Source organism: Fibrella forsythiae, assembly GCF_017353175.1.
GTDB classification, from domain to species: Bacteria; Bacteroidota; Bacteroidia; order Cytophagales; family Spirosomataceae; genus Fibrella; species Fibrella forsythiae.
The window spans coordinates 224,858-455,543 of sequence record NZ_JAFMYW010000001.1 but is presented as its reverse complement, the minus strand read 5'-3'; the positions used below and the strand labels follow the sequence as shown (position 1 = coordinate 455,543).

Annotated in this window: 235 protein-coding genes, 3 tRNA genes and 1 pseudogene (1 of these 239 only partly in view); 137 read left to right on the top strand and 102 right to left on the bottom strand. The window is 49.1% G+C overall.

The window, feature by feature from the left end:
* Together J2I46_RS02310 and J2I46_RS02305 are read right to left on the bottom strand one after the other, a co-directional pair.
* Window positions 1–293: the beginning of an FG-GAP repeat domain-containing protein gene (locus J2I46_RS02310; protein ID WP_207327314.1), read on the bottom strand. It extends 835 nt beyond the left edge of the window; only the first 293 of its 1,128 coding nucleotides appear in the window; it begins with the start codon at window positions 291–293; its stop codon lies beyond the left edge, outside the window.
* 63 nt (window positions 294–356) lie between these two features.
* On the bottom strand, window positions 357–1,349 hold the full coding sequence (locus tag J2I46_RS02305) for a glycoside hydrolase family 43 protein (RefSeq protein ID WP_207327313.1): 993 nt from the start codon (window positions 1,347–1,349) through the stop codon (window positions 357–359).
* Window positions 1,350–1,634: 285 nt separating this feature from the next.
* Here J2I46_RS02305 and J2I46_RS02300 point away from each other — a divergent pair, with 285 nt between their 5' ends.
* From J2I46_RS02300 to J2I46_RS02280, 5 genes are all read left to right on the top strand, one after another.
* Window positions 1,635–2,501 carry a hypothetical protein gene (locus J2I46_RS02300; RefSeq protein ID WP_207327312.1) on the top strand — a complete coding sequence of 289 codons (867 nt, stop codon included), beginning with the start codon at window positions 1,635–1,637 and terminating at the stop codon, window positions 2,499–2,501.
* Window positions 2,502–2,605: 104 nt separating this feature from the next.
* The gene (locus J2I46_RS02295) at window positions 2,606–3,241 is read left to right on the top strand and encodes an FHA domain-containing protein (protein ID WP_207327311.1); all 636 of its coding nucleotides are present in this window, start codon (window positions 2,606–2,608) and stop codon (window positions 3,239–3,241) included.
* 11 nt (window positions 3,242–3,252) lie between these two features.
* On the top strand, window positions 3,253–3,960 hold the full coding sequence (locus J2I46_RS02290; protein WP_207327310.1) for an FHA domain-containing protein: 708 nt from the start codon (window positions 3,253–3,255) through the stop codon (window positions 3,958–3,960).
* A gap of 357 nt (window positions 3,961–4,317) precedes the next feature.
* Complete coding sequence (gene gltB / locus J2I46_RS02285; RefSeq protein WP_207327309.1) at window positions 4,318–8,913, top strand: glutamate synthase large subunit; 4,596 nt, start codon at window positions 4,318–4,320, stop codon at window positions 8,911–8,913.
* 80 nt (window positions 8,914–8,993) lie between these two features.
* A complete protein-coding gene (locus J2I46_RS02280; protein WP_207327308.1) occupies window positions 8,994–10,484 on the top strand; it encodes a glutamate synthase subunit beta in 1,491 nt (496 codons plus the stop codon).
* A 63-nt stretch (window positions 10,485–10,547) separates the two neighbouring features.
* Here J2I46_RS02280 and J2I46_RS02275 read toward each other — a convergent pair whose 3' ends face one another.
* From J2I46_RS02275 to rpe, 10 genes are all read right to left on the bottom strand, one after another.
* The gene (locus J2I46_RS02275) at window positions 10,548–11,567 is read right to left on the bottom strand and encodes an alginate O-acetyltransferase AlgX-related protein (protein WP_207327307.1); all 1,020 of its coding nucleotides are present in this window, start codon (window positions 11,565–11,567) and stop codon (window positions 10,548–10,550) included.
* Window positions 11,564–14,269, bottom strand: a complete 2,706-nt coding sequence (locus J2I46_RS02270) for a hypothetical protein (RefSeq protein WP_207327306.1) — start codon at window positions 14,267–14,269, stop codon at window positions 11,564–11,566. Before J2I46_RS02270 ends, J2I46_RS02275 begins: the two co-directional genes overlap by 4 nt.
* 58 nt (window positions 14,270–14,327) lie before the next feature.
* On the bottom strand, window positions 14,328–15,719 hold the full coding sequence (locus J2I46_RS02265) for a protoporphyrinogen/coproporphyrinogen oxidase (RefSeq protein ID WP_207327305.1): 1,392 nt from the start codon (window positions 15,717–15,719) through the stop codon (window positions 14,328–14,330).
* Window positions 15,720–15,771: 52 nt separating this feature from the next.
* Complete coding sequence (locus tag J2I46_RS02260) at window positions 15,772–16,533, bottom strand: glycosyltransferase family 2 protein (RefSeq protein WP_207327304.1); 762 nt, start codon at window positions 16,531–16,533, stop codon at window positions 15,772–15,774.
* 301 nt (window positions 16,534–16,834) lie between these two features.
* Complete coding sequence (locus J2I46_RS02255) at window positions 16,835–18,001, bottom strand: acyltransferase family protein (RefSeq protein ID WP_207327303.1); 1,167 nt, start codon at window positions 17,999–18,001, stop codon at window positions 16,835–16,837.
* Window positions 18,002–18,014: 13 nt separating this feature from the next.
* Entirely contained in the window at window positions 18,015–19,775 is a 1,761-nt protein-coding gene (locus tag J2I46_RS02250; protein ID WP_207327302.1) for a hypothetical protein, read from the bottom strand.
* 10 nt (window positions 19,776–19,785) lie between these two features.
* Entirely contained in the window at window positions 19,786–21,579 is a 1,794-nt protein-coding gene (locus J2I46_RS02245) for a glycosyltransferase family 39 protein (protein WP_207327301.1), read from the bottom strand.
* A gap of 62 nt (window positions 21,580–21,641) precedes the next feature.
* Window positions 21,642–23,738 (bottom strand): OmpA family protein, encoded by a 2,097-nt coding sequence (locus J2I46_RS02240; protein ID WP_207327300.1) that lies wholly within the window; start codon window positions 23,736–23,738, stop codon window positions 21,642–21,644.
* Window positions 23,739–23,757: 19 nt separating this feature from the next.
* On the bottom strand, window positions 23,758–25,188 hold the full coding sequence (locus tag J2I46_RS02235; RefSeq protein ID WP_207327299.1) for an alpha-amylase family glycosyl hydrolase: 1,431 nt from the start codon (window positions 25,186–25,188) through the stop codon (window positions 23,758–23,760).
* Window positions 25,189–25,252: 64 nt separating this feature from the next.
* Window positions 25,253–25,924: a ribulose-phosphate 3-epimerase gene (gene rpe / locus J2I46_RS02230; RefSeq protein WP_207327298.1), complete on the bottom strand. Its 672-nt coding sequence runs from the start codon at window positions 25,922–25,924 to the stop codon at window positions 25,253–25,255.
* Between the two features lie 169 nt (window positions 25,925–26,093).
* Between rpe and ligA the strand changes: the two genes are divergently transcribed.
* From ligA to J2I46_RS02200, 6 genes are all read left to right on the top strand, one after another.
* On the top strand, window positions 26,094–28,184 hold the full coding sequence (ligA, locus tag J2I46_RS02225) for an NAD-dependent DNA ligase LigA (protein WP_207327297.1): 2,091 nt from the start codon (window positions 26,094–26,096) through the stop codon (window positions 28,182–28,184).
* Window positions 28,185–28,374: 190 nt separating this feature from the next.
* On the top strand, window positions 28,375–29,274 hold the full coding sequence (gene dapA, locus J2I46_RS02220) for a 4-hydroxy-tetrahydrodipicolinate synthase (protein ID WP_207327296.1): 900 nt from the start codon (window positions 28,375–28,377) through the stop codon (window positions 29,272–29,274).
* Window positions 29,275–29,437: 163 nt separating this feature from the next.
* On the top strand, window positions 29,438–29,821 hold the full coding sequence (locus J2I46_RS02215) for an Xre family toxin-antitoxin system antitoxin (RefSeq protein WP_207327295.1): 384 nt from the start codon (window positions 29,438–29,440) through the stop codon (window positions 29,819–29,821).
* 3 nt (window positions 29,822–29,824) lie between these two features.
* The gene (locus J2I46_RS02210) at window positions 29,825–30,274 is read left to right on the top strand and encodes an RES family NAD+ phosphorylase (RefSeq protein WP_207327294.1); all 450 of its coding nucleotides are present in this window, start codon (window positions 29,825–29,827) and stop codon (window positions 30,272–30,274) included.
* Between the two features lie 328 nt (window positions 30,275–30,602).
* Window positions 30,603–33,140 carry a DNA gyrase subunit A gene (gene gyrA / locus J2I46_RS02205; RefSeq protein WP_207327293.1) on the top strand — a complete coding sequence of 846 codons (2,538 nt, stop codon included), beginning with the start codon at window positions 30,603–30,605 and terminating at the stop codon, window positions 33,138–33,140.
* Between the two features lie 171 nt (window positions 33,141–33,311).
* On the top strand, window positions 33,312–34,778 hold the full coding sequence (locus tag J2I46_RS02200; protein WP_229379445.1) for a tetratricopeptide repeat protein: 1,467 nt from the start codon (window positions 33,312–33,314) through the stop codon (window positions 34,776–34,778).
* A 244-nt stretch (window positions 34,779–35,022) separates the two neighbouring features.
* Here J2I46_RS02200 and J2I46_RS02195 read toward each other — a convergent pair whose 3' ends face one another.
* The 3 genes from J2I46_RS02195 to J2I46_RS02185 all read right to left on the bottom strand — a co-directional run bounded on the left by J2I46_RS02195 (window position 35,023) and on the right by J2I46_RS02185 (window position 37,674).
* Window positions 35,023–36,120: a YncE family protein gene (locus J2I46_RS02195; protein ID WP_207327291.1), complete on the bottom strand. Its 1,098-nt coding sequence runs from the start codon at window positions 36,118–36,120 to the stop codon at window positions 35,023–35,025.
* Between the two features lie 135 nt (window positions 36,121–36,255).
* Window positions 36,256–36,714 carry a helix-turn-helix transcriptional regulator gene (locus tag J2I46_RS02190; protein ID WP_207327290.1) on the bottom strand — a complete coding sequence of 153 codons (459 nt, stop codon included), beginning with the start codon at window positions 36,712–36,714 and terminating at the stop codon, window positions 36,256–36,258.
* A 132-nt stretch (window positions 36,715–36,846) separates the two neighbouring features.
* Window positions 36,847–37,674, bottom strand: coding sequence for a 2,3,4,5-tetrahydropyridine-2,6-dicarboxylate N-succinyltransferase (locus tag J2I46_RS02185; protein WP_207327289.1), 828 nt, complete (start codon window positions 37,672–37,674; stop codon window positions 36,847–36,849).
* Between the two features lie 919 nt (window positions 37,675–38,593).
* Here J2I46_RS02185 and gap point away from each other — a divergent pair.
* On the top strand, window positions 38,594–39,589 hold the full coding sequence (gene gap, locus J2I46_RS02180; protein WP_207327288.1) for a type I glyceraldehyde-3-phosphate dehydrogenase: 996 nt from the start codon (window positions 38,594–38,596) through the stop codon (window positions 39,587–39,589).
* A gap of 46 nt (window positions 39,590–39,635) precedes the next feature.
* Here the strand turns inward: gap and trmB are convergent, their stop codons facing one another.
* The 6 genes from trmB to J2I46_RS02150 form a co-directional block, all read right to left on the bottom strand.
* Entirely contained in the window at window positions 39,636–40,298 is a 663-nt protein-coding gene (gene trmB, locus J2I46_RS02175; protein WP_207327287.1) for a tRNA (guanosine(46)-N7)-methyltransferase TrmB, read from the bottom strand.
* Window positions 40,299–40,302: 4 nt separating this feature from the next.
* Entirely contained in the window at window positions 40,303–41,595 is a 1,293-nt protein-coding gene (locus J2I46_RS02170) for a bifunctional folylpolyglutamate synthase/dihydrofolate synthase (RefSeq protein WP_207327286.1), read from the bottom strand.
* A gap of 3 nt (window positions 41,596–41,598) precedes the next feature.
* Window positions 41,599–42,537 carry a hypothetical protein gene (locus J2I46_RS02165; RefSeq protein WP_207327285.1) on the bottom strand — a complete coding sequence of 313 codons (939 nt, stop codon included), beginning with the start codon at window positions 42,535–42,537 and terminating at the stop codon, window positions 41,599–41,601.
* A 132-nt stretch (window positions 42,538–42,669) separates the two neighbouring features.
* Window positions 42,670–43,836 carry an HU domain-containing protein gene (locus J2I46_RS02160; RefSeq protein ID WP_207327284.1) on the bottom strand — a complete coding sequence of 389 codons (1,167 nt, stop codon included), beginning with the start codon at window positions 43,834–43,836 and terminating at the stop codon, window positions 42,670–42,672.
* A gap of 16 nt (window positions 43,837–43,852) precedes the next feature.
* Window positions 43,853–45,514 (bottom strand): TonB-dependent receptor, encoded by a 1,662-nt coding sequence (locus J2I46_RS02155; protein ID WP_207327283.1) that lies wholly within the window; start codon window positions 45,512–45,514, stop codon window positions 43,853–43,855.
* Window positions 45,515–45,518: 4 nt separating this feature from the next.
* A complete protein-coding gene (locus J2I46_RS02150) occupies window positions 45,519–48,551 on the bottom strand; it encodes a tetratricopeptide repeat protein (RefSeq protein ID WP_207327282.1) in 3,033 nt (1,010 codons plus the stop codon).
* Window positions 48,552–48,685: 134 nt separating this feature from the next.
* Here J2I46_RS02150 and J2I46_RS02145 point away from each other — a divergent pair, with 134 nt between their 5' ends.
* The gene (locus tag J2I46_RS02145; protein WP_229379442.1) at window positions 48,686–50,590 is read left to right on the top strand and encodes a M61 family metallopeptidase; all 1,905 of its coding nucleotides are present in this window, start codon (window positions 48,686–48,688) and stop codon (window positions 50,588–50,590) included.
* 105 nt (window positions 50,591–50,695) lie between these two features.
* Here J2I46_RS02145 and J2I46_RS02140 read toward each other — a convergent pair whose 3' ends face one another.
* Window positions 50,696–50,938, bottom strand: a complete 243-nt coding sequence (locus tag J2I46_RS02140) for a hypothetical protein (protein ID WP_207327280.1) — start codon at window positions 50,936–50,938, stop codon at window positions 50,696–50,698.
* A 203-nt stretch (window positions 50,939–51,141) separates the two neighbouring features.
* Between J2I46_RS02140 and J2I46_RS02135 the strand changes: the two genes are divergently transcribed.
* From J2I46_RS02135 to J2I46_RS02115, 5 genes are all read left to right on the top strand, one after another.
* Window positions 51,142–52,179 carry a tetratricopeptide repeat protein gene (locus J2I46_RS02135; RefSeq protein ID WP_207327279.1) on the top strand — a complete coding sequence of 346 codons (1,038 nt, stop codon included), beginning with the start codon at window positions 51,142–51,144 and terminating at the stop codon, window positions 52,177–52,179.
* A gap of 90 nt (window positions 52,180–52,269) precedes the next feature.
* Complete coding sequence (locus J2I46_RS02130; protein ID WP_207327278.1) at window positions 52,270–54,495, top strand: B12-binding domain-containing radical SAM protein; 2,226 nt, start codon at window positions 52,270–52,272, stop codon at window positions 54,493–54,495.
* Window positions 54,496–54,561: 66 nt separating this feature from the next.
* Complete coding sequence (locus tag J2I46_RS02125; protein WP_207327277.1) at window positions 54,562–55,938, top strand: cystathionine beta-synthase; 1,377 nt, start codon at window positions 54,562–54,564, stop codon at window positions 55,936–55,938.
* Window positions 55,939–56,028: 90 nt separating this feature from the next.
* Entirely contained in the window at window positions 56,029–57,186 is a 1,158-nt protein-coding gene (locus J2I46_RS02120) for a cystathionine gamma-synthase (protein ID WP_207327276.1), read from the top strand.
* A gap of 299 nt (window positions 57,187–57,485) precedes the next feature.
* Window positions 57,486–58,835 carry a tyrosine-type recombinase/integrase gene (locus J2I46_RS02115; RefSeq protein WP_207327275.1) on the top strand — a complete coding sequence of 450 codons (1,350 nt, stop codon included), beginning with the start codon at window positions 57,486–57,488 and terminating at the stop codon, window positions 58,833–58,835.
* Between the two features lie 322 nt (window positions 58,836–59,157).
* Here J2I46_RS02115 and J2I46_RS02110 read toward each other — a convergent pair whose 3' ends face one another.
* The 4 genes from J2I46_RS02110 to J2I46_RS02095 are packed head-to-tail and all read right to left on the bottom strand — an operon-like array spanning window position 59,158 to window position 62,179.
* A complete protein-coding gene (locus J2I46_RS02110) occupies window positions 59,158–60,258 on the bottom strand; it encodes a type I restriction endonuclease (protein ID WP_207327274.1) in 1,101 nt (366 codons plus the stop codon).
* Between the two features lie 55 nt (window positions 60,259–60,313).
* Window positions 60,314–60,598: a hypothetical protein gene (locus tag J2I46_RS02105; RefSeq protein WP_207327273.1), complete on the bottom strand. Its 285-nt coding sequence runs from the start codon at window positions 60,596–60,598 to the stop codon at window positions 60,314–60,316.
* 12 nt (window positions 60,599–60,610) lie between these two features.
* The gene (locus J2I46_RS33145) at window positions 60,611–61,324 is read right to left on the bottom strand and encodes a PKD domain-containing protein (protein ID WP_207327272.1); all 714 of its coding nucleotides are present in this window, start codon (window positions 61,322–61,324) and stop codon (window positions 60,611–60,613) included.
* Between the two features lie 15 nt (window positions 61,325–61,339).
* Window positions 61,340–62,179 carry a LexA family transcriptional regulator gene (locus J2I46_RS02095; protein WP_207327271.1) on the bottom strand — a complete coding sequence of 280 codons (840 nt, stop codon included), beginning with the start codon at window positions 62,177–62,179 and terminating at the stop codon, window positions 61,340–61,342.
* 158 nt (window positions 62,180–62,337) lie between these two features.
* On the opposite strand from J2I46_RS02095, the gene J2I46_RS02090 reads away from it, so the two are divergent.
* From J2I46_RS02090 to J2I46_RS02020, 15 genes are all read left to right on the top strand, one after another.
* Window positions 62,338–62,565, top strand: a complete 228-nt coding sequence (locus J2I46_RS02090; protein ID WP_207327270.1) for a helix-turn-helix domain-containing protein — start codon at window positions 62,338–62,340, stop codon at window positions 62,563–62,565.
* Between the two features lie 18 nt (window positions 62,566–62,583).
* A complete protein-coding gene (locus tag J2I46_RS02085; RefSeq protein WP_207327269.1) occupies window positions 62,584–63,375 on the top strand; it encodes a phage antirepressor KilAC domain-containing protein in 792 nt (263 codons plus the stop codon).
* Window positions 63,372–63,596, top strand: coding sequence for a hypothetical protein (locus J2I46_RS02080; protein ID WP_207327268.1), 225 nt, complete (start codon window positions 63,372–63,374; stop codon window positions 63,594–63,596). Before J2I46_RS02085 ends, J2I46_RS02080 begins: the two co-directional genes overlap by 4 nt.
* A 1-nt stretch (window position 63,597) precedes the next feature.
* Window positions 63,598–63,834: a hypothetical protein gene (locus tag J2I46_RS02075; RefSeq protein ID WP_207327267.1), complete on the top strand. Its 237-nt coding sequence runs from the start codon at window positions 63,598–63,600 to the stop codon at window positions 63,832–63,834.
* A complete protein-coding gene (locus J2I46_RS02070; RefSeq protein ID WP_207327266.1) occupies window positions 63,818–64,156 on the top strand; it encodes a helix-turn-helix domain-containing protein in 339 nt (112 codons plus the stop codon). Before J2I46_RS02075 ends, J2I46_RS02070 begins: the two co-directional genes overlap by 17 nt.
* Window positions 64,157–64,187: 31 nt before the next feature.
* A complete protein-coding gene (locus J2I46_RS02065; protein ID WP_310588974.1) occupies window positions 64,188–64,898 on the top strand; it encodes a pyrophosphohydrolase domain-containing protein in 711 nt (236 codons plus the stop codon).
* Window positions 64,895–65,155, top strand: coding sequence for a hypothetical protein (locus J2I46_RS02060; RefSeq protein ID WP_207327265.1), 261 nt, complete (start codon window positions 64,895–64,897; stop codon window positions 65,153–65,155). Before J2I46_RS02065 ends, J2I46_RS02060 begins: the two co-directional genes overlap by 4 nt.
* 313 nt (window positions 65,156–65,468) lie before the next feature.
* Window positions 65,469–65,972: a hypothetical protein gene (locus J2I46_RS02055; RefSeq protein ID WP_207327264.1), complete on the top strand. Its 504-nt coding sequence runs from the start codon at window positions 65,469–65,471 to the stop codon at window positions 65,970–65,972.
* Window positions 65,973–65,983: 11 nt separating this feature from the next.
* Window positions 65,984–66,802, top strand: coding sequence for a 3'-5' exonuclease (locus J2I46_RS02050; RefSeq protein WP_207327263.1), 819 nt, complete (start codon window positions 65,984–65,986; stop codon window positions 66,800–66,802).
* A 20-nt stretch (window positions 66,803–66,822) separates the two neighbouring features.
* Window positions 66,823–67,209: a hypothetical protein gene (locus tag J2I46_RS02045; RefSeq protein ID WP_207327262.1), complete on the top strand. Its 387-nt coding sequence runs from the start codon at window positions 66,823–66,825 to the stop codon at window positions 67,207–67,209.
* 62 nt (window positions 67,210–67,271) lie between these two features.
* The gene (locus tag J2I46_RS02040) at window positions 67,272–68,207 is read left to right on the top strand and encodes an LvrA C-terminal domain-related protein (protein WP_207327261.1); all 936 of its coding nucleotides are present in this window, start codon (window positions 67,272–67,274) and stop codon (window positions 68,205–68,207) included.
* A complete protein-coding gene (locus tag J2I46_RS02035; RefSeq protein WP_207327260.1) occupies window positions 68,104–69,162 on the top strand; it encodes a hypothetical protein in 1,059 nt (352 codons plus the stop codon). Before J2I46_RS02040 ends, J2I46_RS02035 begins: the two co-directional genes overlap by 104 nt.
* A gap of 76 nt (window positions 69,163–69,238) precedes the next feature.
* Complete coding sequence (locus tag J2I46_RS02030; RefSeq protein ID WP_207327259.1) at window positions 69,239–71,737, top strand: DNA methyltransferase; 2,499 nt, start codon at window positions 69,239–69,241, stop codon at window positions 71,735–71,737.
* Window positions 71,734–72,126: a hypothetical protein gene (locus tag J2I46_RS02025; RefSeq protein WP_207327258.1), complete on the top strand. Its 393-nt coding sequence runs from the start codon at window positions 71,734–71,736 to the stop codon at window positions 72,124–72,126. Before J2I46_RS02030 ends, J2I46_RS02025 begins: the two co-directional genes overlap by 4 nt.
* A gap of 29 nt (window positions 72,127–72,155) precedes the next feature.
* Window positions 72,156–72,803, top strand: a complete 648-nt coding sequence (locus tag J2I46_RS02020) for a DUF4494 domain-containing protein (protein ID WP_207327257.1) — start codon at window positions 72,156–72,158, stop codon at window positions 72,801–72,803.
* On the opposite strand, the gene J2I46_RS02015 is transcribed toward J2I46_RS02020, so the two are convergent.
* Window positions 72,796–72,954, bottom strand: a complete 159-nt coding sequence (locus J2I46_RS02015) for a hypothetical protein (RefSeq protein ID WP_207327256.1) — start codon at window positions 72,952–72,954, stop codon at window positions 72,796–72,798. The two genes, J2I46_RS02020 and J2I46_RS02015, sit on opposite strands and share 8 nt — an antisense overlap.
* A 77-nt stretch (window positions 72,955–73,031) precedes the next feature.
* On the opposite strand from J2I46_RS02015, the gene J2I46_RS02010 reads away from it, so the two are divergent.
* From J2I46_RS02010 to J2I46_RS01875, 28 genes are all read left to right on the top strand, one after another.
* Window positions 73,032–73,988, top strand: coding sequence for a DUF5131 family protein (locus J2I46_RS02010; RefSeq protein WP_207327255.1), 957 nt, complete (start codon window positions 73,032–73,034; stop codon window positions 73,986–73,988).
* Window positions 73,975–74,517 (top strand): Rieske (2Fe-2S) protein, encoded by a 543-nt coding sequence (locus J2I46_RS02005; RefSeq protein WP_207327254.1) that lies wholly within the window; start codon window positions 73,975–73,977, stop codon window positions 74,515–74,517. The genes J2I46_RS02010 and J2I46_RS02005 overlap by 14 nt, the downstream gene beginning before the upstream one ends.
* Entirely contained in the window at window positions 74,514–74,771 is a 258-nt protein-coding gene (locus tag J2I46_RS02000) for a hypothetical protein (protein WP_207327253.1), read from the top strand. The genes J2I46_RS02005 and J2I46_RS02000 overlap by 4 nt, the downstream gene beginning before the upstream one ends.
* 4 nt (window positions 74,772–74,775) lie before the next feature.
* Window positions 74,776–75,030: a hypothetical protein gene (locus J2I46_RS01995; protein WP_207327252.1), complete on the top strand. Its 255-nt coding sequence runs from the start codon at window positions 74,776–74,778 to the stop codon at window positions 75,028–75,030.
* A gap of 206 nt (window positions 75,031–75,236) precedes the next feature.
* Window positions 75,237–75,482, top strand: a complete 246-nt coding sequence (locus J2I46_RS01990; protein ID WP_207327251.1) for a hypothetical protein — start codon at window positions 75,237–75,239, stop codon at window positions 75,480–75,482.
* Between the two features lie 30 nt (window positions 75,483–75,512).
* Complete coding sequence (locus tag J2I46_RS01985; RefSeq protein ID WP_207327250.1) at window positions 75,513–77,855, top strand: DNA cytosine methyltransferase; 2,343 nt, start codon at window positions 75,513–75,515, stop codon at window positions 77,853–77,855.
* 62 nt (window positions 77,856–77,917) lie between these two features.
* Window positions 77,918–79,099, top strand: coding sequence for a phosphoadenosine phosphosulfate reductase domain-containing protein (locus tag J2I46_RS01980; RefSeq protein WP_207327249.1), 1,182 nt, complete (start codon window positions 77,918–77,920; stop codon window positions 79,097–79,099).
* Window positions 79,080–79,463: a hypothetical protein gene (locus tag J2I46_RS01975; protein ID WP_207327248.1), complete on the top strand. Its 384-nt coding sequence runs from the start codon at window positions 79,080–79,082 to the stop codon at window positions 79,461–79,463. The genes J2I46_RS01980 and J2I46_RS01975 overlap by 20 nt, the downstream gene beginning before the upstream one ends.
* A gap of 14 nt (window positions 79,464–79,477) precedes the next feature.
* Entirely contained in the window at window positions 79,478–80,023 is a 546-nt protein-coding gene (locus J2I46_RS01970) for a hypothetical protein (RefSeq protein ID WP_207327247.1), read from the top strand.
* A 254-nt stretch (window positions 80,024–80,277) separates the two neighbouring features.
* A complete protein-coding gene (locus tag J2I46_RS01965) occupies window positions 80,278–80,550 on the top strand; it encodes a hypothetical protein (protein WP_207327246.1) in 273 nt (90 codons plus the stop codon).
* Between the two features lie 181 nt (window positions 80,551–80,731).
* A complete protein-coding gene (locus J2I46_RS01960; protein ID WP_207327245.1) occupies window positions 80,732–81,325 on the top strand; it encodes a hypothetical protein in 594 nt (197 codons plus the stop codon).
* The gene (locus tag J2I46_RS01955) at window positions 81,322–81,684 is read left to right on the top strand and encodes a hypothetical protein (protein ID WP_207327244.1); all 363 of its coding nucleotides are present in this window, start codon (window positions 81,322–81,324) and stop codon (window positions 81,682–81,684) included. Before J2I46_RS01960 ends, J2I46_RS01955 begins: the two co-directional genes overlap by 4 nt.
* Window positions 81,681–82,052, top strand: a complete 372-nt coding sequence (locus J2I46_RS01950) for a hypothetical protein (RefSeq protein ID WP_207327243.1) — start codon at window positions 81,681–81,683, stop codon at window positions 82,050–82,052. Before J2I46_RS01955 ends, J2I46_RS01950 begins: the two co-directional genes overlap by 4 nt.
* Before the next feature lie 11 nt (window positions 82,053–82,063).
* Window positions 82,064–82,357, top strand: a complete 294-nt coding sequence (locus J2I46_RS01945; protein ID WP_207327242.1) for a hypothetical protein — start codon at window positions 82,064–82,066, stop codon at window positions 82,355–82,357.
* Between the two features lie 10 nt (window positions 82,358–82,367).
* Window positions 82,368–82,922, top strand: coding sequence for an ImmA/IrrE family metallo-endopeptidase (locus tag J2I46_RS01940; protein ID WP_207327241.1), 555 nt, complete (start codon window positions 82,368–82,370; stop codon window positions 82,920–82,922).
* 83 nt (window positions 82,923–83,005) lie between these two features.
* A complete protein-coding gene (locus J2I46_RS01935; protein WP_207327240.1) occupies window positions 83,006–83,284 on the top strand; it encodes a hypothetical protein in 279 nt (92 codons plus the stop codon).
* A gap of 13 nt (window positions 83,285–83,297) precedes the next feature.
* Complete coding sequence (locus J2I46_RS01930; RefSeq protein ID WP_207327239.1) at window positions 83,298–83,939, top strand: hypothetical protein; 642 nt, start codon at window positions 83,298–83,300, stop codon at window positions 83,937–83,939.
* Window positions 83,936–84,100, top strand: a complete 165-nt coding sequence (locus tag J2I46_RS01925; protein WP_207327238.1) for a hypothetical protein — start codon at window positions 83,936–83,938, stop codon at window positions 84,098–84,100. The genes J2I46_RS01930 and J2I46_RS01925 overlap by 4 nt, the downstream gene beginning before the upstream one ends.
* Before the next feature lies 1 nt (window position 84,101).
* The gene (locus J2I46_RS01920; RefSeq protein ID WP_207327237.1) at window positions 84,102–84,548 is read left to right on the top strand and encodes an ASCH domain-containing protein; all 447 of its coding nucleotides are present in this window, start codon (window positions 84,102–84,104) and stop codon (window positions 84,546–84,548) included.
* A 1-nt stretch (window position 84,549) separates the two neighbouring features.
* Window positions 84,550–84,819, top strand: a complete 270-nt coding sequence (locus J2I46_RS01915; protein WP_262897992.1) for a DUF4031 domain-containing protein — start codon at window positions 84,550–84,552, stop codon at window positions 84,817–84,819.
* 2 nt (window positions 84,820–84,821) lie between these two features.
* Window positions 84,822–85,010: a hypothetical protein gene (locus J2I46_RS01910; RefSeq protein ID WP_207327235.1), complete on the top strand. Its 189-nt coding sequence runs from the start codon at window positions 84,822–84,824 to the stop codon at window positions 85,008–85,010.
* Window positions 85,007–85,270: a hypothetical protein gene (locus J2I46_RS01905; protein ID WP_207327234.1), complete on the top strand. Its 264-nt coding sequence runs from the start codon at window positions 85,007–85,009 to the stop codon at window positions 85,268–85,270. Before J2I46_RS01910 ends, J2I46_RS01905 begins: the two co-directional genes overlap by 4 nt.
* Before the next feature lie 73 nt (window positions 85,271–85,343).
* The gene (locus tag J2I46_RS01900) at window positions 85,344–85,736 is read left to right on the top strand and encodes a LytTR family DNA-binding domain-containing protein (RefSeq protein WP_207327233.1); all 393 of its coding nucleotides are present in this window, start codon (window positions 85,344–85,346) and stop codon (window positions 85,734–85,736) included.
* Window positions 85,730–86,155 carry a hypothetical protein gene (locus tag J2I46_RS01895; RefSeq protein WP_207327232.1) on the top strand — a complete coding sequence of 142 codons (426 nt, stop codon included), beginning with the start codon at window positions 85,730–85,732 and terminating at the stop codon, window positions 86,153–86,155. Before J2I46_RS01900 ends, J2I46_RS01895 begins: the two co-directional genes overlap by 7 nt.
* Window positions 86,152–86,652: a hypothetical protein gene (locus tag J2I46_RS01890; protein WP_207327231.1), complete on the top strand. Its 501-nt coding sequence runs from the start codon at window positions 86,152–86,154 to the stop codon at window positions 86,650–86,652. The genes J2I46_RS01895 and J2I46_RS01890 overlap by 4 nt, the downstream gene beginning before the upstream one ends.
* Window positions 86,649–87,257, top strand: a complete 609-nt coding sequence (locus J2I46_RS01885; protein ID WP_207327230.1) for a hypothetical protein — start codon at window positions 86,649–86,651, stop codon at window positions 87,255–87,257. The genes J2I46_RS01890 and J2I46_RS01885 overlap by 4 nt, the downstream gene beginning before the upstream one ends.
* A 14-nt stretch (window positions 87,258–87,271) precedes the next feature.
* Window positions 87,272–87,520: a hypothetical protein gene (locus tag J2I46_RS01880; RefSeq protein WP_207327229.1), complete on the top strand. Its 249-nt coding sequence runs from the start codon at window positions 87,272–87,274 to the stop codon at window positions 87,518–87,520.
* Window positions 87,521–87,673: 153 nt separating this feature from the next.
* Window positions 87,674–88,483 carry a DNA adenine methylase gene (locus J2I46_RS01875; protein ID WP_207327228.1) on the top strand — a complete coding sequence of 270 codons (810 nt, stop codon included), beginning with the start codon at window positions 87,674–87,676 and terminating at the stop codon, window positions 88,481–88,483.
* 58 nt (window positions 88,484–88,541) lie between these two features.
* Here the strand turns inward: J2I46_RS01875 and J2I46_RS01870 are convergent, their stop codons facing one another.
* The gene (locus J2I46_RS01870) at window positions 88,542–89,051 is read right to left on the bottom strand and encodes a GIY-YIG nuclease family protein (protein WP_207327227.1); all 510 of its coding nucleotides are present in this window, start codon (window positions 89,049–89,051) and stop codon (window positions 88,542–88,544) included.
* A gap of 44 nt (window positions 89,052–89,095) precedes the next feature.
* Between J2I46_RS01870 and J2I46_RS01865 the strand changes: the two genes are divergently transcribed.
* The 5 genes from J2I46_RS01865 to J2I46_RS01845 all read left to right on the top strand — a co-directional run bounded on the left by J2I46_RS01865 (window position 89,096) and on the right by J2I46_RS01845 (window position 91,024).
* Window positions 89,096–89,299, top strand: a complete 204-nt coding sequence (locus J2I46_RS01865; protein ID WP_207327226.1) for a helix-turn-helix domain-containing protein — start codon at window positions 89,096–89,098, stop codon at window positions 89,297–89,299.
* 180 nt (window positions 89,300–89,479) lie between these two features.
* A complete protein-coding gene (locus tag J2I46_RS01860) occupies window positions 89,480–89,923 on the top strand; it encodes a hypothetical protein (RefSeq protein ID WP_207327225.1) in 444 nt (147 codons plus the stop codon).
* Between the two features lies 1 nt (window position 89,924).
* Window positions 89,925–90,209 carry a hypothetical protein gene (locus tag J2I46_RS01855; protein ID WP_207327224.1) on the top strand — a complete coding sequence of 95 codons (285 nt, stop codon included), beginning with the start codon at window positions 89,925–89,927 and terminating at the stop codon, window positions 90,207–90,209.
* A 3-nt stretch (window positions 90,210–90,212) separates the two neighbouring features.
* Window positions 90,213–90,707, top strand: coding sequence for a hypothetical protein (locus J2I46_RS01850; RefSeq protein ID WP_207327223.1), 495 nt, complete (start codon window positions 90,213–90,215; stop codon window positions 90,705–90,707).
* 104 nt (window positions 90,708–90,811) lie between these two features.
* On the top strand, window positions 90,812–91,024 hold the full coding sequence (locus tag J2I46_RS01845) for a hypothetical protein (RefSeq protein WP_207327222.1): 213 nt from the start codon (window positions 90,812–90,814) through the stop codon (window positions 91,022–91,024).
* Here the strand turns inward: J2I46_RS01845 and J2I46_RS01840 are convergent.
* The 16 genes from J2I46_RS01840 to J2I46_RS01765 all read right to left on the bottom strand — a co-directional run bounded on the left by J2I46_RS01840 (window position 90,995) and on the right by J2I46_RS01765 (window position 103,033).
* The gene (locus J2I46_RS01840) at window positions 90,995–92,776 is read right to left on the bottom strand and encodes a structural protein (RefSeq protein ID WP_207327221.1); all 1,782 of its coding nucleotides are present in this window, start codon (window positions 92,774–92,776) and stop codon (window positions 90,995–90,997) included. The genes J2I46_RS01845 and J2I46_RS01840 overlap by 30 nt on opposite strands.
* 88 nt (window positions 92,777–92,864) lie before the next feature.
* Complete coding sequence (locus tag J2I46_RS01835) at window positions 92,865–93,248, bottom strand: hypothetical protein (RefSeq protein WP_207327220.1); 384 nt, start codon at window positions 93,246–93,248, stop codon at window positions 92,865–92,867.
* Window positions 93,249–93,251: 3 nt separating this feature from the next.
* Entirely contained in the window at window positions 93,252–93,428 is a 177-nt protein-coding gene (locus J2I46_RS01830; RefSeq protein WP_207327219.1) for a hypothetical protein, read from the bottom strand.
* 23 nt (window positions 93,429–93,451) lie between these two features.
* Window positions 93,452–94,939 (bottom strand): phage portal protein, encoded by a 1,488-nt coding sequence (locus J2I46_RS01825; RefSeq protein ID WP_207327218.1) that lies wholly within the window; start codon window positions 94,937–94,939, stop codon window positions 93,452–93,454.
* Between the two features lie 12 nt (window positions 94,940–94,951).
* The gene (locus J2I46_RS01820) at window positions 94,952–96,424 is read right to left on the bottom strand and encodes a hypothetical protein (RefSeq protein ID WP_207327217.1); all 1,473 of its coding nucleotides are present in this window, start codon (window positions 96,422–96,424) and stop codon (window positions 94,952–94,954) included.
* The gene (locus tag J2I46_RS01815; RefSeq protein ID WP_207327216.1) at window positions 96,421–97,227 is read right to left on the bottom strand and encodes a terminase small subunit; all 807 of its coding nucleotides are present in this window, start codon (window positions 97,225–97,227) and stop codon (window positions 96,421–96,423) included. Before J2I46_RS01815 ends, J2I46_RS01820 begins: the two co-directional genes overlap by 4 nt.
* Before the next feature lie 150 nt (window positions 97,228–97,377).
* Window positions 97,378–97,953, bottom strand: a complete 576-nt coding sequence (locus J2I46_RS01810) for a hypothetical protein (protein ID WP_207327215.1) — start codon at window positions 97,951–97,953, stop codon at window positions 97,378–97,380.
* Between the two features lie 40 nt (window positions 97,954–97,993).
* Entirely contained in the window at window positions 97,994–98,590 is a 597-nt protein-coding gene (locus J2I46_RS01805; RefSeq protein ID WP_207327214.1) for a glycoside hydrolase family 19 protein, read from the bottom strand.
* 73 nt (window positions 98,591–98,663) lie between these two features.
* Complete coding sequence (locus J2I46_RS01800) at window positions 98,664–98,852, bottom strand: hypothetical protein (protein WP_207327213.1); 189 nt, start codon at window positions 98,850–98,852, stop codon at window positions 98,664–98,666.
* A 209-nt stretch (window positions 98,853–99,061) separates the two neighbouring features.
* Window positions 99,062–99,514: a hypothetical protein gene (locus J2I46_RS01795; protein ID WP_207327212.1), complete on the bottom strand. Its 453-nt coding sequence runs from the start codon at window positions 99,512–99,514 to the stop codon at window positions 99,062–99,064.
* Window positions 99,515–99,547: 33 nt separating this feature from the next.
* The gene (locus J2I46_RS01790; protein WP_207327211.1) at window positions 99,548–100,219 is read right to left on the bottom strand and encodes a hypothetical protein; all 672 of its coding nucleotides are present in this window, start codon (window positions 100,217–100,219) and stop codon (window positions 99,548–99,550) included.
* A 45-nt stretch (window positions 100,220–100,264) separates the two neighbouring features.
* A complete protein-coding gene (locus tag J2I46_RS01785; RefSeq protein ID WP_207327210.1) occupies window positions 100,265–100,531 on the bottom strand; it encodes a hypothetical protein in 267 nt (88 codons plus the stop codon).
* A gap of 73 nt (window positions 100,532–100,604) precedes the next feature.
* Window positions 100,605–100,823, bottom strand: coding sequence for a hypothetical protein (locus J2I46_RS01780; RefSeq protein ID WP_207327209.1), 219 nt, complete (start codon window positions 100,821–100,823; stop codon window positions 100,605–100,607).
* A gap of 5 nt (window positions 100,824–100,828) precedes the next feature.
* The gene (locus tag J2I46_RS01775) at window positions 100,829–101,695 is read right to left on the bottom strand and encodes a hypothetical protein (protein ID WP_207327208.1); all 867 of its coding nucleotides are present in this window, start codon (window positions 101,693–101,695) and stop codon (window positions 100,829–100,831) included.
* A 157-nt stretch (window positions 101,696–101,852) separates the two neighbouring features.
* A complete protein-coding gene (locus tag J2I46_RS01770) occupies window positions 101,853–102,545 on the bottom strand; it encodes an exodeoxyribonuclease VII small subunit (protein WP_207327207.1) in 693 nt (230 codons plus the stop codon).
* Complete coding sequence (locus J2I46_RS01765) at window positions 102,545–103,033, bottom strand: hypothetical protein (RefSeq protein ID WP_207327206.1); 489 nt, start codon at window positions 103,031–103,033, stop codon at window positions 102,545–102,547. The genes J2I46_RS01770 and J2I46_RS01765 overlap by 1 nt, the downstream gene beginning before the upstream one ends.
* Window positions 103,034–103,411: 378 nt before the next feature.
* On the opposite strand from J2I46_RS01765, the gene J2I46_RS01760 reads away from it, so the two are divergent.
* The 10 genes from J2I46_RS01760 (at window position 103,412) to J2I46_RS01715 (ending at window position 108,718) form a co-directional block, all read left to right on the top strand.
* Window positions 103,412–104,104: a hypothetical protein gene (locus J2I46_RS01760; RefSeq protein WP_207327205.1), complete on the top strand. Its 693-nt coding sequence runs from the start codon at window positions 103,412–103,414 to the stop codon at window positions 104,102–104,104.
* A gap of 45 nt (window positions 104,105–104,149) precedes the next feature.
* A complete protein-coding gene (locus J2I46_RS01755) occupies window positions 104,150–104,737 on the top strand; it encodes a hypothetical protein (protein WP_207327204.1) in 588 nt (195 codons plus the stop codon).
* Between the two features lie 64 nt (window positions 104,738–104,801).
* Complete coding sequence (locus tag J2I46_RS01750; RefSeq protein ID WP_207327203.1) at window positions 104,802–105,896, top strand: major capsid protein; 1,095 nt, start codon at window positions 104,802–104,804, stop codon at window positions 105,894–105,896.
* 6 nt (window positions 105,897–105,902) lie between these two features.
* On the top strand, window positions 105,903–106,226 hold the full coding sequence (locus tag J2I46_RS01745; protein ID WP_207327202.1) for a DUF6706 family protein: 324 nt from the start codon (window positions 105,903–105,905) through the stop codon (window positions 106,224–106,226).
* A complete protein-coding gene (locus J2I46_RS01740) occupies window positions 106,220–106,543 on the top strand; it encodes a hypothetical protein (RefSeq protein WP_207327201.1) in 324 nt (107 codons plus the stop codon). The genes J2I46_RS01745 and J2I46_RS01740 overlap by 7 nt, the downstream gene beginning before the upstream one ends.
* The gene (locus tag J2I46_RS01735; RefSeq protein WP_207327200.1) at window positions 106,534–106,971 is read left to right on the top strand and encodes a hypothetical protein; all 438 of its coding nucleotides are present in this window, start codon (window positions 106,534–106,536) and stop codon (window positions 106,969–106,971) included. Before J2I46_RS01740 ends, J2I46_RS01735 begins: the two co-directional genes overlap by 10 nt.
* A complete protein-coding gene (locus J2I46_RS01730; RefSeq protein WP_207327199.1) occupies window positions 106,968–107,375 on the top strand; it encodes a hypothetical protein in 408 nt (135 codons plus the stop codon). The genes J2I46_RS01735 and J2I46_RS01730 overlap by 4 nt, the downstream gene beginning before the upstream one ends.
* Before the next feature lie 17 nt (window positions 107,376–107,392).
* Window positions 107,393–107,911: a phage tail tube protein gene (locus J2I46_RS01725; protein ID WP_207327198.1), complete on the top strand. Its 519-nt coding sequence runs from the start codon at window positions 107,393–107,395 to the stop codon at window positions 107,909–107,911.
* Window positions 107,912–107,990: 79 nt separating this feature from the next.
* The gene (locus J2I46_RS01720) at window positions 107,991–108,518 is read left to right on the top strand and encodes a hypothetical protein (protein WP_207327197.1); all 528 of its coding nucleotides are present in this window, start codon (window positions 107,991–107,993) and stop codon (window positions 108,516–108,518) included.
* Window positions 108,519–108,559: 41 nt separating this feature from the next.
* Window positions 108,560–108,718, top strand: coding sequence for a hypothetical protein (locus tag J2I46_RS01715; protein ID WP_207327196.1), 159 nt, complete (start codon window positions 108,560–108,562; stop codon window positions 108,716–108,718).
* A 185-nt stretch (window positions 108,719–108,903) separates the two neighbouring features.
* On the opposite strand, the gene J2I46_RS01710 is transcribed toward J2I46_RS01715, so the two are convergent.
* Window positions 108,904–109,188: a type II toxin-antitoxin system RelE family toxin gene (locus J2I46_RS01710; RefSeq protein ID WP_207327195.1), complete on the bottom strand. Its 285-nt coding sequence runs from the start codon at window positions 109,186–109,188 to the stop codon at window positions 108,904–108,906.
* Window positions 109,189–109,246: 58 nt separating this feature from the next.
* A complete protein-coding gene (locus J2I46_RS01705) occupies window positions 109,247–109,501 on the bottom strand; it encodes a type II toxin-antitoxin system Phd/YefM family antitoxin (protein WP_207327194.1) in 255 nt (84 codons plus the stop codon).
* A 463-nt stretch (window positions 109,502–109,964) separates the two neighbouring features.
* Here J2I46_RS01705 and J2I46_RS01700 point away from each other — a divergent pair, with 463 nt between their 5' ends.
* The 6 genes from J2I46_RS01700 (at window position 109,965) to J2I46_RS01675 (ending at window position 113,682) form a co-directional block, all read left to right on the top strand.
* Window positions 109,965–110,192, top strand: a complete 228-nt coding sequence (locus J2I46_RS01700; protein WP_207327193.1) for a helix-turn-helix domain-containing protein — start codon at window positions 109,965–109,967, stop codon at window positions 110,190–110,192.
* Window positions 110,193–110,421: 229 nt separating this feature from the next.
* Window positions 110,422–110,739: a hypothetical protein gene (locus J2I46_RS01695; protein ID WP_207327192.1), complete on the top strand. Its 318-nt coding sequence runs from the start codon at window positions 110,422–110,424 to the stop codon at window positions 110,737–110,739.
* A complete protein-coding gene (locus J2I46_RS01690; RefSeq protein WP_207327191.1) occupies window positions 110,736–111,131 on the top strand; it encodes a hypothetical protein in 396 nt (131 codons plus the stop codon). Before J2I46_RS01695 ends, J2I46_RS01690 begins: the two co-directional genes overlap by 4 nt.
* Window positions 111,128–111,874, top strand: a complete 747-nt coding sequence (locus tag J2I46_RS01685; RefSeq protein ID WP_207327190.1) for an antA/AntB antirepressor family protein — start codon at window positions 111,128–111,130, stop codon at window positions 111,872–111,874. The genes J2I46_RS01690 and J2I46_RS01685 overlap by 4 nt, the downstream gene beginning before the upstream one ends.
* 45 nt (window positions 111,875–111,919) lie before the next feature.
* Entirely contained in the window at window positions 111,920–113,170 is a 1,251-nt protein-coding gene (locus tag J2I46_RS01680) for a GIY-YIG nuclease family protein (RefSeq protein ID WP_207327189.1), read from the top strand.
* Window positions 113,167–113,682 carry an HNH endonuclease gene (locus J2I46_RS01675; RefSeq protein WP_207327188.1) on the top strand — a complete coding sequence of 172 codons (516 nt, stop codon included), beginning with the start codon at window positions 113,167–113,169 and terminating at the stop codon, window positions 113,680–113,682. Before J2I46_RS01680 ends, J2I46_RS01675 begins: the two co-directional genes overlap by 4 nt.
* Before the next feature lie 166 nt (window positions 113,683–113,848).
* Here J2I46_RS01675 and J2I46_RS01670 read toward each other — a convergent pair whose 3' ends face one another.
* The 3 genes from J2I46_RS01670 to J2I46_RS01660 are packed head-to-tail and all read right to left on the bottom strand — an operon-like array spanning window position 113,849 to window position 116,145.
* Entirely contained in the window at window positions 113,849–114,379 is a 531-nt protein-coding gene (locus J2I46_RS01670) for a Pycsar system effector family protein (protein ID WP_207327187.1), read from the bottom strand.
* Between the two features lie 12 nt (window positions 114,380–114,391).
* Complete coding sequence (locus J2I46_RS01665) at window positions 114,392–115,384, bottom strand: adenylate/guanylate cyclase domain-containing protein (protein WP_207327186.1); 993 nt, start codon at window positions 115,382–115,384, stop codon at window positions 114,392–114,394.
* Window positions 115,381–116,145, bottom strand: a complete 765-nt coding sequence (locus J2I46_RS01660) for an adenylate/guanylate cyclase domain-containing protein (protein ID WP_207327185.1) — start codon at window positions 116,143–116,145, stop codon at window positions 115,381–115,383. Before J2I46_RS01660 ends, J2I46_RS01665 begins: the two co-directional genes overlap by 4 nt.
* Window positions 116,146–117,269: 1,124 nt before the next feature.
* Between J2I46_RS01660 and J2I46_RS01655 the strand changes: the two genes are divergently transcribed.
* Window positions 117,270–117,992 (top strand): DUF4145 domain-containing protein, encoded by a 723-nt coding sequence (locus J2I46_RS01655; protein ID WP_207327184.1) that lies wholly within the window; start codon window positions 117,270–117,272, stop codon window positions 117,990–117,992.
* A gap of 422 nt (window positions 117,993–118,414) precedes the next feature.
* Here J2I46_RS01655 and J2I46_RS01650 read toward each other — a convergent pair whose 3' ends face one another.
* Window positions 118,415–119,476 carry a hypothetical protein gene (locus J2I46_RS01650; protein WP_207327183.1) on the bottom strand — a complete coding sequence of 354 codons (1,062 nt, stop codon included), beginning with the start codon at window positions 119,474–119,476 and terminating at the stop codon, window positions 118,415–118,417.
* 527 nt (window positions 119,477–120,003) lie between these two features.
* A complete protein-coding gene (locus J2I46_RS01645; protein WP_207327182.1) occupies window positions 120,004–120,162 on the bottom strand; it encodes a hypothetical protein in 159 nt (52 codons plus the stop codon).
* An 18-nt stretch (window positions 120,163–120,180) separates the two neighbouring features.
* Here J2I46_RS01645 and J2I46_RS01640 point away from each other — a divergent pair, with 18 nt between their 5' ends.
* Together J2I46_RS01640 and J2I46_RS33140 are read left to right on the top strand one after the other, a co-directional pair.
* Window positions 120,181–120,615 (top strand): hypothetical protein, encoded by a 435-nt coding sequence (locus tag J2I46_RS01640; protein ID WP_207327181.1) that lies wholly within the window; start codon window positions 120,181–120,183, stop codon window positions 120,613–120,615.
* A gap of 451 nt (window positions 120,616–121,066) precedes the next feature.
* Window positions 121,067–121,198, top strand: a complete 132-nt coding sequence (locus J2I46_RS33140; protein WP_262897989.1) for a hypothetical protein — start codon at window positions 121,067–121,069, stop codon at window positions 121,196–121,198.
* 444 nt (window positions 121,199–121,642) lie between these two features.
* On the opposite strand, the gene J2I46_RS01635 is transcribed toward J2I46_RS33140, so the two are convergent.
* Window positions 121,643–122,236: a hypothetical protein gene (locus J2I46_RS01635; RefSeq protein ID WP_207327180.1), complete on the bottom strand. Its 594-nt coding sequence runs from the start codon at window positions 122,234–122,236 to the stop codon at window positions 121,643–121,645.
* 854 nt (window positions 122,237–123,090) lie between these two features.
* Window positions 123,091–123,408 carry a hypothetical protein gene (locus tag J2I46_RS01630; protein WP_207327179.1) on the bottom strand — a complete coding sequence of 106 codons (318 nt, stop codon included), beginning with the start codon at window positions 123,406–123,408 and terminating at the stop codon, window positions 123,091–123,093.
* Between the two features lie 342 nt (window positions 123,409–123,750).
* Between J2I46_RS01630 and J2I46_RS01625 the strand changes: the two genes are divergently transcribed.
* Together J2I46_RS01625 and J2I46_RS01620 are read left to right on the top strand one after the other, a co-directional pair.
* Window positions 123,751–124,590, top strand: a complete 840-nt coding sequence (locus J2I46_RS01625) for an Xre family toxin-antitoxin system antitoxin (RefSeq protein ID WP_229379440.1) — start codon at window positions 123,751–123,753, stop codon at window positions 124,588–124,590.
* A gap of 23 nt (window positions 124,591–124,613) precedes the next feature.
* Entirely contained in the window at window positions 124,614–125,114 is a 501-nt protein-coding gene (locus tag J2I46_RS01620) for an RES family NAD+ phosphorylase (protein ID WP_207327178.1), read from the top strand.
* A 281-nt stretch (window positions 125,115–125,395) separates the two neighbouring features.
* Here J2I46_RS01620 and J2I46_RS01615 read toward each other — a convergent pair whose 3' ends face one another.
* The 7 genes from J2I46_RS01615 to J2I46_RS33435 all read right to left on the bottom strand — a co-directional run bounded on the left by J2I46_RS01615 (window position 125,396) and on the right by J2I46_RS33435 (window position 129,945).
* Entirely contained in the window at window positions 125,396–126,367 is a 972-nt protein-coding gene (locus J2I46_RS01615) for a hypothetical protein (protein WP_207327177.1), read from the bottom strand.
* Window positions 126,368–126,629: 262 nt separating this feature from the next.
* Window positions 126,630–127,148, bottom strand: coding sequence for an HNH endonuclease (locus J2I46_RS01610; RefSeq protein ID WP_207327176.1), 519 nt, complete (start codon window positions 127,146–127,148; stop codon window positions 126,630–126,632).
* Window positions 127,145–127,921 carry a GIY-YIG nuclease family protein gene (locus tag J2I46_RS01605; protein WP_207327175.1) on the bottom strand — a complete coding sequence of 259 codons (777 nt, stop codon included), beginning with the start codon at window positions 127,919–127,921 and terminating at the stop codon, window positions 127,145–127,147. Before J2I46_RS01605 ends, J2I46_RS01610 begins: the two co-directional genes overlap by 4 nt.
* 34 nt (window positions 127,922–127,955) lie before the next feature.
* Entirely contained in the window at window positions 127,956–128,699 is a 744-nt protein-coding gene (locus J2I46_RS01600; protein ID WP_207327174.1) for an antA/AntB antirepressor family protein, read from the bottom strand.
* A 2-nt stretch (window positions 128,700–128,701) separates the two neighbouring features.
* A complete protein-coding gene (locus J2I46_RS01595) occupies window positions 128,702–129,190 on the bottom strand; it encodes a hypothetical protein (RefSeq protein ID WP_207327173.1) in 489 nt (162 codons plus the stop codon).
* Window positions 129,187–129,516 (bottom strand): hypothetical protein, encoded by a 330-nt coding sequence (locus J2I46_RS01590; RefSeq protein ID WP_207327172.1) that lies wholly within the window; start codon window positions 129,514–129,516, stop codon window positions 129,187–129,189. Before J2I46_RS01590 ends, J2I46_RS01595 begins: the two co-directional genes overlap by 4 nt.
* Window positions 129,517–129,735: 219 nt before the next feature.
* Complete coding sequence (locus J2I46_RS33435; protein WP_207327171.1) at window positions 129,736–129,945, bottom strand: helix-turn-helix transcriptional regulator; 210 nt, start codon at window positions 129,943–129,945, stop codon at window positions 129,736–129,738.
* 730 nt (window positions 129,946–130,675) lie between these two features.
* On the opposite strand from J2I46_RS33435, the gene J2I46_RS01580 reads away from it, so the two are divergent.
* From J2I46_RS01580 to J2I46_RS01545, 8 genes are all read left to right on the top strand, one after another.
* The gene (locus J2I46_RS01580) at window positions 130,676–131,008 is read left to right on the top strand and encodes a hypothetical protein (protein ID WP_207327170.1); all 333 of its coding nucleotides are present in this window, start codon (window positions 130,676–130,678) and stop codon (window positions 131,006–131,008) included.
* 202 nt (window positions 131,009–131,210) lie between these two features.
* A complete protein-coding gene (locus J2I46_RS01575; protein WP_207327169.1) occupies window positions 131,211–135,788 on the top strand; it encodes a tape measure protein in 4,578 nt (1,525 codons plus the stop codon).
* Window position 135,789: 1 nt separating this feature from the next.
* Window positions 135,790–137,031 carry a hypothetical protein gene (locus J2I46_RS01570; RefSeq protein ID WP_207327168.1) on the top strand — a complete coding sequence of 414 codons (1,242 nt, stop codon included), beginning with the start codon at window positions 135,790–135,792 and terminating at the stop codon, window positions 137,029–137,031.
* Window positions 137,016–140,507: a phage tail family protein gene (locus J2I46_RS01565; protein WP_207327167.1), complete on the top strand. Its 3,492-nt coding sequence runs from the start codon at window positions 137,016–137,018 to the stop codon at window positions 140,505–140,507. The genes J2I46_RS01570 and J2I46_RS01565 overlap by 16 nt, the downstream gene beginning before the upstream one ends.
* A gap of 24 nt (window positions 140,508–140,531) precedes the next feature.
* A complete protein-coding gene (locus J2I46_RS01560; protein WP_207327166.1) occupies window positions 140,532–143,108 on the top strand; it encodes a beta-galactosidase in 2,577 nt (858 codons plus the stop codon).
* A gap of 11 nt (window positions 143,109–143,119) precedes the next feature.
* Complete coding sequence (locus J2I46_RS01555; protein ID WP_207327165.1) at window positions 143,120–143,704, top strand: hypothetical protein; 585 nt, start codon at window positions 143,120–143,122, stop codon at window positions 143,702–143,704.
* Window position 143,705: 1 nt separating this feature from the next.
* Window positions 143,706–145,280: a hypothetical protein gene (locus J2I46_RS01550; RefSeq protein WP_207327164.1), complete on the top strand. Its 1,575-nt coding sequence runs from the start codon at window positions 143,706–143,708 to the stop codon at window positions 145,278–145,280.
* A gap of 94 nt (window positions 145,281–145,374) precedes the next feature.
* Window positions 145,375–145,599 (top strand): hypothetical protein, encoded by a 225-nt coding sequence (locus tag J2I46_RS01545; RefSeq protein WP_207327163.1) that lies wholly within the window; start codon window positions 145,375–145,377, stop codon window positions 145,597–145,599.
* A gap of 11 nt (window positions 145,600–145,610) precedes the next feature.
* On the opposite strand, the gene J2I46_RS01540 is transcribed toward J2I46_RS01545, so the two are convergent.
* Window positions 145,611–146,747, bottom strand: a complete 1,137-nt coding sequence (locus J2I46_RS01540) for an RNA-guided endonuclease InsQ/TnpB family protein (RefSeq protein ID WP_207327162.1) — start codon at window positions 146,745–146,747, stop codon at window positions 145,611–145,613.
* A gap of 665 nt (window positions 146,748–147,412) precedes the next feature.
* Here J2I46_RS01540 and J2I46_RS01535 point away from each other — a divergent pair.
* Window positions 147,413–150,358, top strand: coding sequence for an NACHT domain-containing protein (locus J2I46_RS01535; protein ID WP_207327161.1), 2,946 nt, complete (start codon window positions 147,413–147,415; stop codon window positions 150,356–150,358).
* 172 nt (window positions 150,359–150,530) lie between these two features.
* Here the strand turns inward: J2I46_RS01535 and J2I46_RS01530 are convergent, their stop codons facing one another.
* The 5 genes from J2I46_RS01530 to J2I46_RS33430 all read right to left on the bottom strand — a co-directional run bounded on the left by J2I46_RS01530 (window position 150,531) and on the right by J2I46_RS33430 (window position 152,845).
* A complete protein-coding gene (locus J2I46_RS01530; protein WP_207327160.1) occupies window positions 150,531–150,899 on the bottom strand; it encodes a S24 family peptidase in 369 nt (122 codons plus the stop codon).
* A gap of 11 nt (window positions 150,900–150,910) precedes the next feature.
* Window positions 150,911–151,663, bottom strand: a complete 753-nt coding sequence (locus J2I46_RS01525) for an antA/AntB antirepressor family protein (protein WP_207327159.1) — start codon at window positions 151,661–151,663, stop codon at window positions 150,911–150,913.
* The gene (locus J2I46_RS01520) at window positions 151,663–152,097 is read right to left on the bottom strand and encodes a hypothetical protein (RefSeq protein ID WP_207327158.1); all 435 of its coding nucleotides are present in this window, start codon (window positions 152,095–152,097) and stop codon (window positions 151,663–151,665) included. The genes J2I46_RS01525 and J2I46_RS01520 overlap by 1 nt, the downstream gene beginning before the upstream one ends.
* Complete coding sequence (locus tag J2I46_RS01515; RefSeq protein ID WP_207327157.1) at window positions 152,094–152,423, bottom strand: hypothetical protein; 330 nt, start codon at window positions 152,421–152,423, stop codon at window positions 152,094–152,096. The genes J2I46_RS01520 and J2I46_RS01515 overlap by 4 nt, the downstream gene beginning before the upstream one ends.
* Window positions 152,424–152,638: 215 nt before the next feature.
* Window positions 152,639–152,845 (bottom strand): helix-turn-helix domain-containing protein, encoded by a 207-nt coding sequence (locus tag J2I46_RS33430; RefSeq protein WP_207327156.1) that lies wholly within the window; start codon window positions 152,843–152,845, stop codon window positions 152,639–152,641.
* A 395-nt stretch (window positions 152,846–153,240) separates the two neighbouring features.
* Here J2I46_RS33430 and J2I46_RS01505 point away from each other — a divergent pair, with 395 nt between their 5' ends.
* Together J2I46_RS01505 and J2I46_RS01500 are read left to right on the top strand one after the other, a co-directional pair.
* A complete protein-coding gene (locus J2I46_RS01505) occupies window positions 153,241–154,629 on the top strand; it encodes a hypothetical protein (protein ID WP_207327155.1) in 1,389 nt (462 codons plus the stop codon).
* 252 nt (window positions 154,630–154,881) lie between these two features.
* The gene (locus J2I46_RS01500) at window positions 154,882–155,928 is read left to right on the top strand and encodes a hypothetical protein (protein WP_207327154.1); all 1,047 of its coding nucleotides are present in this window, start codon (window positions 154,882–154,884) and stop codon (window positions 155,926–155,928) included.
* A 61-nt stretch (window positions 155,929–155,989) separates the two neighbouring features.
* Here the strand turns inward: J2I46_RS01500 and J2I46_RS01495 are convergent, their stop codons facing one another.
* Together J2I46_RS01495 and J2I46_RS01490 are read right to left on the bottom strand one after the other, a co-directional pair.
* Entirely contained in the window at window positions 155,990–157,006 is a 1,017-nt protein-coding gene (locus J2I46_RS01495) for a hypothetical protein (protein ID WP_207327153.1), read from the bottom strand.
* A gap of 18 nt (window positions 157,007–157,024) precedes the next feature.
* The gene (locus J2I46_RS01490) at window positions 157,025–158,299 is read right to left on the bottom strand and encodes a PIN-like domain-containing protein (protein ID WP_207327152.1); all 1,275 of its coding nucleotides are present in this window, start codon (window positions 158,297–158,299) and stop codon (window positions 157,025–157,027) included.
* Between the two features lie 308 nt (window positions 158,300–158,607).
* Between J2I46_RS01490 and J2I46_RS01485 the strand changes: the two genes are divergently transcribed.
* From J2I46_RS01485 to J2I46_RS01450, 8 genes are all read left to right on the top strand, one after another.
* On the top strand, window positions 158,608–160,113 hold the full coding sequence (locus tag J2I46_RS01485; RefSeq protein WP_207327151.1) for a hypothetical protein: 1,506 nt from the start codon (window positions 158,608–158,610) through the stop codon (window positions 160,111–160,113).
* A 30-nt stretch (window positions 160,114–160,143) separates the two neighbouring features.
* Window positions 160,144–160,758, top strand: a complete 615-nt coding sequence (locus J2I46_RS01480; RefSeq protein ID WP_207327150.1) for a hypothetical protein — start codon at window positions 160,144–160,146, stop codon at window positions 160,756–160,758.
* Window positions 160,759–160,760: 2 nt separating this feature from the next.
* Entirely contained in the window at window positions 160,761–163,304 is a 2,544-nt protein-coding gene (locus J2I46_RS01475; protein ID WP_207327149.1) for a beta strand repeat-containing protein, read from the top strand.
* On the top strand, window positions 163,305–165,197 hold the full coding sequence (locus J2I46_RS01470) for a phage head spike fiber domain-containing protein (protein WP_207327148.1): 1,893 nt from the start codon (window positions 163,305–163,307) through the stop codon (window positions 165,195–165,197).
* Window positions 165,198–165,200: 3 nt separating this feature from the next.
* Entirely contained in the window at window positions 165,201–165,926 is a 726-nt protein-coding gene (locus J2I46_RS01465; RefSeq protein ID WP_207327147.1) for a hypothetical protein, read from the top strand.
* 1 nt (window position 165,927) lies between these two features.
* Window positions 165,928–167,001: a patatin-like phospholipase family protein gene (locus J2I46_RS01460; RefSeq protein WP_207327146.1), complete on the top strand. Its 1,074-nt coding sequence runs from the start codon at window positions 165,928–165,930 to the stop codon at window positions 166,999–167,001.
* Between the two features lie 675 nt (window positions 167,002–167,676).
* Window positions 167,677–167,751, top strand: a tRNA-Pro gene (locus tag J2I46_RS01455).
* Between the two features lie 76 nt (window positions 167,752–167,827).
* Window positions 167,828–167,899: transfer RNA gene (locus J2I46_RS01450), tRNA-Gln, on the top strand.
* A gap of 254 nt (window positions 167,900–168,153) precedes the next feature.
* Here J2I46_RS01450 and J2I46_RS01445 read toward each other — a convergent pair.
* On the bottom strand, window positions 168,154–168,522 hold the full coding sequence (locus tag J2I46_RS01445; protein WP_207327145.1) for a hypothetical protein: 369 nt from the start codon (window positions 168,520–168,522) through the stop codon (window positions 168,154–168,156).
* Between the two features lie 255 nt (window positions 168,523–168,777).
* On the opposite strand from J2I46_RS01445, the gene J2I46_RS01440 reads away from it, so the two are divergent.
* The 4 genes from J2I46_RS01440 to J2I46_RS01425 all read left to right on the top strand — a co-directional run bounded on the left by J2I46_RS01440 (window position 168,778) and on the right by J2I46_RS01425 (window position 170,473).
* Window positions 168,778–168,972 carry a hypothetical protein gene (locus J2I46_RS01440; RefSeq protein ID WP_207327144.1) on the top strand — a complete coding sequence of 65 codons (195 nt, stop codon included), beginning with the start codon at window positions 168,778–168,780 and terminating at the stop codon, window positions 168,970–168,972.
* A gap of 56 nt (window positions 168,973–169,028) precedes the next feature.
* Window positions 169,029–169,499, top strand: a complete 471-nt coding sequence (locus J2I46_RS01435) for a hypothetical protein (RefSeq protein WP_207327143.1) — start codon at window positions 169,029–169,031, stop codon at window positions 169,497–169,499.
* Between the two features lie 48 nt (window positions 169,500–169,547).
* Complete coding sequence (locus tag J2I46_RS01430) at window positions 169,548–170,108, top strand: hypothetical protein (RefSeq protein WP_207327142.1); 561 nt, start codon at window positions 169,548–169,550, stop codon at window positions 170,106–170,108.
* A 104-nt stretch (window positions 170,109–170,212) separates the two neighbouring features.
* The gene (locus J2I46_RS01425; protein WP_207327141.1) at window positions 170,213–170,473 is read left to right on the top strand and encodes a hypothetical protein; all 261 of its coding nucleotides are present in this window, start codon (window positions 170,213–170,215) and stop codon (window positions 170,471–170,473) included.
* Between the two features lie 90 nt (window positions 170,474–170,563).
* On the opposite strand, the gene J2I46_RS01420 is transcribed toward J2I46_RS01425, so the two are convergent.
* Together J2I46_RS01420 and J2I46_RS01415 are read right to left on the bottom strand one after the other, a co-directional pair.
* Window positions 170,564–170,636 (bottom strand) — tRNA-Thr (locus tag J2I46_RS01420).
* A 144-nt stretch (window positions 170,637–170,780) separates the two neighbouring features.
* Entirely contained in the window at window positions 170,781–173,261 is a 2,481-nt protein-coding gene (locus tag J2I46_RS01415) for a DUF349 domain-containing protein (protein ID WP_207327140.1), read from the bottom strand.
* A gap of 93 nt (window positions 173,262–173,354) precedes the next feature.
* On the opposite strand from J2I46_RS01415, the gene pdxH reads away from it, so the two are divergent.
* On the top strand, window positions 173,355–173,996 hold the full coding sequence (gene pdxH, locus J2I46_RS01410; RefSeq protein WP_207327139.1) for a pyridoxamine 5'-phosphate oxidase: 642 nt from the start codon (window positions 173,355–173,357) through the stop codon (window positions 173,994–173,996).
* A 97-nt stretch (window positions 173,997–174,093) separates the two neighbouring features.
* Here pdxH and bshB1 read toward each other — a convergent pair whose 3' ends face one another.
* From bshB1 to J2I46_RS01395, 3 genes are all read right to left on the bottom strand, one after another.
* Complete coding sequence (bshB1, locus tag J2I46_RS01405; protein ID WP_207327138.1) at window positions 174,094–174,816, bottom strand: bacillithiol biosynthesis deacetylase BshB1; 723 nt, start codon at window positions 174,814–174,816, stop codon at window positions 174,094–174,096.
* A 117-nt stretch (window positions 174,817–174,933) separates the two neighbouring features.
* Window positions 174,934–175,755 (bottom strand): 1,4-dihydroxy-2-naphthoyl-CoA synthase, encoded by an 822-nt coding sequence (gene menB, locus J2I46_RS01400; RefSeq protein ID WP_207327137.1) that lies wholly within the window; start codon window positions 175,753–175,755, stop codon window positions 174,934–174,936.
* Between the two features lie 100 nt (window positions 175,756–175,855).
* Window positions 175,856–176,311: a DUF2452 domain-containing protein gene (locus J2I46_RS01395; RefSeq protein ID WP_207327136.1), complete on the bottom strand. Its 456-nt coding sequence runs from the start codon at window positions 176,309–176,311 to the stop codon at window positions 175,856–175,858.
* Window positions 176,312–176,460: 149 nt separating this feature from the next.
* On the opposite strand from J2I46_RS01395, the gene J2I46_RS01390 reads away from it, so the two are divergent.
* Complete coding sequence (locus J2I46_RS01390) at window positions 176,461–176,919, top strand: QcrA and Rieske domain-containing protein (protein ID WP_207327135.1); 459 nt, start codon at window positions 176,461–176,463, stop codon at window positions 176,917–176,919.
* Between the two features lies 1 nt (window position 176,920).
* Complete coding sequence (locus J2I46_RS01385; protein WP_207327134.1) at window positions 176,921–177,943, top strand: AMP-binding protein; 1,023 nt, start codon at window positions 176,921–176,923, stop codon at window positions 177,941–177,943.
* Between the two features lie 39 nt (window positions 177,944–177,982).
* On the opposite strand, the gene J2I46_RS01380 is transcribed toward J2I46_RS01385, so the two are convergent.
* Window positions 177,983–178,378 (bottom strand): hypothetical protein, encoded by a 396-nt coding sequence (locus tag J2I46_RS01380; RefSeq protein ID WP_207327133.1) that lies wholly within the window; start codon window positions 178,376–178,378, stop codon window positions 177,983–177,985.
* A 136-nt stretch (window positions 178,379–178,514) separates the two neighbouring features.
* On the bottom strand, window positions 178,515–178,667 hold the full coding sequence (locus J2I46_RS01375; RefSeq protein WP_207327132.1) for a hypothetical protein: 153 nt from the start codon (window positions 178,665–178,667) through the stop codon (window positions 178,515–178,517).
* Window positions 178,668–179,019: 352 nt separating this feature from the next.
* Here J2I46_RS01375 and J2I46_RS01370 point away from each other — a divergent pair, with 352 nt between their 5' ends.
* The 3 genes from J2I46_RS01370 (at window position 179,020) to J2I46_RS01360 (ending at window position 181,910) form a co-directional block, all read left to right on the top strand.
* Window positions 179,020–179,961, top strand: a complete 942-nt coding sequence (locus tag J2I46_RS01370; protein WP_207327131.1) for a ribose-phosphate pyrophosphokinase — start codon at window positions 179,020–179,022, stop codon at window positions 179,959–179,961.
* Window positions 179,962–180,099: 138 nt separating this feature from the next.
* Complete coding sequence (locus J2I46_RS01365) at window positions 180,100–180,666, top strand: 50S ribosomal protein L25/general stress protein Ctc (protein WP_207327130.1); 567 nt, start codon at window positions 180,100–180,102, stop codon at window positions 180,664–180,666.
* Window positions 180,667–180,851: 185 nt separating this feature from the next.
* Window positions 180,852–181,910: a saccharopine dehydrogenase family protein gene (locus J2I46_RS01360; RefSeq protein WP_207327129.1), complete on the top strand. Its 1,059-nt coding sequence runs from the start codon at window positions 180,852–180,854 to the stop codon at window positions 181,908–181,910.
* 77 nt (window positions 181,911–181,987) lie between these two features.
* Here the strand turns inward: J2I46_RS01360 and coaD are convergent, their stop codons facing one another.
* From coaD to J2I46_RS01340, 4 genes are all read right to left on the bottom strand, one after another.
* Window positions 181,988–182,446, bottom strand: a complete 459-nt coding sequence (gene coaD, locus J2I46_RS01355) for a pantetheine-phosphate adenylyltransferase (protein ID WP_207327128.1) — start codon at window positions 182,444–182,446, stop codon at window positions 181,988–181,990.
* A gap of 28 nt (window positions 182,447–182,474) precedes the next feature.
* The gene (locus J2I46_RS01350) at window positions 182,475–183,359 is read right to left on the bottom strand and encodes a DUF3822 family protein (protein ID WP_207327127.1); all 885 of its coding nucleotides are present in this window, start codon (window positions 183,357–183,359) and stop codon (window positions 182,475–182,477) included.
* Between the two features lie 8 nt (window positions 183,360–183,367).
* A complete protein-coding gene (locus tag J2I46_RS01345; protein WP_207327126.1) occupies window positions 183,368–183,865 on the bottom strand; it encodes an NUDIX domain-containing protein in 498 nt (165 codons plus the stop codon).
* Window positions 183,866–183,926: 61 nt separating this feature from the next.
* Window positions 183,927–184,364, bottom strand: a complete 438-nt coding sequence (locus J2I46_RS01340) for a CBS domain-containing protein (protein WP_207327125.1) — start codon at window positions 184,362–184,364, stop codon at window positions 183,927–183,929.
* A gap of 196 nt (window positions 184,365–184,560) precedes the next feature.
* On the opposite strand from J2I46_RS01340, the gene J2I46_RS01335 reads away from it, so the two are divergent.
* A complete protein-coding gene (locus J2I46_RS01335; RefSeq protein WP_207327124.1) occupies window positions 184,561–186,063 on the top strand; it encodes an ATP-dependent DNA helicase in 1,503 nt (500 codons plus the stop codon).
* A 39-nt stretch (window positions 186,064–186,102) separates the two neighbouring features.
* Here J2I46_RS01335 and J2I46_RS01330 read toward each other — a convergent pair whose 3' ends face one another.
* Window positions 186,103–187,515 carry a glycosyltransferase gene (locus J2I46_RS01330; protein ID WP_207327123.1) on the bottom strand — a complete coding sequence of 471 codons (1,413 nt, stop codon included), beginning with the start codon at window positions 187,513–187,515 and terminating at the stop codon, window positions 186,103–186,105.
* 162 nt (window positions 187,516–187,677) lie between these two features.
* On the opposite strand from J2I46_RS01330, the gene J2I46_RS01325 reads away from it, so the two are divergent.
* The 4 genes from J2I46_RS01325 to J2I46_RS01310 all read left to right on the top strand — a co-directional run bounded on the left by J2I46_RS01325 (window position 187,678) and on the right by J2I46_RS01310 (window position 192,920).
* Window positions 187,678–189,204, top strand: coding sequence for a glycosyltransferase family protein (locus J2I46_RS01325; protein WP_207327122.1), 1,527 nt, complete (start codon window positions 187,678–187,680; stop codon window positions 189,202–189,204).
* A gap of 180 nt (window positions 189,205–189,384) precedes the next feature.
* Window positions 189,385–189,858, top strand: coding sequence for a hypothetical protein (locus J2I46_RS01320; protein ID WP_207327121.1), 474 nt, complete (start codon window positions 189,385–189,387; stop codon window positions 189,856–189,858).
* 76 nt (window positions 189,859–189,934) lie between these two features.
* Window positions 189,935–190,681, top strand: a complete 747-nt coding sequence (gene fabG, locus J2I46_RS01315; protein ID WP_207327120.1) for a 3-oxoacyl-[acyl-carrier-protein] reductase — start codon at window positions 189,935–189,937, stop codon at window positions 190,679–190,681.
* A gap of 136 nt (window positions 190,682–190,817) precedes the next feature.
* Window positions 190,818–192,920, top strand: a complete 2,103-nt coding sequence (locus J2I46_RS01310; RefSeq protein WP_207327119.1) for a vWA domain-containing protein — start codon at window positions 190,818–190,820, stop codon at window positions 192,918–192,920.
* Between the two features lie 81 nt (window positions 192,921–193,001).
* Here the strand turns inward: J2I46_RS01310 and J2I46_RS01305 are convergent, their stop codons facing one another.
* Together J2I46_RS01305 and J2I46_RS01300 are read right to left on the bottom strand one after the other, a co-directional pair.
* On the bottom strand, window positions 193,002–193,799 hold the full coding sequence (locus J2I46_RS01305) for a TolC family protein (protein ID WP_207327118.1): 798 nt from the start codon (window positions 193,797–193,799) through the stop codon (window positions 193,002–193,004).
* A gap of 219 nt (window positions 193,800–194,018) precedes the next feature.
* Window positions 194,019–195,734 (bottom strand): glutamine--tRNA ligase/YqeY domain fusion protein, encoded by a 1,716-nt coding sequence (locus tag J2I46_RS01300; protein ID WP_207327117.1) that lies wholly within the window; start codon window positions 195,732–195,734, stop codon window positions 194,019–194,021.
* 320 nt (window positions 195,735–196,054) lie between these two features.
* Here J2I46_RS01300 and J2I46_RS01295 point away from each other — a divergent pair, with 320 nt between their 5' ends.
* A complete protein-coding gene (locus J2I46_RS01295; protein ID WP_207327116.1) occupies window positions 196,055–197,092 on the top strand; it encodes a spore photoproduct lyase family protein in 1,038 nt (345 codons plus the stop codon).
* Here J2I46_RS01295 and J2I46_RS01290 read toward each other — a convergent pair.
* Window positions 197,089–197,826 (bottom strand): hypothetical protein, encoded by a 738-nt coding sequence (locus tag J2I46_RS01290; RefSeq protein ID WP_207327115.1) that lies wholly within the window; start codon window positions 197,824–197,826, stop codon window positions 197,089–197,091. The genes J2I46_RS01295 and J2I46_RS01290 overlap by 4 nt on opposite strands.
* 299 nt (window positions 197,827–198,125) lie before the next feature.
* On the opposite strand from J2I46_RS01290, the gene J2I46_RS01285 reads away from it, so the two are divergent.
* The gene (locus J2I46_RS01285) at window positions 198,126–199,559 is read left to right on the top strand and encodes a pentapeptide repeat-containing protein (protein ID WP_207327114.1); all 1,434 of its coding nucleotides are present in this window, start codon (window positions 198,126–198,128) and stop codon (window positions 199,557–199,559) included.
* Entirely contained in the window at window positions 199,556–200,344 is a 789-nt protein-coding gene (locus tag J2I46_RS01280; protein WP_207327113.1) for a LytR/AlgR family response regulator transcription factor, read from the top strand. Before J2I46_RS01285 ends, J2I46_RS01280 begins: the two co-directional genes overlap by 4 nt.
* 5 nt (window positions 200,345–200,349) lie before the next feature.
* Here the strand turns inward: J2I46_RS01280 and J2I46_RS01275 are convergent, their stop codons facing one another.
* The 3 genes from J2I46_RS01275 to yidD all read right to left on the bottom strand — a co-directional run bounded on the left by J2I46_RS01275 (window position 200,350) and on the right by yidD (window position 201,508).
* Window positions 200,350–200,787, bottom strand: coding sequence for a DUF4174 domain-containing protein (locus J2I46_RS01275; protein WP_207327112.1), 438 nt, complete (start codon window positions 200,785–200,787; stop codon window positions 200,350–200,352).
* A 27-nt stretch (window positions 200,788–200,814) separates the two neighbouring features.
* Complete coding sequence (locus J2I46_RS01270) at window positions 200,815–201,195, bottom strand: co-chaperone GroES (RefSeq protein ID WP_207327111.1); 381 nt, start codon at window positions 201,193–201,195, stop codon at window positions 200,815–200,817.
* A 103-nt stretch (window positions 201,196–201,298) separates the two neighbouring features.
* Complete coding sequence (yidD, locus tag J2I46_RS01265) at window positions 201,299–201,508, bottom strand: membrane protein insertion efficiency factor YidD (protein WP_207327110.1); 210 nt, start codon at window positions 201,506–201,508, stop codon at window positions 201,299–201,301.
* Between the two features lie 125 nt (window positions 201,509–201,633).
* Here yidD and lgt point away from each other — a divergent pair, with 125 nt between their 5' ends.
* Both lgt and J2I46_RS01255 read left to right on the top strand, forming a co-directional pair.
* Complete coding sequence (lgt, locus tag J2I46_RS01260) at window positions 201,634–202,485, top strand: prolipoprotein diacylglyceryl transferase (protein ID WP_207327109.1); 852 nt, start codon at window positions 201,634–201,636, stop codon at window positions 202,483–202,485.
* Between the two features lie 193 nt (window positions 202,486–202,678).
* Complete coding sequence (locus tag J2I46_RS01255; protein WP_207327108.1) at window positions 202,679–203,020, top strand: beta barrel domain-containing protein; 342 nt, start codon at window positions 202,679–202,681, stop codon at window positions 203,018–203,020.
* Window positions 203,021–203,070: 50 nt separating this feature from the next.
* Here the strand turns inward: J2I46_RS01255 and J2I46_RS01250 are convergent, their stop codons facing one another.
* Window positions 203,071–203,460, bottom strand: coding sequence for a DoxX family protein (locus J2I46_RS01250; protein ID WP_207327107.1), 390 nt, complete (start codon window positions 203,458–203,460; stop codon window positions 203,071–203,073).
* A gap of 296 nt (window positions 203,461–203,756) precedes the next feature.
* Here J2I46_RS01250 and J2I46_RS01245 point away from each other — a divergent pair, with 296 nt between their 5' ends.
* Window positions 203,757–204,389: a transposase gene (locus J2I46_RS01245; protein WP_229379437.1), complete on the top strand. Its 633-nt coding sequence runs from the start codon at window positions 203,757–203,759 to the stop codon at window positions 204,387–204,389.
* A gap of 16 nt (window positions 204,390–204,405) precedes the next feature.
* Here J2I46_RS01245 and coaE read toward each other — a convergent pair whose 3' ends face one another.
* The gene (gene coaE, locus J2I46_RS01240) at window positions 204,406–204,990 is read right to left on the bottom strand and encodes a dephospho-CoA kinase (protein ID WP_207327106.1); all 585 of its coding nucleotides are present in this window, start codon (window positions 204,988–204,990) and stop codon (window positions 204,406–204,408) included.
* 261 nt (window positions 204,991–205,251) lie between these two features.
* Here coaE and J2I46_RS01235 point away from each other — a divergent pair, with 261 nt between their 5' ends.
* The 3 genes from J2I46_RS01235 to J2I46_RS01225 all read left to right on the top strand — a co-directional run bounded on the left by J2I46_RS01235 (window position 205,252) and on the right by J2I46_RS01225 (window position 208,459).
* A complete protein-coding gene (locus tag J2I46_RS01235; protein WP_310588973.1) occupies window positions 205,252–205,809 on the top strand; it encodes an RNA polymerase sigma factor in 558 nt (185 codons plus the stop codon).
* A 389-nt stretch (window positions 205,810–206,198) separates the two neighbouring features.
* Window positions 206,199–207,326 carry a hypothetical protein gene (locus J2I46_RS01230; protein ID WP_207327105.1) on the top strand — a complete coding sequence of 376 codons (1,128 nt, stop codon included), beginning with the start codon at window positions 206,199–206,201 and terminating at the stop codon, window positions 207,324–207,326.
* 14 nt (window positions 207,327–207,340) lie between these two features.
* Window positions 207,341–208,459 carry a hypothetical protein gene (locus J2I46_RS01225; protein ID WP_207327104.1) on the top strand — a complete coding sequence of 373 codons (1,119 nt, stop codon included), beginning with the start codon at window positions 207,341–207,343 and terminating at the stop codon, window positions 208,457–208,459.
* Here J2I46_RS01225 and J2I46_RS01220 read toward each other — a convergent pair.
* From J2I46_RS01220 to J2I46_RS33660, 12 genes and pseudogenes are all read right to left on the bottom strand, one after another.
* Entirely contained in the window at window positions 208,456–209,103 is a 648-nt protein-coding gene (locus tag J2I46_RS01220; protein ID WP_207327103.1) for a Pycsar system effector family protein, read from the bottom strand. The genes J2I46_RS01225 and J2I46_RS01220 overlap by 4 nt on opposite strands.
* 141 nt (window positions 209,104–209,244) lie before the next feature.
* Window positions 209,245–210,645 (bottom strand): PQQ-dependent sugar dehydrogenase, encoded by a 1,401-nt coding sequence (locus J2I46_RS01215; protein ID WP_207327102.1) that lies wholly within the window; start codon window positions 210,643–210,645, stop codon window positions 209,245–209,247.
* Window positions 210,646–210,801: 156 nt separating this feature from the next.
* Window positions 210,802–212,712: an acetate--CoA ligase gene (gene acs / locus J2I46_RS01210; RefSeq protein WP_207327101.1), complete on the bottom strand. Its 1,911-nt coding sequence runs from the start codon at window positions 212,710–212,712 to the stop codon at window positions 210,802–210,804.
* A 275-nt stretch (window positions 212,713–212,987) separates the two neighbouring features.
* Window positions 212,988–214,901 (bottom strand): AMP-binding protein, encoded by a 1,914-nt coding sequence (locus J2I46_RS01205; RefSeq protein WP_207327100.1) that lies wholly within the window; start codon window positions 214,899–214,901, stop codon window positions 212,988–212,990.
* Window positions 214,902–214,998: 97 nt separating this feature from the next.
* A complete protein-coding gene (locus J2I46_RS01200) occupies window positions 214,999–215,367 on the bottom strand; it encodes a response regulator transcription factor (RefSeq protein WP_207327099.1) in 369 nt (122 codons plus the stop codon).
* A gap of 20 nt (window positions 215,368–215,387) precedes the next feature.
* The gene (locus tag J2I46_RS01195; RefSeq protein WP_207327098.1) at window positions 215,388–218,111 is read right to left on the bottom strand and encodes a sensor histidine kinase; all 2,724 of its coding nucleotides are present in this window, start codon (window positions 218,109–218,111) and stop codon (window positions 215,388–215,390) included.
* Window positions 218,104–218,316: a hypothetical protein gene (locus J2I46_RS01190; RefSeq protein WP_207327097.1), complete on the bottom strand. Its 213-nt coding sequence runs from the start codon at window positions 218,314–218,316 to the stop codon at window positions 218,104–218,106. The genes J2I46_RS01195 and J2I46_RS01190 overlap by 8 nt, the downstream gene beginning before the upstream one ends.
* Window positions 218,317–218,399: 83 nt before the next feature.
* Window positions 218,400–218,621 (bottom strand): DUF6814 family protein, encoded by a 222-nt coding sequence (locus tag J2I46_RS01185; RefSeq protein WP_207327096.1) that lies wholly within the window; start codon window positions 218,619–218,621, stop codon window positions 218,400–218,402.
* Between the two features lie 39 nt (window positions 218,622–218,660).
* Window positions 218,661–220,244, bottom strand: coding sequence for an MFS transporter (locus J2I46_RS01180; protein ID WP_207327095.1), 1,584 nt, complete (start codon window positions 220,242–220,244; stop codon window positions 218,661–218,663).
* Between the two features lie 46 nt (window positions 220,245–220,290).
* On the bottom strand, window positions 220,291–221,634 hold the full coding sequence (locus J2I46_RS01175) for a DcaP family trimeric outer membrane transporter (RefSeq protein ID WP_207327094.1): 1,344 nt from the start codon (window positions 221,632–221,634) through the stop codon (window positions 220,291–220,293).
* 101 nt (window positions 221,635–221,735) lie between these two features.
* On the bottom strand, window positions 221,736–222,011 hold the full coding sequence (locus J2I46_RS01170) for a helix-turn-helix domain-containing protein (RefSeq protein WP_207327093.1): 276 nt from the start codon (window positions 222,009–222,011) through the stop codon (window positions 221,736–221,738).
* A 45-nt stretch (window positions 222,012–222,056) separates the two neighbouring features.
* Window positions 222,057–222,155: pseudogene (locus J2I46_RS33660) on the bottom strand (transposase-like zinc-binding domain-containing protein); the annotation flags it as partial.
* Between the two features lie 276 nt (window positions 222,156–222,431).
* Here J2I46_RS33660 and J2I46_RS01165 point away from each other — a divergent pair.
* The 4 genes from J2I46_RS01165 to J2I46_RS01150 all read left to right on the top strand — a co-directional run bounded on the left by J2I46_RS01165 (window position 222,432) and on the right by J2I46_RS01150 (window position 226,731).
* Complete coding sequence (locus tag J2I46_RS01165) at window positions 222,432–224,021, top strand: FG-GAP repeat domain-containing protein (RefSeq protein ID WP_207327092.1); 1,590 nt, start codon at window positions 222,432–222,434, stop codon at window positions 224,019–224,021.
* Window positions 224,022–224,129: 108 nt separating this feature from the next.
* Complete coding sequence (locus J2I46_RS01160; RefSeq protein ID WP_207327091.1) at window positions 224,130–225,125, top strand: MBL fold metallo-hydrolase; 996 nt, start codon at window positions 224,130–224,132, stop codon at window positions 225,123–225,125.
* 81 nt (window positions 225,126–225,206) lie between these two features.
* Window positions 225,207–226,178, top strand: a complete 972-nt coding sequence (locus tag J2I46_RS01155) for a helix-turn-helix transcriptional regulator (RefSeq protein WP_207327090.1) — start codon at window positions 225,207–225,209, stop codon at window positions 226,176–226,178.
* A gap of 58 nt (window positions 226,179–226,236) precedes the next feature.
* Window positions 226,237–226,731, top strand: coding sequence for a GyrI-like domain-containing protein (locus J2I46_RS01150; protein WP_207327089.1), 495 nt, complete (start codon window positions 226,237–226,239; stop codon window positions 226,729–226,731).
* Between the two features lie 53 nt (window positions 226,732–226,784).
* On the opposite strand, the gene J2I46_RS01145 is transcribed toward J2I46_RS01150, so the two are convergent.
* On the bottom strand, window positions 226,785–227,594 hold the full coding sequence (locus J2I46_RS01145; RefSeq protein ID WP_229379433.1) for a sterol desaturase family protein: 810 nt from the start codon (window positions 227,592–227,594) through the stop codon (window positions 226,785–226,787).
* A gap of 90 nt (window positions 227,595–227,684) precedes the next feature.
* Here J2I46_RS01145 and J2I46_RS01140 point away from each other — a divergent pair, with 90 nt between their 5' ends.
* From J2I46_RS01140 to J2I46_RS01130, 3 genes are all read left to right on the top strand, one after another.
* Entirely contained in the window at window positions 227,685–228,602 is a 918-nt protein-coding gene (locus tag J2I46_RS01140; RefSeq protein ID WP_229379431.1) for an alpha/beta fold hydrolase, read from the top strand.
* A 61-nt stretch (window positions 228,603–228,663) separates the two neighbouring features.
* Window positions 228,664–229,878, top strand: a complete 1,215-nt coding sequence (locus tag J2I46_RS01135) for a THUMP-like domain-containing protein (RefSeq protein WP_207327087.1) — start codon at window positions 228,664–228,666, stop codon at window positions 229,876–229,878.
* Window positions 229,879–229,906: 28 nt separating this feature from the next.
* Entirely contained in the window at window positions 229,907–230,584 is a 678-nt protein-coding gene (locus tag J2I46_RS01130) for a hypothetical protein (RefSeq protein WP_207327086.1), read from the top strand.
* The last annotated feature ends 102 nt before the right edge of the window (window positions 230,585–230,686 follow it).

Here is a 230,686-nt window from a genome sequence, read left to right as displayed (position 1 = left end):
TCTGCGTTGACATCGAATGGAATCGTCGAGAAGTCGTCGTAATATTGATCTTCGCGTTTCTGGTGTCCCATCAGATGCCGTTTTCGGAACGTAGGCTGCTTGGTGCCATCGTTTTCATACCAGAAATCGCCCGATACAATGTCCAGCGTACCATTTCCGTCTACATCCACCACCCCCGCCGACTCGTAGCTTTCAGCAGCAACAAAATACTTGACAAACCTCGGCGGATTGGCCGACTGCGACATGGTGAATCCGGAAAGGACCAGACCGGTTAGTATTAGCAGCTGTTTCATAGGGGTAGAAAAAGTAATCAGGTACGTTGGCAAATGAGTATACTGGTGCCTGGGTACGTTGGTTCAGAGGCGGCGCGCTTTAACGCCTTCCACCGTAATCTGAACGGGTTTTATCGCGCCTTTCTCGTCAAACTCAAGCTTGTCGATACATGTTTCGCGGTGATTACCATCGGTTTCGGTAAGGGGGCGGCGGTGATACACGATATACCAGTCTTCCGGGTCTGATTTCTTTTTGCCCGGAACCCGCAAAATGGAGTGGTGGCCGGCTCCGGTAGCTACGTTGGGGTCTTGCTGGAGAATCTTTCCAACCCGTTCAAACGGCCCAAAGGGCGAATCGGCAACGGCGTAGGCAACGGAGTAGTCGGGGCCAGTCCAGCCGCCTTCCGACCACATAAAGTAATACTTGCCGTCTCGGATGAACATCATCGGGCCTTCAACATAGCCTTTGGGCGTGATTTCGCGGTAGGTTTTACCGTCGGAGAATGGCGTAAATCCGCGGAAATCAGCGTTCAACCGAACGATGTTGCAATGCCGCCAGCCGCCGTAGATCATGTAATACTGCCCGTCTTTATCCTGAAAAACGAACTGGTCGATCGGTTGTGCTCCATTCTGAATCGTACCAATGAGTGGCTTGCCCAGATAATCACGGAACGGACCATCAGGCTTATCACCTACGGCCACACCAATACCACCAATCTCGCCTTCATGGACGTCGTTTGCCCCGAAAAATAGAAAGTATTTGCCGCCCTTCTCAATGACCGATGGCGCCCACATGGCGCGCTTTGCCCATTTTACGGCCGTTGTGTCAATAATATGTGGATGTTTAGTCCAGGTAACCAGGTCGGTTGAGGAGAACGCATCCATGAACACCTGCTTATTATAGGGTGCCGAGAAGGTGGGGTAGATCCAGTACTGTTTGCCGAAAATAGCGACCTCCGGATCGGCGTACCAACCGGGAAAAACGGGGTTGCCCGACGTAGTTTTAGTCGGAGTTTGAGCCAACGCGGATGTGCAGAGTGAGAGAGCCAAAGAAGCCGTGAGCAGAGTGCGGTGCATCGTTATATAAAGTTGTATGCCCGTTAAAGACAAAACCATCGGCGTATTACCCCGCCGGTGGCTCGTATTCCCGAACGTACCCAGTGCTGACAGGCAATTATTGACCAATAGATAAATGAAAGGGTGTTTATGGCCTGATTCGCAAATTGAACAGATGAAGTCATAATCTTTTACACTTCAGTCACGTTAGTATATAGGTTTGATTACTTAACTTGTGCAATAAGCTCAGAGGTAGTCATATGCGGCCTTTGTTCATCGTTAGAATCTACTAAACGCCAACTGTCTATGTACGAAAATAACCCCGCTTATCAGGATTATCCGGAAGTTACGCCCGACGCCAACACGATTGAGGAGCCTAACGATCATAAGAAGGCCGTTGCTACTGCAGTAGGTGGTTCGGTGGTGCTGGGTGCCGCCGCTTACGGGCTTAGTTTGCTCGATGATAACTCTGGAGAAGCAGCAGCTACCGACGATGCATCGTCGGTAGCTGCTGCTGCGGCAGCCGACGCTCAAGCCAAGGCCTCGTTGCCCGTTCTGCCGGTGGTAATGCCGGTGGATACTGAGCTGGATAAATTAAACTGGCCACTCGACCGGCTCGACGAACTGACGTTTGATGAAGCCTTCGCGGCTGCCCGCCATCAGATGGGGCCGGCTCATCATTTTAACTGGCATGCCGGGCTATATAATACGTTTTATCAGCAGGAGGAAGCTGGCCTCAGCAAAGCGGAGCGCGACGCGTTTATTGCCACCCTGCCCGGCACTAAAGAGTCAGCTTCTGTGGATGAGCCGGAAGCACCATCCCGGTTGGCACACCCATCGGGCGGAGTGCGCCAACACACCCCGCCGACTGTTGCTGAACCGCAACTGGCCGACTCCGAAGCCGAACACCGCACGGTTGCGGCTGTACCGGCTATAACCGTTGTGCCACTGGCTGCTGTTGCGGAACATGACGTTACGCCGCTCGCCGATGCCCATCCGCCACTGGACCCGAATTATCCGGAGCCAATGATTGCTACTCAGGATGCCAATTCCTTACATCACGGAAGCATTGCAGGCAGTACGATTGATTCGATTGACCACCACAACCAGTTTGAACACGATTCATCCCACAGTGAGTACGATGGTATGGATCCACATCATCTTGGCGAATAGATTGGTTAGATTATAGATTTAGTCGTTAATTTCAACGGTCAGGCGGAACATCGTCTGACCGTTGGTTGTCTATAGGCAGGAAAGTAAGAGCAGATTCGCCCGTTATGAACCCGGAAACCGCTTCAAAACAGTCGATTACTATTGGACGTGGCAAGGCAAACCATATTGTGGTGCCCACTTTGTCTATCACAGAAGTTCACGCCCGCGTTGTCAGGCATCCGTCGAGGGAAGGCGACACCTATTGGCTGGAAGACAATAATAGCTCAAACGGCACGTATGTCAACGATTTTCGCATCGTAAGGCGACGCTTGCAACCAGATGATCAGGTACGTATCGGTAATCAGGTGCTGACGTATCGACGGTTAATAAAAGCTTTTTCGCGTAACCCGGACGATTATACGCGGGAGTTTGCCGAACTGGAAGGAATTTGGGAAGACTACATCGCTCTTAAAGAGCAGCTGGAAAACCGTAATCTGGCCGATCAGGTATCAGACCTTACGGTTGGTGTGCCCTTGATTGGCCTTGCCTTGGGTAGATTGCTGGGAGCAGAACGATCAGCCCGGAAAAAACGGGAACTGGCTGAACTGGAAGCGCAGATGACACAGGTGTATGCCTGTCCCAAATGCGGCACTCCGTTTCCGCTCACCCGTGATTCGAGTTTCCGGATGCTTCTACAGCGGTCGGTCAATCAGAAGCAGGGGCACTGTCTGGCTGGTTGTGGTGCAATCTGGACCATCTAACTCCCCACCTTATGGCTATCTATAAATTCAGTTGCCCCGATTGTCTGAAGCAGTTCGACACGGAAAGCGATATTGCCTGGAAAGCCGACCAGAAAGCGTCGGTTAACTGTCTGGTAGGCAAACAGCCTAAATGTACGGTAGTTTGTCTGGGTATTTCTGAACCGCGCCCACAGCCCCCGGTGGGTGAGTCATCGGGGGCTGCTGCACCACCGCCCGTGTCCAGCACGCCAACCATTTTGCTCGACGAGCCAGTTTCGGCAACGAAACGGGTAGCGTATCTGGAAGTACAGGGTATGGATGGCGGCATTTTGCGATTAACGATCGGTGAAGGCCGTGTTCAAACGTTTGGGCGCAAGTCAGATTTTGATCTGAGCGATCACCCGATTCTGACTGATGACAAAAAAATGAGCCGCCTGCATTTTCAGATCGACTCCCGAATGCATAACAAGCAACCTTCCTACATTGTATCTGATCTGGGCAGTGTTCACGGAACCCGTCTTACCCGGCAACTGATCAATGGAGTTACCAGCATTCAGTTATACGCATCGAAAGAAGACAAACAGGCCCACGATGGTATTTGTCTGGAGCCCGACGATCTGATCATGGCTGGCAGTACTATTCTCCGGTTTGCGGTAGACCGTGTTTCGTCATCCGACTTTTCAATGAGCGACACACCCGATCAAACAAACTACGATCCCAATAGAACAACCGTATTTTAGTTGGTCAATCAGGCGCTTTCGGGTACGTTAGAGTTAATTATAGAGCGCACTCAGGACTTACAAGTTGATCAAATAGACCTGATCTTATTACAAAATAGTCATTTTTACAGGACTTTTATTACTAAATATATAATCGGCTCTCTGCAAACGAAATTTGGCCATTTCCCCTTTTTACCAAACAAAGCAACGCGTATATTGCGTGGCTTTCATCACAAACATCTACGAATAATCGTTCCGTCATTCCGTACGCTTATTCGTTACCAGAATCGCTCGTTGTAATCATCGTAATTCAGCGTCGGTTCCACTGAGTCGCCATTCGGCTCGTCGGCTACCGGCCATCTAACCTATATCTCGTTCATGGCTGACCAAGTCGACCTGGGTACAGATCAACCTGCTCAAGCGGGTTTATATCGTTCCGAATTTGAGCACGACAATTGCGGTATCGGATTCGTTGCCCACATTAAGGGCCGCAAATCGCACCGCATTGTTTCTGACGCGCTGTCTATGCTTCGTCGGATGGAACACCGGGGCGCGGTGGGAGCCGAAGGCAATTCGGGTGATGGCGCTGGTTTACTGATTCAGATTCCGCACGAATTCTTTGTAGATGAATGCCGCAAACTGGGCGTCCATCTGCCTCCTGCTGGTGCGTATGGTGTGGGGATGGTCTATTTCCCGAAAGATGTATGGCTGCGCGAAGAGTGCCGGGCCGTACTGAACCGGAAGATGAAAAAGCTGGGCCTTGAACTGCTCTGCTACCGGGTTGTGCCAGTCAATAACAACGATCTGGGCACCACATCGCGTTCGTGTGAACCACAGATGGAGCAGGTCTTCATCAAACGGCCGGCCACCGTTATAACAACAGACGATTTCGAGCGTAAACTGTATGTACTTCGGAACACGAGTACGCGCATTATCAACGAAACAATCACCGGCGTTGGCGATTTCTACTTTTCATCATTGTCATGCCGGACTATTACCTACAAAGGACAGCTAACCACGGAGCAACTCGAACCCTACTTCCCGGATCTGGAACACGAAGATGTGGTGTCGGCCCTTGGTGTGGTTCACTCGCGGTTCTCTACCAACACGTTCCCATCGTGGAAACTGGCTCAGCCATTCCGCTATATTGCTCATAACGGGGAAATCAACACCGTTAAGGGTAACGTAAACTGGATGAAAGCAGCCGAATCGCTGCTTGAATCGAGTGAGTTTACGCCCGAGGAAATGGATATGCTCCTGCCTATCTGTGATCATCGGCAGTCTGACTCCGCAAACCTGGATAATGCCATCGAACTGCTCGTAATGAGCGGTCGGTCGTTGCCACATGTGATGATGATGCTGATTCCCGAAGCCTGGGACGGCAACACGCACATGGACCCCGTTCGGAAGGCGTTCTATGAATACCATGCTGCCTTGATTGAGCCCTGGGATGGACCGGCCTCGATTTCCTTTACCGATGGTCGGATAGTTGGAGCAACCCTCGACCGGAACGGGCTGCGTCCATCTCGCTTCTGGGTTACTGATGACGATGTCGTGATCATGGCCTCGGAAGCTGGTGTGCTCGATATCGACCAGAGCAAAGTGGTGAGCAAAGGACGTTTGCAGCCCGGCAAAATGTTCGTGGTCGATATGGAAGAGGGCCGGATTATTGCCGATGAGGAGATCAAAGGCAACATTTGCTCAGCGCAACCCTATCAGCAGTGGCTCGACGAAAACAAAATCCGAATTGCTGATCTGACGGCCCCGGCACGTACCTACAGCCGGTATAACGAAACATCGCTGCTTAAGCTTCAGCAGGCTTTCGGCTTTACGTCGGAAGACCTCCGTATGATTTTGGCCCCGATGGTTGAGACCGGCAAAGAAGCACTGGGTTCGATGGGCACCGACGTGCCGCTGGCTGTGCTATCAGAACAAAGTCAGCACCTGAGCCACTACTTCAAGCAGTTGTTTGCCCAGGTAACCAACCCGCCTATCGACTCAATCCGGGAACGGGCCATCATGTCGCTGATCTCGTTCGTGGGAGCTACCAGCAACCTGCTGACCGAATCGCCCGAGCATTGCCGTCAGGTAGAACTGGAGCAGCCCGTTTTGACCACGCAGGAATTTGACAAGCTCCGGTTTATTGATCGCCCGAACTTCCAGGCCAAGACGATCAATACGCTGTTCATGGCCGATGGTAAAGGTGAATCGCTCGAACGGGCTATTGACCGGGTGTGCCGCTACGCCAAAGATGCCATTGAAGATGGGTACACCATCCTCGTCCTGTCTGACCGGGCCATTGACTCCAATCACGCGCCAATTCCATCTTTACTAGCCACATCAGCCGTTCACCACTACCTCATTCGGGAAGGGCTACGCGGTAAGGTAGGTATACTGGTTGAAGCGGGCGATGTCTGGGAGACCCACCACGTAGCTACCCTGATTGGTTACGGTGCGTCGGCGGTGAACCCATACATGGCGTTTGAAACCATTGCCAGCCTAAAAGAGAAAAATCAGCTTCAGGTTGATTATGACTTCGAAAAGCTAAGCAAGAATTACATCAAGGCCGTCAACGGGGAGTTGTTGAAGATCTTCTCAAAAATGGGGATTTCTACGCTCCAGTCGTACCAGGGAGCGATGATTTTCGAGTGCCTTGGCTTGAACAAATGGGTAGTTGACCACTACTTCACCGGTACCGTATCGCGAATCGGCGGCATGGGTCTGGCCGAAATTGCCCGCGAAGTACTGGTACGTCATCACACGGCGTTCCCACCTGTTCCGTCTGTTTCGGCCCGTCGCCTCGAAGTTGGCGGTATTTACCAATGGAAGCAGCGTGGTGAGAAGCACATCTTCAACCCGGATACGATTCACCTGTTGCAGCAGTCGACGCAAAAGAACGATTACAAGCTGTTTAAGAAATACAGTAATCTGATAGACGATCAGACAAAGAATGCGCTTACGCTGCGTGGCCTGCTGACCTTCAAAAAAGCAACTCCTGTGCCCATTGATGAGGTTGAACCCGTTGAGGCTATCTTCAAGCGGTTTGCTACGGGTGCCATGTCGTTTGGGTCTATTTCGTGGGAGGCACACACTACGCTGGCGATTGCCATGAACCGTATTGGTGGCAAAAGCAACTCGGGTGAGGGTGGTGAAGATGAGTTGCGCTTCTCACCTCTGGCAAACGGCGACAGCATGAATTCGGCTATCAAACAGGTCGCCTCAGGCCGTTTCGGTGTGACTAGCTATTACCTGACCAACGCCCGTGAGTTGCAGATTAAAATGGCGCAGGGCGCTAAACCAGGGGAAGGTGGTCAGTTACCGGGGCATAAGGTAGACGACTGGATCGGACGTACCCGGCACAGCACACCTGGTGTTGGCCTGATTTCACCACCACCTCACCACGATATTTATTCGATTGAAGATTTAGCCCAGCTGATTTTCGACCTGAAAAATGCCAACCGCGCGGCTCGTATCAGTGTAAAACTAGTGTCGGAAGCGGGTGTGGGTACTATTGCCGCCGGTGTTGCCAAAGCGCATGCCGACCATATCCTGATTTCGGGCCATGATGGCGGAACGGGTGCCTCACCGCTTTCGAGCATCCGGCACGCTGGTTTGCCCTGGGAACTTGGTTTGGCCGAAGCGCATCAGACGCTGGTGAAAAACAAACTCCGTGGCCGGGTAACCGTTCAGGCTGATGGCCAGATTCGCACCGGTCGCGATTTAGCCATTGCTGCCATGCTTGGTGCTGAAGAGTTCGGCGTAGCCACGGCAGCGCTGGTTGCCGCGGGGTGTATCATGATGCGTAAGTGTCATTTGAATACCTGTCCCGTTGGGGTGGCCACGCAGAACAAAGAGCTGCGGGCCATGTTTACGGGTAAGCCGGAGCATGTGGTGAACATGTTCACCTTTATGGCGCAGGAACTTCGCGAGATTATGGCTGAACTGGGATTCCGCACGGTTGCTGAAATGATCGGTCAGGTTCAGATGCTGCACATGCGAGCTGACATTACGAACTGGAAATACAAAACGCTCGATCTGACGGGCCTTCTTTTCCGCGAGCCCGCCAGCCTCGATGTGGCGCTTTATAAACAGGAAGATCAGGATCACGGAATCGATCATATCCTTGATCGTCAATTGATTGAGCTAGCTCAGCCAGCTCTGCAGCGCGCCGAATCAGTCTACGGAGAATTCCCGGTGCAGAACATCAACCGCAGTATCGGCACCATGCTGTCGAACGAAATTTCGAAAGCGTACGGTGGCCCTGGTCTACCGACCAATACCATTCATGTTAAGTTGCGTGGAACGGCTGGTCAAAGCTTTGGTGCCTTCACTACGGCGGGTGTACGGCTGGAACTGGAAGGTGATGCCAATGATTATTTCGGAAAAGGGCTTTGCGGTGCCGAACTGATCGTTTACCCAGACCGCACTGCCGCTTTCAAACCTGAAGAAAACAGTATCGTTGGTAACGTGTCGTTTTACGGGGCAACCTCCGGAGAGGCCTACATTCGTGGTATGGCTGGTGAGCGATTCGGCGTTCGTAACTCTGGGGCGAAAGTTGTGGTAGAGGGCGTCGGTGATCACGGCCTGGAATATATGACCGGTGGATTGGCAATTATCCTGGGCAAAACTGGTCAGAACTTTGCGGCTGGCATGTCAGGTGGCGTGGCGTATGTCTATGACGTCGATGGCACCTTTGCGCCGAAAGTCAACCGCGAGATGGTAAGCCTGGAAGCCTTGAATGAGGAAGATCAGGGGATTGTTCGGCAGTATGTAGAGAAGCATTTCCAGCATACAACCAGTAATGTAGCCCTATCGCTGATTCAGGATTGGGAGACGCAAATTGCTAAATTCGTGAAAGTGCTACCCGACGATTTCAAGCAGGCATTAGCCAGTCGGGGCATTGCCCTCAGCGATCAGATCCGCGACAAAAGTGTTGTTTATCAGGATATTGTCGTTGATGTTGCGCAGAACTAAGCAAAGTTGATTCAGTACGAGCTATAAGCATTCAATCATTTACCGATTCGTCGGACCGTCACTAATTCACTCATTGTAAAATGGGAAAACCTACCGGATTTTTAGAATTTACCCGCGAACTGCCTAAAAAGCGGGACGTAACTGCGCGGCTTCACGATTATAAGGAAATTGAACAACCGTTTTCGGAAGCTGACAGCCAAAAACAGGCCGCCCGTTGTATGGACTGCGGTACGCCTTTTTGCCATAGCGGTTGCCCGCTGGGAAACATTATCCCTGAGTTTAACGATGCGGTGTATGAACAGAACTGGGAATATGCCTGGGAGATACTGTCGTCGACTAACAACTTTCCTGAGTTTACCGGGCGTATTTGTCCGGCTCCTTGTGAGTCGGCCTGCGTGTTGGGAATTAACAAACCACCGGTTGCCATCGAGTTCGTAGAGAAATCGATTGCCGAGGTAGCGTTTGCTAAGGGATATGTGAAATCAGTACCTCCGATGAAGCGCACAGGGAAAACGGTGGCTGTCGTCGGTTCCGGACCAGCTGGCTTAGCAGCTGCCGCCCAACTAAACAAGGCGGGCCATATGGTTACGGTCTTTGAACGCGCAGACCAAATCGGCGGATTACTTCGCTACGGGATTCCTGATTTCAAGCTTGAGAAATGGACAATCGACCGCCGGCTTGCTGTGATGGAGGCAGAAGGCATCACCTTCCGCACTGGCGTGAACGTGGGTGTAGATATTAAAGCCAAAGATCTTCTGGCCGACTTTAATCTGGTGATGCTCACTGGCGGATCAACCGTTCCGCGTGATTTACCGATTCCGGGTCGCGAGCTGACAGGTGTTTATCCGGCGATGGAATTCCTGAGCCAACAGAACAAGCGAGTGGCTGGTCGCTCGGTAACCATTGACCATCGGGGCGTTCCTTACTATAACGGGGAACTGCTGGCAACGGATAAAAACGTAGTCGTTATCGGTGGTGGTGATACTGGTTCTGACTGCGTAGGCACGTCGAATCGGCATGGCGCGGCTAGTGTAACGCAGATTGAACTGATGCCGATGCCGCCGAAAGAGCGGGCCGATAGTACACCCTGGCCACACTGGCCTATGATGTTGCGCACCAGTACCAGCCATGAAGAAGGTTGTGAACGCCACTGGTCGATCAATACGAAAGCCTTCATTGGTGATGAAAATGGTAAGCTGAAAGCACTTCGTCTGGTTGATCTGGAGTGGAAGTCCGAAAATGGCCGTATGCAGATGGTGGAAAAACCAGGCACCGAGCGCGATGTTCCATGCGAACTGGCCCTGCTGGCGGCCGGTTTTTTACACCCACAACACGAAGGGTTGTTGACAGATCTAAACCTTGAACGCGACGAGCGGGGTAATGTTAAAACCCATAATTATCAGACTGTTAGCAACCCAAACGTATTTGCTGCGGGAGATATGCGTCGTGGTCAGTCGCTTGTTGTCTGGGCGATTTCAGAAGGCCGTGAAGCGGCTCGTGCAGCCGATCAATATCTAATGGGCGAAAGTATGCTGGAAGCGAAAGCGGTTTCGATGCTGGCTACTGCATAACGTACCTGAATACCTTATAAAGCCCGGATGTCTGTAACGATGTCCGGGCTTTCGTATAACTGGTTAGTTGAGGTGACTGCTGACGGCCTTGATCCAGATACTTCGGCCCAGACAGTTCCAGTGTGAATCGCCCAGAGCGTATACGGACTGGTTCTGTTTACGGTACAGCGAGTAGACGTCGACAATAGGTACGTTCAATTTGGGATGATGTTGAACCCGTTCAATGAGGTGGTTGTATGGCTGCCGGTCAGGCTCCAGGATTGTGGCTTTATTAGGCACGATGGAGAGCACTACTTTGTCGAAACCTAACGCCTGATAACGAACGGCGGCCTTATTGACGGTGTTGACCAGATCGGCTACTTCGTTATCTGGTAGGGGAGACGTACCTGCGTTTAGACGCTTTGTAGAATCGGTGTCTAAGGCGATAAATAGGTGTTTTTTGTTCTGCGACACGGCCACGTTTGGGCTGACACGATTAAATGCGTTCATGGTCAGGCTTGCCTTGATTTCTTTGAACCATAAAAAAACGTCATGGCTGAAAAGTACTGTTTCCAGACGCTCTTCGATTCCCTCCGAATGAATGAGATCGACAAGCTGTTTGCCAAAAGAGGGCGACTGCTGTTTTGAACCATTCGTTCTGTTTGAGTCGCTGACAATAAACAAATTGTCTATAGGATCAATTGGCGTTGCCGCCGCGTGTTCCCGAAAATGGCGCTCAACAGATTCGACGAGTAGCACATTGTTGGCCGTTGGGTCTAGCTGAATTGTATCTTGTTTGTCCCAACGCACACGTTTGTAATAAGATACGGGAAAGTCCTGCTGGCTTAACCGCTCTGGTTCCGTGAAGCTATCGCCAATTACGTAAAGGTGGGTACGTGCCGTATCCGACGAAACCGTAACGGCTGGGCAGAGAGTGACCGGATCTTTGAACTGAGGCAGGTTCGATAACCTGTACAAATCGCCATACCGGTAATCATCGACAATAATACTGGTCTGGTACAGCCAGTGCATAACTGGTTGGGAGCAACCACCCAGCCACAATATACTCACAACCAGTAGGGTAATAACTCGAACAAGCTTCATTGAAGTCGGATCGTAAATAACTGAACGGCTTTCTGAATACTACTCACGACATATAATTCGTTTAGCTGTGCATCATACTGTAACGTAACCGGGAACAGGCTGGGAATAGGTCGATCGCCAATCCGTTGTCCAGACATCGTGTAGAGGGTGGTAAAGTTACCTGATTTTACAGCAAGCACCTCAACGCCATTGCCCAGTCGGTGATATTGTAAATGGGTTTCCTCTGGCCGTAGGTTGCGAAGCTCAAACTGCCGGTTTCCCTGGTCATTGAGGATGGCTACGTCTGTATCGGTTGTACGCAATAGCACATACCCTGTTTGTTCAGCATCAGGAAATAATCGGAATTGCCCCCCGCGCAAGGGTCTATACAACTGTTTGCGCTTAGTAACAAGGCCATTTTGGTTCAACGAAAGTAGTACCCCCGACGTTGTAATGGTTGCGATCCTGTCCTCGGCTGGTAGCCAGAGTGCCGGACCGGCAAATTGTGTACTATCTCCCTGAAGATCAAGTAGTACCGGGAAATGCGGTGTTTGCAGCAGCCCTGCTTTTCCGCCCTGATCGGTCCATCGATTCAGCCATCTATCGGTTTGTAGACCCAAGACGATAGCCGACTGATTTTGGTTGATCACCTGGAACGGAAGTAGCAATGGTGCTGATTTCCGGCTGGTAAACAGCCGGTTAAGTTTTTGCTGCCGGCGGTCGAGGCCATAGATTGACCCATCTTTGTGCGCAATTAACGCTACCACATCGGGTAACTGACTACTCCCGCTGAACCGGGTAATCAACGACGTTTCCAGCCCCTGCGGCCGATCGATTCGTTGAAGTTGTACTGTTCGGTTACCTAAATCTGCAATGTATAGTGAGCGATCTGTCAGGAAAAGATATTGGAGTCTGCCGTTGTTACGCCAGTCAACCCCTATGACGTTACTGCGAATGGGACCGTCGGTTGTATCCTGAACTATCTTGTCTTTGGCCGTGGTCAGCAAAACAAACTGGCGGGCCGAGTTCTGCGCCCAAATCTGAGCCGTTGGATCCGACAGCCGACCGACAACGACTGGGGTGGCAATCAGGCTGGCGTTGAACGGTATGCGTTTTCGGAGTAATAATTTATTCAATATTGTTGTATCAGCCTGCCTCGTAGTCCGGCCTAGAATCACCGTCGACAGGATATGATCTGCTCCATAGGTTGCCTGATACGCCAGGTTCTCGATCTGTCCGAATGGAGCTGTTCCGAGTAAGGATTGCCACGAAGCAGGCCACTGCCGGGTGACCGTCATTCCAGACCGATTCAATTGAGTGAAGGTTGTCAGATGAGCAGGCCGTAAGGTCTGGTTCAGCAGTTGCGTGAGCCTCTTGTCGGTAGTCCAGACGGTCTTGCTGTTCAGCTGCGTCAGGTATGTCTGCAGCGCCGCCTCGGAGTTGCCCAATATCACGTACTTATCATGCTGCGTAATCCAGGTCTGTGGAAATCCGGTAAACAGGTTTGATAACAACGTTGCCGGTAATTCGCTGACAGAGAGCGGTAATAGCTGATGGCCTAAAAAAGTACGAGGGGCACCGGCCCTGTTGGCGCCAAATCTATAGGCAACTTTCTGAACGATCTGACTTAGGGTTCGAACGTCCGTCGATTCAAGGACAATGATCTGATTGGTAAGGGCATTGGTGGCTTCGTAGCGGCAGAGCAGTAAATCGCCTGATAAGGCAGCGTAAAAATCGGGCAACAGATCACTCGAACGCTCCATACGTTCTTTCAATCCGTCATTATCTGTATCGTTGATCAGGCGGACGAGTGCTTCCCCAAAACGGGTGGTATTCGACAAACCAATGTGGTATAAGGTTGCAATGCGAGCAGGAATCAGATTGCCGCTACGGATGCGATGGGGGGTCTGGCCGGTAAATAAACTGGAAATTGCTTGTCTGTTACCTACCGCATCTGAAGCGAATCCTATCCAGTGACTAGGGGAAGCCGATCGTCTGAACTGTAGCGTCATGGCCTGCGGCAGAAAAAGGCGTAATAACGATCCGGCCGACGATTTGGCGGCTACTAATTGGTCCAGGGTTTCGGCCCGTACGTAAAGCGTAGCCAGATTTTCGGGCGAATCGGGAAACGAAATGCCGGCAGCAGGAACAGTTTGGTGAAGGTGCCGGGCCACGTTTTCGGCCAGTACACCTGACGGGCTACCGATCAGACATTGCTTGTAGAGCAGAAAAAAACCGTACGACTGGTTTGTCAGATCCCGAAGGTTATAGATGGTTTGCCCCTCGTATTGTCGGCTCAATACCCTGAATCGGTTAGGATCGGGCTGCTGTAACTGCTCAATTACCTGCTGATTATCGGTTACGGGAATGTAGAATACAAAGTCCAGTGCGTCGCGCGTCACCAAATGGAGGGAGTAGCGAATGTTTTTCCTGTTCAGAAAGCGCGCTGCGTTTGTTGAGTCCAGGCCAGACGCAATGACCCGTTGAAGCCGGTTGGCTGCTGTTGTGAAAAGCGGAAGTTGACGAATGGATAAACCCTGTACCGGATTAGTCGGGTTAAAAGCAGCACCGCTCTGCAACTCGCGACTTTCTATAATCAGGAGTGCGTCGTCGGGTACGTAGCGAGCTATTGACTGCTGGGTATTTGCCCAATACTGATAACCAACCCAGCCCAATAACGCAAGCACGGCGCTACCGAGGAGCCACCAGACAGGTCTTTTCATCGCGCAGGGTTAGTCAAAAAAAGGTAGCTGGCAATGGCCAGCTACCGGTATTTCTAGCTTATTTACCCCACATGGCATTTGCCGTTTCGGGGAAGAAAAGTGTCAGTTCAGGTACGTCGTTAACTACCCGGTTAGCCCATTCAACACCCTGCATCAGCGAGTGATCCTGATTGCTCACTTCGTATTTCCAGGCACCAAACCGGCCACGTGACTTAATGCCAAATGGTTCAAGCGCCGGTAAAACGGCTTTCAGGATACCATCACGTTCAACAGATGGGGTTGGATATCCGTAGTCGAATGCCTGGTGGAACGTAGATACAACATCATCAGCCGACTCGATCAACTGATCTTCGATCAAGGCCTTGATCGTATCGTTAATCAGCGTTTCCCGATTTACCGGTTTGGCCGACGATTCACTCGTTTCGGTCATCAATGACCAATACTGCTCAGCATCCGGCACATTGTTTGGACTGTAGTTCGAGAATACCGTCACCCGGTAATAAGGGCTATTTGACTCAGGAAAATACATCCAGCACATTGTTTCCAAACTCTTCTTCGGCTTGCCTTTCAGACCGATACCTACCACATTTGTTGATGAGTGCTTCAGCCCTTGTGCTGTGTCAACAATTTGAGGGTCAAGACCTTCTACTTTACGGGTGAAGATGTCGAGAGGTACTGTGCTTAGCAGGTGATCGTAGGTGATCGTTTCACCACTGGCGAGCACAATCTTCTTCTCGGGGCCAACTACCTTCTCGACCGTGGCGTTCAATTTAATCTTTTCACGCCCAACCAGATTACCAACTGATTCCCAGATGCCACCTGTTCCGCCATGTTTTGGGAACTGGAATGTACTGTTTGGTCCCCACGAGAAGTCGTCCTGATCAAACAAAATGTTTTTAGTAACCCGACCCAGGTCTGTTACAGCAACGCGTTCGCCCACCCACACCGCATTCATTTCTTCGGTTGGATACGCCCACACCTTGAAGTTGTACGGAAACATAAACGTCTCGGCCAAACCAGGGCCAAACGTTTGAAGAATCCATTCGCGGAAGTTTTTCGGTTTGGTGTTCGTCGGATTTTTGTACACATGGATAATACCTTCAAGGCACTTCCACATGGTATCCGTTGTCAGATACTTGATGTTATTCTGAAACGGATACGGCACAAAGCGGTTTTCAATCCAAACCCATGATTCGCGCTGGTGTTTCAGCCAACCATCCTCGCCCAATGCTTTAAGCATCAGATCATCGAAGTATTTGTAGTGCGAAAACTGAACGTGGCCACCCACGTCCCATGTAAAACCTTTTTCGTCGACGAAACTTTTTGATAAGCCACCGATCCGATTTTCTTTTTCAAGGACGACAAAATCTGTAACGCCCAGTTCGTTGAGTCTGTAAGCGGCACCTAAACCAGTTGGTCCAGAACCGATTATAACGTATTTAGTATGCATTTTTGAGAATTAAATGAAAACGAATCGACAACGGAAAAGTCGTTGTGAAAACTTAGTGCAGTACTGGCTCCGGCTTACGCAGGGCGGCCACTTTGCTACTTAATTCAAGTCGGAACTGGGCCAGCTCTTTAAAGCTCTGAATACAGACCTTTAATAGCTTCCATTTTAGAATGGAGACTGTACCAGTTAACCGCTCTTTATGTGTTATCGGAATATTGAACAAGTCGTTACCAGCTTTTCGGGCCATGACTGCCAGGAAAATATTGGGCGCAAATGGAGTTGGTGTTGGCAACTGAGCCAGTAAGCGTTTCAGAAAACTGCCTCTGATAAGCCGAAAAGGAATGTTACTATCCTTTATATACGTACCGTAAATCAGGAAGATACTGATACGCAGAATTCGGGTTATGATCAATCGGGCAAGGGCATCGTACCGAACTTCGCGACAGCCGAGAATAAAGGGAGACTCATGCCGCTTGTTCCATAACTTCATAAAATCGTCGGTAACGAACTGGTCGTCGCTGTCTGTCTGAAACACATAGTCGGAGTCAACGGCGACAGCCTGACGGTATGCATTAACTACTGCATTTCCGTGGCCGCCATTTGGCTGATGCACAACGATCAGCTTTGGATGGTTCGGCTTAATTTTATCGAGAATAGCACCGGTCTTATCTTTTGACCCATCGTTAACGACTATCAGCCGGGTGGTTTCCGTTGGAAACTGTTGATCTAACAGATTTGTCCAAAGGTTTACAACGTCTTCAATACAGGCTTCTTCGTTGTAGGCCGGCATGACAATCGATAACAATACGCTCATGAAGTCAAGAAGTAGGTCAATGGGGGCTGTATGGTGGAAACACGCTATAAACAGCGGAGTTCTCCTACAGTTAACTATGCAAATATAGGTATTTGTTTGGCTCATGTGCCCTGAAAACGGGCTTCATTAGGTAGTGGCTCTAATCTGGAAAGGCTGTCACTGGCTGCTTACCAATTTACTACTACGCTGACGCTCGTTGATATGGCCGGGAAGGCAGAGTTGGCTGTTTCAACTGTCTCCGATCAGACAAGCTGCAACCGGCACGGATGCATTGTAAAGCTACTCTACGTGTATGAGCAAACTAATAGGCAAATCGATCCTTGAGCCGATTAATTGGCTTCTCGATCAGGAACCAGGATATGGTTGCCAAACCAATGGTCAAGAGTAGAAAATACGCGAACTGGAAGGCATAAGAGGTGTCAAGAACCGGGAAATAGCCAGCCAGTTTTTTCCATGCCCGTAACGCAATGTGGGTCTGTTGGGTATGGTACACATTGTAGATGAAGTTGTGATACAAATACAACCCGTAGCTGATCTGGCCCAAATACTGGCTCACCGGATTTTCCAGCAGGGCTTTCATTGGCCCTTTAAAACCTAGAATGGCTTTACCAATCAGAAAGAAACCGAGGAAGGAGGCGGCGAGCCGTTCCCAGACGTGCGCATAGATATTAAACGCATGGTAATCTGTAAGCGGATGTTGGGCCGCGTTCGTTCGTGCGCCCCAGACAACGAGTCCGAATAGAATAATGCTTACCACTAGTCCGGTAGCGGGCCTGAATAAGGTTTCGAAACGTTGGCGGTGGTATAGCCACAGCCAGGCCATAAACAATCCCAGGCCAAATGCGTCGAGACAAGTGGGCATCGATACGTACCCAATGAACCAGGTGTCACCATGGATCATCAGTCCGTATCTGAGCAGCACACTGCCGGCCAGCATGAGTATGGCGGTAGGCATCACCCAGCGTCGCGGCAACAAAAACAACAGCATAGGCATGAACAGATATACCTGTTCTTCAACCGCCAATGACCACAGGTGGTCAACTGTGCCCATCCAGGTGGCGTAGCGGGCAATGTAGATGTTACTTGCGTAGAGTGACAGCCATCCGATTGTTTTGCGTACAGGGGGTTCATTCAATACATACAGAACAAACAGTGTGAGGTAGTAAATGGGAAAAATGCGGAGTGTTCGGCGTATATAAAACGTTTTCAGATAACCGCCTAGGTGATCGACTTTGGGTAGTGGTAGCTTGTCTTTACCAGCCAAGAGTATGCGCGAAATAAGAAAGCCACTCAAAACAAAGAAGATGGTGACCCCGAGCGACCCAAGCGGCAGAAACAGGATCGGCGGCAAACGCTCCGCTGTCCAGTGGTCTATTAAAACAAGGGCTACCGCAATGAATCGCACGCCATCTAGCTGAACAAGATGGTTGAGTGAAGGGCGGGTAGCTGATTTAGTTGATGGTGTCATAGCATATTCCGGACTACCAGTTTTTGGCAGGTCCGGTAGAAAGCCGATGCGGAGCAACCGTCACCAGTTGGTTAGTTGGCCTGACTAGTCCGTTGGGTTGATCGGTAGAATAGAGCGCAATGAGTACGTCGTAGGTGCCAACATCGAGTTCGTTACTCGGAATAGCTACCTCGATGGGCTGACCGGCTGGGTAGAGAGGGAGTAAATTAAGCAGAACGCGCCAGTGCCGTTGTGGCGATGGCATGACAGGATACAGGTAGGTACGTTTAGCTGATCGCAGCACCACGCTTATTCCTGCGTCTGGTTCTTTGAGTGAAGGTATCAGGTTCGCAGACGGGCTTTTCAGTCGAATTACGTAGGTGTCGTTCCGCTTGACCAGCGAATCAACCGGGAATTGGGGATGCTTACTTTCGGTATAAAAAGCAGGTAACGTGGCGTCGTAAAAAGCAGGCGCATTATCAATTAGTTGGCGGGTGACGGGGTCGAGCGTAGACACGGGCCGGTTGGTGGTGTAAGTCCAGTTGTATTGCATCGCCAATAACATCTTTCGTAAGCTGATGCTCTCATGGGTATTGAATCGAAAGGCACTCCACCAGAAGATACCACTGATAAGCAAGCCCGAAAATGCCATACTCACAGCTACGGTTGCGTTGGTACGACCGCTTGCGTAATAGGCTGATATGCAGTATGTATAGGTTAAAGCTAACAGTGTTAAGGAGTAAATTCTGTACCGACTTGTCAGTAGCATGTCCTGCCCATAGCCGTATCGGCTCCAGACTACAACTACGGCCGTTCCCAGCAGGAAGGCTACAGCTCCAAGGCCAAATGTCTGGAGAGTTGTCCAAGCGATTTTTCTGCCTGATCTGGCCACTGCCTGTAGGAAAATCAGGCACCAGAAAAGTAGGAGTACCCCTCCCAATATGATACTGTACAGGTATGGTGTAGCGGTTGGCAGCGCGTCAACTGCGGCACCAAGAAAGGCCAGACAACCGCCGGCCAGATCGAACAAACTGCCTCTGGTTGGTGGATGGGTTGTGGGTTGGACATAATCGCCGAAGTAGACTGCGATCAGTAGCACTGCTGCTAGACTCCATGGCAGTAATTGTCGTGTTCGGTGCTGAGCCAGCAGCATGACAAAGCCAATGGGCCAGACTAAAAAGCCATTGCCACTCACCAGGGTCGCCACCATCGCCAGCGCAATGGCCCAGCCAATTCGAGACTGGTAAGACAGCAGGAACAGGCAGGCTAATGACCAAACGACGATCGAAAAATTCTGGATCGACGACAGCGCCCAGTACAGATTTTCCCACTGTGCCAGGGTGATAATGAACAAGGCGACAGGCGGGAGAAAGAGATACCAGCTCCTTACATATTGCTTCAGAAAAAAGCCAAAGAGGGCTACCAGAGCCAGCAAACTGAGGTCGCCGTAGATCATCAGGCGCTTAAAACTGAGTTTACCAAACAGGCTATAATCGGCCCAGGTCAGCAGACGGTCATAGGCAATGCGATGTTCATTATGCTGCTTTACAACCTGCCTGAACCATCCTATCGGCGAGGTTTCCTGCTCCAGAGCAATTAAAAATGCCTTCAGCGCATGGTCATCCCATTTAGGTACGTTCACGGCAAGACCAGCCCATGCCCAGCTGACAGCCACTATGGGTATGGCGGTGAAAATCAAGGCATACAGCCAACCCAACCAGGCTGACCTGCTGGTCGCTGCTGCGGAGCCTGGGATAGTGGGCCGCGTTGGCTGACGGAACTGGGTAAACGACATGGTTCGGCCTTTAGTAGCGATAGGTCTGGCCTTTAAAGTCAAAGATAAGCACCCGTTTCCCGGTTTTACCCTTCACCAGCCAAATCCGGTCTGACTGCGTGGTGTCCATACGTTGATAATAACTGGCATCTTTGGGCAGATACAAGTTAGTCAGCTGGGCGTCTTTAATTGAGAACGGCCAGTATGTCTTCTCAATTTCATCGGCTGGGTGAAGACGGATAGCCGGGTACAGAACGGTATCGCCGGGGCTATACTGCTCCCGGATCGAGGTAGCTGCCGTTATGTATGGATTCTTAATTCGTGGCTTGAAAAATTGGGTGTATTTAGGGGCAACGTCGTCAAGTATCCGTTTGTCCAGCGCCAGGATGTAATAGCCCTGCACAAGGACGATGGCACCCAGGGTCAGTTGTAAGAAGCGGGGCATACGCAGGAGTTGATCGAGCATCATGCCAAGCAGAATGATGGCGTAGGGGAATGAAAAACTGGTATAACGCTGCGTAATACCATAGGTATGATCGTTTTTCAGCGCCATTATTAACAGGAACAATGTTGGGGTAATGAGCAACATGATCAGCAAGACGATGAAGCGACGCTGATCTGTAATCCTGTAAGATCGTACGGTCTGGTACAGCAGGTAACCGAACAGTGGCAGCGCCGCCAAGACCACCTGTTGGCCTGATTTGATCGTGGCCATCAGTAGTACACCCGCTAAAAGCACAGGAACGGCTACCGGCACCCATCCGGGTACTGTAACGGCCCGCCGATAGCGCCATACGATCGCCAGTGCTATCATTCCGATGAAAAGACCAAGCAGCGTATTCCGTCTGCCGAGCGCGTCAATTGTCAGGCCGTTGGTGAGCCAGAAAAGATCAGCAATAACTGGCATAGCCATTTTGAGCACGTTTGGTATCGTGCCGGGCAACATATAGCCAAAACCGTTGTTTGTGGGGTTGGTGTACGCCAGATTTCGGTAAAACTGGGCCTGATAGGCCATCGTCATGAAAATGTATTTCCCTCCTCCAATCGTAAACCAGGGTACCAGCAACACGAGTGTAGCAAGTAGCCAGGTTGATCCTAATGCCAGGTACGTTTTAAACTCGCGGACATAAAAAAGAAGGTAAAGACCATGGGCAACAAACACCATTGCTCCCAAACTATGTCCCAAAATGGTCAGTGCATACGTTAGACCATAGCCTACATATAGGCTCCAATGAGCGTTGCCAGTGCTCCGCCGGTCCAATATGCGTAAGAACAGGTACGTTGAGAGCAACGACACGAAGATGGTCATGCTGTAGCTGCGGGCCACGTGTGCATAAGCCACAAAGAACGGTTCAGTGGCGGCGAGCGCGGCACTAAACAGACCAACCCGTTCAGAGCCGGTATAGCGCACAGCAAGCAGGTACGTTAGTAGTACCACGCCCATACTGAAGAGCACAGACAGGAACCGGGTCGAGTAATCGTGGATGCCGAAGAGATCAATCCAGAGCGCTAACAGACCTGTGTAGGCCGGGCTGTTGCTGATATCGCTGCGAATAATGGCTTCGTTGTAGTCGGCCAGTGTTTTTGGCTTCCAGAATTCAGCGGGTGTGAAATAGGTTTTACCAGGCGTAAAAAAAACATCGCGCTGATTCGCTCCTTCCTGAACAACGCCCTGAGTACACACGAGCGTAAACTTCTCGTCGAGGAAAATCCCATGAGCGTCAAGCTGATAGACGCGAAGTCCGAAGGCTACCAGCAGAATTATCGACAGGATGAGTAGGGTAGACCGGGAAGTAGAAAGAAAGCCGGGTTGGCGAAAATTCATGTGTAGAAATAGCCCTGAGGCAATCGGGGGGTGGTTGCAAAGTACGGTAAGCCCCCGTTAACTTACAAAGTCAGGATGGTGAATTCTACCCGACGGTTGAGCCGCCGCTTCTCTTCTGACTCATTACTGGCAACGGGTTTGCTGGGTCCCCAGGCTTTTGTCTGAATGCGGGCTTCGGTTACGCCTTTCGCTGCCAGATACTGTTTCACCCGTTGCACGCGATCTTCTGCCAGCTTCATGTTCAGGTTCCACTCGCCCTGATTATCAGTGTGTCCCTCTACCAGAATGGTCATGGACGGGTATTGTGCCATCAGGGCTGTTAACTGGTCCAGTTCAGCTTCAGACCCAGGTAATAGATCGGCTTCACTCTGTTTAAACAGTACACCCCGCAACACTACCTTAGCGCCTGGCTGGATGGGCATCACGTACAAGTTTCGTCTGATGTCGCGGAACCGTTTGTCGCGGCTCAGGTCCAGTGTTTCGGTCATAGGGAAATAGCCGTCTTTCCGGGCCGATAACTTATAGGCTTTCTGCGTGGGAAGCACCATTTTGTACTCACCCGTTTCCGGGTCATATTCCACCTTGCTGAACTCCTTATCATTCTCCATCAGCCCGGAAATAACCTCCGTCGATACCGGTTTTTTGCTAATGGCATCGAGCACCTGTCCGGAAATGATCGCCACTGGCTCGGGGCGAATAGCCGGGTATAGTTTCAGCCTGAAAATGTCATCTTCACCCAGTGAGTTGGCCCTGGAACTGAGATAGGCGTAATCGCCGGAGGCAGGAATGGTGAAATAGCCGTCCCATTGAGGGGTGTTTACGGCTGGCCCCAGGTTCTCTGGAACTGACCAGTTGGTCCAGGTGTCGTCAAGGCGACGGGTAACGAAGATATCCCCGTCGCCAAAGCCAGGATGTCCTTCTGAGGTAAAATAGAGCGTTCGATTGTCAACCGCCAGGAAGGGGGCACTTTCTTCAGCTGCCGTATTGACCACGGCTCCCAGTGATTTAGGCTCGCTCCAACTGAGGTCTGGGCGGCGGAAGGCAACGTATAAATCCCGGTCGCCTTCTGTTTCGGTACGTTGCAGCGCCAGTAGCATGGTCATTCCGTCGGGTGAAACCGTAATTTCCATCCGGGGGGCAGTAGATTCTCCGCCGCCCGTGGGTGTTGATTGCTGCGTGTAGTTATTCGTAATCTTACACTCGCGCGGGAAGGTCCAGCCGCCACGTGCAAACGTCGATTTAGACACACCGAACTGTAACGTGCCATCTGGTTTGTACACGTTCAGCAGGTAAATCGTTTTACCGTCGGGCGAAATACCGCTGATCGCGTTGTTATCAGCGGTATTGATCGGGGCACCAATATTTTTGGCCTCGCCCCAACTGCGGTCCGGGTTGAGGGTGGCGAACCAGACGTCTTGGGTTTTTCCATTGCCCACGTTTCCCTTGTTCGTTCGGGTAAAGTAGAGCGTCTTGCCATCAGGAGAGATAACGGGGGCAACTTCCTGTCCGGCAGAGTTTATGGTATTGCCCAGGTTTTCTTTCTCCAGCGACTGTGGCGTATTAGGCGCTACCGTAACGTTGAGAACGACTGGTTTTTCGGCTGACGTGATGCCAATTGCATCAATCTGATTGATTCCTTTTGTACGGCTGGGGTTTATGATTACCTTCACCTGTTGCCCAACCAGCGAGCTATCCGGCAGAATAATGCGGAGCAGTGGATCAATCTGTTTGTCTGCGGCCCGTGCAGCTACTTGTTTTTCCGAAAATACGATGTGTTCCTGCTGCTTGTTGTCGTATACGATTACCCGTATGACTGCTCCCGGATTACCGGCTTCTGCAATCAGCACCTGACGGATGGCCTGTGGTTTTGCCATCGCCACCGTAATATATTCTTCGGTGTTACCATCTATATTGGCCGGTGCCCATGCGCAGGGCGTGCCTTTTGTCTGGTTGAGCACACTAGGTGCCCCCAAGGCCTGTAAAGCCTTCAGTTGTTTGCCACCGCCTTCACCTCGTCCTTCAGACGAAACACTGACGATTCGGTTAGCCCACTGTACAGCCTGACTATGGCCTGCTACAGGCAGTAAAAGCCAGAGTAGGGATAGCCACCGGGGACTTACCCGAAACAGGTTGGTTGGTTGAGGCTGAACCGGGAACATATAGTTGGTGAAGGATAAATTAATTGGTCATAACGTGGTATTCCCAGGGTTTGAGTGTCATGGTCATCCCTGTTTTCAATTCCATTGGCTTGTGCTCGAACACATCGGTGTATAAACCAGCATATCCATCGCCACTTAACCGAATGGTCTGAAGCTGGTTGCTCAGGTTTACCAAAACGACTACCCGATCGTTGTCGCGCTGACGTAGAAAGGCATACACCTGATCGTCGTGTCCGGTCGGAATTTTAATCAGTTCACCACCTGCTTCGCCATTCCAGAGGGCTCGGTTTCGATGCTTTAAGGTAAGCAATGATTTGTAAAAGGTGGCATCGGTGTAGGTTCCCCAGTTTATCGAGTCTTTTTCAAAGAAAAGTAACCGCTTGTTCAGACCAGATTCCATGCCGTTATAAACAAGCGGCATTCCGTTGAAGGTGCTTGTCAAAATAACGAAAGCTTTAGCGCCAGCCCCGAATGATTCGGTTAATGTTCCATTCCAGGTATTCTCATCATGATTCTGCGTAAACTGCATCTGATAAGCCCACCGGGGATACTCTTTCTTACGACTAGCCAGGAGTGAATCGATTGCGGTTGCTTTTGCTTTGCCTTTGGCAATGTCTTTCAGTAGTGCATGCATCGCCCAGCCGTAGTTCATGTTGAAACAAGCCTTGAATTGAGCCGGATCGGCTTCCCATTCAGACAACATAAATACAGGCTTAATTTTATCGAGCGCCGGCCGAACATCCTGCCAGAAGTTATCCGGAACCAACCCCGAAGCGTCCATTCTATACCCGTCAATATCAGCCTCACGTACCCAGAATGTCATCGCATCGATCATGGCGGCCCGCAAGTCAGGGTTGTCATAATTCAGTTCTACAACATCGTCCCAGCCAGTAGGCTTCCCTTTGTCATCGAGGGGTGAGGTCATTTTACCGTTTACGAGTGTATACCAGTCCGGGTGTTGTTTCACCCATGGATGGTCCCAGGCGGTGTGGTTAGGTACGTAGTCAAGTAGTACGCGCATGCCCAGATCATGTGCTCGTTGAACCAGATGTTTCAGGTCATCGAAGGTTCCATAGGCGGGATTGACAGCTTTATAATCGGCTACGGAGTAGGGGCTGCCGAGTGCCCCCTTCTTCTTTTCCAGGCCTATCGGATAAATCGGCATGAGCCAGACAATATCGACACCTAATTCTTTAAGCCGGGGTAACTGAATTTCTACACTGGCCAGATCCCCTTTTGCCGAGAACTGACGTACATTCACCTCATAAATGGTTGCGTTCTTCGTCCACTCGGGCGCAGGTACGTTGGAGCCGTTTTGGGTACTTGTGTCGGTTGGCGTAGTGGCTGATAACGATCCATTCTGGGCCTCCGTCTGCTCGGGATTTGTTCTGCATCCCCAAACCGTTCCTATCAGTAGGAGAGAGGCCAGGTAAATAAAGGTAAGTCTCATATTGGTTGTGTCAGTGCGGTGGCCTGAAGGCAATATAGAAGCTGGCTTTTCCCGGTGTTTCGGGTCAGGCCATGGGTGGAGTTGGGCGTTTTTTTAATTGCTCAATAGCTTGAAGTGGATCTGAAGCTCCAAATACGGCTGTTCCGGCCACTGCGTAATCTGTACCGGCGGCAAGTACCGAGCCAATTGTTTTCAGATCTACGCCGCCATCCACGCCAATCAGGGCTGAACTGCCCGCTTCGGTTAGGAGCCGCCTCATTTTCTGGATCTTGGGAATCGAGAGCGGCAGTAGTTTTTGCCCGCCAAATCCGGGGTTAATGGTCATGATAAGCACCTGATCGAAAGAATCGGTCAGGTCGGTCAGCAGCTCAACGGGAGTTTGCATGTTCAGGGCAACACCGGCCCGGCAGCCAGCTTCCCGAATCTGGGTAAGCGTACGGTGCAGGTGGGTACAGGCTTCGTAATGAACGGTGATGGCAGCAGCACCTGCTTTCGCAAACGCATCGACATACCGCTCGGGCTGCACGATCATCAGGTGTACATCGAGCGGCTTGGTGGCGTAGCGATGAACGGCATCCATTACGGGAAAGCCAAACGAAATATTGGGCACAAAAACGCCGTCCATCACGTCAACATGAAACCAGTCGGCTTTACTGCGGTTAATCAGTTCGACATCGCGTTGTAAATTGGCAAAATCGGCGGCTAAAATGGACGGAGCCAGTAGTAAATCAGTCATCGTGAACTCGTGAGCAGGCACGTCTAATAGGTGTGAGCCTGCATACTCTATATGCTAATCTTGTAAAACTAAGTTTTTTTGCCTGAATGCCGAAACCCCACCATCTTCGTAACTTCCAGAATCTGCCATTTCAAAACGGTACTATTTATACTGCTATTGCCTCTTATCCATGTTGCCACAAGACCGCATTCAGGAGCTGACGAGTCAGCTTAATTATTACAATGATCAGTACTATCAACATAGTCAGTCTGTTATAGATGACTTTACGTTTGATAAGCTGTTGGCCGAGCTTCAGTCGCTAGAGCAACAATATCCCGAATTAACGTTGCCCGATTCGCCAACGCTGCGTGTTGGCGGAACCATCAGTAAAGAATTTCACACGGTTTACCACCGTTTTCCGATGCTTTCGCTCGGAAACACATACTCCGAAGCTGACCTGACCGAGTTTGATGCGCGGGTTCGAAAGGGTTTGAATGGGGAGGCTTTCGAGTATATCTGCGAACAAAAATTCGACGGTGTTGCCCTTAGCATGACCTACGAGAACGGCGTCCTCGTTCAGGGTGCCACCCGTGGTGACGGGGTTCGGGGCGATGATATTACCAACAATATCCGTACCATTCGGTCGGTGCCGCTGCGTATCAACGCCGGGCAGTTGCCGGCCCTGTTTGAGGTACGTGGTGAAGGCTTTTTGCCGCTGGCCGAATTCGAGCGGATTAACAAGGAACGGGAAGATATTGGCGAGCCGCTGCTGGCCAACCCGCGCAACGCAGCTTCAGGTACGTTCAAGCAGCAGGATTCCGGCGCGGTGGCAAAACGCCGCCTGGATTGTTATCTGTACTCATTCCTGTCTGAAGAATCGGTTTTTGATACCCATGAAGAAAGCCTGCTGCAACTGGCCGATTGGGGGTTCAATGTGTCGCCGACCTGGGAAAAGTGTGCTGATATAGAGGCTGTTATGTCGTATATTGCCCAGTGGGAGACCAAACGCTTTACCCTACCGCTTAATACCGATGGTATTGTTATCAAAGTAAATCGCTATGATCAGCAGCGCGAACTTGGTTATACGGCGAAAAGTCCGCGCTGGGCTATCGCGTATAAATACAAGACAGTGGCAGCCACCACCACACTGAATAGTGTCAGTTATCAGGTTGGCCGCACTGGAGCAGTTACGCCCGTTGCCCATCTAACGCCGGTTTTGCTGGCTGGCACCGTAGTGAAACGGGCGTCATTACACAATGCCAATGAGATCGCCCGGCTTGGTATTATGCTGGGTGATACGGTTTTTGTGGAGAAAGGAGGGGAGATCATTCCGAAGGTAACGGGCGTAGATCTTAGCAAACGGTCTGAGGCCGTTCTACCCATCGAGTATCCAACGCATTGCCCGGCCTGTGGCACAGAGCTGGTTCGGCGCGAGAAAGAAGCCCATTTCTATTGCACCAACGAAAAACACTGCCCACCGCAGCGGCAGGCTCGGTTTGAACATTTCATTCAGCGACGGGCCATGAACATCGAAAGCCTGGGTGAGGGGAAGATCGAACTGCTGATTGATCGTGGTCTGGTTGAAACGCCGGCTGACCTGTATGAGTTAACCAGCGAAAAGCTGCTTGGCCTGCAGAAGACGTATCCGGCAGCGCCCGGCCCGGCTAGTCCGGTGCTTCATGAAGATGGATCGGAAGAGCCAGGGAAAACCAGGACGGTAAAATTCGGGCAGAAAACGGTCGATAATATCCTGTCGGCAATCGACCGTTCCAAATCACAATCATTTGCCAATGTGCTGTTTGCACTGGGTATCAGGTACGTTGGCAACACCACGGCTGATCGGCTGGTTGATTACTTCGGTTCCATTGGCGCTTTGATGGCTGCTCCGCTCGAAACACTGGCCGGAGTTCCTGATGTAGGGCCGCGTATTGCCGAAAGTGTGTACCTCTGGTTTCAGGATGACGAGAACAGGCGTTACATTGAGCGGTTACGGGCTGCCGGATTAACGTTTGTTTCTGAACGAAAAGAGGTGGCGCAGGAAAGCGAGTCGCTGGCGGGCAAGACATTTCTGTATACAGGTACGTTCGCCAATTTCAGCCGCGAGGCACTTGAAGAGCGAATAGCGGCCAATGGTGGCCGTCTATTGAGTGGTGTTTCGAAGAAACTGAATTACCTGATTGTTGGCGAGAATGCCGGTCCCTCTAAAGTACAGAAAGCTCAGCAATTGAACGTTACTCAACTAACCGAAGATGAGTTCATGGCGATGTTGGGCAGTGAATAAGGACTGATTTGCCGGTGCGCCGGGTGGCAGCTATTGACATAAGAATAGCCCCGGGTAGCCTGGGCGCGTACATCTCATTTCCATGCATTTTCTTGCGTAGTAGAGGCTGCTAAGTTTACCGGGCGCAAATTCACTACCCGAACCCAAATTCCTGTACCTTTGTAAGGGCCAATATGACCTTTCTCTGCTCATGCACACACAGTTTCACGGTGTGGGTGTTGCCATCGTAACACCTTTCAATGCGGACCATTCTATCGACTTCGATGGGTTTGGCCGGGTAATAAACCACGTCTCAGAAGGAGGCGTGCGGTACTTTGTGCTTCAGGGCACCACGGGTGAATCGCCAACGGTGACCAAAGCCGAAAAGCAGCAGTTGCTTCAGTACCTGAAAGAAAATAATCCACGGAGCCTGCCTATCGTATACGGGGTCGGAGGCAACGTAACAGCCGACGTTGTTGCGGGGATGAACGATATCGATTTTGAGGGCGTCGATGCTATTCTGTCGGTTTGTCCGTATTATAATAAGCCAGGTAAACGGGGTGTAATCGAGCATTTTACGCGCGTTGCCGATGCCAGTCCAGTTCCGGTCATTCTCTACAACATTCCGTTCCGCACAGGCATCAACATGTCGGCCGAAACAATTGTTGAACTGGCCCAACACCCGAATATAATTGGCGTGAAAGAGGCATCATGTGTGATCGAGCAGTGCATGGAAATTGCCCGCGACAAGCCAGAAGACTTTCTGCTAATCTCGGGTGATGATGTACAGGGTGTCCCCATCATCAGTATTGGTGGAGTGGGGGTTATGTCGGTAGTTGCCAATGCCTATCCTGCTCGCTTCTGTGGTGTTATTGATGCCGCTCTGCAAGGCGATTTCCGTACGGCTGGCCGCGAGTTGGGTCATTTCCTGCGTATCGATCCGTTATTGTACGAAGAAGGGAATCCGGTTGGGGTGAAGAAAATTCTGGAAATTATTGGCTTAATCGGATCAGATGTTCGTCTGCCGCTGATGAAAGCATCGGATGACCTGGGCGAACGCATGAAGCAGGTGCTTCAACAGGATCATTTTATTATGGAACTGGTTGCCTGATCAGGCTCACTGTTACATGAAAAAACGGCGTACCAATAACTGGTACGCCGTTTTTTCATGTAATCACGGCACGAGTAGGAGGGAGAAATGCTTGAACATTTAGACAAAATTCTGTGTTTATCAGACAAATGTCTATATTTGGGCTAATTAACCGAACGGATATATGGTTGTTCAGGATCGTAATAGATTGGTGTTGGCGGCCTTGCGCGGGGTACCGGCCCTACTGTTTTTTGAGGTAGCGGATAAAACGGGCTATCGGCGGGAACAGGTAGCCGAGGTCTTCGACACCTCCCTCAAAACGTTTCAGCGTTATGAACGGGAGGATCGTAAGCTAAACCCGCAGGATAGTGAGAAGGTACTTAAAATTCAGGCCTTATTTAGCCGAGGAACGGATGTTTTTGGTTCATCCGAGGCGTTCCGCCGGTGGATGGACAAACCCGCCTTTGGGTTAGGTGGACAAGTCCCTTTCGCCCTGCTCCATACATCCGGAGGCATCGATTTAATCATGGACGAACTGATCCGTATCGATTACGGTGATCTGGCCTAACGAGTGGAGGTATATCGAATTACCCGTGCTATCTACACCGCTCAACTGGTAGCGTCTGGCGGTTCTGCCCGATGGAATACCCGGGGACGTTTCGTGATCTATACGGCAGGTAGCCGCGCACTTGCCTGTCTTGAGAATGTAGTTCACCGGAGTGGTGAAGGGCTTCAGGATCTGTTTCGGGTTATGGTCATCAACGTACCCGACACGCTGCCCGTCGAAACAATTACCCTGGTCGATCTGCCGCCAGATTGGAGTGATTATCAGAACTATGACATTTGCCAGGCGTTGGGCGAATCATGGCTTCGTCGGGGAGCTACTCCTGTCATGCGCGTCCCCTCAGCCATTGTGCCTCAGGAGTGGAATTACCTGCTCAACCCGGCCCACCCGCTGTTCGCCGACATCCGGTTGCTACGAACAGAAGCGTTCGCGTTCGATCCTCGTTTAAAAGCGTAGCAGTTGGTTTGTCAGTGTATGAAACTACGTATCTGGGCGGGTAAATGGCTCATCGTCAGTAGCCAACAGCCAAACAGAGAATCAAGATTTTCAGCTACTGTTTCAGAAAGCGAATAATTGTATTTCAGTAAGAATATAGATATGTTCCACGGTTGCTGAATTGGTAAACTGCCGCATCTGCGAAATGAACCGTATAAGCCTATAGAAGCTCTATTTGCGGCTTTATTTTCACCATTTGCTGAAAATTTTGTATATTTGTATATAGCCCTTCCGTGTGGAACGGTATGGGCTGAAATTGCAAATTTTCGCGAAATTCCCCCTTCCGTTTATGGCAGAACAGACTCCCGAAATGGAGAATCCCAACAGTATCGTTCCGATTAACATTGAGGACGAAATGCGTGGGGCATACATCGATTATTCGATGTCGGTCATCATCTCCCGGGCTTTGCCCGATGTGCGTGATGGTCTCAAACCCGTTCACCGCCGCGTATTGTTTGGCATGGCCGAACTGGGTGTAAACTATAACAAACCGCATAAAAAATCAGCCCGTATTGTTGGCGAGGTACTGGGTAAATACCACCCACATGGCGACTCATCGGTGTACGATACCATGGTGCGCATGGCGCAGGACTGGTCGTTACGTTATCCGATGGTTGATGGGCAGGGTAACTTTGGTTCCGTCGACGGGGATTCACCGGCTGCCATGCGTTATACCGAGGCTCGTCTGAAGCGTATTGCCGACGAAATGCTGGGTGACATCTACAAAGAAACGGTTGATTTCCAGCCTAACTTCGATGATTCTCTGGAAGAGCCAACGGTTATGCCAGCCAAACTGCCCAACCTGCTCTTGAACGGCTCGTCGGGTATTGCCGTAGGTATGGCCACGAATATGGCTCCCCATAACCTGACAGAGGTTGTTGATGGCATCACGGCTTTTCTCGATAATCCGGACATTACCATCGACGAACTGATCAAGTACGTGGTAGCGCCTGATTTTCCGACGGGCGGTACCATCTTTGGCATGAGCGGTGTCCATTCGGCTTTTCATACCGGTCGTGGCCGGGTCGTGATCCGGGCCAATGCAACCATCGAAGAAAATCGAGGTAAGACGCAGATCATCGTAACGGAGATTCCATACATGATCAATAAGTCGGTCATGCTGGAAAAAACCGCTGATCTCATCAACGAGAAGAAGATCGAAGGTATCTCAGCATTCCGCGATGAATCTGACCGGGATGGCATGCGGGTTGTGTATGACATTAAGCGGGATGCCAATGCCAGTGTTGTGTTGAACAACCTGTATAAGCATACGGCGCTCCAGTCGTCGTTCAGCATTAACAACGTGGCGCTGGTAAAAGGTCGCCCAATGATTCTGAACCTCAAAGATATGATGCGCTACTATGTGGAGCATCGCTATGAGGTTATTACGCGACGTACCCAGTATGAACTGCGTGAAGCGGAAAAGCGGGCTCATATTCTGCTGGGCCTTCTTATTGCTCTGGATAATATCGACGCAGTAATCGAGTTGATCCGTTCATCGAAGGATGCTGAGGTAGCCAAGAACGGTTTGATGGAGAGATTCGCTTTGTCAGACATTCAGGCGAAAGCCATTCTGGAAATGCGCCTCCAACGCCTGACCGGTTTAGAGCGCGCTAAGATTCAGGCTGAATACGATGAGTTGATGCGTGATATCGCCAACTACAACGATATTCTGGCCCGGGATGAGCGTAAGAAAGAGATCATCAAGGAAGAACTCGCCGATTTGCGGGCTCGGTTTGGTGATCCACGACGTACCCAGATCAATGCCCTGGGTGATGGTGATCTGGATGATCTGTCGTTGATCGACGATGAAGAGATGATCATCACGATTTCACACGAAGGCTATATTAAGCGGACCGCGTTGACTGAGTATCGTCAGCAGGGGAGAGGTACGAAAGGATCGAAGGGAGCTTCGTCGAAAGACGGTGATTTCACGGAACATCTGTACTCAGCCACTATGCACAATACGCTTCTGATCTTTACACAGAAGGGACGGATGTACTGGCTGCCGGTCTACAAGATTCAGGAAGGTGCCCGTGATGCCAAAGGTAAACCGCTACCGAACTATATACAGATCGACAGTGACGATAAAGTGCGGGCGGTGATCAATGTAAAAAATCTTGATGACCCCGATTACATCAAGAATAATTTCATTGTAATGTGTACCGAGCAGGGTACGATCAAGAAGACCTTGCTGGAAGCGTATTCGAACGTTCGGCGCACGGGTATCATCGCTATTACCATCGACGAGAGCGACCGTCTGCTGGATGTTGTTATGACCAATGGCGATAACGACCTTGTCATTGCATCGCGTGCTGGTAAGGCTGTTCGTTTCCACGAAACCCGGGTACGTCCAATGGGCCGTACGGCGGCTGGTGTAAAAGGAATTACGCTGGATGATGAGGCTGAAGATGACCGGGTGATCGGTATGGTCTGCATTGGTCGTCCGGACGCTCAGTTGCTGGTTATTTCTGAGAATGGATACGGAAAGCGTTCACCTATTGATGAGTATCGGGTCACGAACCGGGGTGCCAAGGGCGTAGGTACGTTGAAAATAACAGAAAAAGTAGGCGCGTTGGTGGGCATTCTCCAGGCATCGGATAGTGACGATCTGATGGTGATCAACCGATCTGGTATTCTGTTACGGACCCCGGTTAATGCAATCAATGTTATCGGGCGGAATACGCAAGGTGTTCGGATTATCAAACTGCGCGAAGGTGACGCAATTTCATCTGTGATGACCGTTGTACGCGATGAAACAGAGTCTGTAGACGATTCGGCAGAGGTTACCGCCACAGATGATACAGCATCGGAAGTAACAGAATAATTTCGTTAAAAGGGCTTATCTACTGATCAGAAAGAGCCTTCGGTTTAAACCGGAGGCTCTTTTTTCTGTCTAAAAGACGGGCGAAATGTGTATTTTCGCCCTATTGTTGAACAAAACTTAGTTACAGACTACATGGCACATCAAACGATGGCACATTCCATGACACATTCCATGAAAACCATGATGGCCGTATCGGCTGCGACGTTATTATCGGTGTCAGCAATGGCCCAGAACAAGGCGCTTCTGTTTAAGGAACAGGGTGCATTGGATAAAGCCAAAACCGAAATTGATAATAATGTCAATGACCCTAAGCTGGCCACAAAAGCCAAAACATGGGTAAGTAGAGCCCAGATATATGAGGCCCTTGCCAACGACGCAAAAGCGGCATCACTAGACTCAAATGCGGCTACAGTTGCTTACGAGTCATATAAGAAAGCGCTGGAGGTAGAGCCAAACGGCAAAATGACCAAGGAGATCAACGATGCATTGTCGGGTCAGATGCTGTATTCAGCTATGATGAACCAGGGCATTCGTCGGTATCAGGCTAAAAACTATGATGCAGCCTACACGGCAATGTCGATGGCCGGTACAATCAATGCAAAAGATACCACTGCACCTATGTATGCTGGTATCAGTGCTCAGCAGGCAATGTCTGCAAAAGGAGAGGGGGCTAACCGGGCCGATTATATGACGAAAACCAAGCAGCAGTTTGAAAAATATGCTGAAAATGGTGGCCGTGATGTAACGATTTGGGCTAGCCTGGCGCAGATGTATAACAGCGATAAGGAAACGGACAAGGCACTGTCTACGCTAGACCGGGCCATGAAAATGTTCCCGAGCAATCGTGATCTCGGTACAACCCGGGTGAGCATTCTCCAGTCGTCGGGCCGGATGGATGAGGCGATCAACGGAATGAAAGAGTTATACGAGAAGAATCCGAACGATGCACAATCGGCGGTGAACCTCGGTATCATGTACGATAATAACGCACAACAACTGTCTACGGAAGCAAAGAAGGCCGCTGATGATGCAAAGAAAGGCGGAAAGCTGACCAAGAAGCTAGCCGATGAGAAAGCCCTTCTGGATACGTATATGAGCGAAGTAGTGCGGTTGACTGCGGCAATTAAGAAGCAGCCCAAGAGCGCGGAATTGAAGCGTCAGTTGACTGATGTTCAGGCCAAAATTGCCGAACAAAAAACAAAGATGGCTGAGATTGATCAGCAGGTAAAAGCTGAGTCTGCTAAAGGTGTTGATGGCGCCGCTCTGCAAGCTAAAGCTGCTGAGTTAGGGAAGAAGGCAAATGATACAAAAGCGATTGCCCGCGACTACTATCAGAAAGCGTTGAATACAGACCCAAACAATTTTGAAGCAAATTTCAATATGGGTGTGGGTGTATTTAACGATGCCGTTGAAATGAAGAGCGAAGTAGACAACATGAGCATGGCTGAGTATACCAAGAGCGGTAAAGAAGTTGAGGGCCGTGTTTGTGGTAAGTTTAAACAGGCTTTGCCTTATTTCCAGAAAGCTAAAGCTGTGAAGTCTGATGACTCAACTCTGAACAGTACACTGGAGCAACTGGAAGGAATTCTGAAGCAGTTTGACGAAAAGAAAGTCGCCTGCGTAGAGCCAGGTAAATAAATGATAGAGGGGAGGTTGTTAAACCTCCCCTCTATTTTATAGTTATTACTTAACATAATATAAATTATAAAACTAAATGATCGTCACTTATCCACTTGTTGTCCACAACATATCCACGTGAAACGTTAATGTATTACTAGAGAGCTAGTTACCTAAAAAACGCCCTATGCATTGAGTACAGAGCGTTTTTTAGGCTGTAGTTACTACGATAAGGTGGCTAGCCAGATAACGTTGGGCCAACATTCTATTTGAAGTAAAAGCCATCAGGTACGTATCCAACTGAAACTGTATCAATCAGACTGCCTGTTGCCTGGAAACGTCTCACGACACCTTTACTGGTTGAGTCACGTGAATAACCACCATAAATAATTCCGGTAGCTGGGTCAACGCCGAGCCCGGTAAACGATTGATTTATTAATGGTTTATCGACTGCAATCGAAGTTGCTGCAGCTGGAAACGAATAAACGGCTCCCCTAAGTAAAAAATAGAATAATTGAGACGTTGGGTTAAATGTCAGATTGGTTGGATTGCCTGTGACGGGTCGGCCACCAATGGTAATTCGGCTAGTTACCTGCCTGGTCGTGGGGTTGATTTTAATTAGCTCGGCAGTGGTGGTTCCACCTGCGTTGAGCCGGGTTGGCTTACCACTGCACAATACATAGATAAGTCCTGATATAGAATCGTAGATAACCGATGTAGGCACATCACCAACTGGAATCGTTGTTACTACCTGATCTGTCGTAGTATTGATGACAGATACAGTATTACCAACCGTTGGTCCACCCGAGTTGGCAACAAATAATTGTTCTCCCACCACGACCATTTGTTCCGGGCCACTGCCTACAACCAGATGATTAATAACTTTCCGGTCTGCCAAGCTAACAATGGCTACACCGGGCGCCATTGTTTTACCACCCCAGTAACTGACATAGCCTTTCAGGAAAAAGCCGTTTTGCGGTGGTGCCGCTACCATATATCGACATTGCTCAACATCCTTATTGATGAAGGCAATACTTCTGAATGTGCTGTTTTCAACAACTTCTACTTTATCACTATTACTAACCAACAAGTACCCTTTACCGTCAATCTCCGTATAGGATTTAAGTAAATCGCCAAGTGGACGATCGTTAACTGCAGCAAAAATGTCGTTCGTTTTACCTTTATCAGGAGAAAGGAAGCTGACCGATGCGTTTTGTTTGGTCGATTGCCCTGCCTCTAAAACGACCACACCACGTTCAAATGGTTCGGTGCGTAAGGGCTCGGAAATCGTACACGCCTCTGAAATAAATAGTAAGGTCAAACCTGCCGATAGCAATGAAAGAGTTGGATGACGATGTTGCATGTAAAAAGTTATCTGATACTAAAGATACATGTCGTAAAGATGCCAAATACGATATGTTAGAAAGTGGTATGTAGCCTATAAGACCGGTGTAAAAGAGATACAATAAAAGATAGTAAACCTCTCCTACTGCTTGAGTTAAGCGGGTGTGTATTCCCGAAACGTTCCGTCTGTATAAAAGATAAGTATCCGATCGATTAAGGGCTTTGGTGGACTTGACAATTTTGGAACGATCGTTTCGCTTTGGTTTCCTGTCAACTTTGCTGAATCACCGGACGACTGATCACCGGAGTCTGGTTGTTCAAAACGGGTGGCAGGACGTGTTTTGTTGGCTGGTGAACCAACCGCCCTTAAGTTTTCCCGGGCAGGTGTCTGATCCTGATTAGTTGACAATTGTGTATCCGATTCAAGAAACCACTCGTAGGTAAACTCAGGAAATCGTCTAACAATCTTTTGAATGATGTCTAAACTGGGTCTATTCCTTCCTGAGAGGATGTGTGAAATACTAGACCGCTGAACGCCAATATCATCTGCTAGATAAGAAGGTGATAGGTTTTTAATAGTCAGCACCTGTTTAATTTTGTCATTGATTGACATTGTTGCAATTGGTTAAATGTAAATTACAGTTGTAAATTAAGCCGAATGTACAAAAGTAATCAGTGAGAACAAAAAAAATGCGCTTAATTACAAATGTAACTAGACGCATTTTTTACTTACTGGTTGTTAATGTTAAACTGCAACGTTGTTCTCTCGGAGCGCATCGTTCAATGATGTCTTTAAATCGGTTGAGGCTTTACGCTGGCCAATTATCAAGGCACATGGTACTTGATAGCTTCCGGCAGCAAACTCTTTCGTATAGCTACCTGGAATGACAACAGAATTGGCAGGTACGTATCCTTTATACTCGACCGGTTTCTCACCTGTAACGTCAATTACCTTAGACGATCCAGTGATAGTTACGCCAGCTCCCAACACGGCCTTAGCACCAATGCGAGCCCCCTCTACAACGATACAGCGTGATCCGATGAAGGCCCCATCTTCAATGATAACGGGAACTGCCTGAGGTGGTTCGAGTACACCCCCGATGCCTACGCCACCACTCAAATGAACATCGCTTCCAATTTGAGCACAGCTACCAACAGTCGCCCAGGTATCAACCATTGTGCGTTCGCCGACGTAAGCACCTATGTTAACGTACGAGGGCATTAAGATGGCACCAGGTGCTAAATAGGCTCCGTGGCGGACGGTAGCTGGTGGAACAACGCGCACGCCTTTTGTGGCGAAGTCAGTTTTTAGTGGGATTTTATCATTGAACGAAAAAATCCCAACTTCCTCCGGTTTCATAGTTTGACTTACAAAGTAGAGGAGAATAGCCTTTTTGACCCATTCGTTTACCTGCCACTCCCCTGTTGTTGATGCGTCAATAGGTTCTGCCACACGAATCTTTCCTTCATTCAGTTCGTGTATTACATCGTCAATAGTGGCTTTATAAGTTGGATTACTGAGTAGAGAGCGGTCCGCCCAAGCTTCAAGGATTTGGTCTTTTTTGTTACCCATAACAGAAAGTAAAACTTTATTAATCTCGGTCTAATTGATTGATAATTAGTACATTTAGTCTAGCTCTATTTTTTACGAGCAAATTATATTTTGTCACAAAAATTGAGGACATACTAATTGAAGTCAAATCTATTCGAGATAACAGTTTAAGTGGTTTGATTCGCTTGTAAATATAAGGCCAATATACAATATCAGATTGTGTAGTTGTCAGGCTATAGACCGATTGGTTTATACTGGTACCGATGTTATCAGCACAGGGTATCTAATCGTTTGGGGTTTTTAGAAAGGAACAGTATTGCGTAGAGACAAATGACAGATCGAGTGTTCTATGAACGTTACTACACTTATGAAGGAATGTCTGTGGAGAGAAAGAAAGGCTATTCAGAAGGGCAATCCGGATCGCCTTTTTTCCATGTCTACTTAAACAGTCAGATTGCTGTCGGTTGGTGGTTATTGTTATGTCATTATTGTTATGCCATTTCAAGATAGGTGTATCAATTGGAGTAGTGATTGATTCTTTCTTTGCCCTCTCCTATCCACTATATTATATGAATGCAGGAATAGACAGTAACATTTTAATTAGATCTGAAGAAAATGGATCATATCAAAATGACAAGAAGATATGATCTCGAAGGCACACCTTAGTAAAGCCGATTAGCAATTAAATTAGATGCATTTAGTAAAGTGCTATTATTTTAGTAATGCTGTTAGTAAAATCCAATAATTACTAATACTGTAACTAAAAATTGCTTAGATTTTCGCAAATTTGTTAGTAAATAGACGATAATACTAATTTTTTGAGTCGAATTTACTAATTAGGTTATGAGTTATTTGCTAAACTCTCTTTATTGCTAAATAGTGGTCTTTATGATACAACCTCTTATCTTTGGATCGTTAACCAAACCTGTTTGCATAACGAATGGCAACGATTAAAGTAGCTATTAATGGATTTGGACGTATTGGACGTCTATCATTCCGTAGATTGTTGGAGAAAGAGAACATTGAAATTGTAGCAATTAATGATCTCACCGACAATGCCACACTAGCCCATCTGCTGAAGTATGATTCTGTACACGGCCGCTTCCCCGGACAGGTTTCAGCAGATGCTGATAGTCTAACCGTAAATGGAAAACGTATTAATGCATATGCTGAACGCGATCCTAAATTGCTTCCATGGAAAGATCTCGGAGTAGATGTAGTACTGGAATCGACAGGGCGTTTTGTTGATGAAGCCGGAGCAGGTCAGCACTTGCAGGCTGGTGCCAAAAAAGTAGTCATCTCAGCACCTGCAAAAGGAAATATCCCTACTGTTGTGTTAGGTGTGAATGATAACATCTTGACAGGTAGCGAAACAATTATCTCCAATGCTTCCTGCACAACAAACTGCCTGGCACCAATGGCCAAAGTTCTGGACGATAGCTTCGGTATCGAAAAGGGCTACATGACCACTATTCACGCTTATACAGCAGACCAGAACTTGCATGATGCACCTCACTCTGATTTACGTCGGGCGCGAGCGGCAGCCTTGTCTATTGTACCAACGTCAACGGGTGCTGCTAAAGCAGTTGGTTTAGTATTACCTCACTTAAAAGGTAAGCTAGATGGAAATGCCATGCGCGTTCCAACACCAGATGGATCATTAACTGACCTGTCGGTAATCCTGAAAAAAGAAGTTACTGCCGAAGAAATCAACGCGGTAATGAAACAGGCTGCTGAAACGACGATGAAAGGGATTTTGGAATATGCGACTGATGAGCTTGTATCAATTGATATCGTTGGTAACCCTCATTCCTGCATATTCGACTCAAAACTGACAACATCGATGGGCAATTTTGCCAAAGTAGTTGGCTGGTATGATAATGAGTACGGCTATTCTAGCCGAGTGGCAGATCTAATGGAACGGTTATTTAACTAACCGTTCCAAAATCATGCGTAGTGGAAGAGGGCCTAACCGTAACCGGTTAGGCCCTCTTTTGACTTTGTAGGTAATTGATCGAAAACCCTTTAGCATAAAACATGGCCTCGTATTTAGTCTTGATACCTAAGTGAATTTCATTCAGAGGCGAGCTATATAAATCTCTCGTAGCATCTAAAATCACATATCCATTCTCGGGAAGTGATTCCATACTATACTCAAAGAAAGGAGCATGATCTGTTTTAAGGTGCAAAAGACCGCATGGCTTCAGTATCATCCTGTACAACGAGAGAAATGACGAATAGGTTAAACGATGTTTCTCCTGCTTATCTCGGGGCTGAGGATCTGGGAACGTGATCCAAATTTCATCGACCTCCTCTTCACCAAAAAATTCATGCAGATACTGGATGTCTGTCCGTAAAAAAGCCACATTAGTCAGCCCCGCTTCAATAGCCGACTGAGAACCACGCGCAATGCGATCTCCTTTGATGTCGATACCAATAAAATTGCAGGCTGGATATGCCTGAGCCAACCCTACCGTGTATTCGCCTCGGCCACATCCTAACTCCAGAACGATTGGGTTGTCATTCTTAAAATAATCGGTTAACCAGTGGCCTTTTATAGTAGTATAAATTGGCTTCCCGCGTTCAATAACATTCGCAGCTTCTTTATTCTGTTCAAAACGGTACATTTTCCGGCGTCTAGCCATACACTTATAGTAAATTAATTTCGGCAACAACGTAGGTGCTGCCGGTGATTAATAGTAAATCGTTAATACCTGCCTCAGCGAGAGCAGCATCCAGGGCTGTATTTACATTCGGGTACCGGTTACCAACTAAACCGGCCGCGCTACCCAGAGTAACCAACTCATCAACAGGTAAGGCGCGTACTGAATCGGCCTGGCAAAAGTAATAGATGGCGGTGGGCGGAAATAGACTTAATACTGCCGGAACATCCTTATCACGAACAAAACCAATGATCAGACGAAGACGATCGTAGGTTATCGTCTCTACTGTTGCCATCAATGCCTCAATACCTGGCTTGTTATGCGCCGTATCTGCAATCACAGCAGGGGACTGGCTCAGATATTGAAACCTCCCTTTCAACCCCGTGAGTGATACAACCTGCCGACAGCCAATCTCAACTGCCTCGTCGTTTACAGGTAATTGTGATTGCATCACATCAACAGTAGACAAGACCGTTTTAAGGTTAGAGAGTTGATACAATCCCAGTAAAGGCAATTCGACGGTAAATGACGAATTAATCCTACCAGCACGCGTGCAGCTAATGAGGCGCACCCCATCCACACATCCTCCATCAGTCAGTTTCCACTGCTGATCAGCAAAATGGATCGTCGACCGATGCCTATCCGCGATTTCCTCGAATACAGGCTGTGTTTCTGGATGCATTTCACCAATGACTACAGGTACGTTCTCCTTAACAATCCCCCCCTTCTCAGCAGCAATGAGGGGGAGTGTATCACCAAGGATATCCACATGATCCCAGCCAATATTGGTAATGACACTGACCAGGGGTGTAATGATGTTCGTTGAGTCGAGCCTCCCTCCCAGCCCCACCTCGATAATGGCAATGTCGACTTGCTGACGGGCAAAAAAGTCGAATGCCATCGCTACAGTTACTTCGAAGAATGAAGGCTGAATCTGTTCAATAACCAGCTGCTGCGATTCAACGAAGGCGGCAACATCAGCTTCTGGTATAGCAACCCCATTCAGCCTGATTCGCTCCGTGAATGATTTCAGATGCGGAGATGTATACAGACCAACCCGATAACCGGCAGCCTGATACACACTAGCCAACAGGTGCGATGTACTGCCTTTGCCATTCGTTCCGGCTACATGTATACTTCGAAACTTATGTTGTGGGTTACCCAACGCATCGCATAGAGCTAACACATTAGATAGCCCGGGTTTATAAGCGGAAACGCCCACCCGATGAAAAACGGGCAGGCGATCGTAGAGGTACGAGAGAGCCTCGTTGTATGTCATACGTCAATTGGAACTGATATTGATGGTCAACGTACCTACGGCAAGTTCAGACGGCGTTACTGACCCTTTAGGACGTAACTTGAACCGCAATACCTGACGACGGTAAAAGCTTTCGACTGAAGGGCTCACGGTCTGTTGCATAGCTCGGGCAGAAACAATATTCCCATCACTATCAACCTTAATTTGATAAATAATCTTTCCGCTGTCGTCCGAATCATCTTTGTCCAGTTTATTATTACCGAACGACCAGCCCGACACGTTTAAGGCTACACCGCTCTTGCTACCACCGGGCTTGCCGTAAAACTCTTTGGCATTGATGTTTCCATCTGGATTGCCCTTATCTCCTACACCTGATTTATCATCTCCGTTATTATTACCACCTGTTCCGGCAGCTCGTCCGTTTGTGCCATTCGAGCCTGCCGCACCCGACGAACGCTTATACAGTGCACTCGGATCAACCGTCTCCGTTTTTTTCACCGGTTCAGCACGGGGTGGCGCCGGGGTCGATCTTGGCGACGTGGTTTCCGGTCGTTTTGTCTCGGGGCGCTCAGGCACACTAACAGGACTTTCACTCCGGCTGGCGATAATTGGCTTCTCTGCCGGCGACTTACTCGTCTTCGTTTCTTCTGTCCGGGTTGTAGGGGCTACAGGGGTCCGCTCAACCCGTGGCGTGGTGGTTACCTTCGGGTTAGGTCGATCTTCCGACTTCTTCACATTTTCCGCCCTAGGAGACGGATTGGGTTTGTTGTATGTCTGAACCGATCCGCTTCCCACATCAGACGTACCAAAGTTCACCTCGACGTATTCAACGGGTGGTGGATTGGGGGTTGAACTGGATAAAGTCACCAGAAACAGGATGATCAACACGCCCACCATAGTTACAGTTGCCGAGGCAAAAGCAACGGTACGGGCTTCGGTTTCGTTCTCGTACGCAATACGCATAGTTCAGCGTCGGCTAATTATACCGATTTAGTTCTTAACGAGCAGCAATGGCCTTTCGTTATACGTGTCCAGTACAAACATAAAAAAAGGCAGCCAGTTGGCCGCCTCTACACTCAATTTCGACTGATCTATTTAGTGATTGCGCATAATCCAGGGCGTAATGCCTGTTAATGAATTAAGCGAATCAAGGCCAGCTTCAGCCTCAGTCAGTGAGGCAGTGCCAATTGCAGCGACTTTAATTAGCCCTCGCCCCTGAACGATATAGGCATCCGAATAACCAGCTTTAACTAATCGTTTCTGAAACCGAACTGCGTTTTGACGACTGGCAAAGCTACCGGCAATAACCGTAAAATTTGTTTTTACAGCCGAAGGTGACATAACCGCCAACTCAGGTACGTTGCTGGTTGGTTGAACCGATACGTTGGCTACAACTGGCATTTCAGTTACTGATACTTTTTTTTCAGGAATGCCAACAGTTGGTTTTTCCGGAGCAAATCCCGACTCTTCACCAGTTTTGGCCGGATCCAATTCGACCGAAGTTTGCTGTGCAGGCGTTACAGGTTTCGTTTCAACTGGCTGATCACGCTGGAAAGCGGGTACACGAAACAACGAAGCTGGATTAAGGCTGCTTTGTAGTGGGTCTCCTGGACGGATCACGGAGAAATAACTAATGAAACCCAGCGAACCTACCAACAATGCTGCCGCGGCCCAACGCCATACACCACCTGACCGACGAACAGGCATTGGTAGAACCTGGCCTTCGTCAACCTCACTTGAAACAACCAGCGCCGTAGATGGATCGGAAGCCAGGGCTGGTAATTGACGTACCTGAACCACTGGTGCCGAATTCACCATCACCACAGGTTGAGCCAGATGAACAACTTTGCTGGCCAGCATAACAGGTTGCATGCCGTAGGCACCTCCCAGGAAGTTATGCCGCAGTTCTGGCTCGAATTGTAATCGGTTCTCTTCATTGAACGAAAACAATCCCAGACCGTCGATGGTAAAACTTCCCATGAGACGGGCTTCCTGTTTCAGTGTTGAAACAAACGTATTGATTCCCCGCAAGGCTTCATCACGGGTGATGCTCTCATGCAGCATAACGTAATTCAACAGAATACCGTCATCGAGCATTAAGGCTTCATTGAACGCAACTTTACGGCGGGGCGGCAAAAACTGACCTGTTGCTTCATTAAACGAAGCGGATACCGAATGGGTCAGGAAAGCGCCCAGCGTAGGTACCACGATACAGTCATACTGGTACAGCAGCTTTTTCAGGTAATCACCGATGGGTTGCATAGTCTAAATAGTCAAATCAGAAGGAGTATGAAATTCCTCCGAGAAAGTTAAGGCCCTGCACCCGATAATACAAATAGCGCTGATACGTTTGCCCGAAGATATTATTTAACGATACAAACGCAGAGACCTGTTTACCAAGGAAATAGTCGATTTTAAGGTTCAAATCGTAGATCGCAGGCAACTTCACAAGTTCGTTTGTAGTAAAGTTTTTGTTTCGTATCCCCGTATTTACATACAGATCAGAGGTGACGAATAACTTTTTATTGAGCGTGTAACTATTGAGCCATTGCACCGTGGCTTGTGGTCGCCCCCAGGCTTCATCCATCCGATCAAGATCATACCGAAACACGTCACCTTTCAATGTCGATGTAAAACGTTCGTTGAGTGAATACCCGATCTGACCCGATACCGTTAACACGTGGGCGATGCCTCCATCGTATACCGCAAAGAATTTGGTAGTATCAGGCCAGGTGTTGTTGATACCGTAGAAATTCCGATAGCGGGCATAAGACACTTTACCCTCATAGCTAAATCCGTTGCCCAGTTGCCCCTTTGATCCGCCGTACAGGTCATACGACTTGATTGTGTTTGCCAGCAATACATTAGGAGCCAGCCACCGATTTTCGCTCAACAGACTCCGAAGTGTGTTCCTGACAATATCACCGTCGATACCGGCAAAGAAGTGAATATTACCCGTTGGTACCACATCAACGTTCGCAACGGGAAACGCCAGCGTATTGTTGATTCCGAGCCGTTTATCCGTTTCGTTAACAGCGTTAAGAGCCAGCGTAACCGTCAGGTTAGGCGACGAATAGCGGAAAGCCGGACGAAGGCGAAACAGATTCCGATTATCTACTTCCTGATCAGATCGCTGCGTGATATACGCATCGGCGTTGACCAGCGCAATGACCTTATCGGTAATGGCCAGTGACGTTTGAAGGGTTGTAGCCCAATCGGTTTCCGAGGCACGATAAGCGTCTTTCAACGTGGTCAGGCTCGTTTTCAGCGCATAATCGAGGGTTTGGTCTTTCCCGTTATTTTCGATGCCCAGATTGATTCGGAATGTGCTTAACTGCTGCCGAAGTGAATCGCGATTAGGAATCACCCGGTTACCATCCAGAAACTGAGGTTTATAACCGTAGAAAAAATATCGCTCCTGCTCGTACCCCAACCCGCCGGTAAGCTTAAATAAGTCGGTATTGTAGGTCCCTTTCAGATCTACCCGGGTTTCTCGCTGGGCCGAATTGGCACCGTCGACTGGACCGATACCAGAACCCAGATGCCGAACAGACGCTTCTACACCCAGACCACTTTCCGTAGTGAGGCCATAAAAACCTTCACCATAAAAAGTATTATAGTTACCCGCTCCCAGCTTTACATAGTTCGTGAACGCAGGCGGGACTTCCGCTTTCGTAGCGTTTAATGGCAGTACTGTCGGCTGGATACGGGGGTCGCCTATGGTTAGCTTCCGATCCTGAAACTCATACGTCAGTTTCTTCGCATCTGTATTCGCTTTCGGCGATGGAATCTTGTTCTGGATCCGATCGGCCGGAGGTAGTTCGATCCGACGGCTCTTTTCAACCGTGATTTCCTGATTATCAATTTTTCCGGGCTGCTGCGCATGTGCCACCGACAAGGCGAACACACTCAGAAACAGCGATGTGTAGGTACGTGACATAGGGCTATTTCGTCTCAATGGCGGCTAATTTGGTTTTGGCTTCAGCAACAATCTCGGCTTCAGCAGCATTTTCAATGATCGACGTCAGCACGGCTTTGGCTTGGGCCGTTTCGCCCAGTGCTACGTTATTATCAGCCACCAGAATAAAGGCTTTCCCTTTCCAGTACTCAAACCCATCAAACTGCTCGTTGAAGCGCAATAGTGTAGCGATCGACTCCTTGTACTTTTTCTGTTTGTACTGCGCCTCGCCAATCAGGTAGTTCGCCTCTGCCCCACTCACGTCTTTCGCCAATGCAATGGTTTTCTCAAAATCTGCCGTTGCCGTTTTATAATCGCCTTTCGACAAGGCCACTTTACCAAGCATCAGTTGGGCCCTATTCTGCGCACCTGGCACGATGTTACCGGCCGAAACGATCTGACGAGCCAATACGCCGGCTGAGTCAACTTTATATGCATAATACGTATCCATCATCCCAAGCTGCGCGGTGACCTGATCTGTTCGCTCATTCGAGCGTGACAGCACATACTGGTAGTTTTTGATGGCACCGGGATAATTCTTCTGACGACGTTCTAATTCAGCAGCACGGCTGGCGGCTTTTACGGCGAACGTTGATTTGCCTTCCTGAATTAACTGACCATACAACCGAAGGGCCGCCGGTACATCCCCTGTCTTTGCATAAACGTCAGCGCCATAATAACGGGCTTCATTCCGGTTGGGGCTATTCGGATATTCCTGCGAATACGCTTTAAACGCTGCGAGAGCCTGTGGGTACTTCTCGGCAAAATAAAGCGACTTCGCATTCTCAAACTCTGCCTTTTCTACATCCGTACTACCCGGATTGCTGCGCTTGTATTTCCCAAGCACATCCGAAAATTCGTCGGTACGATTGGCATCGTCGAGCGTATTCTGTAGACCCAACAGCGCACTTTGTGCCTGAGGTGTATTACCATAATCGTCCAGGATTCGTTTATAATCGGCTACAGCAGGGTCATATTGCTGCTGGTTGGCGTACGCTACGGCCCGCTTCAGCAGCGCAGCCGGGATCAGGTAACTATTGGGGCGACCAGAAATCAGTTTGGTGTAACCGGATACAGCCGCTGCGAAATTGCCTTTTTCAAAATCAACGTTCGCTGTCTGGAAAAGAGCATCATCGGCATAGCGTGACGACGGATTGCGCTGAACCTGGTCGAACAGTGATTTAGCCTCGGTTTCCCGACCAACGTACGTTAGAATAACTCCTTTCTGATACGTGGCATAATCGGAATCAGCCCGGCCCGTAGCAATAGCCTGATCATAGGCTTTCATGGCTTCGTTATATTGCTTCGTTGCCAGCAAACAGTCGGCCGAACGGATGTAGGCATCCCCTACTGTTGGATCATCACTTCCGGCCGATGCCTTCAGGAAATCGCGGAAATAGCCCAAGGCCTTTGCGTAATCTTTCTGATTGTAATAGGCGTACCCTAAACCATAGAGACTCTTCGCTCCGTACTCGCCCGAACGTACCTGCGTATAGAGCGGAATGGCTTCGGCCCATTTCTTTTGAGCAGATAGTGCCTCCGCTTTCCAGAATGTGGCACCTGCTTTCAATTCCGCATCGCCCGAGACGGTCAATGATTTATTAAAGTTGATCAGTGCGGCCGGGTACCGTTCGGCGTTGTAATCAGCAACTGCCTGATTAAAGGTCAATCGCTGATAGGTTGCGTTGATCCGCGCCGTACGGTTCTTTAGTTTTTCGATGTAAGTAATAGCCGCCGGATAATTATTCGACGCCAGATACGCCTCACCCACCAGTTCATTCGCTTCATTTTCGAACCGGCTATCTGGGTACTTTTTGATAAAATCGTTTAGCTCCGTAATCGCCTCAGCGCCGCGTTTCTGATCGAGTTGCAGTTTGGCATGGGTAAACTTAGCTTCTTCCTGGATAGACGGGCTGAACGCCAGCCGACCAGCCTGATCGAAGGCCGTCAGGGCATAGGACGGGTTATCCGTCTGGAGATAGCTGATTCCCAGCGTGTACGCTGCATACTGAGCAGTCGTATCCTTTCCCGATGCAACAGGTTTCAACTGCGTGATGGCATCCGGATAATTACCCGTTTTATACAGTGACTGACCGTACCGATACTTCACGGCTGCCGGAGCCGCTGCGCCTTTCACAGACAGGTAGCGTTTGTAAGCCGGGATGGCCTGCGCATACTGCCCCTGACGGTAATACACTTCTGCCGTAAACAACGCTACCTCAGCCAGAGCAGGTCCTGTATTGCGTTTAAGCAGCGGTTCCGTATACGCCGTCAATTCATCGTACCTCCCCTGCTTATAATACGCCTGAGCGAGCCAGTTGGGTACGTCACCCTGGTAAGTCGGGTTATTTTCAATACGCCGAAAATCGCTGATCGCCTCGTTGAATTGTCCGTTACGGAAGTTTATAACACCAGCATAATAAGAGGCCGCCGCCGCATTGGCATAATTAGGGTCTGTCTTGATCGCGTTAAGTAACGGCAGTGCCTTGGCCAGATCCTGGGTATTATAGTAGGCAAGAGCCAGATTAAACTGATAATCCTGCTGCTTACCAGCCGTATTCGACTGACTAACAGCCTTTTGCAGGTACGTTATGGCATTGGTATAGTCTTCCCTACTGACGTAGTACAAACCAAGATCACCATAGAGCTGGCCAGCTTTGGGGTGTTCGCTATGGTTACGAACAAAGCGGTCGACCAGCGCCTCAGCTCCGGGTTCATCGGCATATAGCGCCGCCAGTGCCATGTAATACTCTGCCGAAACGGCATTAGGATCACTGGCAGGCGACCCAGCGGCGGGCGTACCTGATGTGTTGAGCAACGGTCGACGCTGATTTAGGTATCGCTCGAATTCAGAGCGAGCCGCAGCATAGTTGCTTCGTTCAAAAAGTTCAACCCCATTGCGATAGTGCAGATCGGGTTCGGTGTAGGTTAACGTTCGCTGAGCCATCAGGGGCGGAGTCACGAATGACCCGACAACCACACATAAGGCCCCCCAAACGCGGGGAGATGCTGGATGCATAGAACCGATTAACGGTTGTGTAATGAAGAGAAAGGGTTGTAGTTTAGCTGACCAAACCGGAGCTATACTACCGGTGTCGTCAATTAAACATACTCATACTACGATTGTTTCAACGAATGTACTGGTCTTTCCGTATGAAAAAACGCTTGCTCGTTCTGTTTTTACTGCTGAATCAACTATCCCTATGTACTGGGCTGTTGGCTCTTCCGCTTCCAACAACTTCATCCACAAACGCCACTAACTCGCTGGCAACTGACGACCCGGCCGATGCCGCAACTGCCCGGATCAGTTACACCCTGTCAATGCCGCAACCACAAACGCATTATTTTGAGGTTGAAATGCGCCTGCAAAACGCCGCCGGGGCTACCAATGCCCGGAAAAACGGTTATATCGACGTAAAAATGCCTGTCTGGACACCAGGATCATACCTTATTCGTGAATACGCTAAGAATGTAGAAGGTTTTGTGGCCACAACAGGAAGCCAACCCGTGAAGAGCGATAAAATTCGCAAAAACACTTGGCGGGTCTATACCAGTTCAGATGACCTGACGATTCGTTACCGGGTATATGCCTACGAGTTTAGCGTACGGAACAGTTTTCTCGACGACTCGCACGGTTACCTCAATGGTGCCAGCGTTTTTCTGTATAACGATGCTCTGAAAAACCAGCCCCTGACCGTCCAAATTATGCCGTTCCCCGGCTGGAAGAAAGTATCGACGGGTATGAAAGCAGTATCAGCCAGCGCCTTCACCTACGAAGCCCCTAATTACGATATTCTGGTCGATTCGCCCATCGAAATTGGCAATCACAGCACATTTACCTTCACGGCCGCCAATGTGCCTCACACAGTCGCCATGTATGGCAATGGCCCCCTGGAGTATAATGCAGAAAAGCTGGCAGCCGACTACAAGCGCGTGTGTGAAACAGCGGCTACCGTTGTGGGCGAGCACCCCTGTACCGATTATACATTCCTGGTTCACCACACAAATCAGGGCGGCGGCGGACTGGAACATCTGAACTCTACGACGCTGCAGACGAATCTGACTGCTTACGCCACAGAACGTAGTTACAAGGGATTCCTAACACTGGTAGCTCACGAGTATTTTCACCTCTGGAACGTAAAGCGGATTCGACCAATTGCCCTTGGGCCGTTTGACTACGAAAACGAGAATTATACACATATGCTCTGGCTATCAGAAGGTTGTACGTCGTTCTACGAAGATTACATCCTTCGACGGGCTGGGTTTCATACGCCTGATGAGTACTTAAAAATTGTAGCGGGCGACATCAACGGCATTGAAAACCAACCGGGCAATCAGGTACAGTCTGCAGCAGAATCGAGCTGGGACGCCTGGATAAAATACTATCGGCCTAACGAAAATTCGGCTAACAGCACGGTGTCTTACTACTCAAAAGGAGCCGTACTGGGCTCGTTGTTGAACCTGGCTATTCTCTCAGGAAGCAATGGGCAGCGATCGATGGATGACCTGCTTCGGTTGCTGTATAACGAGTATTATAAGAAACAGAAACGAGGTTTCACCGACGACGAATTCCGGAAGGCAGCCGAGCAGATCGCCGGTACGTCGCTGACCAATTTCTTTGACAAAGGCGTTAACGGTACCGGTCAAATCGATTATAACACGTACTTCGAACCGGTTGGCATGCGGCTTGTTAATGCAGGTCCGCCGTCGACAGATGGCTTCTTTGGCGCGGCTGTGCCAGTAACACCCAATGCACCAACTGCGCGGCAGGTAATTACCTCGGTGCGGCGCGGAAGTCCGGCCGAGCAGGCAGGTGTTAACGTTGGCGACGTTGTTCTACAACTTGACGGGAACCGGCTCACGGATGAGTTATCGAAGATGTTAGCGGGCAAAAAACCGGGCGAAACGGTTCGGCTATCGATAAACAGAGGTGGTCAGCCACGCGAAATAGCTGTTCAGCTTGGCACCAATCCGTTGTTCTCTTATCGACTTGAGCCGATTTCGAATGTAACCGATAAACAGAAAGCCTTGTATGCCAAGTGGCTGTACATCAAATAAAGGAGTAAACTGATTGGGTACGTGGCCGCTGATTCTATGGTGGGAACGTACCCAATTTTTCAGGTACGTGCCGAGCTACTGTCAGCAGCGGTCCCCTACCAGACGTTACAGATAGCTCTCCATGGCGGCTGTCCAGTCTGCGTCCATTTGTTGGAATCGGGCGAGTACACTGGCAACGAACGCATCAGAAATCATACGCTCGACTTCTTCAGGGCCGGTCACGTCGAACTCAGCTACTTTGTAGGTTTGTTCGTACGGGCCGGCTTCAATTTTGACTATATACTTGCTATTCCAGGAGAACAAGCTGATTTTCAGTTGCGTATGCTCAATATCTTTAATATAACGCATTGGTAAGTAGTAGCGAAAGTGACGTCCATTCTGATTACTGCCGTAAACATACGGCAGCAACGTCACGAAATAGCGGGGTACAAAAATAAAGCGTATGGCGAGAGATGCACGGGAGTAGTGAGTAGTAACGATGGACGAAAACCAGACCTGAGTTGTCTGTTCAGGGTATATTTGCAGGTTCGAACTTAAACGTAACCACATTCATGAATTGTCGCCAGTGGCTTTCCCTATTTACCGCGCTATGTTTAGCTGCCGCGCTGTCTTCATGCGGGTCTACCGATACGGATGAAGCGGCTCAGTTTTTTCTTCGTGGTAACGTGCAGTTGCAAAAGCGAGAATACAAAGAAGCCATCCGGTTTTATTCGGAGGCGATCAACAAAAAGTCTGATTTTGCAGATGCATACAGCAACCGGGGACTCGCTAAATTTCGCGATGGCCAGCCCGATGCTGCGCTGGCCGATTATTCAAAAGCGATAGAGACTGATAAAGCGTTCGGAACCGCCTATTTTAATCGGGCTGATACGTACCTGACACTGGGAAAGGCCCAAAGCGCCCTGACCGATCTGCTCACGATTCAAAAAACGTATCAGGATTCAACTTTTTATCAAAGTCGTTTAGGCGAGGCCTACGCTGGCCTGAACAATCTACCCATGGCCCAGGCAGCATTTGATAAAGCAATTTTGCTGGATGCTAATAATGTGGAAGCACTGACGAACAGAGCGGCCCTCTTCTTTTCTCTGAAACAATATTCGGATGCACGCTCAGATATTGATAAAGCACTGACAATCAATCCAAATCAAGCTGAAGCATGGAATAATAAATCGCTGTTACTGGCTAGAGAAAAAAAATACGTGGAAGCATTGGCAGCCGTTGACAAAGCCCTGAACCAGACAGCTAACCAGCCGTTTTATCTCAACAACAAAGGATATCTGCTCCTGATGCTGAACCGCGACGCTGAAGCCCTGCCCCTACTCAACCAAAGTATTCGGCTGAACGATCAGAATGCCTGGGCGCACCGCAACCTTGGTGTTTACTGGCTGCGCCAGAAAAAAGCGTCAGATGCCCTTGCCGCACTGAAACGGGCCGAACAACTTGATCCTTCCGTCGATAAGCTGTACGTCTACCTGGGAGAAGCCCAGCAGCTGGCCGGGAACAAAACTGCCGCCTGTGATGCCTGGAGTCGGGGAAAAATAGCCGGTGACACAGAGGCAACAGCGTTAGTAACTCAGTTTTGCCCTTAATCTACCCACTCCTTTTTGTCGGGTTAAGGAGCCAATATACCGAAGACACTGTTCATAGATAACTGATCACTGTTAACCGCTACAAGCCTCTTGCTGACCAACGTTCTGCTGCTTACCCCGCCGTTTACCCAGTTAAATACGCCTTACCCAGCCACGGCGTACTTAAAAGGGTATCTTAACACGCTCGAATGGGAGAATGGAAACGTTGTTGCCCGTCAGGCCGACCTTGGCATTGAGACCATTCTTGCGCTTTTCTCCCCGGCGGGTCTAGACCGCGTTTTTGCGGCAGTAGACGAGGCTGTTGCAGGTGGCGTAGCACTCTCCGATAACAGTCAGCGAATCAGCCGGTTACGCGATGCCTATACCGCTACGATCGGGCCAACGATTCGTTTTTTGCAACATAAAAACCCAACGCTGGCCCACGCCATAACCGGCCGGAGTTATTTGCCGGAAGCCAGTCGGTTCGCCGAGATTGACGACCTGGAATGGGCCTTCGGTACGATGGGGTTGCAGGATAAAGCCCGTCATCTGGCTACGTTATTCCTGGAAGACCTCAGCGATTTACTGGTCGAAGTAGTTGATCCTCACTTTGGTTTCAGCCGATATGCCGAACGCTTAGGTCGCTCTGCCACCCATTTCGACGAATTACACACCACTTTACAGGCACCATCTGGCCTGGTAGGTACGTTGCTGCTTGAGTTGCTTGATCAAAAAATGGCACAGTACGTACCCGATCTGGTTTGCCTGACAGTGCCTTTTCCGGGTAATCTGGTTGGTGCGTTACTCTGCGGACAATATATTAAACAGCGATACCCCGACGTAAAAGTGGTTTTGGGCGGCGGCTATGCTAATACCGAACTCCGTAGCCTGGCCGAGCCACGATTATTCAACTATATTGATTTTGTTAGCCTTGATGATGGTGAAGCGCCCCTACGCTCGCTGATAGAGTTCATTCGGGGTAACCGTCCCCAAAAAGAGTTAAAACGCACCTTTCTGCTGAATGATACCGGGCGGGTTATTTACGCGAACGGCGCTGTTGATAAGGACGTACCCCAACGGGAAGTCGGCACCCCCGATTACAGTGATCTGGCGCTGGATACGTACCTGTCTGTCATTGAAGTGGCCAATCCAATGCATCGACTATGGAGCGATGGGCGCTGGAATAAACTCACGCTGGCTCATGGCTGCTACTGGGGAAAATGTTCTTTCTGTGATATATCACTCGACTATATTGCTCGCTATGAACCTGTTACTGCCCATTTACTTTGTGATCGGATCGAAGAACTGATTGCCCAAACCGGCCAGCATGGCTTTCACTTCGTCGACGAAGCCGCGCCTCCCGCGCTGATGCGTGATCTGGCGCTGGAAATTATTCGTCGCCGCCTGACCATCGTCTGGTGGACAAACATTCGTTTCGAATCAGCATTCACGGCAGACCTCTGCCAATTGCTAAAACTGGCAGGCTGCATCGCCGTATCGGGCGGGCTGGAGGTGGCCTCTGATCGGTTACTGGCCCGAATGAAAAAAGGCGTGACAGTATCGCAGGTTGCTAAAGTGGCGGATCATTTCACGCAGGCAGGCATCATGGTGCATGCCTATCTGATGTACGGATTCCCCACGCAAACGGCACAGGAAACCATTGACTCGCTTGAAATGGTCAGGCAGTTGTTTGCGGCGGGTGTTGTTCAATCCGGCTTCTGGCACCGCTTTGCCATGACCGCTCACTCACCGGTTGGGCTGCAACCTGAGCAGTTTGATGTACACCGAGTTGGCCCAACAATGGGTCCCTTTGCCGACAATGATCTGTACCACGATGATCCGCTCGGAGCAAATCACGAGTTATTTAGCGAAGGCCTCCGTAAGTCGTTGTTCAATTTTATGCACGGCATTGGGCTGGATTTCCCACTGAAGAAATGGTTTACGTTCACCGTGCCGCCAACGTCGATTCCCCGCGCCTACATTGAACGGGCTATTGCCGAACCCGAGGTAGCCAAGCCGAGGGCTAATGCGCTGATTGTCTGGCCCGGCCACGCACCGAGCCTCGACCGCGTACTGATAAAGCACGGGAAGCAAACCGTTGAACGAGCCGAACTACTGCTGTCGCATCGCCAGGATGACGTGGTTATTGATATGCCCGTAGAACTGGGCGACTGGCTGACGGGCATGTGGCCCAAGCTAAGTACCCAGGCGCCTGTCCCCTTGACCTATCGCCAGTTCCAGACGGAATTTGAGCAAGCGGGTTTTGGCAGTACCGATAATTTACTTGCCTCAGAAACATGGGCCGATTGGAAAGAAGCTGGTTTGTTGGTGGTTTAATTTTTGCATCTTTCAAACCTCTAAGGTACCTTCTGTCTTATAGGGAGTAGCAACTATCACTTCATCATGAACTATTACGAATCCATCATCGACACAATTGGGAACACGCCTCTCGTTAAGCTCAATAAAGTAACCAAAGGCATTCGAGGTACAGTCCTGGCCAAAGTTGAGTACTTCAATCCCGGAAACTCGGTTAAAGACCGCATTGCTGTTCAAATGATCGACGATGCCGAAGCTGCTGGCCGAATCAAACCGGGTGGAACCATTATCGAAGGCACATCGGGCAACACGGGTATGGGGCTGGCCCTCGCTGCCATTGGCAAAGGCTACAAGTGCATCTTCACCATGGCCGACAAACAGTCGCAGGAGAAAATCGATATTCTACGGGCCGTTGGTGCTGAAGTTATTGTCTGCCCCACCAATGTCACTCCCGACGACCCTCGCTCCTACTACTCTGTTGCTCAGCGCCTGAGTCGTGACATTCCCAACGCACTCTATCCAAACCAGTACGACAACCTCTCAAACTCGGCGGCGCATTATGCAACGACGGGCCCCGAAATCTGGCGCGATACCGATGGCAGGATCACTCATTTCGCGGCGGGGGTTGGAACCGGAGGTACGATCTGTGGTACCAGTAAATTTTTAAAGGAGCAAAACGGAACGGTCGTTTCAATTGGAATTGACACCTACGGGTCCGTTTTCAAGAAATACAAAGAAACGGGCATTTTCGACGAGGGCGAAATTTATCCGTACCTGACCGAAGGAATTGGTGAAGACATTCTGCCCAAAAACGTTGATTTCAGTCTGATCGATCATTTTATAAAAGTGACCGACAAAGATGCCGCCATCATGACCCGGCGGCTGGCGCGCGAAGAAGGGCTCTTCGTCGGTTGGTCGTGCGGGTCAGCCGTACATGGCGCCCTTGAGTGGGCGAAAGATCATCTGCAGGAAGAGGATATCCTGGTCATCATCTTACCCGACCACGGCACGCGGTACCTTGGCAAAGTGTACAACGACACCTGGATGAAAGACCATGGCTTTCTGGAATCCCGGCAGTTTGCCACCGCCCGCGATATTGTTAAAAGCCGAAACGGGCACAGTTCCCTGACAACCATCGAAGGCAACGTACCTGTGAGCCAGGCAATCAAACTGCTAACCCAGCAAAGTATCTCGCAGATGCCCGTTACCGATTCAACCGGGCATATTGTCGGTAGCCTAACAGACTCCTCTATTCTCTCGCTGTTGATCGACGACCCATCGGTTAAAGACCAACCTGTAGAGACTGTCATGGATAAACCATTCAAATTTGTGGGTCTGGATAATACTCTTGACGTACTTTCGTCACTCATCGACCGCGAAAACCGGGCCCTTCTCGTTCGCGACGATTCAGACAACATTCACGTAATCACCCAAGCCGATCTGTTGGCGGCAGTAACTGCTTAAACGAATTAACAGTTTTCAGTATACTGTCTTCTGTTGCTCCACGACTTAGCAGCGCAACAGAAGACGGTATATTGAAGACTCTCTTCAAGAATGAACTTCGGAACTAAAGCCATTCACGCGGGTATCCATCCCGATCCTACTACGGGGGCGATTATGACCCCTATTTATCAAACGTCGACCTATGTACAGGAGTCGCCGGGGAAGCACAAAGGGTATGAGTATGCACGTACCCAGAACCCAACCCGCGACGCCTTACAAGCCAATCTGGCCGCGCTCGAAAACGGCAAACACGGTATCTGTTATGCCTCAGGGCTGGCCGCAACTGATGCCATTTTGAAGCTTTGCAAACCAGGCGACGAAATCATTGCCAGCAGCGATTTATATGGTGGAACCTACCGAATTATGGTACGCGTGTTTGAGCCGCTTGGCCTGAAGTTCAAATTTGTCTCGCTGGATGATCCCGCCAATCTGGAAGCTGCTCTATCCGAAAACACCAAAATGGTCTGGATTGAAACGCCAACCAATCCGTTACTGCGGATAGTAGACATTCGGGCCATAGCACAACGTACCCAGCGTAGACATACACAGGCCAACGGCCTTCGGTTGGTTGTCGACAATACGTTTGCTTCCCCTTACCTGCAAAACCCGCTTGATCTGGGTGCCGATATTGTGGTTCATTCTGTAACTAAATACTTAGGTGGTCACTCCGATACGGTCATGGGGGCTATCATTTGCAATGACGATGATACGGCGGCTCAACTGAAGTTTATCCAAAATGCCTGTGGCGCTGTACCTGGGCCACAAGATTGTTTTCTGGCGTTACGTGGAATCAAAACCCTGCACATTCGCATGCAGCGGCATTGCGAAAATGCCCAGCGTGTTGCCGACTACCTGCAGGCCCACCCACGCATAAGCCAGGTATATTATCCGGGTTTGTCTACACACCCGGGTCACGAGCTTGCCGCCCGGCAGATGCGCGGTTTCGGCGGTATGTTATCGTTTGAACTGAAGGGTGACTCATATCCGGAAGCGATCAGGGTAATGGAGAGCATTCGCCTCTTCTCGTTGGGCGAGTCGCTTGGCGGCGTTGAGTCGTTGTGCACACATCCTGCCAGCATGACCCACGCGAGTATTCCGAAAGAAGAGCGGGAGAAAAACGGCCTTAAAGACACCCTGATCCGTTTAAGTGTAGGAATCGAGGATGTAGAAGACCTTATAGCTGATTTAGAGCAGGCATTAGCCGCTTAACAGAGCTAAACTATAATTACGTACCCAACCGACTGAGTAATCACGTCTGTAAACAAAAATGCCCCGTTCGTCAGAACGAGGCATTTTTAATTTGTGTGAGCCCCCAGTCGGGATCGAACCAACGACCTACTGATTACAAGTCGGGGGGTTATCGGATGCAGATCAATGCAGATAAAGTTTTAAGAGTTGTAAGTCAGCTAGTTATAATCTCGATGAATGCAGATTTGTGCAAATCGGGCATATAATAGTTAACTTTATGGGCGAGGCAATGGGCGAGTTAGCCCGGCTCGCCCATTCTGATGAATACGGACATACCATCGGTAAAACTATCATACGACCGGCTTGAATCCGGCGATTACTCGATAAAAATTAGAATAAGCCTGGGCAAGGAGCGCGTGCGGTATGCCCTGCCAGCTAAAGAAGCGGTGGTCGTCTCACCGGCGAATTACGACAAGCTGGTCATTTATCATCAGCAACAGAATAAGCGTAGGGTCTCCGAGGAGATCCGGTTTCTGTATGACCAGATCAGTCCATTCCTGGAAAAGGCAGAAAAACTATGCGAGATGATCCCCTTCACCTTTGCGGCCTTCAAGGTGCAATTTTACAATAAGACGCAGCCCGGGCAGGATGACCATACGGTGATGGCAGTCATGAAACGGCTAGAAGAGGAAAACGACGCGCAGGGTAGACCGGGTAATGCCGATGCCTTCAAGGATGCCGCTAACTCACTGACCAGATTTTTGCAGCAGCTGGTAGCCGAAGAGCGGACTAAGTGGCTGGGCACCCATAAGCAGCCCTCCCCTCCCCTTCGCTTCGAGCAGATTACGCCCGCATTTCTGGAAGCTTACGAAACATGGATGCTGCGGGCTGGTAAATCGTCCCAGAAAAAAGACGGTTTGCCGACGGCTGCCAGTTTGACAACAGTCGGCATTTATTCCCGATCAATCCGGACGGCGTTCAATGAAGCTATCAGTAAGAAAATTGTGCCGGCCGACCTGTATCCGTTTGGTCGGGGTGGGTACGTTGTGGCGGCTGGCCGCAATCCCAAAAAAGCACTGAAGCGGGATATCATCCGCGAAATTCGCAGTCATCAGCTGGAGCCGGGTTCCATGGCTGAGCGTTCGCGCGATCTGTGGGTTTTCTCCTACCTGAGTAACGGCCTCAACTTTGCCGACATCTGCCAGATGCGCTGGTCCCAGATCAACTATGCTGATGAGACCATTACGGTTATCCGGAAGAAAACCAGCCGCACCCAGCGGGGCAATCAGATCAAGATCGTGGCGACTCTGTTTCCCGAGACTAGGCAAATTATTGACCGTTGGGGAAACGCGGCGAAGGGCTCTTCGGACTTTGTATTCCCTTTCCTGACTCCGGATATGGATGCCCGCCAGCAACGGTCAACGACCAAGCAGATCATCAAATTGACTAATAAGTATATGGCTCGGCTGGGGGAAGAAATAGGTATTGCCGAGGAGGTGAAGACTTACGCGGCCCGGCACTCGTTTGGATCTGCTTTACTGAAGTCAGGCGCCGACCTCAACTTGATTAAGAACAAGTATGGCCACTCCTCGCTTCGAACGACCGAATCGTACCTAAGTGACTTTGAGGACGATGAGGTTAAAACGATGCTTAGGGATTCATTACTATGAGGGCACTTTGTTAGCTTGGCCCTTGGCCTTGACTGCGAACATGGGTCCATCTCCTGTAATGAGCCAACGTGAGTGTATGCCAAAGTCTTCGATCAACCAGTACAGGTAGGCTACGTCTATATCGCATTTATCATTAGTACGAAGCCGGAAAAAGTTACCCTGATTCAACTCATACTTGGTAGCGAATGACTTAATGCCACCCAATTTTCCCAGAACAACCAGCGCGTCTATCGCCTCAAAGAATCGATTTTTGACAGCCAGGTTAATTGCGTCGGTTTTTTCTTTTCCAGGGGAAGGCATGAAATCAGAATTTTATTTATAGCTATTCAGCTTTTGTGATTGGCTTCAAGTACAAATTCAATGATTGTTGCAAAGCATCCGAAATAGCATATATGTCATCAAGGCTGGATAAGTCGTGTCTGATTTCTTTCTTGTCTCCGTCGAATGTGGTGACAAACTTTTTTTGACCGTTGAAATACAGTCGGCAGATCGGACGGCGATTATTGTCATCCAACAGAATAGCAAAATAGGTCTGTGCATCCCGATGGCCTATCCGCTCGGCGGTAACAAACGGTCTTAAAATAGATCGGACGATGTAGAAGCCTTCCAGTTCTTCAGGTGTTGTTTCAATAATGGCTGCCTTCTTTTCGGAACTGCTGACGCTTATCGGTTCAGTCGAGGCCGGTGCTGATTCGGGCTGTTCGTTGATTAGGGCAGTTTTTAGGCGATCGGTTATTTGATCGCTGAACGTGTGCTGGAACGACTTCCGGATAAGTATGGTAAAATAATCCATCATCTTAGCAGTAAGCTGACCGCTATAAACCTGCTTGGCAAAGTGGCGGACCAGCGTGTCCGATGGATTGGCCAGTTCCTGCTGAATCAATGCTTTGAACTCGCCAGTATATTTGAGTTCGCTGGCTGTCGATACGATATTGTCAACGTCAAAATAAGGTTTGCTGAATTTTTTCAGTTCCTCAATCTGGTTATCACGAAGGTCTAACAGATTGACTTCTAAAAATGGCTTCTCGTCCATTTTATTAGGCTCCTGCAGATCCGTGTAAAACCGGTAAACGATGCCGTTTGTCAAGATGCCGAAGCGGGCCTTAGTAACGTGGAAATAGCGCAGTAGCTGATTATCGTGGAGGGTAAGCGACTGTTTCCAATGCTTACATTCCATGAGCATACAGGGCTCAGGCGTACCGTTGACTTCACGCATAATGGCGTAGTCGACCTTCTCTCCCTTCTTAGTGCCTATGTCAGAGATAAACTCTGGAATAACTTCAAAGGGATCAAATACATCGTAACCGAGCATCTGAAGGAAAGGCAGGATCAGCGAAGTCTTCGTGGCCTCTTCGGTCTGAATGTTATCCTTTAGCCGAGCCACCCGGTCAGCAAGTTGTTTAATCTGGTCTTTGAAATCCATACTGGTTTAGGAATAGGTGTCAATAGATACAACAAAGTCAATAATCAACCAATTTTCAATTTGCTTTCATAGCACTCAGATCATTCGAAAGGGCCTGCTCATCATAGATTGTTAAACTACCTCCCCGCAAATGACCATAATACGCCCGACCAGCTTCTAATGCTTTTGATTTATCATTCGATAAGAGGGCTAGGCGATAGGTCGATTCAAGTTGCTCCCCAAAAATTTTGTGAGCTTGATTGACTTTCTCAGCTTCGGCCTTCTTTTTTTCGTGTTCAGTCATCCATACGAAAAAGGCTCCGACCACGACAATAGCACATAGAATAACGCCAATATTCATGACTATATAAGGCTAACATTTACAATAAGACCGATCAACGTAGGTTTTATTACCATTACTATTTATGTAGTAACAACCACCTTCTGGTCCTTTATAAAGAGTTTTTGAATTATAGGAACCGCACCCCCCGGTTGAGGGTGGCGTAACTATGGGGCTTGTTTTTACCCCTGTAATCAATACTGCTTTTTGGATACTAGCTGCCCCTCCTTTACCAGAGACAGTTAAAGAAATGGCATACGTCTTGTTCTCAGCATATTGAACACATGAGGGCGAAGACAGTGTACTTGTTACTCCATTACCAAAGTTCCAGGAGTAGTACAGTGTGTTAACCGACTTGTCAGTAAAGCATGCACTGCCATCGTTTCCCACGGCCACATCAAACGCGGCGACAGGAATCGGATATGAGTTAACTGTTACAGAATTAGCCGTAAAGTGAGTATCAGCTGAGTTTTTGACAATTAGCTGAACAAGATAATTACCGTTCGATTCGTAGGTATGGCGTGGATTCTTGTCAGTGCTGATAGCCGATTTATCGCCAAAGTCCCAAGTGTATGTATCAGCATCCTTGGAAAGGTTAGTAAACTGAATCCCTCCATTGGCTGTATTGATCCAGCTGAATGCCGAGGAGGGAATCGGGATAATTGCTGGTTTAGATTCCTTTTGGGAACATCCCAGAACCAGTATCAGGAATATGAAAAGTGTACTTTGTTTATAGAGTAGACTCATATAAAATGACGTTTTTTACCTTCTTCGGCGATTGTGACTAACTCTGAGTATGTTGTATAGCTCGAAGACCTCCGCTAATTTTATTTCTTGGTCAGGATAAAGGTCTTTGTTAGGGTTAATTGACACGCAGGTGATGATGCCGTTTTCTACATCGTGAGCAACGATTCGTTTTGTGATAATCCCATCCTGATGAACAATGATATAATCTTCGAACCGATGGAGGTGAAATTTGCTTTTCCAGAAATGCCGTTCAACTTCTCGACCCAACACCTCATCGCCTTCACAGATTGCATCTCTGGTATTGTCGTCCATGCTATCGCCACGCACCTCGAATGCCATGTACTTGCCTCCGTGGCGTTTATGAGTAACGAATGAGTACTTTGGCAATTCGTGAAGGAATTCGGGATCTTTCCAGCCGGACAGATAGCCAGCATAAGCAAATTGATCAACGAGCGGTACACTCATCATAACCATGCCGTTAGGCAGATCGACGAACTCAGAACCCCGCCAGTTTTTGGTTACATCACCGTCAGGGTTCAATTCTATGGGAATTGCCTCAATTTTATACGTTCGGTTGTCCATTGGCGGCTGAGGTGTATTTGGCACAGCTGGAGGTGTAACAACAAGCGGTCCTGCTCCGGTCTTGATAAATTCTTTACTTATGTTGTAGACCTCTTGCAGTTTGTAGAGGAATTTGTCCGAAATCTTTTGCTTCCCGTTGATGTACTTATTGACAATGGTACGCTCGTAACCCAGTTTGAGAGCCACTTCGGCTTGATCCCAATTATTTGATTCGAAAATCTTTAATAGTCGATCCGCCGCTTGTCTATCTTGAAGCGCCAGGTCCTTATTCATGAATAAAGCCGATGTAATCACTGTCATGTGATATTTTTTTTGTTGAGTGTGCCAAATATCTCAAAATGTCTGTATCTTTGATGACAATGTTTGTGTAAACGGCTAACGCAACGTTAGCGCAACGTTAAAATAACGGATAAACGGCAAATGTCAAGGCTATGAAGTACAATTATAAGCTTCTTCGTAAGCGTGTAACGGATATCGAAGGAGGCTATACTACCGTTTCTAGGGAAATGGGTATTAGTAGACAGCGACTTAAGACAATTTTGGGTGGTGAGACAAATCCAAAAATTGACACGATGAAAAAAGTCCATGATGTTTTGGTCTCCCTGGAAGACAAGAAAGAGCTTGTCCAAGAACGGTACTCGGATATTTTTTTGCCCTAAACTGTGCCATTTGGCACAATGTCTCATTTAGCTATGCAACTTCAGTTCGACGATATCACGCTAAACGTACGCCCCCATGCTGTGCATGAATGGGCGTTGACCTCGGCTGAGGTTGCAGTGGGGTATGGCGTATCTGCCGAAACGATCCGTTATCATAAGTCAACGCATTCCGAAGAACTGATCGAAGGCAAACATTTTGTCAGCGTGAGGAATCCAAACGCTGTTAGGAATCAGGCAGATACGTACTGGACTAAACGGGGCGTGGTTCGGCTGGGCTTTTTCATCAAGTCTGATCGGGCAAAACGGTTTCGTGACTGGGCCGAAGATTTGGTTCTGAAGGTAACCGAGACATTGCCCCCCGCCCCGCATTATCTTCCCCAGACAATGCCCGAAGCCTTGCGGATGCTGGCAGCTGAGATTGAGGCCAAAGAACAGGTAGAGCTTCAGCTGAAAGCCGCCAAACCAAAGATCGAGCAATACGACCGGACCATGAACGCGGAAGGCACGTTCACCATAGCCCAGGTGGCCCAGCAGATCGGAACGGGTCAGAATCGCCTGTTCGCCTTTTTACGGGCGCAACGAATCGTCTTCTACCAACGGGAGCATAACCGACCCTACCAGCAATATGTTGACTTAGGCTGGTTTCTGGTCCGCCAGAAAAGTTTCGATCGGGGTGGCGTCGATACGGCATACCCTCAGCTGTTTGTCACCTCAAAAGGATTGGAAGCTATTCGGAAAAAGTGGGACATGTTGGCCGCATCAACATTGGTTCAATCTCCTGCGGCCAGTTTAACCAGCACTGTACTATGACACTCGCTCAGCTAATTCCGACCGACGTAACTATCGATGAACTTGCCCAAGCCGCTGATTTCTGTCAGGCTAACCGGGATAATCCTGTATTGCGGTCGCTGGTTCGACCACTTATCGATATTGCTGTGACTCGGATGACTCCTGAAGAGAAGCAGGCAACAGCCGACCGGGTGATGGCAATTGGCCACTACCTACAGACGCTAAACCAACCACCTTCTTAACATGGGCTCTGCATCGCTATTAACGCCTTATATCAAAGCACGTCGGGATAAGGAACAACGGATCTATAATGACTACCAGCAACTGATCAGCCAACCGGAAGCCATGCCGGTGGTCGTCGATTCGATCCTGATGAAAAAGTACAATATCAAGTCACGGTCTACTATTTGGTCCATTCGCGGCCGCGTTCAACAGCGAATGCTCCAGTCAACCAATGAGCTAAATGGAAAATCCCTTTGAGTTGATGCTTGAAAAGCAGAACAATATGGAGACCCTGCTCCGTCAGCTGTTAAATAATCCTGTTCAGGGAGGCATTTCGGGCGGAGTCGAGGTAGAAAAGCCAATGACGACCAAGCAGGCTGCCGAATTTCTGGGCATTAGCGCATCGGCCGTACGGCACAATGACGATATACCCCGCTATAAGCGGGGCGGCATACTGTTTTTCTATAAGAGTGAACTGAATCAATATATAAAAACGGGCTTTGTCAAGATCAGTGCCAAGACAGCCCTAACAAGAAAAACCCCAACAAACCGCGCGAACGGTGCTGGGGCCCATGAGTAAATCAGATTACTAAGTCTAACAAATCAAAAGTATGAATAAGTCTGTAGAAGTGCAACCGCTGGAGATTCAGCGTAACGGCGTCAAAATGATAGCCGATGTCTACCGGAGCGGGTTTCGTCACGCAGAGAGCGTTGCTGGTATGTATTTGTCGGACCTGCTCAATGTAGCCGGAATGACCGACAACCTGCGTGGTGTTCTGGATGTATGGGAAGCCCAGTACCAAGGAACGCTGGCCGAGCCAGGTCGCCAGTACGTTCCGCATCCGGTCGATTATCTGGCCTTGGTTAAGCAGTTCCACCACACCTTCCAAAGCCCGGTACTGGATGCGCCGCAAATCCCGGCCGCTGACCGGTGTGCCCTGCGCATCAATCTGCTGGAAGAGGAGTTGGAAGAGCTGGTCACGGCTATAAGGGTTCGGGATCTGGTCGGCATTGCTGATGCCCTCTGCGATTTGCAGTACGTGTTATCCGGGGCAGTACTGGAATTTGGGTTAGCCGAGAAGTTCGGCGCACTCTTCTGCGAGGTACACCGCTCCAACATGAGCAAAGCCTGTCTGACCGAAGAGGAAGCTATAGCCACGGTAGCGCTATTTGCGGGGAAAGGCGAAACCTCGACCTATAAAGAGGTCGACGGTGTGTACCTGGTCTTTCGTGATGGCGATCGTAAAACGCTGAAGGGCATTAACTATTCACCGGCTGATCTGGAAGCGATTCTGGTCACAGCTCCCGTCGACCAGCCATGAGCAACGTACCTGCCTCGCCGGAATTTTCCAGCGTAGCGGCCTTTAAAACCGCTGTCGATAAGGCCGGCAAGCCTGAGCAGCTGACGGCCCTACTAGCCAAACTGCTGAAAGGCGCCAAGGGTGAGCCGGGCATTCACCAGTGGGCCTCGGGTTCACCCCAATACGTCGAGTGCTGGAAGGGTGTTCATGCGCATGCCAGGGCCATGGGTTTTACCTATAACCAGTCGCGACACTTGTTTTACAAATCTCGTATATAAGTCATTTTCCGTGGACGCTGTCGAGTGACAGTGGTGTTAGACACGATTGCCGTTCTGGGTTTCCCGGGCGGCAGCGTCTGCGGACCAACCCAATAACAACCCGGTGACGCTGCCTGAACTGTGCAGCGATTCTACCTCTCGAGGTAGTAATGGTGTGGATAGAATCGCGACTGCCTCCACTGCTGGTGGATGGCAGCGTCACCGGGGGACTTCACTATGAATCACGATCGCGCATTTAAGGCCGTTGTCAGCTACGTCATTCCTCCGCTGACGATTGCCGCGCTGCTCTACTCCATTATTTATCTCTTGACGTATGGTCACCACTGAACCAATCGACGAAGCCTTGCCGCAGGTGATGACAGCGGATGAGGTGTATGAAATAGCCCGGCGTGGCGCACTCTCTGCGCTTGTCGATGCGGGTGTCATCGACAAGAAAGCCATGGCGCTGGCCCTTGTGAATGGCACTGTGGCTGGTGTAGAGGTCAAAACAGCCAACCAGCTGAAGACCACGCCCAAGCTGCCAAAAACGACCACGCCGCCCGTCGAACCCACTGAGGAGCAAAAGGCCGCGGCCAACAAATGGCACATGGACGTTGACAAACTGGATGCGGATAACATCAGTGCCTGGCAGCGACACTACCTGCTACTCAGGGATGGCCTGCCAGGCATCAGCGATCCGATCAAGACCAAGATGCTGAATCGGATGGTGAAAGTAGCCTTCGACAAATGGATCGATTACGACCCGACCACGCAGCGGTTTTCACCTGCGGTCAGAACCGCCGACCCGGGCAACCCGCACAACAATCCACTTGCCTAATCGCTTAACACATGCTTCAACTAACCAGACCCCTTGTTTTCGTCGATGCGGAAACAACCGGATTAGACCGGGAGACCGATCGCATCGTGCAGATCAGCCTCCACAAAGTGGCTTCACTAGACCACCTTCCCGTTACAGCCGGGCCGCATACCACGCACCTGGCCATGTACATCGATCCGCAGCGGGAAATACCGGCGGCATCGATCGCCATCCATGGCATTACGGCGGAGGTGTTGAGGGCCAATAACGCAAAGCCCTTCCATCAGGTAGCCAGGCAGCTGTTCGATTTCCTAATGGGTTGCGACGTGGCCGGCTTCGGCTCCAACTTCTACGATGTACCGCTGCTCTATAATGAATTTGCGCGGTGTGGCATCTACTGGGGGCCAGGCTCCTTCCAGATGATCGACGTGGGGAATCTCTTCAAGATCAAGCATCCCCGGAGCTTATCGGCAGCCGTGCGGAAATACCTCGGCCGGGAGCATGATGGCGCCCATTCAGCCACTATCGATTCACTAGCCACATCCGAGGTATTTGTTGAGCAATTACGCCGCTACCCAGACCTGCCAGAAACTATTGAAGAACTGGCCATCTATACCAATTACGGCCGCAAGGTAGCCGACATCTCGGGTAAGTTTTACTATGATAACGACGGGGTTGTTCGCTATGGCTTTGGGAAGTACAAAGACCAGCCTGCACTGGATTACCCCGATTTTCTGGAATGGATGCTGCACCGGGCCAATTTCCCGGCCGACACCAATAAGATCGTCGCGGACCTGCTGAATTACCCCTATGGCCAGCAGGAAGACGAAGGGGAGTACTATCTGGATTGATCACCTTAACCACGAATCCTATGCATATCCTGTTGTATATTCTGATTGCCAGCCTGCTGGTAGCAGCGATGACGTTTTACTACTGGCTGACAGCCCCACAGTACAGCGAGGACGGTACGCCCATCACCACCATTCTGGAGGCAACCGACTTTCCGGAGCGCAACATGAAGCTGGCTGAGCATCAGCCCGAGTACAAGACGTTACCTGCCCTGTATCTGCGGGAGCCATACGGCCAATTTATCACGTGCTGGGCACTAACACCTTGGCAACGCGTCCGGTTGCTCAGGACAGGCAAACTATGGGCTTCTCAGCTAACGTGGAAAGACCAGTTCCAGCCCATTACGTTCACGACCGATTCAAGGGATCTGTTCATCCCTGTACGCCCAATCGACGATCTGGTTGATTAGCCAGTTTTGCTTTTTTGCCGACTACTGTGAAATACATCAACCTTCTTAATCGCTACTGGTCCATGCACGCAACTCAAAAGTTCGAGCCTGCCCAAACGCATCTATACACGTGCCTCCTTCACCTGTTCAGTAAGAAAGGGAATGGCACGGTTTGGCCTGCGTCATTGCGACTGGAGAATGATGAGTTGTGTAAGGCAGTTGGTCTCTCGCTGAACACGCTGAAATCGGCTCGTCTGGTACTAGTCAGTCGCGGAGTTATCGGCTTCGATGGGGAAGCTAAAGGGCGGGGCGTTCGACCTGAATACTGGCTGTTTGATGAACACGGCCAAACAAAAAAGGTGTCAAAATCTGACACCTTAAGCCCGAAAAAGGTGTCAGATTTTGACAGTTTAATGCCTGAAAAGGTGTCAAAATCTGACACCTTTAGATTTAAAAGGTGTCAGATTTTGACAGTATACACCGCCGAAAGGTGTCAGATTTTGACACCATGTCCTTATATAAGAGACAATAAAGAGACTTTTATTCTCTCTCTAAAGGGGGTGTGTGAAGCGCTGAGGGGTCTGTCGGTAGAAGCAAAAAAAAATGAGGTGGTTGAGGTGCTGGCAGAAGAGGTGATTCCACAGCTGCCCAGCCGCCCCGTTCGGGGTGACCCCTTCACGCTCCGATCCCGGATGGAAGGACGAGTTATCCCCTTCTCACGGTGGTTTGAGACATACGGCCATCAGGCTCAGGAAAAACAGGCTCGAGCCCTCTGGGAGCTTTTCGACGACCAGACGCTTCAAACGATCTGGACCCATACCCAGGCCTTCGTTCAGGTTACCGAGAAACAGTACCGGCCACTTCCGGCTAATTATTTATCCCAAGAGGTTTTTCACGACGAAATCATTGATCGCAATGCAAACGCAACAACCAGCCGCCGCAACCGCCGCCATAACGGTGATCAAGGAAACACCGGAGAGGAGCTTGATCAACTCATTGACGGATACTACAGCAGTTAAGCTCTCAGAAATGAAGGTATTGCCTGAAAAAGCGTTCCTGAGCCTGATGAGCATCCAGAAGCCATTAACCATCGCCGTTGCGGCTACGGCCGTAACGCTGAAAAAAATGGTGAAGGAACACGGCGAAGCCCTGACGGCCAAACTGATCTGCGCGGTGCTCAAGCTCTATAACGATTCGCTGAATGCCAGCCAGCAGATGACTGCCCGGCAGCTGTTCGAGTGCGCTGATCTTTTTACCGAGACGTTCCCCCATGATACGTTGAAAGACCTCATTCTGTGTTTGAAACGGGCGAAGATGGGCCATTACGGGACCGACTACAATCGCATCGATTCTACGGTAGTTACGCGGTTTTTTCGGGCGTATCTGGACGAGAAGGCAGACTGGCTAGAACAGCAGAGGGTGGCTTGGAATGGAGAATTAAAACGCTCCACACCTGGATTGGGCAACCTGCTATCCGAGGCCGTTAACGAGGGGCAGTTAACCAGTGAGCAGGCCGAACAGGTACGTCAGTCGCTTCATCGACTCACTCAGAAGCCTGCCGGCCGCACGGTACTGGAATACGCTCATAACTCAGCCAAATACGACCAGTGGCTCACCGAAAATGCCCACGAACTGGAGATGGATCTGCTACGAAAAATCGAGGAGCAGGCCCGGCTTCGCAATTTGCAAAGCACACTGGCCATCGTCACGCAAGCCATTAACCTGCGCTTGAAAGGAAATACGGGGGGCTACATCACACCGGTGATCAGCTACCAGCCCCCCCGGCCGATGCGGACCAAAGCCAGCCCAGTCATTGAGCAGGCATTCACGGCCGAAGAATACGATAGTGCCCTGCAAGTGAATGCACCCCACATGAGTCTGGAAGCTCTTCAGGATGTCGGGCGGCAAGCTCATCAGCGAGGGGCGGACTCAACACTAGCGATCGTCAAGAACGAACTCAAAAGGCGGTCTTAACACCCAATCTACCACATCCCGAACGTACCTGCGGCTGCCTGCCAGCTTTGGGAGCGTTCGGCCTAATCAGATCATTATGTCAAGTTATCAGGAATTTTTAGAGGCAAAAATCAGCCTGGCACCCAAGACGGGGTTCGACCTTGATCCCGCCCTTCTGCACCCACTTCTAAAGCCTCATCAGCGCGATGTGGTCATCTGGAACTGCCAAGGTGGATGCCGGGCTGATTTCCTTTCGTTTGGCCTCGGCAAAACGGCCATTCAGATCGAAACGTGTCGACAGATCATTGCTCATACCAATCGTCGAGCCTTGATCGTCTGTCCGCTGGGCGTACGGCATGAATTTGCCCGGGACGGAAAAATGCTGGGCATTGATGACATCCGCTACATCACGACAAATGATGGATTGACCGATGAAACTGATTTCTTCATCACCAATTACGAACGGATCCGTCGCGGTCAGATCGATCCCAAGTTCTTCAGCGTAGTGTGCTTTGACGAGGCCAGCATTCTGCGGTCGCTGGATACCGAAACTACTCAGACCATTCTGGATACCTTCGAACAGGTGCCTTTCCGGTTTGTCTGCACGGCAACTCCCTCCCCTAACCGGTTTCTGGAACTGATTAACTACGCCGACTACCTGGGCATCATGGACCGTGGGCAGGCGCTTACCCGCTTTTTTGAGCGCGATAGCACGACGGCCGGTAATCTGACGCTTTACGCCCGTCGTGAAAAGGAGTTCTGGCTGTGGATGAGCTCGTGGGCCTGCTTCATCACCAAGCCCTCCGATCTGGGCTATGATGATACCGGGTATGACCTTCCCAATCTGACGATCGTTCCTCACCGTATCACCTTCCCACGTGAGGTGAAAGTGGACAAAAAAACGCGTCAGTCGTCGCTGGTCGCCGATACCACCAAGTCGCTGGTGGACGCTTCCAAGGAAAAACGGGATTCACTAACCTACCGCGTTACCAAACTGGACGAGGTCTTACAGAATGCGCTGGATGATAACTGGCTGATCTGGCACACGCTGGAATCAGAGCGTCATGCCATTCAGAAACTCATCGGTAAAAACTGCCAATCGGTGTGGGGATCGCAACCCATCGACGCCCGGGAAGAGTCGCTGACGGGGTTTGCTCAGGGTCGGGTCAAATATCTCTCGACTAAACCCGTCATTGCCGGCTCGGGCACCAATCTGCAATACCATTGCCATAAGGCCGTCTACGTAGGCATCGACTACAAATTCAACGATTTCATTCAGGCCATGCACCGCATCTACCGGTTCGGGCAAACGCAGGCCTGCGAGGCGCACATCATCTACACCGATGCAGAAGATGAGATTTATAAAACGCTGATGCAGAAGTGGGAAAACCATCGCACGCTGCAAACCGAGATGACCGACATCATCAAGCGCCACGGCCTCAACAGCGATCTGTATGCTGAAGAGCTGAAACGGGAAATGTTCACCGGTCGGCAGGTGGCTAGCGGGGAAAACTGGGAATTCGTCAACAACGACTGCGTAGCGGAATGGATGACTAAAGAATCTGACAGCATCGACTTTATCCTGACGTCGATTCCCTTCGGCAACCACTACGAATATTCGGAAAACTATAACTGCTTCGGACACAACCAGACTAACGAGAAGTTCTTCGAGCAGATGGATTTCCTCATCCCCAGCCTCTACCGAACACTAAAGCCAGGGAGAATCGCCGCCATTCACGTCAAAGACCGGATCCGGTATAGCTACATGAACGGAACAGGTTTTACCAGCATCGACCCTTTCAGCGACGAGACGACGGCCGCCTTTCGCAAGCACGGATTCCATTTGCTAACCCGAATCACTATCGATACCGACGTGGTGCAGGAAAATAACCAGACCTACCGGCTGGGATGGTCGGAGGCCTGCAAGGATATGACAAAAATGGGGGCAGGTTTGCCCGAATACCTGCTCATTTTCCGCAAAGCACCTACCAGTAGCGGTAATGCCTACGCCGATCAACCTGTGCAACACAGCAAGGAAGCCTACAGCCGGGGGCGTTGGCAGTTGGATGCTCATGCTCATTGGAAGACGTCGGGTGCCCGCCTGATCAGTGAAGAGCAACTGCGGCGGCTGGATTTACGGGATATTCTCAAGCTCTGGAAAATGCAGGAGGCCACCGAGCGCTACGACTACCAGCGGCACGTGGCCATTTGTGAGCAATTGGATGAGCTTCAAAAGTTACCCAGTACGTTCATGGCCATCCCACCCCAGGCAAACTCCCCTGATATCTGGGATGACATCACCCGGATGCGGACCCTCAATTCTGAGCAGGTTAAAAAGGGCAACGGTAAACATATCTGTCCGCTTCAGCTGGATATCATCGAACGGGCAATTGAACGCTACAGCAACCCCGGTGAGCTAGTCGCTGATCCTTTTGGCGGCATTGGCTCGACAGGCTATCAGGCCGTCCGGATGAAGCGCAAAGCGTTTCTAACCGAACTCTACACCGCCTACTGGAAAGACGGCGCCAAGCATCTTCGGAGTGCTGAACTGAGTCTGAGTGCGCTAACCCTATTTGGTGACCTACTACCAGCATGATAACAACCTTGCCACCCCCTGTAGCCGATCTGATCGCCGAAACACCCGCCCGCCCGTGGCTGATGCCCGGTACGCTCTGTCTGCCCAACAACCTGCTCAAAGCCCTCTGGAAGCATATCCAGACCAGCTGCCTGGCCGAAACCGACTGGCCGATTGACGGCCCATTCATGCTCTCCGATTGCATCACCGAATGGCTGGCCACGGATGGAGCAGAAATCAAAGGCGGTCGAACCGAGGCGGTGGTGCTGCTGCCGCTGGTGCATAATCAGATGGACGGGCTGGGCATCTACTACCGCAATACCAACAACGTCGACCTGATCACCGTGGCCGGTATCCTCTTTCGCGAAAACTCGGAAGCGGCCTGGCTGGCTGGCAAGCCCCTGAATTAATCAACTAACTCGTTAAACACCCCAATCATATGCCAACCTGGTTCATCGGTAGCATCCGCTACCAGCAACAAGACGACTCAGTGGCCGTCGACACGCGCAAGGGCGCCGACGCCCCCCGCCTGAAAACCATAAAGGAGTCGTATCTGATCGATGCGGTTTCCTACACCGATGCCGAGGCCCGGCTCTACCGAATTGTGGCCGACAACACGCCCGACTTTGAGATCGTCAGCATTCGCCCCATGCGCCTAAGTGATGTCTTCCACATCGAAGGAGGAGACAACTGGTACAAGGTGAAGGGTTTCTACATGACCGAAACGGCCAAAGGTGTCGCCAAGAAAGTCAACAACGTGATGCTGATCAACGCGGCCAGTCTGAAGGAAGCCCACGAGCGAATTACGGAGCAACTTAGCTCCATGCTGGTCCCGGTGGAGATCACCGACATCAACCTGACGCCCATTCTGGAAGTGGTGCCCCACGATGCGCTGGAAGACGAAAAGCCCGTCGAAACGGGCAAAACAACGATTATCGGTGGCGATGTCACGGTAAGTGTGCAGAATCAGAAAGGCGAGTTTGTTCCCCTGAGAGGACTCAGTTCATTCGATCACGTATCGGATTTTGAACCGGCTGGCGCGTTGCCAAAAGCTGAGCAGCGTCAATTGGAAACCGCCATTACTTAATCGGGGCTGGCGGTGGCTGTAACCGGTCGCGTTCAGCCACCGCCAGCCGTTCAAGTACTTCGTATTGCTTCTCTTCTGTCAGGGCGGCAATTAACCGGACAGCCTTGATTGTTTCGGGTGTCACTTTAACTGTAATCACTTCCTTAGCCATTTGCTTAAAGGGTGTAAAAGGTGTAAATTTACTACAAGACGCAAAGATAACAAATCGGTTAATAGCCGCATAATATCATGGCTCAATCATCAATAGAATGGACTCAGCAGACTTGGAATCCGACCACCGGCTGTACCAAGATCAGCGCGGGTTGCCGGGACTGTTACGCCGAAATAATGCACCGTCGGCTTCGGGCCATGGGTCAGGCAAAATACGCCGAACCGTTTAACGTAGTGGTTACTCACCCCGATGAGCTAAAGCGCACCTTCGGCCGAAAACCGACCATCGTTTTTGTCAATTCGATGAGTGATCTGTTTCACAAGGACATACCGCTGGAGTTCATTCAGCAGGCATTCGCGGCAATGATTGCCCAGCCCCAGCACATCTTTCAGGTGCTGACCAAAAGACCCGAACGAGCCTACGAATTCTCCTCACAGCTAATCTGGCCCGATAACATCTGGCTGGGTACGTCGGTCGAAGACGATAAGCAGCTTGACCGGATCACGTTTTTGCAGGAAACGGATGCCAAAGTCAAGTTCCTGTCTATCGAGCCGCTCATTGGGCCTATACCTGCCCATCACATCGTAGGCGTCGATTGGGTCATCGTCGGTGGAGAGTCCAGCCGACGGGCGCGGCCCATGAAACACGAGTGGGTGGAGGCCATCCGCCTTCAGTGCGAAAAAGAAGGCATCGCCTTTTTCTTCAAACAGTGGGGTGGCAAGAACAAGAAGCTCACCGGCCGGCTGCTTAACGGACGTACCTACGATGAAATGCCCATTACAAAACAACTGGCTTCATCGACACTTTTGGAGGCCCGGCAACTAACGTGGGAGAATCAGGCTGAAGTCAGAGACTGGTGCGGCGGTAAAATTTGGTCAAAGCCGCCACTACGAGCCGTGAGCGGTCTGTTCATTCCAACCGATACGGGTCAGATTGACGTAGCCTTTGGTGACTATATCCTCAAATACACTGACGGCTCCTTCGAACGCGTCGATCAGCTTGCCTACTACGCTGGTAATTATGAACATAGCTAATCAAGATACGCCCACCGCTGCGCAACAGCCCTACGTGGTGGGCAAATCATATACTGTGCTGGTTGCCGTGCTGGCCAGTAAATGGAACGGGCTCAGGTACGTACCCATCATCGGGCCGAAACACGCCGATGATAAGATCCTGAACTTCCCCCATGAGCATTACCACATCGACTGGCGGTTTGTCTCACCAGCTGCGTATGCGGATGCCACCTTTTGCCGCTCTGCCGGTGCTGAGTTCGGGCAGGTGCTGCATACGGAAGGCGAGGTCAATGAGGTTCAGGCCATTCAGAAGCGTCGGATGTACTGCTTTCGGGACTTCGGCACTTTTCCGGTTCACATACCCCCATGGTATGACCGGCTCCAGCAGGCCTACCAGAAAACAACGCTGGGGCCTAAGCGCCTCTGTCCGCACCAAGGGGCTGATCTGTCCAGCGTTGCCCCGGTCGATGGGGCGATTACCTGTCCGCTGCACGGCCTGAAATGGTGTTCGCACACAGGCAAACTATTGGTAAGCCAGCTCAAACCATGAAACTACCCAAACGCTTAGACCTCACCCGGTCCTGTTTTTACCAGTTGCCTCCCGAGGTTGACGCCGTCGATCTGACCAATTACGAACTGCTGTTCCGAGTCGCCTATAACGGTATTTTTCACAGTCGGGTGGGCCGCTACTATTTCTTCCAATTGCCCAGCGTGTCCCAAAGAAACGAGTTCATGCTGATGCTGGAAGGAATGGCCAAGCAGAAAGGGCTTTCCGTCATACGTGAAACCATCTATCCCGACTAACTCTATGACACGCATCAAATTGCTGCTTATGGCCATCTGGCCTGACATCCACACCTGGGGCAAGTGGGAGCATGTCCTGTACGTGGATGATTTCCGCACAGGCAACAAAACCTATGAACTGCTCAGGCGTGAATGTGAACGAACTGGACTCACCCAGTACAGGCGGGTGTATGTCAAACAGTGCGTCCATAACCTTGGGGCCAGATTAACAGCCTGGCTATTGTCTAAAAATGATTCGGTCAATGCCGCTTGCAAATAAGGTGTAAAAGGTGTAATTTTACACCTAATAAATAAGTCAAGGATATCCTGCAGTATGAAACGACTCCTTTTGTACGCCGCTTTAGCCGGTTCGCTGTTCGCTCAGCGTGTCTTCAGTCATTCACACGGTGCCTGCCGACGCATTGAGCTGAGGTCCGTGTATTCGTTCGGCGTCGTCCCAGTTCACCAGATCAAACGTAACTAGGTATGAATACTAACATGCAGTTTAAACTATTCCTATTCTGGCTGGGTGCTACTTGGTTTTCCTACGCCGTAGCCAGACTTCATTTTCTATATGGAGACATAGGCTTAAACTGGAAGTGGTTCCAGCGGCAAGTCTGGACTGGGGCAATCTATTCAATATGCCGGGATGCAGGCTTGATCATCATCGGTATCTACCTAATCTACCACATTGCTGTCTGGTACTGGGCTGTTCTAAACCGCGTGCTGTAGTTCTATTCACTTGCTAACAACTGATATGAGATGAGTAACTGTAAAATACCGGCTCACTACGCCAAAGGCCTTATCATACCAGAACTGGTTCGCCTGATTGTCATCGATAGCTTCTGCGGGGCTGGTGGATTCACCACCGGCGTTGAGAATGCGCTTGATCGGCTGGGTCGTCGTATTGCCGTGGTTGTGGCGGGCATTAACCACGATAAGGATGCGCTCAAATCGCATGCGGAGAATCACCCCGAAACGGTCCACTTCGTGGAAGATGTGCGCGACAAGAGCTTACCAAAACGTATAGCCGAGGTAGTCAGGCAGGCCCGCAAGCTCTATCCGAACGCGAAGGTGCTGTTTCATGCCTCGCTGGAATGTACCAATTTCAGCAACGCCAAAGGGGGCAAATCCCGCGATGCCGACAGCCGATCGCTGGCTGAATTCATGCCCGCTTACCTGATGGCCATCAAGCCCGATTACTTCACCATCGAAAACGTGCGTGAATTTATGGCGTGGGGCCCTATGATTGCCAAGGTCAACAAGAAGCACACGTTCGAGGGCCATAAGGCACCCTGCTGCCAGATGGTGTTCGACAAGAAGAAAAAGGAGTGGGATTATCACTGGATACCCGAGCACCGGACCAAAGGGCAGGACTATCAGCGCTGGATTCGGGAGATTGGTGATTTAGGGTATCAGTTCGATTCCAAGCTGCTGAACGCCGCCGACTTTGGGGCTTACACCTCCCGGCTTCGCTACTTTGCTATTTTTGCCAAAAGCAGCGTGCGCATCAGCTGGCCAGAGCCAACCCACGCGAAAGTACCGCTTAAAGTGCAGGGTCAACTCTCGGTGTTTGATAACCTCCAGCGCTGGAAAGCCGTGCGCGACGTGCTGGATTTCAGCGATGAGGGTCACAGCATCTTCGGCCGCAAAACCAACATGGCCCTGCGCAAACAGGACCGTAAAGACCTGGTTGAAAAAAGTCTCGAGCGTATTTATGCCGGGCTGGTCAAACACGTGGCCGGGGGTGCTGATTCTTTCCTCAGCAAATACTACTCGGGCAATCCGGATCAGAAGAACATCTCACTGGATGGGCCTGCCGGTTCCTTAACCACCGTCGATAGCCACGCCTACGTAAAGGCTTCCTTCATCGTACAGCGTCAGAATGATGTCGAGGGGCGCGATCCGGCTGGCCGTACCGTTTCCATCGATGGGCCTGCCCGCACCATCACTACGTCGGGCGGTAATCAGGAACTGGTTCAGGCGGCTTTCCTCTACAAATACATCAGCAATAGTCCCCTAACCGGCACCAATGCAGGGAGTTCCATCAATGAGCCGTGCGTGACGATCACTACGCAGGACCGGATTGGTCTTGTTAATGCCGCCTTTCTGAGTAAGTACTACGGGGATAAACCCGAATCACGCAATACCAGCCTGAACGAGCCTTGTGGCACCCTGACGACGGAAAATCGCTGTGCGCTGGTGAAGGCTAACTTTCTGGCCAATTACTACTCATCAGGTGGCCAAACAGCTTCCGTCGACGATCCCAGCCCCACCCTGCCGACGAAAGACCGGTTATCACTGGTCGTGGCTGAACACTTCGTTGATCAGCAGTACGGTAACAGCAAGCCAGCATCGGTGGATGACCCGGCCGGTACCCTGACGGAAAATCCCAAACTCAACCTGGTCCGTGCCGAACGGTACATGGTCAACTATTACAGTGGTGGCGGCGATACCCAGAATCTGGAAGAGCCAACTACTGCCCTGACCACCATACCCAAACAGCGACTAATCACCCTGACGCCGGTTGAGGGCTTCGTCTATAACCCCGGCTGGTTTGGGCATAGTGCCGCCCTTGATCAACCCGCCCCCGTTGTGGTGGCCCGTCAGGATAAAGCCCCTTTGTCGGTCGTTAAGTGCGAACGGATGCTGATGACCAACCTGCACAGCAACGTACCTAAAAGCCTGGATGAACCCGCTCCCGCCCTGCTCACCGGTACGCATCATTACCTGCTCAATGCCCAGTATGATAACGGGCTGCGCACGGTTGATCAGGTTGCGCCCACTATCACCGCCGATCGGCATTACCCCTATCTGGTGGTAACCTCCAGCGGTGAACTGGCCATTGAGGTCTATAAAACCGATAGCCCGGCGACGGTCAAGATCAAACGGCTGATGGCTGAATTAGGTATCGTCGACATCAAAATGCGGATGCTGAACGTACCTGAACTGAAACGGATTCAGGGGTTCCCCGACGGATATGTTCTGAAGGGAGGTACTACCAAGCAAAAGAAATTCATTGGCAACGCGGTTGTTCCACAGGTGGTCCAGCGGATGATTGAGGCACTGGGCGACACGATTAAACTTAAATCGGGCATTTTTTAAGCCTTTAAAGGCTTCATTATGAAGCCTTTTCTTCGTAAATTAAGGTAAGATCACATCGCATTATGTCTCAGCAACTCCAACTTTTTGAAGCCCAGCGCCTGAACTTCAGCATTGAAACGGCCCCGCTGATTAGTGAGCAATTGGCGCTTCATGCACCGGTACTGATTGGCGTTAGTGGCGGCAAGGATTCAACGGCCGCCGCAGTGGCCACCTGCCGCTACCTTGACGAAATCGGCCATAAGGGGGAGCGGGTGCTGATTCATGCTGATTTGGGTAGTGTCGAGTGGAGACAATCGCACACGATTTGCCAACAGGTAGCCGATTTATTAGGCGTTGAGCTGGTGACGGTTCGCCGTAAAAAAGGCGATATGATGGCCCGCTGGCAACAGCGGTGGAATGACAACCTGATCAGGTATGCCCGCCTTGAATGTGTCAAGCTGATTCTGCCCTGGTCTACCATCATCATGCGGTTCTGTACCTCGGAGATGAAGGTGGCCGAAATACTGAAATATGCGGCTAAACGCTGGCCGAATCAATCCGTCATCAACGTCACAGGTATCCGACGGGAAGAGTCAGACGAACGGAAGAACGCCCCCGTTTGCGCTATTAATAAAAAGCTGTCTAATCCTGACATAGGGCTCTATAGCTACGATTACAAGCCGATTGTTAAATGGGAACGGGCGGAGGTGTTCATGTATCATAAGCTGTTTTGCTTACCCCTCCACGAAGCCTACACGGTCCACGGGTCAACCCGCGTGAGTTGCGTGTTCTGCGTGCTGGGTAGTCAGAGTGATCACAAAGCGGCCGCATCCTGTAATGACAATCAACCCGTTTTGCTCCAGCAGGTTGATCTGGAAATTGAATCTGCCTTCAGCTTTCAGGAGCGGTGGCTGGGCGACCTGCGCCCTGATCTGCTGAGTGAGGCCCAAAAGGCCGGGCTGGCTAAAGCCAAAACGATTGCCATCCAACGGGCAGCGATTGAAGCCAGAATCCCCCAGCATCTGCTCTACGAAAAAGGCTGGCCCAATGTCATGCCCACCTACGAGGAGGCTCAACTACTGGCCAGCGTCCGAAGCCAGGTTGCCGCCTTGCAGGGCATTCAGGTTGGCTTTACCGACGCTGACAACATCCTCGACAGGTACGCTCAGTTGATTCAGCTAAAGCAGATCCGGGAGGTGAATGCCGCCAAGAAGAAAGCCAGAAAAGAAGCTAAACAAAAGGCCAATGAAAAAGCCCTCGCCTGACACCGGCACCGCCACGGCCGCTCAGCTAATCAGCTGGGCCATCGACCATTTCACCCGTCACCCTGACCTGCGGCGAAAAGAGAAGATTACCCTGTCTGATCTGATAGAAGCCGGGAAAGTTCGACGGCGTCTAATCACGCAAGTCAATTCAGCAAAGGGACCTAGTCCCGGCAAAACCCAGCGTAAGGTTGATGAAAAGGTGCTCACCGCCCGTATAACCTTTCCTAACGATTGCATCATGGACTGGTATAGAAACGGTCAGATCTACCAGGTTAAGGAGGTTGACCATTTACACTTCGAGGTGGTTGAGGGAGACTACAAAGGCTGGTTGATTCGTCAGGATCACACCGATTTATCAGACTAAATAATACAATTCTTATGAGCCTAAAACCTGCAACCGTCTATGTCGAACGCTTCCCCGACAATGAACTGAGTCGCATCAATGAATTTATCGATGAGGAGTTTAAAGGGATCGTGGTCCTGTTGGAAAGGCAGTACCGTGAACCACTACACCCCGAGGTTACCTCTCAGGTGTCCGCTGGTGATGAATACCGTTATCTGGTAGTCAACGATAAAATTCGCGCACTGGCCTTCGTTCGTCGTACCGACTTTAATCACTACGAGCTGATGCTGACCTCACTCACCATTGATCAGGGGGAGCTCGTTTATGACAACGCAGGTAAGATCTGGGACCCGAAGCTCTTCATTCACATTGATGCAGTCGGCCCAGCGTTCAGCGGACCGATCAGCAACTGGCCAGACTGGAAAGCCGCCTATGATGCGGCTCTGTCAGCCGATGGGCGGCACGTACCCGGCGACCGCGCTGTGCAGTACTGGACGGATATCCGGCAAAACTATTTCTACCAGTCAATTAATCCGGTCGAGACCCTGAAAGCCTTCTATTATACACCCCACTTAGACTAAGTACAATACCGTAGCGCTTCCCGGTGGGGTTAACCGGGCGAGGAGCGGTGGCAGGGGTCGTCCAGAGGCAGTCTTTTAGGCTGAATACACCTCAGATGGTGAAGCGACGGGGCGTCCGATCTAAGTAAGCCGGTAGGTGAATAGTCGCTCTGCGGTTTTTCGCAAACGCCTCCAGACCGCATAGAAAACCTTTGCCGAATACGGGTTCGACTCCCGGCGTTACGGCCAACCAGTAAAACAGAACCAGTACACAAATGGAAGAACAACCCAAAACGTACCGCGTCATCGTCAACCCAAAGGGTGGGTATAGTGATGAAAAGGTCAGAATCAGTGAGGAAGGTGCCCTCCTCATCTGGGCAGCCTATACGAAACTATTTGGCCGGGCTCAGACCATGGAGCGGCGGGAAAGCCGGGGCGGCATCTGCTATACCAGCGAAATCAATCAATGGAAAAAAGATGGCCAGTTGCCAGCCGACTTTGATTACACGGCTTATATCGTCGATGAGCCTTCAGCGCCTACGCCATGAGTAAGACCAACTACCCGCATCTGGTCATGGGTGGCAGAGGGATGTTGTGCACCCACTGTGGCCAGTCTGAACCCGTTGGGTTGCCCTGTAGCATTCCCATGTTTATCGAAACGACTAAAGCCTTTAACAAGCTCCATCGGCACTGTAAACCCAAACCAGAAACTCCTAAAACGCCAATCGTATGAAAATGGCTAAAGCCAGCAAGGCCGACATTCAGGCTGTGCAACACTTCTTTGACAACCTCGATACGCTTATCGAAGAGGATCGTTCCGATGAGGCTATTGCCGCCTATGTGCGATTGGCGCTAGCGGGCCGGGTAGGTACGTCCCACGGCCGGGTCACCTGGGGCTGTGACATCCTGATCGATACCTGCTGTGACCCGGATAAGACGTACCTGGACTGGAAACCCTCGCTTCGGAAAGGTATACCCCAGACCCATACCGACGATGGCCAACGGCTTTTCTACATCATCAGCTATGAGCATTCGTATGGGGGTATTCTAACATTCTGGCGACCCAATAACGCTGGCTACACGAATAATCCATGGCTGGCAGGTACGTATACGGAATCAGAGATACGGGCTGATATGGCCTACTATCACCGGGGTGAAGACGGTTCTGTTGCTGTGCCGGTGGAGGAGTTGCATGAGGAAGGCAGGTACGTGATTCGGCAACTGGTCGATGCCAATGTCAAGGAGAAAGAAAAGCATCTCAGGCGGGTGAAGCTGGGTATTCTCACCCAGGATGAAGCAACGAAAGATAAAGAGCCTGTATGATTACAGAACTTGTTTTCCCCTATTCGACCCCCTCACTCAACGATACCAAAGGGGAGCACTGGCGAACCAAGACCCGCCGCCGCAATAAGTACGAGAAACGGATATGGGCTTTAACGCGCAATAAACATCCCGGCCGCGTCCGAGTCGAAATCTACCGGCACTGTAAGCGCAAATACGATCATGACAACTTCGTAGGTGGAGCCAAAGACTTGATCGATGCCCTTAAGAATCAGAAGGTCATCGTCGATGATACGGAAGCTATTATTGGTAAGCCTCATTACGAACAAATTACACTGATTGGCCGCCAGCCCATTATGACCGTCGTTCGGATCATTGATCTACCTGAACCTGAATTATGAAAAAGATTTTCGTCATAGGCAGCTCTGCCGTTGTTAGCCAGATCCACTTTGCCTGTGCATTGTCTGGGCTGAGTGTTACCCAGCTTATTCCAACCCAGCTAATTGAACGACTAGAGGCGCATCATCAGGAGCCTTGCGAAATCGAGCTTTTCGCTGATGACCTACGATCAAGGGTAATGACCCTAGAGGATAAAGTTGGTAACCTCAAAGAAGCATTCGCTAAAATGGCAGTGTATGGTAAGTCGGAGGCGTGTATGCTACCCTATGAACGCCCACCGAACGTACCCAAATCACTGGGTAGACCGCTGCCGGCCAAAGCCAGACACCACTCCATGAACCGGAAATGCCTGCCCTGTAACCGTAAATAGATCAGTTCAACATGGAAACCCCTCACCCCATCGATGTTCAAAAGCTGATCGACAAATTGTATCACATTGTGCATCAATTAAACGGGAAAATTAATGATGCCAAACAGACAGCGGCTTACGCCTCAACGTTGGGCATTGATCTGGAGCGGGAGGCCGAGCACGAACTATTTGTGTATGAAGAACGACTGGCCTACACACTCATGATGATTGATACAGTCGACTGGGTACGGGGTCGTAAAGCTCACCACATCAGCTATGTGAGAGAGCTTATGACCGAGCATTATAAAGTAATTGGCAACGAATAAAGCAGCTCTAATGACTCGTAAACGACAAACGCAGATCGAAGCACTAGCCAGTAAAACACTGATGCATGCTCAAGCCTATCAACTCCCGGTGAATCTGCCCAAAGTGGCTAAATCATTGGATATTGATTTGATCGGGTTTGATTTTGGTGATGAGATAACCGGCTGTATGCTCAGGAGTGACGATGGCCGGGTACGCATTGGTTATAATGATCAGCTGCCCACGCGTACCGTGGGCCGGTTTGCTATTGCCCACTCAATGGGGCATCATGTGCTCGAACATTTTGAATACATGGCCCGCCCCGAGGTGAGCGCCAATTACTACACCATTTTCGGTATCAGTGCACTCGACCACAAAAGTCGCAGTGAGATGGAGCAGGAACGGGAGGCCAACGCCTTTGCCGCCGCCCTGTTGATGCCTGCTGACCTGGTGCTGGTAGCGATTCAGAAATGTGCGAACCCGGCCGACTATCTGCGGGCGGATCTGCTGCTATCGGTAGCCGATCGGTGTCAGGTTAGTCCCCAATTAATGGCCCTGCGACTAAGTACATTGTGCGCACTTTGGTAAGCTGTTTATCAGAAAGCCAGCTATTTTTTTGTTCATTTTGGTCTTCATAGTGAAGACTTATCTATATTTTACATTTTATCGACATGGCGAAAAAACGAGTCAAGCAAGCCAAGGCAGTCCCGCATCAGCAGATCATCGTTGGTCATCATCCGTCACTGCCCGGGGTCATTGTCCGGGTAACGATTTTAGAAAAGGGAGAGTGTTTAGTCGAGCGGTCTCCCTACCGTCAGACCAGCATTAGCCTGCGTGACGGTAGCCCAATCGAGAGTACCCAAACGTTTGCCCCAATCACTGAACCGATTGACTTACACAAACATCTGATTGCCGCATTAACCAACCGCCCGGCCGAGTGGCCAGTCTAATCGAGTAGTACGAATGAAAGAGACCGAGATAGGTGATAAAGTAGTGCAGTTCTTTCAACTGCCGGGCAATGAAGTGTTCTGTGAAGTGCCTTGCGCTGGTATTATCGATGTTGTCATCAAGCAGGGGACAATCATCATAGCGATTGAATGCAAAGTCAGTTTTGGCCTGTCTGTCATTGAGCAGGCGGCTAAAAACCTGTACTATTCGCATTACAGCTATGTAGCCGTTCCCCAAATCAGCCGGGGAAGCTTTGCCTACCAGATTTGCAAAGAATATGGCATCGGCATTCTGACGACCGGCAAGACGGAACAGAGTAATGTTTGCGAGGCTTTAGCGCCCCGGCTTCATCGCCGTATCACACGTCCCAAGCTACCCGAATTCTGCAAACTAAACCGGGCCGGTGTTCAGTCGGATCGATGGACATCGTTCTCGTGGTTTGTTGAGACGATGAAGCGCGAGTTGAGCAGGCATCCGGATGGGCTGACCCACAAGCAGGTTTTCGATAAATGCGGGCATTACACCTCAGCCGCCTCGTTGAAATCGTCGCTGCTCAAATACGTCCGCACCCAGGTAATTACCGGAATCGAGTTTCGTGACGGCCACTTTTTTCTAACAAGCGCTCACCAAAACGTATCCTCAAAAGCAGGTCTATGAAGACATTATTAATTGGCGATGTTCATGGCCTGCTACCTAACTATTTCAAGGTACTGGCTGAACATAGGTCAAGCCGATCAATACAACTGGGGGATTTCCAGGACCGCCAGTGCCTTTCGTATGCTACGATTGTGCGGGCTAATCACATAACCATCACATAAAATGAAAGCTATCACGCTTCAAGATGATGCACCAAAGAATCCAGTTCCTTGGTTGACACTGGTCGAATACAAGATCAAAACGATCGAAACGCGCCGAAACTGGAACCGTCCTAAACATCGGGGTGATACTCTGTTTACGGCCTCGGCGACGTCACGAACGCCAAACGCAGGCTTAGCTGTTTGTGTGGCCAATGTCGTAGATATCGTACCGATGACAGGATATCATGAAGCAGATGCGTGCATTGAGCTTTTCGATAATGCCTGGGCATTGATACTGGAAGACCTGCGCTGGCTTACCCGCAAATTTCCGGTAAAGGGAGCGTTGGGCATTTGGGAAGCGGATGTGCCCGCTGATGTGGAGTTCTACGTACCTGATCCCTCACAGCTATTGCCCAGCGTCTACCCTGATTATCTGAAAACGCTCATAAGTCAATCTGCAGCGAGGTAAGATGGTCTACGTCGACAGCTTTAACGCACCCTATCGCGGCATGAAAATGTGTCATATGATTGCCGACACGACAGATGAACTGCTCCAGATGGCCGATAAGATTGGCGTTGCCCGTAAATGGATTCAGGACGTGGGTACTTACAATGAGCACTTCGACGTCTGCCAAACTAAAAAGGCGAAGGCCCTTCAACTGGGCGCACAGGAAGTCACGTTTATGGAGCTGGGCAGAATGCTGGCAAAAAGACCAGGCCACCCGCTATTTCAGAAGTAGCTATGACTCGTTACAAATACCTCGGAGACCGCTACACCGATGAGGTGCTGAAAGGCGCTACCTGCACGGCCGTGCGTGATGAGCGGGGCAAGTGCATCCGGGGGCGTAATGGATCAATGCTGGTCAGGTTTGACAGCGGCCTGGTAGCGAACGTGATTGGTCGATTACTGCGTAAAATCTCAACACCATGAACCAATTCAAGATTAAAACGGATAGACTTAATCCTGGTCTAAGTGAGGTCGTTATGGAGCTTAGTGCCGTTGTTGATACCTCCTTCAAGCGGCATGTCTTCCCTCATCTCTTTGCCGACGGAAAGACAACCGGCGTACGTACGCCACTGGCCAACGGTCGCGCCCGGTACCGGCTGCTGGTATATGATGCCTCGCTTGTTCATGCCCTTAAGTCGGCTCTCTACTACGGCATTCACATCGATCAGGGTCAGTTAAACTAACTGCAACAGTATTGACAATTCGTGCAACCAAACCGGCAAAACGTGCATGAGAATGCGCCTTTTCTGCAATAAAATGAGTCAAATCAGTCATAAACAGGATAAAGGCACAATACAGGTGCGCATCATGAAGCAGGGGCATCGAGCCTTCGTGCCCGCCAGCCAGATCGAATACCTGAAATCTGACAGCAACTATTGCTACCTCCACTTTACCGACAAAAGCACCCATTTGATCGCCAGCCCCATGGGGGGCATGCTCAGCAAGGTTGGTGAGGGGTTCATTCGGCTGCACAGCCGATACCTGTGCAATTCGGCTCATATTCGGGAGGTGGATCTGCGCGGGCTAAAAGTGATCATGCAATCAGGCGCTATCCTGCCCATCGCTACCACCCGGGTCAACTACCTGGTACCGGTACTGCGGCAGTGGGCCATGGGGTCTGTAACCAACCCTCCGACACAACTATGGTAAAACCAATCGATACGCTGCTGGCCGAAATCCAGGCGTGTACTACCAAGGCTGAACTCGATACGCTGATGGACTACATCAGCCAGTATGGCCGGCAATACACGCTGGTAGACCTGCGTCAGTACAAAGAACACCGCGATGCCAAGCTGATGCAGTTGATTAATCAGTTCATTGACCATCACTTCCCGCCTGCCACCGTCAGGGCGCTGAAGAAAGTAGACTTTTTCAAAAAAGGGAAACTGACTCACGAGGATATCGAGGCCCGGGTCTGCCAGTTCTTTGGCCTGGATTCCATTTTCGAGTACGCCAAGATCGGCGAGGGTACCGGGGTTCACCTGTCACTGACTAAAAAGGGCATTGACGAGGGAGTTCAGGCTAATTTCATCATGGGTCAATCAACCAAGTCAACCGAAACAACATGAATGCCATCGTACAATTTGAGTTATGCACCCTCACTAATGAGGAACTGGTCCAAAAGGTAGACCAACTCACCGACCAGATCTATCAGACGGGTAAAATTCCTTCTCGGTATATTCCAGCCCGGCCAAACGATGACTATGATTTGCTGGTGGGTGAACTGTGCGTACGCTTTGCGAAACTTACCAATCTGGAGACTGTCAAGAAAGAAGTGACAGTAACAGTCCGTGCCGAGGAGCCCGTTGAAGAGGAGCCAATGATGAAGGTTCTTAGTCAGGATACTGCCCTGGCAATAGCCGCCTGCCCAGAATACGTTCCGATGCGTTTGTTAAATGAAGAGTGGGCGCAGCGTAACCATGGTCAGAGCCTTCAACGACTCAATGAGCGGGGTGGGCTATCAGTCTGCGAGATTTTGGCCAACATGTCAAAGCGGCGCTGGCACCCTGTAGCCGATAACATCGCCGTCGCTGAGCTTAACACCCTTCTAAAAAAATTATCATGAACTATCACCTGTGTTCCGCTGCAGTCATCGAGCATATGCAGCCCAGTGAAGTATCGCATCCCTTCCCCTCGGGATATCCCGACGATACCAATCAGTACTACGTGGCCCGCTTTGACTATGAAGAGGCTGAAACGTATTACAATCGGGTCATTCTCCCCTATAACGAAAAAAGCCGGGTGGGCGTTGATTTCTGGTTTCGCACCTGCAACCCTAATCATATCGACGCGGCGGCCGTAAGGCGAATGAGCCTGAAGGAATGCCGACGGGTAGGGCTATTCAGGGCCATTGAGAACGCGCTCAGGCTGACCAACGAGACTAACCGGGCATTGACTATTTACAGCCTGGCTGAGCAGTTCAATTGTTCGCCCGTTGAGTTTATTAATAAGATCGCGCCGATTCCTCAACCCGAGGATCAGGTGAAGTTACAGGAGAAGTTTTTACGACTAGTCGCCGGTCAGGTTGATCAGCTGACCAGATACGGCCGGTTTCCTATACGTGCGGTAAATACACACGGGATGGTTGGTGGCTCGATTCTGGATCTGGGCGAAACCATGGGCAGGTACACGGTTAGTTTCAACCGGATCAATAAGGCAGTCTTAGATTAAACAGGCTCCGCTTCATGGACACGCAAACAGATAACGATCTGTATTACTATCACCTACCGACAGTTGATCCCGCTGAACACTACGAGTTGGGCGAGTGCATTGTGCGAAAAGACCCCAGTCACGCCCACCCCGAATGGATGATTCTGGAGGTTCTTTCCCAGCAGGTTTATTATCTGGTTCAGGGCCTTTATGGCGATGGTATAGTGGGCCCCCCGAAACGGCTGAGCATTCGGGAGGCCCACTTTTATTACGAAAAGGCGTAGTCCGCTTCTAAGGGCTGTCAGTGTGTCTAAATCGCAAGTTTAGATAAAATAGGCTCAATTATATACCTCATTTGTAGGCTCTATATTTTTGTTGAAACACAGACAGGGTTGGTGCCGGTGCGAACAGGTCGCTTCAGCACTGGCCTTCCCGCTATGGATCAACAACCCTCCTCTACCAGTGTCCCAATACGTTATTACGGTGGTAAGCAGAATATGCTTAAACACCTGCTACCTCTGCTTCCTGAACACCGCATTTATGTGGAAGGCTTTGTGGGGGGCGGTGCCCTGTTTTGGACCAAGCCGCCCTCCTCGTTCGAAGTGATCAACGACACCAACGGTCGGCTGCTGGCCTTCTACAAAGCCATCAAGTACGATTTCGGTAGTCTGGAACGGCTCATCGACGAGACGTTTCATGCCCGTGAGCAGTTCAACGAAACCAAGGCAATCTATCACGACCCCAACGCCGACGAGATCGAAGTACTGGCCATGGCGTGGGCCATCTGGGTGCAGGCCAATCAGGGTTTTGCCGGTCAGATGGGCAACAGCTGGGGCTATGACCGCAGCGGCAAAGAGCCCAGCACCCTCTACAACAAAAAGAAGCGGTTTACCGACGCGTACAAGGAACGCATGCGCTTTGTGACTGTTGAGCAGCGTGACGCCCTGAAGGTGATCGACGTGTTTGATTCACCGCACACGTTCTTCTATTTGGACCCGCCCTACGTTTCAGCCCATCAGGGCCACTATAAAGGCTATACCCGGGAGGACTTTAAACTTTTGCTCGACAAGTGCGCCACCATGCAGGGCAAGTTCCTGCTGAGTTCCTATCCTGAACCGGATCTGCTCGAGTACCGCGCCCGGTTGGGCTGGAACGTACAGGACCACGAGCAGACGCTGGCCGTGACGAGCAACCGGGCGGAGAAGAAAAAGAAAATCGAGTGCCTGACCTGGAATTACGCCCTGTAGGTACGTTCTGCTATGAGTAGTGAAGCCTGGTCGATGACCGGGCTTTTTTTATGGCCGTTTACAAGCTTAACAAATACTTATTCATTCGCTTGAGATCCTCCATGGACAATCCGTACAGATCACCTTTTAATACCAAGCAAACGCCAGTATGTCGTACGTTAACCAGCTTCGCCACAGCACTCTTTGTCAACCCCTTTTCTTCCATAATTTTATTCAGCTTCACAACATCAATGGCATCAACCTCTGATTTTAACCGACAGGGTGGCATGCCATTTAGTAGGCCCAAATGCTTATACTTTAAATAGTATAGCATTTCCTGCTCATCCAGATCGGTAAGGGTACACTCGCATAACAGCATAATGCGTGGCTGTTGGCTACGATGAGCTAATTCTTCAATCCAGTGATGAACCGTACCCGGCTTAGGGCGACCTCTCTTTCTGAGTGCCTCCTGTTGGTGCTGAATGAAACGGTACAGCGGATCATTTTTGGTTTTACCCACGTAACGGATGAGGTCAGTTTCCGGGCAAACAAGAGCATATATATAGCCTGTCGGTGTCTGTGATTGCATACCCTAATTTATCACTTATATTTGACATGTCAAAATAACGTGACATGGAAACAATCAAAGAGAAAATCAAACGAAAGGGGGTCACTGTGGAGCATGTTGCTAAGATGTTGGGCGTTGACCGGGCTTACCTATCTCGTATTATCAACGGCAAGTATCAGCCACAAACGGACGACCTTGAAAAACGGGTTCACCAGTATCTGAATGCTCTAAATACAGATGATAGCAGCCTAGTGGCAAAAAAAGAGTAAAAATAAATGTCAATAATTTGTGACATTTAAAAAGTGCCTGTTACCTTTGACATCCAATTAAACAGATACTTTTTAAACAACGCAGACAATGGCAACGCAATTAGAGAAAAACTTCCGGGTATGGTTTAAGGCAATGAAACTGGACCTTGCTACCCGCTCAAACGGGCTAATTATCAACCGATGAACAGCACTCAACTGACAGAGCAGGTACTTGATCAGCTCACGAAGCATCAACCCCACCCTATTTCAGCCTCCTTCATCGCTGCTTATAGTGAACGGACAATTGATGAAGTAAAAGCAACGCTGATTGACCTGGTGAACCAACGGGTTGTCCAGGTTACGCTCGAGGAACCTTATCACTACCGTCTTATGCCTCTGTCAGCAACAGAGCGGACGCCGGTGGCACTAACGAAGGCCCAGTATGAGGATGCCTGCAAAAAGGCCAATGGATTATCTGCTGATCGGGATATCGTATCTGTGGTTGTTCTGCCTGAAACTGTGCGGGTAAACATGGATGCTACGGCATTACCACCTAAGCGTTCGCGTTTAATCAGGCTGGACTTTCAACTGGTTGCCCCAATGATGAACCAGCGCCGGTGTATCACCCCATTTGTCATAATTTAAGATGAACCCAGCAACGCCCCAATTGCCTACTGAGGCCCAGATCAGCCAGACCATTGCCTTTATCAAGCGCCGGTTTAACCACCCCAACATGGCCAAACCCATCAACCGATCGGTGAAGGAAGGCTATACTGAAGCCATTCGGATTCTGGCCGAGGGCATCACCGATCCCCGGCTAATCGATGGCCCAACCACCGTGCAGGGCCGGGCTATCGCTGATATGGCTATCGATTACCTGAAAGGGGGCCGTTCACAGCACGTACTGATCAACGTACCGTTAAAAGCTTAAGCAATGAGACAATTAGTGATTGATTCGGATGAACTTGGTCAAGATGATGGCGAAATGCAACGCCTTGAACTGACGTTTGATGGAGAAGAGGAATCTCCCTTCACTTGTTACGTAGGCGGCTCTCTTTCTGTTGAACCTGAGAATAAAGAATTCATTCAGCTATCTATTAGTGAAGCAACTGAATTGCGTGACTTTCTCTCCAGCTGTCTGGATTCACCTGCCTTGCCCAAGCCTAGCACTAAGGTAACGGTGACGGTTTACCTCGATGATGATCCTGTAGTGGGTCTTCTGAGTGCTATTGACTGTAAGGTTGAGTTTGATTTACCATTTTATCCCGCTGTTGGAGATAAAATACGAATTATGGCAAAAGGCGAGCCTATACCTGACTGGATAAGGTGTTCAGAGGCTCTATGGGAAAAGATTAATGCAGGCGGGATTATTCTAACGGGCCGAACCATTGACGTCAGTACTGTCGACTACGATGGTCAACTTTGGTAATAGTTGCAAGTCAATAAATAAGTGGAAACCCCGCTACAGGTTTGTAGCGGGGCTTTATCCTTCAACGAACAGGTTTCTCCCGTCTAACGTTATTAAAGTGCCCTATGAAAGAAGAACTGACCACCGCCATGCATTCGGAGTTTACCGTTACCGAAGTGACCGAGATGAAGCATAAGGCGTTTGCCCTGTTCAAGATGATCTCACTGGGTTACACGCAGGCCGAGGCATTGGAGCAGATGGAATTGAGTGCTGATCAGGTACGTCCGCACCTGGCTGCCTACAACAAGTCAGCGACCAAACAGGTAGTCTTCGAATAAGGCCCGCTGCTCTTTGTTGCCCAGGTCCATTACCCCGTTCCAGTCCGTGCCCAACAATAGCTTCTTACCGAAGGGTTGCTGAGCGATCAGGTGCATGGGGAATAGCTCTTCATCCTTGACCCTGCTCCAGAGTTTATTGAAGGCTTCCAGATCTTTCCCTCTCAGGTTTTTCTGAGCCATGCTGTTGACCATGCGCCGGTCGGGCTGGTAGCTGAAGGTGAAGCCGTACCGTGCCCAGGCATAGCCACCCACAGTGATGTTAGCCTGTACCTTGATCAGATCGATCGATGCGTTCGTGTACTGGGCATAGAGGTCCTTGAATAGCTGTTTAGACAGGCCTCCCCCCTGCAATGAATCAGGAATACTTAGGTACTCGTGTTTGACCACCCGTTTATAGCTACCGTCATCCTGACGCTCCCTGTAAAAATCACGCTCGAGATAAAAGTACTCTTTGCCTTTGTGCCCTTCGACGATCATGTTCAGCTTGCCCATGTAGGCTGTCAGCTGCTTTTTCTCGACCGTAATCCCCGCTTCGGTCAGCGTTTTGGTCACCTGTTTGCCAAACAGATCAAAATCAAAGCCAGCCCAGTCCGGAAACAGCTCGTTGAACTTCTCCTCCGTACGGCCGTGCGGGTCCCAGCCTGCCGCCTTCATGGCCTCGAATGGAGTTAGCTGAACGGCTGGTTGAGGTTTGACTGCCTGCACAAACGGTTTGTTCTCTGTGATGAACAGGGGCTTCACCGGTGCCGCATTGAGCTTATCCCGGTTGGTATTGACAAAGTTAGCCCAGCCCTGGTGCGGTTTGTCGATTTGATTCACGCTGCGGAAGCCGCTCAGATCTTCCCCATTCAACACCATCTCGGTCAGCTTCTGCATCTCCTCGGCCGTGGCCAGGATTGAGATGACATTACACCGGCACTGGGGATGCCAGCCCCGGAATACAAAGTCTTTCGGATACCGCCCCTTCAGCGACTCACAGACGTCACAAACATGGCCCCGGTTAGACCGGCGTACCTCGATACCTACCACAAACGGCATAGTCTGGTACCGAAGAGAATCGGCCTCCCGGTAAGACCGGTTAATCTCGGTACGCGTGAGCCGCATGGCATTCTTGTACGAAGACCGGTATACGCCACGGCCGGGCGAATAGGCTTTAGCCGCTTTAGAGAGCACCAGCTGACCACGCTCATTACGTACACGTCGGAATAACTGATCCGGGTTTTGCAGGTACTGCCGGATAGACTGACTCAGCTGAGACGCTGACTGACCAGCGTTAATACCTACATCAAGCCCTAGTTCTAATTCCTGCTTGAATTGACCCGTATAATTGAACACGCGCTGGGATAGGCCCAGTCCCCCCACCTTACGTACCTGAAAGGCCGCCAATGCGTCTCCATTTCTGGCGCCCATGTACTGGGCTGCCAGTGAGGTGGACAGTTGACCCGTTTGCATCAGGTGCGATACCATGGCGTCGGCTTTCACGCCCGCCCCCTCCCAGGCATCGGCCGTGCCACGGGCTACGATAGTTTGCATGCCCAGCGTCATATTCTGCAGCAGGTTCTTCAGGCGTTCGTTTGTCTGCGGATAGCTGGCGAACCGAAATGGTTTTTTCGGGTCAACGCTTAATGTACCTGCCAATGCCACGGCTTCCCGGATGGCCATCTGATACAGGATATCGATCTGGGCCGCGTAGGCGTCAATTCGGGCAAGGTGCTGACTTTGCCAGTCGGACCAGGGGAAGGGTTTAGACATAAGCGGCTGTACTGTTTTTGTGCAGGTTGGTGAAAAACCGTACAAACCCCCCGAATTCGGGGGAATTAAAATGATATGAGTGTACTGTTTACGGTCTCAGGCTTGTGTAGCGCCAGCCTTGAAATCCCCTCATCTCTACTTGCTCCTCTTTGGGCAGGCTTACCCAGTTGGCCAGCGCCACCGCATGCGTTGAGGTTTTCTCTTCCATCAAATACCCCTTGTCAATCCATTCCTGGGCAGGGGTGGAAGAGATGATGTGGAAATAGCCCCGAACTCTTCCATCATAGATCAGGAAGCAAACGGAATCAGTCAGGTCCTTTTTAGGTGCTTTGGCCATGCGCACAAACCACAACCATTCGGAGCCTTCCTCTTCGCCCCAATCGGTCACGCCATCACAGCGCCGAAGTACCCGTTCAGCCGCCTCGAAGGTTTTGAAGCGGCCCTTGGGAATGGTTACCAACAGGTTGTTCATCGTCTAATTAGTCGTGCTCAGCATCACATCAAGTTTCGGGCTGATCTCAAAATCGTAATGCGTCGACATGTTCTGAGCCTGGGATAGCTCGTAGAGGAGGCAGTCAGGCGTGACCTTGATGGCCGTAACCATCCGGGGTAGCTGCTCTTTATCAGTGACCAAATAGACGATTTGTTTCAAGGTAAAAGCTGGGTGTATAACCATTATATAGTCGTTGGTTCAGTCAGGCTTACCTCTCTGCTCTTTCTCTCGTCCTCATCAATTTGTGTCAGTTCCTTCTCTACGTCATCAACCAATCCGGCTTTTGCTACGGCTGTCCGGCGCGAGAGTATAGCTTTACCAGCGGTAGCGGTCATTAGATTACTCAGCCATTCGGTAGCGTCAGTGATCGAGAAGGGCACTATAGTCGGGCTGATGTTGATCTCTTTCACCGAATCTTTTAGCGATGTATTCATGATGCCGAGGTAGTTCAACAGAAGCCTCACCCGCCGCTCCAAATAAGCATCGAAGATTTCCCGTTTCTCCTGCACTTTCAAATGGGCATCTGTCAGCAGCATCTGCAACGCAACACCAGATATAGCGTTAATTCCTTTGACCGAGTCGAAGGATAAATCAGGTGTCTGCGTAAAGGTGTAGGCAAACTTCAGCAGCGTTTCTATCTCCAGCTTCACGGCATCGGTAGCATGGTCCCACGAGAGGTATTTCATCTCGGGTTTTTCTGTTCCCCCGTCCGTTTCAAGCTCAAAGATTGAATTTGATTCTCCTTTTTTTGCGAAATTCTTTATCGTACCATTCGTGATCACCAGCTTAGGTGAGCTGTGGTAATCATTGGTTTCCGCAAACTTTGACATCAGGTATTCCAGCCGCTCAATAATCGATTGTACGTCATCCCAGTCGACGGCTTCCTGTTCGGCGAAAATAATCGGGATCTTGCCTGTCGTGTTTGGGCTTGATTTAATCTCAACGCCCTCCTGCGTCGTAGACAGTGTGGCCAGTTGCCAGTTGCCGTTTATCTCCTGGAAAATAACCGTTTCCTCATCGGTGTACACGTCAAAATGAAGTACTTTCTTTGCTTTGCCGTCAACTAGAATATTACGGTTATACTCCCGGCAGAAAGCAATCATGTCACCGAAATCATTGTAAAACGGGTAGAGAAAATCACCCCGCATCGGAGAGAAAACCTGCATCCGCATCCGTATGTCGCTATCAAAACCGTACCGATTGCTTTTCTCCGTTTTTATTGGGTACCAGCATTCAGCCACCTGAGTCGCACTGGCCAATTGACGGGCTAACTGGCGGTTGACAGAGTCCAGTTTATTGTCGGTCCATATCTGCTTAATAGCGTTCAACAGTTGTTGAAAACTCTTATTGGTACCGGTTTCACAGCTTAGATCGACCGGTGTACCAAACAGGAACGAAGCTCCTTTTTTGACAATCACCTTTTGCAGAGGTATACCGATCCGGTTAATCTTTTGAGTGATATCCTGACCGTCATTATCCTTTATTGACCGATCAGGGTATTCTCTTTTATCGAAGATTTTATGGCTTTTCGGATTGTACTGTTTGATGTACTCCTTTATCTGGGCAGCGATGTCATTGTTCGTGTCTGCCTGCCGGTTATTGGCCTGACTCTTGAGTAATTTGACCGATTCTTTAGCATCAGTCGTTTTGGTAATATCAATAACTTTCATGAGTTAGCGTGATTAGCCCAGCATGCTGGCTGCCTTGGCAGCATTATCCTGAGTGGTTGATCCTTTCAAATGGTATTCGATTGCGTACGAGATCAAGTCGACAGCCTCATCGTGAGGCTGGGTTGGAAAGCCACAGACTTCGGTAACGAAAGCCTCATTCCATACGCCGGAGATTAGGTACACCCGGCCCACCTCAATCTTTGGTGTGACGGCATTGAGTCGTACCAGCTTGGAATCATTGGGTGACGGGGTATACGTTATGTTGAGCTTTGTTTCACGCTTTATCGATTGTACCGTGGGTAGGCCTGCTGTCTTAGGCTCAATGCGAATGGTACTGGTCTCTGTGTAGCCTTGCGCTCTAACGTAGGTAGGTAGGAATTTGAGGAATTCAGGAAACTCCAGCCGAACGGTTGTATAGTCCAGAATGAAGAGGTCATTCCCGATTCTACAGGTAGCCAATAAGCCCGAGGGGTCGTTTTCCTGTTTATCGGTAAAAGCCGTATCGCCAAAAAAGATGATTGGTTCGGTTTTACGCATCCGATTGAATGTCTCCCGGCTGACGAACTTGAACCACTCTTCTTTGACGATATTACCCCCTTCAACAGATGGGGTTTGATCGAATTGACCCGCGTACTCCCGGCTGCCCAAATCGACCTTTGCCTCGGCCAGTACCTTGCGGTTGAGGCGACGCGGGTCAAGCAAGCCGTCGACGTAAAACTTTCGTAGTTCGGCCGGCTTGACGTTGGGCCCATCTTCAGCAGGCAGACAGATGTGCCGGATGTTGTCCTCTTTCTTCTTCAGCAGAAAGCCTGTCACATCGTCGGCATGGAGCCGCTGCATGATGGTGACCACCGGGGTGTTCTCTTTATCGACTTTCCGTGAGGAGAGCGTTTTGGTGTGTTCGTTGGCCGTATTCCGCAATTCATCCGACAGTGCCTGCTTGGGATTCAACGGGTCATCATTGATGATCACGTGACCATGAAACCCGGTAATGGCCCCGCCCGATGAGGTTGTGTTTCGGTCACCGCCCTTGGTATTGGTATACGAGGCTTTACCTGCTTTGTCACGACGGATACGAACCTCCGGAAACAGTTGCTTGAAGAGGTCTGAATAGATAATGTCACGGGTTTTAACTGCATGTTCTACACTTAACTTACCGGCATACGAGTTGGAGATAACCCGTATTGTCGGATCGATGGCCCATAGCCACGCTGGCCACAGAATTGTGACGATGGACGTTTTGGTTGTTCCGGGCGGAATGTTAATCAGCAAGTCGTATGGTTTGGCCAGGCGATCTTTAATGAAAACCGTCAGTTTCTGCAACTCCTCACAGATGAAGGGAATATGCCAATTATAGATTGGCTTTTCCTTGATGATGACACCCCAGAACGATTTAACAAACTCGAAGAACGATTTAAGGCACCGCGACCGCTCAGCCATAATCATGTTGGCCAGCATTTTAGCGGAGAGGACTAGCTTGATCATGATTGTCGGTTTAGTCTGGCTAGTTCTACCAGCATGGCTTGCATTTCTTCGGACAGACCGGATATGTCCACTTCCTTGAAGCCCGGATCTGTCTCTTTGCTTGGCAACTTGCCATTGAGCTTGAGAATCGTTTCCTGCGCCCGATCGGCTGGGTAGAGTTCGATCTGTGGCCTCCCCTTCTTGTCGAAAGTCAGTTTCTTGATTCGCCCTTCTGTTTCGGCATCTCTGAGCTTTTCAAAGTCCACCGACACTTCTCTGACCTTTACTGTTTCAGCTACGTCCCGGTAAGCATCCGGGTTAAACCGAAGCTCGATCTGGTAGCGCCGCATGGACATCTTTCGCTCCTGCTGCTTTACAAAATGCTCATCCTGTAGTTTGTGCAGTTCCTCTTCATCAGCCTCCTCATCGGTTTTACGCCCCTTCCTTTTTTTGGGTTTGGGTACGTAATCGCCCATCCCCAATTCCTCGAATAAGGTTTGTTCAATATCATGCTCCAGCTGTAAGGCGTCGATCAAATCCTGCAAGGGTCTACGCACCATTCTGGTCTCGATAACCTCCCGGATGATCAAGCAATCGTTGAGGCTACTGCGGGCCGTGATGCCGATGCGGTACGCGGCCTCCTCCCAGCTGACGTGCATCTCCAGCAGTTTGGCATTGACTGCCGCTCTGATCTCTGGATTGCACATCAGCTCATACCCGCGCTGCTTCGCTGATTTTGCACTATACCCAGCCTGGATAGCCGCTTGAGACCGCACTAGGCAACGCGCAAACGCCTCAACAAACCGTTCCTGCTGTTTGGTCATCCGTTACTATTCGTTACCTTTCGTTACCTGTTTTGAAATTTCCGGGGCGTTTTTGGCCGCATTCCTTGCTTTCCAGCCCCTCGGCTCGTTTTCATCGCTTACCGTTCGAGAATTGTATTATTCTGCTTTTTGCGCACCCTTAAGTCTCCCCTATCGCTCCAGCGCGTCAATATCCTGCTGCAGCTGCCTAGCACCTTTCCGCGCCACGATTTCATTGTACTCTTCCAGCCACTCACCAGGCACTGTTCGGCCGGCTTCCATGTAGCGTTTAATGGCGTCGTTGATATCCTGCTGACGCTGCTCATCAATGTACTTGCGGTCCAAAAGGCCACGAGGCGGGCGAACAAAGTGCTCAGGCTTATAGGGGCTGATCTTATCAATGGTTACCCAATCGGTTTGGTCGTAACCACACGCCCCCCCCGAGAAGTCGCCTTTCAGCTCCAGCTCATTGGCGCGGACGCCTACTACTGTGAAGTAGCCGTTGGGGAACAGGTCGTGGTGAGTCACCTTATCCCCGAGGATATACACGTGGCTGGTTTCGGTAGCCAGGCGCAAGTCGCCTATAGCTACCCACTGTGAGCGAGGCTGATTGGTGCCTACCAGATTAACACACGGAATTACTTTGGCTTTTTTACCATCTGCATCAATGCGTTCGATGACTAGCGAGCCGTATGAATCAATTCGTTTGACCCGGTCACCTGGCTTGAAATTCTGTTTGTCTTTCATGTAAAATAGCTTAGCTACTAAGACGTTTATGTGAAAATGATTAGGCAGCGTCAGGCATGAAAACCGCCTGGCATTTACCCAGATAAATCCGACGGGCCGCATACCCATTGGGCAGTCGTCTCTTTGAACCGGGTTTAGCCACGGACCCCTGATTGATGGCCTGGGAGATGCTGAGCACGTCGTCCCGATCGGCGTACACGTTCAGGTTGCGGGTCTTCCAGTACCACAGTGATACCAGCACGGCATCATCAGGCCGTTCGAGCCACTCCGGATGAGCCAGGTAGTCAATGCCCGTCTTTTTGCTGTAGGCTGCGTAGTTGGTTCTGCCCGTGCATTGTATCAGCCCTCTGCCTTTGAAGCGCACACCGTCGCCCGGGTGAATGTTGCCCAGATCAACACGTCCTTCATAGTCGGCGCCACTGGCATACTCTTCGGCCGTCTTGAACTTGTCCGCCTCGTGGAGCAACTGCGCCAACAGGTGAATCAGTCGCAACGGTGTGGTAATCGCATACCCAGCCATGGGCAGGTAGCGATTCAGCGGATCGATGTAGGTGCCAACATGTTTAGGGTCAGCCCCGCATTGAACCAGCTGTTGTTTGGTTACCACCGGCGACCATGATAAGGGGTTAGTTTCCATTGGTTGAACGATCAAAACGCATCAGAACTTCATTGTGAAGCCCTATATGAGCAAAAAATAAGGTGAAGTGTACTTACTGACAGAACAACGTAATCCAGGTGGCGATGAAGGCTGCCAGCGCCATCAGCCAGAAGATGTTCCACTTATGGTTGGTTGGCCGATCGAGTCGGAAAATAAAGCGGACCATGCCAACCCAGACAAATAGCAGGATGATGGCCGCGAAAATGAACCAGTGCAGTTCGATACAGAATATTTGATGCATGATGATTGATTAAGGGCAGAGGCTTACCACCAGAATATGCCTCCCCAGATGAAAATGAACGCAACAGTTAAAATTAACCAGATCAGCACTCCTAACCCACTAGCTGGGCCTGACCCTGCCCGCTTTGACTCCCGGTTAACATTGTAGAGCAGTACGATTAGAATGAGGGCGAAGACCAGCCAATGCCAGTGAATCGTGATCATATTGATTTATGGCTTGGGGTTGATGGCGTATTCGATAATCTCTTTCAAGGCACTACGCCGCTTAAATCCACCAAATCGATTAGTAGCGGCTTCCAGTCCCAATCGGCCCACTACACCATTCAGCTTTCCCTCGGCCGTCGTTGCCCGCCTATCAGCAGCCACCCGTAGCTGATATTCAGCTTCTATCTTTCGATTGGCTTCAACCGTGATCGAATCGATACGTTGCAACCGCTTCTTATCCAGCGCCAGATCAGTCGCTTTGATTTCGACAAGTAGCGCCTGCACATCGACCAATTGGCGCTGCGCTTCGACCAGTGCCGTTTTATACTGATTGAGCTGACGCTCCAGATCAACAACCTGCTCCCGGGGGTTGGCCATCAGATAAGGCGGTACACCCGACTGGCCTGAAACGGTTGATGCTGCCCCCAGAAACAGCATCAACCCGACTAACGCTTTCATATAGACGTTCGTTGAGGTTAGCAGTACTGGCGCTTACCGGCGTCGTGAACTGCCAAACGATGAGGATCTGCTGCTACTGCTTGACGATCGAAACGAAGAGGACCGGCTGGGTGATGAGTAGCGGCTACTGCTAAAGCCTGAGCTTCGGCTACTCCCCCAGCTGGACGGTCGGCTACTGGTCATCGTCGAGGTGCGCGATGCGTTGAAGGTGCGGGTTGCCCCGCCACTCATACCGTAGCTGCGGCTGGGTGAACTGGTGACCGATCGGCGGTAGGGTTGCCGGTTGACGACCGTTTTGTTAATCACCGTCATGTTGCTAACGTACCTGCGCGGCATGGTATAGCCCGGATGGGTACGTCGGTAAGTGCTATAGGAACGTACCTGCGGGGCGTAGATCACCGAGTAGTGGCTAGCTCGTGGCCCGGTCATCAGCATGTGATAGAGCATGAAGTCGCTCATCGTCGGGGCGGCTGGATTGTAATTGACCGATGGTGGATTCTGCTGTACATAGCGTTCGGCGTCAGCTGTCGTCATCGGACGTTGCCCGCCATCACTGTTGATAATCGCATAGGCGTCGCAATTGTCACAATCGCCAAAGGGCACAAGGCCTCCACCGGCAGTTTCCTGAAGCGTACAATCGGGCCGCGATGGTTCGCAGGCTGTGACAAGGGCTGTCAAGGCAAGGAGAAAGAAGATCGATTTCATTGGGTATAAGCTGGTTTAAAACTGATTGAGAATGGATACGATTGACTAAAGTCCTTTCGCTACAATATGTCCGGAGGGACAGCCTTTGATAGTCATATTACTGCCTTCATTACCGGACAATTCGGCCTGTAGTGCTCGAAGCTGACTACTCATTCGTTGGGTAATGTTCAGGCATCGCTGTAGTTCCTGTTGCCGAGTTTCAGCACGTGATTGGGATGTACCTACCAGTTGAAACGGGGCCAATGCCTCCACTTTTTCTACGGCCAGCATGGTTTCTAGTTTGGCCTGTAGGGTGCTTAGTTGCTCTTGCATTTGATTGCAGTGCGGTAAAACCGCATTTTGGGTGATGGTAAACGGGTAAAATCAGTCTGCCAGTCAGTGGCAGTTAAATGTTGTAGAGGGAATCGCGGCGCTGTTCCAGTCTCTCCTCGTCGGTGGTAGGCGGCTGATTCACAGGGGCGGGTGCCGGGGCACTGGCAGGTGCTGGTTGAGGGGTTGGCTCCTGATCAGCTGGCTTAAGCAGCCAGTAGACCATAATGCCGACGGCTATAAGGGTCACCGCTATAAAGAGGTACACCGGGCGAAGACCTAGTTTCTTCAGCATGGGGCTTACCAGCTTAGGGTTGGGTTGTACACCAGTGCCTTTTGTTTGAGCTTCTCAGCCTGAGCGAACAGGTCTTTAGCCGCCAGGTGCAGCCGATCTGCCTCGACTCGTTGCTCAGTCCGTAGCTCCTCCTCCATCGCTTTCACCATCAGCAACTGGGTTTGGGGCTCATCCTCATAAGAGGATAAGATGGCGCTGACAAACTGCTTGACAAATTCCTTAGCTGCCTCGCTGAGAGCAAGAGGTAAGGGTTGCTCTGGTAGTGGTACCGTAACCGAGGCGGTTTCCTGATCAATGTCCTCTGTCGGCTGCGGTTGTTCGGTAGAAACAACCTGCTTATCAGGGCCAGCAACATAGTCCAAACACAGCTGGGTTATTTCCCCCTTGTCCCTATCCCATGCGGTCTGTAGCTTATCAATGGACACATTAACCGATACCGGGGCGGGTGGAGCAGCAATCAGTGAGTCAGGTACGTGTTCGACCTGCTTCAACGCTTTATTCAGCATTGGTGTCTCCGTCACTACTTTTGTCATGAGTGGACCAGGCTTGGGCATTTGCTCCTCTATGGCCGAATGCCAGGCGATATTACTGGTCTTAGTTACCCCGCGCTTGCCCAGATTGCGCACCCTGGTAACGACCAGATCAGGGTCTATCGACAACAACAAATGCGTGTGTTTGAACTGGTCGGCTTTCGCTTCGTCATCAGGCCGAACAAGGCAGCCCAATTCTAAAAGGGCGACAAAAAACAGGTCAGCCATTTTGTATTTATCACAAAAAGCCTTCGTGTCAACCTGCGTGTAGAGGTCACTTCTTAGCAGGCCTACCAAGGCCGTTAGCGCGATCTGAAAGCGCTCTTCAACTGGATTTTTCATTACTGTATAGGTAAAACGTTGTGGACTAATTGGCGGTAAAGACGCCAAGCGTATCGGAATAGTCCGGCTCAACAGCGCGTCGGCCAAAGACTTTCCACCATGGTTTTTTCTGGGCTGGAACCGGCGCGGGTTTGGTCTCCAGTTTTTCCAGTGGTCGTTAAGGCTGAGCCTGTGCGCCCTGCTCCCGAATCGTCTTACGGGTTTGAGCCGACCGCTTTTCGATCAACGTACCTGTGCTCTTTACACCCTGCATAATCGTAGTCTGACCATCCATCAGGGCGGCGCTGGTCTTCTTGAGGGTATCGACTGTTTTGAGAATGGTATCGGTGAACGCCCTTTGCTCCTTACGTGTGGAATCCAACTGTTTGGCCACTTCCTTTTTGGCGTTGGTATTCTCCTTGGTGACGGCAACTACCTTGTCCAGTTTAGCGTCTTCTTTCTCCAAGTAAGTTTTCAGGTAGCCATACAACAGAATACCCCCTACCAGCATGGCACCGCCCCAGGTGAACTGGATTTGCCACCGGTCGAAGAAACCACTCACCCGAACCGGGGCAGTTTCCCCTTTAGCGGTGCTTAGCTTTTTGGCCTCCGCCTGGCTGTGCAGCACGGTGAAGACTGCCGCGATGACAACGGCCCCAAAACAGCCCCACATAATAATGTCGGTGATATAGAACCACTTCGCATTGGTGACCCTGGCCACCATATTAGCCAGCATGGAAACGGAGAAGCCCAACACCAGCTGTGGCATGGGAAAGGGCGTTAGTCGGATGGCGAAAAACAGTCGGATCATCGAAACGATGACTATGGCCTGACCGACATTAATTAACGGGTGATCGACAGAGTGGATCATTATTTATGAGGGATTACGGATTTGATAAAATCGATAAGTGAAAGGACAGGCGCTTTGATGCGCATCCAAACCCCGGCAACCTGTTCCGCTCGTTCCATCCCGTTATTGAAGGCTTCGCCCGGGTGCTCGATGGTGTATTTACCAATGGGTTGAAGTAGTCGAATACCCCAGCCAATCAGCTGGATAATGATATCACCGGCAAGTGCGACAATACCCCAGGCGGCATAGATTTCGCGCTGACCAAACCAGTGATTTCGGTAGGCATCGTTGCCAAACAGGCAGGCCAGAATAAAACCGACCAACCAGCCGCCAATAGAGGTGCGTATGGGCATTTTGGGCCAGGCGAAGCGGATGGCCAGTGCGCCCGCTGCGGCAGCCAGCAGATTGATCATATTGTGCTCAATCAGGCTAAGCAGTCCGTCGATGAAGGCCAGCACCAGAAACATTTTCACGTAGAGTAATCGGGACATCGCCAGTTTGATGGTCATAACAGAAATGAGGGAGCAGCCAGACTCATAGCAAATTCTTTGATGAGTCTGCATATAATCGTTGCTTAACGTCTGCTTTGACCGCTGTTTTGATGATTGATTTGATGGCCGTTTTGATCACTGTTTTGATGGCTGATCGGGTGGCCCTTAAAAGCGTTTACTACCCGTCTGGCATTCAACGGGTTGGGGCCACAGGGTGAACGGTACGTGTTTGAACGCTGCCTTATAGGATTGGCTGAGTTTTGCATGTGATTCTGCCTTTTTGATTGATATAACACTGACTATCAGCGATCTAAAGTCGTAAAATTATTCAAAAGGACTTCATATTGAAGTCCCAATTTCAATATATTTGGCCAAACATTACCTAAATCATGTCCAATGTTTAAGGATAAAATACTTGCCCAGCTACGAACGAGATATGCCGGTAAGGGGCTTTCGGAAAAAGCTTTCAATGCGCTTGCGGACAGAATCGCAAAGACAGTCACCGAGGAGAACCAGATCGAGGCGGGCGTAGCTGATGTGGAGGACTCAGTGAACATTATCCAATCAGAAGCTGATGCTGCGCGGGCTGCTGCCAAAAAAGAGGCCAGTGGTTCAGCCAAGCAAGACGAAGGTGGAAATGGGCACGGGGCTCAGGGACAACCGGCCGGGGGCGACGGGGCAAATGCCAACAAACAAGGGAAAGGGGGCGAATCAGAACCGGATTGGAAGACAGCCTTTGCTGAAATGCAAAAGGAAATAGCCGACCTCAAATCTGGTAACGTGGCGTCAACTCGACTGACTAAGCTTAACGAGAAACTGGCCGGTGTTCCTGACGATGCCAAGGCCAAATTTCTCAAACAGTACGGGCGGATGACCTTCAAGGACGATGCCGACTTTGAGGAGTATCTGACCGATACGACCACAGAAGCCCAGTCGCTGATTCAAAAGAAAGCGACTGACGATTTAGGCCAACAGCATCGCCCTTTCACGCCTGCTACCACAACGGCTGCAGCAACGGCGGGCGATCAGATCAAGGCCTGGGCCGCGCAAAACAAAGCTGCGGCCACCTCTGCTTCAGCGGCTCAGTAAGTCACTGAGTTAGGCCGAAGTTGTTTTTAGTCCTCAACCACGTTCATGTTAAATTTCAAAAAGACTGTCGTCAACGGCGGTGTTCCCCTGTTTCAGCAGGTTTTTGAAACGGCTCAAGGCGGTTTTTTTCTGGACAAGGCGTCACTTGATCCCCTCCAGAGAGTACTGCCGGGAGGTACGATGTTGTACTATGATGAATCGACCCGCAAGGCGTTTGTTATCAAGTCAACCGTATTGCAAGCCGCAGCTACTAATGCGGATACAACGTACAAAGTGCTGAAAAATCACGGCTTTAAGGTCGGTGACATTGTCGCTGAATCACTGAAAGGTAAGTCAGTTGACATCACAACCATCAACACGGCAGATGCGGCTTTTGATGTGCTCACCCTGAGTGCAACGCTCGGTGTTGCCTTACCGGCTGGTTCAGCACTGTATCAGGCCAAAACAGCTACGGCTGGTTCAGCCGCGCCACTCTATCAGCCGAAGGGGCTTCTTTACGAAGACACATCGTTGGAAGGTAACGTAGAGGTGTCTGTCGTTATTCGGGGCACTACCTACCTGCGCCGGATTCCAGGTGTACCAGCTGACATTCAGCTAACCATGCCACTGATCGTTTTTTCCAAGTCATACTAATCCCGTCACTGGTCATTAGCTAACAGGCCCTGCCTTGCGCTACTAACCCAACCCACTTCCATTTATGAAGTATGCGTCTATTTTCGGGAATTATGCTTTGGGCGCTAATCTGCAAATCACGATCGACGAAAACCTCGATCGCTTTGCGCCCAACTTTTACCCGCGCTATTTTGACTGGGCTCCTATCCAGCAATCGTTGACGTTTACCGCCGTTATTGGCCGTTCACGCATCGAAGCCGCTGCATCAGTCGTAGCCCGCGACTCGACAACGCCACTGCGCGCTCGTGCCGCCTTAGAGAAGTATACCGGCGAGATTCCGGCCATCAAGGAGATGTTCAAGATGACCGAATCAGATTACCGGGAGTTTGAGAACATGCAGGCACTGAACGTTGATGAGGCGTTGAAGTTGAAACAGCTGCTTGACTACCTCTTCGCTGACGTGAAGAAAGTAGGCGATTCTGCCCATAAACGTCTTGACATTTTTGCGCTACAAGCCTTGTCAACCGGTTATGTACAGCTTGACACGACCAATAACCCAGATGGTCTAGTTACCGATGGGCAGATTGACCTGTTGATGCCCGCGACTAACCGCATTGACTCACTGGTTAGCTGGGGTGACTCGGTTAATGCAACACCGTTGCAGGACGTTCAATCAGCCGTTGAGCTAGCCTCAAAGCGGGGAATTCGCTTTGAGAAGATTCTGATGTCGTGGGCATTGTATCAAAAGTTTCGCCGGGCTAAAGAAGTCAAAGACACGATGTCGCTGGCGGTTTTTGGTAAAGTCGGAGCCGGTGATATTTCGGTTGCCACTTCCCTGAAGCGGATCAATGAGTACCTCTCTGAACAGGAGTTCCCTATCATCGAGGTGATCAATGAACAGATCGGCGTAGAGAAAGATGGCAAGATTGGCAACATCCAGCCTTTCGACGAAAACAACGCTTCGTTCGTGCCGAGCGGTAAGCTTGGATTGATCAAGAATGCGTTGGCCATCGAACAATCTCGCCCGGTTGGTGCCGTGTCGTACGGTACCTATAACCGTGCCTGCATCTCGAAGTGGTCAGAAAACGAGCCGTTCGGGGAATGGACGAAAGTGGAGCTCAACGCTTTTCCCGCCGTTGACGCCATCGACTCAATTCATATCCTTAAAGCCATCCGGTAGGCGCTAATGCAGTCTTCTGTCAAGGATATTATAGAAGCGCGGCTAGGGGCCGTTGGGCTTACCCTCTCTGAGGTTGAGCTTAACGGCCTACTGGTCGATCATGACCTGACCGGCGAACAGGTGTACGATAAAGCAGCAGGCCCAGCCGTAAAAACCCTTCTAATCAGTCATATGGATACCATACTGGCAAGGCCAGATGTGGAAGAAGGGGGCTATAAAGTAAAATGGGACCGTGTGGCAGTAACAACTTACTGTAACATGCTCCGCATGGAACTGGGCCTTATTACGGCTTCTGTCGGCACCGTAACGAGTCGAACCGATCGATGGTGATACAATATCCTTACGAACTCTGGAAGCTGGTAATCGGCCAGCGGTTGCAAAACGCTGAAGGGGACTGGTTACCTGCGGTTGAGACGTGGGTAAAACACGGCATGTGCCGCGATGAGCAGAACGGACGCGGGCAGGTGGTGATACTGGAAGACGGTAAAGCCTACGTGTTCAACACCCTCATCCAGTTGCCCAAACGTACGGGTAAGCTGCTCTCGGGTACATCGGTGCAGGTCCGCATGCCGGACGGGGAGGTACGTGCCGAGGGCGAGATCATGCAGTTCAGGCCCTCTCAACTCCACGCTCAGGCATGGCTTTAAGTCGCCGTTTTAACGACTCGTTCATCAAAGAAGCGTTTGCTCAGGAAGTCAGGCGGGTGCATGCGGTCATTCTGCGCATGCTTTCCTACGTCGGTGAGCTGTGCGTCAACGAAGCCCGGTCGCTGAACACCTATCAGGACCAGACGGGTAATCTGCGGGCTTCCGTGGGCTACCTGATTCTCTATAATGGTGTGGTTCTGAAGAGTGATTTTGGTGAGGGGGTGGGCGGCTCGACCGGTGAGCGTGTAGCCCGGGACGTGGCGGGTCAATATCCGAGTGGTTGGGTGCTGATTGTCGTGGCGGGGATGGCTTACGCGGCCGACGTGGAAAGTCGGGGATTGGATGTCCTGACCTCGGCCGAGCAACTGGCCAAACAAATCGTGCCGGGACTGATCGCTGATCTGAGAAAACAACTAGCTGCCAGGTGAAGAAAACGCCGCTTGACGTACTGACAATCCTCTCCCAGCGCCTGAAAAATTCAGACCTGGAAGAGGCCATAACGGGGAAGGTCCGCAAACTGAAACGACCCGCTAAATCCAAGCTGGAAGACGTAGTGATCAATACGATCGCCGTCTCTCCGAATCAGATTCAGCTGGCCACGGCCAATGTCAACATCTACGTACCCGATCTACTGATTCAGGAAGAAGAGGGGTCACAAAGCGAGGCGAACCTGATCCGGCTCAAGGAACTGGGTCAGCTGGCTATCGAGCTACTGGAAGGCGTCTATACGCAAGCGTACTGCTACACCCTCGGCAAGCAATACATCGTCGAGGAACCGCTAACCAACAGTCATTACCTCAACATACGTGTTGAGTTTCAATTTTTCTCCTAACGCAAAACATCATCACCATGTCGACGCTAACGTATGGTATTGCAAAAATTGAGTACGCTCCTATTCCCAACGATGGTGCCGTGCCGACTACAGGTTGGCTGATTTTCGGTAACACCAAAGAGGGTACTGGTAAGCTGGATATGGCTGACGGTACCAAGACCGAATTTCGAGTGGAAGAGAATGCTCAGGCGATTAAGATTGTCACCACGCCCGGGGCTATCACTGCCAGTTTTGAGATTGCGGATGCTGACATTGACAGCATGCCTACCCTGTTTGGTGGGCAAGTTGGATCGGCTGGCACACCGGTTGTCAAGACCTGGAACATGCCTGCCAATCCATTGAACCCAGAACTGGCCCTCAAAATAACAACGCTCGAAGGGTTCATTATCGTGATGCCACGGGGTCAGTGGGCACCTAAAATCTCCGGTGACCTCTCGCGTACAGGCCTACTGGGTATACCTGTTGTCGTGACGGCGCTGGCACCTATCAAAACAGACATTGGTCCACTGCAACTGATCAAAAAGTCGGCTGCCTAAGCTGTCCAAGTAAGTCCATGCATATCAGCCGCCAGATGCCAATCAGTGCGCCTGGCGGCTGTCTTTTTTCCCTGTAGTCATGCAACCCCTACCAACCGACTTTGACCCCATCCGGGCTGAGAGAGCGGAGGCCGATCTGCTTATCGGGCAAACCTTCCGTTTCAGGGTGCCCAAGCATAGCCTGCTCCGTTTCTTCGGCGCCAGCGAACGTACCTTCCATATCAAGCGCCCTTCCTACGGCACCATGACCCACATAAGCCGGGTATTGATTGGACTGAACTTCGATCTGCATAAGCTCCACGAGTACTCTCCCGCTGAGAATGTCAAGCTGATGGCCGAGAACGCCGAACGCATGGCCCGTATCGTGGCCATTACCGTCTTGATGGATAAGTGGATGATCAAGTGGTTCGGGGATTGGATGACAGAATACTTCCTCTACCGGGTGGATCCGGGTAAGATGCTGGAGATGGTCAGGCTCATCAACCTGATGGCGGATATGACGGATTTTACGCACTCTATCGCATTACTGACGGCCCGGCGACGGACGACGGAGCCGCTACCGATAGAGCCCAATCGTCCGGCCTCGCCTCCCCCTTCGGCCGCATAGGCGCTATATGCACGGCCACAGGCTGGAGTTGGGACTATGTCATGTGGGGCTTACCGTGGGCGTATGTGGAACGGATGACACAGGATGCCCCCCGCTACCAGTACAGCCCCAAAGAGCCTGAGAAGGTCAAGACTAAAGAGGAACCGCTCAATGCCGAAACTGCCCAGCGGTTTATGGACAGGCTTCAGGGCCGTATTTAATGGCAACTTTACTATAGAAACAAAAATGCCCGACCTCAACAGTCGGGCATTTTTGTTTCTGAATCGTTACGGAAACCAAGGCATTTATAAGAATACAGACCAATTGGTTTCCATAATAGATTACATAAAAGGGCCAGCACAACGCTATCTAACTGGCTAATACTGACCCTTTTATGTAAAGGTTTTTACTTGATACGCCGCTCAAGAATATCATAGACATCTTTACGATGCCCAGCGGCGATAATAACAACTACGTGCGCTTCATCATCTATCGCATAAATGGCCCGGTATTTACCAGTTCTGAGTCTGTGCAACCCATCGTACTTTCGCAACTGTGTAACGTTCCCTTGTCGAGGGTCTGTACTTAGTTTCTTGATCGCTTTAAGAATCTGACCCTGCACCTTTTTGGTTAGCTTTTCTAGGTCGGATAGTGCATCATCATCAATTTCAACTTTGTAATTAGGTAGCATTTTTAAATTAAATTAATCGGACTGACTACCCCGTGCAGCCAGTCCGTACTAGGTACGCTCAGAGGCCCAATTTCGCCTCCACCTCTTCCAGCGAGTGACGTTTGTTGTTTTTTGCAAGTCGCGCCACTGCTAGTTCGCCGTCAAGCTTATCTTCTAATTGTTGATAAAACTCGTAGTCCTCAAACGAGATGACCGCTACAACGTTTTTGCCTGAACGGCTAATAACTGTTGCTTCTTTTCCAAACGCCGCCTTACTGATGATGTCGGAAAAATTCTTCCGGGCATCTTGCGTGGTAATTACTGAGTAAGACATAATCAATAAAGGTGAGTGTATCTTGCTGATACGTAAGTGTTTAAGCCTATTGGCCGATAAGTTTTAGCTTGTTAGCTGTTTCGTTCATGGCCTACTGGCCCTTGTCGATCTAATATATACTAACTCAATAACGCCTACCCTTATAATTAGTTCTGTACAGAATGAGTTTTGTGTAAAAAAAGTACATCAAGCTGCTTCGTTATTGACCTTCCTCAATGGACGATATGTCACTTTATTATACTTATAGTGACCATTGATAAATAGGTATTCTATAGAGCCGGAGGTAATCAACCGGACTGCACAGAGGAAAACAGGTTTCAATAAATGGGTATAGGGGTAACTAGTTGCTAATCAAGTGGGCTATCTCTAGCACATATCAAATAGGTGAAAAAGTTATCAAAGCAATCTCCTATTAAGATTAGGTTATAGTAAACTATTTATAGCTTTGCATAATACGAAAGACATGAATACACCAAAAGAAATCGGAGACTATATCAAGCTGTTACGTAAAGCTTCGGATATGTCGCAAATAGCTTTAGCGGCGAAAATGGGAATTGCTCCCTCAACGCTCGCTCAGTTTGAGTCTGGTAGGAAAAACATGACACTATCAACCCTTAACAAGATAGCTGATGCTATGGGGTACGATCTTGATGTATCTTTTAAGCCAAAGCTAAACCCGGTAAAAAAATAATATTAGGTTATGGTAAAATTTTTACAACCAATAATTAGGCTATAATAAAATATTGACTTAAATTTGATCTATCATTTAGCCAACGGAAAAAGCGATATAGTACCGGTCAGGTTGCCTCGCTGATTAACGGTAGACTGGCTATTGATTAGACATAGAAAACCCCAACGCTGAACATTCTTGGCAGATAGCAGCGAAGGGGCCATTGTTCCACTCAAACCCAAAGGTTCTTATGAACTCAAGGCAAAACTACGGCTCAAACCGGGCCGATTCAAATTCTATTGAGGAAGCGGTCAAATCAGCTGACTTCCTCCACTTCCCCTTACTGACGGCTCAGGGAGGGAAAAGGGACGACGAGTACTTCCCCTCAGAGGTTGAACTGGTTCACTCTGCATTGGTACACTACCGGGCTTTTCTGGCGCAAGGCAACAAAACAGAGGCGAAAGTAGAGGCGGTTGATGAATTAATTAGAGAGCTTCGCGACCGCGCTTTTGAGGCCCTAAGCAACCTTTCCTCGCTTGTCAACCAGCTAAACGAGCGTCGATCATGAGTCTGGTTTATGGCACACAAGATGGTGGGGCCGTGTCAGATACGCCCAACAATGAATTGGCTAAGGCTCGGGCCTTCGATCTACCGATCAGTACCGATGCTTGCCTGCCCGGTAATGAACATGCATTGTCGGAGGCGGAACTCCTGGCTGATGCCCTGTTAAGCTATCAAACAAAGTTGATCGGACAGGTCAAGGATATGGTGAGCGGTTCATTTGAAAATCGGAGTACTTACTCGCTGGACAACTTAACCAAGTACTTGACAGAAGGTGAGTTTGTGGCTGATATGGAGCATATCAAGCGGTTGTCGGACCACCTGTCGCTGATCAATGGTCACTGCTCTGCTACGCTTCGGTTGATCTACGGTGAAAATCCCAGAGGGCCAAAGCGATGAACGAGTTGATTCAGATTACCACTAATGAACAAGGTTCGTCGGTGGTGTCGGCTCGCGAGTTGTACGAGTCGCTCGGTTTCAGCGGGGCTGTGTTTGCCCGGTGGGCGAAGAAGAACATCGTCAACAACCCCTTTTCCATTCAAGGGGTGGACTGGGAACAACTCAACATCATGTTGAGTAGAGGCAATGGGGCACAGGTAGAGGGGGTAGACTATGCCCTTTCTACCGACTTTGCCGAACGGCTGTGCATGTTAGCTCGCACCGAAAAGGGTGAAGAGGTTCGTCGCTGGTTTCAGGCTATCAAGAATAAGGCCATGCAAGCTCCGGCCATTGCCTCAACCGAAACCCTGCTACTGCAACTGGCCCAGCAACAAGCCCAGCTTCTTACTAACCAGCAAAGCCAGCTTGACCAACTACGGTCTGATATGGGCAAGATTCAGGCTGGTATACGTCCGGCTCGCGCAAGGTCAGCCCAGTTGCCTTTGCCTCCTATGCGCCCAGCGAAGGATGAAGCCCTACGGCAGCGCATTAACCAGCGGGTGAACGAGTACTGCGATCGATATGGCTATACACAGAGTGAGACGTACCGTTACCTGTACAAATGCATGCAATCGAATTGGGGTATAAACGTCTATCAATATCCCCGGCGCAATGGCGAAAGCCTGATTGATCTAGTCGAGCGGTACGGCTACCTGCACAAGCTGTATTCGGTAGTAATGGCTGAAATTGATTTTGTCGAATAACCTAAACGCCCCGGCATTGCGCCGGGGCTATTACTCTTTGCCATTATGAATTACGACCTTAATCTAGATCACCAACAAGTAGTAACGGACTATTGTAACGGGTGTCCAGTGTCAGAAATTTGCCAGAAATATAGTCTATCCGAAAGATTCGTTTACAAACTACTCAAGCGGGCAAATGTCACCGTTAAGCAACGGGTAATTGATGATGCGCAGGTTGATTTTGTTGTAGAGGAATACAAAAAGGGTGCAAGTACAGTCGATATAAGCAAGGCGATAGGATTTAGTATTCCTGTTATTTGCAAGGCATTACAAAAGCGGGGCATATCACGCCGGAAAGAGAGCCGGTGGGATCATAAGCTAGGTATTCAGATTGCAAACCTTTATATACACGGTTCGACTCTTGAGGCTATTGCAGATCAAATGAATCTGGAAACGTACCGGGTTTGCTTATTCTTAGAAAAGCAGGGAATAGATTTAGGTAGACAAAAGGCTACTCCTTCGTTGTTCACCCCTAACTATACACCTTTGGATTTGAAGGGGCACACTTACGCGGGTGTTTACAAATTTACCAACCGCATAAATAGTAAGGTTTATATTGGCTCGGCCAAAAATATTTACCAACGATACTGCGGTCATGCTAGGATGTTTAAAAAAGGGGCGGGCTTCCCCGGTGCATTGATAAAGTATGGTATTGGCAACTTTGATTTCGAGGTAATAGAGCGCACTGAAACGGTCAAAATATTAATTGACCGCGAAACGTATTGGATAGAGTTTTATCAAGCCTGTAATCCGACTATTGGATATAATCTTACCCCAAAAGCGGGCACTACCAGAGGTATAAAACAGCGGCCCGAAGTGGTTGAGGCTCATCGCAAGCGAATGATAGGTCGCTTTATTGGCCCGTTAAACCCAAACTGGAAGAAACAAGCCAGTCCTGAAACGCGGGCCAAAATGTCTACAGCCGCAAAAGGTCGGACTCTTCCGGGTACTGAGACGCGGGAAAGAATGCGGATAGCCTTGCTTAAGCGCGGACCGATTCTAAACAGTAAAGAACTGATTGAGGCCGCCGCTCAGAAACGACAAAAGCACGTTGCGCAAATCAATCTTTCGACAGGTGAGGTGATTGAAGTATGGCCCTCAGCTAAAGTAGCGGCAGAGTCAACCGGTTTAGGCATGGCTAGCATTCAGGCCGCTTGTCGGGGCTATTATTTCAACAATGACACCAAACGAGATCAAATCAAAGAATCACACGGTGGCTATAAATGGCAGTATATGGACCCCGTCCCTGCCGTATGAACGCCGCTACAAAATGGCTCATCCGTGATGCCTACCAAAGTGGCGAACCGCCCCACGAAATCGCCCTACGGTTCGACTTGCCAGAAACAGACGTAAACCGGGCGTTACGATCATTGAAAAAGGCCAAAAAGCCAGCCCCCAAAGAGCGATCATGTAAGCCCGTAACCTTTCGCGTAGTGCTGATTAATTATGATGCCGACCTTCGCAAGGCGTTAATCGAGAAACTACGAACCACACCGCTATACCTAGACTGGCGTAGGAAGGTGCTCAAGCTTGACCGTTACCGTTGCCGGGAATGCGGGAACAAGGGCCGCTTACAGGTAGATCACATATACCCACTATCGGCAATCATTCACAACTACCAAATCAACAGCTTAGAAGAAGCGGCAGAATGTGAACTGATCTGGCGGGTAAGTAACGGGCGGACGCTATGTGCGATCTGTCACAGTAGAACAGATACACACGGTGCAAAGGCAAAGCGACTATGGGTAACAGCAAATGAGGTTGATTAAGTAAAATGGCCCGGCCTATATGATGTAAGGCCGGGCCATTTTACCAAGTAGGTCGAACACACTCTTAACCCTGTTTAATTCGGTTATCCGGTCTGCCGTCCAGTGATAATTGTACCAACTAACGAATTCTGAAATGGTTAATGTAAACGTTCGGACAAAATTTCTTCTATATATTGAACCAACCAAAAGCTAAATGGCAAGCATAGACCATATTAAATAGAATTGTCAAGATGGATATTCGAACTGATAAGCCAAACCAACGATTTTTCTTAATTGCAATTTCTGAATTTATTATTATCTGATCTATCAAATTCAAGTCTATGCCGACCGGGTGGAAGGTACCATTTATCCTTAGTTCATAAAGTTCAACAAATTGAGCGGATGATAATTTTGAGAGGTCGTCAAAATATAGGATATTAACTATATTCTTTGCGTTATTCCATTCTTGGCTCCCGTACTTTTTATTACTCAAAACTGTAGATAAACGTGGAACAAAAGAAATAATTGATAGCAAAGCAGAGAAAGCCAGTAGAATTACATCAATAAAAATAATTTCGTGACTGGGCACAACGCTCCATGCTTGCAACAGACCAAAAATAGACGCCCCGTTAAAAGCAACAAGGGTTGCATTTTTTGTCTCTGCGTATTTCAGCCAGTCATTTACATTAGCAAAAATAGCCTTCAAATCGTCGTTCATACTAGCCATTTATTATATCTTCCAAGTTAGCGAGGAACCCAAAATATTATTTTTGTAATTAGGGACAGTTAGATCTTGTCTTTTCCATAATCGATCCGTTATATCATTTCTGGTAGGATTGTGAAGTTTGAAACCATCATATACAGGCTGCGTAATTAATATAGAAGGCGTCTTTACTGATTGGGTTTCGAAGTTAAACTCTTTTAATACACTTGCTCTCGTCTCTAGAGCACTTTTGGTTTTATTCCATTCTAACAACTTTATAAATCCAAGGGGATCATAACTTTCTGATCGATCAACAAACTGACTTTGCGATGTATTAGCTGCCAAAGCGGAGGCTAGTGTCCCCCTGATAAATCTCGGTTTGTAATCATGCCAGAAGTTGAACACACTTCTTACTATACTTACTTTATGTTTATCTACCGTTTTATTGGCCATATCGGTAAGCTTCGAGGCAATATTGGCCGGTTCTCCTAGCCAGACTAGGTTTCTGTTAGTGTTTCGTTCATCGCCTCTTCTATATAAACCAGTTTTTAAGACTAGCATTTTTCCATAATCAATCCCTATACCGCATTCAAATTTAGCCCCCTTAAAGGCATTGTTAATTTGAGCAGACACCATGTTCATTGTGATAGCACAATCTACAGCAGAAGTGAAGCAAGCCGCTTGTGGAAATACAACCATTATGCGGTCGCCAATAATATTACGAATTTTACCACCGTGAAAATCTGCGGCTATAATCATGCCTTTAGTAAAAGCAGTGTATAACTTAGCTAGTTCCTTCGCATCATATTTAAGATTGAGCTGAGTTGAATTACGTATATCAATAAACAATACGCAAGTTGTTACCTCTTTAGCTTGCTTTTGTTTTCCTGATTCAAACGTTAATACGGGATCATCAAAGCTCGGTACCGAAGTTGTAGAAGAGACATTAATATTAAAACCGTAAGAAAATATATCATCAATTTCCTGAGATATAGAAGCAAGTATATTGCGAACACTCATAAACTAATCGATTTAGTGTACTTGAAATCCACACCCTTTAGAGGTGGCTCGATCTTTTTGTTCTCATTTGGAAACCATTTGATGTGATTTTTTAAATCAGGAATCATATCAAGCATTTTCTCGATCTTTACGTTCAAATTTGTGAATGAATAGAAAACTACCTCCTTATCACTGGCTATAGATTCTAATCTATATAACTCAGTCAAAGGTTTGCCAATAATAGTGTAATCTGGATATTGCGTTATTTTATTTTTATAGTATTTAATGTCGCCTGAATGCAATGCAATTTTTGAATAAAAATCTGTATCATTAGTGATTGATAGTACTTCTAAAGAACAAATAAGTGCATTTGAAACTAATTCAAGAAATGACTTATTGCAAAATGGAGGACCGAAAATAGCAATTATACCGTCACCCATTATTCTTTCTATTTCACCATCATAATTATATATAATAGGAATAACCTTTTCGTAGTATTTATCGAGGAAAATAGAGAGTTCACCAGAAGGCATTGTGGCAAAACGTTTTGAGAATGAACAGATGTCAATGTATACCATGACAACTTCCGCTTCTATACCCAATTCAAAATGTTTTTCATATTCAATTCCTAATTTAGAAGCTAAATTTTGAAAAGATTTTTCAAACCGATCTGATGTAGGTAGAGGTAAGCCCTTGGGCTCTAATGGATTATCTATTCTAGCTAAGGCAGAGTTAGGCTTATATTTCTTGTGGTAGTTCTGTATTTGTAATAAATTAGGCATGTACTAATTGATTTTAGCGATGAGACATTAAAAACACATAATTTGAAAAAAACACCTTGTGAATGCGCATATTACTTAACATGCTAAGAAATAATCCGTTTCACTTTGTCTTTTTCGTGATACAGATTGTGCACTGCCAAAATTCATAAAGATGACTATACATTGATCTAAACTGGGATAATTTCCTATATAATAGGACTAAAATAGGATTTTGTTCTGCATCTATCTTAGTTTATAGTAGTATTGACTTACTATGATTTATTAGAGTGTTATTAAGCGGTAATTTTAAAAGTGGATTTAGCAGTAAGCTGTACGTATTTCACGATTACGTCATGTACAATCCTATTTTGTACGATATGTACGATGACCTAACTTATTACTCAACTGATAGGAGCAGGATTAATCTGTGAATCGAACGTTCCGCGTCTAGTAGCGATATGATACTATGTTACGATTGTGTTGCTATCTTATACTAGACCCTAATACGATCAACCTGGAAGAGAAGCTGGGAAAGATTGCTGATGCATGAATCGCCAATTGAGGAGTACGGCCATTGCCTCAATCTACTGTTTAGCCAACAATTGGCTACTTGATATGCTAATAAGTTGGCTTGCCACGCACTCAGTGATAGGCTGGTCACCGCTGGATAGAACGTTACAAAATGCGTTTTGCCTGACAAGGCAACGTACCTGAGCGCCACCGCCTGACAGCCTCGGCTTGACAGTTAGCGGCCCCTCTCGACTTGTTTGGATTTGTGCGTTGTTGGTTAGTATTGCAGGATCCACTTTCCTCGGACAGGAAACAGCCCGGCTCTAGCTAGAGCGGGACCCAATACAGGCAAAGGTGTAAAGTAAAGGCGCAAAGGTTGATGGTGGCCCCAAGACAAGATAGGCCACCATCAACCTTTGCGGTCGTGGGTTACCCGTCCATGCAAGTTAGTGTTTTACGTTACGAGCGATAGGATACAATATTATTGCGTGCTACGTTAGCGTTGAGTTATCTTAAGTTTCATCAGTACAGCATATGTCTGTGCCAACTTGCGACTAACTACATAGGCTTGAGAAAAAGAACAATCTAAAAGCAAGGTTAATATGAATTGGATTTGTCCATATTGTAATAATGCAATGACCATCTCTTACCGTAACACATCACAAGCGGAATGTAATTTAAGTGTTGAAGCTGAAGGGTTTAACTCATCAATAATTGTTATAGGCGGAAAGCCAGAACCCACATACATTAGCATCTCTGGACTATACCAGAAAAAGGCAGCCATAGTCAAATGGATAGTATGTATCAATGATGAGTGTAAGAAAGCAAGCTTAAGTGTAGCCCTACATACATATTATGATAATATGAGCAAGAATGTATACAGCGAACCCTTAATGTCATGGCAATTAATACCGGCATCAAGTGCAAAGTCATTTCCTGAATATATCCCGTTGCCGATTAGACAAGACTATGAGGAAGCCTGTCTGATTTTAGAATTAAGTCCCAAGGCATCTGCTACACTTTCAAGAAGATGTTTGCAAGGAATGATAAGAGATTTCTTTAATGTGACTGGCGAAAAAACACTCTTCAATGAAATTAAGGCTATAGAAAATAAGGTAGATCCTATTACATGGCAAGCAATCCACGCTGTTAGGCAAATTGGTAATATTGGCGCTCACATGGAAAATGACATTAACTTAATTGTTGATGTTGATCCAAACGAGGCTAAGGTTCTTATTGCTTTGAATGAAATGTTATTGAAAGAATGGTATATCCATCGTTACGAAAGAACCAAACGGTTAGAATCAATAATCGGTATTAACGCAGAGAAGCAAGATGAGAGGCGAAAGTCTGAATAGTTTCTTTTATTGGCAGATTAATGTCAAACGTCTTATTGTAGAATTAAACTAATATTAACACGTGACTGTATCCACAGCAGGATCAATGGTTAATTATTGACCCGTGAATTAGTCCGTAAAGCGTTTTTATCTCAATTGGCCCACCGGGCTGGACAGTAGCCTTAGTTACCTTGTCCAACTTTACAGGCTTACTCACGGATCAATAGATTTTAACTGATAGAATAATTCCGCAGGAATTAGCAGTTAATTTAATAAGAGACTTCAAAGATAATTGATGATATATATAACTTAAAAATTTAATATCATTTTGATCGTAATGAGGAATTTAGATTCGCAGATGCCTTATGAAGGTATAAAGTCATCTTATTCAAATAGCAGTAGTATTGCCAGCTTAAATAATTGTGAATAAAACTATCACATAATTAAGATTTTTCTTTCTTGTCAATAAAGTTTGACAAGCTCTCTAAAACACCCTTAAAACTGTCTGTAAAACTTCGATCTCTTTCATTCTCTGATTTAAGCAAGCTGTTAATTAAGTTAGTTTGATCAGAATTTATTAATATATTCCTTTCAGTTTTTAATATTTCATGAATAACATATACCTTTACCTCTGGTTGGTTTATGTACAAAGCTGATTTTAGTGAGAGAAATTTTGCCTCTAGAGTAGTAAGCTCATTCTGATAATATTTTATATCCGATAGACTATTTCTGTAAAGTCTTAAAAAGAAAAATGAGAATATCTCTACAAAAATGACTGTGGTAATTCGCGACAAATAAAAATTCATCAAATCAATCACTTTAAGCTCTGGTTTAATAGTACCGTCGTTATTTTTTGTCAACAGAGAAAAGAGCAGAATGCCAATTCCAACCACAGTTAGCGCTGAACCAATTCCTAAATTAATCACACCTCGACTTTTAAGATTATCGACTTCTTTAATTAATCTATCACGAGATTCTCTACAATCTGACAATATATCATCGATTGTAATAGCTTGTTTATTACTAATCAACTGGTTGACTGATGTATCGATGTTCTTATCATTGACTGATAAATTATCTTGATATGGTATTACATTAGTATTATCTCTATTTAACAAGCGATTTATTCTATTTTGATTATCTTGGATTCTATTTTCAAAATAATCTAATTCCGATCTTAGTTTATCTCGTTCATCAGTGAATTTAAGATAATAATATATAAAGAGCACAACTCCAGGGGCGGCAATAGATATAATAAATATATTTAGATTTACTTTGGATATATCTATTAAACTATTTAATCGAATAGAATATGTAGTATTAAGAAAATTAATGTACGCAAAACCAAACAGAAGAAAAGCTAAAATTATATATATTGAAAACATTCTCCAACGAATAGAAAAGGTTTTCTCTTTATGGGTATTTCTCATAAAACCCATTTCTCTTTTAAGCGATTGATTATACTCTTCTAAGCCGCTTATTTCAATTTGTACTTTGTCTTCCATTATGCTTTATTTTCTTTAGTACTGAAAGAATGCTTACGACTTTAACTCTACAAAAAATGGCGATAGAAAATCTGTAATTTCATTGTTATTTCGTTTCAATTACAACTTTCATAATTTGTCATACTAAGCTAACCTAGGTTTCATCTTGCAAGATGAACTTTGTACTAGAAAATGAAAGCTCTTTGTCACGAACTCTATTCAATATCAGTACAAATTCGTTCACATCACATAAATCACCCAACATAGTTAAGGGCGCGGAATCACAGAACTATAAACTACTGATTCACAACTATAAATAGTTCTTTGCTCCGCATTACGGGTTACTTTGACTGCCCTTTAGAAGACGAGTATACTGACTTATTATCATGTGCGGCAAGCAATTGACTAAACGGTAGAAGAGGGCAAGCGTCTTTAAGGTACTATATCGACTTGCTTAACTTAAGCCGTTAGGGTCATAAAGATTGCATGATCAGTAGTTTATAACAAAGCCGCCTGAGCAACTGGGCGGCTTTGTGGTGTGAAATAGGTTACCCCCGCCCCAGTTGCTTACTTTGCCGAGCCGTCCGGGCTGCCTGAAGTTCATAATCATTGCCACGAATCCGGCCACTGACGATTACTTGTTCAAATGAGGGATAGGTACGTGTTTTTTTGCTGTATACGATCTGTTTATTAAGTTGCACATTCATCTGATAAATTAGTATACAATGAAGAAAGTAATTTACCTTTTGTTGTTCGTAACGATTGCCGCTTGCGGAAAGAAAGGCACAGACACTGTAGCGCCTGATGCTGCTTCTACTGTTGCAGGTACTTATGAAGTCTCGTCTCTCAGGCAAACTAGCTCTGGAGGGACTAGTGTTACGTTTACGCTTCCCACATCAACTACTAATGCCGGAGTGGTTACTACACTTTCGGGCCAACTAACAACAACCAAAAAAACGTCTACCACAGTAGGAATCGTGTTTTTGCTCAAAGCAACCGGTCAAGCTGATTCACCAACAGACTTGGGCACGTTTGAGGTGAAAGGCTCGGATCTGTACAGCGGCACTACCAAAACAGGTACCGCTGATGGCACGAATCTTAATCTAGATGTGACAGACAGCAAAGGGACTCGCGCTGTCATTGTAAGTAAAAAGAAATAGTCGATTACTTAATGCTATATTCGGTGTGTGTCAGAGTTAGTTGTGGCTAGTTGCCTTTATCCAATAACTCACATAAAGAAAAGCCGCCTGAGCAATTGGGCGGCTTTTCTTGTTATCTCTGTTCGCTTAAGCTTACCCCCTAAAAACAAGTTGCTTTAACCCGCAAACGTCTTCATTTACTGAGTCGTTTCAATATCTTTGTTAGATATGGGACTTCATAATGAAGTCCCTTTTTCGTCAAACTTGAAGGATGTCTACGGCTTTAGACTTTGATCTTTTAATCCGCGATGCCAACTGGAACGCGACAACCTTTACACCCTTTGCCACGTTGGGTGCCGCTCAGACTAACCGGGCAGTTTTGTTTTCTGTCCGAGGTAAGTAGACCCAGCAGCGCTGACCAACAACGCGCAATCCAATTAAGCCGAGAGAGGCCGAGCAAAACAAGCCGAGGTTGTCAAACGGTGCCGCTCAGGTACGTTCTCGTGTCGGCCAAAACGCGTTTGTCGACGTGCTGACCATGATGGACGACCTGTCCGACCAGACGCGACACACCAGCCAAAGCGTTCTGTCGAACGGGGATTAACCTGTCAACAGGTATCCTACACCTGAACTAGTCACTATCACTACCTATCAACAGAACCATCAGCTCTTAAAAAATCCACATCGCTCCTGACATGATCAGAAACACTACCATGTTGCTGAGATAGGTTTTAACCTTGTCGTTCATAGGTTAAGCAGTGTCATACTAATTCTACAACCTTTATTAACTCAGCTAAGAGCGAGACTATAACATTCACTATCAAGCTATTATTCTGTCGACCGGAACGCGAAACATCCACTTACTTGAATGGGCCGTCCAACATCCGCAAAGGCTGATGGTGGACGAAAGATAGGCCAAACTCAGGTACGTTACGACCTTTACCCCCCGTCGGTTGGGCTGCTCGCTCTCCCTTGAGACGAACTTCCTGTCACCGGGAAGCTACCCTACGTGGAGTGAATTGTTAATGCACACCTTAAATGTAGAAATTCATCTATAGAAACTTTCCTTAAATAAGTATTGCTTTGCAAGAAATGATCTCAAAATATTTATACAATTAGATATTTTTATGTTGTTCTCAATAGCCTTTTCATATATAATCTTTAAGTCTTCAATTTTCTTTTGTGCAAAACTGTCTAAATTGAGTCGCCTGATTTTTTCGGCTATTATTTTTTCGTTGATCTCTAAAATATTGTTTGATCTGTCATAAATATAGTATTTGATTTGCTCGACAAAATCTGGTAAGTGGATAGATAACTGAGGATATAAATCCTCTAATCCATAACTTAAGTTTTCTATTTCTACGGCGAGATTATTAATACAAATAGTAAGTTTCTCTTTTGCAATTTGTTGACTTTCAAGATTTGGGTTATTTGACATGATGTCGACAAAAGCTTTTAATGAAAAAACGAATTCATTACTTAAGAACTCAACTTTTTCTAAGCGTTGAAATAGCTCAAAGGCATACTTTTTCCCTAATTCTTCAGGAGATTGTAGTTTTGCCCTCTCTTTTAAATTATCACTCAGTATAGGACTAATAAAATCCCATATTGCCTTAAGCGAAAAAATCGATTCACTAATCATGTTGCTATTTTATTTTGACATTCATTGTAATATGCGCTTTGCTAATTAGAGTTAAGTAATGGGAGCGTGAAGCGTCACTCGACTTGCGGTCGTCTGCCTTCTATAGCGTGCGATTCGTCAGCGAATACTCTCCACAAACATTGCTCTCCATCTAGGGATGTACAAACTGTCGAATGTAAGTTTTAACAGAACGTAACATAAATCTAAGCTCATTCACAGAGACGTACTATCTGTCACCGGAATGCTGGCCTACACGCCTTCGCTGTATATCCACCCAACTAGTAAAGGGTGCTAGCTCGTAGAACTATTAACTACTGATTCATAACCACAAGTAGTTCTTCACCATGTCTAGCGGGTCACTATGGCTACCCATTAAGATGTGAGTATACTGACTTATTATTATTTAAGGAAGCCAATTGACTTAATGGTAGCTGGAGACTGAAGCCTATCTGGTACCGGTAGGGTCTGGCTTATTCTGATATGATAAAGCTAGAGGTATAGCTCGTTCAGTAATAGATAGGAGAGCCGCCTGAGCAATCGGGCGGCTTTTCCTGTGTTAACAATGATGTATAATAACATGAAAAGCAGACCAATACTGTCAGCCTGCTTTCCGCTTCTATCCACACCAGTAGGGAGCTGTATGCCTCCCCGTTGATATGCGGCAAGTTACTATTCTGATTGATGTAATGAGTTAAAAGGGGCTTAACGTAGGTAAGTGGCTATTTGCCCTGTTATCAAAGCGACATCATTGTTTTAGACTGGCTTATACCCCGCCGCCTGTAACGGGTCTTTATTCAGGGCGTCCACTATTCTTTCTAGCTTCTTTTCTAAGTTAGCCGTATTAGGGTCGATGTTTACCGACTTCTAATAGAGGTGATGGTGATGATATTGGTTGGCCGGGGTGTCTGTTCCTTACACGACTCATCTAGTTTATACTGTATTCTGACCAGTGTGCCCGGCTTACTGAAGGCTTGGGGTACATCTTTCGTATAGTGAAAGTGAAATTCAGCATCGCCTTCTAGCAACAGGGCATAATTATACGAGCAACCAGCATAAGGGCCTGAAACATCGCTGATAATTGTAGCATTAGCTTCTTGGATGGCATCCACACCATCCTTGTGACAGCTCATTGAACTACCCAGTAAGAGGAGAAGATAGAATACGCGTTTCATGCTTGTAATATTTAGCGGGGAATTATCTACAAAGATTCCGCTGGTTGACAAACGGTTGGAACGCCTCAGCCAATACGACAGGGCTTTGTCTTGTTTCAGCCTGGCTGATACCCAATAGCCCGCAAGAGGTCTTTGCTGAGAGCGTCCACAACCTTATCCAGCTTGTGCTCCTGACTGGTTGTCTTGCAGTAGATCTTTTCTGAGACCCGAAAACTATCTAACATAGTGCTTTCGGAACAAGAGTAATCATTTTTTCTCATTCGTTACTCAAACGAAACCTCATTACGCAACCCGTTTGTTGCTATAGTTGCATAAGTGCCAAATGGCACTTACATTTGCACTATGATAAAAACTCTGACTGATCCCGAGGATATTAAAAAACTGATACTTTGCAGAACTCCTACAGTGCAGGTATCGGAAGACCTGAACCAAGGTATGGGCAAAGCGGTGAAAGATCTTGTTTTTTTACTCGAGACTGCGTACGAACTTTTTAACCAGCTTAACGAAAGACTTAACCGTAAATACTTGGCCAAAAACGGCCGCTATATTGACACCAACAGTGTTGTCGCCCAACAGGGGGAGATTAAAGGCTTGCTTAATAAAGAAGGGCTATTATACCCAACTGACGACCTATCAGCTTTACGTGGAGAATTGCCTGAGGATGAGTTATTGATTTCATGGCGTGAGCAATTGGAGGAGATTTATGCTGCCATTAAACGGTATCGCACCGTGTTATCTTCTCTAGAATCAAAACCGATACCAGTCGACGTACCCCGACCAGCCAATTTCTTAAAGGACAATAAACTACCAGCTCCAGCCGACGAAGACATTGAGCGCGTGAGACAAAACCTGCCGATTTCATTAGCTCAGCAGCTTGCCAATATCCTTGATATCACAGATAAAGAGATGGCACCTCTGCTGACTATTTCGATAAGGACGTATCACCGCTTAAAGTTGAACGGCGTTTTAAACTTGGTAGCTTCTGAACGTTTACTGTTACTAAAAGACCTAGCAGCTTACGGATTAGAAGTTTTCGAAGATCAAACTAGTTTCAATGAGTGGTTGCGCCTTCCACTGCAAGAATTGAGTAATAGTACACCGCTCAGTTTGCTGGACACTACCACCGGAATTGCCCTGGTAAAAACCGTTTTAGGGAGAATAGACTATGGTGTGTACAGTTAACTAAGCCGATCTTCAATCGTCTTATGGCAACTGCATACAGATTGCAAAAAATAAAACACAATTCAACTACACTTTCGGGGGCTGGCTCTGCTGATCTAGGGGGCCGCTGGAACAACATTGGCACTTCATTAATTTATGCTTCTTCAACCAGTTCTTTAGCTGTGCTTGAGAAGGCTGTGCATCTGATTGATAAGATGATTCCAAACATGAATTTTGCCATCCTGGAAATACCTGATGAGTGCATTCGGACATTTACTATTAGTGATTTACCTACGGATTGGGATGCTAAGCCGGCCTTGGCCTGTAGTTGGCAGTTCCTGGCTTTTTGGTTTGAGAAAGGCAATACACTGGCTTGTAGTATCCCTTCTGCCATTAATCCCAATGAAAACAACCTCCTCATCAACCCGAACCACCCAGATATTAACAGGGTACGAATTCTAGACTTTATTCCCTACACGTTAGATTGTCGACTTATTGCCACAGCTTTTTCCCTAACTACCTTATCAGGTGGCTTAGCAGCCTAGTTGCTGGTAGCAAGCTGACCTTAACGCAAACGGCAACGATTAGTGGTGCATCCGTTACTTCGAAGATGGAACTGACCAAGCAGTAGGCCGATAGGATAATAATTCCTTTTTGACTTAAACAGCAAAGCCGCTTGAGTAATCGGGCGGCTTTGCTGTTTAAGATTATGTGTTAAAGCAATGCAATAAAACCATCCGCGTTGTTTTCAAGCGGTCAGTGAACTGCTAACGGTGGCAGTCGTTAGAGTCATCATTGCTTTAGTGATGTGGATCAGGCGTTGTATTCATTTAAGCCCCATAATAGATTTTAATAATGCTATAGCTTTTTGGTCACCTTTGAAATAGGCTAATTTCAAATAATTTTCACGCTTTTCTTTCGTATTCTCCGCCTTTATTGTATCCCTCAACTTATTGAGTCCAGCAACATGACCATCATAAATACCTTTACGAGACAATATAAATTCTTGAACAGTATCATCTGCAGAAATGCCTTTTTGTTCAATAACTTTTCGCGTGAAGTATTCCGTGACTGCCTCGTCAAAATTATTATTTCCAACATCCGTGGTAAATACTTTGGTGAAAAGAGGATGAGTAAGAAAATGTAAAAGTTCATGTACAATAGTTGCATTGATGGATGAATTATCATCCCTATGTCGGTTTACGTGTATTACTGGATAATTTCGTATAGGCTCAGGATCTGTTGTAAAAGCGGTGGCTTTACATTCTTGGGGAACCTTACCTGAATATATTCTATACGCGGTTAAGAAGTTATCCTTGTCTAAAAATTTAACGTATAAAGACCGGTTGGCGTCATTAAGAAGCGCCTTATAGAAAATATTATCTTCAATATAATCCCCATATCGCTTCTTAATCAACGCAAGCGCAGTATTAAACTTCCAGGTTTCAGAGGTCACTGGCAAAAACTTCATTAATTCATTTTTAAGATCTCCTTGACCTTTGTTAGCTATTTTATTAATTAATAACGGTAGACCATTTGAACTACCGCCCCCAATGGTCAGGTAGGCTAACAAGATACCGCGCCTAAGATGATGTATATTCTTGACGGCATCTGGTTTTTTGAATAAACTCTTGCTGCCCATGCTTATTGCGCCCCCTAGTTTGTCTATCTGCACCGGGTCATGTTTTAAAGCACTAATGAGCGAGACTATTTCGCCACCTATAAGGTGGCCGGCACAATCATCTTTAGGCAAGTTCTCCAAAGTCTCCTCGTATCTCTGCTTATTACTTTTTCCCATGATAATTTAAGTTTATCTATTTCTTTTTTTAAGGGGGTGGTTGTCTTCTATTTAGTATAATTTACTATACCACGCATAATCCTTATTTAAATATAATTCACTTGATAGCCAGTCGGTTGGTTATTTATTGAGTGGTTAATCTTTACATTATTATCTACAAAAAGCCGCCTGAGCGTAAAGCCATCTATCAACTTACTAAGTATTTTATTTAAAAAAACGAAAGGTTATAAAGAAGCCCGACTGCTAGCAGTCGGGCTTCTTTTCACTCGTCCGAGGTAATCCCTTCTATCCACAGACGTTTCGCCTTCGCTCCATGTGTATCGGTACGTTGGTGGCAGGTTGAGCATAATGTTCGTCCATTGCTGATTCGCCAGATCAATTCACACTCTGCCGCCTCTTCTAAGCTATTAATTTGGTAATTGTGAATGATTGCCGACAGCGGATAGATATGGTCAACCTGAACCCGTTTCGTGTTGCCGCATTCCCGACAACGGTAACGATCAATCTTAAGCACCTTCTTGCGCCAGTCCAGGTACAGCGGGGTAGTTCGTAGTTTCTCTATTAACGCTTTGCGAAGGTCGGCATCATAATCAATCAGCACTACGCGAAAGGTTACGGGCTTCTCTGGTCGCTCTTTTGGGGCTGGCTTGTTGGCCTTTATCATTGATCGTAACGTCCGGTTTACATCTGTTTCTAGTAGGGCAAGCCGTAGGGCTATTTCGTTGGGCGGCTCACCGCTTCGGTAAGCATCACGGATGAGCCATTTTGTAGCGGCGTTCATACAAGAGGGGTGAGGTCTACGTATTGCCACTTATAGCCGCCGTGTGAATCTTTAGGGAAATACCCTTTTCGCTTGTTGCAGTAGTATCTACCCCTGCACGCGTTCTGAATCCCGCAAATGGTTATTCCCAATTGTTCATTAATCTCACGCACAGACCCCCAAATATGTATCGTACTGTCGGTTATCGGGTCTATTTGAGCGATTGGCTTAGCGTGAGCCTTGACTATAGCACTTGCTATCTTCGCCAAGAGTTCAGGGCTTCTCCGTAGGTTATTACGTGTAGTTGTTGCTGATAACTTAGCTCTAGTTTCGGGACTGGCTTTTGCTCTTTTTCTAGCTTCCGATATTATGGCGCGCGCTTCGGGGGTGTGCGTCTTACCCCACCTTGGATTTAGGGGACCAGCCAGCTTTCCGGTCATTCGCAACCTATGAGCCTCAACTTGCTCAGTTGCCCTTTTAACGCCCCTACATGAACCAGCAACTCTTGCGATATTGTAACCAATGTGAGGTTCGTAAGGCCGGTAAAAATCCAACCAGTATTGTTCCCTTTCTGTAAGTATCGACAGATCATCTACGCGCTCAAGTACCTCAAAATTGAAAGAGTCTATTCCGTGGTGCCTTAGTGCTTTTTGAAAATACCCTTGTCCGTTTGAGTTCCGATGAGACTTATATCTGATACTTATGTTTTGAGCCTGACCAATATAGATCTTACCGTTTACCTTATTGGTGAACCTATAAATGCCGGGGTGTTTGTGCTGTGAAATATCAAGCATACCAATAGCCCCGGCATTATACCGGGCGTTTATGTTATTCGACAAAATCAATTTCCGCTTTCACTACCGAATACAACCGGTGTAAGTGTCCGTATCGCTCTACGGCATCAATTAGACTTTCTGTGTTGCGCCGTACCAGTTGGTAGACGTTGAGGCCAAATACGGCTTGCATGCGCTGGTACAGGTAACGGTACGTTTCACCCTGCTCAACGCCGAAACGTTCGCAGTACTCATTTACCCGCTGGTTGATTAGTTGTCGTAACCCCTCATCTTTGCCGGGGCGCATATGAGGCAAAGACAACTGAGTAGACCGGGTACGTATCGGGCGAACACCAGCCTGTATTTTACCCATGTCAGACCGTAGTTGGTCAAGCTGGTTTTGCTGGTTAGTTAGAAGCTGGGTTTGTTGCTGGGCAAGTTGAAGCAACAGGTTTTCCGTAGACGATAGGGCCGGGGCTTGCATGGCCTTATTCTTGATCGCCTGAAACCAGCGCCTTACCTCCTCCCCCTTCTCCGTACGGGCCAACATACACAGCCGTTCCGCAAAGTCAGTAGAGAGAGCGTAGTCTACAGATGGCCTACCCCCTTCGGAGGTTTTCGACACAATGTCGAGTTGTTGCCAGTCAACACCTTGCAGCGCAAAGGGGTTGGTAACAATATTCTTCTTTGACCACCGCGCCCATTGTGAGACATCAAAGCCAAGCGACTCGTATAGCTCGCGAGCCGACACCACCGACGAACCTTGTTCATTAGTGGTGATCTGAATCAGCTCGTTCATGCCTACGATTTGATTAGTTTACGCATCCGGTCAAGGTGGCGGGCTTGGTAAAACCCATCCACCTCCCCGGCCTCTCTTATCCGGCTAGGGTCATTGAGGCCAGCTATAACCTGTTGATTTCTTACCGCAAGGTCATGAAGGTGAATAGCCAAATTCCGCACCAGCTCATCAATGTTTTCAAGCTCACTGAGCATGTTACTGGCCTCAATCAACGATTCATCACTCCTCTCATGCACCGACCGAATCAACTGGCGGTATAATTCTTCCTTGCGGGCATCTAATGCCCATAGCAGCGACATAGAGGTTGATGGAGCGTATGGATCGCCTTTAATCTCAAGTTTGAGATCAAATTGATGATGATAACTATTGCGGTCGGGCCAATTTGGCTTAATAGGATACCCGGCGGGGTACTTATCCCGTATATCGTCAAAGCTGGACTGATCGGCTGGCGTACCTGGTACGCTATCGAGAAAACCCGTAAGCAAACTCATGGCCGACGCTCGTTTAATTCAGTAACCAGAATCGACAACTCGCTCAGCTTGGCGAAACAGAGGCTTTGAACGTTCCTGATTAGCTCATTGAGCGTGTCAAGATTCGCCTTTGTGGTAGGGTGTCCGGTGTTGTCCCCTGCGAGAAAATCCCGGAAATGCACCAGCGAGGCGTGTGCTAATTGAACCTCCGAGGGGATAGGTTCGCCGCTCACTGTTTCGGTCTGAAAGACCAGAAGCGGGAGGTAGATTGTGTCGGCAGATTCAGCCGTTGACACAATAGGAGTTGATTCGGCCCGATTTGGGCCGTAGTTTTGCGTCTGACGCATAATCCTTACAGGTTTTTGTGTTTTTCATAGCCCCCTTCGCTTCTTCTGCCAAGAATATCAGCGTTGGGGGTTTTTGGTTTCTCACCAGTTAGTCAGTCTACCGTTATTCAGCAAGGCAACCTTGATGGTATTATGTCGCTTTTTCCGTTGGCTAAATGGTAAGACAAATATAACCGTTTGACGTGAAATCACATCATTTATTGGCAAAAAAATATATAGCTACTCGAAAGTTATTCTCAAGCTCAAACCCATTGCTTTAGCGACCTTATTTATTGTTTTGATTGTGGGACTATATCTGTCAGATTCTAGATTTCCTATAACAGCCCTAGATGTTCCCACTAAGTCAGCTAGTTCAGCCTGTGTAAGCCCCTTCTCCTCTCTGACCCGCTTAACTATATTGCCAATTGGGTAGTCTTCATTTTCTATCATATAGCAAATTAAAGGATTTCAAAAGATTTAACATACTTAAAATCCCTCTCTAGAAATACCTCAAACTAAAAATAGAAACTTAATCATCATTAAAGTGACATATCGTCCATTGGGTGTGACTCTTGATTAAGTGTCATTATTGCATTTTTCATACCGCTGAAGCAGACACACTAAAGCCGCGTTTGTTAACCTGTTTTTCCACTCCCCCGCCTAAAGTGCGGGGGAGTGGAAAAATCCAGTAGTTATAACACTACCAATGTTCAAACTGATACTTTTAAAACTAGCAGTTTGAATGTTGGTAGTTCCGAAACTGGTAGTACCAGAACTGGTAGTTCCGAAATTAGCAGTACCAGAATTGGTAGTATGAACATTAGTAGTACTAATTTTGTACTATTGTACAGGAACTCATGAGATAGATCATACAGTAATTCGTACTGTAGATTATTCTGTAACTCATCTTTCCAAGGTTTGGACAATTAAAGAGCTAATCAAATGCATAACCCTCAAGGCACAGAAGAATTTGATTCTACCACTGTCATTGCTACAGCAACAGGGGGAGCAATGCTAGGAGCTAACATAGCCAACATTCCAGGTGCTATAGCTGGCGCTATTATAGGTGCGGCTATAGGTGTCTATTCTGGACGCTCAACTCAACATAAAGGACATTCTAAGTCACGAGCAAAATCGGCTCATAAGCAGGCTGCGCATTAATTTCCTGTAGATTGCCCTTATGACTACAAAGGAGATCATTGCGTTTTTGCAAAAATTGAACACAGACAATACACAGGCCATTATTTTAGCACTACTTGCGGCCTTTGCCTATGCTGGTTTCAGAATTTACAAAGACAAGGTTGATAACTTAGCGCTGGGCAATTTTCTCGCAGTTGCCCTTAGTTCGTTTTCCTTTTTGGGAGGCTACCGGGTTATATTGATCGGCTTAGAAAACAAGCTAGCTATCGGCTACACAGAGCAAATTTACCTTGTTCTTGGTGGTGTTGCAGTTATGTGGAACAGCGGCAGGGCAATACGAACCAAGGTTATTGAAAAGCCAAAAGTTTCTTAGTATAGCTTTCATTGTAATCTCATACCAGCAAAGCCGCCTGAGCAATCGGGCGGCTTTGCTGGTTATCTCTGTTCGCTTAAGCTTACCCCCTAAAAACAAGTTGCTTTAGCTCTCAAACGTCTTCATTTACTGAGTCGTTTCAATATCTTTGCCGTTATGCGGGACTTCATAATGAAGTCCTTTTTTTCATCAAACTTAAAGGATGTCAGCAGCGCTTGACTTTGATTTACTGATTCGTGATGCCAACTGGAATGCCACACTGACGGCGGCGGAACGCCGGATGATCGGCTTTTCCAACGCCACCGTCCGGGAGACCAGCAAAATAGACAGCGCCTTTGCCAGTATAAGCAAATACGCAACCACGGCCTTTGCTTTTGCTGGACTATCTCAGCTACCTCAAGAGCTGTTAAAGGTTCGGGGTGAATTTCAGCAGCTTGAAATTTCCTTTTCAACCATGCTTCGGTCGAAAGAAAAAGCCGATAAGCTGTTTGGGGAGATCAGAGATTATGCCCTAGTTTCCCCATCAAGTGTAAAAGAGAGCGCACAGGTTGTCAAACAACTATTAGCCTATGGTTCGGCGGCAGATAGTGTAATTTCCGAAGTTAAGATGCTGGGCGATGTCGCTGCTGGTACGTCGCAACCACTGGGCGAAATCGCCTATTTGTATGGCACTCTAAAAACGCAGGGACGGGCTTATGCTCAGGATATTAGGCAATTTGCTGGTCGTGGAATCGGGATTTACGCCGAACTGGCAAAGGTGCTCAAGATCAACACCGACGAGGTAAATGATTTTGTATCGGCGGGTAAAGTTGGCTTTAAGGAGGTAGAGCAAGCCTTCAAAAACATGACCAGCGGACAGGGTGTGTTTGCTGGTCTGACAGAGGCACAAAGTAAGTCACTGGTTGGATTGACCTCTCAGCTTTCGGACGCATGGGAAGCCGCCCTTAATGACATTGGTAAGCAAAACGAGGGTCTAGCCGCTGACATCATTAAAGGCGCGACGACAGCCGTTCAAAGCTATCAGCAACTCATAGATACATTACAGGTCATTGCGGCGGCTTACGGAACCTACCGGGCGGCGCAAGTACTGGCCTCTGTAGCCCAACTACAGAATATTGCCATTACCCGAAGTCAGGCCGTAGCACAAGCTGCCGCCGCTAGTAGCAGTAGTGCGCTGAGTCTGTCACAGATTCGGGCTGCTGAGGCTACGTCTCTAATGGCCAAGGCGCAACGGTTGTTAAACACAACCCTGCTAGCCAATCCATACGCCCTTGCGGCGGCACTCTTAGCGGGTTTGGTGACTGCTTATTTTGCGTTCAGAGATGAAACGCAACAGGTTAAATCGGCACAGGAATTATTAGCTGATGCTAGTAAAAACACGGCCTCTACCCTAGGTCAGCAGCGTAGTGAAATTGGCACACTCATCGGCGTTCTGAAAAATCAGAATGTAGCGGAATCTGAGCGGTTGAAGGCTTACAACCGGCTTAAAGAAATCTCACCCGACATAGTAGCTGGATTAGATTTTCAACGGGCCAAAACGGCAGATTTAACCAAATCGGTTGAAGAGTACATTACCTCGCTACGTAAAAAGATTCAACTCGAAGCGGGTCAAGGCGCTCTGAAAGCTGCTTATGAGCAGGATGCAGAGGCTGGCAAAAAACTAGAAGAAGTAAACAAGCGACTTGTCGATCAGAGTAAAAAAATTAGCGGCAAACGCAACTCAACCAACGGGCCGGAGGGGGGCGGAATTGGTACGGGAGCGGCAGCGGGATTGCAACTGGTAAACTTGAAGCGGGATGCCGATGCGGCTCTTGCGATCAAGAAACAGGCTGAGGAGCAGATTGCCAAGTTAGAGGGTAATCAGGCGCGATTGATTACCGGGGGTACAAAAGACTACCTGGCTAATGAAATCAGGCGGCAACAGGACATTATGGCCGCTACAAGCGACAAATTAAGTCCTAACTACAAACGGGCAGAGGATGCCGCTAAAAGCCTACAGAAGCAACTTGACGACCTTGCCAAGACAGACAAAAAGGGGCAAGAGGTTAAGGCTAGAGGCATTCAGCAAATCGATAAGGAGATCAAGGCTCAAAAGGAGCTACTTGATACTAAGCTATCGGAAGCTAAAAAGGCAGAGATAAATCAGAAGATTGCCGACCTGCAAACCGAAAAGGCTAATCTACAAGGCAAGAAAACACCCGCGCAAAACAAGGCCGCTAAAGCGGCTGAGAAGGTAGGTGAAATAGGTAGCCAGTCCTATTGGGAAAATGAGGCAAAGATTGCCGATGAGGCTCTAAAACGGATAGATACCTCAACCAACACAAGTCGAGCCAACCGCCTTAAAGCAACCAAAGAGTTTGCTACTCAACAGGCTGAACTTATACAGCGGTCGCTTGATACGCCTGTTGGCACACTCAAGTATTACGAGCTATTAATTGACGATGCTCAAAAAGCTCTTGGTACTATGCCGGATGGGACTAGCCCGGAAGCTATCGCTACACAGCGTTATATTATTACTCAAGCGCGTGAAAAAGCAGACGAAATTGAGAAGCGCAATTCGGTTAAAACCTTTTCGGAAGAACTTGAGGAAAAGAAAAGCCAGTACGCACTCTATCAACGGTGGGTCGATACATACGGTAAAGAGGCCGCTGATTCTCAGTTTACAGACCTAAAAAAGTCGGGAGATTCTTACGTTGATTACCTCAATGCTAAAATTTCTGAGCTGCAAGCCAAGCAGAACTTCAACGAAACAGATGCATTCAACGTCGATAAACTAATCGGAGAAAAGAACTCCCTGACGGGTGTAAAAACACCAATAGAGCTATTCGTTGAATTCCTAGATCGAGCCAAAGCAGAGGCGGCTACGCTGACTGATTACTTGGAAGTTTTAGAACAGCAACAAGCTAAACTTGGCCCTGCTGACTACGAGAAAAAGGTCATTGTTGCCGACCGTAAGGTTCAGACTAAAAATGATATCACCGACGATGTACGCGGTTATCTCGAATCAGTAGCCGCATCGGAGGAACAGATCAATTCTATCAGAAAGCATTACGCCTACCTACGTACCCAGATTATCAAGCAGGCAAATGGGGTAGAGACGTCGGCCATGAAAGAAAGGCTTGCCGTTCTGGATAAGGCCGAGAGCGATCAAATTGCAGAGGCAAAACTTACCCGACTAAAGGAATCGGATGAATGGAAAGCGTTTACGGCGAAAATTACCAGCGAAGGCAGACAGGCTCAAATTGATACCGTCAATCAGTTACGGGCGCGTATCGCAAAACTAAAAGACGAAGGAGCCGAATCTACCGAAGATTATAGAGAGGCTCTAGCTGATTTGGCTATTGCTGAACGCGAGCTTGGAAAAAGTTCGTTTGAGAACCTTCAACAGTTTGCTGGTCTAGCTGGTGAGTTAGGCCAATCCTTAGCGGCTCTTGGTGGTACGATTGGCAGTTTGGGTTCTATATTATCTGGCTTGGCCAGCAACTTTGGTTTGCTCAACGTCGCTCTAAAAGATGGAGCATCTAAGCAAGATCAATATGCAGCCGGCTTGCAGAGCATTATTAGCCTGATTGATATTGTCACTTCGTCGTCGGCTCAACGGGCACAAGCAGAGGCCGAATTTGCTCGTAATCGAAACGAATATCAGCAGCAATACAATCTGTTGCTCAATGAGCAAATCGGCATTCAGTCTCAACAGGAAAGCTCGATTTTCCTTCGGGATTACGCAGGTGAATTAAACGATAACTTTGCCAAGTATCGCGACGCTCAACTAAAATACCAGACTGCCATTGCCAAGCTCAATGAGGGCAAAGCAAAAACGGGTCAAAAGAACGCAACCGATTTAAGTGCGGTAGCTAAAGGCGCGGTAGCCGGGGCGACATTGGGCATTGTACTCCCCGGTGTAGGTAATGTAGTAGGTGGTATTGTCGGGGGATTGATCGGCGGAGCCATCGGGTTGTTCGGAGGTAAGAAGAAGCAAGATGAATACGCCAACCTGCTGCAGACCTACCCTGAACTGTTGAGAACATCGGCTAATGGCGTTCGGGAGGTCAATCAGGAGATTGCCAAAAGCCTGCTCTCAAGCAATCAGCTGGACGATAACACCAAGCAGCTGGTACAAAACACCCTCGACTGGGCCAAAGCCGCTGAAGACGCCAAAAAGCAGATTGAAAGTATCATCACCACCCTGGCGGGTGATTTGGCCGGTTCACTTCGGAGCAACCTCATCGATGCGTTTAAGTCGGGCGAAAAAGCGGCTGATGCGATGGCTAAATCAGTCTCTGAGAGCCTGGAAAGTGTGCTATCCCAACTCATCTTCAACCGGATATTTGCCGACCAGTTCAAGCAACTAGAGAGCGAATTAACGGCAGCTTTTGATTCAGGGGGCGACCTGACGGGGGTATACGGCCGCTTCTTCGAGGCCAGCAAGAAACTCTCCGATCAGTTCGACTCGGCCCTGGATCAGGCCAGCAAAGAGGCCCAGAAGGCAGGGTTCAACATCTTCCAGAAAGAGGCGGATAAGAAGACTCCCTTGCAGGGCGGTGGCATTGCCTCAATCAGCGAATCGACGGCCAGCGTAATCGAGGGCGAAATCACGGCTTTGCGCATCAACGGGGCTCAAGGTGTGGCCCTGATGAGAGAGTCACTGCTCTACCTGTCGGGCATCAAACAGGATACCGCCAACATCGATCGCAACACTGAGAATCTGGACAGGAAACTCGACAAGATCGTCGATACGCTGAAGACAAACCCACTATACAGCAAAGGATTACCCGGCTAATATGAGCGTAACACTAGTACATATTCCCTTTGATGAGCAGCCCGGTGCATCGGTAGCGATCAATACCGCGAATACCAACCGGTCAGCGCAGGTTGTTGGCGGAAGCTTTGGTACCGATGGTGGTCATGCTAACCTGCACATAGAGGCAGGGGGCTATGCGCGGGTCTCGGGTTCAGCGCTGTTCAGTTTAGAAAACTCCTTTACGTTCACCGGCTGGGTAAAAGCTGACGCCACGGGCAGCCCAACCAACACGTACCTGATGCTCCGCTTCGCCGGTACTGACCGCATTGTGACGGCGGTACTGGGCAGCGCCATGACCAGCTGGACACTGCTGAAAATTGAGCAGCTGATCAATGGCGCCGACGGCTCTATCTCGATTTCGCTCAATGGCAGCGTGGTTCAGTCGGGGGATTACCCGGCCGGGTGGGGAACGCCGGTGGGTATGGCCCTCTATAACGATGACGTCACCACGGCGACGGGTAACGTCAGGTGGTCGGAGGTACTGGTTGAATCAGAGGTGCTGGTCCGGCCCCAGTTGATTGGACCCGTCTCCTTTGAGATGCTGACTACCCAGCAGCCTACACCGGCAGTACTGGGCAACAGCGTGGCCTATAGTTTGAATGGTCTGCCCTTTGAGCAGTTCGAAATCTACGTCGACGAGTCGCTGGGCGTGATGGATGCCCTCGAACCCAAGCCTCGGCCAACCGCCGACTGGGCGAATGAACACGGGGAGGCCGTGGACCTGTCGACTACCCTGTTTATGCCCCGGGAGATCACGCTCAAATGCTGGATAGACACCGTGAACCCGGCCCAGCTAATGAGCCGCTGGCGAACCTTCACCGCCGAACTCTATAAGTCCCAGACCCAACGACTACAGATCAATGTATTCGATGAGCCTGCGCTGGTCTATGACGTCTATTCACCCAAGGGAACCGTCTTCAACAAGGCGTGGCGCAAGGGGCGTATGGTCAGTACGTTCGATCTGCTGCTGCGCGAACCAGATCCGGTCAAGCGCGTGCTCTCGTTTGTCGGCCCCGGCACAGTTACCCTGACCATCAGCAGTGACAATGCGCTTCAGCTTCACTGGGGCGACGGCCTCCACGACTCGGATGTGTATGGCTCTTCCAAAGAGGTCAGCCACACCTACACGGGTACGGGAACCTACTACATCATCATCGCTGGACTGATCGAGGAGATCACCAGCCTTACCTCTAACGCAACGATGGTATGGCCGCTCTTGTAGTCACGAAACAGACTGGGGAAACGCTGCGGCTGCAGCGGAAAGGGAGCCTGATTACGATCGTTGAGGCCAAACAATCGCGCACGCTCCTGGGTGACGATATGGTAAGCATAACCGTTGAGTCGGCCGAACCCTTAGACTTCGATATCAATGACGCCATCGCCGTTTTCGGCGAACGCTACAGGCTCAACAAAGTACCCTCTGCCTCCCGGGACGACAAGAAGCGGGTGTTGGTCTATGAGCTGGTGTTTTACGGCAGTCAGTACAATCTACGGGACCTGCAGTACTTCAACCTGGATGTGCTGGGCTACAGTAGTGGGGCCGAATTCAGCCTGACAGGTGATCTGGCCCTGTTCGTCTCGGTGCTGATGAACAACATTCACCGGGCCTATCCGGACTGGACGTTAGGCGAGGTCAAACCCAACACAGCGGTCAAAACGTTGACGTTTTCCAACGAAAACTGCCTGGCGGTGTTGCAAAAGCTGTGTAAGGAATATGCGACCGAATTTGAAATGGTCCGGGTTAGCGATAGCAGCTGCACGCTTCATCTACGGCCCGTGGGCAATTTACTGAGCCACGTCTTTGAGTACGGCCGAGGTAAAGGTCTATACGCCATATCGAGGGGAAGTGTTTCCAAAGATTACATCACCCGGCTCTACGCGTTTGGGGGGAACAAGAACCTGCCGACCGGCTACCGAAATAACGCCCCGCAACTCCGCCTGAGCACGGACGGCAGCTGGATTGAAAACGAGGCGGCCAAACAGGCCTTCGGGTTGATCGAAGGCACCATGCAGTTCGAGGATATCTATCCCCACCGCACCGGCACGATCGCCAGCGTCAGTAGTGACGGGCTGAGCTTCACCGACCCGGGCGTGGATTTTGACCTGAATGACTATCTGCAGCCGAACACCACGGCCAAGATGTCGGTAAAAACGGGACCACTGGCCGGGCGGGGTTTCGAGATCAGTTCGTACATCCACGCAACCAAAACGTTTACGATAATTCCGTTCAAAGACGATCGCGATCAGACCTACCCAGCTGCGTCGGTATTTGTACTGGAACCCGGCAACACGTACGTACTGCTCGAAATCATCATGCCGCAAAGCTACGTTGATGCGGCCGAAGCAGAACTGGCCATTGCGGCTAAGAATCACCTGGATGCCAACTGTGCCCCCCGGGTTCAGTACGCCGTGGAAGTATCGGAATCGTATCTGAAGCGCCTGGACGCCTTCGGTTCGGTTACGAATTTCTTCACGCCGGGCGATTACATTCAGATGGTTGATCAGACGCTGAACATAAACAAGACCTCGCGCGTGCTGTCGGTCGAGCGTGAGGTGTTTAACCCCAACCAGTATAGTCTGACCGTTGCCGACTCCTACGAGGTCACCATCATTGAGCAATTACTGGCCACGCAGAGTGAAATCAAAACGATTATCCGGATCAATGACCTGCCCAACTCGAAAAAAGCCCTCTACGGGTGGAAGATCGGTCAGGAACTGCTGGGATTGTTTTTCGATACAGACGGTCAGTTTGATGGTTCTAAAATCAGGCCTGAAACGATTGAGGCGGGTTCGCTGGCGATCGGCGCCAAGAGTCAGCAACTGATTCTAAACGTCGTCATTGAGCCGAACTACAACGGTCTGGCCAACTCGGTTCGGGTCAATGCGGGTAGTCTGACCCACTACACCATCGTTGATTCGGGGCCTAAAACGTGGCAACTATCGGCGCAGGTGACCAGCCTCAACGATAACAATGCCCGCTACATCTACGCCAAGTGTAATCGAACCAACCCGAACGAAGCGCTGATCAGCTTTGATACCGTGCAGCGGAAGGTGGATAGTGACGCCACGTATTATTACTTCCTGATTGGTTACCTCCACACGGTCATCGACGGGGTACGGTTTATTTCGCTGACCTACGGGGCAACGACCATCAACGGCCGGTTCATCCGGACAGGCCGCATTATGAGTGCGGACGGATCAACCTACTTTGATCTGGATACAGGCGAGATTGGCGGGCGCATCATCTTCACTGGCAACGGGGGTGGCGATTCGTCGCTCGAACAGCTGGAGGCTGAATTCACCTACTTCCAGAACGTGACCATTCCCAATATGCGCAAGTCGCTGAAGGGGTTAACCGTCTCGTATTTTCAGGAAACAGATCCCAATACGTGGGCGGAGTACGACCGCGCCAACCATGACGGTGATCAGTGGTACAAGCCATCGACCAAGCAGCTGTTTACCTACAGCAAAACGTCTAACAGCTGGGTACCCAACACAGATAAAACGGCCGTAGCGGCCTACGAGAAAGCCTCTCAGGCGAAAGATACGGCCGATGGAAAACGGCGCAATTTCATTGTTCAGCCTTACACGCCGTACGATGAGGGTGACCTGTGGACGGATGGTACCGACCTGCGCAAGTGTATCAACAGCAGAGGGGCATCACAGCAATTCAACGCCCTCGACTGGGATAGGGCGACCAAATACGACAGTACTAAAACGGTGATCGATGGCGGCATGGTCACCTCTGGCACCATTCAGCTTAGTTCGATTCTGGGCACGATTCGGGCGGGTATCACTGGCGTTGGCAACCTGATCACCTCTGTCCGCTTCTGGGCTGGAGCCTCCTTCGATAACCGGGAATTTGCCCCCTTCCGGGTACTTGATTCCGGCGAGGTGTTTGCCCGCAAGCGCATCGAGATGATGAACGAAAACAACGTTGGGCAGGCGGGTATTTCAGGCTCAAATAGTGCGTTGGATGGGCTGGTGCGATTCTGGGCGGGTAGTACTTGGGAGAATCGGGCTACCGCTCCATTCCAGGTGTTTGCCGATGGGGCGGTACGTATGATCAAGGGGCTACTGGGCAAATTAACGCTCTCGGAGGGTGGTTTGTCGGCTGTCGATGGTGATTCATCTGTACAGCTTGACATCAATAAGCCACTGCCAGGTGTAGCCAGCTTCTTACAGAATATGCGGTCCATCTCTATCACGTCGGACCCAGCCATAAAAGAAAACACGGCCCTGTATCTGGAGGCAGCCAATACGGCAAACCCCGCCTCCATTACCGGTCTTCCTCCTGTCTCGTATGCACTCTACTCGCCCCGTGGCAAGGTAATGACCAATGAAGGCCTGTTCAACGGCCGGGCTGGTAAGTATGCCTACGCTACAGCGAACCGGACTTACATCGTTGACGCGAGGCTGAACGATGTCGTCCCGGTCTACACAGCCAGCGGGCGGCTGGATATCGTCGTATCAGAGACACAATCCATAAAAAATGGCAAGGAAATCACCTTCGTTAACCTGAATGATCAGGTCTCGGACGTCTACCTGAAAGACGTTATTCGGGGTACAGCCAACTATCAGATACAAGGCGGCTGGGTAGTGACCATCATTCATTTTTTCGGCTTCTGGTACGTCAAATCGACCTACAATAACGACTGGCCAAACGATGGCCTGACCCCACCTAACGCAGACCAATAAGCTCACACAATCAACCATACCTATATGGCAAATAGAGGTTTTGCATTTTACCTGGGCGTTGATGGCTCCCCCGTACCAGCCACGGTGCTCACGCCGGGCGTGTTCGTGGTGCTGGAAGACTACCCGGGAGAGCCTGAAGAGGATGCGCTGGAGCGGGTTCGACTGGGCCTGGGCACGCGGCTGACCGTCAGCCAGCTGAGAAACGTCATTGCCCTGCCCACCGGCAGGCCGCTGGTCAACCTGATTGCTACGGCCGTTTCAGCGTCGAAGATCAACATCGGCTGGAAGCGGTTTGCCCTGGCCTTCAGCTACGAGGTGCATCGGTCGACGGATAACGTCACCTTCACCCCCTGGCAGATCGTGCCGCAGGTTGGCCTCAACGACCCGGCCATCAGCGATACCGGCCGGGTTCAGGGCACCATCTATTACTACAAGGCGCGGGCCAGAAACTCGCTGGGTATCGCTATTTCTGAGTGGACAATGACCAGCGCCACCACGCTGGTTGGCCTCGAAGCGATTCAGGGCACGACGACCACCACGCCACTGGCGGGGCTGGAAGGGCTGGCCTACAACGCCACCGTTGGGCTTGACGTCATCAACCTGCTGGTGAACTTCAGCGAACCGATCGAGATACAGGCCAGCAAAAACGGAGAACTGATCACCGGAACCATTCTGGCGGGGAACGCAGGCAAATTCAACCTGGCTACCGACACGTGGCTGGGCTACGACGGACGGATTCGCTTCGACAGGGCTGTGGCTGGGCAGGGTGGCATTCAGGTAGGCGACGTGATTACGCTCAAATTCAGGGCGCAGTCTAATCGCCTCATCAACTACGTCTACACGTGGACGGTGGAAGACGTGACCAATACCAGCCCGGTCGTGTTACCACTAACGGGCACGGGTGGCAACAATACGGACCAGGCGCAGGTGTTTGCCGGGCCACTCACGTTCACGGTTACTATTCCGGACCAGCAGGTAGCCCGGCCACAATCGATCGGTACTACTGCGCTGAATTACGACGTGGGCAGCACAACGCATACGGGTTTTCCATTCTTCGATGCGGTGGATGGAACGCCCGAACCTTCCCTGTCAGCCAGTAACGTCTACTTTGTCGATCGGGGAGGCTCAGAAACGATTGCGGCTACACTGGGCCGGGTACGGGCTGGAGGCGTAACGAAGTATCTGAAATCGGCCGTGACCAATGTACGGCCCATCACTGATCAATTCATCGACCACAACCTATCAGGGACTCGGTCTGGCGGTCTACGGATGTACCTGCAGAATCCCGATCCTGTCACAGGGAAAATAGCCTCGTTTGATGAGGAGATGCTACGGCACAGCAAAGCAGAGGGCTGTAATTTCGCCTACATCCACGTTGCTCAGGGCTGGGTTGAACGTACGGCTATTGGCACCTACGACTGGCGCTTACTGCTCAGTGCCCTGGCCCTGATGCGCGAACTGGGTATGCGGGTATTCCTCCACGTGGATGGGTCACGATCGGAGAATAACAACACCCAAAGTTCAGGGGAGCCATTTATTCCCGATTCGGAACAAATGCGGGATCAGGGCGGCAATCTCTTAAGGGGAGGTGGCAACCGGATTGCCTCTTATGAGTCAACTCTCATGCAGCAGCGGTTCGATACGTTCGTAACGGACGTGCTGAACGAGGTTAAAGAAGCGGGGTATGCTGACCTGGTGGCAGTTACGGCGACCAGCATCTGCACGCAGTTCGAAGCGGAATATACCACGCGTAACACAGTCGGTAGTCAGGAGCAGCTGCCTGCCAAATACGACTTCTCCGCTCCGTCACTGGCCAAGTTTAAACAGCGTGTGCAGACAAAGTACACGGCCAAAGCAGCGCAGGATGGCGTTACGCCGATAGCATCACTGAACTCAGCCTGGGGCACTAATTACAGCAACTTTACTGAGGTGGCTTTCCCATCTATGGGGGCAACAGAAGGGTTTTTCAATCAGTGGCAGTTCGATTTCTTCAATCATCGGCAGTTGAGTATTGTCGAGTTTGAGAACCGTCAACATGCGTTGATCAAGGCGATAAGTCCCAATATCAAAACGGTGGCCGAATTTGGCTCCCTCTATGCGCAGGCTGAGCAGCGGGGTGCCATTGCACTGGCGAACCTGCTGCAAACTGATGGGGTGAAGCAAAACGACGATATCCCCTCACCGTTGAGGCGTTCAATCGCTCTCAGTATGCGCGATTACGCCTCCAACCGGTTTTGTGGTACGGAGATGGATTGCTCTCAGGGCAACAACAACGACCGGCAGAACCAGCTCATTACGTTCTTCCGCGAAGGGGGGCATTACTTCAACCTCTTCAGCTTTTACACCGCCGACCCTCGGAATGGGCCTGATGTGGTAGCCGCATCGAAAACGAAGCTGACCGAACTCTTAACGGGCGTATTTGCCCAAACGCCACTGAACGTACCTGTGGTCAACAGCTATCAGGCCACGATAACGATCTCGGGCAAACGACTGGCCCGCGACTCGTGGGCAGCTGGTAGCGTACAGCCATTCACGGAGTTTGATACGGCCACAGCGAACGGTACCAAACGAGTTCGTGTCAACATCACTCAGGACTTTTAACGCATTACACTATGGTTCTTGAAAACGTACAAGGATACGCCTTTTATATTGGCAAATCCACCGATCCAACCCCGGCCCTGACCGCTTCGAATGTACGGTTCGTGCCTTCCGATCTTCCCACCCGGGCCGAGTGTCAGGCCTGGCTTCGGGCCAATCCGGGCGCAGTGACCTACCCGGTCTCGCAGATCAGCAATGTTCAGGTGACCGGCACCACCGGGGGCGGGCTTATTGACAGCAGCAACATGACCCTTGATGAGTACATGGGTAGTGATCCGGTTTACGGCGAACCCTCACCCCGTCATGTGATGATCGACCTAAGCTTCTTCGACCCACGGATCAGCGCGTTGATTAATGGCGAACGTAACGTCTGGGATGCCAGTAGCAACTACGAACCGGCGGCTGGGAATAAAATTCGCTACAAACTCAACCTGTTCATGGGCTGGGAAATATCAACGATGCCACAGGGACAGTACTTCGTTCGCAATGGCATGGTTACCCAGCTGGTAAAATACGAGGTACCCAACGATGTCGGCCGTCAGGGCTGGTCAGCCAACTCGGTACGAAACGCAACACAAACCTGGTTCTACGAATTATAACATGGCTTTTACCAAGATAAAGCGAATCTGGCCGCTACGCATCGCGTATGGGCACAACCAGACTGTCGTCGCACGGGGTCTGGTCGTTCCACGTCCGCCCGATACCCTGCTAGCGCTGTCGGTCAAACAGAACCGGCCACGTCTTGCCTTAATCACGGCGGGCATGTCTCACGTTGATGAGAATCCGGGTGTTGCCTCGGCATTGCCCCCTAATCAGCGGGCTGGCACGATCCGATACGACATCGTATATGCCTATTGCCAGAGCAAAAACAAGGTTGTCGCGCAATTAACCAAAGAGCAGTGCCGGGAACTGGCCGTAAAAATCTTCAACTCGTTTGCCCGGCCAGCCTATACGACGCTGGTCGATGATGGGGTAAACCCGGACGGCGGGCACGGCATGGGTAGCAGCCAGATGGGTGAGGTACCCAATGGGCTGGGTGCTTACGCCATTCAGCAGGATGAAGCCTCCATGGAGGTAAAGCGTCAACTGGGGCTGTTGCACGAACAATTCGGGCTGCTCTACTTCGATGGCTACAACTCAGATATTCGTTTCAATGCGATGATCATCGACAGCGGTTCCAACGACTTTATGTCCGATGAAGCCTGTCTGGAGTTCATGCGCACCAAGAGCGGTTCAAACAAAAAAACGTTCACGCCCTTCACGGCGTTCGGGGTCGAGTACCGGGGGGAATTAGAATTTTTCCATATGTGCCTTCAAAATTATTACGAAGGCACGGCCGAGCCCGGTGATGTGGTGGGCGGTATCCCGTGTCGGCTCGACATCCTGAAAGGCGCTCAACGGGCGTTTGCCAACGAGAAAAAGCCCGACGGCTCGTACTACCACGATGCGGCCAAACGGGCAAAACTGCTGGATCGTAAAATTGTCTGCTACACCTGGACGACCTACGCCGAGGTGGACAATGCCCACGTTCAGTTGCGCAGCAAGGTTCCGGGGGGATATGTTCAGGATCGGGTCTTCACCCCCGCCGCCCAAACGGAACGGTTAGCCTCCTGCATTGCCGAGATTCTGGGTACGAAGACCGTGTACTGTCAAGAATCGACGAGTCACTATGGTGAAGATTTCAGCGTGGTATCACCCCGGTCAACCCACGAAGGCGTTGAGCAGGGCTATTTCGGAACGAATCAGGTCACCTTCGCCAACCCGGGCAATGATTATGCACCCGGTGTCCCAATGCCCATTCCAAATTTTCCTGTGTCGGACATGGACATTCTCTACGATGCCAGCTACATGGTTAGCAAGGCTCGGGGCTGGGTAGGCCAGAACATCACCGTCAAGTATGCCCGCGTACAGTCGGGTGGTGAGACGGACCTTTGTACGGTGTTGCCGGGTGCATTACATGGGTTCACGCGCGGCAAAGCCAAAAAGGGGATTGCCTATGTATTAGAAGACTTGGTACGCGGACGAATCGGGATCTTCTACCACAACTTTCACCTAGGTCCACACGAGCGGGAACGGGTGTACATCGAAGTAGCCGGGGTGAAAGAGGACCTGGGCATCGTGGAAGGCGGTTTTCCTCATGCCTGGAACGCAAAAATTAACCCATCCAATGTATAGCCTTACCGGGCACGACCACTCTCAGTGACGCTTAATAGTCTATTTTTTTGTAAACTTAAGGCTTCATTGTGAAGCCCAAACCCAACTCATACTTATGGCTCTACTACTTGGGGTTTCCGATTTCGGACTGATGGCCATGCTGCAGCAGATAGCGAAACAACCCATGACCGATTACGCCAACGAGGCGGCGGCCAAGGCGGCGGCGATGCCTCCCCTCCTGCCCAATCAGAAGGGGGTTTTCGTCACCGTCACGGAAAACAGTAAAACGAATGTGTACCTCAAAACGGCGGATGACGTCACCCTGCTTATTGGCTCTTGACACTCCCCAGCTTATGAAAATGAGGATTCTTGTTTCAACGTCGAACTACTGTCCAACTCCGCAAGCTGAGAGACGGTATGCCCTACCGCCCTTTTTTTGATATTGATAGCCGCATTTACATCCCGGTTATGTGCTGACCCGCAAGATGGACAAACCCACTCTCTAACCGAAAGGGTTAAGTCCGTTTTGCGATAGCCGCACCCAGAACAATCCTGTGAGGTATGACGGGCGCTGACTTTCTCAAACGCTCTATCGTACCACTTGGCCTTATATTCTAATAACTGTGTCAGGCCATACCATCCCGCATCACTAATTGACTTAGCAAAATGATGATTGGCTAACATATTCTTGATTTGAAGCTGTTCCACGCTGATCGATTGGTTTTCTCGAATCAGCTTTGTGGTAACTTTCTGCTGAAAGTCTTTCCTTGTGTTGGCTACTTTTAAGTGGGCTAAGGCTAGTCTCTTAATCGCCTTTTTACGGTTGTTGCTCCCTTTCTTTTTGCGGCTTACTGAGCGTTGAAGTCGCTTTAGCTTACGCTCGGCTTTGTAGAGGTGCTTGGGATTCTCAATGACTTCCCCGGCAGAGGTAACCAACAGTGATTTGATACCTACGTCAATGCCAATATGGTTTGTAGTGACTGGTAGTGGTTCGATGTTCGTTTCGACAACCAGACTCAAATACCACCCATCAGCACATTCCCGAACGATTGCCTGTTTGATGCGGCCAACGAAGTCCATTGAGTTGAAGTAGCGAACCTTCCCGAACTTAGGTAGCTGAACATGGGTAGGGGTAATCTTAACCCCCTGATTGAAGGTAAATGATCGGTATTGACCTTTGCGGGCAAACTTGGGAAAGCCGTTCCCCTGCTTAAAAAAGCCTTCGTAAGCGGTGAACACCCGTTCGACTGCATCTTGCCGGGTTTGGGAATAAACTGCTTCAAGCCACGGGTACTCTTTAGCTATAACGGCTAGTTCCTTCTGAATCTCATTCTTGCCAATGGATACCCGGTTATGCTCCCACAGCGTGTTCTTATAGGATAAAGTCAGGTTGTAGATATACCGGCACGCCCCTAACCATTGCCCAAGCGTCTGCTCTTGGGCAATGGTGGGTTTGAGTTTGTAGCGGTATGTCTTTGTCTGATCCATTAAACAAATATATATCGTTTATATATCGTTTGCAAATAATAGCGATATATATTTTCTTTGTTATCATGGCTAAAGAGAAAGAGAAAACAGAGGCATACCTGATCCGAATGACCCCTACCCTTCACGAGCGGGCAACTGAGCAAGCTGAAAGATTGGGGTTGTCATTCGCGGCTTACATACGAACGTTGCTAATTAAAGATTTACCTCCGCTTACAGAGAAGTAGTATATATTGACTAAAAGTCTAGAAATTTTTGCTTTTTTTACCGAAGCCATTTTAGGGTTAAAGCGGCCATAAATGAGCTAGGTTACGTGAGCTTGAAAAACAAAGATGAAAGTCCGCTTAAATAAGCTAATTAAGCGGACTTTCATCCTCTTTACGTTTAAAATTTCCTTTTAATTCAGATCGAACTCTACGTGTAAAGACAATTTACATAGGTAATTGGTTTAAAAGGTTATTATCAAATCTGACATAATGATATTTATCTTTCCCCGAATATCAACTAATAATTCGTAAGATATTTGCCTTAAGAGAGGTCACATTAATCTTTTTTTTAATAAACCATTTGTTTTCTGCATCTGCAAACTAGTTCAGATTATTTTTTGAATTGATTAAGAATAAATAGCATTTACTGATTAACCTTTCAAATTTCTAAAATATAAAATAATGCATAACCTGATTGAATTAGACTGGCAAGTTGTGAAAACTTATCTTCATGATGCACCTGCTATTGTTGCGGTGATATTAAATTCTATAATTTCAATATTGCTTACAATTTCAAGTAAAATCAAGAGCAAACTTGTAACTACATCTAAAATATGTGTATTCGCAGTGGTTCTGTCGCTTGTGTTGTGCATTTTCACTTACACAACATATACTCTTCTTAATTTGATTCCTAATAAGCCAGAAGAAAATGTTTTCCTCTTTTCATCTCTCTTTATAATATTATTCGTTATTACATTTTCTACTCTGTATTTAATAGAAGACAAAACTGCTATGGGCAAACATAGCAACGATATAGATAAAGATATTCCTGAGCCAAATTTCAAAGATCGTATAGCTAGAGTTACAGAAGCGCTTACTTACAATTTGAGAGATATTGATATACAAACTAATTGGAGTACACTAAATTTTGTTCCATTAGATGCAGAAGTAGAATTAAGGACAGAAGGCAATAACAGAACGAGAAAAATAACTGATCTATTAAAAGCAATAAAATATAACAAGCAAGAAAGATTATTTTTAGTAATTGGCGATCCAGGCGCAGGTAAGAGCGTGGCTTTAAGAAAATTATGTCAAGACCTATCCAAAGAAGTAAATAAAACTGGGAAAATACCAATCTACATAAATTTAAAAGAATGGCAACAGCAATGGAGTAAAGATTGCAGACCAGCAGTTCATCAATTAAATGATTTTGTCTTATCAAGTTTAAAGCGTCGCGATACAGTAACTAGTGAATTTTTTGCTAAATATTATGATAGGTTGTATGAGCAAGGTAGGTTATATTTTGTTTTCGACTCCTTTGATGAAATCCCATCAGTACTTGGAGAAGAAGAAAATTCAATTTTAATCAGGCAACTATCAAGCGTGATGCATGACTTTTTAAAGGGAGCAAGACAACAAAAATCTCAAGGAATTTTGGCGTCAAGAATATTCAGACGACCCACCGAAGAGTTTAAATCTAATACAATCCTTGAGATCCGACCCTTTTCTGAAGAAAAAATTAATTCTACATTTTATAAAACTTTGGGATATAGTGAAGAAATAGTAAAGCAAGTTTTTAAAGAACGACTTGATTTACTATCGGCAGCTAGTAATCCATTTACAGCTTCATTGCTTGCTAGCTACGCCAAAGATAATCAAGGAAAACTACCGCAAAATATAGTAAATTTATATGAAAGTTATTTTGAGGGTGCTTTGAATAGCTCTAGTGAGGTAATGAAAGAGCATAATTTGACTATTCCATTAGTCGAAGAGGCCTCAGTCTATATTGCGAACCTTATGTTCACTGAAGTTGGATTAGAAGTAAAAATTTCATTTCTCAAAGAACGATTACCGCTAAAATATAAACTACTTATTGATGGTGTGCTTGATGTATTGCAGTTCGCTAGAATTGGGAGAAAAAGTCGAGAAACTGGTATGTTTAGTTTTTCACATAGACGTTTTTGCGAATACTTTGTCGTAAAAAGTATAGTGAATAGCGGTTCCACTTTGCGTTTAGAAGACATACCAAAGGATTCTCAATGGAGAGATGCCCTTGTAATGTATTGTCAAGTTGCAAATGAGGATCAAGTTGAATATATAGCAAAATACTGTTGGAATATTGTAGAACTTAATAACGATCCACAAAATTTAGAATCTATTCATTGTATGCGGTTCTTGCGCGATGCTTTTCGGGTACGTAAAGAACCATTAAATTCTTTTAAAGACAAATTATCTAACTATATTTTAGCTCAAATAAGTCCCAATAAAAGTATGCTGACAGCAAAATTAGCCGTGGAATGTTTAGGCTTGCTTTCAGAAAAAGACATCGATACTGGCGCAGCGAAAGCTATGTCAACCAACAATACTTGGCTTATTGAAAACTCAACAAAAGCTTGCAGAAACTTAACATTGGTAAGTGATGAATTATATATTAATATGCGAGATGCCTTAAGAAGTTTTGATATATCTTTTTATTATAAAGTAGATAATGATTTGTTATTTTCTTTAAGTTTATCTCCTTCAATGAAGAGAGTAAAAAAATCATATATATTTTATATAGTCGATTTCTGGTTAATTATGTTTATGTGCATTGTTAATCCTTATATAAGTATAGCATTGTCCAAAGGTGAAGATACTTTATTATATCTTAGGTATATTTTCATTTTAATATTTGCCTATTTAGTCTTTAAATATACATATAATATTCAAAAAAATTTCTTACGGACTATACTTGCCCTTGCTTCAATAGTAATAATTGTGGACTCTTCAGCCACTATTAAGCATACCCCGATTTACTTTTCATTATTATTCTTTTCTTTAACACTTTTTTCTATTCATGTGTTTCTCAGTTATCCTAAAACTAAAGTAACAGTAAATGACTTACTTAGTCTTATGCTGAAAGCCTTAATTTATATTCTATTTGTAATTTTTACTCTTTCTTTATTCTTCGGTGCCTACAAACTAATTAATTTTTTACTGTCAGATAAAAGTATAGATATATTAATCTATATAATCACAGCGACTGCGATCATTTTCTTTTTTGTTTTAGTTTATGGTTTTGTGAAAAGAATTATTTATGTCAGAAGTATTTTTGACAAAATTAATAATGATCGATGTAATGAACGTTACTATATACAAGAAGTTATTTATGATCTTTATGAGGGGGATATATCGAAAACTGACTTACTTATTTCATCAGGTAATTTATCCTACCATGAATTTTCTAAACGATTTGTTTCAATTGTTTCGGATTATTATACCTCAAAATTTATCACTTATCTCGAAGTGAATATCAACTCAGTTAACGGAAACTGGATAAATAATGATTTATTTTTAGTGTCAAATAAAAATAAACAAATTGAGCGCTTAGCTCGACTAGAAGAAAAGTGGCTAGGAATGAATAGATGAAAACATTCATTCCTCCTTATTAACTTAACATTGGTCAGCCAGTCGAGCACTTAAAGATATTCTCCAATCTTACATTTACTTGTTTGAGCCATTTAGCAGCACAGAATAATTAAATGCCAAATTGTATAAGCAACAAGCACCGATTAGTAGCTGGTGCTTGTTGCTTATACCTCTAACTCTCTTCAACAAACCGCCATTTCGGTACGGACACCTCAATCAAATCACCTAGCCTGATAGGATCATACGGATTGTAGGCCGGGTTGATGGCGCTGACGTGAATAACACCATCTATGATCCCGTCAAATCGTTTGAATACATTGGTGTAATGGGGGTGCGTTTTCACGCTGAAGATGTAAGCTTTACCCGGCTCCAATGCCTCAACCGTAGTGACATCACAGAACAGGTAGCCCCCCGTTTCGTAAGCTGGAGCCATTGACTCGCCCGCTACTTGCGAGTACAGATCACACTCCCCGTACAGACGACCGTTGTTCCAGTACAACAGCCGCCCCTTAAGCGACTCGTCGTTTTTCAGTAAGTTCATGCTCCTAGGGGTTAATCGGTGTATGCCAGTTCAGCCATAATCAGCGCGTACAGCCGGTCTAAATACCCGTAGCGTTCGACCGCATCCAACAGGCTCTCGCCGCTTCGCCGGGTCAGCATGTAGACGTTCAGCCCGTAAACAGTCTGCAAGCGGTTGTAGAGATACCGATAGGTCTCTGACTGTTGGGCGCCGAAGCGTTCACAGTAGGCGTTAACCTGCTGGTTGACCTGAGCGCGAAGCGGGGCATTTCGAAGGGGCTCGTTTCTGGCTGGTCGAACCCCGGGTAGGGCTGACCTGGAACGGGCAGGCGTGCCCCCGGCCTGTAGTTGCTGCACATCGGCTCGCAATTGCGCCAACTGGCTTTGCTGGTTGGTCAAAAGCTGGGTTTGTTGCTGGGCTAATTGAAGTAACAGGTTTTCCGTAGAGGTCAAGGCCGGGGCTTGCAAAGCCTTATTCTTGATCGCCTGAAACCAGCGCCTTACCTCCTCCCCCTTCTCCGTACGGGCCAACATGCACAGCCGTTCGGCAAAATCAGTGGATAGGGCATAGTCCGTTATCTCTACCTGCGCCCCGTTGCCTCTATTCGTCTTAATGACTAGTTGTTGCCAGTCAATGCCTTGCAGCGCAAAAGGGTTATTAATAATGTTCTTCTTCGACCAGCGGGCAAACAGCGTATCATTGTAGCCAAGCGACTCGTATAGCTCGCGAGCCGACACCACCGACGAACCTTGTTCATTGGTAGTAAGCTGAATGGGCGCATCCATTACCGGGTAAAGAGCTTAGTTACCTTATCCGTGTAATACCGCTCATAGTGCCCTTCGGGGGTTGGCGTGTAGCCTGTATTGCCTAAAGATTGAATAATGGCAAAGTTTTCAATAGCCACATTTTGTAGCCCAATAACTAATTCGATTAGCGTTTCGTCGCATAAATCAAGACTCGCCAATAGTACCCCCGCTTCGATAAGTGATTCTTCGTCACTATCCTTAACTGCTCTGACCAAATACTGATATAGGTTACGCTTGTATTCGGTTATAGCCCATCCAATTAGTTCTGCTTGGGATGTTCCGTATCCATCACCTGTTTTACCGGTGCCCACGGTAAGAGAGAAAGAGCTGCGAGCTAATGGCTGTTTTGTGACCGGCTCCGTAGCCGCTGACGAACCTTGTACGTCGCTGGCTGGTTGCTGTGGCTGGTTCATGCCCGACGCTCGTTTAACTCGGTAGCCAGAATTGACAACTCGCTCAGCTTGGCGAAACAGAGACTTCTAATGTTCCTGATTAGCTCATTGAGCGTACCAAGATTGGCCTTTGTGGTAGGATGTCCCGTGTCGTCCTGGGCGAGAAAATCCCGAAAATGTACTAGTGCCGCCTGTACTAGTTCGACCTCCGAGGGAATATGATTGCCGCTTACTGTTTCGGCCTGAACGACCAGGAGCGGGAGGTTGATTGTGTCGGCAGATTCAGCCGTTGACACAATAGGGGTTGCAACAGGTTTAGCCTGTGCGTAGTTTTGCCGTGTGTTCATTTGAACTTAGCGGTTGAAGTGATACATGGCCCCCATTCGCTCCTATCTGCCAAGAAACTAGCGTTGGGGGTTTTTTATGTCTAATCAATTAGCCAGTCTACCGTTAATTGGCGGGGCAACCTTACCGGTACTATACCGCTTTTTCCGTTGGCTAAATGATATACAAATATATTGAAAACATTTGATATTACAAATGTTCGTGATCAAAAAAAGGGCTACATAATCAAATCAACTAGTTCCACGTCAAGGGATTTAGCTACTCTCTCTAACACCTCTACACTAAAATTCTGCCTCCCTGCTTCATAATTAGCAAAAGTCGATTGAGTTAGCCCCAGCTTACTGCCAGCCTCTTCCTGCGTCAGTCCCTTTGCTATCCTTATAGCTTTAATTCGCTCACCAATACGTTTCTTTATGTCTGACACTTCGCTTACAGTTAAAATCCATGTAAAGTTATCTATATTTTCGACGCGTTAGAATCTTACGATTAAACACTGGTTATAATCAATTACAATTACACACACTACATGCCTTGCTTGTTACCCCTGTTACGTGCATAGAAGATAGCTAAGGACTGAGGAGAAGTTACTAGCCTTACAAATAAGTAGCAATTCTCATGCTTAAGTGAATAATTGAGGTATATCCACGGTTAAAAGCAGAATGGAACGATACTATAAAATGCCATGATTAAACGATAATAGGGATATACACTTCTAAATGAATCATTTCAGTATCAATCAACCACATCAGGTTGAATTAAGACTACGATTTACCTGTTTAAATATAAACTTAAGCATTCAGTAAAAATACTAAATTTCACATGGATTATTTCGACAAGCAAAACGAACTGCTTTATCAACATTTAGAAGAGCTATTCTCAATCAGCAAGGCGCATCGTTGGGAAGATGTATCTAAAAATATTACCCTTTGGAAGGTAAAACGTATCTATAGGATTTTTGCCGAGTTATTTCCTAGAAAATTCAATTATTCTTTAGAGCTAGAAAAAAGTAAGGATTCTTTCTCAAGTATACATTACGGAGCTTTAAAGGGGCATAGTATAATAAATGAAGTAGTCCGTTTTTCATTGTACTCCGATAAAATAATAGTCTTCCACCCTCTTCAAAACCCTGCTATAACAAATTCTAATTTAAATCCTGGACGGAATCCTAAACTATGGTTACCAGATTTTCTAGAAGCATTATATTTTTACATAGTGCTGCATAAATGGGTCAAAGCTGGTATTGTTAAATTGATAGTAAATCCCTATGAGTACGACTTTGATATAAGAAAAAAGATAGATGCAGAAGCTATAAAACGCGTATCCGCCTTATACGATCTTCCTGAGTTTGCTGAGCTGACATTGAGAAGGTCAACTGGTTATATGGCAGAGCAGTTCGCTACTGGAATGAAAAATAAGAGCAAAGAACAGATCATTGAACTATTACTTGCAATGAATACGCCTATTTTCACAGTGGATGAAGCTGAAACATTGGCCGTTGAGATTTTAAACGTAAAAGAAATAACAAATCCACTTTATAAAAAACTGCCTATATCATTTAAAAACTCAGAGACTATAAATACAATAAGGGGCGGCGGTGGCCCTTTGGAATCTATATTATTAATTAGCGAATTAACCCAAGGCAATATATATACGCCTGCAGAAGAGCATTGGTTTCAGATTAGAAAGGCGGGACTTAATGATTTTTGGACAAAAGCAAATCATTTGTACTCCGAAGTGCCATTAAGCTTTCTAGATAGCGTTGATACAAACTTTGCCCTGCGTATCAGACAAGAAGAAAGACTATCAGGAGTTAGACAACAATTAAAAAAGATTTACACTGAATTGGGGGGAATGGATGTTGATAAAATGAGTGAGACCAAAATAAAATTTATCCAAGAAGGATTTGTAGACGAAGTTAGAAAAGCAGAGGCAGAATGGAAGGAAATAGAGAGACAGGCAAGTATAGACAGACACTATTGGGCTGTAACTAGCGCGGTAGCTGCTGCCCCTATAATTGCACAAGGGACTGCATCTATTATTTCTTTGGCAGTGGCCTCCGCTACTACTGCTGCTTGGGTTTACAAAAGTTTCTCTTCTGTTAAAGAGAAAAATAAACTACAGCGTATAAAAAACCCCGTATCTGTTTTTGTCGAAGCAAAAAACAAAAATCAGGGATATTTTAGCGCACTTAAAAATTGTATTTTTTAAAAAAAGTTATTTTATTTATTAACTTTTAAGTCAGCTTAATACTCTATCGACCTACTATGAATTACTTATCTGCTTCAAAATAGTGTATAATGAAGGGTTAGTTATGTATATGTCGCACTAAGACAATCCGCTCCTAAAACTCATCTGATTGATTTTTTTGCCAAACATAAAATGATTAGATTCACTTCTGTGTTTTCAGATAGTACCTAGAAAACTGGTTTAATGAAAAAAAGTTAAATTAAAATCAACAAAATGAGATTTTTCAAATATTTATATTGGTGTTTTTCTACCAAGAATAGGTTCGTCTTTTTTATATTTCTAACATATCTTTTAACAATATTAACTTTTTCACTATTTTATCAACACTTATTAAATCAAGATGCAAATAATTCAAATAAGCAGAACCCACATTTTATAATTAACCCAGATGTAACTAAAGCCAAGATAAGGCAAGATAGCTCTTTATATATTGCTCTCATCAACGAGGACTCTTTAAAAGAATCAAAAACTTCACAGAAAATAGATTCAATCAACAAAAACTTACCCACCGTACTATTAAATAGAATCGCAACGTATAAAAACAATGGTTGGCATTTAAAAAAGGAGATTACTCAGTCTTTTAAAACGATTAGGGATACTCTTAAGAGTAAAATAATAATACCATACTCTGTTAGTAGTAACCATACCTATTATAGTGATGTAAAATTTAACTCGTTTTACGTACTGCCTAACGGACTAACCTTAGTGAATCTAATTACCCTTAGGCGTCAAGGACTAATGTCTAGCGAGTTGAGTCTGCATTATCAAAACAAGAAATTATCAATGTCTTTTGTTTCTTATAGAAACAATTCTATTGAAAATGAGAACTTTATGTACAATAAGAATAAAATGATTGTCAGTAGATGGATAAACGCTTACTATGGTCATATTATAAGAAGTCAATTTGACCTTCTTAGTAACGATGTCCTAGTGAGAGGGGAAGACCTTACTAAGCTATACAGCTTCCAAGAGGAACAGCTTAAAACAAGAAGAAGTATCTCGTTAAACAAACGCCACCTTTTACTACTTAAAGAGCCTGAGTGGAATTATCGGGACATCCTCTACTTTACAGTGATTTCGCTTTTTGCCAACAATTATTCAGACATTTATCCCAATGATACGATAACTAGACAAGCCATTTTAGCTGAATTTGTAATAGTTTGGTTTCTAACAATATGCTGCATCTCTATCGAACCGGAGAAGTTATTCTTTATTCGGAAATGGAAAGAGAAGCATACAAAATGTAAGCAAGCTAGTTAATTAAGTCAACCTTAAAAGCTTTATAATAAAAACCATTTACAGGATTAATGTGACTATTATTCTAAACTGACTTGCTTGGTATTTTTAAAGCCCACGTATATCCCATTGCACTATCTATTCTATCAATCAAGATTTTTGCAAAATCGTAATGTCGCCGCAAAACGTCTGGGTTCAATTCTAATCCAGTATGCGCAATTTTATTTCGAGTAGTAGTCATGTCGTGAATAGTGACCAACTCTTCTTTAGAAACCATATCAAGTATGATCTCTTTATTTATGTATTGATCGTACAACTTTTTTAGTTCAGGCGACTGGATGTTGTCAATCAAATAGACCGTTTCAGGTTTCTTATGCGTGATTAGTGACTTCGTGGCTACCTCAATGGATGAATACATCATGATGTAACTACTTCTAGCCTTATCAGTATACAATAAACTGTGGGCTTCTGCCAGTAACTCGTGATGTAAGGGTATTGCTCTACCCGTGTTTTGTATGCGGTAAAAATCATTGAAGTCATCAACCGTGATCAGACTAAACTCTTCTGGCTTTACTCGTAAGAGATCGCCCATCATCCAGTGCGGTTCAATATGGTTATCACCATAGAACTCATTGACCTTCCACTCCCACTGCTTCACAATTCTAGACTTGTAATCGCTGTCAAGCTTATAGCCCTTACGCCAGGATAAATATTTAATTATCCCATCACAAAGCTGTAAATTATACTCTTTTAGCTTAGTAAAATCTTGCGTGGGTATAGGCGGGGGTGGATAGTCCTGCTTAGTTGAAGCCATTCGCTCAACGGCATTTTTACTTAAAGTAATTTCGATCTCATAAACTGCTTTTAGAACCAAGTAACTATATGCTCCTTCTTTTAAGGCGATATAATCACCTTCGTCCTTTCCCGTAAAATCGACATATCCTTTAACTGTGAGATGGGTTAAGCTACTTGGGCTACTCTTTAATAAAGAAGGATCAAGTGAGAACTCATTAAATTCGAAAAATTCCTGCAAAGGACTGTCAGCCGACAACGTGAAGGTTATAGTTAGTTTAGCGATTTTTCGCTCTATGGTTTGTCTCATACATTCCACACAAATTATTTATATATTTTTATATATATGTTCAAGCATATCAACTGCTGCCCTTAATCTTTCCAAAAGCTCTAAAATATGTTCATGGGACATTGAATCAATCATTACTCTGTCATTTGAGTGTAAAAATAAATTCCTGAAATGCGCAAGAGTTTTGTATTCTATCATGAATTGCTGTGATAAAAAACCTCTTTCAATAAACGCACCTATAAGTATTATAAGTGGAACAGTACCAAAATTATCCATACCAATAAATTCACCAATTGATCTTGCATACCTTTCAAAACCAATAAATTCATATATAAAATCTACCTCTTCATTTGATTGCTGAGAATAATATTCTTTTTTTACAATAAGAGAATTAAAATGCTCTTTCAAATAACTATCAAAGAATCTCTCTGCGTCAATTATAAATAGGTTGTGACCTGTTGCCAAAAAGACTATTTGTACATAATGACTATGGGGCTCTTTGTCTTCTTTTAACCAATCATTCTTAGTAGAATCATAAGTCAAAAAGATGGCATCTTTATCATTCGCCCTTATGCACAACACCATTTCATGAAACAACAAATAATCGCCATATGGATTTTTCGGCTTCTTTGTTATGTCACCTAAACCGGGGAAAGCTACTTGTGGTCTTGTTGCTTCATTCTTAATATTATTAGGATCAATATTTTTTTTAAGGTTATCAAATTCCGTTTTTAAGAAAGTTATGTCGGATTCGGGAAGCGGATCTAAAAGCTGCATTTCTCGAGTTAACGACAGAAGCCTGTCATTATTCTTAGCAGAATCAATTTTATCGTTTAAACTATTTATCTCTTTTTCTAAAGTATCTTGTAACTTATCAGCATCATCTTGTAATTTCTGAATCTTCTTGTCAAATTTTGGAAGATCATCGAAAAGCTTTTTATTTTTATTGTAATATTGTTGTATAGAATTTGCTATCGATTCTTTATAAGACTTACCTAAACTTTTCAAGGTCTCGTTAAAAAATCCTTCAATAACGTTTTCTCTATTTTTGACAAATTCTTTTTGAACTTGATTTGTTAATATGATAGATTCCTTATTCGTCTCAAAAAAATCAAATAAACTTCTTCTCTTAAAGAATGAAGTCTCATAATATCGCAACAATACATTCGTATCTATAAAAATTGGAATTCCACTTTCGAGTTTGATAGCACCGGGCAATTTCTCTTTATAGTCCCTTAAAGAATCAATATAAGAAACTAGATCAAGCTCTTTAAGCTTTTGGCCAAAACTATACTTTCCAATTTCTGAGGGCATAAGGCTAAGAACTTAAGGTGTGCTTCTAGCAAATAACCACCTTACAAGTCACTCTTCCTATACTTATTTCACGAATTGACTAGCCGGTAAGTGTCTTTCTCTTATTTACCTGGCTTATACCCGCTTTATCTTGAATTGATCTGCTTCACTTAATGCGTTCACGGCGGTTAGAATCGGCCTACGAATCAAGCTGATTTTGAATATCTTTGGGGCTAGAAGGACTTCATAATGAAGTCCATAAAACATTCAATTCTGTCGCTTATTCTTAGATGTTGAAAAGCCCAACGTCCTAATTTTTCAATCCTAACATGAAACAGCTTACGTTCCTTCTACTGGCCTTACTGGCCCTCACTGCCCCGGCCCAGACCATCAAGGTCGACAAAATTGTCGAGGTCAACGGTACGCCCAAATACCGACTGGTTACAGGCTCCACTCTGAAAGATTTTCCGATTTCCGTAGGCCCTAAAGGGGATAAAGGCGATACCGGGCCGCAAGGGCCAGCCGGGCCTGCGGGTAGTGGAGGCTCTTCCAATCCGTTTTTCGACGTCATCTTCCCCACGACGGCCGCTGAGCTGAATGCGGCCATTGCTAACTGTACCAAGCCGGTCCTCTACGTGGGCGGCTCCAGTCTGAGCATCAATCAGACGCTCGTGGTCAACAATAAGGCCAAGCTTCAGATTATAGCCTTCGACATGGACGTGACCCTGACCAGCTGGAACAACGGTGAGCAGGGCATCATGCTGGATCTGCGAGGTACGCTCTCCAACGTCACTATTCACGGTTTCCGCTTCAACTGCCTCCTGCCTGCCAGTTCGGGCGATGGGGGTGGTTACGGGCTAGTGGCAGCGCGGGGAGGGGTGTGTCCATCCATCGATGGGCTGACGATTCAGGACTGCTATTTCACAACCCCGAATATTCATCAGAATGCGATCGCACTGGTCTGCGTCGGATGGGGAGGGTACGGTACCCGTACCAACGTGACGGTTCGCAACTGTGTGGGTGAAAACGTGAAGCGGTTCTTCTTCGAGGTGCACAACCAAGAGGTATTTGATACGGATGCCACGCCACGGTACAGCAACATCGTTGTCATTGACTGCCGGGCTAGAAACCTGGGAGCCGCAGGCGTCAAATCACCAGGCGTAGCCACCGATGGGGGTATGTTTTTTTCCGCCGATGGGGCCGGGCGAAACAACAAGGTGATTCGCTGTCAGGTAACGAATCCTTATTTCGCCGCCTTCGAAGCGGTGGGTACCAGTGACGTGGAGTTCACCGACTGCAAGGCAGATTACGAGACAGGCTATACCGCAAATTTTGCAGGATACTCATTTACCGATGGCAACCACGGTGCCGCCTTTGGCCCCAAGCGTGTCAAGGTGTCGGGGGGCTACGTGCGTTGCACCGGGCGGGGGTATAACCTCACCGAAGGCGGAAGCCACAGTTTCTACGACGTGACGTTCAAGTCTAACCAGGGCAACACACTAGTCCGCACCTCGGGCAACGAATTCAGGAAGTGTGAATTCATCGGCGTCGCCACCAAGGAAGCCCTGCATTACTTCAATAATGCAAATAGCAACGTATTCACGGATGGCTATATGGGCAACGAAGGCATTCCCAATGACCAGACAGGTGGGCGCTGTACCATCGTACTGGATAACGGATCGTCCAACAACCGGCTTTTCTACCTCCGCCACTTCCAGGAGAAACGGACCAACGGAGACGGAGATTTCTACGAGGCCACGTACCTGAATTTCAGCGGAGGCTCCACCAATCAGGTGCTGTATAACCAATCGAACAACCCCAGCCCCGGCTTCTAAGGCTTTCACCAACCCCAATCTCTCCTAACAATGAGAACGTACCTATTTTTACTCTGTATGCTTGCTGGCTTAACCAGCTTCGCCCAGCCGGTTCAACCAAAAGCCGTCAGGCTCTACCGGGTCAATGACCAGGTGGTCATTGCCGATTCCCTCGGGGCAGCACCAACCTCCTACCCAACCTCGCAGGTCTCTATCCGTAGTTTCCGCAATGTGATCGAAGTGGCGGTGGGTTCGGCCTCGGTCTACTACCGCCCTGATCAGCTGCTCAACGCGGCGGGTGTGGCCTATGGCAATACGGTAACGTCGGCCATCAATACGTACCTGGCCACGATCCCCTCGACCGGCTCCAGCACGGTAAGCACCTCAACGACTGCCACCTTCGGCACGGTTCAGCCCCTGATCGTCGATTACACCACCTCGGCCACCATTACGACCACCAGCGTGATCGATTTGCTGATTGAGAACGTCGGTACCGGCACGGCCAGCATGACCTATGCGGGGGTAACCTATAGTCTGGCCACGGGTGATCAGCGCCGGTTCTTGGCCCGAACCGATCCGACTAGTGGAAAGCTGACCCCTTACCCATCTATCACTGTCAACGGTACTGCGTCCACCGTACGCGTTGTGAAAATCCTACAACAGTAATCATGAACACAATCACGCGCGCGCTTTTATTCCTCTTTCTGCTGCCTGGTCTGGCGATGGGTCAGGAATTAACCCGTTCAGCACCAGCCACCTCAACAGGGCCGATCAACGCCAGCCAGGTAACGTCAGGTACGTTCGATGTTGCTCGTTTCCCTAACACGGTGGTTACGACCAACGGCGCTCAGAACCTGCTCAATAAGCAGCTGACTGATCCGATCATCAATGGCACACCGACCGGAACCGGCTGGGCACTGAAACTCAATATCAGTGATACCGTCGGCATCTTCGTTCGTCGCGTAAACGGTTATCGTTTATTCTCAACGACGGAAGCTACGAAGCTGGCTAATATTACTGGCACGAACACAGGTGATCAGGACCTAAGTAACTACGTAACGCTGAATGGAGCGCAGACGCTGTTGAGTAAGACGTTGACGAATCCAGTTATTAACGGTGGTACGATCAGCGGAGTCACCTCGTTTGGTGTGGCTGGCAATGGTACGTTTACAGGTGCGCTGACAGTAGGTAATGGTACAACAGGCACACTTAATCTTGGTGATGGTAGTCTAGTAAAAAGTGTCGGTAGTGGATGGGTTATTAATGGTGGAATATCTACCAATAATATTTTTTCTGCCAGATCAATAGCACTTGACAATGTATCCGTTAGTTATACTGGTTCATTGGGCAGCAAGCTATCTATTCCTAGTTATACAGGAACAGATATTACTACTGCACAAAACGGTACAGCAGCTTTAGCTTCTGGACATTACTTTGGACAGCCTACTTTATCAGCTACAAATACAGGTGTTACAACCACTAACGCAACTACTGTATATATAGCTGGCGACCCTATAGCTGGTACAAATCAGACAATTACACGCAGTTGGGGATTATATAATGCTGGTAAAACCTACTTAGGTGGTGATGTAACAATTCCGAATAGGAATACAGTATTTGGTAGTAGTACTGCCGCAGGTACAATTAATTTTGCAAGAGGTGGTGATGGTGCTACTGTTGGAAACATTGGTTATACAACAAGTACCACAGAAGGAGCTAAACTTTCTGTTAATGCTTTTGGTGGTAGTGGCTCATTAAGTTTTGGTACAGGTGGCGTAGCTGATAGGTTAACCATTGCTAGTGATGGTTCTATGAATGCTACAGGTGCTTTTACATCATCTAATACAATAAGTGGAAGTACATTACAAGCAAGTGTATTCCAAGCTACAGGTAACACAAATATTGGCGGTGGAACTATAAGTTCAACTGGCGCACAAGGAAGATTTGTTGCTTATACTAATAATGATGCTTCGACTGCTGCTTCTGGTACTGTTGCAACTATAGTTAGTCATGGACTAGGAATACCAACATTTACTGCTACCAATACAGGTGTTACTTACACGAACCTTATTAATCAGTACATAGCTGGCCCACCTGTTCCCGGTACGAATGTTAGTGCTGGCAACTTATGGTCATTATATGTTGCTGCGGGTAACAGTTATTTTAACGGTATACGATTAGGTGGTAGTGATATTCTTTCTACTACAAGTGGTGCTGGTGAAATGCGTATTTCAACCAATACTACAAGTCAAGGCTTAGGATTTTATTTTGCTCTAACGGCAAATAAGATGGGGCTATTTGCTCCCACTACTGGCAACCTAATCCTGCAAAACGGTGGTACGTACACTGATAATACTACAGATAGATTACAAGTTACAGGGAGTATTTATTCATCTGCCAATGTAAATGTAGCTGCTAGTGATGCTTCTGGTAATGGTCAGTTTAGAATCGGTGGTGTTGCGGCACTTTATATGTATGGTACTAACAATGTATCATTAGGAGGAGCTTTAAACCGTACATTAACAGGCACAGCTAATATTGGTATAGGTGTAGGAGCATTAACAGTAACTACGACTGCTAATAGCAATATAGCAATGGGCACTAGTGCAGGACAATATCTTACTAGTGGTGGAAACAACGTCTTTCTTGGTCATGCTGCTGGTTTTAATTCAAGTGTTACAAGTGCAAGCAATAACGTTCTAATCGGTGCTAGTGCTGGTAGAAATCAGACTGGAACAATAAGTAATGTCATCGCACTTGGAAATGATGTGCTTAATGGAGCCGGTAACTTAAACAATGTATTTACTACGTCAGTACCGCGCTGGATAATAAATAAGATCACAGACGACGGCGTTACCAACCTTCAAGTCAATGGATCAGCTAGGGTCAACACTATAGCTACTGTTGTACAAACACTGACCGATGCGGCTACCACAACGCTGGATGCCAATTCAGGCGGTAATGCCATATGGACGATTGGGGCAACAGGTAGAACCCTTGCCATTGCCAATCCGGTTGCAGGCTCTTTTTATACGTTAAAAATCATTCAGGACGCAACAGGTTCTCGTACGATCACTACATGGCCAGCTAATACAAAGTGGCCAGGCGGTGTGGTGCCTACACTGACCACTACAGCGAATGGTGTTGATATCGTGACCTTTTTCTACGACGGCACCAACTACAATGCCATCCTGACCAACGACTTCCGCTAGATGAAAAAGTTACTCTTTCTCCTACTGCTCTCGGCTAGTTGCCTGGGGCAGCAGTCAGCGTTTTTTCGCGCACAACAGAGCCAGTATGCGCCGAACCTGAACCTCGATTTTACAACAGGTACGTTAGACCCGCGCGTTGCGTACACTGGCGCAAACGGAACACGAGTTAACAATCAAGGTCAGATTGAGACGGTTGCCAACAACGTACCCAGGTTCGAGTCAGACCCGGCCAGTTACGCGTACACAGGGCAAAACCTATGGACTCAGAGTGAGGATTTGAGCAATGCGGCGTGGTCAAAAACGGAGGTAACTGTCACGCCAAACGTCGCAATTGCACCTGATGGACAAACGACCGCTGACCTTGTAGCTAGAACGGCGACAACGACTAGGCATACAATCATCAGGACCTTTAGCGGTAATGCGTCAACCTATTACACTACCGTATTTTATGCGAAAGCAGCAGGTGTAAACTCCGTAACGATTTTATTCGATCGGACCAACTTCGTTCCTTCTTTTGGTTCGGTTGGCTTTGATTTGTCGACAGGTACAATTACGGGCGGCACCACTGGAATGGTGCCCTACGCTACGATTACATCCGTCGGCAATGGCTGGTATCGCTGTTCGGCCCGCATCTATTCTAATTCAGAAACACAGATAACGATTTCATACATCTGTGGTAGTAATACTTCTCCTGTTCTTGGCGATGGCACGTCAGGCGTTTATTACTGGGGTATGCAGCTATGGGAAGGCTCTGGCTTATTCCCGTACGTAGCTACAACAACCGCTACCGTACAGGGCACGCGTACAACGACAGTCAACCGGGGCATCCTGATCGAAGAATCGCGTACCAACTACCTCAACTACTCTGGCGATCCTTCTAACGGTGCATGGACGCAACTTAACGCAGGAATCACCAGTGCCGGTGCCGCCTCAAAGCGGGCAGGTCTTGGGAGCTACAGACTAATTGAGAACGCCATGTCATCGGCCTCTCATACGGTCTACCAAACTGCTACGACCGCTTCTATATCAACAGTCACTGGTTCAGTTCTGGTTAAAGCTGGGACCAGGCGCTACGCCAATATACGGGTGAATCGAAACACGATCATGAGCTATGCGTCTGTGATCTTCGATATGACAACAGGGGTAATTACCCAGACAGCGGTAACAGGTTCAGGCGACGTACCTACCATGACTACCAATGTCGTCGACTGGGGCGGTGGCTGGTGGCGTGTATCGGTTACGGCGACCTACACTTCGGCAGGAACGACACATCAATTGGGTATCAATCTGTCCAATTCAGCGACCGCGACCCTCAACACGTACGGCGAAGTTGTCTACGATGGGGATGGCGCCAGCTACTATGACATAGATTGTATGCAGTTGGAGGCGGGGGCGTTTCCAACCAGTTGGATATATACGCTGGGGGGTAGTGTAACTCGCTCACCTGATCTAATGTCTATACCTACTGCTGGATGGTACAACCCCAATCAAGGTACATTCGTACAACGGAACACGACAGATACGCCAAACGTTGACCTCCGCATATTGTCTGTCGACGACAACAGTAATGGTACTAATCGCATGGTGATTCAGCGAAATCCCTCGAATACTATACTGATGTTTGGCTTTAGTGCGGGTAGTGGTACTAGTTCTAGCAATACTCAAAGCGGGGTGGGTACAGGTAACTTGAATTTTACCCTGAGCTATCAAGCTAACAATTACAGGACGTCTTTCAATGGCTCCAGTATAACCGGCACAGGTTCTACAGGCGCTGTGCCAACGGGAATCACTACTGTTCGATTCAATACAGGCGGAGGGCGCTACTACATAAGCCGCTCTACATACTATCCCCGTACGCTGACTAACTCTTACCTCCAACTCTATTCTAATTAACCCATGACGTTCGTGAACCGTGACGGTCTGAAATACGAGACCGTAGTAGTGATTACGCAGGCTTACCAGCCCGCCAAACCAGCCATCGAGGCCGTTGCCGAAGTTCCGCCACAGCCTGCCGTAGAGCCGAAAGACGCCGTTCAGCCGACCTACGATGCAGACGGAAACGAGCTAACGCCCTACATTCCACCCGTACCTGGCCAGCCGGGCGTACAGGGCGTACCGGGCAGCCCGTACGTACCTGCGGTGCCCGAAGTGCCGGAACTGACGGCCGTAGTTGAAACTGGACGGATCGTAGGGATTGAAGTAGCGATCAGCGATAACCGGAAAGTTGAACTCCTGTCGGTCGTCGAAGAGAACGACCTCGAAATGATCGTGCAGGCCCGGATCAAGTATTACGCAGAGGACGGGGAAACGCTGATGACCGACTGGATCGATCAGGACCAGACGCTGAGTGAGGATGCGAAAGCACTACAGAAACAACGCTTTGCTCCCTACACGATGGCCCCTAAATCGACCCGCGACAGCTGGGTAGACCCGGCGACGGGTGATCTGGTTGAGGCCACAGCACCAGGTGCAGTACGGGAGATATTTTTCTACCAGCAACTGACCCGGACCAACCTCACGGAAATGGGTGTAGCACCCTCGACGGAACGGCGCCAGCAGTTTCTGCGCTATTTGATGCTGAAATTTATGTTACTCGTCATTGCTCAACGCGCTGGAATCTAAGATGAAAAACATACTGGTTTTAAGTGGAGGAGCCTTTAAAGGAGCATTTCAGGTAGGTGCATTACGCGTTTTAAAAGACGCTGGTATCAAGTGGGATTATACCGTTGGCATCAGCACCGGTGCATTACAAGGGTTACTAACGGCCATGGATGCTCAGGATCGCCTTGAAGCGTTATGGGAACAGGTAGCTCAGAATGGGGCGGGCATGATTTACACGTCAGAACTGCTCGATCAGGTCAACGGTGTACCCAAAGTATCCTTCAAAAAGGTATACAACATGATAAAGCCCCGTCTGACGCCAAAGCTGATCTGGCAACTGCTCAGCGAAAAAGGACGTTTGGCAATCATATCGGATATTATCGGCCGTACCAATACCATAGAAGCATTAGCCGATAATCAACCCTTGCAGGATCTGCTACTGTCTCTATTGAACGAGTATCCACTTGTCATGCCATCAGGTTGCGGGGCTGTGTCGCTATATGACAGTCAGTACTACTTTAAGACAAACAAGGATTTTAGCTCACTCAGCGAGTATGCCAAGTTTGTTAAAGCGTCGGCTTCTATGCCTATGGTCTGGAAGAGTACCAACGTTACCGGGGGGGATGGTATCACCATGTTCAACCTGGTAGATGGGGGTATACGGAATATCTCGCCTTTGGGTGATGCTATATCATTTGTCAATGCGCAGGAAGATCCCGAAGGGTGCTGCATCTGGACAATCAATACGCAATTAGCTCATCTGGATACCGATCCAAGCCCAACCTGGCCAGTGATGAAGACCGGTGATCGTGCCCTTGATATTGTACTGTCGGAGGTGATCACTAACGACATTGATCAGTTTATGGAGTACAATAGTTTTGCCCAGCAGGCGGCTGGTTTCGGTCATACCTTAACTATGCGGAACGGCCGTTCGGTGAAGGCATTCAAATCTATGGTGATAGAGCCAACCGAATCACTTGGCGGTTCAATGGACGCCTCGGCCGAAGCGATTAAGCAACGAATTAAACACGGTATGGAACGGGCGTACGAAGTCCTTTCGTCAAAAGCCACGACACCATTCTGGCCGCCGCAGTAGAAGAGCTTTCATAAAAACGTTGAGTAAATCAAAAACCCCGCTGGCGCTGCTGGCGGGTTTTTTTGTGCTTAATCAGGTGCAGGTTTGCCTTAGAGTCTTTCCAGAATGGCAAGATTGCGATGAGTTTCAAGACTCAGTTATGACCTGTTTTCCCGCGCTCGATTGGCTGAATTTGCGGGGGATTTCAGATTCCTCTACAATCAAAAGAGGTGTCAGTACCAGCCTCTTATACCCTTTACTTTTGACTCATTACTTTTTTCTAATCCAATGGCAAAACAAAACGCCTCTATACAACCTGCTTCTAGCAAGCCCAAAAAAGTACGAAACAACACGATCGTACAAATCAACTACACGACTAACATAACAGTGCATCAGGCCGCTCCTGTTAGCCAGCTGAGACCACATGAAAAATGCTGGCAGTGGGTGTTGAACATAATCCAGCTTCTGCTCAAGTTAGCCCTCTTTCAGGGTGGCCCTTGGGATAGTTGAACAAAAAAAATGTATGGATACATCTGAAAATTCCAGAACATGTCCTATACTTGCAGCATGAAAACGCTACGTCAGCCGCAACCCCAACAAACTCCGATCACATCGGGGGTGGGCGCGTATTGACGTAACTGAAGACTTTTCAGTACAGGCCCCCTCCCGCAACGGAGGGGTTTTTTTTTGTTTCACAGGGAATAGGGCGCGGGGTGTGCCGCCTGCTTTGGGAGCAGGACTTGGCGGGTTCGACACCCGCATTCCCTACCAAACAGGTGTCGTAGTAGTGGGTTACTTCGCTTTGGATGCATAACATACCCACTACGTTTGTTACCCTGTTTTTTATTCGGGCGTCGTATAGCGGCTATTATATCAGAATTTGGATCTGATGACGGGGGTTCAATTCCCTCCGCCCGATCAATAAAAAGCCCTTCTATTATGGTAGAAGGGCTTTTCTGTGTAAAAAAACCAAGAGTATTAGGCTTTATAGCCTAGTTCGCTAAATACAACAATGAGCGCCTTTAGTTTAGCGTCGCTCATGCCGGTTTTGCCACTGATAAACATTGATAGCATAGGTTGTGTCAAATCAATTCGCTTGGCAACGGCACCGAGACTAATTAGGTCCCGACGTGGTGCTATCCATTCCCGTATCAGACGGGGTTGATCTTGCAGTCAGTTGGCAAAGGCTGGGTACGTATTGCCCTCTGTATCCTGAGCAACAACACCTGACTCATCTTGATATACGCCCCAGATTTCTCCGTTGTACATCATATCCTGAACCTTGGCAGTGAAACTATTCTTAGGCGCAAACCGAACAACTGTCTCACTTGTGGCCGACTCGCAAATGGCCTGCGTTTCGCTATCATCAAACATAGCTACTTTCTCAGCGACTACTTCGCCTTTGCTGTCGTACACCTTGCCACCGCGCTCAATCAGGTTCGTATCAAATTCGGCATCCTGGCACAGTTCAATCAGTTGGTCAAAAGTTACTTCATCAGGTGTGTTGCTGTAACGGTCGTTGGTGATTGTGTACGTAGTCATTGTCTTGTGTGTTTTAAGTGGAGAATCGTTTCCCCGTTTGCTTGCATCAAAGGTACTTATGAAATCATAAATGCGCCAAGTGTTTTGCAATAAATATTTATGAAATCATAAATATTTGATTAAACGGTAATGACTACCCCGCCATAACTCGATCACCTTTTATGTAAAATAGTTGCCTTTTTATTTGTGATTTTACATCACAGTTTGTATTTTTATACTGTTGAACAACGGTGTTGAACACAGACCATATAGAGTATGGCAACCATGAACGAGTCCCCGCAGAGTCCTGAAAATCAGGCCGGGTTTTACCAGATCATCACGGAGACGCTTTACAACGTACTTCGGCAAGACGGGGGAGAATGGGCCTCCCCTGAACAGGTTGATGAGGTGCTGGACACTATCAACCACTTTGAGGCCAAACGGGTGAAGGTACTCGAATCGGTCAAGTAGTGTAAAGGGGGCCTAACCAGCCCCCACTTTTCCAACTCCTAACAACAACATCTACAATGAAACTTGCTCTTATCCCCCAACAGGTAGCCACGGCCGATAGCAAAACGAAACTGGCCGAGTTTGCCCAGGAATTTGTTACCCAGCTGGTCGAAGACGGTGGCGACTCGATCAGTATGCTGGCTGAGGCTGGGCGTATGGAGTTTCTGGCAAAATGCCTGAAAGATGCGGCTAAAGTAGCCACGCTGGAAGAGGTTCGCCAGTATGGAAAGGAAGGCATTACAAGGTATGGTGTCACCATGACCGTGAAGCCATCGGGCACCCAGTATGATTACACGCTCAACCCGACGTGGCAGAATCTGAACGCCAAAGTTATTGAGGCGACCAAAGCCAGAACCGCCCACGAAACGTACCTGAAAGCCCTCCCCTACGAAGGCCGGATGTACGTCTGTGATGATACCGGAGACATGTACCGGGCCTACCCACCAGCCAAAACAGCCGGTGAAACGGTGTTTTTAGAGATAAAATAACCTTACCGCCCTACCCTTAACCGGGTAGGGTTTAGCTTTTGTGATACCATGCAAACCATACAGGAATTAACCGACGTTGAGCAGCTTATTCTGCGCACCCTATTTTTTGCCCCCCGTCACCAGGCTACCTTTTTGGAGATAGCGGATAAATGCTACTACCCCGATCAGCAGGTACTGGATACCTTACAGGCGCTGGAAGAACAAGGGCTGGTTAATCTGATTGCCGACTTCGGCACTAACACTCAGGTATATCATCCGTCGGAGGCGATGATTGAGCAGATGGAAACACTTAACAAAAAGGCCAATGCCAACTTGCAGGCTGGGTTGGTCAAGGCGCTGGAGAGTCAACCTATTCAGAAAAAACAACCCAGAACAAACAAAGTCCCCAGCTTAACATATGCGGGAGTAACCCATAACCTTGACGAGTGGATCACGTATGGGGAGTATGGACGGAAGTACGGCATTAATCAAACTACGATCACTATGCGGATTTTGCGCGGTAATTTTCCGCCCGAGAACATATTGGATCTGCCCCGATGGGGTATCAAACTGCTGAAAGACGTAGCACCCAATCAGGTGGACCGGGGCCGGAAACCAAAAGCCAGCTAGCTGCGTTTCTTTATCAGCTCTACGGAGCCGTACTCTATAAGTGACCAAGCCCGAACGTGTTGCGTTCGGGCTTTTTTATGCGACATTGAATTTTTAGTCAATCGATGGAACCGACCGATTTAACCAACACAGGGCTTTTCCTCAAACCTATTGTCATCCATAGTGATATAGATGTGCACACACTAGCTATGATAACAAACGTACCTATCGAGCACGTGGAAGACATTATATATAGCAACGTCACACCCAATGATGAGGAGACATTTGAGCTTATTTGTGCGGGCATTGGAGTCGATAAAGACCTAATACTCGCCCAGCGGGACGAGTGGTTATTGGAAATCCTCGTTGAAAAACTTAGCCACTGATTGTCATTCGCAATTACCCAGTATGGGCGAGAATATGGGCGAGGCAAATAAAAAAGCCGTTACGATGTTTCGTAACGGCTTGATTTTTAGAGCCCCCAGTCGGGATCGAACCAACGACCTACTGATTACAAGTCAGTTGCTCTACCAGCTGAGCTATGGAGGCTTTTACGACCTGCATTGGGCTTCCCTTCCTGCGAATCGTGGTACAAAAGTAGGCCTTTAAGACAGTTTCTGCAAGCATTTCCCTCAAAAAAAAGAGCAACTAAATTCGATTTAGTTGCTCTTTTTTTCTAACTCACTGATTCTCTTACTCCTGATTACGGAGCTGCTCGATCTGACGCTGGGCATCAGCAATTTTTTTCTCGATATCGGCCCTTAGTTGATCAGCATTTTTCGACCGTGCAAAAAATTCGATGTTATTTTGATAGGTAGCAATGTCGTTTTCCAGCGACGAGATACGACGGCGCGTTTCACTGCCGCTTCCTTCTGGGCTACGGCGATAAGCTGCATAGTCGCCGCTATCGCGGTTGCCACCGCTATCCCGACCACCATCACGCCCGCCACGGAAACCACCGCCTTCGCGAGGTGCTCGATTCTGACGAGGAGCATTGTTGTCGCCACCCGGACGTGGTCCACGATCACGGTTTTCACCACCACGGGGAGTACCACCTTCACGAGAACTACGCGGTGCATCGGAACGCGACCCACGATCACCGCGAGGGCCACCGAAACGGGACACTTCGGCTTCGTTATCCTGAATAGCACGCTCTTTCTCCGTTGTCGACAGTGCGCCATTTGCCCTAACCAGTGCGTTTATGGCAGCGATATACCCTTTCTGGATTCGTTCTTTGTCTTTCTTCGGTACAAACCCGATGCTGTTCCACTCCTCTTTGAAAGCGTTCAATTGCGACAGGTCTGCGCTCTGCGTGGCAGATGCTTCAATCCGTGCAATCAGGTCTTCTTTCTTGCTTAGATTCGCTTCAAATTCACGGTCAGTATCCTGGCTCCGGTTCCGCTTCTTATCGAAAAAGGCATCACAAGCCGCTTTGAAACGCTCAAAAATGCTATTTTTCTGTTTTTCAGGTACCTGACCAATGTTTTTCCATTGTTTTTGGTACTCGATAACCCGTTGCGTTGCGTCAGCAGACTCGTCACCAGCAGCCAGAATAGCGTCGACCTGTTCGCAAAGTTCAATTTTAGCTTTCAGGTTCTCTTCACGCTTGCTTTCCAACTGACGGAAGAACTCGCCTTTGTTGGCGAAGAAAGTTTTCAGGGCTGCCCAGAATTTCTTACTGAGTTCTTTGCCTTCTTCGCGAGGCATTGGGCCTTTAATCGCATTCCACCGATCCTGAATAGCCATGACCTCTTTGGTCTTGTCGTTCCAGTCGTTGATACCCGATGAGGTAAATGAAGTCAGCGGGATGAGCTCTTCGTAGATCTTCGATTTCTCCTCATAGAGCTGCGACGATTCTTTACGGTTCTCTTCATTCTGCCCACGGCGCTTGTCATACAGGGCATCGAGGGCAACTTTCATGCGTTGCCATAACACTTCCTGCTCTGACTTGGGTGCAGGACCGATGTGTTTATATTCTTCGAACAACGCATTGGCATCGTCGATGGTCTGTCGCGTTACGTCTTTATCAGCGTACGCTTTAACCATCGCTTCAACCTTATCGATTACTTCCGCTTTCTGAGTGGCGTTTTTCTTACGATCCAGTTCTTTCAGCTCGAAGTAGATATTCCGGTTGCTGTAATAGCGGTCAACGAGGGCATGATACGTTGCCCAAAGCGTTGCGTTATGTGGCGAGTTTATGTTACCAGCCGCTTTCCATTCGTCCTGAATGGCCTTGAACCCGTTCCAACTCGTTTTAGCGTCACCGGCATTCGATTCGTCCGATTCAACTAGTTCGCGCAGGCGGCGAAGTAGATCCGTTTTGGCGTTGAAGTTTGAATCCTTTGCTTTGTCAAGCGTTTGGAAATAGGTATTCTTCTGCGATTTGATCTGCTTATACAGGTCTTCGTAGCGAATAGCCAGATCATCGGTACGGAATTGAAAACCTTCTTCCGAACCTGTTTCGTCAATGTATTTAGCAAGAGCGGCCTGACGTTCAGTTCGTTTCAACTGATCCATCACAGGCTTGCTTTGCTTTAATATATCATCTGACTGCCGGAACAGGCCAGGAGCCACCGTTTCGGCTTTCAGACTAGTCAGGGTCTGATCGAGCAGATCAACCAGTTCCTGTTTAGAATAATTACTGTAGTCAACAGCAGGTTGGGCGGATAGCTCTTCAGCAGCCTCAGTTTCACCATAGGTAGCCTCTGAAACCGCCGTTGAGGGCGTTTCGGCGACCGGCTCTTCAGTTACGTCAGGCGTGGTTTCAGGAAGGCCCGCTTCAGCAGGATCGGCAGTTGGCGTTGCCTCTGCTACGGGCTCGTCGATAGCTGGGACTTCTTCCGGCTCATTCGTAACAACAGTCGACTCGTCGGTCTTTGTTACGTCTTCCTGGTGGTCAGTTCCGGCTACTTCGCTGGTATCTGTCATAGGCTCCGTCTCAGGTACGTCGGCGGCAGGCTGTTCGGCAACCGACTCGTCTACTTCCTCATCAGTCACCGCAGGGGCAGACTGTTCGGGCGCAGAGGCTTCGGCTGGCGTAGGCACAGGGGCTTCGTCAGTTTCCGATACGGGCGTTGAAGCGACCTCATCGGTCGCCATAGTCGTTTCCGGCAGTTGGTTGTCAGGCTGGCTCACTTCCTCTGGCCGGTCGATTTGCTGTTCTTCGTTTGTCATGTTGGTTACGCACCAATTACTTTTGCAAAAGTAATGAAAATACGCGGCTTTTACCCATTTGTCCCGGTTCTTGCCCCTTCTCCCTACATAAATATGACAACCCGAATTGCCGACCTGCGTAAGGAATATACGCTAAACGGTCTGGATCAAACAGATGTTTTGCCCGATCCTTTCGCTCAGTTTCAGCAGTGGTTTGATTCTGCCCTTGCTGCGGGGGTTCACGAACCCAATGCAATGCACCTGGCAACGATCAGCCCCGAGGGTCGCCCGGAAGGTCGCATTGTTCTGGTAAAAGGGATCGATACAACTGGTTTCTCCTTCTATACGAACTATCAGAGTCAAAAGGCTGCGTCGCTCGCTTTAAATCCCGTGGCTTCGCTTACTTTTTTCTGGCCCGAATTGGAACGACAGGTTAGAATTGAGGGAGTTGTTGAGAAAGTAGCTGAATCAGAATCAGATGCGTATTTCAATAGCCGCCCGCGAGGCAGTCAGCTTGGTGCCTGGGTGTCGCACCAAAGTGAAGTAATTTCCGGCCGCGATGTACTTGAAAGACAGCAGGAAGCACTTAGCGAACAGTTCAACAATAAGCCGATTCCACGGCCGCCACATTGGGGCGGCTACCGGGTTATGCCCGATAAAATTGAGTTTTGGCAGGGTCGGCCTAGTCGTCTGCATGATCGTATCCGATATCGGCTTGAGTCAGGTACGTGGTTGATCGAACGGGTATCTCCCTAGCGAAAGAAAGAAACTGAGAGAAAACGTGACGGTGGCTTCGACTTTATTTTTATCAAACGTATGCCACTTTCACGCTTTCCTTTCCTCCTTCACACGATTATATCAGGTCGAATAGATTCGTCACTCCCAACATTCGCTTACTGATGTACCCTTCACCAAATTCGACATTTATCATGTGGCCCTGGTCACGGGTACGTGACTCCAGAAATTTCATGAACGGTTCCCCAGAAATGTAGCTCTGTGGTTCGGTGCTTTCCGGGTTAAAAAACTGGCTTTTGTAGGCTTTGATCGCCTCCAGCTTCTTCTCCCAATAGGGCGTTATATCCACCACAAAGTCAGGCGTAAGGGAGCGATCCTGAATAAAATAGTAGACAAAGGCTGGTCGGTGCGCCGCCTGCGGTTCGCCCGATACCGGGTCAATGGTCTGGATTTGACGAAGTCCACTGTAGAAACAGGCATCGGTAACCAGTTGCGCAGCACGGCCATGATCAGGATGCCTGTCATCAACCGTATTTGTCAGCACGATGGCTGGTTGATAATGACGGATCCAGGCTATCAGCATTCGTTGGTGTTCCTCATCATTCCGGAAAAAACCATCTTTAAAGCCAAGGTTCTGGCGGTCAGACAGTTGCATGATCCTAGCTCCTTCGGCAGCCTCCTGAAGTCGAATTTCCGGGGTGCCCCGGGTACCCAATTCGCCTCTTGTCAGATCAACAACAGCTACCGTTTTACCCTGGTCTATCAACGATAATACCGTTCCGGCACTCGTCATTTCTACATCGTCGGGGTGGGCACCGATGCATAATACGTCAACTTTCATAAAAAGACTGTTTACTGTTTTCAGTTCACCGTCTTCTGTTGCTCTGCTAAGTGATAATCTTTTTTTTCTTAGCAGAGCAACAGAAGACGGTGAACTGAAAACAGTAAACACAGTTAATTAGGGAAACTTAGGAAACTTACTGAAATCGGGTTTTCGCTTCTCGAGGAAGGCATTTTTCCCTTCTTTAGCTTCATCCGACAAATAATAGAGTAATGTAGCATCGCCCGCCAATTGCTGAATGCCAGCCTGACCGTCGAGTTCGGCGTTGAACGATGCTTTCAACATCCGTAGGGCAATTGGACTTTTCTCGAGAATTTTCCGGCACCAGGCAACGGTTGTTTCTTCGAGTTTGTCTAACGGCACAACTTTATTGACCAGGCCCATATCGAGAGCCTCCTGTGCATTGTATTGATCGCAGAGGAACCATATTTCACGGGCTTTCTTCTGGCCAACGATGCGCGCCAGATAGGAAGCACCAAAACCACCATCAAACGAACCAACGTTGGGGCCTGTCTGTCCAAAGCGGGCATTTTCGGCTGCAATGGATAGATCACAGACAACGTGTAGCACGTGCCCGCCGCCGATAGCGTACCCAGCTACCATGGCCACCACCGGCTTGGAACTACGGCGAATCTGCATTTGCAGATCCAGGACATTCAGGCGCGGAACGGCATCTTCGCCAATGTACCCGCCGTGACCACGCACAGACTGGTCTCCGCCACTGCAAAAGGCATCGGGGCCTTCACCAGTCAGAATAATTACGCCAACGCTTTCTTCCTGCCGGGCAATTTCCATCGCTTCTGACATCTCTTTGACTGTCAGCGGGGTGAATGCGTTTCGTTTATGGGGGCGATTGATGGTAATCTTGGCGATTCCTTCAAAAAACTCAAACTTAATCTCGCGGTACTCGCGGATCGGTTGCCAGTTGTATGTGCTCATATGATAAATGAGCGACTGAGCATCTGAGTGACTGAGCGAATAGGCCCTGCAGTTTACACTTGGTGAGTCGCAGCGCTAATTTGCTCAGGCAATCAGCCACTTAGTCGCTGAATTGTACTTCGTGATAGGTAACGTCCCAGGTATGATCGGCCAGCATGCGAACAGTGGCTACACAGCGCTCGAAAGGAAACTTTCGTCCCCATTCGTTGGGAGCAATCATCGAGAGCGCATCAGACCCGTTTTTGCGGAGATAAAAATAGTAGGTATGGCCAATGACCGGCTCAAAGCTCATCTGGGCACTGTAAATCCGCTCGGATACCTCCACTCGGTTACGGATAGCCGTCGCCTGTTCGGCCAGTAGTTGCATCTGTTTATACAGTTGTGCAATTTGCATATCAGTCTGCTCGCGCATGGCCGTAACCGCGCGGCCGGTAATTTTGCCTTTGTCTTCCGGCCGGATAATTGCTCCGCCGGCGGTGTGGGCGTATTCGAGCAATCCGGGCCGATCCGTCACTTTGTCAGGTGAAATCGGATTGACTATTTTGGCTTCTTCCATACTGTTTGTTAACTACCCGTTTGGGGGATTGTTTGTATCGCTTGACGGAGACGATGGTCGGGGTAGCGTTGCTGATAAAGTCAGACCGTTCAGGTACGGTATTGTGCCACAAAAGTACTTACATTTGGCATCATCCTGATGTCCAGTTCATGGAAAATACAACCAACTTATCCTCGGATACTCCACTAACGCGCATCGACTTTATGCGCCTCGTCGGCACCAGCATCGGCCTTATAGCCTTTACAAATTGTGTATCTGCCTGTGGTAAAGAAACAGGCGATTTGGCTCCGGCAGCCAGCGTTGATTTTACTGTTAACTGGGCGAAAAGTCCATACAGTAATTTACAGACCAAAGGCGGGTACGTGGTAGAACAAGGCGTTATTGTTGCCCAGACGCTGGCGGGAGACTTCGTTGCGGTCTCCGCTGTGTGTACGCACGATAAAAACACCCTTGTCTTTCAGGGAACCAGCAACCGGTTCTACTGCCCGGCGCACCAGTCGGCCTTCAGCACAACGGGTGCCGTTCAGAATGGCCCCGCCGTAAATTCATTGAAAACATACACTGTTACTGTAAACCAGGCTACGGGTGATATTCGGGTGAACGGGTAAAATGGATACTCACCCATTTTTATTGGAATGGCAGTCGGGGCAGCAATCTTTCACATTGCATACCTCAGGCTCAACCGGGACGCCCAAACCCATTCAACTGACGCGTTCGCAAATGGAGGCATCGGCCCGGCTGACGGGGCAGACTTTTGGCTTACAGGCTGGCGACAAAGCCCTGGTTTGTCTGAACACCGGGTACGTTGCCGGCGTAATGATGCTGGTCCGGGGTGCCGTGCTCGGGCTTGAGCTGACCATTGTTGCCCCTTCGGCCAACCCCCTGGGTACGTTCAATCCGGCCACTACACACTTTGATTTCGCCGCATTCGTGCCGTTGCAGCTTCAAACCATGCTGGCAGACGTTGATCTGTCAGGGAAGCCAGTTTCCCTGCCCATTTTGAATGGAATGAAAGCGATGCTGGTGGGCGGCGCAGCTACTAGCCCGGCGCTGGAAGAGGCTATTCAACTGATCCAGGCACCGGTTTTCAGCACGTACGGCATGACCGAGACCGTTTCGCACATTGCCATTCGCCGCCTAAACGGAGCCGATCGAACCGAGCTTTTTCAGGTATTGCCCGGCGTTGAGGTGGGTACTGATGAGCGGGGCTGCCTGCACATCACGGCGGCGGCGTCTAATTTCGAGCGCATTCAGACAAACGACGTGGTTGACCTGATTCAGCCCGACTCAACGAATGGTCAGGTACGTTTCCGACTGCTTGGCCGGGCCGATTCAATTATCAATACAGGGGGCGTGAAAGTCCAGCCCGAAGCCATTGAGCGCATGATTGAAGCCAGACTAGCTGATTGGGGAGTATCATCACGGCTTTTCGTAGCTGGTCTTCCCGATGAACGACTTGGCCAACGGGTTGTTCTCTTTTTGGAAAACACCGACTTGACCGCCGAACAATGGGACACTATTCAACAGGAAATCCGCACTACATCAGGTACGTATGCGGTGCCCAAAGCCTGGTATAACGTACCTGCGTTTACGGAAACCGCAACGGGGAAGATAAACCGGCTGATTGGTTAATTGGTTGATGCACGAACAACCAGTTAACCAACCAACCAATTACCTTCCCTTCAGCCGACGCAACTCGTAGAACAGTCTCTCAATCAGCCGCGTGTCGTTGGTAATAATATCACCCGTGGCAACCAGGCCATTCCGGGCGGCAAGGCGCTGGCCATTGTTCGTTACCAATCCATTCGGGAACACAACCTGCGCGCGAGAGGCGGTGTCGCTGGCTACGGGGCTAATGGCACTGATTCGGCCTGGGAGCGAGCCGAATTCCTGAAACGGATAGCTGGGGAGTTTAACCAGCACCGCTTGCCCGACGTTTACTTTACCCAGATTATACTGCCCAAATCGCCTATCGCCGATAAAGTCGAACCGGCCCACCGACTGATGGGTCACCACCTGCCCCAACTCCTGCCCGGTTTTCACAGATAGCTCTTCATAGTTTGGCATCAGCCACGACACGTTGCTTGCTATTCCTGGAAAGCACGTATCTGGCTTTTCAGGAATAGGCCGCACTTTGCAACGTAGTCAGCGCCAACCTGAAGCCGTCGCGCCGCTCACGTACCTGCCTGGTTAGTTCGATCAACTATTTCTGCATGGTCTGCTGTGCCAGCAGATTCTGATGCAATGCCTGCAGGTCGGCTAGTTCGCTGGTCAATAGAGCCATTTTTCGCTGGTAAAATCCATTGGCCAGGAAATTTCGCAACTGACTGTAGGTTTGGGCAAATGGCTGATACATAGCTTGTAATTCGCCTACTTGTTGATAATTGGTCAGGTTCAGTACGTCGATTTCAGGTATTTGAGATAGCCGTTACCGAGTGGCTGGCTGGCAGCCATTCCAACCAAACTGTACAAATCAAGTAGATGCAGGCAGTTCAGTCAGGTGGCAACCTGTATCGGGTACGTACCCCGATTACCCAGATGAGCTGATTGCAGCGCAGAAACGCGAAATCGACTTATTGGAGCAGCCTATAGGTGACATGCAACGTAAGCTATCAGGGCTCGGCGACCTTGTTTAAAACCTTGTAGTCATTTCGCTGGATTTCCTGCAATTAAATCCGTACTTTTGCGGGAAATTAAGGCACCGTTCCATGGCTTCGTTTAATCCCGTCAAAATCTTTTCAGGCAGTCAATCCACGTACCTCGCGGAAAAAATTGCGCATTATTACGGAAAAGACCTTGGCGGGTACACCTGCCGCCGATTTAGCGACGGCGAAATGTCACCCAGCTTTGAAGAGTCGGTTCGGGGTTGCGATGTGTTCCTGATCCAGTCTACCCCACCGCCGGGCGACAACCTGATGGAACTACTTCTCATGGTCGACGCCGCCCGCCGGGCATCAGCCCACTATGTTACGGTAGTTATCCCCTATTTTGGTTACGCCCGACAAGATCGGAAAGACAAACCCCGTGTGGCGATCGCCGCCAAGCTGGTCGCCAATATGCTGGCCGCCGCCGGTGCCGACCGGCTCATGACCATCGATTTACACGCCGGCCAGATCCAGGGTTTCTTCGACTTTCCCGTCGACCATCTGGAAGGCACGTCTGTATTCGTGCCTTACATAAAAAGTCTGGCCCTCGAAAACCTCATCATCGCTTCGCCAGACGTGGGCGGCGCCAATCGCGCCCGTACGTTTGCCAAGCATTTCAACGCCGAAATCGTACTGTGCGACAAGCACCGGAAACGCGCCAACGAAATTGCGTCCATGCAGGTAATCGGTGATGTTGAAGGTATGAATGTGGTGCTGGTCGATGACCTCATTGATACGGGCGGCACCCTCTGCAAAGCAGCACAGATTCTGCTCGACAAGGGCGCACAGTCGGTACGGGCTATTTGTACGCACCCGATCATGTCGGGCAAAGCGCACGAAAACATTGCCAATTCAGTGCTGGAGGAGTTAGTAATCTCGGATTCGCTGCCCCTGAGTCAGCCAAATCCAAAAATCAGGGTACTGTCGGTTGCGGAGTTATTCGCAAAAGCCATCGGCCGTATCCGTGACCACGAATCTATTAGTTCACTTTTTATACGATATTAGTAATGGGTGACGGTCCGACGCGTCGGTTAGTGAATGAACGGACGAGAGAAAAGGTAGAACGCTTTGTGCTTTCGACACCACTAGTCCAGACATTCACTCATTCGCCCATTCACTAATTCACTCATTTAAATTACTATCATGAAAAAAATCGAGATTGTAGGGTATCAACGAGCGAATCTCGGCCGGACGGAATCACAAGCCATTCGCGCCGAGGGTAATGTACCCTGTGTGCTTTACGGTGGCCCGGAGCAGGTTCACTTCACTGTGCCTGCCATTCTATTCCGTCCGTTGGTGTTCTCGCCTGATGTCTATGACATTACGCTGAACATCGAAGGCGCAGAGTACCGCGCCATTTTGCAGGAAACACAATTCCACCCGGTCAACGACTCGCTGATCCACGCCGACTTCCTGTTGGTAACGGATAAGCCAGTGAAAGTAGCTATTCCTGTTCGTCTGAACGGTACGGCTCCGGGTGTGCAGAAAGGTGGTAAACTGGTTACCCGTATGCGGAAACTTCGCGTTCGTGGCCCAGTCGACAACATTCCTGAATACATTGACGTAGACGTGTCGAAACTGGATCTGGGTAAAGTTGTTCGGGTTGGTCAGATCGTCCTGAATGGCATTGATATGCTGGAAGAAGCGGCTAACCCAGTAGCCAGCATCGAAATCCCACGTGCACTGCGTGGTCAGGTTTCGGCCAAATAATAACCAGTTTTCTGTTTCCAGTCTTCTGCTTTGCTACTAAGCAGCGAAAAAGAAGACTATTTTACGCTAATAGATGCACGAAAAGCCGACCCTCATGGGTGGGCTTTTCGTGTTATTTGGCCGTGTGGATTTTTTATTGCTGGTTTGCGTATCAACCAATTTACTTCATCAATCAGGTATACGCAATGCAAAACCTTGTTATCATTGGCTTAGGAAAAGTAGGCTCACTCGTTGGCCTGTTACTTCATAAACGCTTCATGGTCAGTGGATTTGACCAAAAAAGTCCAGCTCAACCTGTACCGTTTCCGGTCCAGCTGGGAAGCGTACATGACACGGCTGCGCTGTATCAGGCACTTCAACATGCCGACGGTGTAGTCTCCTGTTTACCCTATAACCTGAACTTACCCATTGCCCGGATAGCGCACGAGTTGGGAATACATTATTTCGATCTGACGGAGGACGTACCTACGACCGACGCCATCCGGGAGATGGCCAAAACAGCCAGGGGCGTAATGGCACCCCAGTGTGGCCTGGCTCCGGGCCTGATCGGCATTGTTGGGTCGGACCTGGCCAAACGGTTCGACCGCCTGCGCGACATTGAGTTACGTGTGGGGGCACTCCCCCGCTATCCGAACGGGTTACTGGGTTATTCCTTTACGTGGTCACCGGCAGGGGTTATCAATGAGTACCTGAACGACTGTGAGGTGATTGCTAACGGGCAGCGCAAGATGGTACCCGCCCTGGACGGCATTGAAGTCATAAACATCGAAGGGCAGGAATTTGAAGCATTCAGCACATCGGGCGGGCTGGGTACGTTGTGCGAGACGTACGAAGGCAAGGTCGACACGCTGAATTACAAGACGATTCGCTATCCGGGCCACTGTAAGCTGATGCGTTTTCTGCTGTATGAACTGATTCTGAAAGACCAGCGCGAACTGACCGAAAAGATCCTGACCGAAGCCAAGCCGCCCGTTCAGGACGATGTCGTGTACGTGTATGCGGTAGTAGAAGGCTGGCGAAATGGACAGCTGGCCCGCGAAGAATTTTACCGGGCATACCACCCTCGTATGATCGACGGGCAATCGTGGCGGGCCATTTCATGGACAACGGCGGGATCCATCGCTGCTGTGGTTGAACTCGTTGCTGACGGCAAGTTAGCGCAACAGGGATTTCTGAAACAGGAAGATATTCCCCTGGCAACGTACCTGGAAACTACAAACGGCGCTTTTTTCAGGGAACAGTAATCAGTAAACAGGTATCAATTGCTCGGCCACTGTATTATCTTCTTCATCGAGCGGAGCAACTGATAGCTGGTTCTGTTTTAACGGATCAGTTTATAGGGCAGAAAAGCATCGACGGGTTGACCATAGCGGTGCAGATCCCGGATGATGCTGGAACTGATCGGAGCGAGATGTGGTGAAGTAATCAGGAATACGGTTTCTACTTCCTCGTAGACGTACCTGTTTACCTGTGAAATACCATTCTCGTATTCAAAATCGGTGGTGTTTCGCAGGCCACGTAACAGAAAACGGGCACCTAACTGGCGGGCTACGTTGGCGGTCAGGTCATCGTAACTAACCACGCGCACAGCGGGCTCGTCACTGAAGGTGCCCTCTATCCAGGCAGTCATCTGATCGAGGGTAAAATAGCGTTGCTTGTTGGCATTCTTACCAATACCAATAATTATTTCGTCGAACAAATGAAGGCCACGACGTACTATATCTTCGTGACCTTTGGTGAACGGATCAAATGAGCCTGGAAATAGCGCGATACGGGACATAGATGCTGCGGGGTCTGATGAGGTTCTATTACCCCAGCAAACATAAGCCCTGAAGCCCAAGATATCGGTGTTCGGGCAGTTCCTCCAGCTCGGGCGATGGATTAAGGCCGGGCGGGAGCTGGCCTACATGCATCGTGGGCACAAAGCGGGACAACGCAATGTAGCTTTCAGCAAACGGTGTACACTCGCCATACACAAACGCAGCAACCGCATCTGGATCAACGCTCAGTTCGTCGAGTACATAGAGCACGTAATAGGTCAGGTCCTGCACGTGTTTATACCCGAACCGGTTGCAGTAGCGCAACTGATGGTTATCACGGAATAAGACCGTAACGTACTCATCTTCGAAGTAGAGGAACAGGTTTTCCTTACTAGTTAACTCCCGATCAATCGCTCTGGTAGCCTGAATCAGTGTAGTATGCTGATGGGCATAGGTGAATGGCTGCATGGGGTACTGCTCGCCCATGAACTCGGTTACGTCACGATCAATGCCAAATACCGACACAAAGCCCTCTTTATGCTCGTAGGCGTGCGCCAGTTCATTTGGTGGCGGTTGGTGACCGCGCATTAGTGAGAGGTAGCTACTGGCATATTCTTTCCGATACAGCGGAACAGGAATGAGCGTGAAAGCGGGCGATAGAACAGACACACAAATGTGTTGAAACTCGTCGTAGCTCAGCAACGGATGCTCTTTAAAAATAGCCGGCAAGTACGTCAGAAGCGGCTGTTCAGTTAACAGCGACGGCTGTGCGTATTCATCTAACCATACCATGCGCCGTTGCGGGTCAAGCAACGTGATGCGAAGACGCTGAGGTGTCATTTCAAGGCACAGGACTGACTTCGCGGCCTGTCCGGGCGTTAAGACCTCGGGCCGAATCGACAGCGTAGGCGCAAGTGTGGATAGTGTAACCATTTTTCTTATCAATTAATATACCCGCCTAATCTAAACACCTCATCAAGCGAGTGGCACCGGCTAAACAGGCTGTGCACGTCGTTGGCTGGTAGCGCCTTTATCTGCTCGAACGTCATTAACCGAACATCCAGTATGAGCTGATCGGCAACGTTCATCTCCGGGTCTGACCCAACCATCAATTGCCCCCCGGTCCGTTGAATCTCGAAAAACAATTCAACGGCATGTAACGGCGGCGCAACAAAATCGTGAACACAGACTAACCGGCCAACCTCAACAATCAGGCCGGTTTCTTCCCGTACCTCACGCTGCAGCGCTACAGGGGCCGTTTCGCCAAATTCGATACCCCCACCCGGCGGCGACCAGAACGTACCTGACGTACCCAAACCCCGATGCCCGACCAGCAACAGTCGATCGCCTTCCCGATAGAGGCCACAGACACGCACACGCAACCGCCGCCCATACACATCCGTGACCAGCGAGTGATGGATAGAGGTTCCTTCTGACACTGACCGATTATCTGAGTTAAAACAGGGGGGCAAAGATAATCAAACTGGCCGGATGAATGGCTTAGTATGAGCTACCGGTGATATAGCTTTCCAAGGAACTGATGCGCGCTTTTTGCTCGTGAATGATCGTGTTCACCACGTCATTGATCGAGATGATTCCCACCAGTTTTTCTCCATCGAGAACTGGCAGGTGGCGAATATGTTTATCGGCCATGGTAATCATGCAGGATTCCAGCGACTGTTCGGGGGTGATCGTGATCAGTTTGGCCGTCATCACGTCACGAATCAACGTGTCTTTCGACGCCCGCCCCTGCAGAATCCCTTTGCGGGCATAGTCACGTTCCGAGAAAATTCCGACCAGATCGCCCCCCTCCAACACAAGCACCGCGCCAATGTTCTTGGCAGCCATAAGTTCCAGTGCTGCGTATACCGTTTCGTCGGGGGCAACTGAATAAATTGTATTAATGGTTTTGCGCTGGAGTACTTGCCGGATATTCATGAGGATGAATGAGTTAACGTGAAGGTGAATCTATACATTTTTAATCGTCGACGCAACGACACACTTATTTTTCAGTTTTGGCGCTCGATTTTCCCATAAATTCTGCCCTGCTGAAGCCTGAATTATGGGCTTATTCAGGCACCAACAAGGGTACGTCACACTTCTATTTCTGGCCTATTTTTTGTAACTTAGAGCTATGAACGAAACGCAAACGGCGACCCAGCTTTTAGTCAAACGGTTTCCGTATAAGCCAACAGAAGGGCAGCTATCCTTCTTCAGTAAGATTGGCGAATTCATCACCCGCGAAGATTACGAGCATTATCGGGATTGTTTTTTACTCCGCGGATATGCCGGTACCGGTAAGACCACACTCATCAGCACGCTCATTAAAGTACTGCCTCGTTTTGGCTACAAATCGGTGTTACTGGCCCCAACGGGGCGGGCAGCGAAGGTAATGTCGAACTATTCCAAGAAGTCGGCCCAGACGATTCACCGAAAGATTTACCGGCAGGTAGCCGAGCAAGGTTCAGCTACGTTATCGTTTCAGCGTCAGAAGAATTACCACGAAGAAACGCTGTTCATCGTCGATGAAGCCTCGATGATTTCTGACGAAGCCGAGTTTGGCGGTAAAGGGCTGCTCAGTGATTTGATCTCATTCGTTTTTGAAAACCCCGGCAACAAATTGATGCTCGTGGGCGATACCGCCCAGCTGCCGCCGGTTGGCCGTGATGGCAGCCCCGCGCTTGATCGTGGCTTTTTGGCCCGTTCATACGACATGACGGTCTACGAACAGGAATTAACCGAGGTGATGCGTCAGGACGTTGAATCGGGTATTCTGTACAATGCCACCGAACTGCGCCAACTTCTATCCGACGAGATACTGAACCCATCGCAGGAGCCCGCACCCGTCAATTTCGAGCGGCTGATGAGCGATACACCGCCCGAGACATCTTCTCCGGCTCCGTCGATCAGAATCACGACGAAACCCTTCCAGGATTTGTTCAAGATGCCGCTGAACAAGCTGGAAGATGGCATTCGGTACGCCTACAACAAATATGGCCGCGAGAATACCGCCATTTTGTGCCGGTCGAACAAGATGGCGGTTCAATACAACCAGTTTATTCGCCGAATGATCGATAATTGCGAGGAGGAACTGGATGCCGGCGATATGCTAATGATCGCCCGCAACAATTACACGATCCTGGGCGATGATTCGCCCGCCGGTTTTCTGGCCAACGGTGAGTTTGCCGAAGTGATGAAGGTGCGGCGGCAGGAAGAGATGCACGGTTTCCGGTTCGCCACCGTAACGCTTCACCTGGTTGATTATGAAGATCAGCCCGACTTCGAAGCTAAGATCATTCTCGATACGCTTCATACCTCAACGCCATCGCTCAGCCAGGAGCAAAATAAAGCCCTGTATGAAAGCGTATCGCAGGATTACATGTACATCACCAACAAAAAGGAACGGTCAGAAGCCATTCGCCGCGATCCGTACCTGAGTGCCTTGCAGGTGAAGTTCGCCTACGCACTCACAACCCACAAAGCGCAGGGCGGGCAGTGGAGCGCCGTTTTTATCGATCAGGGGTATTTACCAGAAGGGCAAACCAATCAGGAATTCGTCCGCTGGCTGTACACCGCCTTGACCCGCGCCACTGACGAAGCCTTTCTGATGAATTTCAATCCCGATTTTTTCGTATAGCAAAAAAGTCCTCCTGAACTACACAGGAGGACTTTTTTGCTATACGAATTTGATTTTGTTCAGGGCGAAGAAGGTCATCTTCAGCAGCAGCCAGCCATGTTTAAACCGGGAAATATTTGTTTCGCCGTAGGTACGTGCCCGGTAGCGAATGGGGATTTCCACGAATTTCAGGTTCAGTTTGGCCGACCCGAAAATAAGGTCAAAATCGCCGAACGGATCAAACTCCCCGAAGTAGCCACGGCCTGCTGCCAGGCGGTTATAGTTTGCCTGCGTAAGCACTTTGGTGCCACAAAGCGTATCCTTGATGCGTTGATTCAACAGCCACGAAAAAGCCATCGAGAAAAATTTATTGCCCATCAGGTTCAGCGTTCGCATCGCCTGGTCTTCCATCGGGTATACCAATCGGGAGCCATTGATGTATTCACCACGGCCACTGGCAATGGCTTCGTAGAACTTGGGCAGATCTTCGGGCGGAACAGTCATATCGGCGTCCAGAATCATCAGAATATCACCAGTAGCGTGGCTATAGCCTTTGCGCACGGCGTCGCCCTTCCCTTTTCCGGGCTGTTGCATGCAACTTAGTTCCAGCGGGCCGGTATAAGTAGCGCAGACGCGCTGTATCTCTGCCCAGGTTGTGTCGGTGGAGTTTCCTTCCACAAACAGCAGTTCAGTACGAGAACCCATTTGTGGTGTTCGGCGAACAATATCTTCGATATTGCCGGCTTCGTTACGCGCTGGCACCACCACCGTTACGCTTGGGGCCGTGACAGGAACAGCATGACGAAGGCTACGGGCCACCACAAACGTATACAGGCCCAAGCGGTTGAATCCAGGCAGGTTTACGATGTACCGATTCATGAATTCAGACAGTAACGGAACATACCTGGGCATCAACATCCGCCGGCCGGCGCGAATGAGATCGAAATCCGAAATTGTCAGCAGGTTAGCAATATCGCCCCGATCCAGCCAGTTTTGCCGTTTTTCGGGCATTTTCAAACCAATCGATTCGGCCATAGTCAATACTGGCGACCAGAGCGCATTCTGATACGTAATGATGAGCCGGGTATCGGCGTGGCAGGCATCGTGCAGTTGGCTGAACACCTGTTGCACATCGCTCAAATAACCGATCGTGTCGGAGAGAACGATATAGTCAAACGTTTCGCCGCTGGTGATGGGCTGGCTGGCGTCCTGCTGATAGAAGGTCAGATCTGGGTACGTTGCTTTCGCGAACTCCAGCAAATCAGCCCGGATGTCGATGCCGACACCACGGCTGGGTTTGAGCGAATTGAGTAAATAACCCGTACCACAGCCAACCTCCAAAATCGACTTACCAGCCGGAATATTATACTGCAAAAAACGGGTGAGGCTATTGTAGTAATACTTATTACGATTGATCCATTGTTGGCGAACCGCGCCCGCCTTGGTCTCGATTTGATCGTCAGTTGATAACATCAGTTTGAATTGGCCTGTATGTGGCTATAAATAAAAGATCAAAAGTAAGGGCAATCTGACGTATTCTCGCACTTTATTACGCAGCTTTCCGCCAACGGTCGATGTATTTGAGTTACTCCAAGTTTTGTCGACCTTTGAATTCCGCCTTCATTTATTTACTCCATGCGCCGTTCTACCGTAGCTATTTTAGGGTTTCTTACCTTTTTCTGTCTCTTCAAATGGGCCCGCTTATATACACTCAATTATAGTTTCAACGACATGTATGCGTTTCTCCAGATGGCAGTAAGCTGGATGGACGGCCGGCCATTCATGTATGACAATATCTGGAGCTACCATCACCGTATTCACAACTATTATACCGTATTTCTCTGGGCTCCATTCATCAGACTGGGAGGAGCATACGGGCTTTTCGCGTCTCAGGTACTGCTTCTGATGCTTGCCTTTGGCCTGGTGAATGAACGGCTTTCCCGGCAATTGCTCCCATCGATGCCTGCCTGGGTACGTTACGGGTTCGTTGCGTCTGTTTTACTGGGCCCCATATCACTATGGCTCAATGACCATCCGAACATAGGCTGGCATACCGAACTCTCTTACCTCCCCTTTTCGTTGCTTTTTGCCCTGGCCCTGACCAGCAACAGCCGAATCTGGCCGTGGGTAACCGGCGCACTCGTTGTGCTGGTGAAAGAAGACGGTGCTATTTTGGCCTCACTGATCTATGTTGCCTGGTTTGGACTGAACTCACTCCGGGCGACCACAGACAATTCCCTGTGGCCATTGATCCGCAGGCGTACATTCTGGCTTTCGGTTGGTGGCTGGGCACTGGTTTTTGTCATTGGCATGGTTTGGCTCTCGATTAAAAATGAAGCCGGAGAGCCTCGCCTCAAAAACACGCTGGCCATTCTGAGTCAATCAGGCGCTACTACTTCCTTTGTCCGGCAAATGGCGGTACTGGTCGGGCAATCGCTGGCCCTGCTGCTTGGCGTTGTCTTCTTCCTGTACCTGGTGCTGCGAAACGCGCCTAAGACTTACAGAGCCAGTGTGTGGCTGCTCTTTGGGTTGGGCGTGGGTACGTTAACGGCACTTAACGTCGTTCAAAGTTCATTTTATTTCGGGCAGGATGCCTTCCAGACGGTTGCGCTTACGTGGCCTCCCAGGTTCGTTTTGGTCTGGTCGTTTGCCACTTCATTCTGCGCACTCCTCTTGCTGGCGAAAGCTCCCGGCAGTCGGCCAAACTGGTGGCATCCAACTACCGCTATCACCCTCGCCTTTGTGGCAGGCCTCTTTCTGGTTCAGGTTCCGATCGTTTACCTCGTTCGTTCTGACCTACCTACGTTGGCTGACCTCAAAAATCTGGTACGCAGACGACCTGCTGCCGATAAACAGGTGGCATTGCTTCAACCGGCAGATATAGCAACGATACGCCGACTGGCGCAGTTGCTTCCCCCCCACAGCAATGTTCTGGCTTTCGATTACGTGGTACCCATTTTTCATGCGCATTATGGCATCTGGCCTACCGGAAACCAGTTTAGGCCTGCCGATGTGGCTGTTTTACCGACCAATGATTTTCAGGGACTTTCGAAAACCTCGGCAATGCCCAGGCAATACAAGGCGTTCCCACTGGCTAATTATGTCATCTACGCCACACCACCCTACGAGCAGTATGTGTTAAAAGCTCTGTCGACAAACTAATCAGGACATCAGGCTGCCTGTCATTGGTATTTTTTCGGCAATACCTCATTTTACCTTAAATCAACGTTTATTCATCGAGTCTGGCACTGTTTTGAACCTAACTGTTCGTTTGATTCACTACCTGTTCGAGCTCACTTGTTATCAACGCCTTTCTACTGTATCCTTTATACATCCCTGTTTATGAAGTACGTTATTATTGTGTTTTGCCTAGTGATAGGCTTCACGTCCTGCAAAAAATCTGGCGGCACCGATGTAATTGTTCCCGTTGATCCCCGCGAACGGATGGTAGGTACGTATGATCTGGGGTATCAGGCCCGCACAACGGTTGCCACCCTGGAAGGAAATCCGGAGCCTGGCACCGCCATACTGACTGTTTCCAAATCGACGCTGGAGAATGAGGTGATCCTGGACTTTGTCTTTAACAGCACGGTTAAAGAACAGCTTATTGCTCAGCTCAATGGCAACAAGTTTACGATTACCAACAAAAAAACGGAGACGATTTACGCGCTGAACAAGTCATTTGATGCGCCCTACACGGGCAACGGCGAATTCACCACTGCGAATGAATTTACGATGGTCACAGTAGCGGAAACTATTCAGAGTGGCACCACAATCAAACGGGTTGGCTCAATAGCCGGTACGAAACGTAAATAACAGACAGCACACATGCAGGCTAAATTTATCCGTCAATGGTGTACTTTTAGCATCGTGTTTCAATTTTTATACCTGCATGAATTTAGTAACTGGAAAAGTCGCCCTTGTTACGGGCGCATCTCGTGGAATCGGTCGGGCTATTGCCCTTCGATTTGCGCAGGAAGGAGCTAATGTAGCTTTCACCTATTTGTCAAGCGTCGAAAAAGGAGAGGCCCTCGAAGCTGAATTAGCCCAGTTTGGTATCACTGCCAAAGGGTATCGCTCGGATGCATCTGACCACAAAGCAGCGGAAGAACTGGTTACGCAGGTTCTGGCCGATTTTGGTCGTCTCGATATTCTCATCAATAACGCAGGCATTACCCGCGATGGTCTGCTCATGCGGATGACCGAAGAACAATGGGACACAGTCATCACGATTAACCTGAAATCGGTTTTCAATCTGACTAAAGCGGCCATTAAGCCCATGATGAAGGCAAAATCAGGGTCAATTATCAATCTGACGTCGGTAGTTGGGCTTCGCGGAAATGCTGGACAGGCAAACTATGCCGCTTCAAAGGCGGGTATTATCGGTTTCACCAAATCGGTAGCGCTTGAACTGGGTTCACGCAATATCCGCTCAAACGCGATTGCCCCCGGCTTCATTGAAACAGAGATGACGGGCGAACTCAATGAAAAAGCTATCGAAGAGTGGAAACAGTCAATTCCGCTTAAACGGGGCGGACAGCCAGACGAAGTTGCCGATGCCTGCCTGTTCCTTGCGTCTGATCTTTCCCGCTATATTACGGGTCAGGTACTGCAGGTCGACGGCGGGATGTTGACATAAACCAGCCTCGAGTCAGTTATAGTCGTATGCGCTGAAAGTCGGTAGGATTGTTGCTGACGTATCTTGCATTGCCATGCGAGTAACGCTACACTGACTTTTCAGACAACCGACTACTTCTGACTCACGACTCTTTTCTATGTCTCTAATTTTTCAAAGTTCTCCCTGGTGGGTAGCGGTTTGTTTGCTGGCTGGTGCCCTATACGCGGCGGCGATGTATCAGCCGCTTCCGGGTAACTCGATTCCGGGCGGCTGGGGACGCAGTTTAAACTGGGGACTGGCCCTGTTACGGCTTGTGGTTGTTAGCCTGGTGTCATTCCTGTTGCTCAATCCGCTAATTCGCAGCCTGCAAAACCGTACAGAGCCACCGAAAGTGGTTTTGGCGATCGACAATTCGGAGTCTGTGGCAGCAGCTGGACGGCCGGCGTTGAATCAGACGTTGTCATTCCTGAATACCCTTCGTCAGCAACTGACCGACAAGGGCTACGAAGTTGCCGTACGTACGCTTTCCGATACGGCAGCAACCAACGATCTGACTCAACTTTCATTCCGGCAGCGTACAACCGATCTGTCGTCGATGCTGGCTGGCATTCGATCGGATTATGAGGGACGCCATTTAACGGATGTCATTCTCGTATCCGATGGCATTACCAATCAGGGACTCTCTCCTACGTTTTCTTCCTACCCGTTTGCGGTGCATACGGTTGGCCTAGGCGATACGATTCCGAAAAAAGACGTTTCCTTAAAGGGAGTTATTGCCAACCGGGTAGCGTACCTGAACAATGCATTTCCGGTTCAGGCCGAGATTGTCAGCAATGGGTTCCAGGGGCGTAGTGCAACGGTAGTTCTCCGGCAGGGCTCGCGCGAGGTGGCGCGGCAAACGGTTCGTTTTGATCGAAAAGAAACGTTTGCTCAGGTAAGTTTTCAAACATCGGCTACCCAAAAAGGCGTTCAGCGACTTACGGTCGAGGTACTGCCTCAAGGCGGCGAATTCAGCACGGCGAATAACCGGCAAGATGTTTACATTGAAGTGATAGACGGGCGCGAGAAAGTACTATTGCTGGGACTGGCTCCCCACCCCGACCTGAAAGCACTTCGGGCTATTCTGGAGAAAAATCAAAATTACGAAGTAGATGTTCGCACGCTGACGACAGCCGAAGGAACGAGCATACCGATCGATAAGACGTACGATCTGCTGATTCTTCACCAGCTTCCCGATCTGAGCAATCTGGGCAACGCAGCAGTGGCCAAACTCATGGCGCAGAATACCCCTACCCTGTTTGTTGTTGGCGCTCAGTCATCTACGGCAGCGCTGAACCCGATCAACCCCGTAATCAGTGTGTTGGGGCCGCCTAATCAGGTCGATAAAACGACGGCTTATTTTAACAGCGGTTTCAAACAGCTAAACCTAGACCCCGCCAAGCTCGACCTCCTCGAGAAACTCCCGCCGCTGACGTCGCCCTATGGCGAATACAAACTCTTGCCCGGAAGTGAAACCGTGCTCTGGCAGCAGATCGGTACGGTGAAGACCACCAAGCCAATGCTGGCCCTGAATACTACCGGAAGCCGTAAGTCGGCGGTGTTGCTTGGTGAAGGTATCTGGCAGTGGCGGCTGGAAGAGTACGCCCTCACCGACAAACAGGAGGTGGTTGATGAATTGATTCAGAAAGTACTTCAACTGATTTCGGTGAAAGAAGACCGTCGCAAATTGCGGGTATACCCGATTCGAAATGAGTTTGTTGCGGGCGAAACCGTATCCTTTGAAACAGAGTTGTACAACGACATTTACGAACGTCTTTATGACCTGCCTATCAAGCTCGACGTTGTTGACGAACGTGATGTAACCCGCACCTTTACATATACCCCAACGGAGGCGAACAGCCGATTTGATGTAAGCCGCCTGCCCGACGGCGTGTACCGGTATAAAGCAACAGCCACCATGAATAACCGGACCGAGCAGTCATCCGGTCAGTTTATTGTGAAAGATGTGCAGTTGGAAGCGCTGAATACAACGGCTGATCACGGGCTGTTACGGCAACTGGCAACACAAACAGGTGGTACATTCCGCAATGGTGCCAGTGCAGCCAGCCTGGTGAATGACCTGACCAAGCGTGAAAATCCTGCCCGTCTGAGCAGCACGGAGTCATTGAATGAACTGATCAACTGGCGGTGGCTCTTTTTCCTGATTCTGGCCCTCGCCGGCACAGAATGGGCACTCCGGAAATATAACGGAGGATACTGATTGCGTTGAACGCACACGTGCCGCTGTTAGTGAAAGAACAGACCACTAACAGCGGCACGTGTGCGTTCAACGCAATCTCGTCTATTGTCTCGGCTTGAATTTCGACAGCGTCTGTTCAAAAAGAAGCTGTATGGACGTACCTGAGGCTGTTGGATAACGTACATTCAGAAAAGCTGCTTTCTTCACTTTTGGAAGATAAACAAACCCACGAACCGACTCTCCAGGCTTAACCTGCGCCCGTTTCATGGCCAGTTCCTGCCATCGATACCCTTCAAACTGGTATCGTTGCATACGGTCAGCAAAGACGCCCCGATCAATTACACGTTTGGCTTGAATAAGATTGTACGCCACGTCGTGCGAAATCCGGTTGCTAGCCCAGCTACTGTAGTCGCGGTTTGTGCTGCGTGAGGTCGACGTTGTGATGTCACTGGCCACCACAGCCACAAGGAGCACAGTATTCAGGATTTTAGCTGTTTTTAGCCGACGCTCTTCTTTCCTGATCCTGAACTCCGTCCGGCCGGCTTCATACTCAGGGTCAGCTGCCTGGGCAAAACTAACGTCTCCCTGCAGGTTCAACGGTTTGCGGTTTCTATCCAGTAACTCCACTTGAAACGTAGCTGGATCAATCAGCAGTGGCGCTGATGTGCGGTTTTTGATCTCCACATCCAGCGCAATATATTCCATGTCTTCTCGCTCATACGAAGCCACCACCTCAACACTGTCGGCATCAGCTTTGGTGACTAACCGGCCACCAACAGACGAGACGGGCCCCGAAACAGGCTGTAACTGAATGTATTGAGTCGGTGCGCACCCACTTAGTAAACCGGCCAAAACGGGCACAGACAACACTCGGAATGAAAAGTAAACAATTCGGTTCATAGCTCAGCTGATTGGTTCATCGGTAAGACGTCGATCGATGGCAATAGTTTAACCGTCAGGAAGATACAAAAATGAATAACTACGGGTATACCAGTATGCAAAAAATGATGAACGGGCAGAGTTCTTCCGTTGAACGGCTAAATAAAAGCGCTGTAGGAATCATCAACAAATGATTCCTACAGCGCTTTTATACAACAAACTAACTTGCGGGCGGTTGGCCTATGCTTTTTTCACCTCCTTCGCCCAGGCATCTTTAAGCGTTACAGTCCGGTTGAAAACCAGGTGGCCGGGGGTTGAATCGGCATCAACGGTGAAGTACCCTTTCCGCATGAACTGCACCCGGCTTCCGACAGCCCGATCGGCCAGATTTGGCTCGACCAGCGCTTTCACCGTTACCAGTGAGGTTGGATTCAGCAACGACAAAAATGCATTATCGTCATCCGACTCCATTTCTTTTTCTTCAACGGCCGGATTTTCAACCGCAAACAACCGGTCATACAGACGTACCTCGGCTGGAACAGCATGCGCTACCGACACCCAGTGTATGGTTCCCTTCACGTTTAGCCCCGACGTATCCTGCCCACTTTTACTTTCAGGAATGTACGTGCAATGCAGTTCTGTTACTTCGCCGGTTTCGTCTTTAATAACCTCGTCGCACTGTACGATATAAGCGCCCTTGAGCCGGACCATCTTACCGGGAGCCAGCCGGAAATATTTTTTAGAAGGCACCTCCATAAAGTCGTCACGCTCAACGTATACCTTCCGGCCGAATGGCACCTCGCGCGTACCCGCCGTTTCGTCTTCCGGGTTATTTTCGATGTGCAGCGTCTCTTCTTTACCTTCCGGATAATTGGTCAGAACCAGCTTAATAGGTTTATCATCCACTACAGCCATCACCCGGTCAGTAGTACGATTCAGTTCTTCGCGAATGCAGAACTCCAGCAGACCCACATCGATCAGGTTATCACGTTTGGCCACCCCGATACGCTCGCAAAACTCGCGCAGGCTATCGGCTGTATAGCCCCGGCGCCGAATTCCGGCCAGCGTGGGCATTCTGGGGTCGTCCCAGCCAGTCACGAATCCGCCTTCAACCAGTTTCTTCAGCTTGCGCTTGCTCATCACCGTATAGGTCAGATTCAGGCGCGCAAACTCGTACTGTTTTGACGGGAAAATGGCTAGTTGCTCAATAAACCATTCATACAACGGGCGGTGTGGAATGAACTCCAGGGTACAGACCGAATGCGTGATCTGCTCGATGGCGTCCGACTGTCCGTGCGCAAAATCATACATCGGGTAGATACACCAGGTATCGCCCGTGCGGTGGTGATGCGCGTGCTTGATCCGGTAAATGATCGGGTCCCGGAAGTGCATGTTTGGCGAGGCCATGTCGATTTTAGCGCGTAGCACCTTAGCGCCATCCGGGAACGTACCTGCGCGCATTTGCCGGAAAAGCGAAAGGTTCTCCTCAACGCTTCGATCGCGGTATGGGCTGTTTTGCCCCGGTACCGTTGGCGACCCTTTCATGGCGGCTATTTCCTGGGCAGTCGATTCGTCTACATAAGCCAGCCCCTTCTGAATCAGGGTTTCAGCGAAGTTATAGAGCTGCTCAAAGTAGTCCGACGCGTAACGCTCTTCAGCCCATTCAAAGCCGAGCCAGCGCACATCGGCCTTGATCGAATCCACATATTCGGTGTCTTCGGTAACGGGATTGGTATCATCAAAACGCAGATTGGTTTGTCCGCCGTAGCGTTGGGCAAGGCCAAAGTTCAAACAGATCGATTTGGCGTGGCCCAAGTGCAGGTAACCGTTTGGCTCGGGTGGAAACCGTGTCAACACGCGACCATCGTGCAAACCTGCCGATATATCTTCCTCAATAATTTGCTCGATAAAGTTCAGCGACCGCTCGGTCGATGACTCATGGGCGGCTGGTGTCATAATTAGTGCGCTCCGGTTGTATCCTCGTAAATTCTCAAAAGTACAGTGATTGGGTGGGTTTGACAAACAAAACCCGCTACTATGGATAACGGTTTCACCGTATTCGCAGGTACGTTGGTGAGGGGCAGTAAGTTGCTTAACGGGCTTTATATTCGGCAACAGGTGCTACCAGCGGCCACCGATAAACAGACCGGACTACCCATAATAACAGTGCCAAAACAATATCACAACCAATTGATTTACAAGTATTTACACAAAAATAAGCAGGAACATTTCGGTGAGCAGGCACGTTGTTACAATAACCAACTCAACAACCAACTATGCCTGACTTCACGCCTTCTATTGTTCTCTACACGGCCGATGCAATGAATGAACAGGGAGAGGCAATTCTGGCTCAGTATCCCAATGCAGAAGCACTGCAAATCGCTCAGCACAATCGCTTGCCAGATCTCGGATTAGCCCATTACAAAGTCAAATCAGACGTTCTGGTTTTAGGTAAACTGAAGACGCAGGCCTGCAAATGGAGTGGCCGCAGTTCAGACTATATTGCACCAAGTCTGGCCAATGGCTGCTATGCCGGTTGCGCCTACTGCTACGTTGACCGGCACAAGCCAGTCAATCCGATCACGCTGTTCACAAACGTCGACGAGATTTTGACTACAGTTGATTCGCACGTAAACAGCCTGGCCTGGCCTAAACCGGCCAACCAGACCGATTCCACGTTCTGGACCTACGATATTGGCTGCAACTCTGATATCTCTATCGATTACAGCTTGACCAACGGTGTTCGGCAAGTGTTCGACTTCTTCCGTGACCACCCTCGGGCCAAAGCTACGTTCGCGACCAAATTTGTTAATCGGGACTTGCTGGCTTTTAATCCCAACCAGAAAATTCGTATCCGCATGAGCCTCATGCCCGCTCACATCAGTAAACTGGTGGATGTGCGGACAGACAGCATTGAGAAGCGGATAGCTGCGATTAATGAGTTCTACGATGCCGGTTATGAAGTACATGTCAACTTTTCGCCCGTGATCGTTTACGGGAAGCAGCAATGGCGCGATGACTATCGGGAATTGTTCCGCCAACTCGACGCTGCCCTGCGGCCTGACGTGAAAGCTCAGCTAAAAAGCGAAGTTATCTTTCTGACCCATAACCAGTCTCAGCATCAGACCAACCTGGCCATCAACCCCAAAGCGGAAGAGCTGCTTTGGACGCCCACTTTGCAGGAAAACAAGCGCAGTCAGTTTGGTGGCTGGAATATCCGGTATGACCACCAACTCAAAGGCAAAATGATTGAGATTTTCGAGCGGATGGTGCATGAAGAAATTCCCTGGTGTACGATCCGGTACATATTCTAGGGCATCCATACAGGTCCGGCCCATACTAACCAAAACCAAAAACCTGCTATTCCGCCCACTAACCCGGCCAACAAGAACGTAACCCGCTGATTAGCCGGAACAATAACGACAATGATGTAGGCAAGGACACTTAAGCCCGTCAGACCCGTTACGATCAGTATTGTAGGCTGCCAGAGATGTAGGGCGAGTGATAGTTTAGATTCATCATCCGCCCCTTCCGATAAGTGACCCCGTCGAATAGTTCCTAAGAGGCTCATCGCTAAGTTTCCGGGTTGCCGTAGCCAAAAGAGCGCCGTAAAAATAGCTAACCATACGGACAGAGTCAGCTTTGTTTTGCCAATCCACCAACGGCGATTTTTCATGAGCAGCAGCAGGCCGAACGAGCCTGTCAGCATTGTCTGGGCCGGGCCTCCAAGCGAAATGAGAAAGGCGATCAGCTTTCGCCGTTTATTCAACAACTCCTGATACTGCTTTTCGGGGGAATCGTGGGCGATAACTGGCTGATGACCATACTTCCTCTTCAATACCGCCAGCGTATCATTTGTCTCGCGCCAGTAACCAGGTTGTTTTTCGATGCGTGTGTAGCCGTACCGAATTGAGGCCTCGCCACCCAGGGCACTGATCACTGACCAGTGCCCTGCTTCGTGCAATAACGTACCGATCACGGTCGCGAGCATAAAGCCAATAACCAGTTTTACAAATAGCTCGTAATCAAGCGTATACAGGCGTCGCATCAGGTATAGACAGGGTGACTTTTGTAGCCGTTGTATAGGCAGGGGCAATTTAAAGAAGCTCAAGCACACTAACATGTAGGTTACCAGCCATTTAATTTAGTTTAACGCAGTCCTACAAGCAGACTGGTCAATGGAAACTGCATGTTTTTAGTGGGAATGGCTGGCGTTCATCACGAAAAAGGGCTAGTTCGTCGGAAACTGATGGTTAAGAGACTGATCGTACCTGTAATTTTAACAACCGATACGCCCGAGCATAGGCGGCCTTAGTTCAGGTACGTATTGGTAATCAGTTACCGACTATGACCCGCGAACAACTTATACAGCGTACTACCGGCGTTAGTGGCCTGAAAATGAAAGGTCAGGATCTGGGCCAATTTGATTTTAGCGGCCTAGACCTGACCGGGGCTGATTTCAGTTTCTCAGACCTATCGAGGGCGAATTTTGAGGGGGCCATCCTGAAGGGAGCTGATCTCAGCTTTGCGTCACTCACCGGCGTGAACTTTACGAACACCGATCTGAGCAACGCCGATCTACGTTTCAGCGACCTCTCTGGCGTTGCTATTGACGGTGCGAATCTGACCGGAGCAAAGATGAATTTTTCGTCAATCTCGGCAAAGCGTGATCCTTTATCGGCCCGGTCGGAACCCATCACGCTGGCAACACTGCTCAAACAGCCGGGCTGGGGCCTGCTGACCGGGATGATCCTGGGTGCGCTGGTCGTTTACGGGTTCAGCAGCATCATCTACTTTACAGGTCAGATCGTGATCACGAAAGATCAGGTCATGGCCGCCCTGTATCGCTTCCTGATTGCCCAAAACATACTGATCGGAGCAACTACGTTTCTGCTGGTCTGGACTATTGATCGCTGGCTCGACCAGACGAGTTGGAAACTCTGGGCAAAACATGCACTGGTATCTGCCTTAACGGTTCTCACCTGTACAACCGTGAGCGTGCTATGTTTTTTCTGGTTGGGCTACGCCGCCGTCACTGAACTTCGGCAACGACCCGATTATAGTGATGATAATGCCCCGGGTTGGATCTACACAATCTCTTATGTTCTCGTTGCCAACTGCGTATTGTATCTGCTGAACCAGGGGAGGCAGGTGACACGAAAGCTATCTGAGCAGGAATTTCAACTTCTGACGATGGAAAAGCTGAAGACACGGGCTGAGTTGGATGCACTTCAGGCAAAGATCAATCCGCATTTTCTCTACAATTCCCTGAATAGCATTGCCAGTCTGGTGCATGAAGATCCCGACAAAGCCGAGTCTATGACACTCCACCTGTCGAAGCTGTTTCGCTACACAACAGGGCGTGACGGCTCTCATTTTAGTAGCCTTGCCGAGGAACTGGACATGGTGCAGACGTACCTGAAGGTTGAAGCCGTCCGGTTTGGTGATCGCTTAACGTTTACCATTTCGTCAATCAGTGAAGCCATCAGTCAGGCGCAGATTCCACAGTTTCTCTTGCAACCCGTGGTTGAGAATGCCATTAAACATGGTGTAGCTAAACGGGCAGATGGTGGCCTGATCAACATTGACATAACCGAACGCAACGGCTGGTTAACACTTTGTGTGCACGACAATGGCCCGGCTTTTCCTGAAACCATGGGCGCCGGCTACGGGCTGCGCAGCATTCAGGATAAATTACGGCTGTTATATGGGGAAGCAGCAGCTGTAAGCCTTCAAAACGAACCAATCAAACAGGTTGTCATCAAACTTAAAATCGCATGAATTTCCCACTGACTACGATCCTGATCGACGACGAGCCACTGGCCATCAGCCGATTACGCAGGCTACTGGCTCCTCGTGCAGAGACAGTTACGATCATTGGCGAAGCACGAAATGGAGCCGAAGGCCTCGCACTGGTGGAGACAGAACGACCGGACCTTATTTTTCTGGACATCGAGATGCCGCTGCTAACTGGCTTTGAGCTACTGGCCCGACTCTCCTACATGCCGCTCGTTATCTTCGCTACTGCCTACGACCAGTACGCCATTCGGGCCTTCGAAGAAAATTCCGTCGATTACCTGTTAAAACCAATCGAAACCGAGCGCCTCGACCGATCAATCTCTAAACTGCATGGCCTCGTAGGGAACCGACCGGCTGGCCAGCTACCAAATGCAGCGAACCCATATACGGATAACCTGATACGGTTGCTGGAGCAGATGAAACCCAAGAAAGAGCTATATTCAATATCGGTGAAAACCGGCGAAAAAATCATTCTTCTGCCCCTAACCGACATTGCCTTTTTCGAGGCCGAAGAGAAATACGTTTTCGTAGCCACAACCGATGGCCAGAAATACCTGACATCATACACGCTGACCAACCTCAGCGAACGCCTGCCCGATACGTTTGTGCGGGTAAGTCGATCTGCCGTCGTGAACAGCCACCGAATCAGGGAGTGCCAAAAGCAGTTCGACGGGAAGTTCGTGCTTACCTTAACGGATAAAAAAGCTACGAAAATCATCACTGGCAGCACCTACGCCGATGCTGTCCGTCAATTGTTAAGTTTATAGGCTGGTCAGTTCTTTTTCCGCATCTCGCTTTGGCGCATCGGCATGGTATCTACTGTTCGGAAAAGCACAGAGGCAGCAACAGGAGCCGGGAAACGCTCTTTTACGCCACCATCTTTACCAATCAGAAACAGCATAAACGAAGCTCCCTGTGCCAGTTTCCGGTCGCCACCACGCAGATACGACCAATCCCTGTCTGAAAGATCACCGTCGAGCACAACAAGCTGGTCAAAGTCGCGCTCGGCCAATCCCGCTTTGTGGTCAGCCAGAAAGCGTTTCTGAGCCGCCAGGTCTGCATGTTGGGCATCCCGCGCATAGATGAGCAGCACACGACGCTGCCATTTCTTTGCGGCTACTGTTGACTCGAGCGACTGAGCTACGCCGGGGGCTGTTATACTTAATAGCCCACCGAGCAGGCTGATCAGCAGGATTGACGAGTTCATCATAACGATTATTTTCTGGTACTTGACGAGCTAATCGAACAAACTTTCTGAGCGTTCGAGTAGCAGGATTGACGATTGCGGCACGATCACGTAGGTTGTGCCTTCATAGTCGAGTTCAATGGCATTGCGTTGCAGGTAAATGGCCAAATCGCCCTCCTGCGCCTGTAAAGGCATGTATTTCACCCGTTCTTCGGTTTCTTTCCAGGGTTCATCGTCGCTCGATGTCGGTATCGGGTAACCAGGGCCAACCTTCACAACGTACCCAGACTGAACCTGTTCCTTTTCCTGAACGGTGGGAGGCAGATACAGCCCGGTTGAAGTACGTTCATTCGCCGATTTAGGCTTAATCAAAACCCGATCTCCTACGACAAACAGGCGGGTGAGTTTATTGTCAGGTGTAATATTCAACATATGCTTAATTGTACTGAACTCTGGTTTATAACAGACCGCCGCCGCATCTTTGCTGGGTCTCATTCGTCACTTTCTCGTCCGGAATGTGCCGAAGACGTTGAGGTTATGGAACCGGATCATAGCCGTGGGTACCCCAGGGATGACACCGGCCAATCCGTTTCAGGCCCAGCCAGCCTCCGCGCATCGCTCCGTGCTTTTGGATTGCTTCTACCATATACTGCGAACAGGTAGGCGTATGACGGCAGGCATTCGGAAAAAAAGGCGAAATAGCCCCCTGATAAAACCGTACCAGACCAATAAGTAGATATTTCATAGAAGTAGCAAATTGCACCCGGCAGCACAAGTGACCAGTTGCAGCGAACCGCATCAGGGATTGAAATCTGTCTATCTTTGCCAATAACAATAAAAAGCCTGTTAGATTCCTCACTTCTCATACGAATGCTTTCTTATATCCTCTGGGACGCCGATCCGGTTCTCTTCGCCGTCGACGCGTTTACGCTTTTTGGCATCAACTTCGGCCCTTTTGAAATTCGCTGGTACGGCCTTCTTTTCGCCGCCGGTTTTCTGATCGGTATGCAAATCATGACCCACATCTTCCGGAAAGAGCGCAAGCCTCAGGAAGATCTGGATGCCCTGCTGATCTTCATGGTCGTTTCTACCGTATTGGGTGCCCGCATTGGTCACTACCTATTCTACGAACCCGAAGTTCTGTTTCGTAACCCACTGGAAGTCATTATGCCGCCCTACCGCGGGCTGGCCAGCCACGGCGCCACCATCGGTATCCTGACAGCCCTTTGGCTGTACTCGCGTCGCAAATCAAGTCGTCTCACCGGACAAACGTTTCTCTGGACAACCGATCGCATTGTGATCGTGGTTGCTCTGGCTGGTGCCTGCATCCGTATGGGTAATCTGATGAACCACGAAATTGTTGGTCTGCCCACCACAATGCCCTGGGGATTTATTTTCAAGTACAACAATGAATACCCAGTCGGTGTGCCCCGTCATCCGGCCCAACTCTACGAATCATTGTCGTGCCTGACGCTGTTTTTCATTCTGTTTGCCCTATGGAATCGCATGAAAGAAAACACGCCGCGCGGCCTTTTCCTCGGCATTTTCCTGATCTGGGTATTCGGTCTGCGGTTCTTCTACGAGTACCTGAAAGAGAATCAGGTTGCCTTCGAAAACACATTACCGCTCAACATGGGGCAGATTCTCAGTATTCCGGCCGTTTTGGTAGGGATATACTTCGTCATTAAAAGCCGCCGTGCCGTACTGCCACCGGTAGCTTAACGTAGCTCAGAGAACGTACCTAGAAAACGGACCAACACGCTGCTGGTCCGTTTTTTTATGCTCCCCACAATGCAACGTCTACGCACTTCGCTCAATTGAACGGAGATCCTTGCCTGAACCTGTTGAGTAAGCTGACTACCAACGAGCCTGGTGAATAATACGTTAGATAATTGCAGAACGAACAATACCTAGCATGCCGACATCACTGAAGAAAGGAGATACTGTATACGTCCGCTACATCGGCAATATCCGACACTGGAACAAAGCCCTTTTTACAGCGCAGGTTGCCTCTGTCAGCCAGAAATACATGACTGTTGACATTAACGGAGAACAGTGTCGGTTTGATTCAAACAGCCTACGGCATGATAACCGGGGCCACCAGCCAGCCTATCGGGTGTATCTAACTGCCGACGCCTATGCACTGGAAGCTGAATTACAAGCGTTGAAAGACCTGATGACGCTTACCAATTTTACCGAATTGCCCCTAGACAAGCAACGGGCGATCAGAGCAATCATCGAATCCAAATCGGACTAGGCGCATTGACCCAGCACCCTTTCACCGCAAACCGATTCAGGTACGGTGGGTTACACGTTATCGGTGCTCTTCAATGCCCAGTAGACAAGTACCGGCTGGAAAAACAACCGTACCAAACGTTTCGTGTCGGTAGTTAGCCCAAAAGCGCTTCGTTTATTCACGTACTGGGAAATATTACCGGGAAAAACGGCCGTAAAGAACGTGGCGGCTAGTTTACCAACAGCCTCTTTATGTTCGTCATTTGCCAGCACCAGGCTAGTGCCCAGGGCAATTTCGGCCAGACCTGAATACACAACGGTATCATCTTTCTTCAGAGGAACCCAATCCGGAACCTGGGCTCTGAATGCCTTTCTGGCAACGGTTAGATGGCTTGCTCCGGCAACTACTAACGCACCTCCTAGTAAAAGGCGGGCCGCTGTTTTTATGGTAGTCTCATTCATAACGTCATCTCAGTATGCATCGCCCAGGCATGGGCAATCCGTCGTTTTTTAATGCCTTTCGGCCTAGACAGAGCTGACCGATGAAGACATATTTACAGAAACGGCCCAGTGACTGATTTGGTTAGCCAATGCATTGGTGAGCGAGCCATCTCTGAGCCAACGGCTCGCGTCGGCCTGAGTATCAGCCTCAAAATCAGGCACAAAGTACGCTTACTCAAAACCTGCACCCGAAATCGGATCCGACCCCGTACATTGGCCAACTAACTGATTTACTGACTATCTAAACCAATCAGGCCATGTCTCGCCAATCCATTACACCCCGCTTTGCCAGTTTGATGGTGCTTTGCTATATACTAGGCTGTTCCGGTTGTGGAAGCAGCAACGAAACGAAAGAAGATGACAGCGCTTCTGCTTCGCTGGGCGGCACGCTGAATGCCGTTCAGGAGATGGCCAAACAAGCCGAAGAGACGCAGCAGAACGGGCCTGTTGAAACAGTTGATTTTCGAAAACTGAAAGACATGCTACCTGCCGATGCTGCCGGTCTGACCCGCAAAAGCGCTAATGGAGAGAAAAATGGGATGGGCGGATTTACTTTCTCAACCGCAACAGGTGAGTACGAAAATGAGGATAATTCACAAAATATTGACTTGGCAATTGTTGATACGGGTGGTTCTGGGGCGATGATGGGCATGGCTGCCTGGTCGATGATTGAGATGGACAAAGAGACAGAATCCGGGTATGAGAAAACAACAAAAATTGGCGATAACAAAGCGTTTGAAAAATACGACAACGCCAATAAATCAGGAGAAGTAGCCGTACTTGTCAAAAATCGCTACATCATAACCGTGAAAGGGAGAGGCGTGGAGATGGCCAAAATCAAATCTGTTCTGGATGACGTTGACCTCGAAAAACTAGGTGCAATGAAATAGCGGATCCTGCGCAGCATCACTGACGGAATAGTTCATCCAGGCGTAAAATTTGTGGTATGAGCAATGCTGAATCGTCATTCGTAAGGACATAATCGGCCAGTTGAAGTCTGGTGTCATCGCTGATTTGCCGATCAATGATCGCTCTTATTTCTGCCTCGCTCCGTTGCGGATCGCGTAGCCGAATTCGCTGAACGCGCAATGCCAGTGGAGCCGTGACAACAATTACCGCATCAAGGTCATTCTGATCACCAGCCGCCCGCATTAGCGCAGCTTCTTTCAGCACGTACGGACTCGTTTGCTGACGTACCCAAGTAGCTGTGTCAGTAGCAACACGCGGATGAACGAGCGCATTAAGCGCCAATAGCTTATCCGGATTGCCAAAAACCTGAGCGGCCACAAAGGCACGGTTATAGTTTCCAAGTTGATCATAGGCCTGAGCCCCCAGCAGCCGACTGATATCCGCCCGCAGAACGGGATCATGTTGCGTAAGCCATTTGGCGCGCTCATCGGCTACGTAAACCGGAATGCCCAATAATTTAAATACCTGGCAAACCACGCTTTTTCCAGATCCTATCCCTCCGGTTACACCTATTTTTTTCATTGAATGCCGTGCATGTTGTATAGAATTATGGTCGTTCACCAACTAAAAGGCATGAATTAAGGCTTAAATAATGATTAGGTAAATCTAAAGTTTGATTTTGCCCCATTTTAGTACAAACTTTAGAACATATACACATGCCAACAGTATTGCCTTTTAATTTATATTAGTCCCGTTTACGCATAATTCCTTTAAAACACTTTCTCTATATGTGGCCTATAGTTTACTTCGTACTTTCACCAAACTAATCAAGTCTTGTATGTGATGATGACAGCCTCAGTGACAAAAGATGAAGATTTGATACGCATGTATCTGTCGACACACAAGAACATGTATTTTGAAATGCTCTACCAACGGTACGCCGGTAAAGTCTTCCGACGATGTTACTCGCTAACCAAGTGCAGCGCAAAAGCTGAAGATTACACGCACGATATTTTTCTTCGAGTTCACACTAACCTCAATAATTTTAAAGAACGATCCACCTTTTCGACCTGGCTCTACTCTATATCATACAACTACTGTATGGATCAGATAAGACAGGGTAATCGAATGACGACAGTGACCATTGACGAAGAGCTGGCCCATATGATAGCCGACGAGTCAGACACTGAGCAGCACGAAGAACAATTACAAACGCTGACCCTCGCCATTCAAACGATTTCCAATGAAGAAGTTAAGTTGCTTGAATTGAAGTATGAACATGATCTCGATATAAAGGAGATCGCCCGGCGGTACAATTTAAAAGACAGTGCCGTTAAAATGCGATTAAAGCGTACCCGTGACAAGATACGCGAACAATACACTTACCGCCTGAATTTTTGAGTGACTAAAACGAATTTACTCCGGGATTTGTGTCGTGTACCAACAGGTACAAGCCTCCTTCACAGATCATACCGGGGACTTTGATTACCAGTACGTTTTCCCGTATGAGCAGCCCAGCGCTGCCACTGCTCAGGATGAGCTCCATTAGTTTGTTGTCGAGCTTTCCTGCTCCAACCACCCAGTTCTTCGGGCACGCCCAGCGTGACTTTTTCCGTTAAACAGGGCCAAATACTGGCCCTGTTTTCTGAATAAATGATCATACAACAGTACAGCGTTGGGGCGTCAGCATCTCTTAGCCCTCCCGTTTCCCATCTCTACGGTTCTGCCCGCAAAAATCCTTTGGCAGCCACATGCCCACCTAAACGGCTTGTTCTGTAAATTGAGCAGCGATGAAACTGACTGCACTTTTTTTCCTTCCGCTTTTTTTGAGTCTGCTGACCTTGCCTGGTGCCAGCATAGCTCAAACAGACAGTACTGGCCAGCATAAAGCAATTAACTCAGGTACGTCCTTTGCTCCCGCTACCAAAAACAAAACAACAGACCTCTTCCTGCGCGAGGATCCGCTTACGTTCACGCTCACGGCCCGAATGCAGAACATTGTTCGCGACCGTACTAAACCTAAAGACGACTCCTTGTCCATCAAGCATGCAGCCCTGTTGACGTATACAGAGTTGGCGAAAGCCGAAATGGTAAGCCTGCCACTTACCCTGCTTGTCCGCGGCAATTTTCGCCGGAATGCCAATAACTGTGACTTCCCACCCCTGTATCTTGATTTCCCCAAGAAAAAAACAAAGGGCACCCTCTTTGCTAAACAGAACAAGTTAAAACTCGTAACCCATTGTCAGGCAGAAGATTACGTAGTTCGCGAGTACATTATCTACAAGCTCTACAACCAGGTCACCGACCTTAGTTTTCGTGCCCGTCTGGCTCGCGTTAGCTATGTGGATTCGTTGCGAAAGCGGCAAACAGAAACCCGCTGGGGTTTTTTGATTGAAGACGAAGACGACATGGCCAAACGAAACGGGGCAACCGAGCTAAAAAAAGGAGTTGAAGCCATTGCGGCTGATTCGCTTTCGATGGCTCGGCTGGCAGTGTTCGAATACATGATCGGTAATATTGACTGGTCTGTTATGTATCGGCACAATGTTCGGCTGGTCACTAAACCAGAGAATAGAAAGCCGATGGTAATTCCCTACGATTTCGATCATGCAGCGCTGGTTGATGCTCCGTATGCCCACGCGCTCGAACCGGATAACACAACGGGCGTTCCCGAGCGCCAATACCGCGGCCCCTTGTATCCGGGTTGGCTACTAAAGCAGGTCTTTACGGAATTCAACACGTTGAAACCCAAGTTTTACGCACTCTACGAGACCGATAAGCGCCTTAATCGGTCGTATGTGAAGCAGACCCTGCGTTTCCTTGACGCCTTCTATGCCGTTATCAATGACCCTGCTGCCGTCAGAAATAACTTCTTCAACGGAGATACCGGCGGTATTCTGTTCAGCAGCTTCAAGTAACAACGACCCTCACCATGAAATCAATTCTATCCCTGATAAGCTACCCGATATTACTTGTTCTCACGTTCGCTTCACTGAATGCAGCTGGCCAGACTGACTCACTAGCCTCAACCAAGCAGAAAAAGCTAAAGACTAAAAAAGCACCGGAGGTGAAACCACTTTTCACGACCGATGATGTGTTATCGCTGACTATTACGGCCCGCATGCAACCGATACTTCGTGACAGGATTCCGCCGAAAGCAGACGAAAAGGGACTAAAACATCCCGCGATGCTGACTGTAGCGGCTGATTCAGGCGGCACCGTGCAATTACCGATCAACCTTCAGGTACGTGGACATTTCAGACGTAGCTCTGCCAACTGTACATTCCCGCCTCTATACCTGACCGTTCCCAAGCAGCCGGCCAAAGGCACACCTTTTGCGAAACAATCGGCGCTGAAACTCGTGACCCACTGCAACAACGAAGCCTACGTTGTGAATGAGTATCTGGTCTACAAACTGTATAATCTGTTCACCGATCTGAGTTTCAAGGCCCGTCTGGCGCAGGTCACCTACGCCGATTCGGCGAAAAAACAGGCGATTTATTCCAGATGGGGCATTTTGCTGGAAGATGACAGCGACGTGGCTAGACGAAACCGATCGAAGGTGTACAAAAGCAGGTATCGCGCCGAGAACTGCGATACACTCGCAACGGCTACCATGGCTATTTTTGAGTACATGATCGGCAATACGGATTGGTCGGTGGTTTATCAGCATAACGTTCGCCTGGTTACCGATTCAACCAAAGCCCGGCCGCTACCAATTCCGTATGATTTTGACCACTCGGGAATTGTGGCGGCGCCTTATGCCAAACCTGCTGAACAGCTCAATATTTCATCCGTACAGGAGCGGCTCTACCGTGGGCCTATCTACCCTCAATCTGTGCTAAGGCAAGTAATAGCCCGGTTCAATACATTAAAGCCACAGATTTACGCGATTTACACAAACGAAAAGCGGGTGGAACGTGGGTACGTTAAACAAACGCTCGCCTACCTCGACGATTTCTTTGCCTTGATTAATGACCCCCAAAAGGCGCGAACCGTTTTTCAGGACCCTAACGGCCGTGGTGTGCAGATAAAAGGCCTGGGTAATTAACGATTGAGCAACAACACGATTACGCAGCAAACCACCACCACCGAAAAGCCGATCATGAAAAAGCTGTAAGCGATCGTGAGCAGCCGGTATTTCTTGATAAGCACCCGCCCCTGCGCATATATATTATCGATCAGACTATTGTAGAGCCGTTTGTCATCGTCGATCAGATCACGTAACTGCTTACGATACTCAGCAGCCGTTAGCTGGGTGTAGTCGCCGAAAAACAGCAGATCAATCGGGCGTTTGCTGGCGGGGTCGTCGGCCCCATCCGGGGCCATTTTCTGCTTGAGCGAAAATGTGGGCTTAGTGGCGAAAATTGATATCACTACCGTAATAAGCGAAACGAGCAGCAGCAGAATTTCAGGAATCAGCAGCCGTTCCATGCCGGTTACTGGCTTCAGGAACGACGACATCGTGATCGAGATCAGGATAGCATTGATCGAAATCATCAGGTTCGCTTTCCGATCGGCCATTTCGCTCAGCCGCAGGTGGTTGGCCAACGTGGTGCGAAACATGGTTTCTACGCCTTTGCTGGCTTTTTTCTTTTTCTTCTTCTCTTTTTTGGCCTTTTTCTCGGCAGCCTCATCAAACGGCGCTATTGCCTGCGTGTCGTGGATGGGAAGCGTGGTTTCGGTCGGAGTCATGAGCGCGGAGCTTTGATTCAAAGATAAGAAAAAGGGCTCCAGGGTTGCAGCAGTTAAAGGGATAAGTGGCCACTGAAATTGGTTGTACGGTCAGTTTCGGTAACCAAAAAAAAGGCCGGGCATCTAGCCCGGCCTTTCTCCTTACTGATTCACCGGCAACAGCCGGAATACGTACCCAGGGTCTTCAACCGAGACATACAGATACCCATCCGGCCCCATATCTACGTTCCTGAGTCGACCGATATTCTTCAGGATAGTCTCCTGCTTGACGATCTTATTGCCCTCCAGTACACAGCGATTCAGGTATTGAAAGCGTAGAGACCCAACCATCAGATTGTTTTTCCAGCCGGGGTATTTAGCGCCATCAACAAAAGCCATTCCGCTGGGGGCAATGGACGGGAGCCAATACGTGAGTGGTTGTTCCATGCCTTCTTTAGCTGATAGGTTCGTAATCGGTTTGCCATCGTAGTTGATGCCGTAGCAGATAACCGGCCAGCCATAATTAGCCGCTTTTTTAATGATGTTTACCTCATCACCCCCTCGTGGACCATGTTCGTTCGTCCAGATTTGCCCGGTTGCCGGGTTCAGGGCCATTCCCTGCGGATTTCGGTGGCCATATGAATAAACGGAGGTACGTTCCTTTTTCTCATTGAGAAACGGGTTATCGGCAGGAATCCGCCCATCGTCGTGCAGACGGTGTATCTTACCGGGACCCCGGTCCAGCGATTGTGGATTTTCTTTTTCGTTGCCGCGATCGCCTACGCTCACATACAGAAAATTCTGCTTATCGAATTTCAATCGCGAGCCATAGTGGTGACGCGTTTTTGAATAGGGCAGCGCTTCAAAGATAATTTTCTGATCGGTCAGCGCATCGCCAACTAGTTTAGCCCGCATCACGGCCGTGGTAGATAGTTTATCGCTCCCCTCCTGCCTGAATGCCGAATATGACATGTATACCAGCTGGTTTTTAGCGAAATCGGGATGCAGTTCCACATCAAGCAAACCGCCCTGACCTTCAACCAGTACCATAGGTCCACCGGTCAGTTTGGTTTTCCGATTGGCCTTATCAACCCGGTACACATCGCCCGCCCGGTCGGTAATGATCATGCCACCATCGGGCATAAACGCCAGTCCCCAGGGCGATTTCAGTCCGCTGGCTACGGTATCCAGTTTAACGGTCATTCCCTCCGTCGTGAATACGTTGGACGTAGGTTTACTGGTGAATTTATACTGGTCAACGTTTTTCAGGCTTTCCAGAATCAGATCGGCCATTTCGCTGATTTCTTGCTCATTCAGGGTCGGGCTCCAGGTTGGCATACCCAGATCGGGGTAACCGCCCGTGATGCTTTTCACCAGATCACTCTTTGCCTTGCCGTGCTTCCAGTTACGATCAACGAACGCTTCCACTTTTTCACCGTGGCACGACGAGCAATACTGTTCGTAGTTTTCGCGGGCCGTTTTAGCCACAGGCTTTCGCTCGGTCAGGAAACTGCTTAAACAAAACACAGCAACAAAGGCCGCACAGATAGTATACTTTAACATGGTCGAATCTGGTTTGCCTAATAATAGTGTTTCCACCTGGTTTCTACTGGTAAAGCAGTCATGCATGTTAATTATCCCATTGGCTGACGGGGTTAAAAACACAGAATGCCGGACAGTACTGCCCGGCATTCTGATTATTCCCGACTGAGTAATTCTTTATAACGCGCCAGCCTTGATTTCATCCACTACTGCGGGATCGAGTAGCGTGGAGGTATCGCCCAGGTTACCGGTGTCACCTTCGGCAATTTTACGCAGGATACGACGCATGATCTTACCGGAACGCGTTTTGGGAAGCCCCGATACAAACTGGATTTTGTCGGGTTTGGCTATGGGGCCGATAACGCGGCTGACGGTGGCCAGAATATCGCGCTTGGTCAGGTCGGCGTCGTGGTCGTCGGGGAACTGATCGGCAATCACGTAAGCGTAAATACCCTGCCCTTTTATGTCGTGCGGATACCCAACCACGGCGCTTTCAACCACACCAGTATGCATGTTGATCGCGTTTTCAACTTCGGCCGTTCCTATCCGGTGGCCCGAGACGTTCAGCACATCATCGACTCGTCCGGTAATTCGATAATACCCATCTTCGTCGCGCAGGCAGCCGTCGCCGGTGAAATAAAGGCCTGGGTACGTGGCGAAGTACGTTTGCCGGCAACGTTCGTGGTCACCATAGGTGGTTCGAATGATGCCCGGCCACGGAAACTTAATGCAGAGATTTCCACTGACTCCGTTGCCCTCAATTTCTTTTCCGTTCTCATCAACCAGAATTGGCTGCACACCCGGCAATGGCAGAGTGGCGTACGACGGCTTCGTGTGGGTGATACCTGCCAGCGGAGATATCAGAATACCACCCGTTTCGGTCTGCCACCACGTATCGACAATTGGGCAGCGGTTCTTGCCAATATTATCGTCGTACCAATGCCAAGCTTCTTCGTTGATGGGCTCACCTACAGATCCAAGCACTTTCAGGCTGCTCAAATCCTTGTCTTTCACCGGATCGAGACCAAAACCCATCAGCGACCGAATGGCCGTTGGAGCGGTGTACAACACGTTAACCTGGTGTTTATCAACTACATCCCACATCCGGCCGGCGTCGGGCCAGGTCGGAACGCCTTCAAACAGTAATGTTGTGGCCCCGCAGGCCAGCGGGCCGTACACAATATAGCTGTGGCCCGTGATCCAGCCAATGTCGGCCGTACAAAAATGAACGGGAGCGCGCTCGCCAACCGGAGCCTCGTACTGAAACACATTCTGGAAGGTGTAGGCCGTATAGACCATGTAGCCGCCGCAGGTGTGTACCACGCCCTTGGGTTTGCCCGTACTGCCCGACGTATACAGGATGAACAGCATATCTTCGGCGTCCATTTCCACGGCGGGGCAATCAGACGTAACGTGTTTTAGCTCCTGCTCCATCCATACATCGCGGCCTTTCAGCATAGCAACCGGTGTACGGGTGCGGGTCATCACGATCACGCGTTCGACCGTTGGGCAGCCGATCAGGGCGTCATCCACGGTTCCTTTCAGCGAAATCTCTTTATTCCCCCGATACGATCCGTCGGCGGTGATGATCAATTTGCACTGGGCGTCATTGATCCGGTCGGCAATGCTCTGGGCGGAGAATCCACCAAAGACGACTGAATGAATGGCACCGATTCGGGCGCAGGCCAGTACGGCAATGGCCAGTTCCGGCACCATCGGCATATAGATACAAACCCGATCACCTTTCACTACGCCATTGCGCTTCAACACGTTGGCCATCCGGCATACCTGCTCGTGCAGCATGCGGTAGGTAAGCGTCACGCCGGTTTCGGCAGGGTCATTGGGTTCCCAGATCAGGGCGGGCTGGTCGCCGCGCGTGGCCAGATGGCGATCCAGACAATTTTCGGTGATGTTTAGTTTACCGCCAACGAACCACTTGATGCTGGGTTCCTCAAAATTCCACTGCAGAGTTTTGGTCCACGGCTTACGCCACTGAAACTCCTGGGCAATTTCCGCCCAGAAGGCTTCGGGGTCCTCAACGCTTTTTTGGTAAGCGGCCTGGTATTGATCGTAGGTTTGGATACGCATGGATAATGGATGATTTACTGGGTTTAAAAGTACTAGCATCGACCGACTTTAGGTTTGATCGATCCTATCAAACTTGCTTATTTAGTATAGACAATTCTTGACATTCTGCCATTACTACAGAAATTCCAGGTAACGGTAACCGGTCAAACGTCAGGCAATCAGCGGGGTACGTGATCTGGAAGTTTCTTCCCAAAAAACCCCTTTCACCGCCGGAAAGCACCATTTTATCGGTCATATACGATATGAATACCGGTTTCTGCTCACTGGCAACGTACCTAGCTATCGAATCGGATACCGATCTGATGACTGGCCAACACGGTGCTGATCTCGTCCATAATGGCCGGGTCATCTATAGTTGGCGGAATAACCACCGACTCGCCATCGGCTAGCTGACGGATGGTCTTGCGCAGAATTTTTCCGGAACGCGTTTTCGGTAATCGCTTCACAACTACGGCATTCCGAAAGCTGGCTACGGCACCGATATGCTCACGAATACGTGTTATCAACTCGCGTTCAAGCTGAGTGGGGTCAATGGTTTGGCCATCTTTCAGTACAACCAGCCCAACGGGACGTTGCCCGCGGAGGTTGCAGGCAATGCCCACCACGGCACATTCGGCCACGGCGGGGTGCGAACCCACGACCTCTTCCATTTCGCCGGTCGACAACCGATGGCCCGCTACGTTAATTACATCATCTACGCGGCCCATAATGAACACGTAGCCGTCGTCATCAACGTACCCACCGTCGCCGGTGAGGTAATAACCGGGGAAGCGGCTGAGATACGATTCCTTAAAACGGGGCGTATCGTTCCAGAGAGTTGGCAAGCAACTTGGGGGTAATGGTAGTTTCAGGCAAACATATCCTTCCTGATTCGGCCCTAGCTGCCGCCCATCGTCATCCAGGATCTGAAGATCATAGCCACAGACGGGTTTCGTGGCCGATCCCGCTTTCACCGGCATGGGCTCAATGCCAAGCTGATTCGCCACCATGGCCCAGCCCGATTCGGTCTGCCACCAGTGATCGACCACAGGTACGTTCAGCGCTTCCTGCAACCAGTTGAGTGTGGGCGGATCGCAGCGTTCTCCGGCAACGAACAGCGCTCGTAGCGATGACAGATCGTATTGATGCCGCAGACTTGCCTCGGAATCTTCTTTCCGGATCGCCCGGAAGGCCGTTGGTGCCGTAAAAAAAACGTTGACCTTGTATTGGTCAATTATTCGCCAAAACGTGCCTGCATCGGGCGTACGTACGGGTTTCCCTTCAAACAGTACGGTTGTGCAGCCGTGAATAAGCGGCGCATAGACAATGTAACTGTGCCCCACAGCCCAACCCAGATCAGATGCTGCCCAGAACACATCGCCGGGTTTTACACTGTATACGGCCTCCATACTATACGCCATCGCCACGGCATGGCCGCCGTTATCCCGAACAATCCCTTTTGGTTTGCCGGTGGTGCCTGAGGTGTACAGAATATAAAGGGGGTCGGTTGCCATGAGTAGCACCGGTTCCGCAGGTTGTGCGTTGGCGAGCAGCGTTGCCCAGTCGTGGTCGCGGTGCGTATGTAGTTCAGCGTGACATTGGGGTCGTTGCAGCACCACGCAATGAGCGGGCTGGTGCGTGGCCAGCGCCAACGCTGCATCAAGTAATGGTTTATAAGGAACTACGGTTGCAAACTCGATACCGCAACTGGCCGAAAGCAGTACATGCGGGCGCACATCGTCAATGCGAACGGCAAGTTCTGGCGGCGCAAATCCGCCAAACACTACCGAATGGATCGCCCCAAGGCGAGCGCAGGCCAGCATGGCAAAAACCGCCTCGGGCACCATCGGCATGTAGATGACCACGGTAGTTCCTTTTTCAACACCTAATCCGCGCAGCAAACCGGCTAACTTTGCCACCTCATCGCGGAGTTCCAGGTATGTGTAGGTACGTACCTGACCCGTCACAGGCGAGTCGTAGATAAGGGCTGGCTGGCTGGCGCGACCATGCGCTACGTGGTAATCTACAGCCGCGTAGCAGGTGTTCAGTTCGCCATCGGCATACCAGCGGGTCAGTCCGTCGGCATCGGTGGTCAGAATCTGATCTGGTATGCGGTACCACGGAATACGGGCCGCCTGCATGCGCCAGAATTCGGCGGGGTCGGCAAGGCTGCGTTGATGCTGCTGGCTATACGAGTCGGTGGGGAGCATTGGGCGATGTAGTTGTTTAATTCTCTGAACATGTAGGTGGGCATCTTGCTCCAAAACCCCATCAACCACACTGGCCCAGGCAGACCCACGATTGGTGTCAATTCGTTGCAATCAGACCATTTATTTTCTGAACCAGTTCACGGGTTGAAAAAGGTTTGGCCAGATACAGATCGGCCCCGGCCTCATAGCCCGCGCGCACGTCGGCTTCTTTACTTTTGGCACTCAGGAAAATCACTTTCATGGCCTTATAAGCTGGTTCTGTCCTAACGTACCGGCATAGTTCCAGGCCATTCATGCGGGGCATCATCACATCGAGCAGCAACACATCTGGCTGTTCCTGCTGAATCAGGTCTTTGGCTTCCTGACCATCGCGGGCAATGAAAACGCGGTGACCTTCCTTCTTCATCAGGAATTCCAGCGAGAGCAGAATATTGGGTTCATCGTCGGCAATCAAAATCGTTGTCATGGTGCGAATACGTTGAGTAGTTAGTGCTGATTTGCTGACGATGCCACGGGTATCTGAAACGAAAACGTGGCTCCTTCGCCTGGCAGGCTATGTACGCTGATTTGTCCGCCGTGAAGTTCGACAATTCGTTTCGCAATGGCCAACCCTAATCCGCTGCCTGTTGGTTTATGCAGGCTGGTGGTGGTTCCTTCCCGCTCCGATGTCTGGCCCTGACGGTATTTTTCGAAAATCAGTTCATGAAATTTCGGGTCAATACCCATCCCATTGTCGTTAATACTTACTTCACACGTACCTGCCTCACAATCAGAACGTACTACGACCCACCCACTCACGGTCGGCGCAAACTTAACAGCGTTAGCCAGCAGGTTGATCAGTGCCTGCATTAGCCGGTCACGGTCAACGTAAACGTTCGTGGCCTTGCAGTTCAGGTACGTATCGATCCGCACCGTTTTTTCGACGGCCAGCGGCCGAACAGCCTCCACGGCATCGCTCACGAGTTCATCAATACTGGCTTCTTCCTGCACAAATCGGTACCGCCCCGACTCCATCCGTTCCAGATCAAGCACCTGATTGATCAGCCGGGTCAGCCGTTCTGATTCCTTGATCACTGTTCCCAAAAAATGCGTTTGTGTGTCCCGATCCATGTCGGGCGTATCATGCATCAGTTCAACCAGCGCCCGAATAGACGTAATTGGCGTCCGGATCTCGTGCGTAATGGTCGACACGAAATCGTCTTTCTGGCGATCAGCTGTTTTTAGTTGCTCATTGGCGTCACTGAGTTCCCGGGTTAGTCGCTGCAACTCTTTATTGACCGACACCAGCGCCTGCGACTCTTTTAGAATCTGGATCACTTCGTTCGACGCGATAGGGTCTTCCTGCGTGATGGACGCAACGGCGATACGGGCCGAAGCCGTACCGATTGCTCCCGACAACAAGCGTTCGGTATAGGCCACAAAACGCGGGTCAGCCGGTGTTTGCTGTTCGTTTATTCGGTTCCGGCGGGCATACCGCTTCAGCACCCGCTGAGCATGATCTGTTCCAAAAAATGAAGCAAGCAGCCCTCGAAGATCGCTCAGCCTGGCTTTCCCTTTCCACACTATCTGACTATCTTTCCCCTGGGAACGGTACTTAAAGACGTCAACAAATAGAACGGCCTGCTGTTGTTCAAGCATCGGCTGTGATCGACTTACCGATCCCCACACGTACCCAAGCGAATTGAAGAGCAGCGACCAGAAGAACGAGTGTGCAATTGGGTCGAATTTCGACAGCCCCATCAACGCCTGCGGATTCAGCCACCCCAATCCGGCCGGGCCAACCGTTAACCACGATGCCGGAATCCAGCCCACCGGTACCAGCGTCGGGAGGATCAGCGTATACAGCCAGATAACCAGACCGGCGACCAGGCCAGTCATGGCACCCGATTTACCACCCTGTTTCCAGAACAGGCCGCCAATCATGGCAGGTGTAAACTGCGCCACGGCGACAAACGAGATGGTGCCCACCGATACAAGCGAGAAGTGGCTCGACACGCTCCGGTAGTACCAGTAGGCCAGCAGGAGCAGCGAGAGAATAGCCATCCGCCGAACGTTGATCACAAATCGGCTCGACGCAGTACCGAACCAGATATTCCAGCGCGGTACACCCACCAGCAAGGGCATCACCACATTATTGGAAATCATGACACTCAGGGCAATCGTTTCCACGATGATCATGCTGGTAGCGGCCGAGAACCCACCCAGATACGCCAGCAGGGCCAGCCCCTGTTGCCCGTACTGAAGCGGCAACGTCAGCACGTACCCATCCGCATCAAACGAGGCCGCGTTCAGGAGCAGTTTTCCACCAAATGCAACCGGAATGACAAATAGGTTGATGAGCAGCATGTAGAGCGGAAACAGCCACATGGCTTTACTGACGTGGCGCTCGTCGCTGTTTTCAACCACCGCCACCTGAAACTGCCGGGGTAGAAACAGAATAGCTATGGCCGAGAGCAATGAGTACCAGAACCAGTCGGCGGTGGTATGGCCCGCGCCAGTGGTAAATTCCTGCTTCAGAACGGCCTGCTGACTGGCGTGCCTGAAAATATCGGCAGGGCCATTGAACAGCCCGAACGTGACGAAGATCCCCACCGCCAGAAAAGCGATCAGCTTCACGATCGATTCGAAGGCCACGGCCGTTACCAGCCCTTCGTGCCGCTCGGTAGCTTCCAGCTTACGCGTTCCGAAGAGAACCGTGAAGACGGCAAGCAACAGCGTGATATAAAACGCTTTATCGTTGATGAATGACCCCGACCTACCGGTAACCTGACCTGTCAGCAAACTAAAGCTACCGGCAATTGCCTTTAGCTGAATGGAAATATAGGGAATCAGACCAACGACACAGATGGCCGTCACCAGTACACCCAGCGTCCGGCTTTTGCCGTAACGGGCCGAGATGAAGTCAGCAATACTGGTGATACGCTGTCCGTTACAGATGCGAATCATTTTACGCAACAGGATCCACCAGATCGGGGCCGTGATGGTAGGGCCGATGTACATGGCCAGGAACTCCATGCCTTTCGAGGCCGCCAGCCCAACACTGCCGTAGAACGTCCAGGCGGTGCAGTACACAGCCAGCGACAAGGCATAGATGTACGGATTGTTTGCGACGCTTCGTTTGCTTTTCCCCCGATTTTCAGCCCAGTAGGCAACCGCAAAGAGCAGGCTCAGATAGATGAGCGAGCAGACCAGCAGCAGAATGTTACTCATGTGCCTGCTCAGACTCGTCGGTATGCCGGGTTGTGTGCAACACCCAGGCCGACAGCCCAATGGTTACTGCCCAGACAGACAGCACGTAGACGAACAGCACAGGCACACCGCCAACCAGCACAGGCCGGTCGGCAATTGACAGAATCGGTTCATTCAACAGAAGAACAGACAGCACACAAATGATAACTAAGCGCGTGGTTCTCATGTGGTTCAGGTTACGGTGGGCACTAAAAAAAGTCGGAACTCATACTGGCCTCAACCAGTACAAGCCCCGAACCTAACTGCTGGTTACTCTTCGTTATATTCCCCCTGAAGGGCATACAGGCCAAAGCGAACCAGGCCTCCCACAATTATGGGTAGCAAGACGAAGAGAATAATGATGCCGAATACCAGGTCATCTGATTTGCCGGATGTCAGCTTTGGTAAGCCGAAGAACATAATACCGTAGTATCCGCAAAGGGCGGCCAATGCCAGCCAGACAATGCCTAAATAACGCCGAACTGCGTCCATAGTAGTAGTGATTTTAAGGTTGTTAAGACGTACAGTATATTAATCGACCACGCGGCGGGAACTGCTGATGTATACTAATCCGATAGCCAGACTGACGGCCGTGATGATGATCGGGTACCAGAGACCTTCCAGGTAAGGAGCCGAATAGGGAAGTACACTCCCTGCTTTTTCAGCCGCCACGTTGGCTTCTTTAGCACCCGTTGCCAGGTACGTTGCCACCGCTGGCAACAGGCCCCCAAACACGCCGTTACCGATATGATACGGCAACGACATGGAGGTGTAGCGAATCTTGGTCGGGAACATCTCTACCAGAAAGGCAGCAATCGGGCCATATACCATTGTTACGAAAATGACCTGGATAAACACCAGCCAGATCAATGACCAACGATCTGTATCATTGACAGTTACAGTTTTCTTTACTTCCGGTTTGGCGGGTTCGGCGGCAGGGTCTGCCGTGATCTTCGTTTTGGTCACCTCCGCCAGTTTTGTGCCGTCGGTATACTCTTTCTTTACCGTAACCGTCTTGATCTGACCGCCTTCTACCTTTGGATCGGGCACCGTTTTTTCGTCCGATGTCATACTGCCAGCCACTTCCTGTTTGGTCTTCAGGTTGGTTGTCTGGTACATTTTTTCGTAGATAGTCCGGTACGACAGAATGGCGACCAGCATACCGACCATCATGATTCCTTTCCGCCCAATCCGGTCAGACAGCCAGCCGAAAAGCACGAAGAACGGTGTACCCATCAGCAGCGCAATAGCCATCAGTTCGTCTGATTGGAGCGCATCGACATTACAAACCGTTTTGATAAAATTCATGGCGTAGAACTGCCCCGTATACCACACAACCCCCTGGCCCATCGTGGCACCAAACAGAGCCAGCAGGACAAACTTGAAATTGTATTTGTTGCCGAAGCTCTCTTTGAGGGGGTTGGTCGATCCCTTACCTTCTGCCTTCACTTTGGCAAACAGAGGCGACTCGTGCATATTTTTCCGAATAATGTACGAGATGAATACCATCACAATGGATACAAGGAACGGCACCCGCCAGCCCCAGTCGTCAAAGGCTTCCTTTGAGAGCGATTTGCGGGTGATCAGAATAACGAGCAGCGAAACAAACAGGCCAACCGTTGCTGTAGTCTGAATCCACGACGTCCAGAAACCTCGCTTATCCGATGGCGAATGCTCGGCCACGTAGGTGGCCGCACCGCCATACTCCCCGCCCAGCGCAAGCCCCTGTAACAAACGCAGGATCAGCACGAGCAGCGGTGCCCAGAAGCCAATGGTTTCATAGGCCGGAATAAGCCCGATCAGGAAGGTAGCGCCGCCCATCAGCATCAAGGTTACCATGAACGTGTACTTGCGTCCGATCAGATCGCCTAGCCGGCCGAAGAACAGAGCGCCGAACGGGCGAACAACGAACCCCGCCGCGAACGTGGCGAGTGTTGACAGAAAAGCCGCGGTCGGGTTGCCTTCCGGGAAAAATTTGGTGGCTAGTACGACCGCCAGCGAGCCGAAGATGTAAAAGTCATACCACTCGATAAGCGTGCCGACCGACGATGCGCCGATCACACTGATCAGTGATCGCGTGCTCGACGCTTTGACAGAGGATTGTTCAGTTACCATGCGAAATTGAAAAGGTGAGAAAAGGTTGTTGGTTAGGTACGTACGGTTAAAATGAGAAGACTGTCAGGAAGAGTAAACGGGAGTTAACAATCGTTTCTGTATTGATAACTTTTGAATCTGTTGTCGATGTACCGAAGGCAGCGGCTGTATATTCATACTCAGCGCCAATTTTGAACTTACCAGCTATGAATTCCAGTCTGGGCGCAACGCGTATCAGGTTATCAAGGCCGGTCCGACCAGTCAGGCCAATTCCCCGACCATAGGCGGCTATGGCGTTGGCACTGGTTCCGCCGTTTTTGCAGTAGCCTACAAATAGTCCGGGAACAACCGTTTTACCGTTGCCATGAATCTCGCCCCAAACAGAGGTGATCTCCGTTGGCTTATACGATGATTCTACCGTTGGTGCTGCTGGTGTACCGTAGGCCAGATATCCGCCCAGCATGACATGATCGGTCATGTTCGAGCCAGATACTGCTTCCAGCTTCATGGTCGTTTTGCGCCCAACCAGTTTCAGGTATCCCATGATGGCACTGCTGCCTACCAGAGCATCGCTGGCAGCAAGGGTTGCCCCTGCTCCCGTCGATAGCCGTGGCCGGATTACTTTGTAATCGACTGCCACTCCAGCCAATACGTTACTCTTTTTCAGCTGAAGCTGCGCGTGAATATTCGGTATCGACGAGTTACGGACATATTCCGAAGAGCTACCGTTGATGCCACTACTGGTAAAGTCGCGCTGGGCAATGACGGCCGTGATCAGGTACATGTCTTTTCCGATCATGTTGGTCATACGGATCTGCGGCGACCGGTTAAATGGCTGGAAGGGAATACCCGTGTTAAAATTAAGTACGCCCGGAAAGCATTCGGGTACAAACAGCGGATGCCAGTATTGTCCAAACGCCAGTTGTGTTTTGGCCCAATCGAGTTTAGCCCAGGCATGGCGCAGACGAACTCCGCCAACGGCGGCATCCGACGGGCCAAACCATTCCATTTCCAGTATACCCGATGTTTTGGCCCCCCAGGCATCGGGGCCGTTGAAGCTGACACCTAACCGGCTGTTGATGCCCAGCATATTCAGGTTTGCCACGGCGTTGATGTCTTTTCCGGCGGCATCGAGCTGTTGATCTTTTGGCCAGAGATCTACCGATGCTTCGCGCAGGTTGACCGTCTGACGGGAATCCCAGGAAAAATCGTTGCGTACAAAACCGTAGATTTTCACAAACGGAGCCGGGGCTTCAACCGGCTTGGTTGCCGGGGCTACAGCCGTTGCAGCTGCGGGGCCAGCATTTGACGGGGGCGGCGTCTGTGCCTTCAGCGTGGACGTTAGCAGGCTCAGACAGAGCACACTACAGATGCTGCCGGTTGGCCAGTTTACGGATGATGAAAAGTACATAAGTTACGGGGGGCTTAGTTGCAATTGACCCCCCAAAACACAGTGCTTTCCCGTTATCCATCAACTGATTCCTATAGATATGGTAATCGCTAGAGATGCCCTCACGCCCTGAAGCGTTCCCACCGAATGAGCATAAACTTGTCGCCAAGTTCAGTAATGATCATGCCAGCGCCCGCCACGTTCTCCGGCTTACTCATAAACTCGGTTAACTCACTGTGATTAAACACTTTATAAGTTGGATGATAAGCCAGATTCTCGGGCACTTTTATCTGGTACTTCTTTACCCAATTCATCACCGACACATGACTGACACCCAATAACCGCTCAATCTCCCGCAGGCTGACCCCTTCTATATACAGCTGAAGGGCTTTTATCACATAATAGGTGCTAATTCCCTTCCCTACTTTATCAACCGTGAAATTATAGGAACAAGCCTTGCATTTAAACCGCTGTCGACCCGCAATAATACCATTTCGCACAGCTGTAACACTTTGGCACTTAGGACATTTTTGCGTTGCCATATCCTGAGATCGATCATCTATAGTGGTTTAGCAAATATATAGCAATTTAGCGTTTTTCCTCAAAACTATCTTAGAATAGTTAAAATATAGGCAAGTAGAGACTACCGGAAGGAGTAACCACCGGGGGCCAGCGACAGCCATTCGTTTTCGCGTTCTTCGACGCTTTTATCAGGGAGCTGCGTAAACTCAGTTCCTACGCCGCTTTAGTTTTAATCAGGGTGGGTACGTGCGACCTGCCAGCCGATTACCCTATTTTTGGGTAGTTATCTCAGACCTATGCTACGTTCTTTCCGCTCAACTACGCTTTTTTTGCTCATGCTGGGTCTGTTGGCGGCCTGCCAGTCGCGACAGCCAGCCACCACCGTTCCTACTACTCCAACAACGGCTTCTCAATTAACAGGTAAACAACTGGCAACAGCCTACTGTGGCAATTGTCACCTGCTTCCCGACCCATCCTTACTGCCAAAATCCATCTGGAAAAACAAAGTGTTGCCCCAAATGGCACTACGGCTTGGTTTCTCCATCGATTCCATCTCGCCCTTTGTCACGGTAGCTGACCCTGACGAGATAAACCGGATTCTCCAGTCGGGCGTATTTGCCGGGTCGCAGCTTTTACATACCGATGACTGGAACAAGCTTGTTCAGTATTACGTCGACAGGGCACCGGTTAATCCACTGCCTGCGCCAGCTAAACCGGCCGTGGAGGTTGGATTACCACTATTTACTCTCCGTACCTCGCCACAACGGATTCACGCCTCTACAACCCTGCTTCGCTATGACCAGGCTGCCAAACGAATTCTGGTCGGCACAGAAAAGGGGAAAGTCTACATGTTGGATAATGCATTGCGGGTCATTGATTCGACGCTTGTCGGTTCAGCACCTACTGATATTCGGCCAACTGCCGATGGGTCGTATTACCTGCTGACATCGGGCGACATGGAGCCCAATGACCTGTTGAAAGGCAAGTGGCAACCCATCAGTTTCCGGGGTCATCCAGGTACGTTGACCACCCCCTCAACCATGCCGGTGGTTGATCAGTTAGGGCGGCCAGTTGCGGCAGCAGTTGGTGACCTGACCCAGGACGGTCAGGAAGACATCGTGATTTGTCAGTTCGGGAATTACAGCGGTGAACTGACCTGGTTTGAACGGCGTGGCTCAAGCTATTTTCCGCATATGCTGGACCCCGTTCCCGGGGCCCGGCGGGCAATCATTCACGATGTGAACCAGGACGGACGACCGGACATTGTGGCACTACTCTCGCAGGGAAACGAACAGATTGCGGTGTATTACAATGACGGCGGTGGCAAATTCACCAAAGACATTCTGCTGCAATTTCCGTCGGTATACGGCTCCAGCTATTTCGACCTCGTTGATATGGATAAAGACGGCGATCTGGATATCCTGTATACCAATGGCGATAACGGCGATAAATCATACTCGTTGAAAGCGTATCACGGCGTTCGGGTCTTTCTGAACGACGGTCGGTTTACTTTCAAGCAGTCACTGTTTTATCCGCTCTACGGCGCTACACAGGCCATTGCCCGCGACTTTGATCAGGATGGCGACGTAGACATTGCGGCCATTTCCTTCTTCCCAAACTACGACACGAAGCCAGTTGAAGCCTTCGTTTTTCTGGAAAATCAGGGAGCGATGCACATGAAAGCCAAAACCTTTCCGCACCCCGAACAAGGCCACTGGCTTGTGATGGAAGCCGCCGATGTTGATCAGGACGGCGACGATGATCTGCTCCTCGGCTCATTCTCTCGGGCCATAACCCCAACCCCACAGACCTTATCTAAAAAATGGTTCACTGATGGAAAAGGCATAGTACTGCTTGAAAACCAGTTGCGACACACGAAGCAGTAGGCGGCAACGTACCCAGCCAGTTGAGTTGGCGGCAAGAGACACGTTAGCTAAGCCGAATAAACATGAGGCAATTCTATAGGTTAACTAGTCTTACAACGACTCAATCTTATGGATACCCAATCATTGGAACGCCCTGCAGTTCAAAGTGAGGCTTACGACCTATCAACTTATTCCGTACCAGAACGGTCAACCCCATATGATGTGGCCGACGATGTGTTCGGCATTAAAACATTGTTTGTCAACGTGTATTTCGTGGGTAAGCCAGGTATTGGTGAGTCGTGGAAACTCGTTGACGCCGGCTTCATGGGTTACACCGATGCCATCAAGCAACGGGCCGAGCAACTGTACGGTCAGGCAAATCCTCCCAAAGCCATACTCCTGACACATGGGCATGCCGATCATGTGGGTACGTTGCATAACCTGCTGAAACTGTGGGGCAACGTACCTGTCTATGCGCACGCACTGGAGCGGCCCTTCCTGACCGGACTCTCCAGCTATCCACCACCCGACCCCGCTATTGGCGGCGGTGGCATGTCGCTTATGTCGTGGGTTTTCCCGATCGGCCCGGAAGATTTCAGTGAGGTGCTGGTAGACATTCCAGCTTCCGGGAGAATCGATGAACTGCCGGAATGGCGGGTTATTCATACACCCGGTCATGCGCCCGGCCATGTTTCTCTATTCCGGGACAAAGACCGGACCCTACTGGCTGGCGATGCGTTTGTGACCACGAATCAGAATTCGATCTCGTCGGTTATTAACCAAACGGAGGAAGTTCATGGACCTCCCGCCTACTTCACCTGCGACTGGGTAGCGGCCGAAGATTCCGTCCGGAAGCTCGCCCTATTGAATCCTATGAAAGTGGGCACTGGACATGGCGTGTCTATGCACGGCCTGGATTTACAGCTGGAACTGGGGCGGCTGGTCAGTAAATTTCGGGAACGGTCTATTCCATCTGAAGGCAGGTACGTTAAGGAAGCGGCTCAGACCGACGAAAACGGCATCATTTCGATGCCTGAGCCTACGTCTTACACTGTTGCACGGGCAATTGGTATCGGCATCGTCGTTGGGCTGATTTGGGGTCTGTATCGCTCCGTACGTAGCTGACGCTTTTGTTGTAGTTTCGTGACTCGCACGCTGCGGTGCCGTTCGTGGTTGCTCCGCAGCGTGATGACCACCCCTAACGCCATGAACCGCATCGACCGACTGACGGCCATCCTGATTCATCTACAAAGCAAACGGGTTGTGCGGGCGCAGGACCTGGCCGATCGATTTAGCATCAGCCTTCGCACCGTTTATCGAGACATTCGGTCGCTGGAGGAAGCAGGCGTTCCTATCGGGGCTGAAGCGGGTGTTGGCTACTTTCTGGATGGGTACCACCTACCGCCGGTCATGTTTACCAATGCCGAAGCCAGCGCACTTGTATTCGGCGCCAAACTGGTTGAACGAATGGCCGATCTTTCCCTGAGGGAGCCCTTCGAATCGGCACTTTTCAAAGTAAAATCAGTGCTGAAGAAAGCAGAAAAAGAGCATCTGGATGAGCTTGAGCCGTTGATCAGCGTGTCTAATTACCGCCGACCTACCCCGTTTTCCGATCAGCTGCTGAATCAGATTCAGTCGGCCTGTGTGCAGCAGCAGGTGTTGGTTATCGACTATCAGACACCGTATAACACCGCACTGACCACCCGTGAGGTTGAGCCCATTGGCCTCTATCACTACAGTTCAGGCTGGCACCTGATCGCATTTTGTCGACTACGTCAGGATTACCGGGATTTCAGAACCGATCGTATCCGGCAGATGACTACCACCGGCAAGCTCTTTTCCCGTCAGTCTCTGCTGTCGTTGCAAGGCTACCTCGACCGGATGCGTGCATCGAGGGATATGAAAGACCTGACAGAGGCCGTTATCTGGTTCGACAAAAGAGCCGCCCGTTTCACTGAGCATCAACGCCTGGATTTTGGCTTTCTATCGGAAGAAGTACAGGAAAACCGTGTGAAGATGATTTTTCTGACTCAATACCCCGAAGGTCTGGCCCGCTGGTTGATGATGTTCGGCAACGGCGCCACAATTGACAAGCCTGTTCGGCTGAAACAACTGCTGATTTCACTGGCCGACGAGATCAGCGCACATCACGGACAGCCGCAAACGCTGCTGACATAGGGTTGTCACCATCGCCGTCTAGTTTTGGTCTGGCTGTTCACCAAAACAATACAGACTAATGACAACTACAAGCCCTTCTATTTCCGACAATGCCCTACCTGTCATCGAGACAGTTCCATTTATGGCCCTGACAGTCAGTTTACGGGCCAGTATGGCTACCCTTGCCGTGCAGGGAATGGCAGCCGACAGGCAGGTACGTGCCGAAGCCGCCCGTCTTGGCCTCAACACGGCCACGCCCTCCCAGTGGCTGTACACCGGCCTATCCGGTCACCCCGATGATGAGTTCGATCTGGAAGTTGCGTTGCCTCTGCATGAGCCGGTTACGGGCACACCGGGTGAATCATTCGCCATTCGTAACGTACCCGCGTTTCATTGTGCACAGTACACATACGTAGGCCCCTGGTGTAATCTTGGCGATGTTTACGATACGCTTTTCATCCAGTTCTACGCCGACGATCATGTGTATGATGGTCGAATCCGTGAACGCTACCAGCTTGTAGACCTGGAAAATCAGGAACGTTGCATCACTGATATCCAGATTGGCATAGCCTGATCGATCACGTACCCGGCCAGTGTACATGTGTTGGCTGGGTACGTACCGCTGTGCTAATCACTCGTGACAAGCTCCCGATCAGCAGCAACTACTTTTTTCTCCGTTACCCGTGCAAAAGCCGCGTCATAGTCGGGCCGGGTAGTGCCCATCCATTCATCCCAGAAGCGGAAATAAAGACCATAATTGCCCTTAAAATACTGATGATGCTGGTTATGGTTCACCGACGTGTTCAGCCATTTAGCGATCCAATGGCGGTTCCAGCTAGCGGGAAACAATTCCCAACCCAGATGGCCATATACGTTGTAAACGATCATGAAAAACAGAAAGGCCAGAATCGTGAACGGGTGAAGCGGTAACACGAATGTAGCCAGAGGCACAATGGCCGCTTCAACGATGGCTTCGAGCGGGTGAAACGCATACGCAGCCCAGGGCGACGGGTTGGTCGATTTATGGTGAACCAGATGGGTGGCCTTAAATAACAGGGGATGGTGCATGGCCCGGTGTGTCCAATAGAAGTAGGTATCGTGCAGGAAGATAAGCCCCACGAAAGAAAGGAGACCATAGGCAGTACCGTAGTCTGCCCACTTTGAGTACAGCAGGTTGTAGTGTTTACTACCCGTTATAAACATCAGCCAGGTGACGCCCGCAAACACCAGCGTGGTACTTATAGAATAAAGAATTTCACGCCGGTAATCGGCTGATTTCGGAAAACGGGGCTGAATTTTTTTATACGCAAAAGCAGCTCGTTTCCAACCGTAAAAAATCGCGAAGAAAATACCGGCTACCAGCAAATAACGCAGCAGGTGCGTCATCCAGACAGCTACCATTCCCCAACCAGGGTAAGATTTCAGGAGCGTGTTCATAGTTTGGCAACAGTAATTCTTCGGGGTCAGTTTCCGTAGGATAATGACAAAAAAGCGAAACGTGCCGGATGAGCTTTCATATATATGACTATGAACTGTGTCCGGCTTGGCTCCGGCAAACCCCTCCTGCTGATTCACGGCATTGGCAGCAGCCACCACTCCTGGGATTTGATCGTTAACGAGTTGGCCACCCAGCGTGAGGTGATCGCCGTTGACTTACCCGGCTTTGGCGACACGCCCCCATTAGTGGGCGAAACAACGATACGAACCCTCGCCGATGCTGTCACTGACTTCCTGCGCGAAGAAGATCTGCTCGGCATCGATGCCGTTGGCAGTTCAATGGGCGCTCGGCTTGTGCTTGAACTGGCCCGCCGTGGCGGCGTACTTGGCACGGTTATCTCGCTCGATCCCGGTGGCTTCTGGCAAGGTTGGGAGATTCCGTTCTTCTATTACTCGGTTCGGCTCTCGGCGCAACTGGTTAACAGCCTGCAACCGTTTCTGCCGTCATTAACGGGTAACCCAATCTCCCGGTCGCTGCTTTTTGCCCAGTTTTCGGCGCACCCCTGGACCATACCTGCACCCATTGCGTTACAGGAACTCCGCACATTCACCCCCACACCTACGTTTATCGAATTGCTTGATAACCTGGCACATGGCGAAAAACAACAAGGTGCATCGGCGGGCTCGATTCAACAGCCACTTGTCATTGGCTGGGGTAAACAGGATCGGGTTTGTATCCCCAGTCAGGCGAAACGGGCGCACCAACTCTTTCCTGACGCTCAACTACATTGGTTTGACAACTGCGGCCACTTTCCTCAACTCGACGCTCCCGAAGAAGCAACGAACTTAATTCTCTCAGTGACTGACGGCACATACCTACCACAGGAATCGACTCTGGAAACAGAAGTTATGCTAACCCATAAAGAGCCTGATACGCTCCTGATCAGTGTTGGCACGGCCGTGGTTGTTGCCAGTTTGATCATTGCGTTCCGGTTTGCAACACGCTAGAAAGGCTTACGAACGTGGCCCATCGATTATTGTCCGTGGGCCACGTTTTTTACCTTTGTCTATGCCGCTTCCCAAGTTTACCGATGCTGACCGGACCCTCATCTCGAACCATCTGACTGCCAATGTGCAGGCGCTTCTGCTTCGTCCACCAGCGGGCGTATCCGGTATGCACGTGCGTGAACTTGCCGAGCAAATTCAGTCGCGGCAAAAAGCACGAGTAAAGTTACCAGACTGGTACGCCAACCCCGACCTGATCTTTCCGGTGCCGGTATCGGTTGAACAGGCCTCTTCTGAACGAACAGCGGCTTACAAGGCCACACTCGTATCGGGCAACACACTGGCAGACCTTACCGGCGGCATGGGCGTTGATGCAGCGGCATTTGCCCGGAACGTGGCCCATGTCGATTACGTAGAACGAACCCAGCCACTCGCCGAACTCGCCGCCCACAATCTGCCCCTGCTGGGTATTCACAACGTATCTGTACACACAGGCGACGGACTCGACTGGCTTGTCGATCAGGAAGACCCGCTCGACTGGCTTTACCTCGACCCCGCCCGACGCGACACCCGGCCGGGCCGGCACGGTGAGCGCGTGGTGGGGTTAGCCGATTGTGAGCCTGATGTACTGACGCACCTGCCATTATTGCTCCGCAAGGGCCGTAACATCCTGATCAAAACCGCCCCACTCCTCGATATAGCGGCAACACTTCGTCAGCTACCCACTACACGCGCTGTTCACGTCGTGGCTGTTCAGGGTGAAGTGAAAGAAACACTGTTTGTTTTAGGCCAACAACATGTACCCGGTGCCGATGTACAGATGACAGCGATCAACCTGCGTGACCAGACCGCCCCACAACTTTTCACCTGTCGGCGCGGCGATGAGGCTTCCGCCCCGGTCACGCTTTCCGATCCCCTGACGTACCTGTATGAACCCAATGCCGCTTTGTTAAAAGCAGGAGCTTTCCGGCTGACGGGCGAACGGTTTGGCCTGAATAAACTGGCTCCACACAGTCATCTGTATACCAGTAAAATTCTCGTGGCTGATTTTCCGGGACGAGCCTTTCAGATCAATTCAGTCTGCCGGGCCGACCGTAAATCAGTGCTGAACAATGTGCCCGAAGGACAGGCAAACCTGACGGTACGCAACTTTCCGCAGCCCGTTGATGTACTTCGTAAGCAACTGGGTCTGCGCGAGGGCGGTAACGTCTACATCTTTGCGACAACGCTCCAAAACGGCGACAAACGATTGATTGTTACCCACAAAGCAGTAATATAGGCCCCAATTTCAACCATCTTTACTAACTATGAAACTCCGTAACATTCTGGTAAGTGTTAGCCTTTTGTTGACCGCGGCAAACACTCAGGCACAAACAGTGTACGCTGGCGAACAAACCATTGACAAGCAGGTATACAAAGGTCTGTTTCTGACAATTCCCCTAAGCGATAAGCAGGTGGAAAAAGACTGGGAAGAGTACATTAAATCGTTCGGTCGGTCATCCTCCTCACGTGGCACGTATCGGATCACCACGGCTGATATGAAAGATATTTCGGCTGAGCCAGTCAATTTCACCAGCCAGGTAAAGGGCAATAAAAAGTCGACCACCGTTTTTACGGCTTATGATCTAGGCGGCGGCAATTACGTCAGCGCGGGAAATGGCAATTACGACGCTGCCGACAAGATGCTGAAAGATTTCGCCGCTAAATCACTCTATAACGATGAAGTGCGAGTAGCCGAAGAAGGCTTCAACGAGTCGCAGAAGAACCACCAGAAAATGGTTAAAAAAGGCGAAACGCTGGCTCGAGACATTGAAAACAACAAGAAAGAAAAGGAAAAACTACTCCGTAAAATCGACGAAAACGCGAAAGAACTGGAGCAGTTGCTGAAAGATGTGGAGACCAACAAAGTTGACCAGACCACAGCCTCGACCGACATGGATAACAAGCGTAAAAACGTGGAAACCGTAAAAGCGAAGAAACAGTAAGCCAGTCTGCTGTTAAAATTTTCGTCCCCCCAATAAGCCACTCAGGTACGTTGGGGGGATTTTTTTTGCAGTTCAGCCTGCTCCTAGCCGCCTTTTCTTCGA

Coding starts and splice junctions, on each gene's coding strand:
- J2I46_RS01920 (WP_207327237.1), top strand. CDS start 84,102: ATGAAAGCTATCACGCTTCAAGATGATGCACCAAAGAATCCAGTTCCT.
- J2I46_RS01825 (WP_207327218.1), bottom strand. CDS start 94,939: ATGAAAGTTATTGATATTACCAAAACGACTGATGCTAAAGAATCGGTC.
- J2I46_RS02270 (WP_207327306.1), bottom strand. CDS start 14,269: ATGAAAAGACCTGTCTGGTGGCTCCTCGGTAGCGCCGTGCTTGCGTTA.
- J2I46_RS01325 (WP_207327122.1), top strand. CDS start 187,678: ATGCGCCGTTCTACCGTAGCTATTTTAGGGTTTCTTACCTTTTTCTGT.
- J2I46_RS01620 (WP_207327178.1), top strand. CDS start 124,614: ATGGCAACTGCATACAGATTGCAAAAAATAAAACACAATTCAACTACA.
- trmB (WP_207327287.1), bottom strand. CDS start 40,298: ATGGCTAGACGCCGGAAAATGTACCGTTTTGAACAGAATAAAGAAGCT.
- J2I46_RS02115 (WP_207327275.1), top strand. CDS start 57,486: ATGAATACGGACATACCATCGGTAAAACTATCATACGACCGGCTTGAA.
- J2I46_RS01800 (WP_207327213.1), bottom strand. CDS start 98,852: ATGCATCAAATATTCTGTATCGAACTGCACTGGTTCATTTTCGCGGCC.
- J2I46_RS01250 (WP_207327107.1), bottom strand. CDS start 203,460: ATGAATGAGACTACCATAAAAACAGCGGCCCGCCTTTTACTAGGAGGT.
- coaD (WP_207327128.1), bottom strand. CDS start 182,446: ATGTCCCGTATCGCGCTATTTCCAGGCTCATTTGATCCGTTCACCAAA.
- J2I46_RS01675 (WP_207327188.1), top strand. CDS start 113,167: ATGAACGCCGCTACAAAATGGCTCATCCGTGATGCCTACCAAAGTGGC.
- J2I46_RS02010 (WP_207327255.1), top strand. CDS start 73,032: ATGGCTCAATCATCAATAGAATGGACTCAGCAGACTTGGAATCCGACC.
- J2I46_RS01860 (WP_207327225.1), top strand. CDS start 89,480: ATGAACAGCACTCAACTGACAGAGCAGGTACTTGATCAGCTCACGAAG.
- J2I46_RS01840 (WP_207327221.1), bottom strand. CDS start 92,776: ATGTCTAAACCCTTCCCCTGGTCCGACTGGCAAAGTCAGCACCTTGCC.
- J2I46_RS01930 (WP_207327239.1), top strand. CDS start 83,298: ATGAAAGAGACCGAGATAGGTGATAAAGTAGTGCAGTTCTTTCAACTG.
- J2I46_RS01700 (WP_207327193.1), top strand. CDS start 109,965: ATGAATACACCAAAAGAAATCGGAGACTATATCAAGCTGTTACGTAAA.
- J2I46_RS01435 (WP_207327143.1), top strand. CDS start 169,029: ATGAAACTTGCTCTTATCCCCCAACAGGTAGCCACGGCCGATAGCAAA.
- J2I46_RS02080 (WP_207327268.1), top strand. CDS start 63,372: ATGACACTCGCTCAGCTAATTCCGACCGACGTAACTATCGATGAACTT.
- J2I46_RS02055 (WP_207327264.1), top strand. CDS start 65,469: ATGGTCACCACTGAACCAATCGACGAAGCCTTGCCGCAGGTGATGACA.
- J2I46_RS01495 (WP_207327153.1), bottom strand. CDS start 157,006: ATGAGACAAACCATAGAGCGAAAAATCGCTAAACTAACTATAACCTTC.
- J2I46_RS01610 (WP_207327176.1), bottom strand. CDS start 127,148: ATGAACGCCGCTACAAAATGGCTCATCCGTGATGCTTACCGAAGCGGT.
- J2I46_RS01565 (WP_207327167.1), top strand. CDS start 137,016: ATGGCCGCTCTTGTAGTCACGAAACAGACTGGGGAAACGCTGCGGCTG.
- J2I46_RS01950 (WP_207327243.1), top strand. CDS start 81,681: ATGAAAAAGATTTTCGTCATAGGCAGCTCTGCCGTTGTTAGCCAGATC.
- J2I46_RS01370 (WP_207327131.1), top strand. CDS start 179,020: ATGGCTTCGTTTAATCCCGTCAAAATCTTTTCAGGCAGTCAATCCACG.
- ligA (WP_207327297.1), top strand. CDS start 26,094: ATGTTGCCACAAGACCGCATTCAGGAGCTGACGAGTCAGCTTAATTAT.
- J2I46_RS01670 (WP_207327187.1), bottom strand. CDS start 114,379: ATGAACGACGATTTGAAGGCTATTTTTGCTAATGTAAATGACTGGCTG.
- J2I46_RS01575 (WP_207327169.1), top strand. CDS start 131,211: ATGTCAGCAGCGCTTGACTTTGATTTACTGATTCGTGATGCCAACTGG.
- J2I46_RS01680 (WP_207327189.1), top strand. CDS start 111,920: ATGAATTACGACCTTAATCTAGATCACCAACAAGTAGTAACGGACTAT.
- J2I46_RS01375 (WP_207327132.1), bottom strand. CDS start 178,667: ATGTATCAGCCATTTGCCCAAACCTACAGTCAGTTGCGAAATTTCCTG.
- J2I46_RS01635 (WP_207327180.1), bottom strand. CDS start 122,236: ATGATTAGTGAATCGATTTTTTCGCTTAAGGCAATATGGGATTTTATT.
- J2I46_RS01965 (WP_207327246.1), top strand. CDS start 80,278: ATGGAAGAACAACCCAAAACGTACCGCGTCATCGTCAACCCAAAGGGT.
- J2I46_RS01845 (WP_207327222.1), top strand. CDS start 90,812: ATGAAAGAAGAACTGACCACCGCCATGCATTCGGAGTTTACCGTTACC.
- J2I46_RS01130 (WP_207327086.1), top strand. CDS start 229,907: ATGAAACTCCGTAACATTCTGGTAAGTGTTAGCCTTTTGTTGACCGCG.
- J2I46_RS02155 (WP_207327283.1), bottom strand. CDS start 45,514: ATGTCACGTACCTACACATCGCTGTTTCTGAGTGTGTTCGCCTTGTCG.
- J2I46_RS33435 (WP_207327171.1), bottom strand. CDS start 129,945: ATGATAGAAAATGAAGACTACCCAATTGGCAATATAGTTAAGCGGGTC.
- J2I46_RS01805 (WP_207327214.1), bottom strand. CDS start 98,590: ATGGAAACTAACCCCTTATCATGGTCGCCGGTGGTAACCAAACAACAG.
- J2I46_RS02290 (WP_207327310.1), top strand. CDS start 3,253: ATGGCTATCTATAAATTCAGTTGCCCCGATTGTCTGAAGCAGTTCGAC.
- J2I46_RS01885 (WP_207327230.1), top strand. CDS start 86,649: ATGAACTATCACCTGTGTTCCGCTGCAGTCATCGAGCATATGCAGCCC.
- J2I46_RS01880 (WP_207327229.1), top strand. CDS start 87,272: ATGGACACGCAAACAGATAACGATCTGTATTACTATCACCTACCGACA.
- J2I46_RS01320 (WP_207327121.1), top strand. CDS start 189,385: ATGAAGTACGTTATTATTGTGTTTTGCCTAGTGATAGGCTTCACGTCC.
- J2I46_RS01980 (WP_207327249.1), top strand. CDS start 77,918: ATGTCTCAGCAACTCCAACTTTTTGAAGCCCAGCGCCTGAACTTCAGC.
- gap (WP_207327288.1), top strand. CDS start 38,594: ATGGCAACGATTAAAGTAGCTATTAATGGATTTGGACGTATTGGACGT.
- J2I46_RS01870 (WP_207327227.1), bottom strand. CDS start 89,051: ATGCAATCACAGACACCGACAGGCTATATATATGCTCTTGTTTGCCCG.
- J2I46_RS01535 (WP_207327161.1), top strand. CDS start 147,413: ATGCATAACCTGATTGAATTAGACTGGCAAGTTGTGAAAACTTATCTT.
- J2I46_RS33145 (WP_207327272.1), bottom strand. CDS start 61,324: ATGAGTCTACTCTATAAACAAAGTACACTTTTCATATTCCTGATACTG.
- J2I46_RS02085 (WP_207327269.1), top strand. CDS start 62,584: ATGTCTCATTTAGCTATGCAACTTCAGTTCGACGATATCACGCTAAAC.
- J2I46_RS02000 (WP_207327253.1), top strand. CDS start 74,514: ATGAAACTACCCAAACGCTTAGACCTCACCCGGTCCTGTTTTTACCAG.
- acs (WP_207327101.1), bottom strand. CDS start 212,712: ATGCGTATCCAAACCTACGATCAATACCAGGCCGCTTACCAAAAAAGC.
- J2I46_RS01195 (WP_207327098.1), bottom strand. CDS start 218,111: ATGAGTAACATTCTGCTGCTGGTCTGCTCGCTCATCTATCTGAGCCTG.
- J2I46_RS01460 (WP_207327146.1), top strand. CDS start 165,928: ATGAAAAACATACTGGTTTTAAGTGGAGGAGCCTTTAAAGGAGCATTT.
- J2I46_RS02260 (WP_207327304.1), bottom strand. CDS start 16,533: ATGAGCGTATTGTTATCGATTGTCATGCCGGCCTACAACGAAGAAGCC.
- J2I46_RS01235 (WP_310588973.1), top strand. CDS start 205,252: ATGATGACAGCCTCAGTGACAAAAGATGAAGATTTGATACGCATGTAT.
- J2I46_RS02105 (WP_207327273.1), bottom strand. CDS start 60,598: ATGAATATTGGCGTTATTCTATGTGCTATTGTCGTGGTCGGAGCCTTT.
- J2I46_RS01280 (WP_207327113.1), top strand. CDS start 199,556: ATGAATTTCCCACTGACTACGATCCTGATCGACGACGAGCCACTGGCC.
- J2I46_RS01695 (WP_207327192.1), top strand. CDS start 110,422: ATGAACTCAAGGCAAAACTACGGCTCAAACCGGGCCGATTCAAATTCT.
- J2I46_RS01810 (WP_207327215.1), bottom strand. CDS start 97,953: ATGAAAGACAAACAGAATTTCAAGCCAGGTGACCGGGTCAAACGAATT.
- J2I46_RS01285 (WP_207327114.1), top strand. CDS start 198,126: ATGACCCGCGAACAACTTATACAGCGTACTACCGGCGTTAGTGGCCTG.
- gyrA (WP_207327293.1), top strand. CDS start 30,603: ATGGCAGAACAGACTCCCGAAATGGAGAATCCCAACAGTATCGTTCCG.
- J2I46_RS02190 (WP_207327290.1), bottom strand. CDS start 36,714: ATGTCAATCAATGACAAAATTAAACAGGTGCTGACTATTAAAAACCTA.
- J2I46_RS01430 (WP_207327142.1), top strand. CDS start 169,548: ATGCAAACCATACAGGAATTAACCGACGTTGAGCAGCTTATTCTGCGC.
- J2I46_RS01340 (WP_207327125.1), bottom strand. CDS start 184,364: ATGAATATCCGGCAAGTACTCCAGCGCAAAACCATTAATACAATTTAT.
- J2I46_RS02250 (WP_207327302.1), bottom strand. CDS start 19,775: ATGTCGTTTACCCAGTTCCGTCAGCCAACGCGGCCCACTATCCCAGGC.
- J2I46_RS01665 (WP_207327186.1), bottom strand. CDS start 115,384: ATGAGTGTTCGCAATATACTTGCTTCTATATCTCAGGAAATTGATGAT.
- J2I46_RS01135 (WP_207327087.1), top strand. CDS start 228,664: ATGCCGCTTCCCAAGTTTACCGATGCTGACCGGACCCTCATCTCGAAC.
- J2I46_RS01970 (WP_207327247.1), top strand. CDS start 79,478: ATGAGCCTAAAACCTGCAACCGTCTATGTCGAACGCTTCCCCGACAAT.
- J2I46_RS02065 (WP_310588974.1), top strand. CDS start 64,188: ATGAATAAGTCTGTAGAAGTGCAACCGCTGGAGATTCAGCGTAACGGC.
- J2I46_RS01725 (WP_207327198.1), top strand. CDS start 107,393: ATGTCGACGCTAACGTATGGTATTGCAAAAATTGAGTACGCTCCTATT.
- J2I46_RS01910 (WP_207327235.1), top strand. CDS start 84,822: ATGACTCGTTACAAATACCTCGGAGACCGCTACACCGATGAGGTGCTG.
- dapA (WP_207327296.1), top strand. CDS start 28,375: ATGCACACACAGTTTCACGGTGTGGGTGTTGCCATCGTAACACCTTTC.
- J2I46_RS01530 (WP_207327160.1), bottom strand. CDS start 150,899: ATGAACTTACTGAAAAACGACGAGTCGCTTAAGGGGCGGCTGTTGTAC.
- J2I46_RS01850 (WP_207327223.1), top strand. CDS start 90,213: ATGAGACAATTAGTGATTGATTCGGATGAACTTGGTCAAGATGATGGC.
- J2I46_RS01390 (WP_207327135.1), top strand. CDS start 176,461: ATGGAAAATACAACCAACTTATCCTCGGATACTCCACTAACGCGCATC.
- J2I46_RS01520 (WP_207327158.1), bottom strand. CDS start 152,097: ATGAACCAGCCACAGCAACCAGCCAGCGACGTACAAGGTTCGTCAGCG.
- J2I46_RS01595 (WP_207327173.1), bottom strand. CDS start 129,190: ATGAGTTTGCTTACGGGTTTTCTCGATAGCGTACCAGGTACGCCAGCC.
- J2I46_RS01740 (WP_207327201.1), top strand. CDS start 106,220: ATGGTGATACAATATCCTTACGAACTCTGGAAGCTGGTAATCGGCCAG.
- J2I46_RS01590 (WP_207327172.1), bottom strand. CDS start 129,516: ATGCGTCAGACGCAAAACTACGGCCCAAATCGGGCCGAATCAACTCCT.
- J2I46_RS01660 (WP_207327185.1), bottom strand. CDS start 116,145: ATGCCTAATTTATTACAAATACAGAACTACCACAAGAAATATAAGCCT.
- J2I46_RS01875 (WP_207327228.1), top strand. CDS start 87,674: ATGGATCAACAACCCTCCTCTACCAGTGTCCCAATACGTTATTACGGT.
- J2I46_RS01160 (WP_207327091.1), top strand. CDS start 224,130: ATGGATACCCAATCATTGGAACGCCCTGCAGTTCAAAGTGAGGCTTAC.
- J2I46_RS01165 (WP_207327092.1), top strand. CDS start 222,432: ATGCTACGTTCTTTCCGCTCAACTACGCTTTTTTTGCTCATGCTGGGT.
- J2I46_RS02275 (WP_207327307.1), bottom strand. CDS start 11,567: ATGAAGCTTGTTCGAGTTATTACCCTACTGGTTGTGAGTATATTGTGG.
- J2I46_RS01985 (WP_207327250.1), top strand. CDS start 75,513: ATGAGTAACTGTAAAATACCGGCTCACTACGCCAAAGGCCTTATCATA.
- J2I46_RS01715 (WP_207327196.1), top strand. CDS start 108,560: ATGTGGGGCTTACCGTGGGCGTATGTGGAACGGATGACACAGGATGCC.
- J2I46_RS02295 (WP_207327311.1), top strand. CDS start 2,606: ATGAACCCGGAAACCGCTTCAAAACAGTCGATTACTATTGGACGTGGC.
- J2I46_RS01185 (WP_207327096.1), bottom strand. CDS start 218,621: ATGGACGCAGTTCGGCGTTATTTAGGCATTGTCTGGCTGGCATTGGCC.
- J2I46_RS02170 (WP_207327286.1), bottom strand. CDS start 41,595: ATGACATACAACGAGGCTCTCTCGTACCTCTACGATCGCCTGCCCGTT.
- J2I46_RS01960 (WP_207327245.1), top strand. CDS start 80,732: ATGAAAATGGCTAAAGCCAGCAAGGCCGACATTCAGGCTGTGCAACAC.
- J2I46_RS02300 (WP_207327312.1), top strand. CDS start 1,635: ATGTACGAAAATAACCCCGCTTATCAGGATTATCCGGAAGTTACGCCC.
- J2I46_RS02090 (WP_207327270.1), top strand. CDS start 62,338: ATGAAGTACAATTATAAGCTTCTTCGTAAGCGTGTAACGGATATCGAA.
- J2I46_RS02185 (WP_207327289.1), bottom strand. CDS start 37,674: ATGGGTAACAAAAAAGACCAAATCCTTGAAGCTTGGGCGGACCGCTCT.
- J2I46_RS01655 (WP_207327184.1), top strand. CDS start 117,270: ATGACCATCTCTTACCGTAACACATCACAAGCGGAATGTAATTTAAGT.
- J2I46_RS01500 (WP_207327154.1), top strand. CDS start 154,882: ATGAGATTTTTCAAATATTTATATTGGTGTTTTTCTACCAAGAATAGG.
- J2I46_RS02195 (WP_207327291.1), bottom strand. CDS start 36,120: ATGCAACATCGTCATCCAACTCTTTCATTGCTATCGGCAGGTTTGACC.
- J2I46_RS02135 (WP_207327279.1), top strand. CDS start 51,142: ATGAATTGTCGCCAGTGGCTTTCCCTATTTACCGCGCTATGTTTAGCT.
- J2I46_RS01360 (WP_207327129.1), top strand. CDS start 180,852: ATGCAAAACCTTGTTATCATTGGCTTAGGAAAAGTAGGCTCACTCGTT.
- J2I46_RS01470 (WP_207327148.1), top strand. CDS start 163,305: ATGAAAAAGTTACTCTTTCTCCTACTGCTCTCGGCTAGTTGCCTGGGG.
- J2I46_RS01545 (WP_207327163.1), top strand. CDS start 145,375: ATGGCTCTACTACTTGGGGTTTCCGATTTCGGACTGATGGCCATGCTG.
- J2I46_RS02070 (WP_207327266.1), top strand. CDS start 63,818: ATGGAAAATCCCTTTGAGTTGATGCTTGAAAAGCAGAACAATATGGAG.
- J2I46_RS01385 (WP_207327134.1), top strand. CDS start 176,921: ATGGATACTCACCCATTTTTATTGGAATGGCAGTCGGGGCAGCAATCT.
- J2I46_RS01785 (WP_207327210.1), bottom strand. CDS start 100,531: ATGCAAGAGCAACTAAGCACCCTACAGGCCAAACTAGAAACCATGCTG.
- J2I46_RS01690 (WP_207327191.1), top strand. CDS start 110,736: ATGAGTCTGGTTTATGGCACACAAGATGGTGGGGCCGTGTCAGATACG.
- J2I46_RS01775 (WP_207327208.1), bottom strand. CDS start 101,695: ATGAAAAATCCAGTTGAAGAGCGCTTTCAGATCGCGCTAACGGCCTTG.
- J2I46_RS01955 (WP_207327244.1), top strand. CDS start 81,322: ATGATTACAGAACTTGTTTTCCCCTATTCGACCCCCTCACTCAACGAT.
- J2I46_RS01895 (WP_207327232.1), top strand. CDS start 85,730: ATGGTAAAACCAATCGATACGCTGCTGGCCGAAATCCAGGCGTGTACT.
- J2I46_RS01735 (WP_207327200.1), top strand. CDS start 106,534: ATGGCTTTAAGTCGCCGTTTTAACGACTCGTTCATCAAAGAAGCGTTT.
- J2I46_RS01900 (WP_207327233.1), top strand. CDS start 85,344: ATGAGTCAAATCAGTCATAAACAGGATAAAGGCACAATACAGGTGCGC.
- J2I46_RS01395 (WP_207327136.1), bottom strand. CDS start 176,311: ATGGAAGAAGCCAAAATAGTCAATCCGATTTCACCTGACAAAGTGACG.
- J2I46_RS01330 (WP_207327123.1), bottom strand. CDS start 187,515: ATGTTATCAACTGACGATCAAATCGAGACCAAGGCGGGCGCGGTTCGC.
- J2I46_RS02030 (WP_207327259.1), top strand. CDS start 69,239: ATGTCAAGTTATCAGGAATTTTTAGAGGCAAAAATCAGCCTGGCACCC.
- J2I46_RS01515 (WP_207327157.1), bottom strand. CDS start 152,423: ATGAACACACGGCAAAACTACGCACAGGCTAAACCTGTTGCAACCCCT.
- J2I46_RS01175 (WP_207327094.1), bottom strand. CDS start 221,634: ATGTACTTTTCATCATCCGTAAACTGGCCAACCGGCAGCATCTGTAGT.
- J2I46_RS01275 (WP_207327112.1), bottom strand. CDS start 200,787: ATGATGAACTCGTCAATCCTGCTGATCAGCCTGCTCGGTGGGCTATTA.
- J2I46_RS02020 (WP_207327257.1), top strand. CDS start 72,156: ATGCCAACCTGGTTCATCGGTAGCATCCGCTACCAGCAACAAGACGAC.
- J2I46_RS01790 (WP_207327211.1), bottom strand. CDS start 100,219: ATGAAATCGATCTTCTTTCTCCTTGCCTTGACAGCCCTTGTCACAGCC.
- J2I46_RS01925 (WP_207327238.1), top strand. CDS start 83,936: ATGAAGACATTATTAATTGGCGATGTTCATGGCCTGCTACCTAACTAT.
- J2I46_RS01225 (WP_207327104.1), top strand. CDS start 207,341: ATGAAATCAATTCTATCCCTGATAAGCTACCCGATATTACTTGTTCTC.
- J2I46_RS02265 (WP_207327305.1), bottom strand. CDS start 15,719: ATGCATACTAAATACGTTATAATCGGTTCTGGACCAACTGGTTTAGGT.
- J2I46_RS01940 (WP_207327241.1), top strand. CDS start 82,368: ATGACTCGTAAACGACAAACGCAGATCGAAGCACTAGCCAGTAAAACA.
- coaE (WP_207327106.1), bottom strand. CDS start 204,990: ATGAAAAAAATAGGTGTAACCGGAGGGATAGGATCTGGAAAAAGCGTG.
- J2I46_RS02045 (WP_207327262.1), top strand. CDS start 66,823: ATGCATATCCTGTTGTATATTCTGATTGCCAGCCTGCTGGTAGCAGCG.
- J2I46_RS01615 (WP_207327177.1), bottom strand. CDS start 126,367: ATGGGAAAAAGTAATAAGCAGAGATACGAGGAGACTTTGGAGAACTTG.
- J2I46_RS01625 (WP_229379440.1), top strand. CDS start 123,751: ATGATAAAAACTCTGACTGATCCCGAGGATATTAAAAAACTGATACTT.
- rpe (WP_207327298.1), bottom strand. CDS start 25,924: ATGACTGATTTACTACTGGCTCCGTCCATTTTAGCCGCCGATTTTGCC.
- J2I46_RS02145 (WP_229379442.1), top strand. CDS start 48,686: ATGAAAAAACGCTTGCTCGTTCTGTTTTTACTGCTGAATCAACTATCC.
- J2I46_RS01560 (WP_207327166.1), top strand. CDS start 140,532: ATGGCAAATAGAGGTTTTGCATTTTACCTGGGCGTTGATGGCTCCCCC.
- J2I46_RS01525 (WP_207327159.1), bottom strand. CDS start 151,663: ATGGATGCGCCCATTCAGCTTACTACCAATGAACAAGGTTCGTCGGTG.
- J2I46_RS02160 (WP_207327284.1), bottom strand. CDS start 43,836: ATGCAACCCATCGGTGATTACCTGAAAAAGCTGCTGTACCAGTATGAC.
- J2I46_RS01415 (WP_207327140.1), bottom strand. CDS start 173,261: ATGACAAACGAAGAACAGCAAATCGACCGGCCAGAGGAAGTGAGCCAG.
- yidD (WP_207327110.1), bottom strand. CDS start 201,508: ATGAAATATCTACTTATTGGTCTGGTACGGTTTTATCAGGGGGCTATT.
- J2I46_RS01140 (WP_229379431.1), top strand. CDS start 227,685: ATGAACTGTGTCCGGCTTGGCTCCGGCAAACCCCTCCTGCTGATTCAC.
- J2I46_RS01310 (WP_207327119.1), top strand. CDS start 190,818: ATGTCTCTAATTTTTCAAAGTTCTCCCTGGTGGGTAGCGGTTTGTTTG.
- J2I46_RS01815 (WP_207327216.1), bottom strand. CDS start 97,227: ATGACCAAACAGCAGGAACGGTTTGTTGAGGCGTTTGCGCGTTGCCTA.
- J2I46_RS02200 (WP_229379445.1), top strand. CDS start 33,312: ATGAAAACCATGATGGCCGTATCGGCTGCGACGTTATTATCGGTGTCA.
- J2I46_RS01760 (WP_207327205.1), top strand. CDS start 103,412: ATGTTTAAGGATAAAATACTTGCCCAGCTACGAACGAGATATGCCGGT.
- J2I46_RS01755 (WP_207327204.1), top strand. CDS start 104,150: ATGTTAAATTTCAAAAAGACTGTCGTCAACGGCGGTGTTCCCCTGTTT.
- J2I46_RS01290 (WP_207327115.1), bottom strand. CDS start 197,826: ATGCGACGCCTGTATACGCTTGATTACGAGCTATTTGTAAAACTGGTT.
- J2I46_RS01685 (WP_207327190.1), top strand. CDS start 111,128: ATGAACGAGTTGATTCAGATTACCACTAATGAACAAGGTTCGTCGGTG.
- J2I46_RS01750 (WP_207327203.1), top strand. CDS start 104,802: ATGAAGTATGCGTCTATTTTCGGGAATTATGCTTTGGGCGCTAATCTG.
- fabG (WP_207327120.1), top strand. CDS start 189,935: ATGAATTTAGTAACTGGAAAAGTCGCCCTTGTTACGGGCGCATCTCGT.
- J2I46_RS02165 (WP_207327285.1), bottom strand. CDS start 42,537: ATGCGTATTGCGTACGAGAACGAAACCGAAGCCCGTACCGTTGCTTTT.
- gltB (WP_207327309.1), top strand. CDS start 4,318: ATGGCTGACCAAGTCGACCTGGGTACAGATCAACCTGCTCAAGCGGGT.
- bshB1 (WP_207327138.1), bottom strand. CDS start 174,816: ATGAAAGTTGACGTATTATGCATCGGTGCCCACCCCGACGATGTAGAA.
- J2I46_RS01795 (WP_207327212.1), bottom strand. CDS start 99,514: ATGAAAGCGTTAGTCGGGTTGATGCTGTTTCTGGGGGCAGCATCAACC.
- J2I46_RS01180 (WP_207327095.1), bottom strand. CDS start 220,244: ATGGTAACTGAACAATCCTCTGTCAAAGCGTCGAGCACGCGATCACTG.
- J2I46_RS02005 (WP_207327254.1), top strand. CDS start 73,975: ATGAACATAGCTAATCAAGATACGCCCACCGCTGCGCAACAGCCCTAC.
- J2I46_RS01380 (WP_207327133.1), bottom strand. CDS start 178,378: ATGCCAAACTATGAAGAGCTATCTGTGAAAACCGGGCAGGAGTTGGGG.
- J2I46_RS01945 (WP_207327242.1), top strand. CDS start 82,064: ATGGAAACCCCTCACCCCATCGATGTTCAAAAGCTGATCGACAAATTG.
- J2I46_RS01995 (WP_207327252.1), top strand. CDS start 74,776: ATGACACGCATCAAATTGCTGCTTATGGCCATCTGGCCTGACATCCAC.
- J2I46_RS01490 (WP_207327152.1), bottom strand. CDS start 158,299: ATGCCCTCAGAAATTGGAAAGTATAGTTTTGGCCAAAAGCTTAAAGAG.
- J2I46_RS01745 (WP_207327202.1), top strand. CDS start 105,903: ATGCAGTCTTCTGTCAAGGATATTATAGAAGCGCGGCTAGGGGCCGTT.
- J2I46_RS01855 (WP_207327224.1), top strand. CDS start 89,925: ATGAACCCAGCAACGCCCCAATTGCCTACTGAGGCCCAGATCAGCCAG.
- J2I46_RS01605 (WP_207327175.1), bottom strand. CDS start 127,921: ATGCTTGATATTTCACAGCACAAACACCCCGGCATTTATAGGTTCACC.
- J2I46_RS01905 (WP_207327234.1), top strand. CDS start 85,007: ATGAACCAATTCAAGATTAAAACGGATAGACTTAATCCTGGTCTAAGT.
- J2I46_RS02280 (WP_207327308.1), top strand. CDS start 8,994: ATGGGAAAACCTACCGGATTTTTAGAATTTACCCGCGAACTGCCTAAA.
- J2I46_RS02215 (WP_207327295.1), top strand. CDS start 29,438: ATGGTTGTTCAGGATCGTAATAGATTGGTGTTGGCGGCCTTGCGCGGG.
- J2I46_RS01540 (WP_207327162.1), bottom strand. CDS start 146,747: ATGGATCAGACAAAGACATACCGCTACAAACTCAAACCCACCATTGCC.
- J2I46_RS01200 (WP_207327099.1), bottom strand. CDS start 215,367: ATGACAACGATTTTGATTGCCGACGATGAACCCAATATTCTGCTCTCG.
- J2I46_RS01640 (WP_207327181.1), top strand. CDS start 120,181: ATGAAGAAAGTAATTTACCTTTTGTTGTTCGTAACGATTGCCGCTTGC.
- J2I46_RS01600 (WP_207327174.1), bottom strand. CDS start 128,699: ATGAACGAGCTGATTCAGATCACCACTAATGAACAAGGTTCGTCGGTG.
- J2I46_RS01145 (WP_229379433.1), bottom strand. CDS start 227,594: ATGAACACGCTCCTGAAATCTTACCCTGGTTGGGGAATGGTAGCTGTC.
- J2I46_RS01580 (WP_207327170.1), top strand. CDS start 130,676: ATGACTACAAAGGAGATCATTGCGTTTTTGCAAAAATTGAACACAGAC.
- J2I46_RS01305 (WP_207327118.1), bottom strand. CDS start 193,799: ATGAACCGAATTGTTTACTTTTCATTCCGAGTGTTGTCTGTGCCCGTT.
- J2I46_RS02245 (WP_207327301.1), bottom strand. CDS start 21,579: ATGAATTTTCGCCAACCCGGCTTTCTTTCTACTTCCCGGTCTACCCTA.
- J2I46_RS01230 (WP_207327105.1), top strand. CDS start 206,199: ATGAAACTGACTGCACTTTTTTTCCTTCCGCTTTTTTTGAGTCTGCTG.
- J2I46_RS01300 (WP_207327117.1), bottom strand. CDS start 195,734: ATGACACCAGCCGCCCATGAGTCATCGACCGAGCGGTCGCTGAACTTT.
- J2I46_RS02140 (WP_207327280.1), bottom strand. CDS start 50,938: ATGCGTTATATTAAAGATATTGAGCATACGCAACTGAAAATCAGCTTG.
- pdxH (WP_207327139.1), top strand. CDS start 173,355: ATGACAACCCGAATTGCCGACCTGCGTAAGGAATATACGCTAAACGGT.
- J2I46_RS02235 (WP_207327299.1), bottom strand. CDS start 25,188: ATGAGACTTACCTTTATTTACCTGGCCTCTCTCCTACTGATAGGAACG.
- J2I46_RS01220 (WP_207327103.1), bottom strand. CDS start 209,103: ATGACTCCGACCGAAACCACGCTTCCCATCCACGACACGCAGGCAATA.
- J2I46_RS01820 (WP_207327217.1), bottom strand. CDS start 96,424: ATGATCAAGCTAGTCCTCTCCGCTAAAATGCTGGCCAACATGATTATG.
- J2I46_RS01475 (WP_207327149.1), top strand. CDS start 160,761: ATGAACACAATCACGCGCGCGCTTTTATTCCTCTTTCTGCTGCCTGGT.
- J2I46_RS01765 (WP_207327206.1), bottom strand. CDS start 103,033: ATGACCATCAAACTGGCGATGTCCCGATTACTCTACGTGAAAATGTTT.
- J2I46_RS02040 (WP_207327261.1), top strand. CDS start 67,272: ATGCACGCAACTCAAAAGTTCGAGCCTGCCCAAACGCATCTATACACG.
- J2I46_RS02095 (WP_207327271.1), bottom strand. CDS start 62,179: ATGAATAAGGACCTGGCGCTTCAAGATAGACAAGCGGCGGATCGACTA.
- J2I46_RS01555 (WP_207327165.1), top strand. CDS start 143,120: ATGGTTCTTGAAAACGTACAAGGATACGCCTTTTATATTGGCAAATCC.
- J2I46_RS01505 (WP_207327155.1), top strand. CDS start 153,241: ATGGATTATTTCGACAAGCAAAACGAACTGCTTTATCAACATTTAGAA.
- J2I46_RS01445 (WP_207327145.1), bottom strand. CDS start 168,522: ATGACTACGTACACAATCACCAACGACCGTTACAGCAACACACCTGAT.
- J2I46_RS01485 (WP_207327151.1), top strand. CDS start 158,608: ATGAAACAGCTTACGTTCCTTCTACTGGCCTTACTGGCCCTCACTGCC.
- J2I46_RS02305 (WP_207327313.1), bottom strand. CDS start 1,349: ATGCACCGCACTCTGCTCACGGCTTCTTTGGCTCTCTCACTCTGCACA.
- J2I46_RS01550 (WP_207327164.1), top strand. CDS start 143,706: ATGGCTTTTACCAAGATAAAGCGAATCTGGCCGCTACGCATCGCGTAT.
- lgt (WP_207327109.1), top strand. CDS start 201,634: ATGCTTTCTTATATCCTCTGGGACGCCGATCCGGTTCTCTTCGCCGTC.
- J2I46_RS01350 (WP_207327127.1), bottom strand. CDS start 183,359: ATGGTTACACTATCCACACTTGCGCCTACGCTGTCGATTCGGCCCGAG.
- J2I46_RS01190 (WP_207327097.1), bottom strand. CDS start 218,316: ATGAGAACCACGCGCTTAGTTATCATTTGTGTGCTGTCTGTTCTTCTG.
- J2I46_RS02075 (WP_207327267.1), top strand. CDS start 63,598: ATGGGCTCTGCATCGCTATTAACGCCTTATATCAAAGCACGTCGGGAT.
- J2I46_RS01270 (WP_207327111.1), bottom strand. CDS start 201,195: ATGTTGAATATTACACCTGACAATAAACTCACCCGCCTGTTTGTCGTA.
- J2I46_RS02150 (WP_207327282.1), bottom strand. CDS start 48,551: ATGCATCCAGCATCTCCCCGCGTTTGGGGGGCCTTATGTGTGGTTGTC.
- J2I46_RS01780 (WP_207327209.1), bottom strand. CDS start 100,823: ATGCTGAAGAAACTAGGTCTTCGCCCGGTGTACCTCTTTATAGCGGTG.
- J2I46_RS01650 (WP_207327183.1), bottom strand. CDS start 119,476: ATGGAAGACAAAGTACAAATTGAAATAAGCGGCTTAGAAGAGTATAAT.
- J2I46_RS01465 (WP_207327147.1), top strand. CDS start 165,201: ATGACGTTCGTGAACCGTGACGGTCTGAAATACGAGACCGTAGTAGTG.
- J2I46_RS01480 (WP_207327150.1), top strand. CDS start 160,144: ATGAGAACGTACCTATTTTTACTCTGTATGCTTGCTGGCTTAACCAGC.
- J2I46_RS01630 (WP_207327179.1), bottom strand. CDS start 123,408: ATGAAACGCGTATTCTATCTTCTCCTCTTACTGGGTAGTTCAATGAGC.
- J2I46_RS01975 (WP_207327248.1), top strand. CDS start 79,080: ATGAAAAAGCCCTCGCCTGACACCGGCACCGCCACGGCCGCTCAGCTA.
- J2I46_RS01155 (WP_207327090.1), top strand. CDS start 225,207: ATGAACCGCATCGACCGACTGACGGCCATCCTGATTCATCTACAAAGC.
- J2I46_RS02255 (WP_207327303.1), bottom strand. CDS start 18,001: ATGACACCATCAACTAAATCAGCTACCCGCCCTTCACTCAACCATCTT.
- J2I46_RS01255 (WP_207327108.1), top strand. CDS start 202,679: ATGCCGACATCACTGAAGAAAGGAGATACTGTATACGTCCGCTACATC.
- J2I46_RS01295 (WP_207327116.1), top strand. CDS start 196,055: ATGCCTGACTTCACGCCTTCTATTGTTCTCTACACGGCCGATGCAATG.
- J2I46_RS01710 (WP_207327195.1), bottom strand. CDS start 109,188: ATGCTACCTAATTACAAAGTTGAAATTGATGATGATGCACTATCCGAC.
- J2I46_RS01865 (WP_207327226.1), top strand. CDS start 89,096: ATGGAAACAATCAAAGAGAAAATCAAACGAAAGGGGGTCACTGTGGAG.
- J2I46_RS02060 (WP_207327265.1), top strand. CDS start 64,895: ATGAGCAACGTACCTGCCTCGCCGGAATTTTCCAGCGTAGCGGCCTTT.
- J2I46_RS02025 (WP_207327258.1), top strand. CDS start 71,734: ATGATAACAACCTTGCCACCCCCTGTAGCCGATCTGATCGCCGAAACA.
- J2I46_RS01205 (WP_207327100.1), bottom strand. CDS start 214,901: ATGCTCCCCACCGACTCGTATAGCCAGCAGCATCAACGCAGCCTTGCC.
- J2I46_RS01705 (WP_207327194.1), bottom strand. CDS start 109,501: ATGTCTTACTCAGTAATTACCACGCAAGATGCCCGGAAGAATTTTTCC.
- J2I46_RS01990 (WP_207327251.1), top strand. CDS start 75,237: ATGAATACTAACATGCAGTTTAAACTATTCCTATTCTGGCTGGGTGCT.
- J2I46_RS01245 (WP_229379437.1), top strand. CDS start 203,757: ATGTCTCGCCAATCCATTACACCCCGCTTTGCCAGTTTGATGGTGCTT.
- J2I46_RS01645 (WP_207327182.1), bottom strand. CDS start 120,162: ATGAATGTGCAACTTAATAAACAGATCGTATACAGCAAAAAAACACGT.
- J2I46_RS01570 (WP_207327168.1), top strand. CDS start 135,790: ATGAGCGTAACACTAGTACATATTCCCTTTGATGAGCAGCCCGGTGCA.
- J2I46_RS01440 (WP_207327144.1), top strand. CDS start 168,778: ATGGCAACCATGAACGAGTCCCCGCAGAGTCCTGAAAATCAGGCCGGG.
- J2I46_RS01835 (WP_207327220.1), bottom strand. CDS start 93,248: ATGAACAACCTGTTGGTAACCATTCCCAAGGGCCGCTTCAAAACCTTC.
- J2I46_RS01890 (WP_207327231.1), top strand. CDS start 86,152: ATGAATGCCATCGTACAATTTGAGTTATGCACCCTCACTAATGAGGAA.
- J2I46_RS01215 (WP_207327102.1), bottom strand. CDS start 210,645: ATGTTAAAGTATACTATCTGTGCGGCCTTTGTTGCTGTGTTTTGTTTA.
- J2I46_RS01365 (WP_207327130.1), top strand. CDS start 180,100: ATGAAAAAAATCGAGATTGTAGGGTATCAACGAGCGAATCTCGGCCGG.
- J2I46_RS02125 (WP_207327277.1), top strand. CDS start 54,562: ATGAACTATTACGAATCCATCATCGACACAATTGGGAACACGCCTCTC.
- J2I46_RS02035 (WP_207327260.1), top strand. CDS start 68,104: ATGCAAACGCAACAACCAGCCGCCGCAACCGCCGCCATAACGGTGATC.
- J2I46_RS02240 (WP_207327300.1), bottom strand. CDS start 23,738: ATGTTCCCGGTTCAGCCTCAACCAACCAACCTGTTTCGGGTAAGTCCC.
- J2I46_RS01335 (WP_207327124.1), top strand. CDS start 184,561: ATGAACGAAACGCAAACGGCGACCCAGCTTTTAGTCAAACGGTTTCCG.
- J2I46_RS01720 (WP_207327197.1), top strand. CDS start 107,991: ATGCAACCCCTACCAACCGACTTTGACCCCATCCGGGCTGAGAGAGCG.
- menB (WP_207327137.1), bottom strand. CDS start 175,755: ATGAGCACATACAACTGGCAACCGATCCGCGAGTACCGCGAGATTAAG.
- J2I46_RS01935 (WP_207327240.1), top strand. CDS start 83,006: ATGGCGAAAAAACGAGTCAAGCAAGCCAAGGCAGTCCCGCATCAGCAG.
- J2I46_RS02110 (WP_207327274.1), bottom strand. CDS start 60,258: ATGGATTTCAAAGACCAGATTAAACAACTTGCTGACCGGGTGGCTCGG.
- J2I46_RS01770 (WP_207327207.1), bottom strand. CDS start 102,545: ATGATCCACTCTGTCGATCACCCGTTAATTAATGTCGGTCAGGCCATA.
- J2I46_RS01150 (WP_207327089.1), top strand. CDS start 226,237: ATGACAACTACAAGCCCTTCTATTTCCGACAATGCCCTACCTGTCATC.
- J2I46_RS02015 (WP_207327256.1), bottom strand. CDS start 72,954: ATGGCTAAGGAAGTGATTACAGTTAAAGTGACACCCGAAACAATCAAG.
- J2I46_RS01425 (WP_207327141.1), top strand. CDS start 170,213: ATGGAACCGACCGATTTAACCAACACAGGGCTTTTCCTCAAACCTATT.
- J2I46_RS02050 (WP_207327263.1), top strand. CDS start 65,984: ATGCTTCAACTAACCAGACCCCTTGTTTTCGTCGATGCGGAAACAACC.
- J2I46_RS01915 (WP_262897992.1), top strand. CDS start 84,550: ATGGTCTACGTCGACAGCTTTAACGCACCCTATCGCGGCATGAAAATG.
- J2I46_RS02120 (WP_207327276.1), top strand. CDS start 56,029: ATGAACTTCGGAACTAAAGCCATTCACGCGGGTATCCATCCCGATCCT.